This window comes from Pseudomonas sp. GW822-FHT06D10 (assembly GCF_058799535.1).
In genome coordinates this window covers 1-230,686 of sequence record NZ_JBXALN010000002.1, presented here as the reverse complement: position 1 = coordinate 230,686, position 230,686 = coordinate 1, and the positions used below count along the sequence as shown (strand labels likewise).

At 61.5% G+C, this 230,686-nt stretch carries 198 protein-coding genes, 3 tRNA genes, 1 rRNA gene, 1 other RNA gene and 2 pseudogenes (1 of these 205 cut by a window edge); 102 read left to right on the top strand and 103 right to left on the bottom strand.

Features of this window, described 5'->3' with window-relative positions:
• The 8 genes from lptC to AC1RL5_RS06560 all read left to right on the top strand — a co-directional run.
• Positions 1–75 carry the 3' portion of an LPS export ABC transporter periplasmic protein LptC gene (gene lptC / locus AC1RL5_RS06595; protein WP_072451270.1) on the top strand. It extends 498 nt beyond the left edge of the window, so only the last 75 of its 573 coding nucleotides appear in the window; its start codon lies beyond the left edge, outside the window; it ends in the stop codon at positions 73–75.
• The gene (gene lptA, locus AC1RL5_RS06590) at positions 62–607 is read left to right on the top strand and encodes a lipopolysaccharide transport periplasmic protein LptA (RefSeq protein ID WP_011059271.1); all 546 of its coding nucleotides are present in this window, start codon (positions 62–64) and stop codon (positions 605–607) included. Before lptC ends, lptA begins: the two co-directional genes overlap by 14 nt.
• Positions 607–1,332: an LPS export ABC transporter ATP-binding protein gene (gene lptB, locus AC1RL5_RS06585; RefSeq protein WP_072451271.1), complete on the top strand. Its 726-nt coding sequence runs from the start codon at positions 607–609 to the stop codon at positions 1,330–1,332. Before lptA ends, lptB begins: the two co-directional genes overlap by 1 nt.
• Positions 1,333–1,514: 182 nt before the next feature.
• Entirely contained in the window at positions 1,515–3,008 is a 1,494-nt protein-coding gene (locus AC1RL5_RS06580; protein ID WP_011059269.1) for an RNA polymerase factor sigma-54, read from the top strand.
• A gap of 125 nt (positions 3,009–3,133) precedes the next feature.
• Positions 3,134–3,439, top strand: a complete 306-nt coding sequence (hpf, locus tag AC1RL5_RS06575) for a ribosome hibernation-promoting factor, HPF/YfiA family (protein ID WP_011059268.1) — start codon at positions 3,134–3,136, stop codon at positions 3,437–3,439.
• Between the two features lie 12 nt (positions 3,440–3,451).
• Positions 3,452–3,916 (top strand): PTS IIA-like nitrogen regulatory protein PtsN, encoded by a 465-nt coding sequence (gene ptsN / locus AC1RL5_RS06570; RefSeq protein WP_011059267.1) that lies wholly within the window; start codon positions 3,452–3,454, stop codon positions 3,914–3,916.
• 2 nt (positions 3,917–3,918) lie between these two features.
• Positions 3,919–4,776: an RNase adapter RapZ gene (rapZ, locus tag AC1RL5_RS06565; RefSeq protein WP_011059266.1), complete on the top strand. Its 858-nt coding sequence runs from the start codon at positions 3,919–3,921 to the stop codon at positions 4,774–4,776.
• A 16-nt stretch (positions 4,777–4,792) separates the two neighbouring features.
• Positions 4,793–5,065 carry an HPr family phosphocarrier protein gene (locus AC1RL5_RS06560; protein ID WP_011059265.1) on the top strand — a complete coding sequence of 91 codons (273 nt, stop codon included), beginning with the start codon at positions 4,793–4,795 and terminating at the stop codon, positions 5,063–5,065.
• A 29-nt stretch (positions 5,066–5,094) separates the two neighbouring features.
• On the opposite strand, the gene AC1RL5_RS06555 is transcribed toward AC1RL5_RS06560, so the two are convergent.
• The 6 genes from AC1RL5_RS06555 to pmbA all read right to left on the bottom strand — a co-directional run bounded on the left by AC1RL5_RS06555 (position 5,095) and on the right by pmbA (position 10,463).
• On the bottom strand, positions 5,095–5,988 hold the full coding sequence (locus AC1RL5_RS06555; RefSeq protein WP_011059264.1) for a ZIP family metal transporter: 894 nt from the start codon (positions 5,986–5,988) through the stop codon (positions 5,095–5,097).
• 34 nt (positions 5,989–6,022) lie between these two features.
• A complete protein-coding gene (locus tag AC1RL5_RS06550; protein WP_011059263.1) occupies positions 6,023–6,634 on the bottom strand; it encodes a superoxide dismutase in 612 nt (203 codons plus the stop codon).
• A gap of 1 nt (position 6,635) precedes the next feature.
• Positions 6,636–7,085, bottom strand: a complete 450-nt coding sequence (locus AC1RL5_RS06545) for a DUF2753 family protein (RefSeq protein WP_011059262.1) — start codon at positions 7,083–7,085, stop codon at positions 6,636–6,638.
• Positions 7,086–7,113: 28 nt separating this feature from the next.
• Positions 7,114–8,490 (bottom strand): class II fumarate hydratase, encoded by a 1,377-nt coding sequence (locus AC1RL5_RS06540; protein ID WP_093404729.1) that lies wholly within the window; start codon positions 8,488–8,490, stop codon positions 7,114–7,116.
• Complete coding sequence (locus AC1RL5_RS06535) at positions 8,483–8,878, bottom strand: hypothetical protein (RefSeq protein ID WP_011059260.1); 396 nt, start codon at positions 8,876–8,878, stop codon at positions 8,483–8,485. The genes AC1RL5_RS06540 and AC1RL5_RS06535 overlap by 8 nt, the downstream gene beginning before the upstream one ends.
• Positions 8,879–9,116: 238 nt before the next feature.
• On the bottom strand, positions 9,117–10,463 hold the full coding sequence (gene pmbA, locus AC1RL5_RS06530; RefSeq protein ID WP_011059259.1) for a metalloprotease PmbA: 1,347 nt from the start codon (positions 10,461–10,463) through the stop codon (positions 9,117–9,119).
• A 108-nt stretch (positions 10,464–10,571) separates the two neighbouring features.
• On the opposite strand from pmbA, the gene yjgA reads away from it, so the two are divergent.
• Positions 10,572–11,093 (top strand): ribosome biogenesis factor YjgA, encoded by a 522-nt coding sequence (gene yjgA / locus AC1RL5_RS06525; protein ID WP_123577447.1) that lies wholly within the window; start codon positions 10,572–10,574, stop codon positions 11,091–11,093.
• A 49-nt stretch (positions 11,094–11,142) separates the two neighbouring features.
• Here yjgA and tldD read toward each other — a convergent pair whose 3' ends face one another.
• The 8 genes from tldD to mreB all read right to left on the bottom strand — a co-directional run bounded on the left by tldD (position 11,143) and on the right by mreB (position 22,320).
• A complete protein-coding gene (tldD, locus tag AC1RL5_RS06520) occupies positions 11,143–12,585 on the bottom strand; it encodes a metalloprotease TldD (RefSeq protein ID WP_011059257.1) in 1,443 nt (480 codons plus the stop codon).
• Positions 12,586–12,611: 26 nt separating this feature from the next.
• Positions 12,612–13,451 (bottom strand): carbon-nitrogen hydrolase family protein, encoded by an 840-nt coding sequence (locus AC1RL5_RS06515; protein WP_011059256.1) that lies wholly within the window; start codon positions 13,449–13,451, stop codon positions 12,612–12,614.
• A 58-nt stretch (positions 13,452–13,509) separates the two neighbouring features.
• On the bottom strand, positions 13,510–17,313 hold the full coding sequence (locus AC1RL5_RS06510) for a YhdP family protein (protein WP_492589175.1): 3,804 nt from the start codon (positions 17,311–17,313) through the stop codon (positions 13,510–13,512).
• 75 nt (positions 17,314–17,388) lie between these two features.
• Positions 17,389–18,846, bottom strand: coding sequence for a ribonuclease G (gene rng, locus AC1RL5_RS06505; protein WP_011059254.1), 1,458 nt, complete (start codon positions 18,844–18,846; stop codon positions 17,389–17,391).
• 56 nt (positions 18,847–18,902) lie between these two features.
• Complete coding sequence (locus AC1RL5_RS06500) at positions 18,903–19,508, bottom strand: Maf family protein (RefSeq protein ID WP_011059253.1); 606 nt, start codon at positions 19,506–19,508, stop codon at positions 18,903–18,905.
• A 43-nt stretch (positions 19,509–19,551) separates the two neighbouring features.
• Positions 19,552–20,043 carry a rod shape-determining protein MreD gene (mreD, locus tag AC1RL5_RS06495; protein ID WP_011059252.1) on the bottom strand — a complete coding sequence of 164 codons (492 nt, stop codon included), beginning with the start codon at positions 20,041–20,043 and terminating at the stop codon, positions 19,552–19,554.
• On the bottom strand, positions 20,043–21,140 hold the full coding sequence (mreC, locus tag AC1RL5_RS06490; protein ID WP_123577446.1) for a rod shape-determining protein MreC: 1,098 nt from the start codon (positions 21,138–21,140) through the stop codon (positions 20,043–20,045). Before mreC ends, mreD begins: the two co-directional genes overlap by 1 nt.
• 142 nt (positions 21,141–21,282) lie before the next feature.
• On the bottom strand, positions 21,283–22,320 hold the full coding sequence (gene mreB, locus AC1RL5_RS06485) for a rod shape-determining protein MreB (protein ID WP_002555108.1): 1,038 nt from the start codon (positions 22,318–22,320) through the stop codon (positions 21,283–21,285).
• A 211-nt stretch (positions 22,321–22,531) separates the two neighbouring features.
• Between mreB and gatC the strand changes: the two genes are divergently transcribed.
• From gatC to AC1RL5_RS06455, 6 genes are all read left to right on the top strand, one after another.
• Positions 22,532–22,819, top strand: coding sequence for an Asp-tRNA(Asn)/Glu-tRNA(Gln) amidotransferase subunit GatC (gene gatC / locus AC1RL5_RS06480; protein WP_011059250.1), 288 nt, complete (start codon positions 22,532–22,534; stop codon positions 22,817–22,819).
• A 16-nt stretch (positions 22,820–22,835) separates the two neighbouring features.
• Entirely contained in the window at positions 22,836–24,287 is a 1,452-nt protein-coding gene (gene gatA, locus AC1RL5_RS06475; protein WP_207239816.1) for an Asp-tRNA(Asn)/Glu-tRNA(Gln) amidotransferase subunit GatA, read from the top strand.
• Between the two features lie 10 nt (positions 24,288–24,297).
• A complete protein-coding gene (gatB, locus tag AC1RL5_RS06470) occupies positions 24,298–25,743 on the top strand; it encodes an Asp-tRNA(Asn)/Glu-tRNA(Gln) amidotransferase subunit GatB (RefSeq protein WP_011059248.1) in 1,446 nt (481 codons plus the stop codon).
• Positions 25,744–25,930: 187 nt separating this feature from the next.
• A complete protein-coding gene (locus AC1RL5_RS06465) occupies positions 25,931–26,305 on the top strand; it encodes a septal ring lytic transglycosylase RlpA family protein (protein WP_011059247.1) in 375 nt (124 codons plus the stop codon).
• A 50-nt stretch (positions 26,306–26,355) separates the two neighbouring features.
• Positions 26,356–27,420 carry a calcium/sodium antiporter gene (locus AC1RL5_RS06460; protein WP_026020272.1) on the top strand — a complete coding sequence of 355 codons (1,065 nt, stop codon included), beginning with the start codon at positions 26,356–26,358 and terminating at the stop codon, positions 27,418–27,420.
• Positions 27,417–27,797 carry a carboxymuconolactone decarboxylase family protein gene (locus tag AC1RL5_RS06455; protein WP_011059245.1) on the top strand — a complete coding sequence of 127 codons (381 nt, stop codon included), beginning with the start codon at positions 27,417–27,419 and terminating at the stop codon, positions 27,795–27,797. Before AC1RL5_RS06460 ends, AC1RL5_RS06455 begins: the two co-directional genes overlap by 4 nt.
• A gap of 54 nt (positions 27,798–27,851) precedes the next feature.
• On the opposite strand, the gene AC1RL5_RS06450 is transcribed toward AC1RL5_RS06455, so the two are convergent.
• A complete protein-coding gene (locus AC1RL5_RS06450) occupies positions 27,852–28,793 on the bottom strand; it encodes an AEC family transporter (protein WP_011059244.1) in 942 nt (313 codons plus the stop codon).
• Positions 28,794–29,052: 259 nt separating this feature from the next.
• Here AC1RL5_RS06450 and AC1RL5_RS06445 point away from each other — a divergent pair, with 259 nt between their 5' ends.
• Entirely contained in the window at positions 29,053–30,693 is a 1,641-nt protein-coding gene (locus AC1RL5_RS06445; RefSeq protein WP_103407056.1) for a phospholipase, read from the top strand.
• Positions 30,694–30,706: 13 nt separating this feature from the next.
• A complete protein-coding gene (locus tag AC1RL5_RS06440; RefSeq protein WP_072451278.1) occupies positions 30,707–30,898 on the top strand; it encodes a hypothetical protein in 192 nt (63 codons plus the stop codon).
• Positions 30,899–30,994: 96 nt separating this feature from the next.
• Here the strand turns inward: AC1RL5_RS06440 and AC1RL5_RS06435 are convergent, their stop codons facing one another.
• The 3 genes from AC1RL5_RS06435 to AC1RL5_RS06425 all read right to left on the bottom strand — a co-directional run bounded on the left by AC1RL5_RS06435 (position 30,995) and on the right by AC1RL5_RS06425 (position 34,636).
• The gene (locus tag AC1RL5_RS06435; protein ID WP_053156367.1) at positions 30,995–32,722 is read right to left on the bottom strand and encodes an ABC transporter ATP-binding protein/permease; all 1,728 of its coding nucleotides are present in this window, start codon (positions 32,720–32,722) and stop codon (positions 30,995–30,997) included.
• 98 nt (positions 32,723–32,820) lie between these two features.
• The gene (locus AC1RL5_RS06430; RefSeq protein ID WP_011059240.1) at positions 32,821–33,381 is read right to left on the bottom strand and encodes a response regulator transcription factor; all 561 of its coding nucleotides are present in this window, start codon (positions 33,379–33,381) and stop codon (positions 32,821–32,823) included.
• Positions 33,374–34,636 carry an ATP-binding protein gene (locus AC1RL5_RS06425; protein WP_011059239.1) on the bottom strand — a complete coding sequence of 421 codons (1,263 nt, stop codon included), beginning with the start codon at positions 34,634–34,636 and terminating at the stop codon, positions 33,374–33,376. Before AC1RL5_RS06425 ends, AC1RL5_RS06430 begins: the two co-directional genes overlap by 8 nt.
• 229 nt (positions 34,637–34,865) lie before the next feature.
• Here AC1RL5_RS06425 and AC1RL5_RS06420 point away from each other — a divergent pair, with 229 nt between their 5' ends.
• The 11 genes from AC1RL5_RS06420 to AC1RL5_RS06370 all read left to right on the top strand — a co-directional run bounded on the left by AC1RL5_RS06420 (position 34,866) and on the right by AC1RL5_RS06370 (position 47,868).
• Complete coding sequence (locus AC1RL5_RS06420) at positions 34,866–35,582, top strand: SIMPL domain-containing protein (protein ID WP_011059238.1); 717 nt, start codon at positions 34,866–34,868, stop codon at positions 35,580–35,582.
• A 195-nt stretch (positions 35,583–35,777) separates the two neighbouring features.
• Positions 35,778–36,341: a helix-turn-helix domain-containing protein gene (locus AC1RL5_RS06415; RefSeq protein WP_015634148.1), complete on the top strand. Its 564-nt coding sequence runs from the start codon at positions 35,778–35,780 to the stop codon at positions 36,339–36,341.
• 265 nt (positions 36,342–36,606) lie between these two features.
• Complete coding sequence (locus AC1RL5_RS06410; protein ID WP_041751953.1) at positions 36,607–37,014, top strand: hypothetical protein; 408 nt, start codon at positions 36,607–36,609, stop codon at positions 37,012–37,014.
• 113 nt (positions 37,015–37,127) lie between these two features.
• On the top strand, positions 37,128–38,753 hold the full coding sequence (locus AC1RL5_RS06405) for an ABC transporter substrate-binding protein (protein WP_011059237.1): 1,626 nt from the start codon (positions 37,128–37,130) through the stop codon (positions 38,751–38,753).
• A gap of 309 nt (positions 38,754–39,062) precedes the next feature.
• Positions 39,063–40,664, top strand: coding sequence for an ABC transporter substrate-binding protein (locus AC1RL5_RS06400; protein WP_103289878.1), 1,602 nt, complete (start codon positions 39,063–39,065; stop codon positions 40,662–40,664).
• Between the two features lie 166 nt (positions 40,665–40,830).
• A complete protein-coding gene (locus AC1RL5_RS06395; protein ID WP_011059235.1) occupies positions 40,831–42,237 on the top strand; it encodes an OprD family porin in 1,407 nt (468 codons plus the stop codon).
• 78 nt (positions 42,238–42,315) lie between these two features.
• Positions 42,316–43,911, top strand: coding sequence for an ABC transporter substrate-binding protein (locus AC1RL5_RS06390; protein ID WP_093404763.1), 1,596 nt, complete (start codon positions 42,316–42,318; stop codon positions 43,909–43,911).
• A 73-nt stretch (positions 43,912–43,984) separates the two neighbouring features.
• Positions 43,985–44,995 (top strand): ABC transporter permease subunit, encoded by a 1,011-nt coding sequence (locus AC1RL5_RS06385; protein WP_011059233.1) that lies wholly within the window; start codon positions 43,985–43,987, stop codon positions 44,993–44,995.
• Between the two features lie 11 nt (positions 44,996–45,006).
• On the top strand, positions 45,007–45,918 hold the full coding sequence (locus AC1RL5_RS06380; RefSeq protein WP_011059232.1) for an ABC transporter permease subunit: 912 nt from the start codon (positions 45,007–45,009) through the stop codon (positions 45,916–45,918).
• A 10-nt stretch (positions 45,919–45,928) separates the two neighbouring features.
• Entirely contained in the window at positions 45,929–46,897 is a 969-nt protein-coding gene (locus AC1RL5_RS06375) for an ABC transporter ATP-binding protein (RefSeq protein ID WP_011059231.1), read from the top strand.
• A complete protein-coding gene (locus AC1RL5_RS06370; protein ID WP_011059230.1) occupies positions 46,897–47,868 on the top strand; it encodes a peptide ABC transporter ATP-binding protein in 972 nt (323 codons plus the stop codon). The genes AC1RL5_RS06375 and AC1RL5_RS06370 overlap by 1 nt, the downstream gene beginning before the upstream one ends.
• A gap of 104 nt (positions 47,869–47,972) precedes the next feature.
• On the opposite strand, the gene AC1RL5_RS06365 is transcribed toward AC1RL5_RS06370, so the two are convergent.
• The gene (locus AC1RL5_RS06365) at positions 47,973–48,215 is read right to left on the bottom strand and encodes a hypothetical protein (protein WP_015634142.1); all 243 of its coding nucleotides are present in this window, start codon (positions 48,213–48,215) and stop codon (positions 47,973–47,975) included.
• Between the two features lie 339 nt (positions 48,216–48,554).
• Positions 48,555–50,138 carry a peptide chain release factor 3 gene (locus AC1RL5_RS06360; RefSeq protein ID WP_093404767.1) on the bottom strand — a complete coding sequence of 528 codons (1,584 nt, stop codon included), beginning with the start codon at positions 50,136–50,138 and terminating at the stop codon, positions 48,555–48,557.
• 350 nt (positions 50,139–50,488) lie between these two features.
• Here AC1RL5_RS06360 and AC1RL5_RS06355 point away from each other — a divergent pair, with 350 nt between their 5' ends.
• The 14 genes from AC1RL5_RS06355 to AC1RL5_RS06290 all read left to right on the top strand — a co-directional run bounded on the left by AC1RL5_RS06355 (position 50,489) and on the right by AC1RL5_RS06290 (position 70,835).
• Positions 50,489–51,205, top strand: coding sequence for an ABC transporter permease (locus AC1RL5_RS06355; protein WP_011059227.1), 717 nt, complete (start codon positions 50,489–50,491; stop codon positions 51,203–51,205).
• A gap of 24 nt (positions 51,206–51,229) precedes the next feature.
• The gene (locus tag AC1RL5_RS06350; protein WP_492589174.1) at positions 51,230–52,123 is read left to right on the top strand and encodes a glycine betaine ABC transporter substrate-binding protein; all 894 of its coding nucleotides are present in this window, start codon (positions 51,230–51,232) and stop codon (positions 52,121–52,123) included.
• 12 nt (positions 52,124–52,135) lie between these two features.
• Positions 52,136–52,789 (top strand): ABC transporter permease, encoded by a 654-nt coding sequence (locus tag AC1RL5_RS06345; protein ID WP_011059225.1) that lies wholly within the window; start codon positions 52,136–52,138, stop codon positions 52,787–52,789.
• Entirely contained in the window at positions 52,786–53,943 is a 1,158-nt protein-coding gene (locus AC1RL5_RS06340; RefSeq protein WP_015634138.1) for an osmoprotectant ABC transporter ATP-binding protein OsmV, read from the top strand. Before AC1RL5_RS06345 ends, AC1RL5_RS06340 begins: the two co-directional genes overlap by 4 nt.
• A 678-nt stretch (positions 53,944–54,621) precedes the next feature.
• Positions 54,622–55,785 carry a type III PLP-dependent enzyme gene (locus AC1RL5_RS06335; protein WP_015634137.1) on the top strand — a complete coding sequence of 388 codons (1,164 nt, stop codon included), beginning with the start codon at positions 54,622–54,624 and terminating at the stop codon, positions 55,783–55,785.
• A 1,097-nt stretch (positions 55,786–56,882) separates the two neighbouring features.
• Positions 56,883–57,971, top strand: a complete 1,089-nt coding sequence (gene wecB, locus AC1RL5_RS06330; protein WP_093404771.1) for a non-hydrolyzing UDP-N-acetylglucosamine 2-epimerase — start codon at positions 56,883–56,885, stop codon at positions 57,969–57,971.
• A gap of 1 nt (position 57,972) precedes the next feature.
• Entirely contained in the window at positions 57,973–58,755 is a 783-nt protein-coding gene (locus AC1RL5_RS06325) for an ABC transporter permease (protein WP_072451283.1), read from the top strand.
• 67 nt (positions 58,756–58,822) lie between these two features.
• A complete protein-coding gene (locus AC1RL5_RS06320; RefSeq protein ID WP_492589172.1) occupies positions 58,823–60,514 on the top strand; it encodes an ABC transporter ATP-binding protein in 1,692 nt (563 codons plus the stop codon).
• Positions 60,511–62,253, top strand: coding sequence for a class I SAM-dependent methyltransferase (locus tag AC1RL5_RS06315; protein ID WP_210457596.1), 1,743 nt, complete (start codon positions 60,511–60,513; stop codon positions 62,251–62,253). Before AC1RL5_RS06320 ends, AC1RL5_RS06315 begins: the two co-directional genes overlap by 4 nt.
• A gap of 6 nt (positions 62,254–62,259) precedes the next feature.
• Positions 62,260–63,624, top strand: coding sequence for a glycosyltransferase (locus tag AC1RL5_RS06310; RefSeq protein WP_103407061.1), 1,365 nt, complete (start codon positions 62,260–62,262; stop codon positions 63,622–63,624).
• Positions 63,624–66,248, top strand: a complete 2,625-nt coding sequence (locus AC1RL5_RS06305) for a hypothetical protein (protein ID WP_492589170.1) — start codon at positions 63,624–63,626, stop codon at positions 66,246–66,248. Before AC1RL5_RS06310 ends, AC1RL5_RS06305 begins: the two co-directional genes overlap by 1 nt.
• A gap of 180 nt (positions 66,249–66,428) precedes the next feature.
• Positions 66,429–68,354, top strand: a complete 1,926-nt coding sequence (gene asnB, locus AC1RL5_RS06300; RefSeq protein ID WP_145712846.1) for an asparagine synthase (glutamine-hydrolyzing) — start codon at positions 66,429–66,431, stop codon at positions 68,352–68,354.
• Positions 68,344–69,585: a glycosyltransferase gene (locus AC1RL5_RS06295; protein ID WP_492589168.1), complete on the top strand. Its 1,242-nt coding sequence runs from the start codon at positions 68,344–68,346 to the stop codon at positions 69,583–69,585. The genes asnB and AC1RL5_RS06295 overlap by 11 nt, the downstream gene beginning before the upstream one ends.
• Positions 69,582–70,835 (top strand): glycosyltransferase family 4 protein, encoded by a 1,254-nt coding sequence (locus AC1RL5_RS06290; RefSeq protein ID WP_210457598.1) that lies wholly within the window; start codon positions 69,582–69,584, stop codon positions 70,833–70,835. Before AC1RL5_RS06295 ends, AC1RL5_RS06290 begins: the two co-directional genes overlap by 4 nt.
• Before the next feature lie 81 nt (positions 70,836–70,916).
• On the opposite strand, the gene AC1RL5_RS06285 is transcribed toward AC1RL5_RS06290, so the two are convergent.
• The gene (locus AC1RL5_RS06285) at positions 70,917–71,720 is read right to left on the bottom strand and encodes a tetratricopeptide repeat protein (RefSeq protein WP_492589167.1); all 804 of its coding nucleotides are present in this window, start codon (positions 71,718–71,720) and stop codon (positions 70,917–70,919) included.
• Between the two features lie 3 nt (positions 71,721–71,723).
• Entirely contained in the window at positions 71,724–72,404 is a 681-nt protein-coding gene (locus AC1RL5_RS06280; protein WP_492589166.1) for a Fe2+-dependent dioxygenase, read from the bottom strand.
• A gap of 206 nt (positions 72,405–72,610) precedes the next feature.
• Between AC1RL5_RS06280 and AC1RL5_RS06275 the strand changes: the two genes are divergently transcribed.
• Positions 72,611–74,866, top strand: coding sequence for a TonB-dependent receptor (locus tag AC1RL5_RS06275; protein ID WP_125063186.1), 2,256 nt, complete (start codon positions 72,611–72,613; stop codon positions 74,864–74,866).
• 156 nt (positions 74,867–75,022) lie between these two features.
• On the top strand, positions 75,023–77,554 hold the full coding sequence (locus tag AC1RL5_RS06270; protein ID WP_492589165.1) for a PepSY domain-containing protein: 2,532 nt from the start codon (positions 75,023–75,025) through the stop codon (positions 77,552–77,554).
• A 266-nt stretch (positions 77,555–77,820) separates the two neighbouring features.
• On the opposite strand, the gene AC1RL5_RS06265 is transcribed toward AC1RL5_RS06270, so the two are convergent.
• From AC1RL5_RS06265 to ptsP, 4 genes are all read right to left on the bottom strand, one after another.
• The gene (locus tag AC1RL5_RS06265) at positions 77,821–79,362 is read right to left on the bottom strand and encodes an alkaline phosphatase D family protein (protein ID WP_145712612.1); all 1,542 of its coding nucleotides are present in this window, start codon (positions 79,360–79,362) and stop codon (positions 77,821–77,823) included.
• 165 nt (positions 79,363–79,527) lie between these two features.
• Positions 79,528–81,273 (bottom strand): PTS fructose-like transporter subunit IIB, encoded by a 1,746-nt coding sequence (locus AC1RL5_RS06260; protein WP_492589163.1) that lies wholly within the window; start codon positions 81,271–81,273, stop codon positions 79,528–79,530.
• Positions 81,274–81,284: 11 nt separating this feature from the next.
• Positions 81,285–82,226, bottom strand: coding sequence for a 1-phosphofructokinase (pfkB, locus tag AC1RL5_RS06255; RefSeq protein ID WP_492589162.1), 942 nt, complete (start codon positions 82,224–82,226; stop codon positions 81,285–81,287).
• Positions 82,226–85,087, bottom strand: coding sequence for a phosphoenolpyruvate--protein phosphotransferase (gene ptsP / locus AC1RL5_RS06250; RefSeq protein WP_145712606.1), 2,862 nt, complete (start codon positions 85,085–85,087; stop codon positions 82,226–82,228). Before ptsP ends, pfkB begins: the two co-directional genes overlap by 1 nt.
• Before the next feature lie 301 nt (positions 85,088–85,388).
• Here ptsP and cra point away from each other — a divergent pair, with 301 nt between their 5' ends.
• Both cra and AC1RL5_RS06240 read left to right on the top strand, forming a co-directional pair.
• Positions 85,389–86,384 (top strand): catabolite repressor/activator, encoded by a 996-nt coding sequence (gene cra, locus AC1RL5_RS06245; protein WP_072451296.1) that lies wholly within the window; start codon positions 85,389–85,391, stop codon positions 86,382–86,384.
• A 3-nt stretch (positions 86,385–86,387) separates the two neighbouring features.
• Positions 86,388–87,179, top strand: coding sequence for a TatD family hydrolase (locus tag AC1RL5_RS06240; RefSeq protein ID WP_492589161.1), 792 nt, complete (start codon positions 86,388–86,390; stop codon positions 87,177–87,179).
• Here AC1RL5_RS06240 and AC1RL5_RS06235 read toward each other — a convergent pair.
• The 5 genes from AC1RL5_RS06235 to AC1RL5_RS06215 form a co-directional block, all read right to left on the bottom strand.
• Positions 87,165–87,536 carry a hypothetical protein gene (locus AC1RL5_RS06235; protein ID WP_072451298.1) on the bottom strand — a complete coding sequence of 124 codons (372 nt, stop codon included), beginning with the start codon at positions 87,534–87,536 and terminating at the stop codon, positions 87,165–87,167. The genes AC1RL5_RS06240 and AC1RL5_RS06235 overlap by 15 nt on opposite strands.
• A 196-nt stretch (positions 87,537–87,732) precedes the next feature.
• Positions 87,733–88,437, bottom strand: coding sequence for a methyl-accepting chemotaxis protein (locus AC1RL5_RS06230; RefSeq protein WP_404940408.1), 705 nt, complete (start codon positions 88,435–88,437; stop codon positions 87,733–87,735).
• Positions 88,438–90,024: 1,587 nt separating this feature from the next.
• Entirely contained in the window at positions 90,025–90,861 is an 837-nt protein-coding gene (gene ampE, locus AC1RL5_RS06225) for a regulatory signaling modulator protein AmpE (protein WP_011059211.1), read from the bottom strand.
• Positions 90,858–91,418: a 1,6-anhydro-N-acetylmuramyl-L-alanine amidase AmpD gene (gene ampD / locus AC1RL5_RS06220; RefSeq protein ID WP_072451300.1), complete on the bottom strand. Its 561-nt coding sequence runs from the start codon at positions 91,416–91,418 to the stop codon at positions 90,858–90,860. Before ampD ends, ampE begins: the two co-directional genes overlap by 4 nt.
• Positions 91,419–91,481: 63 nt before the next feature.
• Positions 91,482–93,710, bottom strand: coding sequence for a DUF1631 domain-containing protein (locus AC1RL5_RS06215; protein ID WP_492589160.1), 2,229 nt, complete (start codon positions 93,708–93,710; stop codon positions 91,482–91,484).
• A gap of 363 nt (positions 93,711–94,073) precedes the next feature.
• On the opposite strand from AC1RL5_RS06215, the gene nadC reads away from it, so the two are divergent.
• Positions 94,074–94,922: a carboxylating nicotinate-nucleotide diphosphorylase gene (gene nadC, locus AC1RL5_RS06210; RefSeq protein ID WP_015634124.1), complete on the top strand. Its 849-nt coding sequence runs from the start codon at positions 94,074–94,076 to the stop codon at positions 94,920–94,922.
• 40 nt (positions 94,923–94,962) lie between these two features.
• Here nadC and AC1RL5_RS06205 read toward each other — a convergent pair whose 3' ends face one another.
• The 18 genes from AC1RL5_RS06205 to rlmE form a co-directional block, all read right to left on the bottom strand.
• Positions 94,963–95,259 (bottom strand): DUF6388 family protein, encoded by a 297-nt coding sequence (locus AC1RL5_RS06205; protein ID WP_015634123.1) that lies wholly within the window; start codon positions 95,257–95,259, stop codon positions 94,963–94,965.
• Between the two features lie 321 nt (positions 95,260–95,580).
• On the bottom strand, positions 95,581–96,111 hold the full coding sequence (locus AC1RL5_RS06200) for a hypothetical protein (RefSeq protein ID WP_065364627.1): 531 nt from the start codon (positions 96,109–96,111) through the stop codon (positions 95,581–95,583).
• A 413-nt stretch (positions 96,112–96,524) separates the two neighbouring features.
• Positions 96,525–96,600 (bottom strand) — tRNA-Thr (locus AC1RL5_RS06195).
• A gap of 119 nt (positions 96,601–96,719) precedes the next feature.
• Entirely contained in the window at positions 96,720–98,825 is a 2,106-nt protein-coding gene (pnp, locus tag AC1RL5_RS06190) for a polyribonucleotide nucleotidyltransferase (RefSeq protein ID WP_492589159.1), read from the bottom strand.
• Positions 98,826–99,022: 197 nt separating this feature from the next.
• A complete protein-coding gene (gene rpsO / locus AC1RL5_RS06185; protein ID WP_011059205.1) occupies positions 99,023–99,292 on the bottom strand; it encodes a 30S ribosomal protein S15 in 270 nt (89 codons plus the stop codon).
• A 115-nt stretch (positions 99,293–99,407) separates the two neighbouring features.
• A complete protein-coding gene (gene truB / locus AC1RL5_RS06180; RefSeq protein ID WP_011059204.1) occupies positions 99,408–100,325 on the bottom strand; it encodes a tRNA pseudouridine(55) synthase TruB in 918 nt (305 codons plus the stop codon).
• Positions 100,326–100,328: 3 nt separating this feature from the next.
• Positions 100,329–100,730, bottom strand: coding sequence for a 30S ribosome-binding factor RbfA (gene rbfA, locus AC1RL5_RS06175; protein WP_492589158.1), 402 nt, complete (start codon positions 100,728–100,730; stop codon positions 100,329–100,331).
• Between the two features lie 159 nt (positions 100,731–100,889).
• A complete protein-coding gene (gene infB, locus AC1RL5_RS06170; protein WP_011059202.1) occupies positions 100,890–103,406 on the bottom strand; it encodes a translation initiation factor IF-2 in 2,517 nt (838 codons plus the stop codon).
• Positions 103,407–103,433: 27 nt separating this feature from the next.
• Positions 103,434–104,915 carry a transcription termination factor NusA gene (gene nusA, locus AC1RL5_RS06165; protein ID WP_011059201.1) on the bottom strand — a complete coding sequence of 494 codons (1,482 nt, stop codon included), beginning with the start codon at positions 104,913–104,915 and terminating at the stop codon, positions 103,434–103,436.
• Between the two features lie 47 nt (positions 104,916–104,962).
• Positions 104,963–105,421: a ribosome maturation factor RimP gene (rimP, locus tag AC1RL5_RS06160; RefSeq protein WP_041120545.1), complete on the bottom strand. Its 459-nt coding sequence runs from the start codon at positions 105,419–105,421 to the stop codon at positions 104,963–104,965.
• A 130-nt stretch (positions 105,422–105,551) separates the two neighbouring features.
• A tRNA-Met gene (locus tag AC1RL5_RS06155) sits at positions 105,552–105,628 on the bottom strand.
• Between the two features lie 96 nt (positions 105,629–105,724).
• Positions 105,725–105,810: transfer RNA gene (locus AC1RL5_RS06150), tRNA-Leu, on the bottom strand.
• A 29-nt stretch (positions 105,811–105,839) separates the two neighbouring features.
• Entirely contained in the window at positions 105,840–106,223 is a 384-nt protein-coding gene (secG, locus tag AC1RL5_RS06145; protein ID WP_015634120.1) for a preprotein translocase subunit SecG, read from the bottom strand.
• 4 nt (positions 106,224–106,227) lie between these two features.
• Positions 106,228–106,983, bottom strand: coding sequence for a triose-phosphate isomerase (gene tpiA, locus AC1RL5_RS06140; RefSeq protein WP_015634119.1), 756 nt, complete (start codon positions 106,981–106,983; stop codon positions 106,228–106,230).
• A gap of 66 nt (positions 106,984–107,049) precedes the next feature.
• The gene (glmM, locus tag AC1RL5_RS06135; protein ID WP_492589157.1) at positions 107,050–108,387 is read right to left on the bottom strand and encodes a phosphoglucosamine mutase; all 1,338 of its coding nucleotides are present in this window, start codon (positions 108,385–108,387) and stop codon (positions 107,050–107,052) included.
• A 16-nt stretch (positions 108,388–108,403) separates the two neighbouring features.
• Positions 108,404–109,255: a dihydropteroate synthase gene (gene folP / locus AC1RL5_RS06130; protein ID WP_492589156.1), complete on the bottom strand. Its 852-nt coding sequence runs from the start codon at positions 109,253–109,255 to the stop codon at positions 108,404–108,406.
• An 8-nt stretch (positions 109,256–109,263) separates the two neighbouring features.
• Positions 109,264–111,168, bottom strand: coding sequence for an ATP-dependent zinc metalloprotease FtsH (ftsH, locus tag AC1RL5_RS06125; RefSeq protein WP_011059197.1), 1,905 nt, complete (start codon positions 111,166–111,168; stop codon positions 109,264–109,266).
• A gap of 201 nt (positions 111,169–111,369) precedes the next feature.
• Positions 111,370–111,999, bottom strand: a complete 630-nt coding sequence (gene rlmE, locus AC1RL5_RS06120; RefSeq protein ID WP_011059196.1) for a 23S rRNA (uridine(2552)-2'-O)-methyltransferase RlmE — start codon at positions 111,997–111,999, stop codon at positions 111,370–111,372.
• Positions 112,000–112,103: 104 nt separating this feature from the next.
• On the opposite strand from rlmE, the gene AC1RL5_RS06115 reads away from it, so the two are divergent.
• Positions 112,104–112,412: a YhbY family RNA-binding protein gene (locus AC1RL5_RS06115; protein WP_015634115.1), complete on the top strand. Its 309-nt coding sequence runs from the start codon at positions 112,104–112,106 to the stop codon at positions 112,410–112,412.
• Between the two features lie 12 nt (positions 112,413–112,424).
• Here AC1RL5_RS06115 and AC1RL5_RS06110 read toward each other — a convergent pair whose 3' ends face one another.
• The 8 genes from AC1RL5_RS06110 to grpE form a co-directional block, all read right to left on the bottom strand.
• Positions 112,425–112,829 (bottom strand): hypothetical protein, encoded by a 405-nt coding sequence (locus tag AC1RL5_RS06110; protein ID WP_011059194.1) that lies wholly within the window; start codon positions 112,827–112,829, stop codon positions 112,425–112,427.
• A gap of 28 nt (positions 112,830–112,857) precedes the next feature.
• A complete protein-coding gene (greA, locus tag AC1RL5_RS06105; RefSeq protein WP_011059193.1) occupies positions 112,858–113,334 on the bottom strand; it encodes a transcription elongation factor GreA in 477 nt (158 codons plus the stop codon).
• Positions 113,331–116,552 carry a carbamoyl-phosphate synthase large subunit gene (carB, locus tag AC1RL5_RS06100; protein WP_011059192.1) on the bottom strand — a complete coding sequence of 1,074 codons (3,222 nt, stop codon included), beginning with the start codon at positions 116,550–116,552 and terminating at the stop codon, positions 113,331–113,333. Before carB ends, greA begins: the two co-directional genes overlap by 4 nt.
• 129 nt (positions 116,553–116,681) lie before the next feature.
• A complete protein-coding gene (gene carA / locus AC1RL5_RS06095; RefSeq protein ID WP_093404844.1) occupies positions 116,682–117,818 on the bottom strand; it encodes a glutamine-hydrolyzing carbamoyl-phosphate synthase small subunit in 1,137 nt (378 codons plus the stop codon).
• A gap of 258 nt (positions 117,819–118,076) precedes the next feature.
• Entirely contained in the window at positions 118,077–118,883 is an 807-nt protein-coding gene (gene dapB / locus AC1RL5_RS06090; RefSeq protein ID WP_011059190.1) for a 4-hydroxy-tetrahydrodipicolinate reductase, read from the bottom strand.
• Positions 118,884–118,893: 10 nt separating this feature from the next.
• Entirely contained in the window at positions 118,894–120,018 is a 1,125-nt protein-coding gene (dnaJ, locus tag AC1RL5_RS06085) for a molecular chaperone DnaJ (protein ID WP_015634112.1), read from the bottom strand.
• A gap of 322 nt (positions 120,019–120,340) precedes the next feature.
• Positions 120,341–122,257 carry a molecular chaperone DnaK gene (gene dnaK / locus AC1RL5_RS06080; protein WP_011059188.1) on the bottom strand — a complete coding sequence of 639 codons (1,917 nt, stop codon included), beginning with the start codon at positions 122,255–122,257 and terminating at the stop codon, positions 120,341–120,343.
• A 102-nt stretch (positions 122,258–122,359) separates the two neighbouring features.
• Complete coding sequence (grpE, locus tag AC1RL5_RS06075) at positions 122,360–122,926, bottom strand: nucleotide exchange factor GrpE (RefSeq protein ID WP_011059187.1); 567 nt, start codon at positions 122,924–122,926, stop codon at positions 122,360–122,362.
• A gap of 250 nt (positions 122,927–123,176) precedes the next feature.
• On the opposite strand from grpE, the gene recN reads away from it, so the two are divergent.
• Positions 123,177–124,850: a DNA repair protein RecN gene (recN, locus tag AC1RL5_RS06070; protein ID WP_011059186.1), complete on the top strand. Its 1,674-nt coding sequence runs from the start codon at positions 123,177–123,179 to the stop codon at positions 124,848–124,850.
• A gap of 94 nt (positions 124,851–124,944) precedes the next feature.
• Here recN and fur read toward each other — a convergent pair whose 3' ends face one another.
• Complete coding sequence (gene fur, locus AC1RL5_RS06065) at positions 124,945–125,349, bottom strand: ferric iron uptake transcriptional regulator (protein WP_011059185.1); 405 nt, start codon at positions 125,347–125,349, stop codon at positions 124,945–124,947.
• A gap of 98 nt (positions 125,350–125,447) precedes the next feature.
• Here fur and AC1RL5_RS06060 point away from each other — a divergent pair, with 98 nt between their 5' ends.
• Entirely contained in the window at positions 125,448–125,975 is a 528-nt protein-coding gene (locus AC1RL5_RS06060; RefSeq protein ID WP_011059184.1) for an outer membrane protein assembly factor BamE, read from the top strand.
• Positions 125,976–126,035: 60 nt separating this feature from the next.
• Here AC1RL5_RS06060 and AC1RL5_RS06055 read toward each other — a convergent pair whose 3' ends face one another.
• Genes AC1RL5_RS06055 through AC1RL5_RS06045 form a run of 3 tightly spaced genes read right to left on the bottom strand, consistent with a single transcriptional unit; the run spans position 126,036 to position 128,188 of the window.
• Positions 126,036–126,350, bottom strand: a complete 315-nt coding sequence (locus tag AC1RL5_RS06055) for an RnfH family protein (protein ID WP_123577436.1) — start codon at positions 126,348–126,350, stop codon at positions 126,036–126,038.
• On the bottom strand, positions 126,343–126,777 hold the full coding sequence (locus tag AC1RL5_RS06050; protein WP_011059182.1) for a type II toxin-antitoxin system RatA family toxin: 435 nt from the start codon (positions 126,775–126,777) through the stop codon (positions 126,343–126,345). Before AC1RL5_RS06050 ends, AC1RL5_RS06055 begins: the two co-directional genes overlap by 8 nt.
• Positions 126,778–126,784: 7 nt before the next feature.
• Positions 126,785–128,188 (bottom strand): sodium-dependent transporter, encoded by a 1,404-nt coding sequence (locus AC1RL5_RS06045; protein WP_145712844.1) that lies wholly within the window; start codon positions 128,186–128,188, stop codon positions 126,785–126,787.
• 117 nt (positions 128,189–128,305) lie between these two features.
• On the opposite strand from AC1RL5_RS06045, the gene smpB reads away from it, so the two are divergent.
• Complete coding sequence (smpB, locus tag AC1RL5_RS06040) at positions 128,306–128,788, top strand: SsrA-binding protein SmpB (protein ID WP_011059180.1); 483 nt, start codon at positions 128,306–128,308, stop codon at positions 128,786–128,788.
• Positions 128,789–128,869: 81 nt separating this feature from the next.
• Here smpB and AC1RL5_RS06035 read toward each other — a convergent pair whose 3' ends face one another.
• Entirely contained in the window at positions 128,870–129,637 is a 768-nt protein-coding gene (locus tag AC1RL5_RS06035) for an FCD domain-containing protein (RefSeq protein ID WP_072451306.1), read from the bottom strand.
• 261 nt (positions 129,638–129,898) lie between these two features.
• On the opposite strand from AC1RL5_RS06035, the gene AC1RL5_RS06030 reads away from it, so the two are divergent.
• The 11 genes and pseudogenes from AC1RL5_RS06030 to AC1RL5_RS05980 all read left to right on the top strand — a co-directional run bounded on the left by AC1RL5_RS06030 (position 129,899) and on the right by AC1RL5_RS05980 (position 143,160).
• A complete protein-coding gene (locus AC1RL5_RS06030) occupies positions 129,899–131,593 on the top strand; it encodes a lactate permease LctP family transporter (protein ID WP_053149010.1) in 1,695 nt (564 codons plus the stop codon).
• A 151-nt stretch (positions 131,594–131,744) separates the two neighbouring features.
• Positions 131,745–132,569, top strand: coding sequence for a (Fe-S)-binding protein (locus AC1RL5_RS06025; RefSeq protein ID WP_015634106.1), 825 nt, complete (start codon positions 131,745–131,747; stop codon positions 132,567–132,569).
• On the top strand, positions 132,566–134,020 hold the full coding sequence (locus tag AC1RL5_RS06020) for a LutB/LldF family L-lactate oxidation iron-sulfur protein (RefSeq protein ID WP_103407073.1): 1,455 nt from the start codon (positions 132,566–132,568) through the stop codon (positions 134,018–134,020). The genes AC1RL5_RS06025 and AC1RL5_RS06020 overlap by 4 nt, the downstream gene beginning before the upstream one ends.
• Positions 134,020–134,691 carry a LutC/YkgG family protein gene (locus AC1RL5_RS06015; protein WP_492589154.1) on the top strand — a complete coding sequence of 224 codons (672 nt, stop codon included), beginning with the start codon at positions 134,020–134,022 and terminating at the stop codon, positions 134,689–134,691. Before AC1RL5_RS06020 ends, AC1RL5_RS06015 begins: the two co-directional genes overlap by 1 nt.
• Positions 134,688–137,498, top strand: a complete 2,811-nt coding sequence (locus AC1RL5_RS06010) for an FAD-binding and (Fe-S)-binding domain-containing protein (protein WP_492589152.1) — start codon at positions 134,688–134,690, stop codon at positions 137,496–137,498. Before AC1RL5_RS06015 ends, AC1RL5_RS06010 begins: the two co-directional genes overlap by 4 nt.
• A gap of 210 nt (positions 137,499–137,708) precedes the next feature.
• Positions 137,709–137,996, top strand: coding sequence for a PA2433 domain-containing protein (locus tag AC1RL5_RS06005; protein ID WP_015634102.1), 288 nt, complete (start codon positions 137,709–137,711; stop codon positions 137,994–137,996).
• An 88-nt stretch (positions 137,997–138,084) separates the two neighbouring features.
• Positions 138,085–138,478: a transfer-messenger RNA gene (gene ssrA / locus AC1RL5_RS06000) on the top strand.
• Between the two features lie 187 nt (positions 138,479–138,665).
• Positions 138,666–139,922, top strand: a pseudogene (locus AC1RL5_RS05995) (integrase domain-containing protein).
• Between the two features lie 952 nt (positions 139,923–140,874).
• Positions 140,875–141,855 carry an integrase domain-containing protein gene (locus AC1RL5_RS05990; RefSeq protein ID WP_492589151.1) on the top strand — a complete coding sequence of 327 codons (981 nt, stop codon included), beginning with the start codon at positions 140,875–140,877 and terminating at the stop codon, positions 141,853–141,855.
• On the top strand, positions 141,852–142,118 hold the full coding sequence (locus AC1RL5_RS05985; RefSeq protein WP_177066202.1) for a hypothetical protein: 267 nt from the start codon (positions 141,852–141,854) through the stop codon (positions 142,116–142,118). The genes AC1RL5_RS05990 and AC1RL5_RS05985 overlap by 4 nt, the downstream gene beginning before the upstream one ends.
• 106 nt (positions 142,119–142,224) lie before the next feature.
• Positions 142,225–143,160: a restriction endonuclease gene (locus AC1RL5_RS05980; protein WP_119371495.1), complete on the top strand. Its 936-nt coding sequence runs from the start codon at positions 142,225–142,227 to the stop codon at positions 143,158–143,160.
• 279 nt (positions 143,161–143,439) lie between these two features.
• Here the strand turns inward: AC1RL5_RS05980 and AC1RL5_RS05975 are convergent, their stop codons facing one another.
• The 8 genes from AC1RL5_RS05975 to AC1RL5_RS05940 form a co-directional block, all read right to left on the bottom strand.
• Positions 143,440–144,543 carry an HNH endonuclease gene (locus AC1RL5_RS05975; RefSeq protein WP_492589150.1) on the bottom strand — a complete coding sequence of 368 codons (1,104 nt, stop codon included), beginning with the start codon at positions 144,541–144,543 and terminating at the stop codon, positions 143,440–143,442.
• Positions 144,540–146,246 carry an AAA family ATPase gene (locus AC1RL5_RS05970; RefSeq protein ID WP_492589149.1) on the bottom strand — a complete coding sequence of 569 codons (1,707 nt, stop codon included), beginning with the start codon at positions 146,244–146,246 and terminating at the stop codon, positions 144,540–144,542. The genes AC1RL5_RS05975 and AC1RL5_RS05970 overlap by 4 nt, the downstream gene beginning before the upstream one ends.
• A gap of 53 nt (positions 146,247–146,299) precedes the next feature.
• A complete protein-coding gene (locus AC1RL5_RS05965; RefSeq protein WP_492589148.1) occupies positions 146,300–148,234 on the bottom strand; it encodes a restriction endonuclease subunit S in 1,935 nt (644 codons plus the stop codon).
• Positions 148,231–150,684: a type I restriction-modification system subunit M gene (locus AC1RL5_RS05960; protein WP_492589147.1), complete on the bottom strand. Its 2,454-nt coding sequence runs from the start codon at positions 150,682–150,684 to the stop codon at positions 148,231–148,233. Before AC1RL5_RS05960 ends, AC1RL5_RS05965 begins: the two co-directional genes overlap by 4 nt.
• A 20-nt stretch (positions 150,685–150,704) precedes the next feature.
• A complete protein-coding gene (locus tag AC1RL5_RS05955; RefSeq protein WP_492589146.1) occupies positions 150,705–153,437 on the bottom strand; it encodes a type I restriction endonuclease subunit R in 2,733 nt (910 codons plus the stop codon).
• Positions 153,434–153,637 (bottom strand): helix-turn-helix domain-containing protein, encoded by a 204-nt coding sequence (locus tag AC1RL5_RS05950; RefSeq protein WP_177066210.1) that lies wholly within the window; start codon positions 153,635–153,637, stop codon positions 153,434–153,436. Before AC1RL5_RS05950 ends, AC1RL5_RS05955 begins: the two co-directional genes overlap by 4 nt.
• Positions 153,638–154,103: 466 nt before the next feature.
• Positions 154,104–154,418 (bottom strand): hypothetical protein, encoded by a 315-nt coding sequence (locus AC1RL5_RS05945; protein ID WP_492589145.1) that lies wholly within the window; start codon positions 154,416–154,418, stop codon positions 154,104–154,106.
• Positions 154,419–154,750: 332 nt separating this feature from the next.
• Positions 154,751–155,605, bottom strand: coding sequence for a helix-turn-helix domain-containing protein (locus AC1RL5_RS05940; RefSeq protein ID WP_492589143.1), 855 nt, complete (start codon positions 155,603–155,605; stop codon positions 154,751–154,753).
• A 156-nt stretch (positions 155,606–155,761) separates the two neighbouring features.
• Here AC1RL5_RS05940 and AC1RL5_RS05935 point away from each other — a divergent pair, with 156 nt between their 5' ends.
• The gene (locus AC1RL5_RS05935) at positions 155,762–156,310 is read left to right on the top strand and encodes a GNAT family N-acetyltransferase (RefSeq protein WP_248765181.1); all 549 of its coding nucleotides are present in this window, start codon (positions 155,762–155,764) and stop codon (positions 156,308–156,310) included.
• A gap of 293 nt (positions 156,311–156,603) precedes the next feature.
• Positions 156,604–157,041: a GNAT family N-acetyltransferase gene (locus AC1RL5_RS05930; RefSeq protein ID WP_065364642.1), complete on the top strand. Its 438-nt coding sequence runs from the start codon at positions 156,604–156,606 to the stop codon at positions 157,039–157,041.
• Between the two features lie 169 nt (positions 157,042–157,210).
• On the opposite strand, the gene AC1RL5_RS05925 is transcribed toward AC1RL5_RS05930, so the two are convergent.
• A complete protein-coding gene (locus AC1RL5_RS05925; RefSeq protein WP_011059170.1) occupies positions 157,211–157,840 on the bottom strand; it encodes a helix-turn-helix domain-containing protein in 630 nt (209 codons plus the stop codon).
• Between the two features lie 165 nt (positions 157,841–158,005).
• On the opposite strand from AC1RL5_RS05925, the gene AC1RL5_RS05920 reads away from it, so the two are divergent.
• The 3 genes from AC1RL5_RS05920 to AC1RL5_RS05910 all read left to right on the top strand — a co-directional run bounded on the left by AC1RL5_RS05920 (position 158,006) and on the right by AC1RL5_RS05910 (position 160,701).
• Positions 158,006–159,142, top strand: coding sequence for an NAD(P)/FAD-dependent oxidoreductase (locus tag AC1RL5_RS05920; protein ID WP_492589142.1), 1,137 nt, complete (start codon positions 158,006–158,008; stop codon positions 159,140–159,142).
• Between the two features lie 26 nt (positions 159,143–159,168).
• Positions 159,169–159,546, top strand: coding sequence for a RidA family protein (locus tag AC1RL5_RS05915; protein WP_015634090.1), 378 nt, complete (start codon positions 159,169–159,171; stop codon positions 159,544–159,546).
• Positions 159,547–159,645: 99 nt separating this feature from the next.
• Entirely contained in the window at positions 159,646–160,701 is a 1,056-nt protein-coding gene (locus AC1RL5_RS05910; RefSeq protein WP_019092824.1) for a YkvI family membrane protein, read from the top strand.
• A 78-nt stretch (positions 160,702–160,779) separates the two neighbouring features.
• On the opposite strand, the gene AC1RL5_RS05905 is transcribed toward AC1RL5_RS05910, so the two are convergent.
• Positions 160,780–161,655, bottom strand: a complete 876-nt coding sequence (locus tag AC1RL5_RS05905) for a LysR family transcriptional regulator (RefSeq protein ID WP_077933323.1) — start codon at positions 161,653–161,655, stop codon at positions 160,780–160,782.
• Between the two features lie 151 nt (positions 161,656–161,806).
• Here AC1RL5_RS05905 and AC1RL5_RS05900 point away from each other — a divergent pair, with 151 nt between their 5' ends.
• The 6 genes from AC1RL5_RS05900 (at position 161,807) to AC1RL5_RS05875 (ending at position 168,718) form a co-directional block, all read left to right on the top strand.
• Positions 161,807–163,258, top strand: a complete 1,452-nt coding sequence (locus AC1RL5_RS05900; protein ID WP_072451324.1) for an aldehyde dehydrogenase family protein — start codon at positions 161,807–161,809, stop codon at positions 163,256–163,258.
• A complete protein-coding gene (locus AC1RL5_RS05895) occupies positions 163,255–164,304 on the top strand; it encodes a membrane dipeptidase (RefSeq protein WP_019092821.1) in 1,050 nt (349 codons plus the stop codon). Before AC1RL5_RS05900 ends, AC1RL5_RS05895 begins: the two co-directional genes overlap by 4 nt.
• 122 nt (positions 164,305–164,426) lie before the next feature.
• Positions 164,427–165,986 carry a BCCT family transporter gene (locus AC1RL5_RS05890; protein ID WP_019092820.1) on the top strand — a complete coding sequence of 520 codons (1,560 nt, stop codon included), beginning with the start codon at positions 164,427–164,429 and terminating at the stop codon, positions 165,984–165,986.
• Entirely contained in the window at positions 165,987–167,681 is a 1,695-nt protein-coding gene (locus AC1RL5_RS05885) for a hypothetical protein (RefSeq protein ID WP_103289856.1), read from the top strand.
• A complete protein-coding gene (locus tag AC1RL5_RS05880; protein ID WP_072451326.1) occupies positions 167,662–168,315 on the top strand; it encodes a DUF3726 domain-containing protein in 654 nt (217 codons plus the stop codon). The genes AC1RL5_RS05885 and AC1RL5_RS05880 overlap by 20 nt, the downstream gene beginning before the upstream one ends.
• Positions 168,316–168,358: 43 nt before the next feature.
• Complete coding sequence (locus AC1RL5_RS05875; RefSeq protein ID WP_186452717.1) at positions 168,359–168,718, top strand: RidA family protein; 360 nt, start codon at positions 168,359–168,361, stop codon at positions 168,716–168,718.
• A 1-nt stretch (position 168,719) separates the two neighbouring features.
• Here AC1RL5_RS05875 and AC1RL5_RS05870 read toward each other — a convergent pair whose 3' ends face one another.
• The 3 genes from AC1RL5_RS05870 to AC1RL5_RS05860 all read right to left on the bottom strand — a co-directional run bounded on the left by AC1RL5_RS05870 (position 168,720) and on the right by AC1RL5_RS05860 (position 172,062).
• On the bottom strand, positions 168,720–169,199 hold the full coding sequence (locus AC1RL5_RS05870; RefSeq protein ID WP_041115866.1) for a GNAT family N-acetyltransferase: 480 nt from the start codon (positions 169,197–169,199) through the stop codon (positions 168,720–168,722).
• Positions 169,200–169,268: 69 nt separating this feature from the next.
• The gene (locus AC1RL5_RS05865) at positions 169,269–170,909 is read right to left on the bottom strand and encodes an ArnT family glycosyltransferase (RefSeq protein WP_492589140.1); all 1,641 of its coding nucleotides are present in this window, start codon (positions 170,907–170,909) and stop codon (positions 169,269–169,271) included.
• Positions 170,910–171,177: 268 nt separating this feature from the next.
• The gene (locus tag AC1RL5_RS05860; RefSeq protein WP_123473946.1) at positions 171,178–172,062 is read right to left on the bottom strand and encodes an EamA family transporter; all 885 of its coding nucleotides are present in this window, start codon (positions 172,060–172,062) and stop codon (positions 171,178–171,180) included.
• A 115-nt stretch (positions 172,063–172,177) separates the two neighbouring features.
• Between AC1RL5_RS05860 and AC1RL5_RS05855 the strand changes: the two genes are divergently transcribed.
• On the top strand, positions 172,178–172,960 hold the full coding sequence (locus AC1RL5_RS05855) for an AraC family ligand binding domain-containing protein (protein WP_492589139.1): 783 nt from the start codon (positions 172,178–172,180) through the stop codon (positions 172,958–172,960).
• Positions 172,961–172,986: 26 nt separating this feature from the next.
• On the opposite strand, the gene AC1RL5_RS05850 is transcribed toward AC1RL5_RS05855, so the two are convergent.
• The gene (locus AC1RL5_RS05850) at positions 172,987–173,304 is read right to left on the bottom strand and encodes a hypothetical protein (protein WP_011059155.1); all 318 of its coding nucleotides are present in this window, start codon (positions 173,302–173,304) and stop codon (positions 172,987–172,989) included.
• A 365-nt stretch (positions 173,305–173,669) separates the two neighbouring features.
• Here AC1RL5_RS05850 and AC1RL5_RS05845 point away from each other — a divergent pair, with 365 nt between their 5' ends.
• The gene (locus tag AC1RL5_RS05845; RefSeq protein WP_370058613.1) at positions 173,670–174,140 is read left to right on the top strand and encodes a hypothetical protein; all 471 of its coding nucleotides are present in this window, start codon (positions 173,670–173,672) and stop codon (positions 174,138–174,140) included.
• A gap of 85 nt (positions 174,141–174,225) precedes the next feature.
• Positions 174,226–174,744, top strand: a complete 519-nt coding sequence (locus tag AC1RL5_RS05840) for a hypothetical protein (protein WP_401335735.1) — start codon at positions 174,226–174,228, stop codon at positions 174,742–174,744.
• Positions 174,745–174,844: 100 nt separating this feature from the next.
• Here the strand turns inward: AC1RL5_RS05840 and AC1RL5_RS05835 are convergent, their stop codons facing one another.
• A complete protein-coding gene (locus AC1RL5_RS05835) occupies positions 174,845–175,879 on the bottom strand; it encodes a zinc-binding alcohol dehydrogenase family protein (RefSeq protein WP_123577428.1) in 1,035 nt (344 codons plus the stop codon).
• Between the two features lie 106 nt (positions 175,880–175,985).
• On the opposite strand from AC1RL5_RS05835, the gene AC1RL5_RS05830 reads away from it, so the two are divergent.
• From AC1RL5_RS05830 to AC1RL5_RS05810, 5 genes are all read left to right on the top strand, one after another.
• A complete protein-coding gene (locus AC1RL5_RS05830; protein WP_123577427.1) occupies positions 175,986–176,339 on the top strand; it encodes a winged helix-turn-helix transcriptional regulator in 354 nt (117 codons plus the stop codon).
• A gap of 19 nt (positions 176,340–176,358) precedes the next feature.
• Positions 176,359–176,724, top strand: coding sequence for a hypothetical protein (locus AC1RL5_RS05825; RefSeq protein ID WP_176876752.1), 366 nt, complete (start codon positions 176,359–176,361; stop codon positions 176,722–176,724).
• A gap of 133 nt (positions 176,725–176,857) precedes the next feature.
• The gene (locus AC1RL5_RS05820) at positions 176,858–178,324 is read left to right on the top strand and encodes an ArnT family glycosyltransferase (RefSeq protein ID WP_492589138.1); all 1,467 of its coding nucleotides are present in this window, start codon (positions 176,858–176,860) and stop codon (positions 178,322–178,324) included.
• A gap of 148 nt (positions 178,325–178,472) precedes the next feature.
• On the top strand, positions 178,473–178,670 hold the full coding sequence (locus AC1RL5_RS05815; protein ID WP_207239799.1) for a hypothetical protein: 198 nt from the start codon (positions 178,473–178,475) through the stop codon (positions 178,668–178,670).
• Positions 178,671–178,755: 85 nt separating this feature from the next.
• The gene (locus AC1RL5_RS05810; protein ID WP_093404976.1) at positions 178,756–179,214 is read left to right on the top strand and encodes a hypothetical protein; all 459 of its coding nucleotides are present in this window, start codon (positions 178,756–178,758) and stop codon (positions 179,212–179,214) included.
• A 42-nt stretch (positions 179,215–179,256) separates the two neighbouring features.
• On the opposite strand, the gene AC1RL5_RS05805 is transcribed toward AC1RL5_RS05810, so the two are convergent.
• On the bottom strand, positions 179,257–179,814 hold the full coding sequence (locus tag AC1RL5_RS05805) for a pesticin C-terminus-like muramidase (RefSeq protein ID WP_492589137.1): 558 nt from the start codon (positions 179,812–179,814) through the stop codon (positions 179,257–179,259).
• A gap of 168 nt (positions 179,815–179,982) precedes the next feature.
• Between AC1RL5_RS05805 and AC1RL5_RS05800 the strand changes: the two genes are divergently transcribed.
• From AC1RL5_RS05800 to AC1RL5_RS05790, 3 genes are all read left to right on the top strand, one after another.
• Positions 179,983–180,366, top strand: coding sequence for a hypothetical protein (locus AC1RL5_RS05800; protein WP_011059146.1), 384 nt, complete (start codon positions 179,983–179,985; stop codon positions 180,364–180,366).
• Between the two features lie 82 nt (positions 180,367–180,448).
• Positions 180,449–181,108, top strand: coding sequence for a DUF2589 domain-containing protein (locus AC1RL5_RS05795; RefSeq protein WP_011059145.1), 660 nt, complete (start codon positions 180,449–180,451; stop codon positions 181,106–181,108).
• 80 nt (positions 181,109–181,188) lie between these two features.
• Positions 181,189–181,770 carry a DUF2589 domain-containing protein gene (locus AC1RL5_RS05790; RefSeq protein ID WP_011059144.1) on the top strand — a complete coding sequence of 194 codons (582 nt, stop codon included), beginning with the start codon at positions 181,189–181,191 and terminating at the stop codon, positions 181,768–181,770.
• Positions 181,771–181,820: 50 nt separating this feature from the next.
• Here AC1RL5_RS05790 and pmrG read toward each other — a convergent pair whose 3' ends face one another.
• Positions 181,821–182,498: a lipopolysaccharide core heptose(II)-phosphate phosphatase PmrG gene (gene pmrG, locus AC1RL5_RS05785; RefSeq protein ID WP_072451337.1), complete on the bottom strand. Its 678-nt coding sequence runs from the start codon at positions 182,496–182,498 to the stop codon at positions 181,821–181,823.
• 34 nt (positions 182,499–182,532) lie between these two features.
• Here pmrG and AC1RL5_RS05780 point away from each other — a divergent pair, with 34 nt between their 5' ends.
• The 4 genes and pseudogenes from AC1RL5_RS05780 to gliR all read left to right on the top strand — a co-directional run bounded on the left by AC1RL5_RS05780 (position 182,533) and on the right by gliR (position 185,979).
• On the top strand, positions 182,533–182,862 hold the full coding sequence (locus AC1RL5_RS05780; RefSeq protein WP_146043145.1) for a hypothetical protein: 330 nt from the start codon (positions 182,533–182,535) through the stop codon (positions 182,860–182,862).
• Positions 182,859–183,920, top strand: a pseudogene (locus tag AC1RL5_RS05775) (methyl-accepting chemotaxis protein); the annotation flags it as partial. The gene AC1RL5_RS05780 and the pseudogene AC1RL5_RS05775, both read left to right, overlap by 4 nt.
• Complete coding sequence (locus AC1RL5_RS05770) at positions 183,915–184,778, top strand: methyl-accepting chemotaxis protein (RefSeq protein WP_370059467.1); 864 nt, start codon at positions 183,915–183,917, stop codon at positions 184,776–184,778. The pseudogene AC1RL5_RS05775 and the gene AC1RL5_RS05770, both read left to right, overlap by 6 nt.
• 172 nt (positions 184,779–184,950) lie before the next feature.
• Positions 184,951–185,979: an AraC family transcriptional regulator GliR gene (gliR, locus tag AC1RL5_RS05765; protein WP_492589135.1), complete on the top strand. Its 1,029-nt coding sequence runs from the start codon at positions 184,951–184,953 to the stop codon at positions 185,977–185,979.
• Between the two features lie 6 nt (positions 185,980–185,985).
• Here gliR and AC1RL5_RS05760 read toward each other — a convergent pair whose 3' ends face one another.
• From AC1RL5_RS05760 to mdaB, 8 genes are all read right to left on the bottom strand, one after another.
• Entirely contained in the window at positions 185,986–186,354 is a 369-nt protein-coding gene (locus AC1RL5_RS05760; RefSeq protein ID WP_011059140.1) for a glyoxalase superfamily protein, read from the bottom strand.
• A 116-nt stretch (positions 186,355–186,470) separates the two neighbouring features.
• A complete protein-coding gene (locus AC1RL5_RS05755; RefSeq protein WP_492589134.1) occupies positions 186,471–187,937 on the bottom strand; it encodes an N-acyl-D-amino-acid deacylase family protein in 1,467 nt (488 codons plus the stop codon).
• A 1-nt stretch (position 187,938) separates the two neighbouring features.
• Positions 187,939–188,799: a MurR/RpiR family transcriptional regulator gene (locus AC1RL5_RS05750; protein WP_072451339.1), complete on the bottom strand. Its 861-nt coding sequence runs from the start codon at positions 188,797–188,799 to the stop codon at positions 187,939–187,941.
• Positions 188,800–190,149, bottom strand: a complete 1,350-nt coding sequence (locus AC1RL5_RS05745; RefSeq protein ID WP_072451340.1) for a GntT/GntP/DsdX family permease — start codon at positions 190,147–190,149, stop codon at positions 188,800–188,802.
• Between the two features lie 190 nt (positions 190,150–190,339).
• The gene (locus tag AC1RL5_RS05740; RefSeq protein ID WP_011059136.1) at positions 190,340–191,785 is read right to left on the bottom strand and encodes a SulP family inorganic anion transporter; all 1,446 of its coding nucleotides are present in this window, start codon (positions 191,783–191,785) and stop codon (positions 190,340–190,342) included.
• A 228-nt stretch (positions 191,786–192,013) separates the two neighbouring features.
• Positions 192,014–193,681 (bottom strand): gamma-glutamyltransferase, encoded by a 1,668-nt coding sequence (gene ggt / locus AC1RL5_RS05735; RefSeq protein WP_072451341.1) that lies wholly within the window; start codon positions 193,679–193,681, stop codon positions 192,014–192,016.
• 219 nt (positions 193,682–193,900) lie between these two features.
• Complete coding sequence (locus AC1RL5_RS05730) at positions 193,901–194,812, bottom strand: LysR family transcriptional regulator (RefSeq protein WP_011059134.1); 912 nt, start codon at positions 194,810–194,812, stop codon at positions 193,901–193,903.
• Between the two features lie 67 nt (positions 194,813–194,879).
• Positions 194,880–195,470, bottom strand: coding sequence for an NADPH:quinone oxidoreductase MdaB (gene mdaB, locus AC1RL5_RS05725; RefSeq protein ID WP_041115830.1), 591 nt, complete (start codon positions 195,468–195,470; stop codon positions 194,880–194,882).
• 203 nt (positions 195,471–195,673) lie between these two features.
• Here mdaB and AC1RL5_RS05720 point away from each other — a divergent pair, with 203 nt between their 5' ends.
• Positions 195,674–195,988 carry a putative quinol monooxygenase gene (locus AC1RL5_RS05720; RefSeq protein ID WP_011059132.1) on the top strand — a complete coding sequence of 105 codons (315 nt, stop codon included), beginning with the start codon at positions 195,674–195,676 and terminating at the stop codon, positions 195,986–195,988.
• A 9-nt stretch (positions 195,989–195,997) separates the two neighbouring features.
• Here the strand turns inward: AC1RL5_RS05720 and AC1RL5_RS05715 are convergent, their stop codons facing one another.
• On the bottom strand, positions 195,998–196,762 hold the full coding sequence (locus tag AC1RL5_RS05715) for a sulfite exporter TauE/SafE family protein (RefSeq protein WP_492589133.1): 765 nt from the start codon (positions 196,760–196,762) through the stop codon (positions 195,998–196,000).
• Positions 196,763–196,975: 213 nt separating this feature from the next.
• On the opposite strand from AC1RL5_RS05715, the gene AC1RL5_RS05710 reads away from it, so the two are divergent.
• From AC1RL5_RS05710 to AC1RL5_RS05700, 3 genes are all read left to right on the top strand, one after another.
• Entirely contained in the window at positions 196,976–197,857 is an 882-nt protein-coding gene (locus AC1RL5_RS05710) for a LysR family transcriptional regulator (protein WP_011059130.1), read from the top strand.
• A gap of 56 nt (positions 197,858–197,913) precedes the next feature.
• Positions 197,914–198,489, top strand: a complete 576-nt coding sequence (locus AC1RL5_RS05705) for an NAD(P)H-dependent oxidoreductase (protein ID WP_053156272.1) — start codon at positions 197,914–197,916, stop codon at positions 198,487–198,489.
• 64 nt (positions 198,490–198,553) lie between these two features.
• Positions 198,554–198,925 carry a MerR family transcriptional regulator gene (locus AC1RL5_RS05700; protein ID WP_492589132.1) on the top strand — a complete coding sequence of 124 codons (372 nt, stop codon included), beginning with the start codon at positions 198,554–198,556 and terminating at the stop codon, positions 198,923–198,925.
• Positions 198,926–198,946: 21 nt separating this feature from the next.
• On the opposite strand, the gene AC1RL5_RS05695 is transcribed toward AC1RL5_RS05700, so the two are convergent.
• Positions 198,947–200,350 (bottom strand): amino acid permease, encoded by a 1,404-nt coding sequence (locus tag AC1RL5_RS05695; protein WP_492589131.1) that lies wholly within the window; start codon positions 200,348–200,350, stop codon positions 198,947–198,949.
• Between the two features lie 110 nt (positions 200,351–200,460).
• Positions 200,461–201,711, bottom strand: a complete 1,251-nt coding sequence (kynU, locus tag AC1RL5_RS05690; RefSeq protein WP_207239795.1) for a kynureninase — start codon at positions 201,709–201,711, stop codon at positions 200,461–200,463.
• A 187-nt stretch (positions 201,712–201,898) separates the two neighbouring features.
• Between kynU and AC1RL5_RS05685 the strand changes: the two genes are divergently transcribed.
• Positions 201,899–202,372, top strand: a complete 474-nt coding sequence (locus tag AC1RL5_RS05685) for an Lrp/AsnC family transcriptional regulator (protein WP_011059125.1) — start codon at positions 201,899–201,901, stop codon at positions 202,370–202,372.
• A 6-nt stretch (positions 202,373–202,378) separates the two neighbouring features.
• Here the strand turns inward: AC1RL5_RS05685 and AC1RL5_RS05680 are convergent, their stop codons facing one another.
• A complete protein-coding gene (locus AC1RL5_RS05680) occupies positions 202,379–203,392 on the bottom strand; it encodes an AraC family transcriptional regulator (protein ID WP_011059124.1) in 1,014 nt (337 codons plus the stop codon).
• Between the two features lie 369 nt (positions 203,393–203,761).
• Here AC1RL5_RS05680 and antA point away from each other — a divergent pair, with 369 nt between their 5' ends.
• The 5 genes from antA (at position 203,762) to AC1RL5_RS05655 (ending at position 209,547) form a co-directional block, all read left to right on the top strand.
• A complete protein-coding gene (gene antA / locus AC1RL5_RS05675; protein ID WP_011059123.1) occupies positions 203,762–205,150 on the top strand; it encodes an anthranilate 1,2-dioxygenase large subunit in 1,389 nt (462 codons plus the stop codon).
• Between the two features lie 2 nt (positions 205,151–205,152).
• Complete coding sequence (gene antB, locus AC1RL5_RS05670) at positions 205,153–205,644, top strand: anthranilate 1,2-dioxygenase small subunit (protein WP_093404996.1); 492 nt, start codon at positions 205,153–205,155, stop codon at positions 205,642–205,644.
• Positions 205,645–205,661: 17 nt separating this feature from the next.
• Positions 205,662–206,684 (top strand): anthranilate 1,2-dioxygenase electron transfer component AntC, encoded by a 1,023-nt coding sequence (antC, locus tag AC1RL5_RS05665; protein ID WP_065364671.1) that lies wholly within the window; start codon positions 205,662–205,664, stop codon positions 206,682–206,684.
• 67 nt (positions 206,685–206,751) lie between these two features.
• The gene (locus AC1RL5_RS05660; protein WP_011059120.1) at positions 206,752–208,152 is read left to right on the top strand and encodes an amino acid permease; all 1,401 of its coding nucleotides are present in this window, start codon (positions 206,752–206,754) and stop codon (positions 208,150–208,152) included.
• Between the two features lie 186 nt (positions 208,153–208,338).
• Positions 208,339–209,547, top strand: coding sequence for a benzoate/H(+) symporter BenE family transporter (locus AC1RL5_RS05655; protein ID WP_248765157.1), 1,209 nt, complete (start codon positions 208,339–208,341; stop codon positions 209,545–209,547).
• A gap of 27 nt (positions 209,548–209,574) precedes the next feature.
• Here the strand turns inward: AC1RL5_RS05655 and pdxR are convergent, their stop codons facing one another.
• From pdxR to kynB, 3 genes are all read right to left on the bottom strand, one after another.
• Positions 209,575–211,074 (bottom strand): MocR-like pyridoxine biosynthesis transcription factor PdxR, encoded by a 1,500-nt coding sequence (gene pdxR, locus AC1RL5_RS05650; protein WP_401335715.1) that lies wholly within the window; start codon positions 211,072–211,074, stop codon positions 209,575–209,577.
• 265 nt (positions 211,075–211,339) lie between these two features.
• Positions 211,340–212,191 carry a tryptophan 2,3-dioxygenase gene (kynA, locus tag AC1RL5_RS05645; protein ID WP_011059117.1) on the bottom strand — a complete coding sequence of 284 codons (852 nt, stop codon included), beginning with the start codon at positions 212,189–212,191 and terminating at the stop codon, positions 211,340–211,342.
• A 93-nt stretch (positions 212,192–212,284) separates the two neighbouring features.
• Entirely contained in the window at positions 212,285–212,938 is a 654-nt protein-coding gene (kynB, locus tag AC1RL5_RS05640) for an arylformamidase (RefSeq protein WP_011059116.1), read from the bottom strand.
• Between the two features lie 285 nt (positions 212,939–213,223).
• Between kynB and AC1RL5_RS05635 the strand changes: the two genes are divergently transcribed.
• From AC1RL5_RS05635 to AC1RL5_RS05625, 3 genes are all read left to right on the top strand, one after another.
• The gene (locus tag AC1RL5_RS05635; protein WP_011059115.1) at positions 213,224–213,568 is read left to right on the top strand and encodes a cupin domain-containing protein; all 345 of its coding nucleotides are present in this window, start codon (positions 213,224–213,226) and stop codon (positions 213,566–213,568) included.
• Between the two features lie 126 nt (positions 213,569–213,694).
• Positions 213,695–214,180: an Xre family toxin-antitoxin system antitoxin gene (locus AC1RL5_RS05630; RefSeq protein WP_015634047.1), complete on the top strand. Its 486-nt coding sequence runs from the start codon at positions 213,695–213,697 to the stop codon at positions 214,178–214,180.
• The gene (locus AC1RL5_RS05625; RefSeq protein ID WP_011059113.1) at positions 214,177–214,695 is read left to right on the top strand and encodes an RES family NAD+ phosphorylase; all 519 of its coding nucleotides are present in this window, start codon (positions 214,177–214,179) and stop codon (positions 214,693–214,695) included. Before AC1RL5_RS05630 ends, AC1RL5_RS05625 begins: the two co-directional genes overlap by 4 nt.
• Positions 214,696–215,023: 328 nt before the next feature.
• Here AC1RL5_RS05625 and mmsB read toward each other — a convergent pair whose 3' ends face one another.
• Both mmsB and AC1RL5_RS05615 read right to left on the bottom strand, forming a co-directional pair.
• Complete coding sequence (gene mmsB / locus AC1RL5_RS05620) at positions 215,024–215,911, bottom strand: 3-hydroxyisobutyrate dehydrogenase (protein ID WP_093405003.1); 888 nt, start codon at positions 215,909–215,911, stop codon at positions 215,024–215,026.
• Between the two features lie 10 nt (positions 215,912–215,921).
• A complete protein-coding gene (locus AC1RL5_RS05615; RefSeq protein ID WP_019096001.1) occupies positions 215,922–217,448 on the bottom strand; it encodes a CoA-acylating methylmalonate-semialdehyde dehydrogenase in 1,527 nt (508 codons plus the stop codon).
• 149 nt (positions 217,449–217,597) lie between these two features.
• On the opposite strand from AC1RL5_RS05615, the gene AC1RL5_RS05610 reads away from it, so the two are divergent.
• A complete protein-coding gene (locus AC1RL5_RS05610; RefSeq protein ID WP_011059110.1) occupies positions 217,598–218,548 on the top strand; it encodes a LysR family transcriptional regulator in 951 nt (316 codons plus the stop codon).
• Positions 218,549–218,580: 32 nt separating this feature from the next.
• On the opposite strand, the gene yfiB is transcribed toward AC1RL5_RS05610, so the two are convergent.
• From yfiB to rrf, 7 genes are all read right to left on the bottom strand, one after another.
• Positions 218,581–219,075 (bottom strand): outer membrane lipoprotein YfiB, encoded by a 495-nt coding sequence (gene yfiB / locus AC1RL5_RS05605; protein WP_015634043.1) that lies wholly within the window; start codon positions 219,073–219,075, stop codon positions 218,581–218,583.
• A gap of 14 nt (positions 219,076–219,089) precedes the next feature.
• Entirely contained in the window at positions 219,090–220,358 is a 1,269-nt protein-coding gene (gene dgcN, locus AC1RL5_RS05600) for a diguanylate cyclase DgcN/YfiN (protein ID WP_041115800.1), read from the bottom strand.
• The gene (gene yfiR, locus AC1RL5_RS05595) at positions 220,355–220,936 is read right to left on the bottom strand and encodes a regulatory sequestration protein YfiR (RefSeq protein WP_072451365.1); all 582 of its coding nucleotides are present in this window, start codon (positions 220,934–220,936) and stop codon (positions 220,355–220,357) included. Before yfiR ends, dgcN begins: the two co-directional genes overlap by 4 nt.
• 116 nt (positions 220,937–221,052) lie before the next feature.
• Complete coding sequence (recD, locus tag AC1RL5_RS05590; protein WP_492589130.1) at positions 221,053–223,134, bottom strand: exodeoxyribonuclease V subunit alpha; 2,082 nt, start codon at positions 223,132–223,134, stop codon at positions 221,053–221,055.
• Entirely contained in the window at positions 223,131–226,823 is a 3,693-nt protein-coding gene (gene recB / locus AC1RL5_RS05585; RefSeq protein ID WP_011059105.1) for an exodeoxyribonuclease V subunit beta, read from the bottom strand. The genes recD and recB overlap by 4 nt, the downstream gene beginning before the upstream one ends.
• Positions 226,820–230,272, bottom strand: a complete 3,453-nt coding sequence (gene recC, locus AC1RL5_RS05580; protein WP_492589129.1) for an exodeoxyribonuclease V subunit gamma — start codon at positions 230,270–230,272, stop codon at positions 226,820–226,822. Before recC ends, recB begins: the two co-directional genes overlap by 4 nt.
• 163 nt (positions 230,273–230,435) lie before the next feature.
• Positions 230,436–230,551: ribosomal RNA gene (rrf, locus tag AC1RL5_RS05575) — 5S ribosomal RNA — on the bottom strand.
• Positions 230,552–230,686: the final 135 nt, after the last annotated feature.

Genomic DNA, 230,686 nt, shown 5'->3' with positions numbered 1-230,686 from the left:
GGAATGAAAGCGTATTTGAAAGACGGCAGGATGAACCTGCTATCGAACGTAAGAGGACAGTATGAGGCTCGTTAAAACCCTCCCTATTTTGCTCAGTCTGGGCGCAGCACTGGGAAGCGTGAGCGCCTGGGCTCTGCCGAACGATAGCCAACAGCCGATCCGCATCCAGGCCGACGACGCCCAGCTGGACGACAAGAACGGCGTGGCCACCTACAAGGGCGATGTCATCATCACCCAGGGTTCGATGAAGATCACCGGCAACACCGTGACCATCACCCGGTCCAAGACCGGTGAAATCGACGTGGTGACCTCGGTGGGCAACCTCGCCTACTTCGAGCAACTGCAGAAGCAGACCGACCCGAAACCGGTCCAGGCCTACGCCGTGACCATCCAGTACCATGCCCAGCAGAACCGCATCGTGCTGATCGACAAGGCCAAGGTCATCAACGACGGCAATACCACCGAAGGCGAGAAAATCGTCTACGACACCGTCAAGCAGGTTGCCAACGCCGGTCGCGCCAATGGCAGCTCGGTGACCGCGCCGCGTCCGCGGATCGACATGGTCATCCAGCCGAAAAAGAAAACCGACGAGCAAAAGGCCCAGTAATGGCAACTCTGAAAGCTCAGCACCTGGCCAAGAGCTACAAGAGCCGCCAGGTCGTGCGTGATGTCAGCCTGTCCATCGACAGCGGTCAGATCGTCGGCCTGCTCGGCCCCAACGGCGCCGGCAAGACCACCTGCTTCTACATGATCGTCGGCCTGGTCCAGGCCGATCAGGGCCGCGTCCTGATCGACGACCTGGATGTCAGCCACCAACCGATGCACGGCCGCGCACGCGCCGGTATCGGCTACCTGCCCCAGGAAGCCTCGATCTTTCGCAAGCTGTCGGTGGCCGACAACATCATGGCCATCCTCGAGACCCGCAAGGAGCTCGACAAGGCCGGCCGTCGCCATGAACTGGAAAGCCTGCTGCAGGAATTCCACATCAACCACATCCGCGACAACCTCGGCATGAGCCTGTCCGGTGGTGAGCGGCGCCGCGTGGAAATCGCCCGGGCCCTGGCCACCGCGCCCAAGTTCATCCTGCTGGACGAACCCTTCGCCGGTGTCGACCCGATCTCGGTGGGCGATATCAAGCAGATCATCCACCACCTCAAGGCCAAGGGCATCGGGGTGCTGATCACCGACCACAACGTCCGGGAAACCCTGGACATCTGTGAGACCGCCTACATCGTCAACGACGGGCAACTGATCGCCGAAGGCGACTCCGAGACCATCCTGGCCAACGAACTGGTCAAGGAAGTCTATCTGGGCCATGAGTTCCGCCTGTAAGGGCTGATGTGTTGGGCTGGACGCCAGGGCGCCGGGAACAATAAAACCCTACAAACTTTATTGTTACAGCGCTCTAGGCAAACACTTCAGTTTCAGGCATATAATTTGCTTATGTTTGGCGCTCCGGCGCCCTGTAGTGGATGGCGCATGTGCGCCGGCAAATAAGGTGTTAAGCCCCTGCCATGAAACCATCGCTAGTCCTTAGAATGGGCCAGCAGCTGACGATGACACCGCAGCTGCAACAGGCCATCCGCCTGCTCCAATTGTCGACCCTGGACCTGCAACAGGAAATCCAGGAAGCCCTGGAGTCCAACCCGATGCTCGAGCGCCAGGAAGAAGGCGACGACTTCGACAACAGCGACCCCCTGGCCGACAACACCGAGTCCAAACCCAATACCGAGATCCAGGAGCCCTCCTACCAGGAAACCGCCCCCACGGTGGACAACCTCGAGGACGGTGAGTGGAACGAGCGCATCCCCAACGAACTGCCGGTCGACACCGCCTGGGAGGACGTCTACCAGACCAGCGCCAGCAGCCTGCCCAGCAGCGATGACGACGAGTGGGACTTCACCACCCGCACTTCGGCGGGCGAGAGCCTGCAGAGCCACCTGCTCTGGCAACTGAACCTGGCGCCGATGTCGGACACCGACCGCCTGATTGCCGTGACCCTGATCGACTGCATCAACAATCAGGGCTACCTGGACGAAACCCTCGAAGAGATCCTCGAAGCCTTCGATCCGGAACTGGACATCGAACTGGACGAGATAGAAGCCGTCCTGCACCGCATCCAGCAATTCGAACCCGCGGGCATCGGCGCCCGCAACCTGGGCGAGTGCCTGTTGCTGCAACTGCGCCAGTTGCCGGCGAAAACGCCCTGGCTGGGCGAGGCCCAGCGCCTGGTCAGTGACTACATCGACCTCCTGGGCAGCCGCGACTACAGCCAGCTGATGCGGCGCATGAAGCTCAAGGAAGATGAGCTGCGCCAAGTCATCGAGCTGGTGCAGAGCCTCAACCCCCGCCCCGGTTCACAGATCGAATCCAGTGAAGCCGAATACGTGGTCCCGGACGTCATAGTGCGCAAAGACAACGAACGCTGGCTGGTGGAACTGAACCAGGAGTCCGTGCCGCGCCTGCGGGTCAACGCCCAGTACGCCGGTTTTGTACGCCGCGCCGACACCAGCGCCGACAACACCTTCATGCGCAACCAGTTGCAGGAAGCCCGCTGGTTCATCAAGAGCCTGCAAAGCCGCAATGAAACCCTGATGAAGGTCGCCACCCAGATCGTCGAGCACCAGCGCGGCTTTCTCGAATATGGCGATGAAGCGATGAAGCCGCTGGTTCTGCACGATATCGCCGAGGCGGTGGGCATGCACGAATCGACGATTTCCCGGGTGACTACGCAAAAATTCATGCATACCCCACGGGGCATATATGAGCTGAAATACTTTTTCTCCAGCCACGTCAGCACTTCGGAAGGCGGTGAATGCTCGTCCACGGCGATCCGCGCGATCATCAAAAAATTGGTGGCCGCGGAAAATCAGAAAAAGCCGTTGAGTGACAGCAAGATCGCTGGTTTACTGGAGGCACAAGGCATTCAGGTAGCCCGTCGTACCGTCGCCAAGTACCGCGAATCCCTTGGGATCGCGCCTTCCAGCGAACGTAAGCGGTTGATGTAGCCGCAGGGCTGGCCACAGCGTTTCAGAGTGTGTTTGAAAAGGGCCCGGTGCCGTTTTCAAACGTAGTCTAGGTGGCAGGCAACCCAGCCTGCCGCGTTATGCACTGGCAACGAAGGAGAAGCTGTATGCAAGTCAACATCAGTGGACACCAACTCGAAGTGACTGAACCCCTGCGCGTCTACATCGGCGAAAAACTCGACCGGCTGGAGAGGCACTTCGACAAGATTACCAATGTGCAGGTCACCATGGCTGTCGAGAAGCTGAAGCAGAAAATCGAAGCCACCCTGCACATCCACGGTGGGGAGGTCGTTGCCAACGCAGAACATGACGATATGTATGCCGCAATCGACCTGCTCACGGACAAGCTTGACCGCCAACTGAAAAAGCATAAGGAAAAGCAACTCCACCTTCTCCAAGGCACGGGTCGCTAACACTCCCCTCCCATGATCCGACTTGAAAGCATCCTGACCCCCGGCCGTTCCCTGGTGAACGTGCCGGGCGGCAGTAAAAAACGCGCCCTCGAACAAATTGCCAACCTGATCAGCCGTGAAGTGCCTGATCTGGAGATGCAGGATGTCTTCGAGAGCCTGATTGCCCGTGAAAAACTCGGTTCCACCGGTTTTGGCAACGGCATCGCCATTCCCCACTGCCGCCTCAAAGGCTGCGAGTCGCCCATCAGTGCGCTGATGCACCTGGACGCTCCGATCGATTTCGACGCCATCGATGGCGCACCGGTCGACCTGCTGTTCGTCCTGCTGGTTCCGGAAGCCGCGACCGATGCACACCTGGAACTGCTCCGGCAGATCGCCAGCATGCTCGATCGCAAGGAAGTCCGTGACCGGCTGCGCAGCGCCACCAGCAACGAAGCCTTGTATCAGGTCGTTCTGGACGAGCAAAACGGTCAGTAATCATGCGTTTGATCATCGTCAGCGGCCGCTCCGGCTCAGGTAAAAGCACCGCCCTCGATGTTCTCGAGGACCACGGCTACTACTGCATCGACAACCTGCCAGCCGGCTTGCTGCCGGAACTGGCTGAACGTGCGTTGATCCACACCGAACTGGCGCAACCGCTGGTGGCGGTGTCCATCGATGCCCGCAACCTGCCCAGTCATCTGTCGCGCTTCCCCGAATTGCTGGAAGAAGTGCGCAGCCGGCATATCCAGTGCGACGTGCTGTACCTGGATGCCGACGAAGAGACCCTGCTCAAGCGCTTCTCCGAGACCCGTCGGCGCCACCCGCTGAGCAGCGCCAACCGCTCCCTGGCCGAAGCCATCCACGATGAAACCCAACTGCTGGGGCCGATCGTCGACCTGGCCGATCTCAAGGTCAACACCACCAACCTGAACCTTTACCAACTGCGCGACACCATCAAGCTGCGACTGTTGAACCAGCCGGAACCCGGTACCGCGTTCCTGGTGGAGTCCTTCGGCTTCAAGCGCGGCATGCCGGTAGATGCAGACCTGGTGTTCGACGTGCGCTGCCTGCCCAACCCGTATTGGAAGCCCGAGTTGCGCGCCCAATCGGGCCTGGATGCGCCCGTGGCCGAGTATCTGGCGGCGCAACCCGATGTCGAGGAAATGTTCCAGGACATCTCCAGTTACCTGCTCAAATGGCTGCCACGCTTTGCCGCCAGCAACCGCGCCTATGTGACCATCGCCATCGGCTGCACCGGCGGGCACCACCGCTCCGTGTACCTGACCGAGCGCCTGGGCCAGGTCCTGCAAAAATCCCTGAAGAACGTCCAGGTTCGCCACCGCGACCTTAGCTGAAAGGATCTACCCCGCGATGCCAGCTCTGGAAATCGAGATCATCAATAAACTGGGCCTGCATGCCCGTGCCTCGGCCAAGTTCGTCGGCGTGGCCGGGCAGTTTCCCTGCCAGATCCGCGCCGGCAGGACCCCGGACTCCATGGTCGACGGCAAAAGCATCATGGCCATGATGATGCTGGCCGCCGGCAAGGGCACCAGGATCCACCTGAAGACCGAAGGCGAGCAGGAACAGGAAGCGATGGATGCGCTGGTGGCGCTGATCAACAACTTCTTCGACGAAGGCGAGTAGGCCCGGGCGGGCCCCTCACCATACGGCTCTCAGGCGAGTGCCGTATCCATGACCATCATCAGGCAGAAACCGATGCACAGGCCAAGGCTGGCAAGCTTGTCATGGCCATTGCGACGCGACTCCGGAATCACTTCATGAGTGACCACCAGCAGCATCGCCCCCGCCGCCAGGGCCAGGCCCAGGGGCAGCAATACCTGCGCCAGGCTCACCAACCAGGCGCAGAGCAAGGCAAAGACCGGCTCCACCAGACCTGAAGCCGCACCAATCAGGAATGCCTTGACCCGCGACATCCCCGCCCCCGCCAATACCAGGGCAATCACCAGGCCTTCCGGTACATCCTGCAGGGCAATGCCCATGGCCAGGCTGTCCGCATCCGGCATGCCGCCTCCGGCCGACACCCCCACCGCCATCCCTTCAGGAATGTTGTGGGCAATGATGGCGAAGACGAACAGCCAGATACGCGGGGCAATCACCGGATGCTCTGGCGTGCCCACCAGCACCTCCGGGCTGCCCCCCGAGACCTTGAGATCCACCAGGAACAGGCCAAAGGCCCCGAGCATGATGCCGGCGCAGATCAGACCGCTGGAGCCCCAGGCAGACAAGCCCAGGTCCTGGGCCGCAGCGATGCCGGGGACGATCAGCGAAAATGCCGTGGCCGCCAGCATCACTCCGGCACCAAAGCCCAGCAGGGTGTCGCTCACCGCCACCGGCATCCGCCGGATCACCAGCACCGGGACCGCCCCCAGCGCCGTGCCCAGCGCGCAGATCGAACCGCCCTGCAAGGCGCGCAGCAAGCGCGGCTCCAGGTTCAGCCAGCTCAACCCTTGAGCCACCAGCAACGCCGTGCCCGCCAACAGCAACAGCGAACCGAAGGCATAACGAAACATTCGCCCGCTGCTGATTGCCAGTGTTTCAGTGCCCATAGTCGGCCTTAGATCTTGTTTTGATGGAAAGGTATCAAGCCATCGCGGCCTGGTAGCGCTGAGCGACTTCCGGCCAGTTGATGACGTTGTAGAAGGCGTTGATGTATTCCGGGCGGCGGTTCTGGTAGCGCAGGTAGTAGGCGTGCTCCCACACATCCAGACCGAGGATCGGCGTATTGCCGTTCATCAGCGGGCTGTCCTGGTTACCGCTGCTTTCCACCACCAGTTTCTTCTCCGGTGTCACGCTGAGCCAGGCCCAGCCACTGCCAAAACGGGTGAGTGCGGCCTTGGTGAACGCTTCCTTGAAGCTCTCGAAACCACCCAGTTGCTGCTCGATGGCTTGCCCCAGGGCGCCTTGGGGATGACCGCCACCGGCGGGTGTCATCACCGCCCAGAACAGCGAATGGTTGGCATGCCCGCCACCCTGGTTGATCACCGCAGCACGCAGTTTTTCCGGCAGTTGCTGAACGCTGGCTACCAGCTTTTCCACCTCCCACCCTGCCCATTCGGTCCCCTCGACGGCGGCGTTGAGGTTGTTGATGTAGGTCTGGTGATGCTTGGTGTAGTGGATTTCCATGGTTTGCGCATCGATGTGCGGTTCCAGGGCGTCGTAGGCGTAAGGCAGTGCAGGCAAGGTAAAGGACATATCAATGGGCTCCGTAAGAGGGGCTGTCTGGTTGCGGGCTGTCGGCTGACAGGCCCGCGACGTTGCTGTCCAGCAAACGGTGAGTGCGCGGGTATTCGCCGTGATCACCGATGAAATTCAGCAGTTCGACGTAGGTCTTGCTGCTTTGGCGCAAGGCCGCTTCCCGCAGGGCTGTGGGCAAGCGGCTGTCCTGCATGGTCTGCAGCAACCGCTGATGGATGGCGCAGAGGTATTCCGCGCTCTCCTCCGGCTGATTGAGGCGCAGGTGCAGGTCTGCCAGGTTGTGATGGGAAATCACACAGGCCGCCACCGCTTCGTCGGCATCCGACCAGCGCTCGAACAGCACCTGGGCCAGGGCCAGCGCCTGCAGGTAGAACTCGCGAGCATCCACCAGCTCGCCCTGCATAAAGAGGCGATTGGCCCTTTCGATCGTGCGTTTCCAGTGCTCCATGGTGAGCCTCCAAAGCGGTGTCGGTGGGTTACACGCCGCCGGCAGTGAGCTTTTCCGGGTCCAGCAGGACCTCCAGCTGGCTGCGTGACAGATCGGTATGTTCAAGGGCCACGTCGATCACCGGGCGCCCCTGCTTGTAGGCGGTCTTGGCGATTTCTGCAGCCTTCTGATAGCCGATGATCGGGTTCAGCGCCGTGACCAGGATCGGGTTGCGCGACAGCGCTTCCTTGAGCTTGGGTTCGTTGACCTTGAAGCTGGCGATGGCCTTGTCCGCCAGCAGGCGGCTGGAGTTGGCCAGCAACTCGATGCTGCTCAGCAGGTTCTGGGCAATGATCGGCAGCATCACGTTGAGCTCGAAGTTGCCCGATTGCCCGGCCACAGTGATGGTGCTGTCGTTGCCGATGACCTGGGCGGCGACCATCGCGGTGGCTTCAGGAATCACCGGGTTGACCTTGCCGGGCATGATCGACGAACCGGGCTGCAAACCTTCCAGCTCGATCTCGCCGAGCCCGGCCAGCGGGCCGGAGTTCATCCAGCGCAAGTCGTTGGCGATCTTCATCAACGACACCGCGGTAGCCTTGAGCTGGCCGGATACCGTCACCGCAGTGTCCTGGGAGCCGATCAGGGCGAAGAGGTTCTTGCCCGGGGTGAATTGCACCTGGGTCAGCTTGCTCAACTGCTGGCTGAAACGCGCAGCGAACTCGGGATGCGCATTGATCCCGGTGCCCACAGCGGTGCCGCCCTGAGCCAGGGATTGCAGGCTCGGCAGCAGATCCTGCAGGTGGCTGATATTGGCCTTGAGTTGCTGCGCCCAGCCCTCCAGCACCTGACTCATGCGCACCGGCATCGCGTCCATCAGGTGAGTGCGGCCGGTCTTGATGAAGGGGTGCACCTGTACCGCCTTGCGCTCGATGACCTCCACCAGATGCACCAGGGCCGGCAGCAGTTGCTCATGCAGGGTCAGCGCGGCGCTGACATGAATGGTGGTAGGGATGATGTCGTTGCTGCTCTGGCCGCAGTTGACATGGTCATTGGGGTTGACCGGCTCACCCAGCAGGCGGCTGGCCAGGGTTGCCAGTACTTCATTGGCGTTCATGTTGGAACTGGTGCCAGAGCCGGTCTGGAAAATGTCCACCGGGAAGTGCGGCATGAAATCACCTTCCAGCAGACCCTGGGCGGCATCCACGATGGCCTTGCCCTGGGCTTCGCTGATCTGCCCCAGTTCGACGTTGGCCTTGGCCGCAGCTGCCTTGGCCAGGATCAGCGCACGGATGAAGGCTGCCGGCATGCGTTGGCCACTGATGGGAAAGTTGTCCACCGCACGCTGGGTCTGGGCGCCGTACAGGGCCAGTTCCGGTACCTGCAGTTCGCCCATGCTGTCGCGTTCGATACGGGTATTACTCATCGGGAAATCCTTGCACCAGTTCTATCAGGGGAATGGAAGGCAGCAGCGAGCAGGTCGCCAACTGCCAGGCGTGGCTCTGCCAGCGCTTGAGCCGGCAATTGCACAAAGACAACCGCTCCATGTCGCGCAACGGCCGCCAGGCCTGGTCCAGGCACTGGCTGCGCCAATGCCAGGGCAGCGCTGTATCGGTTGCGGTATCGATCAATAAACGGAAGGAAGTTTCAGCGACGGTCCAGGCCGACATCGCGGTACAGCAGGCCAGGTAGCGGCCTTCGGCGAGGTAATGCTCGATCAGACGGGGCTCGTCCGGTTCCAGTGCGCAACGGATCTGGCGGCTCATCCAGCGCCAGCTTTCGAGGTAAGGCTGCTCGTGCAAGGCAGAACTCATGACCTGGGCTCATCGAATAATGATTTTCATTATTAAATGATATTGAGAATCAAATCAATCTGGCTTGTATGATTTTTGTCCAACTCTTATAGGGCCCGCCTTACCGGCGAATGAGCCCTTGAGCCTGGTACCGGATGTCAGGACGCTTTCGCTGGCAAGCCAGCTCCTACAAAAATGGCGGGCATAAAAAACGCGCCACCTCGGGGAGGTGGCGCGTTGGGGGTGAAGCTGGGCGCGGTCAGCTGCCGGCGACGGTCATGCGTTCGATCAGCACCGAGCCGGTGCGGATGTTGCTACGCAGCTCCAGGTCGTTACCCACTGCGAGGATCTGCTTGAACATGTCCCGCAGGTTGCCGGCAATGGTCACTTCCTGCACCGCGAACTGAATCTCGCCGTTCTCGACCCAGAAACCCGCCGCACCGCGGGAGTAGTCCCCGGTGACCATGTTCAGGCCATGGCCCATCAGCTCGGTCACCAGCAGGCCACGGCCCATGCGCCGCAGCAGCGCGGCCTGGTCTTCGTCGCCATGGGTGACGAACAGGTTGTGCACGCCACCGGCGTTGGCGGTGCTCGGCATGCCCAGCTTGCGTCCGGAATAGGTGCCCAGTACATAGGACACCAGCTCACCGTCCTGGATGAACGGCTTGGCGTAGGTGGCCAGGCCATCGCCGTCGAAAGCCGAACTGCCCATGGCGCGCATCAGGTGCGGGCGCTCATCGATGGTCATCCACTGCGGAAACAGTTGTTGACCCAGGGCGCCTTCGAGGAAGGACGACTTGCGGTACAGGTTGCCACCGGAAATCGCCCCGAGAAAACTGCCGAACAGGCCACCGGCCAGTTCTGCGGAAAACAGCACCGGCACCTCACAGGTCGGCACTGGACGGGCACCTAGCCGGCTGGCGGCGCGCTGGGCGGCACGCTGGCCAATGCTCACCGGGTCGGCCAGCAACTGGCCCTGGCGATTGACGTCGTACCAGTAGTCGCGCTGCATCTGGCCATCCGCCTCGGCAATCATCACGCAGCTCAGGCTGTGGCGGGTGGACGCATAACCACCAATGAAGCCGTGGCTGTTGCCATACACCCGACAGCCCTGGTGGGTGCTGAGGGTGGTGCCGTCGGCATTCTTGATCCGGCTGTCGGCAGCAAAGGCCGCTGCCTCACAGGTCAGAGCCTGCTCGATGGCTTGTTCGGGGGTGATGTCCCAGGCGTGGAACAGATCGAAGTCCTGCAGGTCCTTGGCCATCAAGGCCGCGTCGGCAAGGCCCGAGGCTTCGTCTTCGGAGGTGTGCTTGGCAATCGCCAGGGCCGCCGCCACGGTTTCGCGAATGGCCTCGGGGCCGCTGGCAGACGTACTGGCCGAACCCTTGCGCTGGCCCAGGTAGAGGGTGATGCCAAAGCCCTGGTCGCGGTTGAACTCGACGGTTTCCACTTCCCGCTGGCGCACCGAAGTCGACAGCCCCTGCTCCAGGGACACCGCCACTTCACAGGCGCTGGCCCCCTGGCGCTTGGCCTCGGCGATGATCTGCTCGACTTGCTCCTGCAGGGCCGGCAAAGCCTGTGGGCCGACGCTTTGTGCTGCACTCATGCTGTTCTCCACTCAAATTCTGCTTTCGATTAAGGCCGGCGAGCGACCGGGCCGGACAAGCGGCCCTCGACTGGTTATCATGGCGGCGTTTCTTTGCGGACTGCCACCATGGTTGATTCTTACGACGACTCCCTCGATGGGGAGAAAAGCAAATCCCAGGTCAAACGCGAGCTGCATGCTCTGGTTGATCTCGGCGAGCGCCTTACCACCCTCAAGCCCGACTTGCTGAACAAACTGCCCCTGACCGACGCCTTGCGCCGGGCCCTGGCGGATGCACCCAAGCACGTCGCCCATATCGCCCGAAAGCGCCACCTGCAGTTCATCGGCAAGCTGATGCGGGACCAGGACACTGACGCGATTCTGCAACTGCTTGACCAACTCGATGCCTCCACCCGGCAGTACAACGAACGCTTCCATAACCTGGAGCGTTGGCGCGACCGCCTGATCGGCGGCGGCGATGACGTGCTGGAAAAGTTCGTCGGCGAATACTCGGACGCCGATCGCCAGCAACTGCGCTCCCTGATCCGTCAGGCCCAGCATGAGCTGGCGCATAACAAGGCACCGGCCTCAAGCCGTAAAATCTTCAAGTACATCCGCGAGCTGGACGAGACTCAACGCGGCCTGCGCTGAGCCTTGCCACGGGTGAGCTGCCCTGCAGCCCACCCGACGCCCTCCCTCCTTATGCCCCAGTGCCACCCACGGTGATCGCATCGATCTTCAGGGTCGGCTGGCCGACGCCCACTGGCACCGATTGCCCATCCTTGCCGCAGGTGCCGACGCCACTGTCCAGGGACAGGTCATTACCCACCATCGATACCCGGCTCATGGCTTCCGGACCGTTGCCGATCAAGGTCGCGCCCTTGACCGGGGCGGTGATCTTGCCGTCCTCGATCAGGTAGGCCTCACTGGTGGAGAACACGAACTTGCCGCTGGTGATATCCACCTGGCCGCCACCGAGGTTGGCGCAATAGATGCCCTTCTTCACCGAAGCGATGATTTCCGCCGGATCGCTTTCGCCACCCAGCATGTAGGTGTTGGTCATGCGCGGCATCGGCAGGTGCGCATAAGACTCGCGGCGACCGTTGCCGGTGCGGGCCACGCCCATCAGCCGGGCATTGAGCTTGTCCTGCATGTAGCCCTTGAGCACGCCGTTCTCGATCAGCGTGGTGCATTCGGTGGGGGTGCCTTCGTCGTCCACGCTCAGGGAACCACGGCGCCCGGCCAGGGTGCCGTCGTCGACGATGGTGCAGAGCTTGGAAGCCACCATTTCGCCCATGCGACCGCTGTAGGCCGAACTGCCCTTGCGGTTGAAGTCGCCCTCCAGGCCGTGGCCCACGGCTTCGTGCAGCAGCACTCCGGACCAGCCGGAGCCCAGCACCACCGGCAGGGTTCCGGCCGGCGCCGGAATCGCTTCCAGATTGACCAGCGCCTGGCGCAGGGCTTCACGGGCATAGCCCATGGCCCGATCTTCGCTGAGGAAATAGCGGTAGTCGGTACGCCCGCCGCCGCCATGGCCACCGCGCTCGCGGCGACCGTTCTGCTCGACGATGACGCTGACGTTGAAACGCACCAGCGGCCGCACATCCGCCGCCAGGCCGCCATCGGTAGAGGCCACCAGGATCCGCTCCCAGACCCCGGCCATGCTCACGCTGACCTGCTGGATGCGCGGATCCAGGGCGCGGGTTGCGGCGTCAACGCGCTTGAGCAGCTCGACCTTCTCGGCCCGGCTGATGACTTCCAGGGGGTTGTCCGGCGCATACAGCTGCGCCACGTCCTGGGTCGAAAACGCCTGCACGGTGCCGTTTTGCCCGGCCCGGGAAATCGAGCGCGCCGCCCGGGCGGCGAGGCCCAGGGCCTCCAGGGTGATGGCATTGCTGTAGGCGAAGCCGGTCTTCTCACCGGATTGCGCACGCACCCCAACCCCCTGGTCGAGGTTGAAACTGCCTTCCTTGACGATTCCGTCTTCCAGGGACCAGGACTCGGAAATCTGCCCCTGGAAATACAGATCGGCGGCATCGATGCCCGGGCCGGCCAGATCCCCCAGCACGCCTTGCAAGCTTTCGATGGTCACGCCGCCCGGGGCTAGTAGATGTTCACTGACAGAGGACAACAACCCGCTCATATGTTTTGGCCTTAAATTCGTCGTACTTATGCAAGCCGTTGCACGCCTTGCGAGAAAATGCGCCGGTGACTGAACACCGGCATCCGCGCCCGGATGGACGCCTGTTCACTGCTGTCGCGCTCGGCCAGCAGCACGCCTTGACCTTGATCCTGTTGCGCCACTATCCGCCCCCAGGGGTCGACGATCGCCGCATGGCCGTAGGTTTCCCGCGGGCCGGGATGCACGCCGCCCTGGGCCGCCGCCAGCACATAGCACTGGGTCTCGATGGCACGGGCGCGAATCAGCACCTCCCAATGGGCCGCACCGGTGACCGCGGTAAACGCCGAAGGCGCGGTGATCAACTCGGCGCCAGCGGCGCGCAACTCGCTGTACAGCTCGGGAAAGCGCAGGTCATAACAGACTGTAAGGCCGACCCTTCCCACCGGCGTATCCGCCACCACCACCCGGTCTCCATGAGCATAGTCATCGGATTCACGGTAGCGCCCGCGATTGTCCGCCACATCGACGTCGAACAGGTGCAGCTTGTCGTAGCGCGCCACGAACTGCCCCTGGTCATCCACCAGCAACGAACAGGCATTGGACTTGGCCTCGGGCTGATCGACGGGGGGCAACGGCAAGGTGCCGGCCACTATCCATAACCTGAGGTCGCGGGCGGCCTGTTTCAACCATGGCAGGATCGGACCTTCGCCCAGCGCTTCGGCGCGACCGATGGCCGCCATGTCGCGGCGCCCCATGGCGGCGAAGTTTTCCGGCAGGACGGCCAGCTTTGCACCGCCGGCAGCAGCCTGTTCGAGCAGGCTCCGAGCCTGCTGCAGATTGGCCAGGACATCGCTCTGGCTGACCATTTGAATCACCGCAAGAGACATGGCGAACTCCTTGTAGGGTAGGCCGCCATGCTACTCCATAGGCGCGAATCGAGGATTCTCAAAACGGTTTGTCGAAGGTGATTTTCGGCTCTTTCCATGGGCCTTTGACGTTGTATTTGACGCTGGCGAAGCGCGCCACGCGGTCACCGATCAGCTTGTCGATCAGGAACAACGCCCCGCCCACCGCCGGCGCACCGACAATCAGCGCGGCAATCGGCAGGTTATTGGTCACCGGCAGGGTCACTAGCAGCTTGGCGTCGACCTGGTCGGCCACCATGTCCAGGGTGCCATTGAGCTCCAGGTTGCTCGACGGCCCGGTCAGGGTGATCGGCTCGCGAGTGACGTAAACGCCATTGCTCGCCGCCAGCACGCCCCGGACCCGGTCATAGCTCAGGCCCTTGCCGAACAGGTCGGAGAAGTCCAGGCGCAGGCGGCGACCGATGGAGTTGAAGTTGAGCAGGCCGAACACCCGCAAGGCCTGGGCCCCGCCCTCGACTTCGACGAACTGGCCCTTGCGCAGGGTAGCGTCCAGGCTGCCGGAGAAGCGCTTCAAGCCCACCCAGGCCGGCGAGCCCGGCCAACGGCCATCGACGTCCAGGTGAAAATCTTCACTGGTCACGGTCGGGGCGAAGCCCCAGCCCTTGAGCACGTCCGCCAGGTTCTTGCCGCCAATGCGGCCCCGGTACCAACTGTTGCTGGCACCGGCCTGGCCTTCCCAGCCGCCCTCGCCCTGCAACTGCATGCCCTTGAGGCCCAGGTCCAGGCCATTGAAGACCATGCCCCTGGACGTCGGCCGCACCTTGAGCGCCCAGCGGCCGATCAGGTCCTGGCCCTGGAACAGCTGGGCAATGGAAATATCCAGGGGCGGAACGCTCTTGGGATCCACCGAGGCCAGGGGGTCGGGCGCATTTTCATCGGCCTGCGCTGCCGGATCGGCAGCCGGCAGGCGCACGTACGCCATGTCGATGGCCATCGGCGCCGCCTTGGCATCGGGAATCCCGACCTTGCCTTTGGCCTGCTGGCTGTCGATCTGCAACTCCCAGGCTGCGGGCTTGCGCGCCAGCAACAGGTTGACCTGGTCCAGGGTGGTGCCGAAGGCACTGAGCTTGCCGACCTTGAAGTCCGCACTGCTGAGCAATTGTTTGGCGCTGCCTCCCGGGTCCTGCCCGGCGTAGCGATCCACCAGGGCTTTCCAGGGTTCCACATCCAGCTCGGAGAGAATCCCTCGTATCCGCAGCCCTTTACCCGGCGGCAGCAAGGCCGCGCCATCGCCGAGGAACAGCTCGCCCCGACCCTCGGCGAGCTTGCCGCTGGGCGCCGCAAAGGTGAAGTCGGCCAGTTCGCCGTAGTTGAACCAGTAGCGCCGCTCGGCCCCTTGCAGAGTCATGCGAAATACACTGTTGCGCCCGGTGCTGGCCGCCATGCCGAACGGCGCCGGCAGGTCCACCGCTACGCCCTTGAGACTGGAACTGACCATCAGCTGGCTGTCGGCTCCGTCCAGGTTCAGTTGCAACTGGTAGGGCACCTCGCCGGACACCGGCAACGGCTGGCCGACTTGCAACCAGTCGGTAAGTTTCTTGACCGCAACCTGGCCCTTGGCAACCACTCGAGTGTTGGGTTTGCCCGGCTTGCCATCGGCGAAGATCTGCGCCGTGACCGGCCGCTCGAACGCCTGGGCACTGATGCCCTCGCCACTCAGGCCCTTGGCACTATCGAAGCGGAAATCACCCTTGAGCTGGGTCAGTTCCAGCTCAGGCTCACTGAGCTTGAGGCGCGCCTTGTCGGTCTTGAACGCCACCACGATCTTCGGCTCCTGGCCCTTGGCCAGGGGAATATCCAGATCCAGCTTGCCTTGCAGATCGCCCTCGCCATGCCAGCCGGCAAAGGTCGAGCCGGTGCCGATCGGCGCTTCCTGGAGAATTTTCACGCCATCGCCCAGGCCACCGGCAAAGGCGCCATCGATGTACATGTGGCTTTCCTGCCCGCTGGCAGCATGGGGAATGTTGACGAAGACATCCCGCACCTTGGTGTCCAGCAACTGGCCTTTGCTGGCGACGATGCGCACGCCGCTGTCTTCGATGAACACATCGCCGCTGACCTTGGTCAGGTGCGGCCAGCCCGGCTGGAACGCCAGCTCGGTGTCATGCACCTTGAAGAACAGGCTGATGCTGCGGGCGGCCTCGACGGCGTCATGGTTGAGCGAACCCTGGTACTGGAAGAAGCCCTGGTCCACGGTGCCCTTGAGGATCGCCGTGCGCAGCCATTCATCCACACCGGCGTTGAGCACCTGGGGCAGGTACTTGGCGGTGTAGCGCCCATCGCCGTCCACCAGGCCGACTCGCAGGTCCATGTAGTCTTCCTGGCTGTGGTCGAAATGCAGGCGGATCAGGAAGTCGCCGGCGATCTTGCCCTCTTCGCCCAGCACCTTCAGGTAGGGGGCAATCAGGGTGAAGCCTTCCTTGTCGAGCTTCCAGGTCAGGGTGGCGTTGGCCTGGATGTACTGCCAGGGCTTGGCGAAGATCGGGTACAGGTGCAGGGAGAAATCCTTGCTGTCCATGCGCAGCTCGCCCTTGCCCAGGTCACCGCTGATGCTACCGCTGACATTTCGTGCTGCCGGAGCACCGTGATAGGCATCGAAGCCAACCCGGTCGAGGTTGGCAGCGAAGCTCAGGCGCTGGTCGCCACTGTTCTGGGGACGATAGTCGAGCAGCACGTTGCGCAGGCCACCAGTGACTTTCAGTCGGTCGATGGCCGTGGCCAGGCCTTCCGGCAAGGGGGCCAGGGCATCGAGGATCGGGGTGATCGGCTTCAGGTCCAAGCGGTCGGCCTGCACATGCCAGAGTTCTTCCTGCTGCTCGGTCGCGTTGCGCTGCTGCACCTGCACACGGGATTCCCAGCGGGTCTCGCCGAGGTTCAGCGCCAGGGAGTCAAGCTGCACCTGCAGGCCCTGTTCGTCACGCTGGAAGTAGGCATTCAATGCCAGGTTGCTCAGGGACACCGGCGTGCGCTCGGCATAGGCCCCGGTGAATTGCGGGGCATTCAAGCGCAGCGTGGCGTTTTGCACCCCACCCTTGGCCCACTTCAGCCACAGCTCGCCACCCGCTTTGAGCTCGGAGAGCTTCCACTCCCGGGTCAGCCGGGCCGGCACCCAACGCGACCAGTCGCTTTGCGGCAGGCTCAGGTACAAGTCGGCCTGGGCATCGCGCCAGGCCTCGGCCCGCATCCGGGTCCGCAGGTTCATTGCCAGGGGCTGGCCGTCCGGCAGCGTCAGGCGCAGGTCCAGGCGCTGGCGGCTGGTACCGCTGCGCAGGTTGAGCCCGACGTAGGTCAGGGCCACGGGCTGGCGGTCCAGAGGCTGCAAGGTGACCTGGCTGTCCAGCAGCGACAGCTCGGCAACCTGTTGCAGGCGGCCCAGCAACTGCTGGGGGTCCATCGGCTGGTCCTGTTGCACCGGCAGGCCTTCAAGCTGCCACTGGCCGTCCGCGCCCTCTTTCAGGCTCAGGCTCAGGCCGCTGAGCTCCAGGCGGCCGATCCGCAGGTCACGGGCCAGCAGGCTGCCGAGCATATCCGGCGCCACGCTCACCTGATCCAGGCGCAGCGCATTGGCGCCCTCGCCCACCTGCACGTCGTGGGCCAGCAGGATCGGCGACAAGCCGCTCCAGCGCCCCTCCAGGCTACCGATATGCACCGGCAAGCCCACGGCCTGCTGCACCTTGGCCTCTACCTCGGGCTGGTACTCGGCCACCAGCGGGGTCAGTTCCCGGCCCAGACTGACATACAAGGCAGTCGCCACCAGCGCCAGCGCACAGAAGCCAAGCCCCCAGCGAATTAGCGTGGTGAACAGGCGCATCAGCCGCTCCATTTCAGTTGGCTCCCAGGGTAAAAGTCATGCAAAAAGCTGAAGCCAGCCATTTCCACGGATGTAGAACACGCGGAATCAGAGCAGCACCACGTCGTATTGTTCCTGGGAATACATGGTTTCGACCTGGAACCTGATGGTCCGGCCGATAAAACCCTCCAGCTCCGCCACGTTGCCCGACTCTTCGTCCAGCAGCCGGTCGACCACCTTCTGATTGGCCAGCACCCGATACCCTTCTGCCTGATAAGCCCGGGCCTCGCGGAGGATTTCTCGGAATATTTCGTAACAGACGGTTTCCGGGGTTTTCAACTTGCCCCGCCCCTGGCAACTGCTGCAAGGCTCGCACAGCACTTGCTCCAGGCTTTCGCGGGTGCGCTTGCGAGTCATCTGCACCAGGCCCAGCTCGGTGATGCCGATGATGTTGGTCTTGGCGTGGTCACGCTCCAGCTGCTTTTCCAGGGTGCGCAATACCTGGCGCTGGTGCTCTTCATCTTCCATGTCGATGAAGTCGATGATGATGATCCCGCCCAGGTTGCGCAGGCGCAGTTGCCGGGCAATGGCGGTGGCCGCCTCGAGGTTGGTCTTGAAGATGGTTTCCTCAAGGTTGCGATGACCGACGAAGGCCCCGGTATTGACGTCGATGGTGGTCATGGCTTCCGCCGGGTCTACCACCAGGTAGCCTCCGGACTTGAGCGGCACCTTGCGCTCCAGGGCTTTCTGGATTTCGTCCTCGACGCCGTACAGGTCGAAGATCGGCCGCTCGCCGGGGTAGTGCTCCAGGCGGTCGGCGATTTCCGGCATCAGTTCGGCCACGAACACCGTGGTCTTCTGGAAGGTTTCCCGGGAGTCGATGCGGATCTTCTCGATCTTCGGGCTCACCAGGTCGCGCAGGGTGCGCAGCGCCAGGCCCAGATCCTCGTAGATCACATTGGGCGCGCCAATGGTCTTGATCTGCGCACCGATCTGGTCCCAGAGCCGGCGCAGGTAACGGATGTCCATCATGATCTCATCGGCCCCGGCGCCTTCGGCGGCGGTGCGCAGGATAAAACCACCGGCCTCCTTGATGCCTTCCTGGGCCACGCAATCACTGACGACCTGCTTCAGGCGCTCACGCTCGGCTTCGTCCTCGATCTTCAGCGAGATACCGACATGGGCGGTACGCGGCATGTACACCAGATAGCGGGAAGGGATCGACAACTGAGTGGTCAGGCGCGCGCCCTTGGAACCGATGGGGTCCTTGGTGACTTGCACCACCAGGCTCTGCCCTTCGTGCACCAGAGCGCTGATGCTCTCTACCGCCGTGCCTTCGCGGGTGGAAATTTCCGAGGCGTGGATAAACGCCGCCCGGTCCAGGCCGATGTCGACGAAGGCCGCCTGCATGCCCGGCAAGACCCGCACCACCTTGCCCTTGTAGATGTTGCCGACGATCCCCCGGCGCTGGGTGCGCTCGACGTGAACCTCTTGCAGCACTCCGTTTTCGACCACCGCCACGCGTGATTCCATCGGCGTGATGTTGATCAGAATCTCTTCACTCATGGCAGTGTCTCGTTCAGGCGTGTTCATAGAGGGCCGCAGCAATCGGGTACGGCGCTTTAGCGCACTGGAAGGTTTTGCCAACAGGGTATGCCGAAATGCCCGAGCAGTTCTGCGGTTTCGCACACCGGCAAGCCGACCACCGCGGAATAACTGCCATTGAGGCCGGCGACAAACACCGCTGCCAGTCCCTGGATAGCATAGCCACCGGCTTTGTCGCAGGGCTCGCCGCTGGCCCAGTAGAGCGCGGCCTCTGCAGGTGAGATCGGGCGAAAACGTACCAGGCTGCGCACCACTCGCGACTCGCAGCGTTCACCGTCAAGCAGGGCAATGGCGGTGAACACTTCATGCTCACGCCCCGAAAGCGCCATGAGCATCTGCAACGCATCAGCCTGATCCAGCGGTTTGCCGAGAATCCGCCCATCGAGCACTACCGCGGTGTCGGCCCCCAGCACACAGGCCGGGGCCTGGGATTCACTGCTGGTGATCAGCCCGCGCCCCGCCGCAGCCTTGCCTCGGGCCAGGCGCTCGACGTAGGCGGCAGGTGACTCATCGGCTAGCGGGGTTTCATCGATGTCCGCACTGATGGCGGTGAACGGCACGCCGATCTGCGTCAGCAACTCACGCCGACGAGGCGAACCGGAAGCGAGGTAAAGCGGATTCATCAAGACATCTCCCTGTCGAGGTGCGGGCCAATGCCTGACCGAATTAATTGATTTTGAAACGTCGACGCAAGCCGCGCAGGCCGAAGCTGACCCAGGGCCACAACAAGGCACTGACCAGGGCCGGCAGCACCAGGGCCAGGGTCGGCTGGCGATTGCCGGTCAGGGCGCTGAGCCAGAGTTGCACCAACTGCGCCAGGCCGAAGATCACCAGGATCACCAGGCTCTGCTGCCACATCGGGAACATCCGCAGGCGCTGCTGCAGAGACAGTACAAGGAAGGTGATCAGCGTCAGGATCAGGGCATTCTGTCCCAGCAGGGTGCCGTAGAGCACATCCTCTGCCAGCCCCAGGCACCAGGCAGTGACCATGCCGACCTTGTGCGGCAGGGCCAGGGCCCAGAACGCCAGCAACAGCGCCAGCCACAGCGGACGCAGGATCTCCATGAACTGCGGCAAGGGCGAGACGCTGAGCAGCAGCCCGATAAGGAAGGTCAACCAGACGATCCAGCCATTTCGCGAATAGGTGCTACCCGCCATTATTCTCTTCCTCCGGTGGTAGCCGGTGCTGCTGCCGGTGGTTTGGCAGCGGCCGGTTTCACCACAGGTTTATGGACCGGCTTGGCCGGAGCGTGAGCCGCGGGTTTGGCCGGGGTCGCCGGCGCAGCAGGACTCGCAGTGGCAGGCGCAGCCCCGGCGTTTGCCGCCGCGGCCGGCTTGGGCACGGTGGCAGGGACCACTGGCGCGGCGCTGGCGCCCTGCTGGTCCTGGGCTTCCTGGGCCTGGGCGGCATCGTTGGCACGCTCTTCGGCGGTACGCGGATCGCTGAATACCAGCAGCAGGTAGCGGCTGCGATTCAGCGCAGCGGTGGGTACCGCCCGCACAATGGCGAACGGCTGGCCGGAGTCGTGGATCACTTCCTTGACCGTGGCCACCGGGTAGCCGGCGGGGAAACGCTGGCCCAGACCGGAGCTGACCAGCAGATCGCCTTCCTTTATATCCGCGGTGTCGGCCACATGGCGCAACTCCAGGCGCTCCGGATTGCCGGTGCCGCTGGCGATGGCGCGCAGGCCGTTGCGGTTGACCTGCACCGGAATGCTGTGGGTGGTGTCAGTGAGCAGCAGTACGCGGGAGGTGTAGGGCATCAACTCCACCACCTGGCCCATCAGGCCACGGGCATCGAGCACCGGCTGGCCGAGGAACACGCCATCGCGCTCACCTTTGTTGATGATGATGCGGTGGGTAAAGGGGTTCGGGTCCATGCCGATCAACTCGGCCACTTCAACCTTCTCGTTGACCAGCGCCGAGGAATTGAGCAACTCGCGCAGGCGCACGTTCTGCTCGGTGAGGGCCGCGAGCTTTTGCATGCGCCCCTGCAGCAGCAGGTTTTCGGTCTTGAGTTTTTCGTTTTCAGCGACCAGCTCGGTACGGCTGCCGAACTGACTGGCCACGCCTTGCCATAGCCGCTGCGGCAGGTCGGTGATCCAGTAGGACTGCATCAACACCAGCGACATTTGGCTACGCACTGGCTTGAGCAGTGTGAAGCGGGCATCGACCACCATCAGTGCGACCGAGAGAACGACCAGCACCAGGAGGCGCACGCCTAATGAGGGGCCTTTGGCGAAAAGCGGTTTAATAGGCCGCTCCTCCCAGGCAAATGTTGTGTTTATTCATACGGCATCAAACCGGCCTGGATGCAGATTGACAGAAGATAAACGCCACAGGCAGCACTGCAAAGTGCTGCCTGTGAGCGCAACAGCATAGATGCAACCGGCGAAGTTATTCGCTGGAGAGCAGGTCCATGGTGTGTTTGTCCATCATTTCCAATGCACGGCCACCGCCGCGAGCGACACAGGTCAGCGGGTCTTCGGCAACGATCACCGGCAGGCCGGTTTCCTGGGCCAACAGCTTGTCCAGATCACGCAGCAGCGCGCCACCACCGGTCAGCACCAGGCCGCGCTCGGCGATGTCCGAGGCCAGTTCCGGAGGCGATTGCTCCAGGGCGCTTTTCACCGCCTGAACGATGGTTGCCAGAGACTCTTGCAGAGCCTCCAGCACTTCATTGGAGTTCAAGGTGAAGGCACGTGGCACGCCTTCGGCCAGGTTACGGCCGCGGACGTCGACTTCACGCACTTCGCCGCCCGGGTAGGCGGTGCCGATTTCCTGCTTGATGCGCTCGGCGGTGGATTCACCGATCAGGCTGCCGTAGTTGCGACGCACGTAGGTGATGATCGCTTCGTCGAAACGGTCGCCGCCAACCCGTACGGATTCGGCGTAGACCACACCGTTCAGGGAGATCAGGGCGATTTCAGTGGTACCACCACCGATGTCCACGACCATCGAACCGCGGGCCTCTTCAACCGGCAGGCCGGCACCGATCGCAGCGGCCATCGGCTCTTCGATCAGGAACACTTCACGGGCACCGGCGCCAAGGGCCGATTCACGGATGGCGCGACGCTCAACCTGGGTGGACTTGCATGGAACGCAGATCAGCACACGTGGGCTGGGCTGCAGAAAGCTGTTTTCGTGAACCTTGTTGATGAAGTACTGCAGCATCTTTTCGCAAACGCTGAAGTCGGCGATCACGCCGTCTTTCATCGGACGAATGGCTGCGATGTTGCCCGGGGTACGACCGAGCATGCGCTTGGCCTCAGTACCAACCGCGACAACACTTTTCTGATTACCGTGGGTCCGAATGGCCACAACCGATGGTTCATTCAGGACAATACCGCGCTCGCGCACGTAAATAAGGGTGTTGGCAGTGCCCAGGTCAATGGAAAGATCGCTGGAAAACATGCCACGCAGTTTCTTGAACATGGGAAAGGGACCCTAGGCAACGCGTGGGTAAAAAAGTGCGGCAAACTCTAACAACGACAGGGATTTTGGGCAAGGCGCCAATATGTTAAATTGGCCGCTTTTCTGTGCACCAACCCCCACAATCGCGGCCATAAGACCGTAGAAATGCGGTAGTGTTCCGACAATCTAACACGCGGACGAAATCCGTTTTTGTTTTCCACTGGAGAATCCCATGGCGCTTGAACGCTCCGACGTGGAAAAAATCGCTCATTTGGCCAGCATCAAGCTCAATGAAGGCGATCTTCCACACATCACCTCCGCCCTGAACAGCATTCTCGGGCTGGTGGATGAAATGCAGGCAGTCGATACCGACGGTATCGAGCCCCTGGCCCACCCCCTGGAAGCCAGCCAGCGCCTGCGCGCAGACGTTGTGACCGAGTCCAATCATCGCGAGGCCTATCAGTCCATCGCACCAGCGGTCGAAAGCGGCCTGTACCTGGTTCCGAAAGTCATCGACTAAAGGGAAAGAGCCTGCAATGCATCACATGACTCTGGCCGAGATTGCCCGCGGCCTCGCCGACAAGAAATTCTCTTCTGTAGAACTGACCCAGACCCTGCTGGCGCGCATCGCCCAGCTGGATCCGCAGATCAACAGCTTCATCAGCCTCACCCAGGACCTGGCACTGTCCCAGGCCAAGGCCGCGGACGAGCGTCGCGCCAATGGTGAGAGCGGTGCCCTGCTGGGCGCGCCAATCGCCCACAAGGATCTGTTCTGCACCCAGGGCATCCGCACCAGCTGCGGCTCGAAGATGCTCGACAACTTCAAGGCGCCCTACGACGCCACCGTGGTCGCCAAGCTGGCCGCTGCCGGGGCCGTGACCCTGGGCAAGACCAACATGGACGAATTCGCCATGGGCTCGGCCAACGAGTCGAGCTGGTACGGCGCGGTGAAAAACCCGTGGAACCTGGCGCACGTACCCGGCGGTTCGTCCGGTGGTTCCGCCGCCGCGGTCGCTGCGCGCCTGCTGCCAGCCGCCACGGCTACCGACACCGGCGGCTCGATCCGCCAGCCCGCCGCCTTCACCAACCTCACCGGCCTGAAGCCGACCTATGGTCGCGTTTCCCGTTGGGGCATGATCGCCTACGCTTCCAGCCTCGATCAGGGTGGCCCGCTGGCGCGCACCGCCGAAGACTGCGCGATCCTGCTGCAAGGCATGGCCGGCTTCGACCCGAACGACTCCACCAGCATCGATGAACCGGTGCCGGACTACAGCGCCGGCCTCAACAGCTCGCTGCAGGGGCTGCGCATCGGCGTGCCGAAGGAATACTTCAGCGCCGGCCTGGACCCGCGCATCGCCGAGCTGATCCACAACAGCATCAAGGAGCTGGAAAAGCTCGGTGCGGTGATCAAGGAAATCAGCCTGCCGAACATGCAGCACGCCATCCCCGCGTACTACGTGATCGCCCCGGCGGAAGCCTCTTCCAACCTGTCGCGGTTCGACGGCGTGCGCTTCGGCTACCGTTGCGAGAACCCGGAAAACCTGGAAGACCTGTACAAGCGCTCCCGCGGCGAAGGCTTCGGCAGCGAAGTGCAGCGCCGGATCATGGTCGGTGCCTACGCACTGTCCGCCGGCTACTACGATGCCTACTACCTCAAGGCGCAGAAAATCCGCCGCCTGGTGAAGAACGACTTCATGAGCGCGTTCAACGAAGTCGACATCATCCTCGGCCCGACCACGCCCAACCCGGCCTGGAAGCTCGGCGCCAAGAGCAGCGACCCGGTCGCTGCATACCTGGAAGACGTCTACACCATCACCGCCAACCTCGCGGGCCTGCCGGGCCTGTCGATGCCGGCCGGTTTCGTCGACGGCTTGCCGGTCGGCGTGCAACTGCTCGCTCCGTATTTCCAGGAAGGCCGCTTGCTCAACGTTGCGCACCAGTATCAGTTGAACACTGACTGGCACACCCGCACCCCAACCGGCTTCTGAGGAGACACACATGCAATGGGAAGTCGTGATCGGGCTGGAGATTCATACCCAGCTCACCACTCAATCGAAGATTTTCTCCGGTAGCTCCACCGCCTTCGGTGCCGAGCCCAACACCCAGGCCAGCCTGATCGACCTGGGCATGCCCGGCGTGCTGCCAGTGCTGAACCAGGAAGCGGTGCGCATGGCGGTGATGTTCGGCCTCGCGGTAGACGCCGAGATCGGCCAGCACAACGTGTTCGCCCGCAAGAACTACTTCTACCCCGACCTGCCCAAGGGCTACCAGATCAGCCAGATGGAACTGCCGATCGTCGGCAAGGGCCACCTGGACATCCCCCTGGAAGACGGCACCATGAAACGCGTCGGCATCACCCGCGCGCACCTGGAAGAAGACGCCGGCAAGAGCCTGCACGAAGAATTCAACGGCGCCACCGGCATCGACCTGAACCGTGCCGGCACGCCGCTGCTGGAAATCGTTTCCGAGCCTGACATGCGCAGCGCCAAGGAAGCCGTGGCCTACGTCAAGTCGATCCACGCCCTGGTGCGCTACCTGGGCATCTGCGACGGCAACATGGCCGAGGGCTCCCTGCGTTGCGACTGCAACGTCTCGATCCGCCCCAAGGGCCAGGTCGAGTTCGGCACCCGCTGCGAGATCAAGAACGTCAACTCGTTCCGCTTCATCGAGAAAGCCATCAACTCCGAGATCCGTCGCCAGATCGAGCTGATCGAGGACGGCGGCAAGGTGATCCAGCAGACCCGCCTGTACGACCCGAACAAGGACGAAACCCGTCCGATGCGCAGCAAGGAAGAAGCCAACGACTACCGTTACTTCCCCGACCCGGACCTGCTGCCCGTGGTCATCGAGGATTCCTTCCTCGATCAGGTACGTGCCACCCTGCCGGAACTGCCACCACAGAAACGCGAACGCTTCCAGGAGCAGTTCGGCCTGTCGGTCTACGACGCCAGCGTGCTGGCCACCAGCCGTGAGCAGGCGGACTACTTCGAGAAGGTCGCCAGCATCGCCGGTGACGCCAAGCTCGCCGCCAACTGGGTCATGGTCGAGCTGGGCAGCCTGCTGAACAAGCAGGGCCTGGAAATCGACGAAGCCCCGGTCTCGGCCGAACAACTGGGCGGCATGCTGTTGCGGATCAAGGACAACACCATCTCCGGCAAGATCGCCAAGACCGTGTTCGAAGCCATGGCCAATGGCGAGGGCAATGCCGACGAGATCATCGACAAGCGTGGCCTCAAGCAAGTCACCGACAGCGGCGCGATCTCTGCGGTGCTCGATGAGATGCTCGCAGCCAACGCCGAACAGGTCGAACAGTACCGTGCCGCCGATGAGGCCAAGCGCGGCAAGATGTTCGGCTTCTTCGTCGGCCAGGCGATGAAAGCATCCAAAGGCAAGGCCAACCCGCAACAGGTCAACGAGCTGCTGAAGAGCAAGCTCGAGGGCTGATCGGGGTTTAACCGCAAGCGGCCCCGGCCGCTTGCGCGTGACGTGGGAGCGTGCTCCCGCTCGGTCCGACAGCGACTGCAAACCGGCCGGCGCCGCTCCAGCAAGGAACATCGCCGTCGGCTTGCGGTCTGCCAGACAGACCAGCGGGAGTACGCTCCCTCGCCACATCAACCATCGGAGCTCCCGAATGAAGCGTCTGGTTGCCACTAGCGCCCTGCTCGCTCTGCTCACTGGCTGCGCCACCAGCCACGTCATCGACCCCCGGGGTTATGACGCAACCGGCACCGCCTCCTATTACGGCGCTCGGCACCACGGCAATCGCACTGCCAGTGGCGAGCCCTTCGACCAGAACGGCCTGACCGCCGCCCACCGCGAACTGCCATTCGGCACCCGGGTACAGGTCACCAACCTGGGCAACGACAAGAGCGTCGTGGTACGTATCAACGACCGAGGCCCGCACACCCGAGGCCGCCTGATCGACCTGTCCCGCGCCGCCGCCCAACAACTGGACATGCTGCGCAGCGGAACTGCCAAAGTCCGCGTCCAAGCCCTCAGCGACTGACCCCGGGAGCCCACGCCATTACCGCTTTTGCCGAACTGCCCCTGCTCAGCCTGATCCAGCTCATCAGCGGCCTGGTGATGCTGATCGCCGGCGCCGAACTGCTGGTGCGCGCGGCCATCCGCCTGGCTGCACGCCTGCACATGCGCCCACTGATCATCGGCCTGAGCATCGTCGCCTTCAGCAGCAGCGCGCCACAAATGGCCATCAGCCTGCAGGCGACCCTGGCCGACAACACCGACATTGCCGTGGGCAGCGTGATCGGCAGCAGCATTTTCAACATCCTGGTGACCCTCGGCCTGTCCGCGCTGATCATCCCGCTGCGGGTATCGCGGCAACTGGTGCGCCTGGACATCCCGCTGATGATCGGCGCCAGCCTGCTGGTGTTCGTGCTGGCCTACAACGAACAACTCAGCCCCAGCGACGGCCTGATCCTGCTGGCAGCCCTGGTGCTGTACCTGGGCCTGCTGTTGCGCCAGTCCCGCCATTCGCACCGCCCCCACTCACCCGCACCGGCCGGCCAGCGCAGTTGGGCACCGCGCATCAGCAGCCTGCTGATGGTCCTGCTCGGCCTCGGCCTGCTGGTCTTCGCCGGGCACTTGCTGCTGGGCGCCGCCGTCTCCGTGGCCGACGACCTGGGGCTTTCCGAGCGGGTCATGGGCCTGACCGTGATCGCCGTCAGCACCTCGCTGCCCCAACTCGCCACTTCGCTGCTGGCGGCCCTGCGCGGCCAGCGCGAGATTGCCGTGGGCAACATCATCGGCAGCAACCTGTTCAACCTGCTGGGAGTGCTGGGCTTCACCGCCCTGGTGGCACCGACACCTCTTTCGGTCTCGCCCAATGCCCTGGACTTCGACCTGCCGGTCATGCTCGGCGTGGCCGTGCTGTGCCTGCCGGTGTTCTATTCCGGATACCGCGTGACCCGGGCCGAAGGCCTGCTGTTTCTGGGCTTGTACCTGGCTTACGGGCTGCATGTGGTGTCCTTCACCACCGGCATGCCTCTGGCCGGCAAGCTGGAACACCTGATGCTGTTTTTCGTCCTGCCAGCGCTGGTGGCGTTCCTGCTGTTCAGTTCGCTGCGAGCCTGGCGCCGCCAACACAAGAAGGAAGCACCATGAGCGAGAACAAGAAAAGCGGGTTGCAGATGCGTCGCCAGGTCATGGGCGATGCGTTCGTCGATCGCGCCCTGGGCAACGCCACCGAATTCACCCAGCCCTTGCAGGACTTCGTCAACGAGCATGCCTGGGGCGGTGTATGGAACCGTGAGGGCCTGCCGCTCAAGACCCGCAGCCTGATCACCCTGGCGACCCTGACCGCACTCAAGTGCCCACAGGAACTCAAGGGCCACGTGCGCGGCGCACTGAACAACGGCTGCAGTGTCGAAGAGATTCGTGAAGCGCTGCTGCATTGCGCGGTGTATGCCGGAGTGCCGGCGGCCATCGATGCGTTTCGCGCGGCCCAGGAAGTGATAGACACCTATCAGCAACCGCAGTGAACCTGCTGCCGGCTCCTACGCAATAGCCGTGCAGGAGCCGGCTCGCGGCAAAGCCTAGATCCACCCACCCCACTGCAACAGGAAAATCCCGATATTGGTGGTCACCGCCGCCATCACCGTGGTGATGACGATGATCGCCGCCGCCAGTTCGTGGTTGCCATTGGCCGCCCGGGCCATGACAAAACTGGCCGCCGCGGTGGGGCTGCCAAAGTACAGGAACAGGATCCCCAACTCCGCCCCGCGAAACCCGCACAGCCAGGCCCCCAGGGTCGCCAGGGCCGGCAGGCTGACCATCTTCAGCAAACTGGAGCTCATCGCCAGCTCGCCGCTGTTGCGCAAGGCTGCCAGGGACAAGGTGCCGCCAATGCAGATCAGCGCCAGGGGCAGGGTCATCTGCGCCAGGTAGCGCCCCGAAGTTTCCAGCCAGTTGGGAATGCCGATCTGCCAGTAGGCGAACGGTGCGGCCACCAGCACACTGACAATCAGCGGGTTGCTGACAACGCTCTTGAAGATGCTCCAGGGATCGGACTTGATCACCGGGCTGTAGACCGCCAGGACGATGGTCGAGAGGGTGTTGTAGAACAGGATCACCAGGGCTGCGAGCACTGCGCCCAGGGAAATTCCGTAATCGCCGTACATGCTGGCTGCCAGGGCCAGGCCGATGATTGCGTTATTGCCGCGAAACGCGCCCTGGGTATAGATCCCGCGGTCGGCCTTGGGGCAACGCCAGATCGCCCAGCCCCAGGCCAGGCCAAAGCACGCCAGGGTGGCCAAGGAGAAATAGATCAGCACCCCGGGTTTCAACGATGAATGCAGGTCGGCATGGACAATACCGAGAAACAGCAGCGCCGGCATGGTGACGTTGAACACCAGGGCCGAGGCCGTATGAATGAAGTTGTCGTCGATCCATTCCACCCGCTTGAGCAACAGGCCGAGCAGCAACATGGCAAAGACCGGCGCCGTGATCGTCAGGGTTTCGAGAAAAATAGCCAGCATGGGCGGGTGGACCTTGAGCCTGTCGTTAGGGCGCTAATGATAATTCAATCCGCACGCTGGCGTCTGGAGCCTCGCTTCCATGGGATCTGCCTGCCCCACGCAGTACCCAGCCCGCGACTCCATTGCGGGGCGAAAGAAAAAATGCTGCAGCGGTGCATTCGCTTCTTGACGGGAAAACGTTTTCCTCTATGCTCGATTTAACTGTATATGCATACAGTTAAATAAGGAAATATCCCCATGACATATCAAGGAGCTAGAAATGTCAGGACTCTCTGCACAGAAGCAGCAACAGCCACAACACGCGGGCAAGATCGTCGCCGACCTGGACCGCCTGTTCAGTGAACCAGGCATCGCCATTTCCGGCGATGGCGACACCCTGGTACTGGTCGCCGATGGCCACCACACCATCAAGTACCACCGCCCGGAAGACCTGCCTCGTTCTGCACAAAAAGCCACCAAGGGCCAGCCACAGCTGCGTTTCGAGGGCGGCGAACACACAGCCATCGGCGACAGCACTCTGCTGCGCTTCGTCAAGGATGCACCGGCCATCCCGGCGTGGCAGGTCGAACTGCACCTGCCTAACGGCCTGGCGCTGACCTACGGCCAGGTGGTGGCCCTGGGGGGCGACTTCTATGGCATTCCCGAGCAGCCGATCTGCGAAGGCGCAACCCCCAGTGATCGAGTGCAGCGCTTTATCGCGGCGTTCAACTCCCTTGCGGTACTGCCGGCCGCGAAAGACGAAGCCCGGCAGATCCTTGCAGTGATGCAAAAGGAAATCGTCGCCGCCAACCAGGCGATCCGCGACGGCAAGCAGCCCCATGAAGCCTATGACGCCCTGGGCGACACCCTGTCCGAGGAGTGGAACAAGATTACCGGCGGCGGCAGCGTGGTATCCGCCCTGTTCCCCCTGGGGCGCTACCTGAAGCTGGCGGCCAACAACGCCGATCACTTCGGCGAGTGGGCCCTGGCTGCCTACACCGCAGGGCATACCGCTGCGCTGCAGCAAGCGGTACTGGCGGGCAAGAGCGCGGACGACAAGCAGCTGGAACTGGCTTACGCAATGAACGCCTTCGCCGACCATTTCCTCACCGATCTGTTTTCCTCCGGCCACGTACGGGTGCCGCGCAAACAGGTGGCGGCAGTCGTCACCCCCAGCGACCTGGGTTCGCTGATTACCCGCTTCATGCATGACGAGGACAGCAAGTTCGGCCTGAATGTCAGCAATGCCCAGGGCGATCGCTGGCACGCGTATGGCGACAAGCGCTACTTCGACAGCGTCGACCATCGCAATCGCCAGCAGGTGAAGATGGCAGTGCAGAGTTCGGCAGACGAAATCTTCGCCAGCTACCTCAGCGGCAACCTCCCCGCACCCGCCAGCTACGCAGCCCTGAAAACCCTGCCGGACCTGAATGCCGCGAAAACCGGCAACTTCTCGCCACTGTTCGTGATGAGTGGCGACAAGGTCCTGCGCCGCAGCGACGTCAACAACCTCAATGACAGCAAGACCATCGACAACTGGTGGGGCTGGAGCACCTACCTGCTGCTGCAGAACTACAGCCCGAACAAGCCGGCCGGCTACCTGGAAACCCCCAGCGCGGTTCCGGTGATCCTCGCCGATGGCTGGCAGAGCCACAGCCCCAGCGAACCCAACTGGCTGCCAGGCCACGCGGTGCGCTACGCCCTCAGCGAAACCAACGGGTTGAACGAGTCCTACATCGGCCCCTGGTCGGCCTATGTGGAACTGAGCGACAGCTTCCAGCCTACCCTGAGCATTCCGGCCGGTACCAGCAACAGCAGCGCCACCGGGCGCAATGTGTTCCGCCAGTTCCGTGGGGGCTCACCGGAGCTGGTCGGCTCCATCGACAAGAACGCCAGCCACTTCATCGACAGCAACGCCTGATAAGGAGATCACCATGGCTATCAACCTGAAACTGCAACTGGCCTCCGGCCAGTCTCTCAAGGATGCTCCACTGGAGCTGCTGCTCAACGGCGCCCCGATCGCCCGAGCCAGCGTGGATGAACACGGCAATGTGGCCTTCAACGCGAAGCCGGGCGGCGGCCAGTTGGCCGTACGTGTGGACCGTTCGATCCTGCACCAGGGCTGATCGCGGCCTGTAGGAACGGCTCGCTCGCGAAACGGCCCAGCACCCTTGCACCAGCGGTGCATGGCGCTGGGCTTGAGGCTAGCGCTCGGCCCTCCGTCAGGCCGTGAGAGTCTGCTCTTGCAGATGCCCCTGCTCGATACGAACGAGCCGTGGATGGAAGCGCTTGAGGCTGCTGCGATGGCCGACGCTGACAATGCTCAGGCCCGGCAACTGATCGATCAGCGCCTGATACAAGGTGGCTTCGTCCTCTTCGTCCATGGCCGAGGTGGCCTCATCCATGTACAGCCACTGCGGTGCATAGAGCAAGGCCCGGGCAAAGGCCAGGCGTTGTTGCTCGCCCGGCGACAACATGCGCTGCCAGTGATTGCTCTCGTCCAGGCGCGCCACCAGATGGGGCAAGCGGCAGGTTTCCAGGACCTGTGCATAACGCTCCTGGGGATAGCTGTCGCCAGACTGTGGATAACTCAAGGCTTCGCGCAGGCTGCCAATGGGCAGATAGGGCTTTTGCGGCAGGAACAGGTAACGCTGGTTCGGCAGCAGGATGCTCCCGTGCCCGGCCGGCCACAACCGGCCCATGGCCCGCAGCAAGGTACTCTTGCCGCTGCCGGAACGGCCGCTGAGCATGAGCCGCTCACCTGGGTTCACGGTCATTTCGGCGCCGGCCAGCAGATGCCGGCCATCGGCCAGGTCCAGGCCCAGGTCACGTACGCACAATTGTTCGCCCTGATGCTGCACGTCGATAGCCGGGGGCCGTTCTTCGTTATCACTCATGGCCTGGCGGAAACTCAGCAGACGATCACAGGTGGCGCGCCAGGCCGCCAGGTCCGAATACGCACTGATGAACCAGCTGAAGTTCTCCTGAACGTTCCCGAATGCCGAGTTGATCTGCATCAGCTCACCCAGCTCGATCTTGCCGGAAAAGTACCGCGGGGCTGCCACGATAAAGGGGAAAATGATCGCAATCTGGCCATACCCGGCGGTGAAGAAGGTCAGGCGCTTGGAGACCTTCATGATGTCCCAGAAGTTGTGCCAGACCTTGCCGAAACGGCTGCTCAGACGCTGGTTCTCGTTCTTCTCGCCGTCATACAGGGCAATGCTCTCGGCATTCTCCCGTACCCGCACCATGGAAAAACGCAGGTCGGCTTCGAAGCGCTGTTGCTGGTTGTTGAGGCCGATCAGGCGGCGCCCGATCAAGTGGGTCAGCCAGCTGCCGACAGCGGCGTAGACCAGCGCGCACCAGAACATGTAGCCGGGAATGGTGTAGCCGAACACCTCGATACTGCCGGACACCCCCCACAGGATGATCGAGAAGGACACCAGGCTGACAATGTTGCGGATCAGCCCCAGGCCCAGGGACAGCGTATTGCTGGTAAAGCTGTTGAGGTCTTCGGAAATCCGCTGGTCCGGGTTGTCGGTGTAGCCGCCCTGCTCCAACTGGTAGTAGTTCTTGTGGCCCAGCCAGCGGGCAAAGTGCTTCTCGGTGAGCCAGGCCCGCCAGCGGATGGTCAGCATCTGGGTCAGGTACAGACGGTACACCGCCCCCAGGATCGCCACCGCGGCAATCCCGCAGAAATACAGGATCAGGTGCCAGAACGCCGCTTCGTCCTTTTTCTGCAAGGCGTTGTAGAAGTCCTTGTACCAGCTGTTGATCCATACCGAGATGGCCACGCTGAACAGCGACAGGCCGATCACCGCAACCAGCAACAGCCAGGCCTTGCCCTTTTCCTCACTGCGCCAGTAAGGCGTGATCATGGCCCAGACCCGGCGAAAGAATTGCCCGCGCACGGCATCGTTGACCGCGGAGTATTCAGCGTTCTGATTCATCGTTGAGGCTCGATAGGAAGAGGGGCAAGCGTTGAGCCGATCATAGTAGATCGGCTCGCTTTTTCACGACGCCCAGCGGACATTCGTTCAGTCGCGGTTCAGCGACGCACGGGACGCTTCTGCAATTTGCGCTGCAAGGTACGGCGGTGCATGCCCAGGGCCCGGGCAGTGGCGGAGATGTTGCCTTCGTGTTCGGTCAACACACGCTGGATGTGTTCCCACTGCAAGCGATCCACCGACATCGGGTTTTCCGGCACCAGGGTGTCGAGATCGGCGTGTTCGGAGAGCAGCGCGGCCAGTACATCGTCGGCATCCGCCGGCTTGCACAGGTAGTTGCAGGCGCCACGCTTGATCGCTTCCACCGCGGTGGCGATGCTCGAATAGCCGGTGAGAATCAGCACCCGCATCTCCGGGTCCAGCTCCAGCAGCTTGGGCAACAGCACCAGCCCGGAGTCGCCATCCATCTTCAAGTCCAGCGCGGCGTAGTCCGGCAGGTCCTGCTGGGCAATGACCAGGCCCTCCTCGGCGGAACCGGCGGTGCTCACGCGAAAACCGCGGCGGCTCATGGCGCGGGCCATCACGCGGGTAAAGGTGGCGTCATCATCCACCAGCAACAGGTGCGGCAGTTCCTCGCCTTCGACTTGGATCTCTTCACTCATGGTCGTCTCCTCGGGCGGCACGGGGCAGGCGCAGCTCGGTGAGCGTTCCGCCTTCCTCATGACTGTAGAGTTTCACTGAGCCTCCAGCGCGGGTCACGCTGGCCTTGCTCAAAAACAGGCCCAGGCCGAAGCCTTTGCCCTTGGTGGTAAAAAACGGTTTGCCGATCTGTTCGGCGATGGCCAAGGGTACTCCGGCACCGTGGTCACGAATACTGATGGTGAGGTTTTCCGCGTCCCAGTCCAGGCGTACTTCCAGGCCTTCGGGGCAGGCATCGGCGGCATTGTTCAGCAGGTTGAGCAAGGCCTGGGTCAGGTCCGGCGGCGGCGCCAGGCGCGGCACCGGCCCCTCGCCCAACAGATGGAAACGGTAGCTGGCTTCCGGGCGCATCAGGTGCCAACGGTTCAAGGCTTCGTCCAGCCACTGGGTGACTTCCTGCATGTCCACCGCCAGGCGGCGATTGGCCTCGGCCGCGCGCACCAGTTGCTGCAGGGTTTCCTTGCACAGCTTGACCTGGTCCTGGAGCACGCCGAGGTCATCCTGCAGCAGCGGGTCGGGATGGTCCTGGCGCATTTCCTTGAGCAGCACGCTCATGGTCGCCAGGGGCGTGCCCAATTCGTGGGCGGCGCCGGCGGCCTGGGTCGCCACTGCCAGCAATTGCTGGTCGCGCAGCCCCTCTTCGCGCCGGATCGCCCGCAGTTCTTCCTGGCGGCGCAGCTCTTCCGCCATGCGTGCAGCGAAGAAGGTGATCACCGCCGCAGCCAGGGCAAAGCTCAGCCACATGCCGTAGACCTGCAGGTTCTCCCGGGCGATGGGGAAGGTCTGCAACGGGTAGAAACGCGCCAGCAACAGGGTATAGAGCGTCAGGGCGATACCCGACAGGACCACCGAGTAGCGCCACGGCAAGGTCACCGCGGCGATGGTCAGGGGCACCAGGTAATAGGAGACGAAGGGGTTGGTGGAACCACCGGAGAAGTACAGCAGGACACTATGGATAAACAGGTCACAGGCCAGTTGCAGGGCGTACTCCAGCTCCGTCACCGGCCACGAGGTGCGCAGGCGGATCGCGGTGAAAGCACACAACACCATGGAAAACATCAGGGTCACGCCCAGTTGCAACCAGGGCAGCGGCAGCAGGTCCAGCCAGTAGGCGAGCCCCACCGAACCGGCCTGAGCGGCCAGCACCAGGGTACGGATAAAGGTCAGGCGCCAGAGGTTCTGACGGGTTGCGGACAGCAATTTTACGGGGGCGAGCATGAGCTCTCCTGATGAGCGCTCCAGGGCAATCGCCGGGAGTATAACCACGCAGCCCCCGGCACAGGCAAAACTGCGGCAAAGCGCCACACTGGCTTGAGCGGCCGCGGACGATCCATGGCGATCATGTGTATCAAAGTTGTAATTGGCCGCAACGAGGAATAAAAACCACAGTCTGAAGGTTTCACCCAGGCTCTGACCTTATCCTGCGGACCGCACTCAAGGAGTTTTCATGCAGCATTTCAGTCGCAGCGTCGCCCTTCTCGCTCTCAGCGCCGGCACCCTCACCAGCCTGCCCGCCCTGGCCGCCGATGAACTGCACTACAACCAGATTTCCCTGCGCGCCGAAGTCAGCCAGGAAGTGGCTCGGGATCTGATGATCGTGACCCTCTACAGCGAATCGCAGAACACCGACCCGGCCAAGCTCGCCGCAGAAATCACCACCACCATGAACAAGGCCCTGGACCAGGCGCGCCAGGTCAAGGACGTGACCCTGCGCCAGGGCAGCCGCAACAGCTACCCGATCTACGACGGCAAGGGCCAGAAGATCACAGGCTGGCGTGAGCGCGCCGAACTGCGCCTGGAAAGCTCCGACTTCGCCGCGCTGTCCAAGCTCACCGGTGAACTGCTGGGCGACCTGAAGATGGGTGGCATGGACTTCGCCATCGCCGACCCGACCCGCAAGGCCAGCGAAGACGCGTTGCTCAAGGATGCGGTCAAGGCCTTCAAGGCTCGTGCGCAACTGGCCACCGAGGCTCTGGGCGGCAAGGGCTACAAGATCGTCAACCTGAACCTCAACAGCAATGGTTATCCACAGCCTTACATGCGCGCGCCGATGATGATGAAGGCCGCCAGCATGGATTCGGCCCCAGTGACACCAGAAGTCGAGGCCGGCACCAGCCAGGTCAGCATGACCGCCGACGGCGCCATCGAAGTGCTGATGCCCTGACCTTTTCCCTGCGTCTTCCAACGGCGATAACCTTCGGCATCAAGGTTATCGCCGTTTTTCGTTACCGGCTATTTCAACCCGGACCCGGGGGAACCCGGCTCTGTGGTGTTAGAGTTATACCCCCCGGTACGCAGCGGCTCAGATGTTGCTGACGTCCGCCGGGTATACTGCTTCTTTCCTATAAGAGTCTCTTCAATGACCGCAGATCGCATCGGCGAACGCCTGCGTCGCTATCGCCGCGCCGCCAAGAAAACCCTGCGCCAGATCGCCAGCGAATCCGGTCTGACCGCCAGCTTCCTCTCCCAGGCAGAGCGTAATCTCACGGGTGTATCGATCTCTTCCCTGGTCAATATCGCCAAGTCTCTGAACGTTCCGCTGAACGCCCTGTTCGACCAGCCGATCCAGGCGCAACCCGACTCCCACGACGGCAAGCGGGTGCGCTACACCATCGAAGGCCAGCCACTGGCCTACGAGCGCCTGTCCAGCTCCTTTCCCGGAAACCTGATCAACGCGGTCAAGATGAACATACCGGTGGGCTACCAGTCCGAGCTGATTTCCCATGACGGCTCGGAGTTCTCCTACGTGCTTTCAGGACAGATCGTCTACACCATCGAGGGCAGTCAATATCCCCTGAGTGCCGGTGACTCGGTGCACTTCGACGCCACCAAGACTCATTGCCTGGCCAACGTCGGCAATGGCCCGGCAGAAGTCCTGACCGTCACCACCATGGGCCTGTTCGACGACCATTCCGCGGCCTGAGCCCAGCGTACGGCCGTCAGTCGAACCCCTGGGACAAACCTGTGCACAAGGAGAAATGTTAGTCACGCTTAATTTTCGTTGACCACGATTTCAGCATGACTTAATTTCGGCATCGGCGAATCGACTATCAACAACACAACAAAGCGATCGCCGTCGCTGCACAGGGTCTATGGGGCTGCATCCACTCCCCATAAGACGGCGAGTTTCCATGGCCCACAAGGCCAATCCTCAGATATGCCCTAGAAAAAGAAAAAATGAGGTTTGCATGGATAAGACCTTTCCGCTCCAGGTTTGGCAGACAACTGGTCTGATCCGCGGCACTACGCCGTCACAAACCCGCAGCGACCTCCACAGTGACAACCTCACTGCGAGCCCCGAATTCAGCACCTGCGACGATGTGCCGAGCACGCGCCATCGCCAGCAAAATTGCGGGCATCCGTTCTCCACGGCCTCCCTCACCCAGCCGCCCACTTCCATCCGGTCAGACAAGGCCGGGCGCCTGGGCCAAGCATCACCCGGCACACCAGCCAGCACCGCACCAAGAGTGGGCGCAATGGGCTTCGATTGCCCCGTGAAAAGGCAGCGCATGCACCACAAAACACCGGCGCAAACGATCAAATGCGTCAAGATTTATACAAATGCGTCATTCCTGTACGTTCGTTCCACTCTTTGAGACTTGTGGCAGCCCTGCATCTTGCATTGGGTATGAGGGCTGCATAAGTATCGGCGGGTCGACTCACAAGGTCGCCCTCTACACCAAAAATGACAACAAATCATGAGGCCACCATGTTCAAGAAAGCAGTCCTTCCGTTATTAGTCAGCGCCGGCTTGCTCGCCAGCGCACCCTTCGCCCAAGCGGCGACTAACCTGGTGTTCTGCTCTGAAGGGAGCCCGGCCGGTTTCGACCCTGGCCAGTACACCACCGGAACCGACTTCGACGCCTCAGCCGAAACCCTCTACAACCGCCTCAGCCAGTTCGAACGTGGCGGCACCGCGGTCATTCCGGGCCTGGCCACCAGTTGGGACATCTCGGACGACGGTCTGACCTACACCTTCCACCTACGCGAAGGCGTCAAGTTCCACACCACGCCGTACTTCACCCCGACCCGTACTTTCAACGCCGACGACGTGCTGTTCACCTTCAACCGCATGATCGACAAGGACATGCCGTTCCGTAAGGCCTACCCCACCGAATTCCCGTATTTCACCGACATGGGGATGGACACCAACATCACCAAGGTCGAGAAAGTCGACGACAAGACCGTCAAGTTCACCCTCAAGACCGTGGACGCAGCCTTCATCCAGAACCTGGCCATGAGCTTCGCCTCGATCCAGTCCGCCGAATACGCCGACAAGCTGCTCAAGGAAGGCAAGGCCAGCGACATCAACCAGAAGCCGATCGGCACTGGCCCCTTCGTGTTCAAGAGCTACCAGAAAGACTCGAACATCCGCTACACCGGCAACAAGGACTACTGGAAGCCTGAAGACGTGAAGATCGACAACCTGATCTTCGCCATCACCACCGACCCCTCGGTGCGTATCCAGAAGCTGAAGAAGAACGAATGCCAGGTCACCCTCTTCCCGCGTCCGGCCGACCTCAAGGCCCTCAAGGAAGACAAGACCCTGAAGATGCCTGAGCAGGCAGGCTTCAACCTCGGCTACATCGCCTACAACGTGATGCCGGTCCTCAAGGGCCGTACCGATGCCAACCCGCTGGCCGACCTCAAGGTGCGCCAGGCGCTGGACATGGCGGTGAACAAGCCGCAGATCATCGATTCGGTGTACCAGGGCGCCGGCCAGCTGGCGGTCAACGCCATGCCTCCTACCCAGTGGTCCTATGACACCACCATCAAGGACGCCAAGTACGACCCCGAGAAAGCCAAGGAGCTGCTCAAGGAAGCCGGCATCAAGGAAGGCACCCAGATCACCCTGTGGGCCATGCCGGTACAGCGTCCCTACAACCCCAACGCCAAGCTGATGGCCGAAATGCTGCAGTCGGACTGGGCGAAGATCGGCCTGAAAGTGAACATCGTCAGCTACGAGTGGGGCGAGTACATCAAGCGCTCCAAGGGCGGCGAGAACCAGGCGATGATCATCGGCTGGAGCGGCGACAATGGTGACCCCGACAACTGGCTCGGCACCCTGTTCGGTTGCGATGCAATGAACGGCAACAACTTCTCGAAATGGTGCGACAAGCCTTACGACGCCCTGATCAAGCAAGCCAAGGCTACCTCTGATGTAGCCAAGCGCACCGAGCTGTACAAGCAGGCGCAACACATCCTCAAAGATGCAGTACCGATGACACCTATCGCTCACTCGACGGTGTTCCAACCCATGCGCGCCAACGTGCAGGATTTCAAAATCAGCCCCTTTGGCTTGAACTCCTTCTACGGCGTCAGCATCGGCAAATAAGGTTCTGCAACGGCGACGTCCATGACGTCGCCGTTGCTTTACCAGCCCGGCCCGCTGGAGCTCGGTCTCTACTGCGCAACGACCCGCCACTGGCGCACTGTCTTGCGAATTCAGAGCCGATTCCTACAGGTATTTCAGGTTCGACGCAGTTACCGCCCGGCCCTCGACTCTCAAGGTCGGTGCAAGGCGAAGCTGCGTCTGCCAACGGGCACCTGCCGCACGTAGTGGTTTGGCATCAATGGCCTGTACAGGCTCCAGGAAGGAGTCATGGCCCATTGTTCATCACAACAAAAATGGAGAAGTACGGTCATGCGTCATTCCTGGATTTTCCCGGCCCTGCTGGGCAGCGGCCTGTTGGTCGCCAGTTCGTTCGGCACCGCTGCCGAACGCAGTTTGGTGTTCTGTTCCGAAGGCAGCCCGGCGGGCTTTGACACCGCCCAATACACCACTGCTACCGACAACGATGCCGCCGAGCCGCTGTACAACCGCCTGGTGGAGTTCGAAAGAGGCGCCACCAACGTGCTGCCAGCGCTGGCCAAGAGCTGGGACATTTCCGAGGACGGCCTCACCTACAGCTTTCACCTGCGCGAAGGGGTGAAGTTCCATAGCACGCCCTATTTCAAGCCGAGCCGAGACCTCAACGCCGACGACGTACTGTTCACCTTCAACCGCATGCTCGACGCCGAACATCCGTTCCGCAAGGCTTACCCGACGGAGTTTCCCTACTTCAACGGCATGAGCCTGAACAAGAACATCGCCCGGGTCGAAAAGACCGACCCGCTGACCGTAGTCATGACCCTCAATACCGTGGACGCGGCCTTCATCCAGAACCTGGCCATGAGCTTCGCCGCGATCCTTTCCGCCGAATACGCCGAGCAACTGCTCCAGGCCGGCACCCCGAGCCAGATCAACCAGAAACCCATCGGCACCGGGCCCTTCGTGTTCCAGCGTTATCAGAAAGACTCGCAGATCCGCTACAGCGCCAACCCGCACTACTGGGACCCAAGCCGGGTCAAGCTCGACCGGCTGATCTTCGCCATCAACACCGACGCCTCGGTACGGGTACAAAAGCTGCGGGCCGGCGAATGCCAGGTGACCCTGCATCCGCGCCCCGCCGATATCGACACGCTGAAAAACGACCCGAAACTGCAAGTCATCGAAAAGCCCGGGTTCAATCTGGGCTACATCGCCTACAACGTGCAGCACAAACCCTTCGACCAGCTCGAAGTGCGCCAGGCGCTGGACATGGCGGTGAACAAGCCAAGCATCCTAAACGCCGTGTACCAGGGGGCCGGACAGCTGGCAGTCAACGCCATGCCACCGACCCAGTGGTCCTATGACGAAACCATCAAGGACGCCGCCTACAACCCGGAAAAAGCCCGGGAGCTGCTCAAGGCCGCCGGGGTCAAGGAAGGCACGCAAATCACCCTCTGGGCCATGCCGGTACAACGCCCCTACAACCCCAACGCCAAGCTGATGGCCGAGATGCTGCAGTCCGACTGGGCGAAGATCGGCCTCAAGGTGAAGATCGTCAGCTACGAGTGGGGCGAGTACATCAAGCGCACCAAGAACGGCGAACACGACATCAGCCTGATCGGCTGGACCGGCGACAACGGTGACCCGGACAACTGGCTGGGCACGCTGTACAGCTGCGACGCCATTGGCGGCAACAACTACTCCATGTGGTGCAACCCGCAGTACGACAAGCTGATCAAGCAGGCCAAGGTCGTCACCGACCGTGAACAGCGCAGCCTGCTGTACAAACAGGCCCAGCAACTGCTCAAGCAACAGGTCCCTATCACACCCGTGGCCCACTCGACGATCAACCAGCCGCTGAGCGCGAAAGTCGAAGGTTTCAAGGTCAGTCCTTTCGGCCGCAACTCCTTTTCGGGTGTCAGCCTAGCCCCATAACCGATGAGCCAAAACCCTGGGGGCGATTTTCGCCCTCACGCAGACGCTTTGCCTGAATTCGGCGATCAAGCCACATGCAAACGTTTGCGATGCTGTGAATGAGTTCCAAAAACCAGCCGGCCCAAAAAAACCGGCATTTAAAAAAGAAAACAAAGGAGCTTCACCCATGAAACTGAGCAGCAGCGCATTGCTAGCCTTGGCTATCAGTAGCATCACCGCCTCGGCCTATGCGGAGAACGTCAGCCAGGACTTCGTCCCGACTGAACTGAACGCCACCAGTGCCCAGGCTGAGACCAAGGGTTTTATCGAAGGGCAGAGCCTGTCGGGTACCACGCGCAACTGGTACGCCAACGAGCTGAAACGTCGTAACGACCGTTTTTCGTACAACCACAATGGTGTAGAGACCTCGACCCCGCGACGTATCAACTGGGTCCAGGGCACCATCCTCAACTACACCTCGGGTTTCACTGAAGGCACCGTGGGCGTCAGCACGGAAGTCGCCGCCTACAACGCTATTGCTCTGGATCGTGACCGCAAGGACATCGCCGGCAAGAACAACCGCACCCTGACCCACTCCGACGGCGACGCCGTGGGCCAGTGGAGCAAGCTGGGCCTGGCCAACGTCAAGTTCCGCGTGTCCAACACCACCCTGACCGCCGGCCGGCAGAACTTCAGCACGCCGATCGTCGACGTCATCGGCAACCGTCCGCTGCCTTCGAGCTTTGAAGGGGTGAGCATCCACAGCGAAGAGTTCAACAACCTGTCGTTCGACGCCGGCAGCTTCGACCGGGTATCGCCACGGACCGAACAGAGCCTGTCCAAGTTCAGCTCCGAGTACAACAGCAACGGTGCCGAGACCGATCGCGTAAGCCTGGTCGGCGCCAACTATCAGCCGCTGAAAAGCCTGAAGACCAGCCTCTACGCCTCCAAGGTGGAAGACTTCTGGAACCAGTACTACTTCGGCGCCACCCACGAGCTGGGCGACAGCTCGGTGCTGAGCCTGACCACCGGCCTGAACTATTACAAGACCGTCGATACCGGCAAGAAGAAGATGGGCGAGATCGACAACGACACCTACTCGCTGTCGCTCGGGCTGACCCACCAGGCCCACAGCCTGACCTTCTCGTACCAGGAAATTAACGGTAACGAGTACTTCGACTACCTGCACGAAACCAACGGCATCTACCTGGCTAACTCCCTGCTCTCGGACTTCAACGGCCCGAACGAGAAATCCTTCCAGATCGCCTACGGCCTGAACATGGCCGAGTACGGCGTGCCCGGCCTCAAGTTCAACATTTATCAGGCCCGTGGCTGGGGCATCGACGGTACCCACTACAACGGCACCGCCTACAGCGGCGTCAAGGCAGACGGTACGGTCTATGGCGTACGCACCATGGACGGCGAGCACCACTACGAATACGGCATCGGTGCTTCCTACGCCGTACAGAGCGGCCCTCTGAAAGCCACCGCGATCCGTGCCACCTACACCACGCACCGCGCCAGCGAGAACCAGGCCGACGGCAACATCAATGAATTCCGACTGGTTACCACCATCCCGTTCAATATTCTCTAACCCACCAGTTGAAGGGCGGATTCATGACGAATCCGCCATTCAAGCTAATCTGGTTCAATCGATTGCAGAGGGTTCCTGATGAAAATGCTTCCCCTGAAAGCGGCCGTTGGCGCCGCCTTGCTGAGCGTCGCCCTGGGCGCCACAGCCAAACCCTTGGTGGTCTGTACCGAAGCCAGCCCGGAAGGCTTCGATATGGTCCAGTACACGACTGCAGTCACGGCCGACGCAGTGGCGGAAACCATCTTCAACCGCCTGGTGGACTTCAAGCCCGGCACCACTGACATCGAGCCGGCCCTGGCCGAATCCTGGGACATCAGCCCCGACGGCCTGCAATACACCTTCCATCTGCGCAAGGGCGTCAAATTCCACAGCACCGACTACTTCACCCCCACGCGTGAGATGAACGCCGACGACGTGCTCTGGAGCTTCCAGCGCCAGCTTGACCCGAAGCACCCCTGGCATGACAAGTCCAGCGTGGGCTTCCCCTATTTCGAAAGCATGGGCTTCAAGGAACTGCTGAAAAGCGTCGAGAAGATCGACGACCACACCGTGGTCTTCACCCTGACCCGCCGCGAAGCCCCTTTCCTCGCCGACGTGGCCATGGCCTTCTCGTCGATCTTCCCCGCCGAATACGCCGACAAGCTGCTCAAGGAAGGCAAGACCTCTGAGCTCAACAGCAAGCCCATCGGCACCGGCCCGTTCATCTTCACCCGCTATGCCAAGGACGCCCAGGTACGCTTCAAGGCCAACCCGGAATACTTCCGCGGCAAGCCGCCGGCCGACCCGCTGGTGCTGGCGATCACCACCGATAACAACGTGCGCCTGCAGAAGCTCAAGGCCAACGAATGCCAGATCGCCCTGTACCCCAAGCCCGATGACATTCCCAGCATCAAGGCCGATGCCAACCTCAAGGTCGACGAGCTGGCCGCCATGACCACCGGCTACACCGCCATGAACACCACGCGCAAATACATGAGCGATGTACGGGTACGCAAAGCCATCGACATCGCCTTCGACAAGGAAGCCTACGTCAACAGCCTGTACGGCAAGGGCAACGCCCTGGTGGCCACCGGCCCGTATCCGCCGACCCTGCTGGGCTTCAACAACAGCCTGAAGAACCCGCCCCGCGATCTGGACAAGGCCCGCGCGCTGCTCAAGGAAGCCGGTGTACCGGAGGGTACGGTTATCACCCTGTTCACCCGCAACGGCGGCGGCCCGACCAACCCCAACCCGATGCTCGGCGCACAGATGATGCAGGCCGACCTGGCCAAGGTGGGCCTCAAGCTCGACATCCGCGTGATGGAGTGGGGCGAGATGCTCAAGCGTGCGAAAAACGGCGAACACGATATGGTGTCGGCGGGCTGGGCCGGGGACAACGGCGATCCGGACAACTTCCTGACCCCGAACCTGAGTTGTGACGCGGCGAAAAACGGCGAAAACTACGCCCGCTGGTGCAACAAGACGTTCCAGGATCTGATCGACGAAGCACGCTCCGACGCTGAACCCGCCAAACGCGCCGAGCTCTATGAAAAGGCCATGCTGGTTTTCGAACAGGATCAACCGTGGATCCCCATGGCCTATCCGAAAATGTTCACCGCCATGCGCAAGAACGTCGAGGGTTATCACATTAGCCCCCTGACCACTAACAACTTCGCTACCACCCAAGTGAAGTAATAAGAAACGCCCGCCGTCCTTGACCCCAAGGATGGCGGGAACGCCTAACCGGCTGATTGAGGTACTTCAGAAGATGTTTAGTTTTATTGCCCGCCGTGTGGGGTTGCTGATACCCACATTCTTCGGCATCACCTTGCTGACCTTCGCCTTGATACGCATGATTCCCGGCGACCCCGTGGAAGTCATGATGGGCGAGCGTCGGGTCGACCCTGAGATGCATGCCCAGGCAATGGAACGCCTTGGATTGAACAAGCCGCTGTACGCCCAGTACCTGGACTACATCGGCAAGCTGGCCCACGGCGACCTGGGCGAGTCCCTGCGCACCCGCACCAGCGTCTGGAGCGAATTCACCTCGCTGTTCCCCGCGACCCTGGAACTGTCCATGGCCGCCCTGCTGTTCGCCGGCGTGCTCGGCCTGCTGGCCGGGGTGATCGCCGCCTTGAAGCGAGGGTCGCTGTTCGACCATGGGGTAATGGGGATCTCGCTGGCGGGGTATTCGATGCCGATCTTCTGGTGGGGCCTGATCCTGATCATGTTCTTCTCGGTAAGCCTGGGCTGGACCCCGGTTTCCGGGCGTATCGACCTGCTCTACGACATCGAGCCGAAAACCGGCTTCATGCTCATCGACACCCTGCTGGCCAAAGACACCGACGCCTTCTTCGACGCCCTGCAGCACCTGATCCTGCCCGCCATCGTGCTGGGCACCATTCCGCTGGCGGTGATCGCGCGGATGACCCGCTCCTCGATGCTCGAAGTGCTGCGTGAGGACTACATCCGTACCGCCAAGGCCAAGGGCCTGTCGCCGGCTCGGGTGGTGTTCGTCCACGGCCTGCGCAACGCGCTGATTCCGGTGCTGACCGTGGTCGGCCTGCAAGTCGGCACCCTGCTGGCCGGTGCGGTCCTGACCGAAACCATCTTTTCCTGGCCGGGCATCGGCAAGTGGCTGATCGAGGCCATCGGCGCCCGGGACTATCCCGTGGTGCAGAACGGCATCCTGCTGATCGCCTGCCTGGTGATCATGGTCAACTTCGTGGTGGACATCCTCTACGGCTTTGCCAACCCACGCATCCGTCATCAGCGCTGAGATCAAGACTAATGAGCACTCCAACTTCCTCAGTAGCAGTCGATCAAAGCCTGCTCTATCCGTCCGTCTACAAAGAATTCTGGCAGCACTTCTCCCGCAACAAGGGCGCGGTGGCCGGCCTGCTGTTCATGCTGCTGATCGTGTTCTGCGCACTGTTCGCGCCCTGGGTGGCGCCGCACAACCCCAGCGAGCAGTACCGCGACTTCCTGCTGACCCCTCCGGCCTGGCTCGAAGGCGGCCAGATGCAGTTCCTGCTGGGCACCGATGAACTGGGCCGCGACCTGCTCTCGCGCCTGATCCAGGGTTCGCGCCTGTCGCTGCTGATCGGCCTGTCGTCGGTGGTGATGTCGCTGATCCCGGGGATCCTCCTCGGGCTGTTCGCCGGCTTCTTCCCGCGTTTGCTGGGCCCGACCATCATGCGCCTGATGGACATCATGCTGGCCCTGCCCTCGCTGCTGCTGGCCGTGGCTATCGTCGCCATCCTCGGCCCAGGCCTGATCAATACCGTGATCGCCATTGCCGTGGTGTCCCTGCCGTCCTATGTACGCCTGACTCGCGCCGCAGTGATGGGCGAACTCAACCGCGACTACGTGACCGCCGCGCGCCTGGCCGGTGCCGGCCTGCCACGCCTGATGTTCATCACCGTGCTGCCCAACTGCATGGCACCGCTGATCGTCCAGGCCACCCTGAGCTTCTCCTCGGCGATCCTCGACGCCGCCGCCCTGGGCTTCCTCGGCCTGGGCGTGCAACCGCCGACTCCGGAGTGGGGCACCATGCTGGCCTCGGCCCGGGACTACATCGAACGCGCCTGGTGGGTCGTGAGCCTGCCGGGCCTGACCATTTTGCTCAGCGTGCTGGCAATCAACCTGATGGGCGACGGCCTGCGCGATGCGCTGGATCCGAAACTCAAGAACGCCGCCTGAGGAGATTCCCATGTCACTGCTAGAAATCAAGAATCTCAATGTCCGTTTCGGCGACGCCACTGCGGTGCCGGTGGTCGATGGCCTCGACCTCAAGGTCGACAAGGGCGAAGTGCTGGCCATCGTCGGCGAGTCCGGCTCCGGTAAATCGGTGACCATGATGGCCCTGATGGGCCTGATCGAGCACCCCGGCATCGTCACCGCCGATGCCCTAAGCTTCGACGGCCGCGACATGCTCAAGCTCAGCGCGCGCCAGCGCCGGCAGATCGTCGGCAAGGACCTGGCCATGGTCTTCCAGGACCCGATGACCGCGTTGAACCCCAGCTACACCGTGGGCTTCCAGATCGAGGAAGTGCTGCGCCTGCACCTGAAGATGTCCAGCAAGGCCGCACGCAAGCGCGCCATCGAACTGCTGGAAAAGGTCGAGATCCCCGGCGCCGCCAGCCGCATGGACGCCTACCCGCACCAACTGTCCGGCGGCATGAGCCAGCGGGTGGCAATCGCCATGGCGATCGCCGGCGAGCCCAAGCTGCTGATCGCCGACGAACCCACCACCGCCCTGGACGTGACCATCCAGGCGCAGATCATGGACCTGCTGCTGAACCTGCAGAAAGAGCAGAACATGGGCCTGGTGCTGATCACCCACGACCTCGCCGTGGTCGCCGAAACCGCCCAGCGGGTATGCGTGATGTATGCCGGCCAGGCGGTTGAGGTGGGCCAGGTACCGGAGCTGTTCGACATCCCCGCGCACCCCTACAGCGAAGCGCTACTGGCGGCGATTCCCGAGCACAGCCTCGGCGCCACTCGCTTGTCGACCCTGCCGGGCATCGTCCCCGGGCGCTACGACCGGCCTCAAGGCTGCCTGCTGTCGCCGCGCTGCCCCTACGTGCAAGACAACTGCCGCGCCCAGCGCCCCAGCCTCGACCCGAAAGCCGCCAGCCTGGTGCGCTGCTTCTACCCGCTGAATCAGGAGGTGGCGTAATGGCCGTCGTTCTTACCGCCCGCGACCTCACCCGTCACTACGAAGTGTCCCGTGGCCTGTTCAAGGGCCACGCCACCGTGCGCGCACTCAACGGCGTGTCCTTCGAGCTGGAAGCCGGCAAGACCCTGGCTGTGGTGGGTGAATCCGGCTGTGGCAAATCCACCCTGGCGCGGGCCCTGACCCTGATCGAGGAACCGTCTTCCGGCTCGCTGAAGATCGCCGGCCAGGAAGTCGCCGGCGCCGACAAGGCCCAGCGCAAGCAACTGCGCAAAGACGTGCAGATGGTGTTCCAGAGCCCTTATGCCTCGCTCAACCCGCGGCAGAAGATCGGTGACCAGCTGGCCGAGCCGCTGCTGATCAACACCAAGCTGTCGGCCGCCGAACGCCGGGAAAAAGTCCAGGCGATGATGAAGCAGGTAGGCCTGCGTCCCGAACATTACCAGCGCTACCCGCACATGTTCTCCGGGGGGCAGCGCCAGCGTATCGCCCTGGCCCGGGCAATGATGCTGCAGCCCAAGGTGCTGGTGGCGGACGAACCGACCTCGGCCCTGGACGTATCGATCCAGGCCCAGGTATTGAACCTGTTCATGGACCTGCAGCAGGAATTCAACACCGCCTACGTGTTCATTTCCCACAACCTGGCAGTGGTGCGCCACGTGGCCGACCAGGTGCTGGTGATGTACCTCGGCCGGCCGGTGGAAATGGGCCCCAAGGAGGACATCTACACCCGCCCCCTGCACCCCTACACCCAGGCCCTGCTGTCGGCGACACCGACCATCCACCCGGACCCGGACAAGCCGAAGATCAAGATCGTCGGCGAGCTGCCCAACCCGCTGAACCCACCACCGGGCTGCGCCTTCCACAAGCGCTGCCCTTATGCCACCGAGCGCTGCAGCACTGAAGAGCCGGCCCTGCGCCAGCTCGACAGCCGCCAGGTGGCCTGCCACTACGCCGAGCAATTCGTGCTGTAGCGGCCATGAAAAAGGCGCTCCCGGATGCCTCCGGGAGCGCCTGAACCTTGTTCGACCCGCCCCCGGCGACGGATTGCGCATCAGTCCGTCGTCGGGGGTTTCTTTTAGCCCTGGCTGTCGCCGTCATCCTCGTCGGTGGTCTGGTCGTCATCGCCGGAACTGCCACCCTGGCCCTCATCGCCCGGCTCCGATTCGGACTTGGCAAGCATCTGCACCGGTGCGCTCTGGCTCGAGGAGTAACCCGGCTCGCTCACCTGCATCAGGTTGTGGGCCCAGGCCGCCGAGGTTCCGAGCGACAGCATCACCAGCACTTTGATCAACAGCACAACGCGTTGGAAAATTCTCATAGCCGATTCCATCCTTTCATAGGTGAATCATCGATGGCTGCGCGCCAGCCTTGCGGCGGCCACAGCACTGTCTGAAACCTAGTCGTGATATCCCGGCTTTTCCAGATAGCTCCCTATCGATTCCCGAGCCGCCAAAGCCCTTCCGACTAACGGCGCTCCCTTGAAAACACCACAACCCGCAGGAGCCGGCTTGCCGGCGAAGAAACCCGCAAGCCAGGCACAACAGCGTCCGCCGCCTTCGCTGGCAAGCCGGCGCCTACGGGGCGGCGGCAGGCCAATCCTGCGCGCAAAAAAAAGCCCCGCTGTCTGCACAGCGGGGCTCGGGGGTGGCCGGCGAACTTAGTGGTGTTCGCGGGTGGCGCGGAATTTCACGTCCGGCCAGCGCTCTTCCATCAGCGCCAGGTTGACCCGGGTCGGCGCCAGGTAGGTCAGGTGGCCGCCGCCGTCCAGGGCCAGGTTTTCCACCGCCTTGTTGGAAAACTCTTCGAGCTTCTTCTTGTCGCTGCATTCGATCCAGCGGGCGGACCACACGGTGATCGGCTCGTAGGAGCACTCCACCTTGTATTCCTCCTTCAGGCGGCTGGCCACCACGTCGAACTGCAGCACACCCACGGCGCCGAGGATGATGTCGTTGCTGCGCTCAGGGAAAAACACCTGGGTCGCGCCCTCTTCGGCCAGCTGTTGCAGGCCCTGGCGCAGTTGCTTGGACTTGAGCGGGTCCTTCAGACGCACACGGCGGAACAGCTCCGGGGCGAAGTGCGGGATACCGGTGAAGCCCAGCGCCTCGCCTTCGGTGAAGGTGTCGCCGATCTGGATGGTGCCGTGGTTGTGCAGGCCGATGATGTCGCCGGCATAGGCCTCTTCCAGTTGCTCACGCTCGGAGGAGAAGAAGGTCAGGGCGTCGCCGATGCGCACGTCCTTGCCAGTGCGCACGTGGCGCATCTTCATGCCTTTCTCGTACTTGCCCGAGCAGATGCGCATGAAGGCGATGCGGTCGCGGTGCTTGGGGTCCATGTTCGCCTGGATCTTGAAGATGAAGCCCGAGAACTTCTCTTCCTGGGGGGCCACGCTGCGCTCGTTGGCAACGCGGGCCAGCGGCAGCGGCGCCCAGTCCACCACGGCGTCGAGCACGTGGTCGACACCGAAGTTGCCCAGCGCGGTCCCGAAGAACACCGGCGTCAGCTGGCCGTCGAGGAACTCCTGCTGGTTGAACTCGTGGCAGGCGCCCTGCACCAGTTCCAGCTGCTCGATGAAGCGCTCGTACTCGTCACCCAGGTGGGCCCGGGCTTCGGCGGAGTCGAGCTTTTCGATGATCTTGGTTTCGGTGCGCTCGTGGCCGTGGCCCGGGGTGTAGACGATGATGTAGTCGCCGGCCAGGTGGTACACGCCCTTGAAGTCGCGGTAGCAACCGATCGGCCAGGTGATGGGGGCAGCCTTGATCTTCAGGACCGCTTCGATTTCGTCCAGCAGTTCGATCGGGTCGCGAATGTCCCGGTCGAGTTTGTTGATGAAACTGACGATGGGCGTGTCGCGCAGGCGGCAGACGTCCATCAGGGCGATGGTCCGTGGCTCTACGCCCTTACCGCCGTCGAGCACCATCAGCGCCGAGTCCACCGCGGTCAGGGTGCGGTAGGTGTCTTCCGAGAAGTCTTCGTGGCCGGGGGTGTCCAGCAGGTTGATCATGTGGTCGCGATAGGGGAACTGCATGACCGACGTGGTAATGGAAATACCCCGCTGCTTCTCCATCTCCATCCAGTCGGAAGTGGCGTGGCGGTCGGACTTGCGCGATTTGACGGTACCCGCCACCGCAATGGCCTTGCCCATCAGCAACAGCTTCTCGGTGATCGTGGTCTTACCCGCATCCGGGTGGGAAATAATGGCGAAAGTGCGGCGTTTCGCGACTTCGGCGGCCTGTTGGGTCATGGGAAATCGCCTGGCGGTGATCAAAAAAGGGCGCAGATTATAGCCCAGACATAGCCTTGCGGGCCACAGCTCCCCCCGTCGCCCGGGCGACCGGACGGCAGATTAACGGTGGCTAAATGCTGCCAATTATGGAACCTTTTAAAACGTGGAGACGTCCACTCCCCTGTCACGCACTGTCGTCAGGGGCTGAAATATCAGCAAGTTAGCTTGACGAAGCTGCGCTCATGGCCCGTTCACCCGCCGCTCTGCCGGCGCTCGACGAGCTGCTTTTCGCGCGTATTTTCCCGGCAGCCAGGAATGGCCCTGCCACACGGGAAAGTGCCCGCCGACCGACAAAAAGGAGTCCGCCTGTGGCTATTCGCTATGGCAAAGGGCTGATAGGAGGCGCTGCGGTAATCGCCCTCCTGGCCCTGCTGGTCCACTGGATCGGCATCACTACGATCGAACACTACCGCGACGATCTGTTGTTCTACCTGCAAGCCCATCTGTTCCTGGTCCTGGCTTCAATGCTAGCCGCGCTGGTGGTGGGGATCCCCGCCGGCATCGTCCTCAGCCGCCCGAGCATGGTCGGACGCGCCGAACGCTTCATGCAAGTGTTCAACATCGGTAACACCGTCCCTCCCCTGGCCGTCCTGGCCATCGCCCTGGGGATCCTCGGCATCGGCAGTGGCCCGGCCATTTTCGCGCTGTTCCTCGCCTCCCTGCTGCCCATCGTGCGCAACACCTATGAAGGCCTGAAGAACGTCCAGGGCTCCCTCAAGGAGGCCGCGGTCGGCATCGGCATGACGCCACGCCAGGTGCTGTGGAAAGTCGAATTGCCCAATGCCGTGCCGATCATCATCGGCGGTGTGCGGGTGGCCCTGGCGATCAACGTCGGCACCGCGCCCCTGGCCTTCCTGATCGGCGCCAACAGCCTGGGCAGCCTGATTTTCCCCGGCATCGCCCTGAACAATCAGCCGCAACTGCTGCTCGGCGCCGCCTGCACCGCGCTGCTGGCCTTGCTCCTCGATGGCCTGGTGACCCTGGCCAGCCGACTTTGGCTGGAACGTGGTCTGCGCCCGTCTTAAGCCCGTCAGAGCCAAGGAACCGACATGAAGAAATTAAGCCTGATACTCGGCTGCGCCCTGCTTTTCAGCACATTGGCCCACGCCGTGGAAAAACCGCTGATCCGCATCGGCGCCCGGGTCTTCACCGAACAGACCCTGCTGGCGGAGATCACCTCCCAGTACTTGCGCAGCAAGGGCTACGACACCCGCGTCACCGGGGGCCTGGGCAGCAACCTGGCCCGCAGTGCCCAGGAAAGTGGCCAGTTGGACCTGATCTGGGAGTACACCGGAGTCTCGCTGGTGGCCTACAACCACATCGACGAGAAACTCGACAGCGAACAGTCCTACGCCCGGGTGAAAGAACTGGATGCGAAAAAAGGCCTGGTCTGGCTGTCACCGTCCAAGTTCAGCAATACCTATGCCCTGGCGCTGCCAGAGAACGTGGCCAAGGAACATCCGCAGATCAATAGCATCAGCGACCTGACCCTGGCCCTGGCCGAAAACACCAAGGAAAACCGCCTGGTGGCCCTGGACACCGAGTTCGCCAACCGCTCCGACGGCATGGCCGGGATGGTCAAGCTCTATGACATGGCCCTGACCCGCAAGAACACCCGGCAGATGGACGCCGGCCTGGTCTACACCGCCCTGCGCAACGGCCAGGTGTTCGCCGGCCTGGTGTACACCACCGACGGGCGCCTCAATGCCTTCAAGCTCAAACTGCTGGAAGACGACAAGCACTACTTCCCGGACTACACCGCCGCGCCGGTGGTACGCCAGGCCTACCTCGACGCCCACCCGCAACTGGCCGCCGAGCTCAAGCCGCTGGCGGCGCTGTTCGACGACGAAACCATGCGCCAGCTGAACGCGCGGGTCGACGTCGACCATGAAAGCCCATCCGCCGTGGCCGCAGATTTCCTGCGCCAGCACCCGATCAACTAAAGAGGAGAAGACATGGAATTCCTGAACGCCTTTTCCCATCTCGATTGGGCCCAGGTCCTGCACCTGACCTGGCAGCACATCACCCTGGTGGGCATCGCCGTCACCCTGGCCATCGTCTTCGGCGTGCCCCTGGGCGTGCTGATGACCCGCTTCCCGACCCTTGCCGGCCCACTGCAGGCCAGCGCCACCGTGCTGCTGACCATTCCGTCCATCGCCCTGTTCGGCCTGCTGCTGCCGTTCTACTCCAAGTTCGGCCAGGGCCTGGGCCCGCTACCGGCTATCACCGCGGTGTTCCTCTATTCCCTGCTGCCGATCATGCGCAACACCTACCTGGCGCTGACCGGCGTCGAACCGGGCATTCGTGAAGCCGCCCGCGGCATCGGCATGACCTTCGGCCAGCGCCTGCGCATGGTCGAGTTGCCGATCGCGGTGCCGGTGATCCTCGCCGGGGTACGCACCGCCGTGGTGATGAACATCGGCGTCATGACCATCGCCGCCACCATCGGCGCCGGCGGCCTGGGCGTACTCATTCTTGCATCCATCAGCCGCAGCGACATGTCGATGCTGATCGTCGGCGCCGTGCTGGTCAGTCTCCTGGCCATCTTCGCCGACCTGCTTCTGCAATGGCTGCAACGCTCGCTGACTCCAAAAGGACTCCTGAAATGATCGAACTTCAAAACCTGACCAAGACCTTTCGCAGCAACGGCAAGGATGTCAAAGCCGTCGACTCGGTAAGCCTGACCGTCAATGAAGGCGAGATCTGCGTGTTCCTCGGGCCCTCCGGCTGCGGCAAGAGCACCACGCTGAAAATGATCAACCGCCTGATCATGCCCACCTCGGGCAAGGTGCTGATCAATGGCGAGGACACCACCGATCTCGACGAAGTGACCCTGCGCCGCAACATCGGCTACGTGATCCAGCAGATCGGCCTGTTCCCCAACATGACCATCGAGGAAAACATCGTGGTGGTGCCACGCCTGCTGGGCTGGGACAAGCAGAAATGCCACGACCGGGCCCGCGAGCTGATGAGCATGATCAAGCTCGAACCCAAGCAGTACCTGCATCGCTACCCACGGGAACTGTCCGGCGGCCAGCAACAGCGCATCGGGGTGATCCGCGCCCTGGCGGCGGACGCCCCGCTGCTGCTGATGGACGAGCCCTTCGGCGCGGTAGACCCGATCAACCGCGAGATGATCCAGAACGAATTCTTCGAGATGCAGCGGGCGCTGAACAAGACCGTGATCATGGTCAGCCATGACATCGACGAAGCCATCAAGCTGGGGGACAAGATCGCCATCTTCCGTGCCGGCAAGCTGCTGCAGATCGATCACCCCGACACCCTGCTGGCGCACCCGGCGGACGACTTCGTCAGCAACTTCGTCGGCCAGGACAGCACCTTGAAACGCCTGTTGCTGGTCAAGGCCGAAGACGCCGCGGACAACGCCCCGTCGGTCAGCCCGGAAACCCCGGTAGCCGACGCCCTGGAACTGATGGACGAACACGACCGGCGCTACGTGGTGGTGACCTGTGCCGAGAACAAGGCTCTGGGTTATGTACGTCGTCGCGACCTGCACCGTCAGACCGGCACCTGCGCCCAGTTCCTGCGAGAGTTCAACGCTACAGCCGCCTACGACGAACACCTGCGGATTCTTCTGTCGCGCATGTACGAGTTCAACCGCTCGTGGCTGCCGGTGATGGATGCCGAGCGGGTGTTCCTGGGCGAGGTGACTCAGGAATCCATCGCCGCCTACCTAAGCTCCGGGCGTTCGCGGGGGATGAAGACCAATATCGTCTCGCCGGCTGAAACAGTGGTCGCCTGATCAATAAATAGCCAATAACCAACCTGTGGCGAGGGCGCTTGCTCCCGCGGGACCTTGAAGCGGCCCCTCTTTGCAAAAAGAATGGGGCTGCTGCGCATCCGGCGCGAGCAAGCGCCCTCGCCACCGGGTGTTTTTGGCCCACCCACACGCCGGAAAAAAATATCAACAGCCGCCCCGGTCAGAGCTGTCCGGCGCCCTCCTCCGAAACAGCAAAAATCCCCCTCAAACCGCCCTCTCGCCGCTAACGTCGCCGATGTTGACGCTTTCATACTTCCCAGCTACTTGGCACGCAAAAGCGTCGAACGTGCAGGTATTTTTAACACTGGCGAATTCTTCGGGAACATCTGTCCGTCATCTGTGTCGGCTACAAAGAGAGGTGTCGATAACGCACGTCAGACAAGTGCAAAAACGCGACATTTTTTGTTGATCTCAGCCCCCTCACCGCCTAAAGTTCGCGCCGAACGTCCATGCTGGAAACGATCCATCCGGCTCAAGTACTGACGACGAGACAGCAAGGCCAAGGGCAGATTTCCCATGGCCTTTTTGCTTTCGGCGACATGCCTTGGGAAGTAGGCGAACCAAAGTGGGGATACGGAGGACGTTCACAAGGCACTGTCATCAATGACATGTCCTTAAACCCATTGATTACCAACGTTTGCCAGTAGGAGTTCCCAACGCATGTCGATTAACGTCGAAGACTATTTCGCGCGCGAAACCTTTCAGAAAATGAAGTCTTTCGCCGACCAGCAAGAAACCCCGTTCGTGGTCATCGATACCCAGATGATCTCCCAGGCCTACGACGACCTGCGCGCCGGTTTCGAATTCGCCAAGGTCTACTACGCGGTCAAGGCCAACCCGGCCGTCGAGATCATCGACCTGCTGCACGAAAAAGGCTCCAGCTTCGACATCGCTTCGATCTACGAGCTGGACAAGGTGCTGGGCCGCGGCGTCAACCCGGCCAACATCAGCTACGGCAACACCATCAAGAAGTCCAAGGACATCCGCTACTTCTATGACAAGGGCGTGCGCCTGTACGCCACCGACTCCGAGGCCGACCTGCGCAACATCGCCAAGGCCGCCCCGGGTTCGAAAGTCTACGTGCGCATTCTCACCGAAGGCTCCACCACCGCCGACTGGCCGCTGTCGCGCAAGTTCGGCTGCCAGACCGACATGGCCATGGACCTGCTGATCCTCGCTCGCGACCTGGGCCTGGTGCCTTACGGCGTGTCGTTCCACGTGGGCTCGCAACAGCGCGACATCAGCGTCTGGGACGCCGCCATTGCCAAGGTCAAGGTGATCTTCGAGCGCCTCAAGGAAGAAGACGGTATCGAGCTGAAGCTGATCAACATGGGTGGCGGCTTCCCGGCCAACTACATCACCCGCACCAACAGCCTGGAAACCTATGCCGAGGAAATCATCCGCTTCCTCAAGGAAGACTTCGGCGACGACCTGCCGGAAATCATCCTCGAGCCAGGCCGTTCGCTGATCGCCAACGCCGGCATCCTGGTCAGCGAAGTAGTACTGGTGGCGCGCAAATCCCGCACCGCCGTCGAGCGCTGGGTGTACACCGACGTGGGCAAGTTCTCCGGTCTGATCGAAACCATGGACGAGTCCATCAAGTTCCCGATCTGGACCGAGAAGAAAGGTGAAGTGGAAGAAGTGGTGATCGCCGGCCCGACCTGCGACAGCGCCGATATCATGTACGAGAACTACAAGTACGGCCTGCCACTGAACCTGGCCATCGGCGACCGCCTGTACTGGCTGTCCACCGGCGCCTACACCACCAGCTACAGCGCGGTGGAATTCAACGGCTTCCCGCCGCTGAAGGCCTTCTACGTTTAAAGACGGCAGCTAGCTGCAAGAAAAAGCCCATGACTTGTCATGGGCTTTTTTATCTGCAACCCCACGCCAATCAATACACCCACTTGTGATTGGTGTTGAAGCTGAGGACTCTGAAAAAGCTACCTGCGCTGCTGAAAGATCCCCAGTCAGCTACGCCAGGGCGTGGTATCTGTCCCCCTAGAAAAAACCCAAGAATTGACAGCTGGCGACAGATAGATCTCATGAAAAAACAGACTTGTCCTAAGGTCACAATTTTTTTCGGCTGATAGAATCTGCACAGCAAAAAACAGGTAGATATTTCTTGGCAATCCTTGGTAGTGGCTGGAATACCAGGATCCACTGCTCTAACCTGCCGTATTTGCGCATGGTGTGCGACCTCCATAAAAGCGCCATGTACCGCACGGGGATGAAATCATCGCTGAGCGGATGAAGATTGTTCAAACGCCTTGGGTAACTGCGAAGTTGAATCACTCTACTAGCCAAAAGGACAGTATTGAGTGACACACCAGAAACTAGGGCCATAATCTTCAGGTGTACTTTGGAAAGATATCGCAAATGGACACTACACCATGATCGAGCTCATTGACCTCGAGGCCCGACCCATAGAGAACGGGCTTAAAACCGAGGTAACACATCCACAAGCAGCAGCCTATACACTGCATCAGGCCACTCCGGACGTGAAAAGTCTGAGGTTCGGTTCGTGAGCAATGTGAAGGAAAGGCCCCGCCCTTGTGGCACACACCAAATGAGCTTCGGCATCAGGCAAGGTAGCGAAATAAACACTCCTTATTTCTATCCATCGCCCAACCTTCAACATGACGCCATGGTTTCGCCAGTACAACTGTCCACTCGCCATATACGTACCTGGATAGTCACAAAACTTTGCGGCAATGCATTCACACCGCCCATGACCACGAAAAGGTACTGGAGCCTCCTACGCATTACACTGTCCAAATAGAATGGATCCGACAATCACCAATCAAGCTCTGCTGCCGGCGGGCGATATCATTACACCCCATGTACGAACCGGCGGCATTTGAATATCAGCGCCGACTCCCCCGAGGGAATCGTAAAAGCCTTGAAAAGAGTATCTACGCATGACCTGTAAAATCATCACCATCGTTGGCGCGCGCCCTCAGTTCATCAAAGCTGCAGCCGTTTCAAGAGAAATCCTCAAGCACCCCGGGATCTTGGAAGAAATCATGATCCACACCGGTCAGCACTACGATCCGAACATGTCGCAGGTATTTTTCGATGAGCTGGAGATTCCTGCTCCGAAATACAACCTTGAGATATCAGGTGGGAGCCACGGAGCAATGACGGCTCGCATGCTCGAGGGTATCGAGCAAATACTGCTGACCGAAAAACCTAATTGGGTGCTTATCTACGGCGACACCAATTCGACCCTGGCAGGGGCACTTGCAGCGGCAAAGTTGCATATCCCAGTAGCCCATGTCGAAGCAGGCTTGCGCTCGTTCAACATGCGCATGCCGGAAGAGATCAATCGGATTCTGTCAGACCGGGTTTCGACCCTACTGTTGTGCCCGACCATGACGGCCGTCGAGAACCTGGCCCGGGAAGGCATCACTCAAGGGGTACACAACGTTGGCGACGTCATGTATGACGTCGCCCTCTATTACCGGGACCGTGCCCGTAATACCAGTCAGATCCTCGATACTCTGGCTCTCTCTGAAAAAGGCTTCGCCTTGGCAACCTGTCACCGGGCGGAAAATACCGACTCCCCGGAGCGCCTGAATGAGATTCTTTCGGCGCTAGCCGCTATCACAGCGGAACTGCCAGTGGTTCTACCGCTACATCCCCGGACCCGCAAACTGATCAGCGACCATCAATTGGAGCATCTGCTGCAAAAGCTCACCATCGTCCCCCCTCTGGCGTTCTTGGATATGGTGGCGCTTGAACAGGCGGCCAAGGTAATCCTTACCGACTCCGGCGGAGTACAGAAAGAAGCATTCTTCTATCAGGTTCCGTGTATCACCATGCGCGACGAAACCGAATGGGTCGAAACAGTAGCTCTAGGCTGGAACCATATAGTGGGCGCATCCCAGACACGGATCCTAGACGCTTTCAGCCAGTTGAGTGACGGTCAACAAGACGATCTGAGCACTCCATATGGAAACGGGAGCGCGAGTCGCGTGATTATTGAACATCTGATGAAAGAAGCTTGAAATGGGTGCGTTAGCCAGCCTCTTGCAGCACCGTCAAATTCTCTACTCCACAGTTGTTCAGGGGCTGAAAAAACGAACCAGTGGCAATGTACTGGGTACGCTTTGGCTGTTGCTCTATCCACTACTGTTCCTGGGCATGTATAGCTTGGTCTTTGTCCAGATCCTCCAAGTGCGTATTCCTGGGCTAGGAACGAGCGACTATATCCTGGTGGTATTTTCCGGACTTGTTCCCTTCCTGGCTTTTGCAGAAGCATTCGGGTCAGGCACGGGCAGTATCGTCGCCAATCGCGACTTACTCATGAACACACTCTTTCCCATCGAACTGGTAGTAGCCAGAGAAGTACTAATTGGTCATACCACCATGGGTATGGGCATGCTGCTACTTTGGGGAGCAGTGCTACATTTTCATGGAGCTCACTGGACCCATCTTCTTGTACCGCTGGTATATCTGCTGCAGATCATGATGGTGCTCGGCCTGGTCTGGATCACTGCAACTCTGACAGTGTTCTTTCGTGACCTATTGCAAGCGATACCCATCCTTGTCCTCTTCCTCATGATGGTTTCCCCCATCGCTTACACCGCCGACATGGTGCCCGAGGGCCTGCACGCCCTATTACTTTTCAATCCATTGGCATGGCTGATGGAGCTCTATCGGGCATGCCTGATGCAAGGAACAATTCCATTGCAACAATTGGGATTCTTCGCACTTTTCTCAACTGCCCTTTTTGCGCTGGGTGGCAGTTTGATTTTTCGACTCAAGCCTTTATTTGCTGACCATGTCTGATCTGACAATCTCCCTCAAGGCCGTAAACAAGAGCTTTAGGCGCTTCCAACACCCTGGCTGGAGAGCCTTGGATGCGTTGGGATGGCCTGTTTCCAAAAAACGCTATGACGTATTTCAAGCACTATCGGACATTAACCTAGACATAGCGCGTGGCGAAAAGGTGGCCCTTATTGGCCGTAACGGCGCCGGCAAAAGCACATTGCTACGAATGGTTTCCGGACAGATGCGAGCTGATAGCGGACAGATCCGGGTGAGTGGCAAGGTACAGGCGCTGATGACTCTGGGTACCGGCTTCCATCCCGACTTCACCGGCATTGAAAACATAAGGTCAGCTCTCGCTTATCAAGGCATCCAGCCTTCACGAGTAGATGAATGCATCGAGGAGATTACGGACTTCACCGAGCTCGATAGCTTTCTCCACCGACCAGTCAAAGAATATTCCGCGGGTATGTATGCACGACTTGCTTTTGCCGTGGCGACGACCATCACTCCCGAAGTACTGATTATCGATGAAGTCCTTGGCGCTGGGGATGCCTATTTCCTGGGTAAATGCATCCAGCGTATGAAAGCCCTGACTGGCCAGGGAGCCACCATCCTATTCGTTTCTCACGATATCAGCTCTGTACAAATGCTCTGTGATCGGGGGGTCTGGCTTGAAGGGGGACGCATCCGGCAGGACGGCCCGCTCTTGCCGGTCAGTAAAGCCTATTTGGCAAATATCCGTGAAGAGGAAGAACGGAGGGTTCGTGCCAAGAGCATGTCATTGACCAAAGGGCAGGTTGGCGCCCTGCTCCGCGAGAGTAGCCAGACCACTTTGCTCCGCCTGATCGGGGCAGACGGCACACCTCCCCTTGAACCTCTGCTGATTCGAAGTCTGGAATATGGAAATGCAAGCGGTGTACTCGGACGCATAGAAATGACGCCCCAGCAATCAGGCGATTCCCGCTTGATAGTTGATCCAGCCTTGATGAACTGGCGACAGGTAAAACAGGAGCCGATTGAACCATGCTGGGCATTCGGCAACTTTGGTGGGCGTTACATTCATGCCCCCTTACAGATTTCCTGGCCCACATCAGTTCCAGAAGATGCCTGGGTAAAGATGGATATTCGCGCCAGTACCAGTCACTCGATACTGCTTGAGCAATTTTCCCCCAAAGAGAACCAGTATGTCGCTCTAGCTGAAATCTCTGCGAACCAGTTCCCCTCATGGAACCTCATGCGCTTTTCGTTGCACAGTGATCAGGCGCTGGGCGACGACCAAAACGTTGAGTTGCTTGCCGATCTGCAAGAGCTTGCGCCTGACGACAGGTACGGCAGCGGTGAGATCCGCATAAATGGATTCGGCTTTTTTGATGCTGAGGGTGTAAGACGACACACTCTGATAAGCGGCGAAGCAGCATTTGCGGTCATGGCCTTTGAAGCCAGCCAAGCAGTGAAAGACCCCGTCCCGGTGGTGGCGATCTATCGGCCCGACGGCATCTGTGTCATGCAAGTGATCGCCAGTATGAACGGCCAGCGTTTCGCCTGTGTTGAGGGCAAAGGTGGCATCCGCGTTGATTTCTCTCCACTCCTGCTAGGCCCTGGCGACTACCTAGTCTCAGTCGCCATATTTCGTGAGCTGAATCCTGCGTCGTCTATAGAGCCAGCGTCGTACGACCTTCACGATCGTTGTCATGCTCTCAAGGTATTACCTCCCCCAGGTATCCATGTCCAGATTGGGGTAGTCAACCAACCCGCCCAATGGGAGTTGCTTACTTGACCCAAGATATTCGACTTTACAGCTCCTCGCAGGTTTGGGATCAGCCCATGCAGGCTGGACAGCGCAACCTGCTGAAAGCCATTCAAGATTTTTGGCCGAATGACATCGGCTCTGTCCTTGATGTAGGGTGCGGTGACGGCAAACTGACCTCGGAGCTGGTAGGTCTTGGTGTAGACACAATCGTCGGTCTCGACAGCAGTGAGGAAGCTCTCTCTCGCTTGGCTGTGCAAGGCGTAAAAGGTGATGCACGACACCTGCCATTTGCTGACGGCGCCTTCGATCTGGTCATGAGCACTGATGCACTGGAACATATGCCTGACGCCGAAGAAGACGCTGCATGGAGCGAACTATTCCGGGTAGCCGGAAAAGTCGTCATGGTCGCAGTGCCCTTTCGCGAGGAGCTCCTGGATGCAACGACCCGCTGTACAGAGTGTGGCAACTGCTATCACGTCAACTGGCATCAACGCAGCTACGATCATGCCGACCTCCATCGCCGTACGCCTCCGGGTTGGCAAGTTCGTTCAACAATATTAACGGGAGAGCCATGGAGCGCAATGCTGCCTCCAGAAACTCACCTACGGCGCTTGGCTCTTCACGAGTGGTCTGGCTGGGAAGCCGCAATCTGCCCCGTATGCGGCAGCAGAGGGCATCAGGCCATCGTGCCAGCAGCACTCCCTCCTCTGTTTGCAGAAGCCCTAGGGGCAGATCTCTATAAAGCACTGGGCGATTACCGGATGTGCCGTAGCCACAGTGAAGTGCTAGTAGTTTTCCAACGCCAGATCTCCGCCCCCGTCCCTCTGCGCGTCACCCAGGCACGTCATCACAGCCAACTCGCGACATGCATCGACTTCGAGCGCCAACGCTCTGGAGTTGACTTGCACCCCTACAGCCAAGTTGCCCAGCATGTACTGTCTTCGGAAGGACACTGGCGTTTGCAGTTCCCGCTTTATGAGCCCACACCAGCACTCGAAGTAAGAAGAGTGCCCGGCAGCCTCGGCCCACTGCACCTGCTGTTGGAAGACGCCTGCGGCATCCTGCTCAACGGATGCGTCTTGTCGGACGGACAAGAGCGTGCCGTGCTTCCACTTCCCCGCCCTCCTGCCTCGGGCTACTACGGAGTACTCGCCTCTTGCGCCCCAGAGGAGCCATTTGCCTCTATCAAACTGGGCCATGGACCGGAGGTAGTCTGGGCTCAAGTACCAGACAACGAAGATTGCGCTTACTGCGAATTCGAACATATGGGCCTGCCATTATTCGTGCAGATCACCAAGCCAACCTGGCTGGATCCCGCTGCCTTGGAACAGCCCATGCCCCCTATAAACCCAACGCCAGCAGCAGTACTAAGCCAGGTTCTAGCCAGAGCGGATCAAAGTGACGGCCAAATCCAAGAGCAATACTCATCTCATTCAACAGAGCTAAACCATCTCTTGGCACAAATCAAAAACTTGGCTGAAGTGCCTCCTGGTGTGTGTGTGCGAACACAATTCGATGAACATTTAAACAAGACCGAGATAGAAAACCGAAAGCTTGACAATAGAACACTTGAAGCTCACCAAGAACAGATTGAAATCCGCCCCTTCAAGCTGATAACCAACTTGGAAGCTGAAATACAAAGACTCCAAAGTGAACTTCATACTTGCCAGGGGCAATTGAAAAAACTAAGCCAACATCTCGAAAATCGGCTAGGAGCTGCCACCAGAAAAGCACTGAAGTGCTTGGTTGGAAAATTTAGGAGTTAAAACCGTATGGCTTGTATTTTGATGCTTTGCCACGACCAGCATCTAGATCGCCGGGTCGTTGCACAAGCAGTTACATTGATATTACAGCAGCACTCAGTGCGCCTGCTTGCTTTATCGTTTGACAAGCAAACTACCCACGAACTGACCGCTGAAGGTATTCAGCTCACTCGTATAGGTCTGGATCATATTGTTCCAGAAAATCCAACTTACAAAGGATATATGAAACGCCAGTACAAACTAAACACCTTCCTAAATTGGAGAGTAAATCGACGTGCCTTTGTACATAAAATATCTCAACGCTTATTCACATATGCTAGTCATCTGAACTGGAACCTGTACAAGGCGCTTCTTTTACTTCGTTACCAGAACCGTATGCTGCATGACCCCCTACCCTTTCGCCAAGCCTTCGTCAAACATGGGCTCGAGTTCCCAAGTGATCTAGTTCAAGTCCATGACCTTCCAGCACTAGAGGCAGGTGCTGAACTGGCGGCAAAGTGGAACGTCCCACTCGCTTATGATGCTCACGAACTTTATCCCGAGCAAAAAACCTTTTCCCGAGCACAGCGTAAAATTTGCTCGGAATCAGAAGCGCGCCATATCAAAAAAGCAAATGTGGTTTTTGCAGTCAATGATTCCATTGCTCAGGAAATGGCGCAGCGATATCAAATCGACACACCGGTCACCCTCCTCAATGCAATCGATCCACCTCCCGAGTTCAAACCCGAGGTGCGTTATGACCTGTTACGTGAAAAACTCAACATCTCAGCCAAACGACGCATTTTGCTATTTCAAGGCGGCTTTTCCCCATATAGAAACCTCGAAAACTTGATTGCTGCCATCAGCCTGGTGAAAACCAAAGATATAGATCTAGTGATGATGGGCTTTGGAAGTTTTGGTGAGCTGCTTAAGAAAAAATCACTGTCACTCGGACTGCTGGGCTCACGCATCTACTTTTTGGAAGCTGTACCGCAAAGTGAACTTCTGCAACATAGTGCCTCTGCGGACATAGGAATCATTCCGTACCCACATGTTGACCTGAACTCCTATTATTGCACTCCAAACAAACTTTTCGAGTTTATTCAGGCTGGGCTTCCTATTTTGGCCAATGACTCCCCCGAGCTTAACCGTTTCGTCCGCAAAAAAGATTTCGGCATGACCAGAAAAATGAACACCCCCCATCAAATTGCCGAGGCTATAGATATCGCATTTTCTGCCATCGCATTAAAAACCTGGAAAAAAAACCTAGAAGAAAATCGCGTAACGCTGACATGGCAAACCCAGAAAAAAATCTATAGCGAAACTTTAGAAAAACATATGTCACCCAATACAGATCACGCAGTCCGCCCAACAACTCCGGCCGCAAATTTTTAATGAAGACTTCAAGTAAGATTTTTTTATTCTCCTCCACAATAACAATAATTATTGTATTAAGTTACGGCCTATTGCCATCCAATACAACAGACAAAACTACAACCTCGACCATGCTGAACTTTGAGGGCACTGGAATTGACAAAGACGTAAAAATCTCAAAATACGATAACAGCAATGTCAAAGAAAGCAGTACGGCCCCGGATAACTGGCTCTCAACAGCCCAGATTGACAAAGACACCATAGCGATTGCCAGCTACAAAAACATCATCCTGCTAAACAAGTCGAGAAAGAGCGTCTGCGAAGTAAAACCGGAGTGGCAATCAGACTTAGCAATTAAAAAAACCTGGACTCCCACAGGATTATTTTTTACCAACAAAACTCTGTATATCGCAAATCAAACCGGCAACAACATATTGACCGGCAATATAAGCCCTGAAGACTGCACGTTCACTGTTGAGACTTCTATTCAAGACGACTCTGGAAGAGGTCCAAAAAACATTTTCGTGGATAGCTTTGGCAATATTTACTCCGCCAACCATGACTCGGATAATCTTATAGCCTTCAACAAGAATGGAAATAAAATCTGGACTTCGGAGTTACGCAAACCCCATGGCATCACTGCGGACGAGCACTTCATATACGCAACAAGCCTTGCCAATAAGAATATCCAAAAACTAAATAAAAATACCGGCGAGAGCGTCCTCTCCCAAGGCAAGTCTGGGTGGAACATGCAGAATGGAGAGTACCTCTGGCCTACCTCTATAACTAACAGCGGAGAGGGCAAGCTACTCGTTTCCGATGCTCATTCAGGAATGATCGGCCTGCTTGACTCCAACACCCTCTCTCCGCTGCAAACCTTTGGTGGCCTGGGGCCAGGACTTAATTACTTTAGCTATCCATATAGTGCAGTATTAAATCAGTTTGACGAAATACTAGTCACCTCATCAATGCGTGCCAGCATCTATATCTACAACCTTCACAACCTCCAGCTCAAAGAAATTATCACACCAGTAGAACAAGGTTGGGCGTCATCCAAAAAATACAAGAGCCAAAAATTTGGAAACGACTGGACTAACTACCAAAATACAGCCGCCCCCTCTCAGTATTTTTTTGGTAAACGTACCACCTTAGGTTTTGGTCGCCTCTATAACCATGACGGGTCGTTAACGACATACAAAGTCCCTGAACCAAACGAACTCGTCTGGAATATCAAACCAAACTTAGACTTCCTGCAGAGCAAAAAAATAGATAATGACACACTGCTATTTTCATCCTCGACATCACAAGCTCTTCTTTACACCGAGCAAAATCCCAGCAACCTTCTAATCCCAGTTAAACTACCTAGCCAAGACAACTGGCTAGTCAACGATAAAGTCATCAGCAATGGCAAGTTTCTTGACCAGAAAGATATCAGCTCAAAAAAACATGATTTCATTAAGAAATTAGACTCATTAAGAAACAGCGCCCCTCTTACAGTGAGTGATGTTGCCAGCCTATATGCGACTGCAGACAACACTGATTTATTAGACTCTTCATTCAAAAGCTTTGCTGGAAAAAGTTTCTACAACTTCTGGCGCTACTGCAGCATCAGCAGATCCTGTTCAAAAAATGAACTTCAGGATATGGCATGGAGCTTTTTCAGACGCTTGGACAGCAATCATGAAGTTAGCCTGGGGGAGGCGGCCTTGGTATCCCTGATTTCAGAGAAGAACTGGACTGATACGACCAGCGTAAAACTACAGTCCTGCGGTGCTGGAAAATACTACAAAGGCTATGAGCCAGAAACAATAAAACCTGGAGATCTCAGCCACTATATTTCCGCAGTAGATATCTCTGGCTCCGAGCTTTGCATAACCAGCACGTCCCCCTCTACAGCCGCACAGCTTAAAATATTCTGGTTAAATCGCAACGAAGTTCCAAACTTGGTGAAGATAACGTCTACTAACGAAAAAGGCTTTGCAGCCACGATAAACCATACAATAAACGACGAAAATCTGCATCTCAGCTCAAGACTCGGCACGCCCTATAGCATAATTCCCTTACCTGAAAGCCATGGCCCTACAACATTTTCTTTAACATTAGGAAAAGGTGCAGCACAAAACAGGCTACTGATCAGAAACATCGAGCTTGTGTCAGGAAAAGCAGAAAAAATAGAACCATTAGACGTCGAGGGGCAAAAATTCTACGGAACCCATCATTTCCCAAGAAGTATATTGGAGTCGAATAAAGCCTTCTACGGCAATACTCCGAAAAAAGATGATGTTCTTCATTGCGGCCATTTTGCTGCTCGATACGTATATGAAAACTGCTATACAGAAAACTGTAAGTGGCGGATTCTTGGTCTACGAAATGGTTTGGCCAACCATACGATCGTTGAGGTAAAGGAGAATAACAATTGGAAAATAAAGGATCCAACCCTCGGGTATAAAGTTTCTTGCAGTTTTACGGACATCCAAGGCGGAAATTGCTTGCCTGATGAGTCCTCCATCACAGGAGCAAAAAAATGGGATACTCGTTTCAGCGGGTATGCTCCACAAGACTTTCTTCCGAACGCAGATATCCTGAGCATTACCTGGGGTACAGGAAAAATCACTGAAGGAGTTCTCTACCAAAACAGCCTCTAAGATTTTCATATGGTTTTTAATATGAGCTTCATGCGCCACAATCATATCAAGCTTGTATCGACCATTAAAAAGCCCTGCCGAAAAAAATTACTAATCGGGCTTATCAGCAGAAACTGAGAAACAAGCTAATTATCTGTTAATAGATAGACATGGCAATATTTGAAACACGGTGAAAAACTGATGTGTGGAATTACAGGTCAACTGAGCACCTCGGGCTCATCCAATGAACTTCGGGCTAGGTTAACCAAAATGATGGCGGCAATTCGCCACCGAGGCCCCGACGACGATGGCATTTGGCTTGATGACCAGCGCCCGGTCGGACTTGGGCATGTACGTCTAGCGATTATCGACCCGGAAAACGGCAAGCAACCTATGGTGACCGAGGACGGGCGCTATATCCTGGTATTCAATGGCGCTATCTACAACTATTTAGAGTTGCGCCGCGAACTGATTGGCAAGGGACATCCGATCCATAGCTATTCAGATACTGAAGTGTTGTTGTACGCCTATCGAGAGTGGGGGGAGCGGTGCCTGACTCGATTGCAGGGAATGTTTGCTTTAGCGATCTGGGACAAGGCGGAACAAAAGTTGTTCTGCGCACGCGATCGGCTGGGCATCAAGCCCTTCTATTACAGTTTCGATGGGCAACGCCTGATGTTCGCGTCGGAGATCAAGGCTCTCCTTGCCGATGAATCAGTACAAGCGCAAACCAACTCTGAAGGCCTGCAAGACTACCTGACCTTTCAGTTCTGCCTAGATGAGAAAACCCTCTTCAAGGGAATCAACAAGCTTGAACCTGGCTATTGCTTGACTGCCTGGTATGAGGATTCTGCGCTCAAGCTCAAGCTCCATCAGTACTGGGACCTGCAGTACAACATCGATGAAGAGCATGATGAGCGTTACTTCATCGATACTCTCTCAGGCTTACTTGACGACTCTATTCGCCTGCACATGCGCTCGGACTTGCCTTTAGGAGCCCACCTTTCGGGTGGACTGGACTCCAGTTCGATCGTCTGCCTCGCATCACGCATGCTCGGCGGCGAACAGATGAAAACCTTTACCGGGGCCTTCAGCGAGGGACCACAATTTGATGAAACCGCTTACGCCAAGGAGGTTTCGTCCTTCGCAGGAACAGACTACAACGAGATCTACATTTCTGGTCACACGTTGCCGGATATATTGCCCAAGCTGATGTATTACATGGACGAGCCGCTGGCCGGCCCGGGGGCCATCCCCCAGTACTATGTTTCTCAACTGGCAAGTAATCATGTGAAAGTCGTGATGGGCGGACAAGGTGGTGATGAACTGTTCATTGGCTATGCACGATACATGGCCGCCTACCTGGAGAAGTGCTTGTCTGGCGCAATTAATCAGACAGCTCACCAACGTCGCTATGCAGTGTCACTTGAGTCCATCGTACCCAACCTGCCTCTGCTCGGTACTTATCAACCCATGTTGCAAAGCTTGTGGCGAGATGGCCTGTTTGGCCCCGCCGATGAGCGTTACTTCCGCCTGGTTGATCGCAGCGAAGGAATGAGCCAGCTGTTCAATCAGGAGTCCTTGCGCGGCACATCAAACTACTCATCATTCGACTCGTTCCAGCGAATCTTCAATCGCCCTGAATTGCACTCGCTGGTCAACCAGATGACCTATTTTGATCTAAAGGGGTCTCTGCCGGCACTCCTTCATGTTGAAGACCGGACCAGTATGGCGAACTCCATCGAGTCCAGAGTACCGCTGTTGGACCATCGCATCGTGGAGTTCCTCGCCACCATCCCGCCCAACATCAAGTTCTCCGGCGGCCGGGTGAAGCACCTTTTCAAAGAGTCCGTACGCAGTGCGGTGCCCCCTAACATCTTTCACCGTAAAGACAAAATGGGCTTCCCCACACCTTTGACGCAATGGACCAAAGGCGTTGCACGGGATTTCGTTCGTGACACCCTGCTCTCTGATCGTGCCCGTCAAAGAGGCCTTTACCACATCCCGGCAGTGGAACAAGCACTGTCCAACGAGCGTGAATTTGGCCGCGTCGTTTGGGGGCTTCTGTGCCTCGAACTGTGGCATTGCATCTTCATCGATGGAGATATGAAACCCAGTGGAATCTGAACAACTGCAGCCTAAACCGCGGGCCCTCATGCTTTGCAACGATAGGCAGATCGATCGGCGCATTCTCCTGCAGGCGGACAGCCTGGAAGAAGATGGCTGGCATGTGACAATACTGGCCATGCCTCTGGATGATATTGCAGGTACAGAGGACCCGCGTGTCGTGCGCATAGGGGCGCAACAAGAATCCGCAGCGCGCCGAGAAAACAGGGTATTGCACGCCTACCGGATAGTACGCCGGCATTTGCCCATGAACGGTCGGCTGATGCGTTTCCTCAAGTCGCTGGCCTGGCGCTTCCTCGTTGATCAGGAACGCTTTTATCTCAATCTGTTTCTTGCTGACGGGACACGACATCCTGCTCAGGTGGTGGTAGCTCACGATCTGCCGATGCTTGCGGTTGCACGCCAACTAGCGCAAGAGTCTGGCGCCCGCTTGGTGTATGACAGTCATGAACTCTACTGCGAGCAGGAATTTTCCCGGGGCCAGCAACTGAGCTGGGCAAAGATCGAGCGCAAGCATATACATGCCTGTGATCGGGTCATTACGGTCAACCCGTCCGTTGCCCATGAATTGCAGGAGCGTTATGGACTGGCCGAGGTATCTGTTATCCATAACGCCGAACGCATAGGCCCGCTACAACCAAAATCCGCTTATTTACACCAGTGCTTCGGCGTTCCAGTGGAGCACCAGATTCTGTTGTTCCAGGGAGGTTTCTCCGCTGGACGCAATTTGCCCGAACTGGTGGAAGCCATGGCACTCCTGCGTTCCTTGCCAATCCATCTGGTACTGCTGGGAGGTGGGCAGTTGACCACCTCCCTGCAGCGGCTGATAGCGCGCCGAGGGTTGCAGTCGCGAGTGCATCTGCATCCTGCAGTTCCGCAAGCCCGCTTGCTTGAAATCACCGCAGCGGCCGATGCGGGAGTAATTCCCTATCAGCCTATATGTCTGAATAACTACTACTGCACACCAAACAAGCTGTTCGAGTTCATCGCGGCCGGCCTGCCGATTCTTGGCAGCGACCTGCCTGAACTGAGGCGTCTGATAGAAGGCCATAAGATCGGTCACGTTACCAACCTTGGCAGCCCCCAACAAATTGCCTCGGCAATCACAAACTTCTTTGCCGACGAGAAACGCCTGCAGGGCTGGAGCGAACGCCTTACTGCAGTCCGCGAGGAGCTGAGCTGGCAGCGTGAGAGCCAGCAGCTCAAACAGATTTATGGAATGTTCAAATGAAAGTGGCAGTGGTTTATCAATACTACCAAGGGCACTCCTCACCCGGGCATTCGCTGGTATATGAACTTACCCAGCACCTGGCAGCTCAAGGCCACAACGTAACAGTAGTGTCTGGCGAAACTGGGTATATGCAACGAGATCAACCGATGCAACCCTGGTATAAGCGCCTAGTCCGCCGGGAACAGGACGGTGCCGTTGAAATCATCCGTACTTATACCTACTCCGAGCTGCATCGCAGCTACCTCGGACGCCTGATCAGCTTCATTTCTTTCTCCTTGACGGCCCCTATTGGATTGATGAAGGTTTCTCGGCCTGATGTAGTACTGGCTTCTTCGCCACCGATTTTTCCGATGTTATCCGTCTGGCTGGTCTGCAAGTTACGCCGGATCCCCATGGTGTTTGAGGTTCGTGACTTGTGGCCGGAGTCAGCGATACAGATGGGTATCCTGAGCAACCGGCAACTGATCGGCATCATGTACTGGATGGAACGCCTGCTATACGACAAGGCTGCACGGATTGTGACCCTGACCCAGGGTATTCACGATGACATCCAGGCACGTGGCTGGCCTGCGAAGAAACTGGAGGTTATCACCTGCGGCATTGATACCCAGATGCTCTTCCCCGACGCCAAGGCCGGCCAGGCTGTGCGCCAAGAACAAGGTTGGGAGGGGCGCAAGATCGTGCTGTACTTCGGCGCTTTGGGAGAAGCCAACAACCTGGACGTGATCATCGATGCCGCAGCTCACTCCAAGGATGAGAAACTACTTTTTCTCCTGATCGGCGATGGTATGAAGCGGGCTCATATAGAACGTCGCATCGCCCAGTTGCAGATTGATAATGTGCAGCTACTGGCACCGGTATCCAAAAGCTTGGCCCGGGGGTTCATAAATTCGGCAGATGTGTGTTTGGTTACGTTGCAGGACATATCCCTGTTCAAGGGAGCTATCCCTACCAAGTTGCTGGATTACATGGCCTGTGGAAAACCGGTCTTGTGCGGTGTAGAAGGAGAGGCCGCAGCGATCATCAGCGCCGCTGATGCAGGGGTGAACTTTCCACCGAACAATAGCCGTCAACTAGCCTCGGTACTGGCAACTCTGATGAAAGACCAGGCGCTAAGGGAGCGAATGGGCAGCAACGGAGCGCAGTACATTCAGAAAAACTTCGACGCCATAAGAGGACGCCTGGCGATGGAAAAGCTACTAAGCAAGGTGGCCAACGAAAACTCAACTCCGAGGGCCAGGCAGAAATAGTAGTAGTGCCTGAGAGCAGAATCTGACGGCGCATGGGGCCCCCTCAGCACAGGGTCATCCAAAAAACAGCTTCGCCGTTGGTTAACTGAGCAGTTTCTGCTCAAGCAGAATAGCTAACTGCTCTTGATCCCTCACATCCCCTATCTCGGCAGCGCGCTGGTAATAAGCCCGGGCCATACCTCGGACCTGTGGACTACCAGCACTCAATAACGAACCACCAGCTACCCGGAGAAAATTCAGGTTGCCACCGGCCAGAGCCCGTTGCAGCCACTCCACGGCTTCGTCGGTACGCCCGGTATCGGCCAGCACCGCCGCATGGCTGAACTGCCCGCGAAAATCCCCGCCTTCGGCCGAGCGCCGGTACCAGTCCCGCGCCGCTTCAAGGTCGGCCTGGCACACCAGCCCCTCCTCCAGGTAGCGCCCCAGCAGGTTCATCGATTTGGCATGGCCAAGGTCCGCCGCACGACGGTAATAGGCCAGGGCCAAGGCATGGTTCTGCACCACGCCGCGACCGGTGGCCAACAGGTTGGCGTAGTTGTACAGCCCCCAGTCCAACCCCGCCTCGGCAGCCAGGCGATAGTGCCCGGCCGCGCGGACGGCATCCGCCGGGCAACCCCAGCCGTGCTCATGGCAGCGCCCCAGCATGTTGCGCGCCATCAGGTGCCCACGTTGTGCGGCGATCTCGAACCAGCGCACCGCCAGGGGTTGATCCTGCTGGATGCCGCGACCGTCGAGGAGGATCTGCCCCAGCAGCGCCTGGGCGTCCAGCAGGCCCTCGGAAGCAGCGGCCAGCACCGCCTGGGCGGCGCGGGCCGGGCTCTCCTCAAGCATGGCGCTCAGTTGCGCGCCGTCGAGGAGCTCCTCGCGACGAAGTTGAAAAGTCACGGCTTACACCTCGACCCAGCGACGCAAAAGGTTGTGGTAGGTGCCGGTCAGGCGGATCAGGGAGGAATGGTCGGGCACGTCCCGGGTCAGTTCCTGGATCGCGCCGTCCATCTCGAACAGCAAGGCGCGCTGGCTATCTTCGCGCACCAGGCTCTGGGTCCAGAAGAATGAGGCGTAGCGAGCACCCCGGGTCACCGGGTTGACCTTGTGCAGGCTGGTGCCTGGATACAGCACCATGTCCCCCGCCGGCAGCTTGACCCGCTGCAGGCCGAAGGTGTCCTGGATCTCCAGCTCGCCGCCTTCGTAATCCTCGGGGTCGCTGAAGAACAGGGTCGACGACAGGTCCGTACGCACCCGCTCCGGGCTGCCCTTGGGCTGGCGCACCGCGTTGTCGATATGAAAATCGAAACTGCCGCCGGCGGTGTAGCAGTTGATCAGCGGCGGAAACACCTTGTGCGGCAAGGCGGCGGACATGAACAGCGGGTTCTGCCACAGGCGATCGAGCATCGCCGCGCCGATCTCCTGGGCCAGCGGGTGGCCTTCCGGCAATTGCAGGTTGTGCTTGGCCTTGGCCGACTGGTAACCGGCGGTGATCTTGCCGTCCGCCCAGTCCGCCTGTTCCAGGGCTTCACGGATGCGCCCGACCTCGTCACGGGTGAACACGCCAGGGATGTGCAGCAACATGGCCAGGTACCTGCAGAGCGAAAGGCCGTCAATGATATTGATTCTTATTGACTGTGTAAAACCCCGGGACGCATGAGAACGTAAAAACCGTAAAGGCAAATTGTAAAGAATGTAAATTAAGTGCGAATAGCAATATTTCGCAATTGATAACAAATGTTTCTTTCCCCTATATTCCGCCGCCTCAAATCCTTGGGGAGGGGAAAAACATGTCACGCCAACAACCACCATCCGCTGTCAGTTCACCACGCCTGCTGGCGTCTGCAATTGGCGTGGCGATCACCGCCGGCTCCGCAGGCCATATGGTCCAGGCGGCTGAAGAGACTCAGCAGAAGACTTCGGGCAAAGCCATTGCCCTGGAAGCCACCAGCATTACCGGTGAGGCCCAGGAACAGACGTCTTACAAGGTCGACACCTCCTCCTCGAAAAAATACACAGCACCATTGCGGGAAACGCCGAAAAGCGTGACGGTGATTCCCCAGCAAGTGATGCGGGACACTGCGGCCACCAGCCTGGTGGATGCCCTGCGTACCACACCCGGGATTACCTTCGGTGCCGGTGAAGGCGGCAACCCAGCCGGCGACCGCCCGATCATTCGCGGCTTCAACGCCGAAAGCGACGTGTTCATCGACGGCATGCGTGATCCTGCCTCGCAAAGCCGGGAGATCTTCAACGTCGAATCCATCGAAGTCAGCAAGGGCCCTGGCTCGGCCTTTACCGGTGCCGGTTCCACCGGCGGCAGCCTGAACCTGATCTCCAAGACCGCCAAGCTGGGCAATTCCTACAACGGTGGTTTCACCTGGGGCTCGGACCAGACCAAACGCACCACCCTGGACCTCAACCAGCAGATGACCGACAGTTCGGCCTTTCGCCTGAACCTGATGAAGCACGAGGCCAACGTGGCCGGTCGCGACGCCGTGGAAGTCAGCCGCTGGGGCGTGGCGCCTTCCTTCGCGTTCGGCCTGGGTACCGATACCCGGGTCACCGTGGGCTACTACCACCTCAACACCGATGACATCCCGGATTACGGTATCCCGTTGACCAACAGCGGCACTCGCCGCAGCAAGTACAACGTCGACAAACCGGTCAGCGTCAATCGTGACAACTTCTACGGCCTCACCGGCCGCGACTACCGCAAGACCAGCGAAGACAGCGGCACGATCAAGATCGAACACGACCTGAACGACAGCCTGACCCTGTCCAACAGCTTCCGCCTGTCGCGCTCGACCCTGGACTACGTCGTCACCAACCCGGATGACAGCCGTGGCAACGTGGCCAACGGCACCGTCTATCGCAGCCCGAAAAGCCGCAACTCGACCTCCAAGGGCTGGACCAACCAGACCGACCTGAGCGCCAAGTTCGACACCGGTTTCATCGAGCACAGCCTGGTGACCGGTATCGAGTTCTCCTACGTGGATACCCACAACCGTGCCTACGACGTGACCTCGGCGGTCAACGGCAGTACCTGTAACGCGGCCCTGATCGCCAATGGCGACTGCACCAGCCTTAACAACCCGACACCGGGCGCTGGTTGGAACGGCACCATCAAGGACAGCGCGGCCTACACCGACACCGACACCAAGACCGCTGCGGCCTACGTGTTCGACACCCTGAAGTTCAATGAGCAATGGTCGTTGAACCTGGGCCTGCGTTTCGACGATTACCAGACCCGCTCCAGTGGCTACGCTACCCGTGCCCCAGTGGGCGAGTTCGCCCGCGAAAACAACTCGCAGCTGTGGAACTACCAGATCGGCGTGGTCTACAAACCGCTGCCCAACGGCAGCGTCTACGCGGCCTACTCCACCTCTAGCAACCCGGCGGGTGAAACCAGCGGCAACGGTGGCCTGGACCTGGCGGCGAACAACAGCAGCCTGGACCCGGAAAAGAACCGCAACTATGAAGTGGGCACCAAGTGGGACTTCTTCGATGACGATCTGTCGTTGACCGCCGCCCTGTTCCGCACTGAGAAAACCAATGCGAGGATCAACGATCCGGATGGCGGCGCCACCCAGGTGCTGGACGGTGAACAACGGGTCAACGGCCTGGAACTGACCTACAGCGGCAAGCTGACCCGCAACTGGAAGGTCTACGGCGGCTACACCTACATGGAAAGCGAAGTGGTGAAAACCACCCTGGCAGTGGACGAGGGCAACCACACCCCGAGCACGCCACGGAACAACTTCACCCTGTGGTCGACCTATGACCTGATCCCGGAACGCCTCACTGTCGGCGCCGGCGCTACCTTCGTCGATTCGCAGTTCGGCAACATCGCCAACTCGGTGGAGATCCCGTCCTACTGGCGCTACGACGCCATGGCCAGCTACAAGCTGACCAAGAACGTCGACCTGCAACTCAACGTGCAGAACCTGACCGACAAGCGTTACTTCGATCAAGTCTTCCAGACCCACTACGCCCACGTTGCCGCCGGCCGTACCGCGCTGATGAGTGCCAACTTCCACTTCTAATCCAATGCAGCACTGTCCTGTGGCCACGGCCACAGGCGCCCAAGCCCCACGCATTTCAATGCTTGGGGCTTTTGCATGTAAAAACGAATGCTTCTCGACAACACACGGCATAATGCGCGCCGTGTTTCCTCTCTCTGGACGAACAAGGCGAGTGACGTGTTGAAGAAAACCCTGTTCCAGCTGCACTGGTTCTTCGGCATCAGCGCGGGGCTGATCCTGGCCCTGATGGGCATCACCGGGGCGACCGTGTCGTTCCAGGACGAAATCCTGCGCGCCCTCAATCCATCGGTGCTGCAAGTCGACAAGCTCCCCGCCGGGGTACTGCCGCCCGCCGAACTGGTGGAAAAAATCCAGGCCGCCGAAGGCAAGACGGTGTCCATGCTCTGGGTCGAGACCGACAGCGGCAACGCCGCGCGGGTGTTCTTCACCCCGCCGCCGGGGGAACGCCGTGGCCAGATGCGCTACTTCGACCCCTATACCGGCGAGTTCATGGGCGACGCCATCGGCCAGGACTTCTTCGGCCTCATGCTGCAATTGCACCGCTTCCTGGCCATCGGCGACACCGGCCGGCAGATCACCGGCGCCTGCACCCTGATCCTGATCTTCTTCTGCCTGTCCGGGCTGTACCTGCGCTGGCCGCGCCAGGTCGGCAACTGGCGGGTGTGGCTGACCCTGGACTGGGCCAAGAAAGGCCGCGGCTTCAACTGGGACCTGCACGCCGTGTTCGGCACCTGGTGCCTGCTGTTCTACCTGCTGTTCGCCCTCACCGGCCTGTACTGGTCCTACGACTGGTACCGGGAGGGCCTGACCAAGCTACTCTCCGATGCGCCACACAGCGAGCGCCAGCGTGGCGGCCGTGGTGGCCCGCCGCCCAAGGGCCCGGCCCCGGTGGCGGACTACAACGCCATGTGGAGCAGCATCTACAGCGCCGCCGGCAAGGACCTCAATGCCTACAACATCCGTATGCCTGCCGTGGCCGGGCAGCCGGCGACCGTGTTCTACCTGCTCAAGAGCTCCCCCCACGAACGGGCGCTGAACCAACTGACCCTGGACCCGGCCACCGGGGTGATCAGCCGTCATGACCGCTACGCCGACAAGAGCCTCAAGTCGCAGTTGCTCACTAGCGTCTACGCACTGCACGTGGGCAGCTACTTCGGCCTGGTGGGGCGCATCCTGCTGACCCTGGCCTCCTTGACCATGCCGCTGTTCTTCGTCACCGGCTGGCTGCTGTACCTGGATCGCCGACGCAAGAAGCGCCAGATCAAGCAGGCCCGCCAGGGCCTGGAAAGTACCGCCCCCGACGGCTCGGCGTGGCTGATCGGCTTCGCCAGCCAGAGCGGCTTTGCCGAGCAGCTGGCCTGGCAGACCGCCGGGCAATTGCAGGCTGCCGGGGTGGCGACCAAGGTCCAGCCGCTGAGCAATCTCAGCGAACAGGACCTGCGTGACGCTCAGCGCGCGCTGTTCGTGGTCAGCACCTTTGGCGACGGCGAAGCACCGGACAGCGCCCGCGGCTTCGAGCGCAAGCTGCTGGGCCGCGAGCTGTCGCTGCAAGGCCTGCAATACGCCGTGCTCGGCCTGGGCGACCGCCAGTACCAGCACTTCTGCGGCTTTGCCCGACGCCTGCACGACTGGCTGTCGAACCAGGGCGGCAGCACCCTGTTCGCCCCCATCGAGGTGGACAGCGGCGACAGCTACGCCCTGCGCCACTGGCAGCAGCAACTGGGCCAGCTCACCGGCCATGCCCCGGTAGACCTGTGGCAGGCCCCGGCCTTCGACAACTGGACCCTGAAGAGCCGCACCCTGCTCAACCCCGACAGCAGCGGCTCCGGGGTCTACCTGCTGCAACTGCTGGCCCCCAGCGCCAGCAGCTGGCTGGCTGGCGACCTGGTGGAAGTCATGCCGCGCAACAGCCCGTGGCTGGTCGAATACTTCCTCGACGGCCTGGGGCTTTCCGGCGAGGCCAGGGCCCAGCTCGACGGCCTGGAAGAGAGCCTGGAACAAGCCTTGGGCAGCCGCCAGCTACCAGAAAACCGCACCCACCTGGTGGGCCTGCACGCCCAGGCCCTGGTGGATGCCCTGGTGCCCCTGAGCATGCGCGAATACTCCATCGCCTCGATTGCCGCCGACGGTTGCCTGGAGCTGCTGGTACGCCAGGAACGCCACGCCGACGGCAGCCTGGGGATCGGTTCCGGCTGGCTCACTGAGCATGCTGCGGTGGGTTCGAGCATCAGCCTGCGGGTGCGGCGCAACAGCGGCTTCCACCTGCCGGCCGAACCTTGCCCACTGATTCTGCTGGGCAACGGCACCGGGCTGGCGGGCTTGCGCAGCCTGCTCAAGGCCCGGATCGCCGACGGCCAGCAACGCAACTGGCTGATCTTTGGCGAGCGCAATGCCGAGCATGATTTCTACTTCAAGGATGAACTGCAGGAATGGCGCACCCGGGGCGACCTGAGCCGCCTGGACCTGGCGTTCTCCCGGGACCAGGCCGAGAAGGTCTACGTCCAGGACCGCCTGCGCCAGGCGGCGGACGAGCTGAAAAAATGGCTGGACGATGGCGCCGCGCTCTACATCTGCGGCAGCTTGCAGGGCATGGCGTCGGGGGTGGATCAGGTGCTCATCGAGGTACTGGGCGCAGACCACGTCGAACGCCTGATTGAGCAGGGTCGCTACCGCCGCGACGTTTACTGAGGCGTCAGACGCTTCGCCGGCAAGCCGGCTCCTGCACCAATCCTGCTGCCCCCTCCGTAGGAGCTGGCTTGCCAGCGAAGGCGCCCTTCAGAACAGCGCAAGGCGCAAGGGCCTCTTCGCCGGCAAGCCGGCTCCTACATCAATCGTGCCGCACCCTCCGTAGGAGCTGGCTTGCCAGCGAAGGCGCCCTTCAGATCGGCGCAAGGCTCATGGGCCCTATTCGCTGGCAAGCCGGCTCCTCCGGGACGGGACGTTGGCGGGGATGGTTACGCCGGTTGCAGGTTGTGCTCGTATACCGCCACGCCATCCAGGTCCCGCAGGATTACCTTCAGCTCTGCCGTCTGGCCATCGATCTGCACTTCGCCAAAGAACTGGAAGCCGGCAAAGGGTGAAGTGTTCTGCGCTGGCGGCGCCTTCTGGAACACCACTTCCGGGCCGAAGGTCTTGTCCAGCACATTGGGCCCGAAACTCCCCGCGTTCAGGGGGCCGGCGACAAATTCCCAGAACGGCTCGAAATCCTGGAACGCCGCCCGATCCGGGTGGTAGTGGTGGGCCGCGCAGTAGTGCACGTCCGCCGTCAGCCACACATGATTGCGCACCTGATGCTTGCGCAAATACGCTAGCAGCTCGGCAATCTCCAGCTCGCGGCCCTGGGCCGGGCCCGGGTCGCCGTTGGCGATCGCCTCCCAGCGCGCCACCCCGGGGCTGACTTCGCCATCGGGCACGCCCAGGCCAATGGGCATGTCCGCCGCCACCACTTTCCACTGGGCCGAGGAGTCCTTGAGCTCACGCTTCAGCCAATCGAGTTGCTCGCGGCCGAGGAAAGGTTTCTCGCCGCCGAGGTTGTCATCGTTGGGGCCGCGATAGCTGCGCATGTCCAGCACGAACACATCCAGCAACGGCCCATAGCTGAGCTTGCGGTAGATGCGCCCGCCGCCATCGGCGCTCTGCCGGCGCATGGGCGAATACTCCAGCCAGGCCTGGCGCGCGCGGCCCACCAGGGTCTGGATGTCCTTGACCACGTAACGTTCGTCCAGCTGCTTGCTCGGCGACCAGTTATTGACCACCTCGTGGTCGTCCCACTGCCAGATCTGCGGCACCTCGGCGTTGAAGCGGCGCAGGTTTTCGTCCATCAGGTTGTAGCGGTAGTTGCCCCGGTATTCGTCGAGGGTCTCGGCCACTTTGCTCTTGGCCTCGGTGGTGAGGTTGCGCCAGATGCGCCCGTCTTCCACGGTCAACTGCGCCGGCACCGGGCCGTCGGCGTAGATGGTGTCGCCGCTGTGGATAAAGAAGTCCGGCAGGCGCAGGCGCATTGCCTCGTAGATGCGCATGCCGCCGATATCCGGGTTGATGCCGAAGCCCTGCCCTACCGTGTCGCCGCTCCAGACAAAACGAATGTCCCGGCGTTGCGAAGGCGCACTGCGCAAATGGCCGAACCAGGGTTCGCTGGCCACGCCGGACTGGGCGTCCTCGAAGGTCACCCGATAGAAGATCGCCTGATTGGCCGGCAGCCCGGTCAACTCCACCCGCGCCGTGAAATCGGTGCGGGCATCGGCCAGGGGCGAAACAGAGCGCCGGGGGTTGCTGAACATGCTTCGCGTGTCCCACTCCACCACCATCCGCGCCGGACGATCGCTGCGGCTCCAGATCATCGCCTTATCCCCCAGCAGATCCCCGGACTGCACCCCGTCGGTGAGCTGCGGCCGATCCTTGACCGAAGCAATCACCGCCGGCGCCAGGCTCGGCATCAACAGCCCCGCCCCGGCGATTTGCATGATCCGACGACGGCCGAGGTTGAACTCGCTCATGGTGACTCCCTGACAATGGTCAAAAAGCACACCTTAGACAGTGGGGATGAAGGGGGTGTGACAAGGAGCTGAAGGCCGTATTGCAGATAGGTCGTTCTCAACCTGCGGCAGCGTCTACAACGGGTGCCGTTGCGGGATTGCGCCGCAACGGATGTGCCGTGGAGGTCAGGCCGCCTTGGCCGGTTCCAGGGCCAGTTCGACGGTCTCTGGCCGTTTCACCAGCGCATAGACAACCGCCGTCAGCAGGCTGCCCGCGACAATCGCCAGCAGGTACAGCAACGCATGGTTGATGGCATTCGGGATCAGCATGACGAACAGGCCGCCGTGGGGCGCCATCAGTTTGCAGCCGAAGTACATCGACAAAGCCCCGGTCAGGGCGCCGCCGGCGATGCTCGCCGGGATCACTCGCAACGGGTCCTTGGCGGCAAACGGAATCGCGCCTTCGGAGATAAAGCACAGGCCCAATACCAGGGCGGCCTTGCCGGCTTCGCGTTCGGTCTGGGCAAATTTGCGTCGGGCAATGAAGGTGGCAATGCCCAGGCCAATGGGCGGTACCATGCCCGCGGCCATGGTCGCGGCCATCGGTGCATAGCTCTGGGACGCCAGCAGCCCTACCGAGAACGCATAGGCCGCCTTGTTGATCGGCCCGCCCAGGTCGACGCACATCATGCCGCCCAGCAGTACCCCCAGCAGAATCGCGTTGGTGGTACCCATGCTGTCGAGGAAGTGGGTCAGGGCTTCGAGCATGCCCGCCACGGGTTTGCCCACCACGTAGATCATCACCAGCCCGGTGAACAGGCTGGCCAGCAGCGGGATGATCAGGATAGGTTTCAGCGCCTCCAGGCTTTGCGGCAAGCGCGCATATTTATTGATCGCCTTGGCCGCATAACCGGCGAGGAAGCCGGCGACGATGCCGCCGATAAAACCCGCACCCAGGGTGCTGGCGAGCATGCCACCGATCATTCCCGGCGCCAGGCCTGGGCGGTCGGCGATAGAGTAGGCGATGTAACCCGCCAGCAGCGGCACCATCAACTTGAAGGCGGTCTCGCCGCCGATCTGCATCAAGGCCGCGGCCAGGGTGCCCTCCTCCTTGAACGCGGTGATGCCGAAGACGAAGGACAGGGCAATCATCAAACCGCCCGCCACCACCATCGGCAGCATGAACGACACCCCGGTCAGCAGGTGTTTGTAGACCCCGGTCTTCTCCTGCTTGGCCGGTGCCTGGGCGCCTGCTACGGAGGACTCCATCCGGCCCTCGGCCAGAGCCTTGTTCAGGGTCGCTTCGGACTGTTTCAGGGCCACGCCGGTGCCGCAGCGATAAATGCGCTTGCCGGCAAAACGTTCGGTGGGCACTTCGATGTCCGCCGCCAGCAGCACCACGTCGGCCTCGGCAATGGCTTGGGCGCTCAGCGGATTGCGCGCGCCCACCGAGCCCTGGGTTTCCACTTGCAGGTCGTAGCCCAGGCGCTTGGCGGTCTGCTGCAGGGCCTCGGCGGCCATGAAGGTGTGAGCCACGCCAGTCGGGCAGGCAGTGATCGCCACCAGCCGCGGGGCGCGCTTGGCTGTTTCGAGCACCGGCTCGACACTGGCCTCGGTGGCGACATGGACCTGGGCCTCTTCAGCGCCGCGACGCAGCACTGCATCGACATCCTGCAGGGCCTGGGACGGGCTGCTGCGGTACACCCGCTTGCCGACAAAACGCGACATATCCACAGGCCCGGTGCTGACCACCAGCACCCACTCGGCGGCCTCAATGGTGGCCGCCGAGAGTTGGCGTTCCGGGTGCGCTTCATCGTGCACTTCGACGCTGGTGCTCCAGCCCTGGCGCTGCGCCGCGGCGTCCAGCAGGCGGGCGCAGAGCACGCTGGTGACCATGCCGTTGGGGCAGGCGGTAACTATGGCTAACTTCATGGGCAACCCTCTTATTGTTCTAGGAGGGGATGCACGCGCACCCCCTGCTCCAGCCGGGCCAGTTGCACCCTGTCGCTGATGCCGAAACCGATCTGGGTCACGGCCATGGCGGCAATCGCCGTGGCGGTGCGCAGGGTCTGTTCAAACGGCTGGGCGCTGAGCAGGCCGTGGAGCATGCCCGCCAGCAGCGAGTCGCCGGCGCCTACGGTGCTGACCACGCGGACCTTGGGCGGCAAGGCCTGCAGGGACGGCGCGGGGCTGAACCAGTTGACCCCCTCGGCGCCGTGGGACACCACCACATGCTCGACGCCCTGGGCGCGCAACTGGCGCGCAGCCTCGGCCTGCCCGGCCACTGAAACCACCGGGCTGCCCAGGGCGTCCGCCAGCTCTTCGGTGTTGGGCTTGACCAGCCAGGGGCCTGCCGCCAGGCCGGCGCGCAAGGCAGCGCCGCTGGTGTCGAGGGCGACTTTAAGACCGAGGTTTTTCAAACGCAGCAGCAGGGCCTGGAACCATTCGGGGCTGACCCCGCGCGGCAGGCTGCCGGCCACCACCACCGCGTCATGCCCGGGAGCGATCTGTTCCAGGCGTTCAAGCAGGGCTTGTTGCGCGGCTTCACTGACCTCGGGCCCTGGGCCGTTGATATCGGTAATGCGCCCGTCGCCTTCGGCCAGCTTGATGTTGCTGCGAGTGTCCCCGGGCACACGGATAAAGGCGTCGACAAACCCGCGCTGGGCAAACAACAGGTCGAAGGCCTGCGGATTGTTTTCCCCGAGAAAGCCGCTGACGGTCAGTTGATGGCCGAGGTCGGCCAGCACCTGGGCCACGTTCACGCCCTTGCCAGCGGCGTGGGTGTACATGGCGTCGCTGCGGTTGACCTGCCCTGCGTCCAGGCGCGCCAGCTGCACCGTCAGGTCCAGCGCCGGGTTGAGGGTCAGGGTGAGAATCTTCGCCATTACATGGCCTCCACTAGGGCGCGCACTTCGTTGGCGCTGCCGACGGCCAGGGCCTGTTGAGCAAGGGTTTGTACCTGGGCCAGGCGCAGTTCACGGATCCGCGCCTTGACCTCGGCGATGCTGCGTCCGGAAACACTGAGTTCATCCACCCCCAGGCCCACCAGCACCGGCACCGCCAGTGGGTCGGCCGCCAGCTCGCCGCAGACCCCGACCCACTTGCCGTGGGCGTGGGCGGCACGCACGGTGATGTCGATCAGTTGCAGCACCGCCGGGTGCAGGCCGTCGGCCTGGGCGGAAAGGGTCGGGTGGCCACGATCGATGGCCAGGGTGTATTGGGTCAGGTCGTTGGTGCCGATGCTGAAGAAGTCCACTTCCTTGGCCAGCACCGGCGCCAGCAGGGCGGCGGACGGCACTTCGATCATGATCCCCAGTTGCAGGTCGGCCACCGGGATTTCCCGGCGCAGGCGCTCGGTCATGTCCCGGGCCTGGCGCCACTCTTCGACGCTGCCGACCATGGGGAACATGATCCGCAGCGGGCGGTTGTCCGCCGAGCGCAACAGGGCGCGCAATTGCGCTTCCATGATCAGTGGCCGCTGCAGGGTCAGGCGGATGCCGCGCACGCCGAGGAAGGGGTTTTCTTCCTTGGCGATCGGCCAGTAAGGCAGCGGTTTGTCACCGCCCACGTCCAGGGTGCGCACCACCAGCGGCCGCCCGGCGAGGCCGTCGAGCACGCGGCGGTATTCGGCTTCCTGGGTGGCTTCGTCCGGGGCCTGGGGATGGGCCATGAAGATCAGTTCGGTGCGCAGCAGGCCGATGCCTTCGGCGCCGTTTTCCACGGCGGCCGCGACACCGGCGCTTTCACCGATATTGGCGAACACCTCGACCGCGTGACCATCGGTGGTATGGGCCGCCTGATGACGTTGCTCGGCGGCCGCCTTGAGCCGTTGCTCGCGGTTGTCGCGCTCTTCGGCCGCCCGTTGCAAGGTCGTGCTATCAGCGTCGACATGCAGGCGCCCGCGTTGGCCGTCCAGCAACAAGGGCGTACCGGACTTGATCAGCAGCACGCTGGCCCCCGCGCCCACCAGGGCCGGAATCCCCAGGGCCCGGGCGACGATGGCGCTGTGGGCGGTGGCGCCGCCGCGGGCGGTGAGAATACCGGCGACCCGGGTCGGATCGAGGCGCGCGACGTCCGAAGGGCCTACTTCATCCATCACCAGGATGTAGGGCTGGTCCGGCTCGGCCGGGGTTTCAATGCCGCACAGTTGCGCCAGCACCCGGCGGCCGATGTCCCGCAGGTCGGCGGCGCGCTCGGCGAGCAAGGCGTCCTGCAGGGCTTCCTGCTGTTTGGCGGCACTTTCGATCACGGTCATCCACGCCGCTTCGGCGCTTTCGCCCTGCTTGAGGCGGGTGTCCACTTCATCGCTCAGTTCGGGGTCGTCGAGCATTTCCTGATGGGTGATGAAGATTTCGCGGATGGCCTTGGCCTGGCTGCGCTGGATCAGCCCCTGGATGTCCTCGCGGACCTCGGCCAGGGCCTGCTGCAAGCGCTGGCGCTCGATGGCGGTGGACTCGCCCCGCAGTGGGTAATCGATACTTTGCTGGACCTGGATATGGGCCGGGCCGATGGCGATGCCGGGCGCAGCGGCGATGGCCTGGATCAGGCTGCCGGAGGCCGGGGCGCTGAGCGGCTCGACGACCTCTTGTGGCTCTTGCCGAGGCGTGCTGACAGCCGGCAATGGCTCGACCTCTTCGCCCAGGCCCTCTTCGATGGCTGCCAGTAACGCGGGCAAGGCATCGGCGGCAATGCTGGGTTCAGCGATCAGTTCCAGTACCTGGCCGCGCCGCGCCCCTAGGCTCAGCAGCTTGCTCAGGCTTTTGACCGAGACCGCAGAATCCTTGCCATCGACGATGCGGATGCGGATCTCGCCTTCAAAGTTCTTTGCCAGTTGCGCCAGCACCTTGGCCGGGCGCGCATGCAGGCCGTGGGCGTTGGCCAGGGCGATGCGGGCGCTGGGCCAGTCCGCCGGCAACTCGCCACCGAGCACTTCCAGGACTGCGCGGCTGCTGGTGGCGCGGCCCAATTCCTGGCCACGGCCTTCGATCAGCAGCGCACACAGGCGCTCCAGCAGGGCCTGGTGGGCTTCCCCCAGGCTGGCCAGGCAGAACAGGCCGCTGAGGGGCTGGCCCAGGTAGCGGATGGGTTTGTCCGGGGTGACGAACGCCAGCCCCGGGCGCAGCACGGTCTGCTCGCTGTGCAGCCACCACAGGCCGTCACCCAGGGGCAGCGCCTCCACCTGTTGCAGCACCGCGGCAAAGCCGTTGCTCACGCACTCGGCCTGGCGCAGCAGGCGAGCGCCGCGCCAGACCAGCTCTTCGAAATCTTCCGCCGCCACACCGAGGCCGATCATCTGTGCGTCCAGCGCCAGTTCCTGGGGTGCGCCCTGCAACAACTTGAGCAGGGCCTGGGGAGAGCTGGCGCGACGCAGGGCCTGGCCCAGGTCGGTTTCACCCAGGGCGCGGGTCAGGAGTTGCAGGAGTCGCAAATGCTCGTCGGATTTGGCCGCGATGCCGATGGCCAGGTAGACGATCTGCCCGTCGCCCCAATCCACGCCGTCGGGAAACTGCAGCAGGCGCACACCGGTGGCAAAGACCTGGTCGCGGGTTTCCGGGGTGCCGTGGGGAATGGCGATGCCTTGGCCAAGAAAGGTCGAGCCCTGGGCTTCGCGGGCCTGGAGACCAGCCAGGTAACCCTCGGCCACCAGGCCGTCCGCCACCAGTTTGCCGGCCAGCAAGTGCAACGCCGCGGACTTATCCACAGCCGACTGGCCCATGGATATCTGCTCTACAGTGAGCTCGAGCATGGCTTCTCCTATTTAGCGCGGCAGGGGGCGGCGCTAGGTATTGTTTTAAGTAAGCAGCGTAGGCGTCTTTACTGCCACAAACGGGACTCGGTGCCTGGCAGGGGCGTTTTCCGTTCGGGCTTGGGCCTAGAAAATACGCTTGCTGAAACGTTTAATCTAGCAAGTTTGGTACGTTACTCCATAATCTCGAGCGCTTGAAGTCCTTCTGGTCGATTGCCGGTTCCGACGTTGGTCGCCTGCCCAGATCAGGTAGGATTGGCGAAAATATCGGGGCAAGCACCAAAAACAAGGAAATCCCGGGTTGAAACTCAGTGATATCGCTCGCCTGGCCGGTGTGTCTGTGACCACCGCCAGTTACGTCATCAACGGCAAGGCCGAACAACAACGCATCAGCAACGCCACCGTGGAACGGGTGCGGGCGGTGGTGGAAGAACACGGCTTTACGCCCAACCCCCAGGCGGCCGGCTTGCGCAGCCGGCACACCCGTACCTTGGGTTTCATTCTCCCGGACCTGGAGAACCCCAGCTACGCACGCATCGCCAAGCTGCTGGAGCAAGGCGCCCGGGCCCGAGGGTATCAGCTGCTGATCGCCAGCTCCGACGACGCTCCGGACAGCGAGCGACAATTGCTCCAGCTGTTCCGCGCCCGGCGTTGCGACGCGCTATTCGTCGCCAGCTGCCTGCCGCCGGAAGACGACAGCTACCAGCAGTTGCAGGCCCAGGGCCTGCCGATCATCGCCATCGACCGGGTGATGCCGCCCGAGCTGTTCTGCTCGGTGATCAGCGATGACCTGCAAGCCAGCCTGCACCTGACCCAGAGCCTGCTTGAGCCTGAGCCCAAGCAGATCGTACTGATCGGTGCGCGCCCGGAACTGAGCATCAGCCAGGAGCGTGCCGCCGGTTTCCGCCAGGCCCTCGAGGGTTTCGGCGGCGAGGTGCTGATCGAGCACGGCGAAGCCTTCAGTCGTGATTGCGGCCGCCAGCTGATGGAAGAGCTGCTGCAGCGCCTGGGTCATCTGCCGGATGCCCTGGTGACCACCTCCTATGTCCTGCTGCAAGGGGTATTCGATGCCTTGCACGACTTCCCGCTCAAATCCCGGCCGCTGCGCCTGGGCACCTTTGGCGATACCCAGTTGCTGGATTTCCTGCCGCTGCCGGTCAACGCCATGGCCCAGCAGCATCAACTGATCGCCGAAAAAGCCCTGCAACTGGCCTTGGCGGCGATTGAAGAAGCGCATTACCAGCCTGGCGTTCAGGCCATCGCGCGGACCTTCAAACAGCGTATCCGACAGGCTTGAAGCATGGAGCTGATCGACAGCCACACCCATCTGGATTTTCCGGATTTCGACGACGACCGTGAGGCGCTGCTGGCGGACAGCCGCGCCCGGGGAGTCTCGCGAATGGTGGTGCTGGGGGTCTATCAGGCCAATTGGCAGCGGGTCTGGGACCTGGTGCAGAACGATGCCAGGTTATACGCGGCCTTTGGCCTGCACCCGGTCTATCTGGACGCTCATCAACCCGCCGACCTCAAGCAACTGGGCGACTGGCTGACACGCCTGGCGGGGCATCCGCAGCTGTGCGCGGTGGGCGAGATCGGCCTGGATTACTTTCTTGAACAACTGGACCGCGAACGCCAGCAATCGCTGTTCGAAGCCCAGTTGCAGCTGGCAGCGGACTTTCACTTGCCCGCCCTGCTACACGTGCGGCGCAGCCACGCGGCGGTGATCGCCACCTTGAAGCGCTTCAAGCTCAAGCGCGGCGGCATCATCCACGCCTTCGCCGGCAGCCGCGAGGAAGCCCGGGAATACCTCAAGCTCGGTTTCAAGCTGGGCTTGGGCGGCGCCGCTACCTGGCCCCAGGCCCTGCGCTTGCGCAAGGTGATCGCCGGGTTGCCCCTGGAGTCCGTGGTGCTGGAAACCGATTCACCGGACATGGCCCCGGCGATGTTCCCCGGCCAGCGCAACAGCCCGCAGCATTTGCCGGCCATCTGCGCCGCCCTGGCAGAGATCATCGGCATCACCTCCGAGCAACTGGCCAGCGCCAGCACCCGCAACGCCTGCGAACTGTTCGGCTGGTCTTCAGCCGGCCTGTAGCAGCAGTGGCCGGCGCTGGCGCCGACGGGCAATCCCCATCACCAGCAGGTAGCTCGCCAGCATCAGCGTGGAAACGCTCAGTTGCTGGCCCAGGCTCACCAGCCCGACCCACTCCAGCACCAGGGTCACCAGTAGCACCGTGGCACACAGCACGATCAGGGTCGCGCGCAGGGTGGCCAACGACCCCAGGGACTTGAGGCGCTTGATCTGCTGGGGGCAACTGAGCTTCAGCGGTTTGTGGCAATGGTGGCAGTTGAAGGGTTCGTGCAACGCCATGGCATTGAGTTGCCAGGGTTCGAGTTCAAGAAGGGTCTGGCAATGGGCGCAGCGGCCCTGGATTCCAGAAGTGGCAGTCATCAACGTATTTCCTCAGGGCCATGCAAGGCACATGGCCAACTGGTCGAACAGCCTGCGGGATCACCAGGGCTGAAAAATCAGACGCGCAGGAAAACAGGAAACACGCGACAAACAAAGCATTCATTTACTACCGATTGTATGCAAAGCAGCGAAGCCCCTGGTTTCCGGGGCCTCGCCAAGAGCGGGAGCACGTTGCTCAGACGCGGAAAGCGCCGATCAATTGCTTCAGTTGCACCACCTGGGCCGACAACTGCCGGCTGGCATCCTCGGTCTGGTGCGCGCCCTCGGCAGTACGCTCGCCGGCACGATTGATCTCGACGATGTTCTGGTCGATGTCGTGGGCCACCGCGGTCTGCTGCTCCACGGCCGCGGCGATCTGCTGGTTCTGGTCGACGATCATGCCTACTGCACCAAGGATGTTTTCCAGCGCCTGCTGGACCTTCTCCGACTGGTCCACCGTGCCGTTGGCCATGGCGTGGCTGCTGCCCATGGCCTTGACCGCCGCGCTGACGCCGCCATGCAGCTTGCCGATCATGTCCTCGATTTCCTCGGTGGACTGCTGGGTACGCTTGGCCAGGGTCCGTACCTCATCGGCGACCACCGCAAAACCACGGCCCTGCTCACCGGCGCGCGCGGCCTCGATGGCCGCATTGAGGGCCAGCAGGTTGGTCTGCTCGGCGATGCTCTTGATCACCTCCAGCACCCGGCTGATGGACTGGCTGTCGCTGGCCAGCTGGTTGATCACCAGCACCGACTGGTCGATCTCGCTGGCGAGCCGGGCAATGCTGCCCTGCTGGGACTCCACCAGCCCGCGGCCGCTGATGGTTTCGTCGTTCACGCTGTGGGCGCTGCTGACCGCCGCCGCGGCGCTGCGAGCCACTTCCTGGGAGGTGGCGGACATCTGGTTCATCGCCGTGGCCACTTGCTCGATCTGGGTGCGCTGGCCAGCCACGGCCTGATTGCTCTGGGCCGATACACTCTGCACTTGCCCGGCCTGGCGCTCCACCTCACTGACGGTGTGACCAACCCGCTCGATCAGGTCGTGGATTTTCAGCACGGTGCCGTTGAACACACTGCCCAGTTCCCCCAGTTCGTCGCGGCTGTGGGCGGTGAAGCTGACGGTCATGTCCCCCGCCGCTACCTTGTCCATCATTGCGCCCAGGCGCCGCAGAGTGGTGCGGGTGGAAGCGTAGAAACCGCCGTACAGGTAGACGATGGAGAGAAACACCAGGGCCAGGGCCGCCACCAGCAGCACCATGTGGCGACGGTTCTGCTCCAGGCGCTTTTGCAACTCGACATCCAGGAATTTCAAGGTGCCTTCATTGAGCTGGTAGGTCTGCGCCATCAGCCCGCTGACCTGGTCGTAGAAGGCCTGCCAGGGCGCATCCAGGGTATCGGCCATCACCACCTGCTCCTCGAACAGCTCGCTGGCCTGCTTGAGGCTGCCCTTGCTGGTCGTGGCCAGCGTGTCGAGAGCATCGTGGGCAGCGCGGCTGGACCCTAGGGCATCCTGCAACTTGAGCCCGTATTCGGCCTGGAGCTTTTCGATCTGTACCAGCAATTCGTCGAAACGCGTGCTGGACGAGGAATTGAGGAACCCCTGGCCCAGGGAGTAGGCGCCCATGGCCCGGCCTTCACCGAGGATCTGGGTAACCTGCGGGGTGACGCTGGTGATCAGCTCGCTGAGCTGGCGAATGTCACCCTGGCCATCGCGGCTCAGGCCCGACTGGCTGGCGATGATCTGGCTGAACAACTGCGCGCTGCCCAGCAACTTGCCGATCAGGCCGCTTTTGTTCAGCAGCGAGCTTTCCACTTGCTGGGTCTTGAAGGCGGCAACCAGTTCATCGCGCTTGGCGTTGAAGACCTCCACCTGCTGTGGGTCCGTGGTCACCGCCTGCAAGGCCTGCAGGCGTTCCAGCACGGATTTCTCCAGGGCCACGATCTTGCCTTCCAGGTCCCCTGCCTTGCCGGACTGACCGAGGCTGGCGTTGATCTGCACCAGGTTATTGAGGGTTTCCAGGTCTCGGCGCAGGGCCAGGCTGCTGCCCAGCAGGTCGAGGCTTTGCAGTTCGACCCGGGTGCCCTGGAATTCGCGGTAGGAGTCGCGCACCAGATAGAAGTTGGTCACCAGCATGGGTAGAAAGAACAGCACGCTGATCAGGCTGAACTTCATGCCGAAGCTCAGGCGGTTCATCAGCGCGACAGCGGGATAGAGCAAGCTCTTCACAAAGAAGTCTCCCTTTTCTTTTATTGTTATTGGCAGGCAGGCGAAGGCAGCAGATAGCCACTATTCGGCGCTCCGTCTGTATAGCTCAATTTCGTGGGAGGTTTTGTAACTTAAAGTTAACCGCCAGCGCGGCATCCAGGGGACGCTCGCGGGCTGTGGCGAGGGAGCTTGCTGCCGATCGACGGCGCAGCCGTCGCACTCTCTGCGATGCGCTGCGCCAGAAAACCCTCGGTGGGCGGTTGGGGCCAGCCCTTGCTTACCTCAGGCCAGGACGGTCCACAGGGCAAAGCCGGCGTACCAGAGCACCGCCGCCCGCAACAACAGCTCCCAGATACGATCCAGGCTATTGATACCTTCGGGCCCGACTTCCGGCGGCGGGATTTCCGCGGCCACCAGGCCGACCTTTTCCACCAACTGCGCGGCACCGATATGCCAGTTGAGCAACTCGTGGAGCATCACCCGCCCGACTGCGACAAAGTTGCCCACCAGGGCAAAACTCGCCGCCAGCAGGCGCACCGGCAACCAGTCGAAGGCATGTCGCAACTGCCCCGCGCGTTCGACCAGGGCGGGGTTCTTGCCATGTTCGGCGGCGAGAGCCAACAGGCGATAGCTCAGGGCCGCTACCGGCCCCAGCAGGAAGTACCAGAAGATCACCGCGAAGAAACTCTGGAAGGCCTGCCACAGCAGGTGGCCCTGCACTCGCTCCAGCAGTTGTTCGCCATTTTCGGCGCAGATGCCCAGGTCACGTTCTGCGACATGGGCTGCCGCTTGCAGATCCTCACGCCGCCAGGCGTCACGGAACGGGCCCAGCTCACCCAGCAGATCGCCGCGACCCAGGGCGTAGATCACCACCAGCAGGTGCACCGGCAGCGCCAGCAAGCCATAAGCGATGGGCTCCAGCACCAGCAGCAACAGCCCGAGCAGCGCCACCGGCAGCAACACCATGACGATCAGCAGCCACCACGGATGCCCGGCCATACGCGGGCTCGACTCCAGCCGCGCCAGTTCCCCCAGCCACCAGCCATCACGCTGTACCCGCTGGCGCAGGGCCGAGAACTTCTCGATCCACACCGCCAACAGCAACACCAGAAAACTCATTGTCCTTCCCCCTTCTCCAAGGCGGCACGAAAGCGTACCCAGTCGAATCCCGGGCCCGGGTCGGTCTTGCGCCCGGGCGCGATGTCGCTATGCCCGCAGATCCGTTGTGGCGTGATGTCGCTGAAGGCCCGCCGCAGTTGCCTGCTCAGGCTGATCAACGAGTGATATTGAGCATCGCTGAAAGGCTGATCATCGGTGCCTTCCAGTTCGATGCCCAGGGAAAAGTCGTTGCACGTCTCACGCCCCTGGAAACTCGAGACACCGGCATGCCAGGCCCGATCCAGGCAGGAAACGAATTGGGTGACGGCGCCGTCACGCTCGATCAGAAAATGCGCAGAAACACGCAGATCGGCGATCCCGGCAAAATAGGGATGCTCTGTGACATCAAGGCGATTCTGGAAGAATTCCTGCACCTTGCCGGTGCCGAACTGCCCCGGCGGCAGGCTGATGTTGTGAATCACCAGCAGGGAAATCTCGCCCGCCGGACGTTCATTGAAATTGGGTGACGGGCAATGCCGTACGCCATGACACCACCCCGTGGCAGGGTCCAGCCGCATACCGATTCCTTCAACTAAAGCCTTGGGTGGCCCAGTATGCCGCGTTATCCCCTCGGGTTGCGATCACTTGCCGTGATTGAGTCGCTGCAGGTTGCCGATCACCGATTCCAGGGCGCGGTCGAACAGCAGGGTGTCATCCAGGGCGCGCACTGCGCCGCGCTGGAACTCCAGGGCCAGGCCCATGCGCGTACGCTCCAGCACCTTCATGCCGGTGCGGTTGACGAACACGTATTTGGCCACCGGATGGGGAACAATCGCCGCCAGTTTGCAGCGCAGGGTGTTGTCCTCGTCCTCCAGGAATTCGACCCAGGCCCCAAGCCGCAGTTGATCCACCCATTGCACGCTGGGGTCGCTGGCCGGCAACGCCAGCGGCGCGACTTCCAGCGGGCCCTCTTCGGCACTGGGCAGGACAATCTCTTCGGCCACCACGATCATGTGTGCAGGGTCTGCTTCCAGTACGGCACCCTGCAGTTGCGGGGCCTGAGCCTCGCGCTCGAATGCCTGCAAGTGCAGGAGCTCCAGCTGGCTGAAGAACTCGCTGGTAGCGAAAGGATCGAAAGCCGCCGCGCTCAAACCCTCGCGCAGGCCCTTGAGCAACCCCGGCACCAGCGCCAGCAGACGCATGGCAGTATCCGGCTGTTCATGGCGCTGCACGCTCCAGATCAGCTCCAGCAGGGTCTGCTCCGCAGTTTGCCACTCTGGCGAGTCGTCGCCGTGCTTGAGGCAACTGAGCAGCATCACCTGGCTCCAGGCTTCGCGGACAAAATCCACCACCTTCTGCGGCAACACCTTGCCCAGCAGGGCGTCATTCAGGGCCTGCTCTACCCGGCGCCGGGCCAGCTCGGCCCTGGCCCGCCCTTCCTCGGCGTCACGGGTACGCTGCTCCAGCAACTCGGCGCGACGCCGCTCGTCGGCAGTGAAGGCCAGGAAGTCCGCCAGCAGCTCGGAGAAGATCGCCGGGTCATCGCTGAACTCGCTGAGCAGGCGTTGCACCACTTGCTCGATCCGCAGGTACAGACTGTCGCGCTGGTGGTCATCGCAACCGCCCCAGCCCATGGCTGCAGCGGCGATCTCATTGAGCAGGCGCCGGGCCGGGTGATTGCCGCGGCTGAAGAAACTCTTGTCCAGCACCGCCACCTTGAGCATGGGAATCTGCAGGCGGCCAATCAGCGCCTTGAGCGAGTCGGGCAGGTTGCGGTCATCGAGAATGCATTCGAAGAGCATGGCGATCAGGTTGATCACGTCTTCATCGGCCACATCCACCACCCGGGATTTGCCGCTCTTGACGCTGACCCGGGTGAGCAATTGTTCCAACTGGTTGCGCAGGTCGAAATCGTCCTGGGCGCTGGGCGCCGGCACGTATTGCTGCAGGTGCGACAGCAGGCGCATGAGGTCGCGGGTGGAAATCGGCTGGGTTTCGGCGCTGGCTTCCAGGGTCGGCGCCACGCTGCCACGCACATGAAACAGCAGGGTCTGCAGGGCGGCGAAAACTTCCTGCACGCTCTCGTCGAGCTGCGACTGGCTGGATTTCGCCGTGCCCCCCTCGGTCGCTGACGCACGGGCCTCGGCCTGGGCTCGATCGGCCGCCCGGCGGGCCGGAGCAGGCATCAGTTCCGGCAGGATCCCGGTGGCGATCAGCAGTTGGTTGGCTTCGGCATAGAGTTGTTCGGCATCGCTGAGCACATAACGCTCGAACAACTTGAGGATGATCAGCTTGACCTTGATTTCCACCCCCAGGCTGCGCCCGGCCTGGAGGAAATACTCGCAGAGCAGCGCCGGCCCCAGGGGGTTGTCCCCATCCACCAGGCGCCGCCCCAGCAGCACACTCAGGCGCTCCGTCAACTGCCCCAGGGCGAAGCCATCACGGTTGAGCACCTTGGCCACCATGGCATCCACCGCGACGGTCTTTTCCAAGTCATCGTGGGACGGATCCAGTGATGGGTCGTAGACCACGGCATGGGGAATGGCCATGGCCGGGTCATACTGCACCAGGCAGGCAAAAGCCTGGAAGAACGCCTCCAGGAAACCGCGCTCGATGCTCTTGCGCTTCAGCCGCAGGTCGCGCATGGCTTCGAAGAGGGTGTTTTGCTCGACGTTGTTGCGGGCCCGATCGGCCATTTCGAACAGGGTGTCATCAGCGTTATCAAACAGTTCCTGCAAGCCGTGGCGCAATTGCTGGGCGGCCTTGTCTCGGACCTGAAGCAGAATCACAGGCAGGCGGGCAAGCGGCGAAGCGGTCGCCTGATCTGTAGCGGCCTTGTGCAAAGGCACTACATTCCCGTCGTTGTGCATCCAAGCCTCCTGGAAAGGTTTTTCTTCGGTTCGAGATCAAGATTCAGTCAAGCCGACGACGCTCACAGCCGGCTCTCAGCGGAGGCGCATGCACTCCACTGCACTTCATTTAGGGGGAAGCCAAAGACACGTCAAAGCTATGACGTCAATTACAAGTCATATTATCTTGTAAAAGTCCCCTCTTGCGCCAGCAGACTCTGTGGCCTCCTCCGAAATAACCCCTAGCAACTCAAGAAAAGTCACTCCTATTCATCAGACAAAGCCATCCAGGACAGGTTCGCCAATGCCTTGCAGGCATTTGCCACCTTGGGTTCGCTGATCCCCTGGCCCTATAATCGGCGCACTTTGTTTGTGGAGCCCGTTATGCCGAATCTACGCCTCGCCGACCTGACCGCCGAAATCGAAGCCAACGTGCGCCGTGCGTTGCTGGAAGACATCGGCAGCGGCGACATCACCGCGCAACTGATCCCGGCCGAACGTCTGGCCAAGGCCACCATCATTACCCGCGAAGCCGCAGTAGTCGCCGGCACCGCCTGGGTCGATGCGGTCTTTCGCCAGCTGGACCCGCGGGTCGCTGTGCACTGGCAAGTAGCCGACGGTGAGCGGGTGGTGCCCAACCAGGTGCTTTTCCACCTCGAAGGCCCGGCCCGCTCGCTGCTCACCGGCGAGCGCAGTGCCCTGAACTTTCTGCAACTGCTGTCCGGCGTGGCCACCCGCGCGCGGTACCTGGCGGACTTTGTCGCCGATACCCAGGTCAAGCTGCTGGATACCCGCAAGACCCTGCCGGGCCTGCGCCTGGCACAGAAGTACGCGGTCACCTGCGGCGGTTGCCACAACCACCGCATCGGCCTGTATGACGCCTTCCTGATCAAGGAAAACCATATCGCTGCCTGCGGCGGTATCGCCCAGGCCATCAGCGCCGCCCACAGGATCGCCCCGGGCAAGCCGGTGGAAGTGGAAGTGGAAAGCCTGGAGGAACTGAAGGAGGCCCTGGCCGCTGGGGCCGACATCATCATGCTCGACGAACTGAGCCTGGACGACATGCGCGAGGCCGTGCGCCTGAACGCCGGCAAGGCCAAGCTCGAAGCCAGTGGCGGGATCAACGAAAGCACCTTGCGCCCGATCGCCGAGACCGGGGTGGATTACATTTCCATCGGTGCCATGACCAAGGACGTGAAAGCGCTGGACCTGTCCATGCGCTTGAGCCTCTGAGCCATGAAAAACGCCAGCCTGGTTCAGGCTGGCGTCGTGCTCAACCGTCGATCTCGTTGAGCTGCAGATAGTCCTCCAGGTCCATGCCCAGCGCTTCAGCAACTTCCTGATGCACCTCCAGGCGCATGGCCTTCAGTTCCTCCGGTGTTTCTGCCACCAGATCGAGCACCAGTTCCCATGGCTCGATGCCGCGGGATTCCGCCTCGTCCTCGAACGCCCATTGCGCCTGCTGCTTCTGCTCTTCCGGGCTCAGGGCGCTGATTTCCTCTTGCAAGGAAGGCGTGGCAGCCAGGTACCTTTCAAGCGCTACGTCGATTCTTGCCTCTTTAGGAATCATCTCGTTCTCTCTGATCGTGGGAATGGAAGATGGATCTGGATCGTTGGGATCTCTCTGCCGCAAAAAATCGTTGTGAACTTCGATTTATCTGGCCTTCAGAACCATTCTGGATCATCTGAAAACAGCATGCTGGTACTCAGACAGGGACCGAATATAGGACCTTTGGCCCACGATTTATATGACCTGATGCACCCATTGGAGAAAAACTCCAGGTTTTCCAAGCCATCGGCAGACGCCAGCCCGGCAGCACCCTCAGAGAACGAGATTTCGCAGATGCAGCCGCAGCGATATTTCATGCCGGTGTTTCACCAGGTTACGGAGCTAGGAACCCACAGCCGTAGCTGTTCCTTTTCTCAAGCAAGCTCCTGTCTGCCCGACATCGATAAGCCTTCTTAGATTATCGAGAATATCGAACTCCTTTACTTCCCCATCCTTGGCTATGAGGATCCCGGCTCTAGTCAGCCATAGATACCCTTCCTTGCTTTGATTAGGGATGACAGTGACTACGAAATTCAATGTCGGACTCTCTGGACGACTCTCCGGCACCTTGGTCTCAGTGAAATTGAAAGTCAGTTCATTATCATCGCCTGGTGAAACGCTTTGCGCGCTGACAACAGGCAGCCGAGCCCTTGAAGCAGCAGGAAACTCAGCGGAATACAACACACTTCCTCCCTGTACCTGCTTGGTTATTCTTAAGAAATATTGCTCCAGGTCTTTGGTGTTCGTTGGCGTCGTGCAGTCTTCGCCTTCAGCGGCAAAATATTCCCCTTCAAACTCATAAGAGGGTCCTTTCTCACAGGCTGCAAGGGACAGCGACACTACGCCGGCCAAAGCCAACTTCCACTTCTTCACACCGGTCACTCCATGATTTGCGGGCGTCATTATGCGCAATGCCCCTGGCTGCTACCACCCGGTTCATGACCCGCACAGGTGTGAGCAACTGGGCACTAACCTCGTCCAGACACAAAAACACCGAAACCAGATAAAGCCGGAAACTCAGTACAGGATGCTGAGTACAGGCGCGGAAAGTCTTCGTTGATACAAGTCTCTCTGGCTGCTAAATCCGCATGAACAATGAGGCGCACGTCCACAAACAACTATAGGAGCGCTCAATTGAATAGCACCGGGAACCTCTGAAACTTCCAGAGCACACTTTTGCGGGTGCTCCGTAGTTTCCTGCCTTTCAAGGGCGCTTATTCAAAGCCTGGCGAACTTTGTTGGGAGGGTGGGTTTAGACAGCCATAAACTGCTCTCAACCCGAAATGTGGTGCCGGAGACAGGAATCGAACCTGCGACCTTCGCGTTACGAGTGCGCTGCTCTACCGACTGAGCTACACCGGCGTGGGCTAAAACCTAGCACCAGCGCCCCGGGCCGGCAACCGAGAGGCTTTTATTGCAGATAGCAAAACGCCCCGAACCAGTCGGGGCGCCTGCTTGTTCAGCGTAAGGCTAAAGGGTGATTAAACGCCCGAAGCCTTGGCTGCTGCCACGTCTTTGATGGACAGCTTGATACGGCCGCGGTTGTCCACGTCCAGTACCAGCACTTCCACTTCCTGGCCTTCTTTCAGGATGTCGGTGACTTTCTCAACGCGAGCGTCGCTCAGCATGGAGATGTGCACCAGACCGTCCTTGCCCGGCAGGATGTTGACGAAGGCACCGAAATCGACGATGCGCTCAACCTTGCCGACGTAGATCTTGCCGATCTCGGCTTCCGCGGTGATGCCCAGAACGCGCTGACGCGCGGCCTCTGCAGCTTCCTTGGTTTCGCCGAAGATCTTGATCGAGCCGTCGTCTTCGATGTCGATCGAAGCCTTGGTTTCTTCACAGATCGCGCGGATGGTGGCGCCGCCTTTACCGATGACGTCACGGATCTTGTCGGTGTCGATCTTCATCGCGATCATGGTCGGAGCGTTGGCCGACAGCTCGGTACGGGACTGACCGATGATCTGGTTCATCTGACCGAGGATGTTCAGGCGAGCTTCCAGGGCCTGGCCCAGGGCGATCTCCATGATCTCTTCGGTGATGCCCTTGATCTTGATGTCCATCTGCAGCGCGGTGACGCCTTTGGCGGTACCGGCTACCTTGAAGTCCATGTCGCCCAGGTGGTCTTCGTCACCCAGGATGTCGGTCAGGACTGCGAACTTCTCGCCTTCCTTGACCAGGCCCATGGCGATACCGGCAACCGGCGCCTTCATTGGTACACCAGCGTCCATCAGCGCCAGGGAAGCACCGCACACGGAAGCCATGGAGCTGGAACCGTTGGACTCGGTGATTTCCGATACTACGCGGATGGTGTAAGGGAACACGTCGGCGGCTGGCAGCATGGCCTGGACCGAACGACGGGCCAGGCGGCCGTGACCGATTTCACGACGACCAGCGCCGCCCATGCGACCACACTCGCCCACCGAGAACGGAGGGAAGTTGTAGTGCAGCATGAAGGGGTCTTTCTTCTCGCCTTCCAGGGTGTCCAGCAGCTGTGCGTCACGGGCAGTACCCAGGGTCGCAACCACCAGGGCCTGGGTTTCGCCACGGGTGAACAGGGCCGAACCGTGAGTCTTGGGCAGTACGCCAACTTCGATGTTCAGCGGACGTACGGTGCGGGTGTCGCGGCCGTCGATACGCGGCTTGCCGTTGACGATGTTTTCGCGAACGGTGCGGTATTCGATCTCGCCGAAAGCGGCTTTGACGTCGGACGCCGAAGGCTGGCCTTCTTCACCGGAGAGCTTGGCGACCACCAGGTCTTTCAGCTCGCCCAGGCGAGCGTAACGGTCGGCCTTGACGGTGATGGTGTAAGCCTGGGAGATGGCTTCGCCGAACTCGGCACGGATAGCGCCCAGCAGTTCGGTGGCTTCTGGGGCAGCAGCCCAGTCCCAGGTAGGCTTGGCAGCTTCGGCGGCCAGCTCTTTGACAGCCTTGATCACCGACTGGAATTCGTCGTGGGCGAACAGTACAGCGCCCAGCATCTGGTCTTCGGTCAGCTCTTTGGCTTCCGATTCAACCATCAGTACGGCTTCTTCGGTACCGGCCACGACCATGTCCAGGCTCGAAGCAGCCAGTTGCTCGTAGGTCGGGTTCAGCAGGTAGCCGGTGCTTTCGTGGAAAGCCACGCGAGCGGCGCCGATCGGGCCGTCGAAAGGAATGCCGGAGATCGCCAGGGCAGCCGAGGTACCGATCATCGCAGCGATGTCCGGATCGGTCTTCTTGCTGGTGGAAACCACGGTGCAGACAACCTGCACTTCGTTCATGAAGCCTTCTGGGAACAGAGGGCGGATCGGACGGTCGATCAGACGCGAGGTCAGGGTTTCTTTCTCGGAAGGACGGCCTTCGCGCTTGAAGAAACCGCCAGGGATCTTACCGGCAGCGTAAGTCTTTTCCTGGTAGTGAACAGACAGAGGGAAGAAGCCCTTGCCTGGATCGGCTTGCTTGGCGCCAACCACGGTCACCAATACGCTGACGTCGTCGTCAACGGTGACCAATACTGCGCCGGAGGCCTGACGGGCGATACGGCCAGTCTCGAGGGTTACGGTCGACTGACCGAACTGGAATTTTTTGATTACCGGGTTCACGGTGTCCTACCTTCTTTGTGGCTCTTGGGGAAACTTGCTTCTTGCGAAATTCTTGGGCAATGCGGGGAATCGGCCCAGCCTTTATTGTCCAGGTAAAACAGTGCAGCAGATAAAACTTGAGGCTGGAAGCCTGCCATACGCCGGCGGAAAAACCGCTGACGCATGGCAAACAACCAACCTCATAGCGCAATCGCTGATTAGCGACGCAGACCCAGACGACCGATCAGGGTGCTGTAACGGCTCAGGTCCTTGCCTTTCAGGTAGTCCAGCAGCTTACGACGCTGGTTTACCATGCGGATCAGGCCACGACGGGAGTGGTGGTCTTTACCGTTGGCTTTGAAGTGACCTTGCAGTTTGTTGATGTTGGCGGTCAGCAGTGCAACTTGCACTTCTGGCGAACCAGTGTCACCAACAGCTTGCTGGTAGTCGGTTACGATCTGAGCTTTTTCTTCAACGCTGAGTGCCATGTGGGCAATCCTTATATCAGGAAACTGTTCAAGAACAGTTTCAACAGGCCAGGGACAAATCCCTGTATCTATAAATGAGTAGTGACCGTGCCTGTTAACAGCCACCCTCGTCCGGTCATTCTGACCGAATCAGTCGACGCGGCGCGATGCGCCCGTCTTCGCTCACTTCACCGATACCGATGAAGCGACCGTTGTGATCCTGTACCCGCACCATGCCGAACTTCGGTGCATCCGGGGCACGTACCGGCTGGCCGTTGAGCCAGTAGAACGCGCTGTGCTCCGAGAACTGCAGCAGCGGCCAATCCAGCAGACCGCTGTCCGATGGCATCAGGAAGCGGTCTACCGCTTCGTTGCCGCCTTCGGCGTGCACTGCTTCAAGCTCTTCCAGGGTGACCGTCTGGGCCAGGCTGAAAGGTCCGGCCTGGGTCCGTCGCAGTTCTGCAACGTAGGCACCACAGCCGAGCTTTTCACCGATATCTTCCACCAGGGTGCGGATATAGGTGCCTTTGCTGCAGTCCACCGCCAGGCGAGCAGTGTCACCTTCGAAGGCGAGCAATTCCAAGCGCGCAATAGTAACAGAACGCGGTTCACGCTCCACCACTTCCCCTGCACGAGCCAGTTTGTAGAGTGGCTGGCCATCGCGCTTGAGGGCCGAGTACATCGGCGGTATCTGCTTGATTTCGCCACGAAACTCCGGCAATACCGCCTCGATATCGGCACGACCAACGGTCACTTCGCGGGTCTGCAAAACTTCGCCTTCAGCGTCCGCGGTGGTGGTGGTCTTGCCCAACTGAGCCAGGGTTTCGTAACCCTTGTCGGAATCGAGCAGGTATTGCGAGAACTTGGTGGCCTCGCCAAAGCACAGCGGCAAAACGCCGGTGGCCAGGGGGTCGAGGCTACCGGTGTGGCCGGCCTTCTCGGCGTTGAGCAGCCAACGGACCTTCTGCAGCGCCGCGTTGGAGGTGAAGCCCAGCGGCTTGTCCAGGAGGATGATGCCGCTGACGTTACGACGGATACGCTTGACCTGAGCCACCGCTTACTCCTTGGCGTCTTCAGGGGCAGGCGCGTCGCCATGCTGGCTGTCTTCAGCCACGGCACGCTCGATCAGGGCCGACAGGTGCGCCCCGCGGGCCACGCTCTCGTCGTAATGGAAGTGCAGTTGCGGCACGCTGCGCAGCTTCATTTCCTTGGCCAATTGCATGCGCAGGAAACCTGCCGCCGAGTTCAGCACCTTGATGCTCTGGGCGATCTGCTCGGTGTTTTCCTGGCCCATCACGGTGATGAAGATCTTCGCGTGGCCGACGTCGCGGCTGACTTCCACGGCGGTGATGGTCACCAGTCCGACGCGTGGATCCTTGACTTCACGACGGATCAGTTGCGCCAGTTCGCGCTGCATCTGATCACCGATACGTTGGGTACGGCTGTATTCTTTTGCCATGTCTTGTTACCTGTTACTGCCTCACGGTGAAACCCGTGTGGTCTGAAAGCGGCAAACGCCCGGCCTGGCAGAAGCCAGACCGGGCGTTGCGTTTAGAGGCCGCCGAGGGCGCCGTGCATTTGCATGCGAGCGGCCATCAGGGCTCTTGAAGTGCGCGAGTCAGAGGCTGCGAGCAACCTGGACCTTCTCGAAGACTTCGATCTTGTCGCCGACTTTGACGTCGTTGTAGCTCTTCACGCCGATACCGCATTCCATGCCGGCACGTACTTCAGAGGCGTCATCCTTGAAGCGGCGCAGGGATTCCAGCTCGCCTTCGAAGATAACGATGTCTTCACGCAGTACGCGGATTGGACGGTTACGGTGCACGACACCTTCGATGACCATGCAACCGGCGATCGCGCCAAACTTCGGCGAGCGGAACACGTCGCGAACTTCGGCAACACCCAGGATGTTCTCCCGAACGTCGCTGCCCAGCATACCGGTCAGGGCTTTCTTGACGTCTTCGATGATGTCGTAGATCACGTTGTAGTAACGCATATCCAGACCTTCCTGCTCGACGATCTTGCGTGCGCCGGCATCGGCACGCACGTTGAAGCCGAACAGTACAGCGTTGGAGGCCAGTGCCAGGTTGGCGTCGCTTTCGGTGATACCACCGACGCCGCCGCCCACTACGCGCACTTGCACTTCGTCGTTGCCCAGGCCGTTCAGAGCGCCTTGCAGAGCTTCCAGCGAACCACGGACGTCGGATTTGAGGACGATGTTGAGCGTCTTCTTCTCTTCCTGGCCCATGCTTTCGAAGATGTTTTCCAGCTTGCCGGCGTGAGCACGGGCCAGCTTGACCTCGCGGAACTTGCCTTGACGGAACAGAGCCACTTCACGGGCTTTCTTCTCGTCGGCAACCACGCTCATCTCGTCGCCAGCGTCCGGAGTACCGTCCAGGCCGAGGATCTCGACCGGAATGGAAGGACCGGCTTCCTTGATTGGCTTGCCGTTCTCGTCGAGCATGGCGCGCACGCGGCCATAGTTCGAACCGACCAGCACCATGTCGCCTTGACGCAGCGTACCGTCCTGAACCAGCACGGTAGCTACCGGGCCGCGGCCCTTGTCGAGGCGGGACTCGACCACGACACCACGGCCCGGGGCCGAAGGAGTCGCCTTGAGTTCCAGGACTTCGGCCTGCAGCAGAACAGCTTCCAGCAGGTCGTCGACACCGGTACCCATTTTCGCGGAGACCGGTACGAATGGAGTATCACCACCCCAGTCTTCGGACGTCACGCCGTGAACCGAAAGCTCACTGCGGATACGGTCCAGGTCGGCGCCCGGCTTGTCGATCTTGTTCACCGCAACCACCAGCGGAACGCCGGCAGCTTGTGCGTGCTGAACGGCTTCAACGGTCTGCGGCATCACGCCGTCGTCCGCTGCAACCACCAGGATCACAATGTCGGTGGCCTTGGCACCACGGGCACGCATGGCGGTAAACGCGGCGTGACCAGGGGTGTCGAGGAAGGTGACCATGCCGCGCTCGGTTTCTACGTGGTAGGCACCGATGTGCTGGGTGATGCCGCCGGCCTCGCCCGCGGCCACTTTGGCGCGACGGATGTAGTCCAGCAACGAGGTCTTACCGTGGTCAACGTGGCCCATTACGGTCACGACCGGCGCACGGGCAACCGCTTCACCTTCGAACTTCAGGGACTCGGCCAGGGAATCTTCCAGGGCGGTGTCGCTGACCAGGGTCACTTTGTGGCCCAGTTCTTCAGCAACCAGCTGGGCAGTTTCCTGGTCCAGAACCTGGTTGATGGTGGCTGGAGTACCCAGCTTGAACATGAACTTGATGACTTCGGCAGCCTTGACCGACATCTGCTGGGCCAGTTCGCCCACAGTGATGGTCTCGCCGATCTGCACGTCACGTACCACTGGCCCGGTTGGGCTCTGGAAACCGTGGGCATTGCGCTTCTTCAGCTTGGCCTTGCCGCGACCACCACGACGGAAGCCATCGCTTTCTTCGTCGGTGGTACGTGGGGCAACGCGCGGAGCTGGCGCCTTTTCCTTGACCGAAGCACGATGCGGAGCATTTTTGCGCTCGCCATCGCCGCCACGACGGTTGTCGTCGTTGCGGGTCTTGTCCGGACGGCGCTGTTCGTCTTTCTTGCGCGCGTCAGCTGCTGGAGCCGCAGTGGCCACCGGAGCTTCCTGCACAGGCTCGACTACAGGTGCTGGAGCAGGAGCTGCTGCTTGCGCAGCAACCGGCTCGGCAACCGGAGCAGGCTGGCGACGCGCTTCTTCTTCGGCGCGACGCTTGGCTTCTTCTTCAGCCTTCTGACGAGCAGCATTTTCTACTGCGCGACGTTCTTCCAGTTCGCGTTGACGCTCGGCTTCGATTTCTTCCGGGCTGCGCTGTACGAAGACTTTCTTCTTGCGCACTTCAACGCTGATGCTCTTGCTGCCAGCAACCCGCAGGGTGCTGGTGGTCTTGCGCTGCAAAGTGATTTTGCGTGGTTCTTCCACTTTCGCCTTGTGGCTGCTTTTCAGGTGAGTCAGCAACGACTGCTTCTCACTGTCGCTCACATGTTCCTCGGCGGCGGTGTGCGGCAGACCTGCCTCACGCATCTGCTGCAGCAGGCGCTCTACCGGTGTTTTGACCTCATCGGCCAGTTGTTTCACCGTGACTTGCGTCATGCACTTCTCTCCTCAGGCCGCGCCTAATTACTCGAACCAGTGGGCTCGGGCGGCCATGATCAACTTGCCGGCACGATCATCGTCAATGCCGTCGATGTCGAGCAGGTCGTCAATAGACTGCTCGGCCAGGTCTTCGCGGGTAATTACGCCGCGCACCGCCAGTTCCATCGCCAAATCCTTGTCCATACCCTCAAGCGAGAGCAGGTCTTCGGCCGGATGGGCGTCTGCCAGCTTTTCCTCAGTAGCGATGGCTTTAGTCAACAAGCGATCCTTGGCCCGAGCGCGAAGCTCGTTGACGATATCTTCGTCAAAGCCGTCGATGTTGAGCATTTCTTCCAGCGGTACGTAGGCAATCTCTTCCAGGCTGGTGAAGCCTTCATCAACCAGAACCTGTGCCAGTTCTTCATCGACTTCCAGCTCGTCGATGAAATTGCGCAGGATGTCGCCGGTTTCTGCTTGCTGCTTGGCCTGGATGTCCGATTCGGTCATCACGTTCAGGGTCCAGCCAGTCAGTTGGCTGGCCAGACGCACGTTCTGACCACCACGACCGATGGCTTGAGCCAGATTGTCTGCGCCAACGGCGATGTCCATGGCATGGGCATCTTCGTCGACGATAATTGCCGCGACTTCGGCCGGCGACATGGCGTTGATCACGAACTGCGCCGGGTTCTCATCCCACAGGACGATATCCACACGCTCGCCACCCAACTCACCGGAAACGGCCTGGACGCGCGAACCGCGCATACCAATGCACGCGCCCTGCGGGTCGATGCGCTTGTCCTTGGAGCGAACTGCGATCTTGGCCCGCGAACCCGGATCACGGGAGGCGGCCATTACTTCGATCAGGCCTTCGGCAATTTCCGGCACCTCGATACGGAACAGCTCGATCAGCATTTCCGGCGCGGTACGCGACAGGATCAGCTGCGGGCCGCGGTTCTCGGTGCGGATTTCCTTGAGCAGCGCGCGCAGACGCACGCCAACCCGGAAAGTCTCACGGGAGATGATGTCTTCACGGGCCAGCAACGCCTCGGCGTTGTTACCCAGGTCGACGATCACGTTGTCACGTGTCACTTTTTTCACGGTGCCGGAGATGATTTCCCCCAGGCGCTCGCGATAGGCATCAACTACCTGTGCGCGCTCGGCTTCGCGAACCTTCTGCACGATGACCTGCTTGGCGGTCTGGGCAGCGATGCGGCCGAACTCGATGGATTCGATCTTTTCTTCGATCACATCACCGACTTTGGCGTCGGGATGGGTTTCGCGAGCCTTGCTCAACCAGGTCTCGACCGCTGGATCATCCAGGTCGGCCTCTTCGACCACCGTCCAGCGACGGAAAGTTTCGTAGGAACCGGTGTGGCGATTGATTTCCACACGCAGGTCTACTTCGTCCTCAAAACGCTTCTTGGTAGCAGTGGCCAGGGCCAGCTCCAGCGCTTCAAAAATTACGCTTGCCGGTACACCCTTTTCATTGGATACCGACTCAACAACCAGCAGTACTTCTTTGCTCATCGTACGCCTCGCCTTTCGCAAGCCATTGGATCCGCGGGATCCGCGTCTCAGTCAAAACTGGGAATTATGTTGGCCTTGTCGATCATATCGATCGGCAACAGGAACTCATGGTCATCCACTTGCACCACGACATCCTGTTCCTCCACCCCGCGGAGAAGGCCCTGAAAATTACGCCGACCTTCGAAGGGCGAGCGCAGTTTGATCTTCACTTGCTCACCGACATACTTGGCAAACTGTTCAAGAGTGAACAGTGGGCGTTCCATGCCAGGAGAGGAAACTTCAAGGGTGTATTCAACGGAAATCGGATCTTCTACGTCGAGAACACCACTGATCTGACGGCTGACGATGGCGCAATCGTCCACCAGCACGCCGCCTTCTTTATCGATATAAACGCGCAACAATGAGTGGCGACCCTGAGCCGAAAACTCAATACCCCAGCATTCATAGCCAAGGGCCACGACCACCGGGGCCAACAAGGCCTGCAACTGTTCTAGCTTGCTCGACACCTGAACCCCCTCGTGCATGCTTGTGCAAATAAAAAATGGGCGAAGCGCCCATCCCGGAAACGCCGTTGAATAGCGGCGTTGTAAAGTGTCCAGCTAACAAAAAGCCCCTGAAAAGGGGCTCCGCTAAAACTGGTTGCGGGGGCCGGATTTGAACCGACGACCTTCGGGTTATGAGCCCGACGAGCTACCAGACTGCTCCACCCCGCGACAAAGCTGGGGCGGAAGTATACGACTGATCCCTTTTTGGGTCAATGTAACCTTCCACCTACAAGAAAGCCCGCAACAGCGGGCTCTCCTGATAATTGGTACCGAGAAGGGGACTCGAACCCCTACACCCTATGGGCACAACCACCTCAAGGTTGCGTGTCTACCAATTCCACCACCTCGGCATAGACTACGTTACTGCGTGAAACTCTTCTTACTTCTGCTCTGGAGCTGGAGGTACGTCAGTCGCGCTGTTGGCCGACTTTTGCTCTTGGAGCACCGGGACATCATCAGAAGCCGGTTTTTGCTTTGGTACTTCAAGCACTGCTGGATCTGGCAAACCTACTTGAGTCAGCTGGTGAGCTTTCTCTTTAGCAAAGTAACCTAACCCCAAGCTGGTTATGAAGAAACCGGCGGCAAGTATAGCAGTAAACTTACTAAGAAAGGTAGAGGAACCTTGGCTTCCGAACACAGTATTTGAAGCACCTGCACCGAAAGACGCGCCAGCATCCGCACCTTTACCCTGCTGCAGCAAAACCAGAGCAACTACGCCCAGGGCACCCAGCAGATGAAAAACGACTACGACTGTTTCCAGCATTTTTTCAGTTTCCCGCGGCGCGACAGATCGCACCGAACTCATCTGCATTCAGGGAAGCTCCACCAATGAGCCCCCCATCGATATCCGGCATGCCGAACAGTTCGACCGCATTGGCCGCCTTCACGCTGCCGCCGTATAGAAGCCGCACACCTCGTGCCACTTCAGAATTTTCTGCCGCCAACTGCGCGCGGATAGCTGCGTGCACATCCTGCGCCTGTTGCGGTGTCGCAGTCAGCCCGGTACCAATGGCCCAGACCGGCTCGTAAGCGATAACTGCATTGGCGAACGCACCAACACCCAACTCTTCGATGATGCTGCCCAGCTGACGCCCGACAACCTCTAGAGTCTTCCCGGCTTCGCGCTGCTCGAGGGTCTCCCCTACACACAGAACCGGCTTCAAGCCACAGGCCTGCGCCGCTGCGAACTTGCGATTGAGAGTCGCGTCACGCTCACCCATGATCAGGCGGCGCTCGGAGTGCCCAACCAGCACCAGGGAACAACCTGCATCCACCAACTGACTCGGGGCGATCTCGCCCGTCAATGCACCTTGCATGGATTCCACCGCAGAGTTCTGCGCGCCGACCTGAATCGACTTACCCTTCAAGCCATCAATCACTTGATTGATATGCAAGCAAGGCGGGAATACCGCGACATCAACACCGCTTGGCAAGGCCAGATGACGAAGGCCGTTGATCAGCTCAGCGACGCTGGCGCGGGTACCGTGCATCTTCCAGTTACCAGCTACCATAGGGCGACGCATGCTGTACCTCGTCGGTCAAAGTGGGCGCAGATGTTACCCAACCAAAACAACACTGGCAAGCCGAAATCAGGCAGAAACTTCAGCAACCAGTTTCGCCAGCTCTTCGGCGTAAGCGCGAACCTGAGCTTCGTCGTCGCCTTCAACCATCACGCGCACCAGAGGCTCAGTACCCGACTTGCGCAACAGAACCCGACCACGCCCAGCCATAGCGGCCGTGACACGCTCGCAAGCCTCTTTCACCGCAGGATGCTCGACCGGGTTCTCACCGCCGCCAAAGCGCACATTGACCAGCACCTGAGGACACTTGCGCAGCCCCTGACGGGACTGGGCCAGGCTTTCACCACGAGCCTTGAGCGCCATCAGCACCTGCAGTGCGGCAATGATCGCATCCCCGGTAGTAGCATGACGGAAGCACACGATGTGCCCGGAGTTTTCGCCACCTACCAGCCAATTGCGCTCCAGCAGCTCGGCGATCACATAGCGGTCACCGACGTTGGCCCGGACAAAGGGGATGCCCAAGTCCGCCAGGGCCAGCTCCAGCCCCAGGTTGCTCATGAGCGTTCCGACCACGCCGCCTTGCAGCTTGTCACGCTCATACAGGTCGCGAGCGATGATGAACAGCAACTCGTCACCATCCACGATCGCGCCAGTCTGATCGACCATCAGCACCCGGTCACCGTCGCCATCAAAGGCAATACCCAGGTCCGCATGCTCGGCCAGGACAGCCGCCTGCAATTGGCCCATGTGGGTCGAGCCGCAGTTCTCGTTGATGTTCAAACCATTGGGCTGCGCGGACAGCACAGTGACCTGCGCGCCCAACTCGCGGAACACGCTTGGTGCCACCTTGTAGGTCGCACCATGAGCGCAGTCGAGAACAACTTTCAAACCAGCGAAGCTGGTGCTGGAAGGCACGCTGCTTTTGCAGAATTCGATATAACGCCCTGAAGCGTCGTTGATCCGCGACACCTTGCCGAGCTTGCTCGACTCGACCACGGTCATCGGCGCATCCAGCAACTCCTCGATCATCAGCTCGACCTCGTCAGGCAGCTTGGTGCCTTCGCCCGAGAAGAACTTGATGCCGTTGTCATCATGGGGATTGTGCGAGGCACTGATAACGATGCCCGCCTCCGCATGGAAGGTACGCGTCAGGTAAGCAATGGCCGGAGTCGGCATCGGCCCCAGGAGCATCACATCGGCACCAGCTGCAGACAACCCGGCCTCCAGTGCAGACTCGAACATGTACCCGGAGATACGCGTGTCCTTGCCCACCAGCACGCGGCAGGCGCCCATGCTGCGAAAAGCCATGCCAGCGGCCCAGCCGAGCTTGAGCATGAAATCAGGAGTGATAGGGAATTCGCCTACACGGCCGCGGATGCCGTCGGTGCCAAAGTATTTTTTAGTCATAAGTACTCCATCATTCTTATTCGGCGGATTCCACTGCCGCAATCATTCGCACCACATCCACGGTCTCGGCGACATCATGGACACGGATAATTTTCGCGCCCTTGGACACTGCCAGGGCCGCTAGTGCCAGACTGCCGTGCAATCGCTCACCTACGGGGCGATTCAAGGCCTGGCCAATCATGCTCTTGCGCGACACCCCAACCAACAACGGGCGCCCAAGGGCATGCAAGGCATCCATATGCTTGAACAGGCTCAGGTTGTGTTGCAGGGTCTTGGCAAAGCCAAAGCCCGGATCGAGCACAATCCGCTCTGGACCGATGCCCACTGACGCACACTGGGCCATGCGCTCAACCAGGAACTCGGCAACCTCTCGGGTCACGTCCTGATAATGCGGGTTGTCCTGCATATCACCGGGCTCACCCAGCATGTGCATCAGACACACCGGCAAGCCAGTGGCCGCCGCCGCATCCAGGGCCCCCTCCCGGCGCAATGAACGAACGTCATTGATCAGCCCTGCGCCGAGGCGAGCGGTTTCACGCATCACCGCCGGCGTCGAGGTATCAACAGAAATGATCACATCCAACTCACGGTGGATGCGCTCGACCACAGGCGCGACTCGCTCCAACTCCTCCAGCGGCGATACCGCACGGGCACCCGGGCGAGTGGATTCGCCACCGACATCAATCAGCGTAGCACCGGCCGCAACCATGGCCTCGGCATGCCGCAAAGCCAGATCAAGCTGGCTGAAGCGGCCACCATCAGAGAAGGAGTCGGGAGTTACATTCAAGATGCCCATGACATGCGCACGGGCCAAATCAAGAACCCGGTTGCCGCAAGGCAACCGGGTGGAGGAAGGAACAGAAGTCATTTAAAACCTTAGTGGTCGGCTGCTGGGCCGCCAATGGGTGTTTCCGGACGCTCATTCTGCACTACTGGAGGAGGAGTACCCGAGCCTCCCTCCCAATCACGAGGTTCGCGTGGAGTACGCCCTGCCATGATGTCGTCGATCTGATCAGCGTCGATGGTTTCGTACTTCATCAGGGCGTCTGCCATGGCGTCCAGCTTGTCGCGGTTGTCCGTCAGGATCTGCTTGGCGGTGCCGTAGCACTGATCGATGATGCTACGCACCTCGGAGTCGATCAGTTTCGCCGTTTCCGCAGACAGGCTCGCATGCTGGCTACCCGCGCTGCGCCCCAGGAACACCTCACCCTCTTCTTCGGCATACATCAGCGGACCAAGCTTCTCGGAAAGACCCCATTTGGTCACCATGTTCCGCGCGATCTGGCTGGCACGCATGATGTCGTTGGAGGCGCCGGTGGTCACGCCGTCGAAGCCAAGGGTCATTTCTTCAGCGATACGACCGCCGTAGAGCGAGCAGATCTGGCTGATCAGGGCACGCTTGGAGAGGCTGTAGCGATCTTCTTCCGGCAGGAACATGGTGACACCCAAGGCCCGGCCGCGAGGAATGATCGACACCTTGTAGACCGGGTCATGCTCGGGCACGACACGACCAACAATGGCGTGGCCAGCTTCGTGATAAGCCGTGTTCTGCTTCTCTTTTTCGGACATGACCATGGATTTGCGCTCCGCGCCCATCATGATCTTGTCCTTGGCCAGTTCGAATTCCTTCATTTCAACGATGCGCTTGCCGGTACGCGCCGCAAACAGCGAGGCCTCGTTGACCAGGTTCGCCAGGTCGGCACCGGAGAAACCCGGGGTACCGCGGGCGATTACCGCAGGTGCAACGTCGTCGCCCATTGGCACTTTACGCATGTGCACCTTGAGAATCTGTTCGCGACCGCGAATGTCCGGCAGGCCAACCACGACCTGACGGTCGAAACGGCCCGGACGCAGCAAGGCCGGGTCCAGTACGTCAGGACGGTTGGTCGCGGCGATCACGATAATGCCGTCGTTCATTTCGAAGCCATCCATCTCAACCAGCAACTGGTTGAGGGTCTGCTCACGCTCATCATGACCGCCGCCCATGCCGGCGCCACGGTGACGACCGACGGCGTCGATCTCGTCGATGAAGATGATGCAAGGAGCATGCTTCTTGGCTTGCTCGAACATGTCACGGACGCGGCTGGCACCCACCCCGACGAACATCTCGACGAAGTCGGAACCGGAAATGGTGAAGAAAGGCACCTTGGCTTCACCAGCGATGGCTTTGGCCAGCAACGTCTTACCGGTACCTGGTGGGCCCACCATCAACACGCCGCGAGGAATACGACCGCCCAGACGCTGGAACTTGCCTGGGTCACGGAGGAATTCAACCAACTCACCTACTTCTTCCTTGGCCTCGTCGCAACCGGCAACGTCAGCCAAGGTAGTTTTCACCTGATCTTCAGACAGCAAGCGCGCCTTGCTCTTGCCGAAACTCATCGGCCCGCCCTTGCCTCCGGCACCACCCTGCATCTGGCGCATGAAGAACATGAACACCGCGATGATCACCAGGATCGGGAAGCTGGCCACCAGCAGTTGAGTCCAGATGCTTTGCTGTTCAGGCTGCTTGCCTTCGACCACCACGTGGTTGTCCACCAGGTCGCCGATCAGGCCATTGTCCTGAATGGCAGGACGAATGGTCTTGAAGCTGTCGCCATCGTTGCGCTTGCCGGTAATCACGTAGCCATCAACCGCTACGCGCTCGACCTTGCCATCCTTAACTTGCTGGATGAAGTCGGAATAGTTGAGGGTCTGCGGCTCGTTAGGGCTGGAGAAGTTGTTCATCACCGTCACCAAGACGGCGGCGATGATCAACCACAGGATCAGATTCTTTGCCATGTCGTTCAATTAACTACCCTCTGAAGCAAGCTCCGCTACTGGCGCGCGCTTCGCATGATATTCACCGGCCTAACTTACTACATTACCTACAGCTCTGGCAGGCGCTGTCTGTAACCCTATGTGAAACTTAGACTACACAATATGCGCTTAATCTGACGGGGCGAAATACGAAAATCCTATCACCCCAGTCAAAACTCTTACTTACTCACTACGACCACGGAAGCCGCGACCCAGCAAGTATTGCTCCCGAGAACGGTCACGAGATGATGACGGTTTGCGCATCTGCACTTTCTCGAACATCTGCCGCACGCTCTTGTGGTACTCATCGAAGCCTTCACCCTGGAAGATCTTGATCAGAAAATCACCACCTGGACGCAAGACCCGACCAGCAAGATCCAGCGCCAACTCACACAGGAACATCGCTCGCGGCATATCCACGGCTGCTAACCCACTCATATTGGGGGCCATATCGGAAATCACAAGGTCAACTTCAGAATTTCCGACCGCCTCGAGGATCTGCGCCAGTACTGCATCCTCAGTGAAGTCCCCTTGAATAAAGGTCACATCGGGAATGCTGTCCATTTCCAGGATGTCCGAGGCAATCAGGCGCCCCTGACCACCAATCAGACGACTGGTCACCTGCGACCAGCCACCCGGGGCGGCCCCCAGGTCGATCACACTCATGCCAGGACGGATAAGGCGGTCCTTTTCCTGGATCTCCAGCAGTTTGTAGCTGGCACGGGAACGGTACCCATCTTTTTGCGCCATTTTGACGAATGGGTCGTTGAAGTGCTCTTTCAGCCAGTTATGGCTAGTTTTGGAACGGGCCACGGGCCACCTCAAAATAAAACGGGTCGTGATTAACTGGGCGGTCCCGGACTCGCTCGGGTAAACTGGCCGCCGCTTTTTACAAGATCAGACGCAGGGGTCAGATTATGCCGCTCACTCAAGAGCAGAAGAAACAGTACAAATCCATTGGCCACCATCTGAAACCAGTATTGACTGTGGCTGACAACGGTTTGACCGAAGGTGTATTAGCCGAACTTGAACGCGCCTTGAGCGATCACGAGCTGATCAAGATCAAGCTCAACATCCTCGAGCGCGAGTCGCGCCTGGAAGCCATTGCCCAATTGTGCAAGGCCGGCAAAGCGGATCTGGTGCAGGTCATCGGCAAGATGGCGCTGATCTACCGCAAGAACGCCAAGGTAAACAAGCAATTGTCGAACGTCCATCGTTTCCACTGACGTCGACTCGGGTCAAGGGTGTGCCTGGCGCACCCTGCCACCCCATCCCGGCACTGGCTGCAACACCAGTACCAGCCCGGAAAAACCCAGGACCAGATAGCTGAACAACTGCCAGCGCTGAGCTTCCGGCAACAAGATGCGTACGACGAAATACATCGCACACGCATACATCGCCATCAATAGCAGTTGCCCCCGAATATCCCGCCACAAGCTCCTCAGCCCTTCGGACTGGATCAATACCAGTATCTGCAGGACCAGGCACGCCGCCGAAAAACCTACCAGCAACGCACTGAGCAGCGACGAGATTTCTTCGATCAGCAAGGGGGCAAGGCCAATCTGCCCCAGGGCGGGCAGCAAGCCGAGATGCAACAACCACAAGCCGCCGACCCACAACATCTGGGCCAGCTGCCAAAGCATGGCGCCCGCGTGCAGAGGGCGCCTTCTTTCAGATGTGACGGACTTCGACAATCTCGTACTCGATAACGCCACCAGGCGTTTTGACCGCCACCACATCACCCTCTTCCTTGGCAATCAAGGCGCGAGCGATCGGCGAGCCGACGGAAATTTTACCGAGTTTGATGTCAGCCTCGTCCTCACCCACGATCTGGTAGGTGACGCTTTCGTCAGTTTCGACGTTGGCGATTTCTACCGTGGTGCCAAAGATCACCTTGCCGGTATGGGGAATGGTCGTGACATCGATGACCACCGAGTTCTGCAGGCGGCCTTCAATATCGCGGATCCGCGCCTCTACCATGCCCTGCTGTTCGCGAGCGGCATGGTATTCGGCGTTTTCCTTCAGGTCACCCAACTCGCGGGCCGTACCGATGTCCTGGCTGAGCTTCGGACGCACGACCTTGGTCAGGTGAGCATGCTCTTCTTCCAGGGCACGCGCGCCCTGGACGGTCATTGGGTATTTATTCATGCCTTCAATCCTGCGTGTAGATCCTGCAAGCGACGCACGGTCTTTTCCGGACCGAACTTCAACGCTTCACAGATAGCTTCGCCAGCAGCAATGGTGGTGGTGCAGTAGATCTTGTGCTGCAAGGCGTTACGACGAATGGAATAAGAGTCAGCAATCGACTGACGGCCTTCAGTGGTGTTGATGATCAGAGTGACTTCGTCGTTCTTGATCATATCGACCACATGCGGACGACCTTCAGTCACCTTGTTCACACGACGCACCTTCAGACCGGCCGCCTCGATCAGCTTGGCGGTGCCCGCAGTAGCGACCACTTCGAAGCCCAAGTTGATCAGATCACGGGCCACGCCTGCAACCAGAGGCTTGTCATCGTCGCGCACGCTGATGAACGCAGTACCGCCGGTCGGCAGCACTTCGCTGGCACCCATCTGGGCCTTGGCAAAGGCTTCGCCGAAGGTGTCGCCCACGCCCATCACCTCGCCGGTGGACTTCATCTCTGGGCCGAGGATCGGGTCGACGCCCGGGAACTTGGCAAACGGGAATACCGCTTCCTTGACGCTGTAGAAATTCGGAATGATTTCCTTGGTGAAGCCCAGCTCTTTCAGGGTCTTACCGGCCATCACACGAGCAGCGATCATCGCCAGGGAGACACCGATGCACTTGGAAACGAACGGCACGGTCCGGGAAGCACGCGGGTTCACTTCGATGACGTAGATCTGATCGCCCTGCAGGGCCAGCTGCACGTTCATCAGGCCAACCACACCCAGTTCCAGGGCCATTTTCTTGACCTGTTCGCGCATCTCGTCCTGGATGTGCGCCGGCAGCGAGTACGGCGGCAGCGAGCACGCAGAGTCACCGGAGTGAACGCCAGCCTGCTCGATGTGCTGCATGATGGCGCCGATCACTACGTCGGTGCCGTCGCAGACCGCATCCACGTCCATTTCAATGGCGCAGTTGAGGAAGTGATCCAGCAGCACCGGGCTGTCGTTGGACACTTGCACCGCTTCGCGCAAGTAGCGCTTGAGTTCATCTTCCTCGTAGACGATTTCCATCGCCCGGCCGCCCAGCACGTAGGACGGACGCACCACCAGCGGGTAACCGATCTTGGCGGCGGCACGAATCGCTTCGTCTTCGCTGCGCACGGTAGCGTTTGGTGGCTGACGCAGGTTCAGGCGTTCGACCATCTGCTGGAAGCGCTCACGGTCTTCGGCGCGGTCGATAGCGTCTGGGCTGGTGCCGATGATCGGCACGCCGGCGGCTTCCAGGGCACGAGCCAGTTTCAGCGGAGTCTGGCCGCCGTACTGCACGATCACGCCTTTTGGCTTCTCGACACGGACGATTTCCAGCACGTCTTCCAGGGTCACTGGCTCGAAGTACAGGCGATCCGAAGTGTCGTAGTCGGTGGAAACGGTTTCCGGGTTGCAGTTGACCATGATGGTTTCGTAACCATCGTCGCGCAGCGCCAGGGCGGCGTGTACGCAGCAGTAGTCGAACTCGATGCCCTGGCCGATACGGTTTGGACCGCCACCCAGGATCATGATCTTGTCGCGGGTCGAAGGTGCGGCTTCGCACTCTTCTTCATAAGTCGAGTACAGGTACGCAGTGTCGGTGGCGAACTCGGCGGCGCAGGTGTCGACGCGCTTGTAGACCGGGAACACTTCCAGCTTCTGACGATGTGTGCGCAGGTTCTTCTCGGTCACGCCCAGCAACTTGGCCAGACGCTGGTCGGAGAAGCCTTTGCGCTTGAGGCGGAACATCAGGTCGCGGTCGATGGCCGACAGGCCCAGGGTCTTGACCTTCTCTTCTTCCTTGATCAGGTCTTCGATCTGCACCAGGAACCAAGGATCGATCATGTTCATGCCGAAGATCTGCTCAACGGTCATGCCGGCACGGAAGGCATCAGCCACGTACCAGATACGCTCGGCGCCGGGCACGGTCAACTCGCGCTTGAGCACGTTCATGCTTTCCGGATTGCTCAGGTCGAGCTTGGGATCCAGGCCGCAAACGCCCACTTCCAGACCGCGCAGGGCTTTCTGCAGGGATTCCTGGAAGGTCCGACCGATGGCCATGACCTCACCCACCGACTTCATCTGGGTGGTCAGGCGCGCGTCGGCCTTGGAGAACTTCTCGAAGGCGAAGCGTGGCAGCTTGGTCACGACGTAGTCGATGGACGGCTCGAAGGACGCCGGGGTCTTGCCGCCGGTAATATCGTTGGACAGCTCGTCCAGGGTGTAGCCGACAGCCAGCTTGGCCGCGACCTTGGCGATCGGGAAACCGGTGGCTTTCGAAGCCAGCGCCGAGGAACGGGACACCCGCGGGTTCATCTCGATCACGACCATGCGGCCTGTGTTCGGGCAGATACCGAACTGCACGTTGGAACCGCCAGTTTCCACACCGATCTCGCGCAGCACCGCCAGGGAGGCGTTACGCAGGATCTGGTATTCCTTGTCGGTCAGGGTCTGCGCCGGAGCCACGGTGATGGAGTCACCGGTGTGCACGCCCATCGGGTCGAAGTTCTCGATGGAGCAGACGATGATGCAGTTGTCCTTCTTATCGCGGACCACCTCCATCTCGTACTCTTTCCAGCCGATCAGGGATTCGTCGATCAGCAGTTCCTTGGTCGGCGACAGGTCCAGACCGCGGGCGCAGATCTCTTCGAACTCTTCACGGTTGTAGGCGATGCCACCACCGGTGCCACCCATGGTGAAGGATGGACGGATGATGCAAGGGAAGCCCAGCTTGTCGAGGACCGCATTGGCCTCTTCCATGCTGTGGGCAATACCGGAGCGCGGGCACGCCAGGCCGATTGACTTCATGGCAGCGTCGAAGCGCGAACGGTCTTCAGCCTTGTCGATGGTGTCGGCGTTGGCGCCGATCATCTCTACGCCGAACTTCTCCAGGACGCCTTCACGTTCCAGGTCCAGGGCGCAGTTCAGCGCAGTCTGGCCGCCCATGGTCGGCAGCAGCGCGTCCGGACGCTCTTTCTCGATGATCTTGGCAACGGTCTGCCACTTGATCGGCTCGATGTAGGTGGCGTCGGCCATGGCCGGGTCGGTCATGATGGTGGCCGGGTTGGAGTTCACCAGGATGACCCGGTAGCCCTCTTCGCGCAGGGCCTTGCAAGCCTGGGCGCCGGAGTAGTCGAATTCGCAGGCCTGGCCGATCACGATCGGGCCAGCGCCAAGAATCAGGATGCTTTTAATGTCTGTACGTTTTGGCATGGGTTGTCACTCAAATCCGCAGGTCAGTCGGCAAGCCGTCTTGAACATTCTCTGAGGCGCCTGAGGGGTTCCGCCGGATTTGCCGGGGCCGCCCTCAAGCGCTGCTCGCTACACTTTCAAGGCGAGCGTTTAGCGTCGCTTGGCCATCTCGTTGATGAAGCGGTCGAACAGCGGCGCCACATCGTTCGGGCCCGGGCTGGCTTCCGGGTGGCCCTGGAAGCTGAACGCGCTCTTGTCGGTGCGCTCGATACCCTGCAGGGTGCCGTCGAACAGCGACTTGTGGATCGCCCGGACGTTGCCCGGCAGCGTGGCTTCATCCACCGCAAAACCGTGGTTCTGGCTGGTGATCATGACCACGCCGCTGTCCAGGTCCTGCACCGGGTGGTTGGCGCCGTGGTGGCCGTGGCCCATTTTCAGGGTCTTGGCACCAGAGGCCAGGGCCAGCAGTTGGTGACCCAGGCAGATGCCGAACACCGGAATCTCGGTTTCGAGGATTTCCTTGATCGCCTTGATGGCGTAGTCGCAAGGCTCGGGGTCACCTGGGCCGTTGGACAGGAACACACCGTCAGGCTTGAGAGCCAGTACATCGCTTGCCGGGGTCTGGGCAGGCACCACGGTGACGCGGCAACCGCGCTCCACCAGCATGCGCAGGATATTCAGCTTGACCCCGTAGTCGTAGGCAACCACGTGATACGGCAGCTCGGAAGCCTCGATGGTGGCGTGGCTGTCGGTCTTCAGATCCCAGACAGTCGAACGCCACTCGTAGCTTTCCTTGGTGCTGACGACTTTCGCCAGGTCCATGCCTTTGAGGCCAGGGAAGCCGCGCGCTGCAGCGATCGCCGCTTCTTCGGAAATGTTGTCACCGGCCATGATGCAGCCGTTCTGTGCACCTTTCTCACGCAGGATGCGGGTCAGGCGACGGGTGTCGATACCGGCGATCGCCACCACGTTGTTGGCTTTCAGGTAATCGGACAGGGGCAGAGTGTTACGCCAGTTGCTGGCTACCAGCGGCAGGTCACGGATGACCAGGCCGGCCGACCACACACGGTCGGACTCGGCATCCTCCGGCGTGGTGCCGGTGTTGCCGATGTGAGGGTAAGTCAGGGTAACGATCTGTTGGGCGTAGGAAGGATCGGTAAGGATTTCCTGATAGCCGGTCATTGCGGTGTTGAACACCACCTCACCAACGGTTTGACCGTCGGCTCCAATGGCTTCGCCGCGAAAAATGCTGCCATCAGCAAGGGCGAGTATGGCTGGCTTAGTCAAGAAGACCTCCCGTAAATAGAGCCTGAAAGGGCGATCGCAGGTTGCAAAAAAGCGGAATGACGTATAGACACGTCACCCCGCTTCTTCGTCGAATTATCTGCGCGCTTTTAGTGGACACACTAAAGCTGTAGCTTACAGAAAAAGGCTTTTTTGGTCCACCGCTAATGAGCCTTAAAGGCAGAGGAATGCGACAGGTCATCGCTTGGCGGTTTGAAGCAGGGTCCAAGCATTGCGCTTCAACCCTGCATCAGATGCATCTCAACGCAGATCCAGCACATCCTGCATGTCGTAAAGACCAGCCTCGCGCCCGTCCAGCCACAGCGCGGCACGCACCGCTCCCTTGGCGAAGGTCATGCGACTGGAGGCCTTGTGGGTAATCTCCAGGCGCTCGCCCTCTGTGGCAAACAGCACGGTGTGATCCCCCACCACATCGCCACCACGAACCGTGGCGAAGCCGATGGTTTCACGCTCACGGGCGCCGGTATGGCCTTCACGACCATAAACCGCGACCTGCTGCAGATCGCGCCCCAGGGCGCTGGCGATCACCTCACCCATGCGCAGGGCGGTGCCCGATGGCGCATCGATCTTGTGTCGGTGATGCGCCTCGATGATCTCGATATCCGCATCATCACCCAGCACCCGAGCCGCCATATCCAGCAGCTTCAGCGACAGGTTGACCCCAACACTGAAGTTGGCAGCGAAGACGATCGGAATCTCCTTGCCCGCCTCGGCCAGCAATTGCTTTTCCCTGGCACCCAGGCCGGTGGTACCGATCACCATGGCCTTGCCTGCCTTGCGGCAGAACGCCAGGTTCTTGAGCATCACTTCCGGCAAGGTGAAGTCGATCAGCACATCGAACTCATCAACCACCTTCTCCAGACTGTCGGACATCGGCACGCCAAGACGCCCCAGGGATGCCAGCTCGCCCGCATCCGCCCCCACCAGAGAACTGCCCGGACGCACGATCGCCGCGGTCAGCCCGGAGAGCGGCGAACGCAGTTGCACGGCCTCGACCAGGGTCTTGCCCATGCGCCCCGCGGCGCCCATCACTGCTATACGTCGCATGCGTTACTCCTTACAGGTCGCCGAAGAAGCGCTTGACGCCCTCGAACCAGCCGGTGGTTTTCGGCGAGTGAGAATTGTCGTCGTCCAGCGAACCACGCAACTCTTCCAGCAGCTCGCGCTGACGACGACTCAGGTTCACTGGCGTCTCCACCGCAACCCGGCACATCAGGTCGCCGGCACCGCCGCCACGCACGGGAGCAACGCCCTTGCCACGAATCCGGAACTGCTTGCCGGTCTGAGTTCCTTCGGGAATCTTCAGCTTGACCCGACCATCCAGGGTCGGAATCTCCAGCTCGCCACCCAACGCCGCATCTACGAAGCTGATGGGCACCTCACAGAACAGGTGCTTGCCGTCGCGCTGGAAGATCGCGTGCTCACGCACATTGATCACCACATACAGGTCGCCAGTCGGGCCACCCTGGGTCCCCGCCTCGCCTTCGCCGGACAGGCGAATACGGTCGCCGGTATCGACACCTGCCGGCACTTTCACCGACAGCGTCTTGTACTCTTCGACCCGACCTTCGCCGTGGCAGGAATCGCACGGATCGGAAATGATCTTGCCCTGGCCATGGCAGCGCGGGCAGGTCTGCTGCACCGAGAAGAAGCCCTGCTGCATGCGCACCTGACCAATACCGCCACAGGTCGGACAAGTGACAGGGGAAGACCCTTTCTTGGCGCCCGAACCATCGCATGGCTTGCAGTTGACCAGTGTCGGCACACGGATATTCACCGTGGTGCCACGCACCGCTTCTTCCAGGTTCAACTCCAGGGTGTAACGCAGGTCGCTGCCGCGCTGCGCACCGCCACGGGAACCGCCGCGACCGCCACCGAAGAAATCACTGAACACGTCACCGAAGATATCGGAGAAGTTCTGCCCGCCGAAGCCGGCACCCCCGCCACCCATGCTCGGGTCGACACCAGCGTGGCCGTACTGGTCATACGCGGCACGCTTGCTGGAATCGGACAGTACTTCGTAGGCCTCGTTGGCCTCCTTGAACATGTCTTCCGACGCTTTGTCGCCGGGATTACGATCCGGGTGATGCTTCATCGCCAAGCGACGGTAAGCCTTTTTCAGCTCCGCATCGCTGGAGCCACGCTCCACACCCAACACTTCGTAATAGTCACGCTTTGCCATAAGTCTTTGCACTCTTAAGGACGTCCGGCAAACCCTCCTGAGCTCTGCCAAACTCGCTGAGCCCCAATACAGGCCCGGACCCAACTCACGTCAATTCAACGATCCTGGTCTTGGAAAGCCAACCCGGTTGCGGGCCGACCATTGCGGTCATCACAGCCGGAAAGCAGGAGCTTCTCCGACCCGACCGCCAGCGCACAAACGGAGCTTGTACGCCGTCAAAATTTCGCTGACTCCAGACACGCCAACGCGGGAGCAAGCTCCCGCGCGGCGACATCCTACCAGTCACCGCCCAAAGGCAGTCAACCGGCCGACCAACAAGCCATTACTTGTGGTCTTTTACTTCTTCGAACTCGGCATCGACGACATCGTCGGCTTTTTCAGCGGACTCGGCGTGCGGTGCCGCGCCTTCTGCAGGCTGGGCCTGTTCGGCGTACATCTTCTGGGCAACCGGGGCCGAGACTTTCGACAGCTCTTCAACCTTGGCGTCAATGGCGGCCTTGTCGTCGCCCTTGACGGCAGCTTCCAGGGCAACCACGGCAGCTTCGATTGCGGTTTTCTCTTCCGCGGTCACTTTGTCACCGGCGTCAGCCACCATCTTGCGAGTCGAATGCACCAGCGCATCACCCTGGTTACGGGCGGTGGCCAGCTCTTCGAACTTGCGATCCTCTTCCGAGTTGGCTTCAGCGTCACGGATCATCTGCTGGATCTCTTCATCCGACAGACCCGAGTTGGCCTTGATCACGATCGACTGAGTCTTGCCGGTAGCCTTGTCCTTCGCACCTACGTGCAGGATGCCGTTGGCGTCGATGTCGAAGGTCACTTCGATCTGCGGCACGCCACGTGGAGCTGGTGGAATGTCGGCCAGGTCGAACTTGCCCAGGGACTTGTTCTGCGCGGCTTGCTTGCGCTCGCCCTGCAGTACGTGAATGGTCACTGCGCCCTGGTTGTCGTCGGCAGTCGAGAACACTTGGGATTTCTTGGTAGGAATCGTGGTGTTTTTCTCGATCAGCGCGGTCATCACGCCACCCATGGTTTCGATACCCAGGGTCAGCGGGCTGACGTCCAGCAGCAGTACGTCTTTCACGTCGCCGGCCAGTACCGCACCCTGGATGGCAGCACCCATGGCAACAGCTTCGTCCGGGTTGACGTCCTTGCGCGCTTCCTTACCGAAGAAGTCGGTTACGGTCTTCTGTACCAGCGGCATACGGGTCTGGCCGCCGACCAGGATCACGTCGTTGATCGAACCCACGTCGATACCGGCGTCTTTGAGCGCGATACGGCAAGGCTCGATGGTGCGCTGAACCAGGTCTTCAACCAGCGACTCCAGCTTGGCGCGGGAGATCTTCACGTTCAGGTGCTTAGGACCGGTGGCATCCGCAGTGATGTACGGCAGGTTGACGTCGGTCTGCTGGCTCGAGGACAGCTCGATCTTGGCTTTCTCGGCAGCTTCTTTCAGGCGCTGCATGGCCAGCGGGTCACCCTTGAGGTTCATGCCGCTTTCTTTCTTGAACTCATCAACCAGGTAGTCGATCAAGCGGATGTCGAAGTCTTCACCACCGAGGAAGGTGTCACCGTTGGTGGCCAGCACTTCGAACTGGTGCTCACCATCGACTTCAGCGATTTCGATCACCGAAACGTCGAAAGTACCACCACCCAGGTCGTAAACGATCACGGTGTGATCGCCCTTGGCCTTGTCCATACCGTAGGCCAGAGCGGCTGCGGTTGGTTCGTTGATGATACGTTTGACGTCCAGGCCTGCGATGCGGCCGGCGTCTTTGGTCGCCTGGCGCTGGCTGTCGTTGAAGTAGGCCGGAACAGTGATGACCGCTTCGGTCACGGCTTCGCCGAGGTAGTCTTCGGCGGTCTTCTTCATTTTCTTGAGGATTTCAGCCGAGATCTGTGGCGGAGCCATTTTCTGGCCGTTCACTTCAACCCAGGCGTCGTTGTTGTCAGCCTTGACGATCTTGTAAGGGACCATCTGGATGTCTTTCTGCACAACTTCTTCGTCGAAGCGACGACCGATCAGACGCTTTACTGCGTACAGGGTGTTGTGCGGGTTGGTGACAGCCTGACGCTTGGCCGACTGACCTACCAGGATTTCGCCATCGTTGGCGTACGCGATGATGGACGGCGTGGTACGCGCGCCTTCAGCGTTTTCGATAACTTTTACGTTGCCGTTTTCAAGAATGGAGACGCACGAGTTGGTGGTCCCCAAGTCAATACCGATAATCTTGCCCATGTTAACTCTCCCGAAACTTTGGATTTGGATGCCGCAGCTGTGGTGGCAAACTGCGGTAGCACTTAAACGCTTGACTGATAAATGGGGGCTCTACAGCCGTTTTCAAGCCTTTTCGTCAATCGAAGGCGAAACCGGTGCAGGGGCCTTGCTGACCACGACCATGGCCGGGCGCAGCAGGCGACCGTTGAGCTGGTAGCCCTTCTGGAACACTTTCAGAACACTGTTCGGCTCGACATCCGCGCTTTCCTGCATGGCCATGGCCTGATGCTGTTCAGCGTTGAAGGGTTCGCCGTGTGGATCGATGGCTTCCAGCTGATAACGCTTGAGGGTGTCGTGGAACATCTTCAAGGTCAGCTCGATGCCTTCACGCATCGGGCGGATGCTTTCGTCGTCCGGGTTGGACAGCTCCAGGCCACGCTCCAGGCTGTCGATCACCGGCAGCAGGTCGCCGGCAAACTTCTCCAGCGCGAATTTGTGAGCTTTCTCCACGTCCTGCTCGGCGCGGCGGCGGACGTTCTGCAGATCGGCAGCAACACGCAAAGCCTGATCCTGCGCGCCAGCCAGTTGCTCTTCGAGCACTTGTACACGAGCCGCCAGGTCATCACCCGATGCCTCGGGAGCCTGATTGGCGTCTAGATTTTGCGTATCCAGCGTCTGTTCGTCAGCCATGAAATTCTCCTTTCAATATCGTCTGTGAGCCGGGCTCACTCTTCTGCCCAGCTATATGGGGTCGCATTTTCAAGGTTCAAGTCCGCAGCCACAGCAAAAGTCGTTCCGACCCGATAAATCCTGTATGTGGACATTACCGAGCGCACTAAAAAGCCAGAACGACCAAGCAAATCGAGCTAAGGGAAAGCATTGTCAGCCCGAAACAAAACACTGTATAAATAACCAGACATCTAGTTTGGGAGCGGCCTTAATGCTGGTGCACCTGTCCGTACACAATTACGCCATCGTCGAACACCTGGATCTGGAACTCGATCGCGGGATGAGCGTCATTACCGGCGAGACCGGTGCCGGCAAGTCGATCATGCTCGACGCGCTCGGCCTGACCCTGGGTGATCGTGCCGACAGCGGCGTGGTACGCCCCGGAGCCGACAAGGCCGATATCCTCGCCACCTTCGATCTGGCGGATATCCCCGAGGCCCACGCCTGGCTGGCCGAGCGTGACCTGGACACCGACGGCCCGTGCATCCTGCGTCGGGTCATCACGGCAGAAGGACGTTCCCGCGGCTATATCAACGGTACGCCCTGCCCGCTCGGAGACTTGAAAGCCCTGGGCGAACTGCTGATCGATATCCACAGCCAGCATGAACACCAGTCGCTGCTCAAGACCGATACCCATAGGCGCCTGCTGGATGAGTACGCCGGCGCAACCGACCTGGCGCGCCAGGTGCAACTGGCTGCGCAGCGCTGGCGCCAGACCCGCCTGGAGCTGGAGCGCCTGTCCAACTCCGGCGACGAGCAGCGCGCTCGCCATCAACTGCTCAGCTACCAGCTCGAAGAACTGGAAAACCTGGGGCTCGGGGAAAATGAACTCGAGCAGCTGGAGCAGGAGCACAAGAACCTGACCAATGCCGAAACCCTGCTGGGCATCTGCCGCCAGGTGGTGGAGCAATGCAGCGAAAGTGATTCAGGCAATGTCCTGAACGCCCTGACTGTCAGCCTCAACCGCCTGTCGAGCATCGGCAACTCCTCGGGTTCCCTGGGCGAGGCCACCAACCTGCTGGCCAGCGCGCAGATCCAGGTCGAAGAAGCCGTGGGCGAGTTGAATCGTTTCCTTGACCACTTCGACGCTGATCCGGCACGCCTGCAACAACTCGAAGAACGCCTCGACGCCATCTATACCCTGGCGCGCAAGCATCGCATCCAGCCCTTCGAACTCGCCGCCATGCAGCAAACCCTGCTGGATGAAATAGAGACTCTGGACGCCAATGACGAATCCATCGAACGGCTGGGCGAAGAGCTGCAATCCTTCGCTCGTCATTATCAGGAAAAAGCCCAGGAACTGAGCCAGTTGCGCCAGCAGGCCGCGACCAGCCTGGCCAGCGCAGTGGAGCAGGAGATCCAGCGCCTGGGCATGCCCGGAGGGCGCTTCACCATCGAGCTGCGCGCCAACAGCAGCGATGAACTGCTGCCCAACGGCCTGGAGCAGGTGGAACTGCTGGTCAGTGCCAACCCTGGGCAACCCCTCAAGGCCCTGGCGAAAGTCGCGTCCGGCGGTGAGCTGTCACGTATCAGCCTGGCGATCCAGGTCATCACCGCGCAGACCTCGCGGGTTCCCACATTGGTATTCGACGAAGTCGACGTGGGGATTGGCGGCCCGACAGCCGAGATCGTCGGCCAGCTGCTGCGCCGCCTCGGCGAACGCGGCCAGGTATTGACCGTGACACACCTGCCGCAAGTCGCCGCCCAGGGGCATCAGCATCTGTTCGTGCACAAGGTGCGCGGCAGCGATGCCACACATACCGCCGTATCCAAGCTGGGCAAGAATGAGAGGGTCGAGGAGGTGGCGCGGATGCTCGGCGGCATCGACCTGACCAAGGAGTCTCTGGCCCACGCCAAGAAAATGGTGGTGACCGCCAAGGCCTGAACCTTCAGCGCTTCTTTTATATAGGCACAAAACACGAAGGCGACCCTAGGGTCGCCTTCGATCGTTTCACGACGATAAACGCCGCGTGAGGGGCTTACTTCTTCTTGCGCACGTACAGCACAAGATTGTGATCCACCAACTCGAAACCGTGCTTTTCGACAATCGCCTTCTGAAGCTTTTCGATTTCTTCGTCGAAGAATTCGATCACTTCACCAGACTCCACGTTGACCATATGGTCGTGGTGACCGCCATCCGCCAGCTCGAATACAGCGTGACCGCCATCAAAATTATGGCGTACCACCAGTCCGGCTGCTTCGAATTGAGTCAGTACACGGTAAACCGTGGCCAGACCCACATCCTCACCAGCTTCCATCAGCGCCTTGTAGACATCCTCAGCGCTCATGTGCCGCTGCTCGGTGGAATCGAGCATTTGTAGAATTTTGACTCGTGGCAGAGTCACTTTGAGGCCGGCTTTACGTAGTTCGCTATTTTCAACCATGGTCAGCTTTCTCGCCGATGCTGCTTCGCAGCTTCTCTTAATGCGGGTATGATCGGGGTTTACGTTGTCCCAGCCAAGATAGTGGAAGTCGCCCACCGATGCAAAACACCAAGCTCTTGCTAACCAGTTTCACCTTCGTGGGACTGCTCGCACTCGCCGGTTGTTCATTCCCCGGGGTTTACAAAATCGACATCCAGCAGGGCAATGTCGTCACGCAGGACATGATAGACCAGTTGCGCCCCGGAATGACCCGACGGCAAGTACGGTTTATCATGGGCAACCCTCTGTTGACCGACACGTTCCATGCCGATCGCTGGGATTATCTCTACAGCCTGCAGCCTGGTGGTGGTGAACGCCAACAGGAACGCGTGAGCCTGATCTTCAACGGCAACGACCAGTTGGTCAGCTTGGCCGGTGACTTCATGCCAGGTGTAAGCCGCGACGAAGCCCTGCTGGGCAAGGACAGCGCCAACACCGTGACAGCGCCTGCCGAGAACGTCGAGAAACCAAAAGCCGAGAAACCAGCCAAGCCTGGCTCGCTGCTCGACCAGATCCAGAAGGACGTGGATGGCGTGAAAACCGTGCCAGTTCCTACGCCTGAACCACTGGATACTTCGCCGGAATAATTTGTGGCGAAATAAAAAAGCCCGGGCATGCCCGGGCTTTTTATTGCCTGTCACCCTCAATCACGATTCGCGCTTGCGTGCCTCGGCCGCTTTCGCCGCCCGCAGACGCCGAACCTCTTTCGGATCGGCCAGCAATGGGCGATAGACCTCGATCCGATCCCCCGCCTGAATCACATGCTGTTCAGGGTCACTGACCTGCTTGCCGAAGATCCCCACCGGACAAGCCGCCAGATCCAGTTCGGGAAACTGCTGCCCAATGGCTGAAGCCTGCAAGGCTGCACGCAGCGTCGACCCCTGAGGCACCTGCACACTGATCAACGCCTGGTGATCGACAGCCGCGTAGGCCACCTCAATCGAAATCATCGGCTCAGCCATGCAACTGCTTGGCCCGCTGGCAGAAAGCGTCCACCAGGGTATTCGCCGCCTGGTTGAACAGCGGCCCCAAGGTCGCTCGAACCAAAGGCCCCGCATAATCGAAAGACAGATCAAGGCTGATCTTGCAGGCCTTCTCGCCCAGCGGCTTGAACACCCACACGCCATGCAACTGATTGAATGGCCCCTCCTCCAGATTCATCTCGATCGACTGCCCCGGCACCAGATTGTTGCAGGTCACGAAGCGCTGGCTCATGCCGCCCTTGGCCACCGCCAGGCTCGCGCGCATCCGCTCTTCGCTGCTTTCCAGCACCTCGGCCGACGAGCACCAGGGCAGAAACTCCGGGTACCGGGCCACGTCATTGACCAGGTCGTAAAGGAACTGCGCCGGATAGGGCAGAAGGGCCGAACGTTGAATATGGGTCGTCATGTGAGCTTCATTTCCACAACTGGGCGGCAAACACCACAAGAATGCCGACGGGCGCCACATAGCGCATCAAAAACAAGGCCAGAGCGAACAACAGCGGGCTACGTAACGACAGCTCATCACGAACTGCCTCACGGCCCATCACCCAACCTGCAAATACCACGAAGCACAAACCGCCAAGAGGCAACATGATCCGCGAGGTGAAAAAGTCGATCACACCAAAGAAGTCCAGACCGCCGGCCGCGCCCCATTGGTAGAGATGAAAAACGCCGCCTTCGTTCACGAAAAATTTGGCCTGTTGCCAGATGTTGAAAGAGAACACCGTTCCCAATCCCACGAACCAGCAACTGAACGCCAGCCAGAATGTCACCCAGCCGCGGCGGATTTTAGTCCTCTCGACGAGATAAGCCACCATCGGCTCCAACAAGGAAATGGCCGAACTCCAGGCAGCGATCGCCACCAGGATAAAGAACACTACGCCCATAAGCTGGCCGAACGCCACATTCCCGAAGGCAAACGGCAGGCTGATGAACATCAGCCCCGGCCCTTCGCTAGGGTTCAGCCCGGCGGCAAATACAATGGGGAACAGGGCCATCCCAGCCACCAGCGAAACGAAGGTATCCAGCAGCGCCACCCCGACCACGGTGCCGGCCAGGGACGAATGCTTGGGCATGTAGGCGCCGTAGATCATGATCGAGCCCACTCCCACGCTGAGGGAAAAGAACGCGTGCCCCATGGCTGGCAACAGCCCGTCGAGCAAACGCTCCAGGCTGAAGTCGAACATGAAGTGCAGGCCCCGCATGAAGTGCCCGGTGGTCATGCTGTAGCCCAGCAGCACCAGCAGCATCACGAACAGCAGCGGCATCATGACCCGCAGGCTGCGCTCAAGCCCGGCCACCACACCCTTGGCAATCACCAGCGCCGACAACAGCATGAACAGCGTGTGCCACAGGGTCAGGCGCCAGGGGTCGGCCGTCACCGCGGAAAAATAGGCGCCGACCTGATCCGCCGTGACACCCTGAAAATCGCCGTGCCCCATGTCGATGATGTAGTCCAGGGACCAACCACCCACCACGCTATAGAAGGAGAGAATCAGCAGCGCCGTGATCATTCCGGCAAAGGCGCCCCAGGACCACCTGGCCGAATGCCCGGCCTCCAGGGCCAGCACCTTCAGGGCATTCGCCGGGCTTTGCCGCGCGCGGCGACCGATCAGGGTTTCCGCCAGCATCACCGGCAACCCGATCAGCGCAATACACGCCAGAAACACCAGGACAAAAGCACCACCACCATAGACGCCGACCATGTAGGGGAATTTCCAGATGCTCCCCAGGCCCACGGCCGAACCAGTTGCAGCGAGTATAAAGACCCAGCGGCTTGCCCAGCCGCCGTGGACAGAGACCCTGTCTGTCGACATCGTTAACACGCCCAACCGAAAAAAAAGAGCGCGCATTGTCCGGGATTCAATCAACCTGCTCAAGCACGCTGCGTCACCGTAGCCGACGCGCGCGCAACTCCCTATAATGCCGCCCCTATGGCTAAACAGAAGAAACACCCAACAGGGACCATCGCGCAAAATAAAAAGGCGCGTCACGATTACTTCATCGAACATCGGTTCGAGGCTGGCATGGTCCTGGCCGGCTGGGAAGTAAAGAGTCTGCGTGCAGGCAAGGCACAGCTGGTGGACAGTTATGTGCTGCTCAAGGATGGTGAAGCCTGGTTGCTCGGCAGCCACTTCACGCCATTGACCACCGCCAGCACCCACGTCATTGCCGACCCTACGCGCTCGCGCAAGCTGCTGCTCAACCAGCGCGAGCTGGAAAAGCTGTTTGCCGCCGTGCAACAGAAGGGTTATGCCTGCGTATGCCTTTCGCTCTACTGGAGCAAGCACCTGGTCAAGTGTGAGATCGCACTGGGCAAGGGCAAGAAGGAATACGACAAGCGTCATACCGAACGCGAGCGCGATTCCGATCGCGAACTGCAGCGTGCGGTGCGCACCAAGGGCAAGGAAGACTGATCTTCCTGCCTTGAGGTCGTTTTCGCCGGCAAGCCGGCTCCTACAACACCCAGGTAGGAGCCGGCTTGCCGGCGATTTGCATTACATGCCCTTGCGCCGTTCGGCCCGCGCCACTCGCTGCACTTCCTGACGCACTTCTTCGAGCACTTCCTGCACATAGAGAATGTGCCGGCTGGAGATTTCCCGCGCCTCTTCGGCCCGCCCTTCGATAATTGCCTGGTACAGGTCGCGGTGCTGGCTGATCAGCATGTCGCGGGTTTCCGTACGCTGCTTGTACATGCCGCCGATGTTGGTCACCACGTTGCGCTTGAGCAGGTCGAACAGCCCGCGAATGGTGTGCAGCAGCACGGCGTTGTGGCTGGCCTCGGCAATCGCCAAGTGGAACTTGGCATCCGCCGCACCCTCCTCGGCACGACTGACATCGTCGGAGCGGGAATAACAATCCTGCAACTCCTCGAAGGCTTGAGTCAGCCGCTCACGATCCACTGCCGTCGCCCGCAGCGCCGCGTAATAGGCGCAGGACGCTTCCAGCGTATGCCGGAACTCCAGCAGGTCGCGCTGGGCATCGGTGTTGTTTTCCAACAGGTGCAGCAGAGGATCGCTGAAGGTCGAGCCCAGGGATTCCACCACATAGTTGCCGCCACCCTGGCGGCTGATCAGCAGCCCCTTGGCCGTGAGCTTCTGGATCGCCTCGCGCAGTGAGGGCCGGGAGACACCAAACTGCTCGGCCAGGGCGCGCTCGGCCGGCAGCCGCTCGCCGGCCGTCAAGGTGCCTTCAAGAATCATCCCTTCCAGACGCTCGACAATATCGTCGGACAAACGGCGCTGGCGTATCTGATCAAACCCCATAACTCACTCTCCACCCTCCCGACCCTTCGCCGGGGGGCTCTATTCTGGCCTATTCATGGCGCGCCAACACCTGTCAGAACACGGCCATTTGCACCGATCAGATGCCCGCGCCATAGCGCATTCGACAAAAGTTTTAGGGCGGCAAATTGACACACCGAGCACAAGGCTTTTACCCTAGCCAACAGCGATTGTAAATTGGTCTTACCAATTAACCAAGACGCTAGCAGTGCCTGACCAACAACAATTAGGGGCCACCCCATTATGCAAACCTGGCAACAGCTCTATAGCCCGCTTGGCAGCCTCGGCCTGTCCGCCCTCGCCGCCGTTATCCCGATCGTGTTCTTCTTCCTGGCTCTGGCCGTGTTCCGTCTCAAAGGACACGTCGCCGGGAGTATCACCCTGGCCCTGTCGATCCTGGTGGCGATCTTCGCCTTCAAGATGCCCGCCGACATGGCCTTCGCTGCCGCTGGCTATGGATTTGCCTACGGTCTGTGGCCCATCGCCTGGATCATTGTCGCCGCTGTATTCCTCTACAAACTGACCGTGAAAAGTGGCCAGTTCGAAATCATCCGCAGCTCGGTGCTGTCGATCACCGACGACCAGCGCCTGCAGGTGCTGCTGATCGGTTTCTGCTTCGGTGCCTTCCTTGAAGGGGCTGCCGGCTTTGGCGCGCCAGTGGCGATCACCGCCGCCCTGCTGGTGGGCCTGGGCTTCAACCCGCTGTACGCCGCCGGCCTGTGCCTGATCGCCAACACCGCGCCCGTGGCCTTCGGCGCCCTGGGGATTCCGATCATCGTTGCCGGCCAGGTGACGGGCATCGACGCCTTCAAGATCGGCGCCATGACCGGCCGCCAGCTGCCGCTGCTGTCGCTGTTCGTGCCGTTCTGGCTGGTGTTCATGATGGACGGCATGCGTGGCGTCAAAGAGACCTGGCCCGCCGCGCTGGTGGCCGGCCTGAGCTTTGCCATCACCCAGTACTTCACCTCGAACTTCATCGGCCCGGAACTGCCGGACATCACCTCGGCCCTGGCCAGCCTGATCTCCCTGACCCTGTTCCTGAAAATCTGGCAGCCCAAGCGCACCGCCGGCGCGCAGATTGCCGGTGCCACCTCCAGCGCGGCCATCACCGCCAGTGCCGGTGGCTTCGGCCAGCCACGCCAAACCCAGGCCTCACCCTACAGCCTGGGCCAGATCTTCAAGGCCTGGTCGCCGTTCCTGATCCTCACCGTGCTGGTGACCATCTGGACCCTCAAGCCCTTCAAGGCCATGTTCGCGGCCGGCGGCTCGATGTACGGCTGGGTGTTCAACTTCGCCATCCCGCACCTGGATCAGCTGGTGATCAAGATGGCGCCGATCGTGACCACGCCAACGGCCATCCCGGCGGTATTCAAGCTCGACCCGATCTCGGCCACCGGCACGGCGATCTTCTTCTCCGCGCTGATCTCCATGCTGGTGCTGAAGATCGACTTCAAAACTGGTCTGACCACTTTGAAAGAGACCTTCTACGAGCTGCGCTGGCCAATCCTGTCCATCGGCATGGTGCTGGCGTTCGCCTTCGTCACCAACTACTCGGGCATGTCTTCGACCATGGCCCTGGTCCTGGCGGCGACGGGCGCAGCGTTTCCGTTCTTCTCGCCGTTCCTGGGCTGGCTCGGAGTGTTCCTCACTGGTTCCGATACCTCGTCCAACGCCCTGTTCAGTTCGCTGCAGGCCACCACCGCGCACCAGATCGGGGTCAATGACACCCTGCTGGTCGCGGCCAACACCAGTGGCGGCGTAACCGGCAAGATGATCTCGCCGCAATCGATCGCCGTGGCCTGCGCCGCCACCGGCCTGGTGGGCAAGGAATCGGACCTGTTCCGCTTCACCCTCAAGCACAGTCTGTTCTTTGCCACTATTGTCGGTCTGATCACCCTGGCCCAGGCCTACTGGTTCACCGGCATGCTGGTGCACTAAGCAACACCTGCGACACCGATGGAACCGACGCCGCCCTCACCCGCGGCGTCAGTCATTCACCACCCGGTCTGCAAGGCTGCTGAAAGCTTGCTGGTTTATCTTTCAGCCGCCGCAACGGACGAATAACCGGGACCACCCGGAGACACGCCTGATGAGCGAGCTTTTCTACAACGCCGTGCCCAATGCGACCCGTGTCGCACCGCCGCTGGCCGAACCCCGGCAGTACCCCAGCGCGAAGCCGTCGCGGGTCTACCTGTTCGGCACTTGTGTGGTCGACCTGTTCTATCCCGAAGCCGGGATGGACGCGATTCACCTGCTGGAGCGCGAAGGCATTCGCGTGGAGTACCCGCAAGGGCAAAGCTGCTGCGGACAACCGGCCTACACCTCGGGTTACACCGAGCAGGCGCGCACCGTGGCCCGCTCGCAACTGGCGCTGTTTGCCGGCGACTATCCGGTGGTGGTGCCGTCGGGTTCCTGCGCAGGCATGCTGCGCGAGCATTACGCGGACTTGTTCAAGGACGAGCCCGAGACGTTGCAACAAGTGCAGGCCCTGGCCGCCCGCACCTATGAACTGGCCGAGTTCCTCCTGCACGTGTGCAAGGTGCAGCTCAAGGACAGCGGCGCCCCGGTCAAGGTGGCGCTGCACACCTCCTGCTCGGCACGCCGGGAAATGAACACCCACCTGCACGGCCGTGAGTTGCTGTCACAGCTGAGCAACGTGGAACGGGTAGAACACAGCCACGAAAGCGAATGCTGTGGCTTTGGCGGGACTTTCAGCGTCCGAATGCCGGACATCTCCGGCGCCATGGTGGCGGACAAGACCCGGGCGCTGAAGGAATCCGGCGCCCACCAGGTACTGAGTGCCGATTGCGGCTGCCTGATGAACATCAACGGCGCGCTGGAAAAACAACAAGAGGCATTGCGCGGCCAGCACCTGGCGAGCTTCCTCTGGCAACGTACTGGAGGTGCGCAATGAGCACCCCAGAGCTGATTCCGACCACCAACGTGGCGGACGATTTTCGCACCCGGGCCCACCAGGCCCTGGGTGACCAACAACTGCGAAACAACTTTCGCAGTGCCATGGATTCACTCATGGCCAAGCGTGCGGCCTCGTTCAGCGATGCCCACGAAAGAGAACACTTGCGCGCCCTGGGCAACGCGATTCGCGCCAGGGCGTTGTCCAAGCTGCCCGACCTGCTCGAGCGCCTGGAACAGAACCTGACCCGCAACGGTGTGACAGTGCACTGGGCGGAAACGGTGGACGAAGCCAATGGCATCGTCCTCTCGATCATCCGCGCTCACGAGGCGCGGCAAGTGATCAAGGGCAAATCGATGGTCAGCGAAGAGATGGAAATGAACCATGTCCTCGCTGAACAAGGCATTGAATGCCTTGAGTCGGACATGGGCGAGTTCATCGTCCAGCTCGATCACGAGAAGCCTTCACACATCATTATGCCGGCGATCCACAAGAATGCCGGTCAGGTCGCGTCCTTGTTCCACGACAAACTCGGCGTGGAGTACACCAAGGACGTTGACCAACTCATTCAGATCGGTCGCAAGGTCTTGCGGCAGAAATTCTTCGAAGCCGATATCGGCGTCTCCGGCGTCAACTTCGCCGTGGCCGAGACCGGCACCCTGCTGCTGGTGGAAAACGAAGGCAACGGGCGCATGTCCACCACCGTGCCGCCGGTGCACATCGCCGTCACCGGGATCGAGAAAGTCGTCGAGAACCTGCGGGATGTGGTCCCCCTGCTCTCGCTGCTGACCCGCTCGGCCCTGGGCCAGCCCATCACTACCTACGTCAACATGATCTCCGGCCCGCGCAAAGAGCATGAGCTGGACGGCCCCCAGGAAGTGCACTTGGTGCTGCTGGACAACGGCCGCAGCCAGGCGTTTGCCGACAGCGAACTGCGCCAGACCCTGAACTGCATCCGCTGCGGCGCCTGCATGAACCACTGCCCGGTCTACACCCGGGTCGGCGGCCACACTTATGGCGAGGTCTACCCGGGGCCGATCGGCAAGATCATCACCCCGCACATGGTGGGCCTGGCCAAGGTGCCGGATCACCCCAGCGCCTCGTCACTGTGCGGCGCCTGTGGCGAAGTCTGCCCGGTGAAGATCCCGATCCCGGCGCTGCTGCGCCGACTGCGGGAAGAAAACGTCAAGGCCCCGGACAGCCCACATCAAGTGATGCGCGGCCAGGGCAGCAAGTACTCGCGCAAGGAACGTTTCATCTGGAACGCCTGGGCCCGCCTCAATAGCTCGCCGACCCTGTATCGCCTGTTCACCCTGGCCGCCACCCGGCTGCGCGCTCTTGCCCCGAGCAAGGTCGGCCCCTGGACGCAGAACCACAGTGCGCCAAAACCCGCCGCCCGGTCGCTGCACGACCTGGCCCGTGAGCACCTGGACCAGCAGGGAGACCGCTGATGAGCGCGAAACACAACATCCTCGCCAAGCTGCGCAACAGCCTGACCGGCACCACGCCGATTGTGGATAACTTCGACGAGGCGCTGGTCACCGAGCCTTACAGCTACAGCGCGGAACAACGCATCCCGCAGCTGCGCAAACAGATGGAAGCGGTGCACACCGAAATCCACCTGAGCACCGCCGCCGGTTGGCCCGAACTGCTGGCCCGCCTGCTGCAGGAACGCCAGTTGCCCAGCCTGCTGATCGCCCCGAGCACGCCCCACGGCCAGCGGGTCACCCAGTACTGGGCCGAGCAGCCGCACCTGCCGGCGCTCAAGGCCTACGACCGCCCGGTGGAAGAATGGAAAGCCGAGCTGTTCAACGACACCCCGGCCAGCCTCACGACCACCCTGGGCGCCATCGCCGCCACCGGCAGCCTGATCCTCTGGCCGACCCGGGAAGAGCCGCGGCTGATGAGCCTGGCGCCGCCGGTGCATTTCGCCCTGCTCAAGGCCAGCGAGATCCGCGACAACTTCTATCAGGTGCAGCAACAGATGAACTGGGCCGCCGGCATGCCGACCAACGCGCTGCTGGTGTCCGGCCCATCGAAGACCGCTGATATCGAGCAAGTCCTGGCTTACGGCGCCCACGGCCCGAAAGACCTGGTGGTGCTGATCCTGGAGGACCAATGAGCCTACCGGCCGCTTTTCTGCGTGATGCCCAGCAACTGATTCCCCAGGAGCGGCGCTTCGACGACCCGCTCTCGACCCTGGCCTTCGGCACCGACGCCAGCTTCTACCGGCTGATCCCCAAGCTGGTGATTCGCGTCGAATCCGAAGACGAAGTCGTCGCCCTGCTCCAGCTGGCCCAGCGCGACCGGGTGCCGGTGACCTTCCGCGCGGCGGGCACCAGCCTTTCCGGGCAAGCCATCAGCGACTCGGTGCTGATCGTTCTGGGGGATAACTGGAACGGCAAGGAGATTCGCCATCAGGGTACGCAGATTCGTCTGCAGCCTGGTGTGATCGGCGCCCAGGCCAATGCCTGGCTGGCACCTTTCGGGCGCAAGATCGGCCCCGATCCGGCCTCGATCAACGCCTGCAAGATCGGTGGCATCGTCGCCAACAACGCCAGCGGCATGTGCTGCGGCACCGCGCAGAACACCTACCACACCCTGGCCGGCATTCGCCTGGTACTGGCCGATGGCACGCGTCTGGATACCGAGGATGAGGCCAGCGTCGCCGCCTTCCGCGCCAGCCATGGTCCGCTGCTGGAGCGCCTGGCCGAACTGGGCCGCAGCACCCGCGCCAACAGCGAGCTGGCAGCGAAGATCCGCCACAAATACCGGCTGAAAAACACCACCGGCCTGTCCCTCAATGCCCTGGTGGATTTCGACGAGCCACTGGACATCCTCAGCCACCTGCTGGTGGGCTCCGAAGGTACCCTGGGCTTTATCAGCGCGGTGACCTACGACACGGTGATCGACCACCCGAACAAGGCGTCGGCGCTGATCGTCTTTCCTGATGTGGAAACCTGCTGCAACGCGGTGACCGTGCTCAAGAGCCAGCCGGTGTCGGCGGTGGAACTGCTGGACCGCCGCAGCCTGCGCTCGGTGCAGGACAAGCCCGGCATGCCGGCCTTCGTCCAGCAACTCTCGGCCAACGCCTGCGCGCTGCTGATCGAGTCCCGCGCCGCGTCCTCATCACTGCTGCACGAGCAACTGGCGCAGATCATGAATTCCCTGGCCGCCTTCCCGGTGGAAAAGCAGGTGGACTTCACTGAAGACCCGCAGGAAAACGCCAAGCTCTGGGCGATCCGCAAGGACACCTTCCCGGCGGTAGGCGCGGTGCGCAAGACCGGCACCACGGTGATCATCGAAGACGTGACCTTCCCCGTGGAACAGCTGGCCATCGGCGTCAACCGCCTGATCGAGCTGTTCGACAAGCACCACTACGACGAAGCGATCCTGTTCGGCCACGCCCTGGAGGGCAACCTGCACTTCGTCTTCACCCAGGGCTTCAACAGCAGCGAGGAAGTGAACCGCTACCAGGCGTTCATGGACGACGTGGCGCAACTGGTGGCGGTGGAATTCGGCGGTTCGCTGAAGGCCGAGCACGGCACCGGGCGCAACATGGCACCCTTCGTCGAGCTGGAATGGGGCAGCGATGCCTACCAGCTGATGTGGCAGCTCAAGCGCCTGCTGGACCCCAACAACATCCTCAACCCGGACGTGGTGCTCAGCGAAGATCCGCAGATCCACCTCAAGCACCTCAAGCCACTGCCGGCGGCCGACGAGATTGTGGATAAGTGCATCGAATGCGGCTTCTGCGAGCCGGTGTGCCCGTCCAAGGGACTGACCCTGAGCCCGCGCCAGCGCATCGTCATCTGGCGTGATATCCAGGCACGCAAACGGGCCGGCATCGATACCACGGAACTGGAAGCGGCCTATCAGTACCAGGGCATCGACACCTGCGCCGCCACCGGGCTGTGCGCCCAGCGCTGCCCAGTGGGCATCAACACCGGCGAGCTGGTGAAGAAACTGCGCAGTGAACACGCCACCCATAACGGCACCGCCGACTGGCTCGGCTCACACTTCGCCACCACCTTGCAGGGCGCCCGCTTCACCCTGCACGTGGCCAACGGCGCGCGCATGCTCCTGGGCGCGCCGCGCCTGAGCAAGCTGTCGGCGAGCCTGACGCGACTGTCCAAGGGCCAGGTGCCGCAGTGGAGCAGCGCCATGCCACAGCCGGAAAAGGCCATTCGCTTCAGCCCGGCAGTGAGCGATTCGCGCCCGCGGGTGGTGTACCTGGCAGCCTGTGTGTCCCGGGTCATGGGGCCAGCGGCGGGCGACAAGGAGCAAAGCTCGCTCTACGAGAAAACCCGCGGCCTGCTGGAAAAGGCCGGCTATCAAGTGGTGCTGCCGGACAACCTGGACAACCTCTGCTGCGGCCAGCCCTTCGCCTCCAAGGGCTACGCCACCCAGGCCGAAGACAAGCGCCAGGAGCTGATCGGCGCCCTGCTCCACGCCAGCCGGGGCGGCCTCGACCCGATCTACTGCGACACCAGCCCCTGCACCCTGCGCCTGGTGCAAGACCTGGGGGACGTGCGCCTGGACCTCTACGACCCGGTGCGCTTCATCCGCACCCACCTGCTGGAGCGCCTGGAGTTCACGCCGCAAGAAGCGCCGATCGCGGTGCACGTCACCTGCAGCACCCAGCACCTGGGCGAGAGCCAGGCCTTGATCGACCTGGCCCGGCGTTGCAGCAACAACGTGGTGATCCCCGAAGGCATCCATTGCTGTGGTTTCGCCGGCGACAAGGGTTTCACCACCCCGGAGCTCAACGCCCACTCCCTGCGCAGCCTGAAGGACGCGGTGCAGTATTGCAGCGAAGGCATCTCCACCAGCCGCACCTGTGAAATTGGCCTCAGCCAGCATGGCGGGATCGACTATCACGGGCTGGTCTACCTGGTGGATCGGGTCACCCGGGCCAAGGCGGTCTGAGCCATCGAACCGGGCAACCAAGGGGCGTTTTCGCCCCTTTTTTGTGCCTGGCGGAAGACGCCCCTGGTTTTTTCATTTCTTCGAAAAAAAAACAGAACCCCAGAGCGCGGCTACAGTCCATTTTCTAGGCCCGCAAAAAAGGGCTTAGCCCACTCGGCAGCCGGCCCTGTTGACCGGCAACACCGAGCCCCTGCGATCAAGGAGATAACCATGAAGCGTTCCGCACTGGCTGGACTGTTCATTACCGCCGCGATGCTCGCCTCCCCGGTGTTTGCCGCCGGGCAAGAGGACCTGTGCCAGATCAACCTGCAAAAAATCAAGGATGCCAAGGTCAGCACCGAAGCCATGAGCTCGGACCTGAGCAGCGACATCGACGCCAAGGTCCAGCAAGCCACCGCCGAACACGCCAAAGGCACCGAGGAAGGCACCAAGAACTGCATCTCCCTGACCACCCAGGCGATCCAGCAATTGCAGAACAACACCAAGGGCGATCAGTAGGCCGATGCACTGGGCCAACCTTCGGGTTGGCCTTCTGGCCTCGGTTAGCGTAGAATCCGTCCACCTGTTGGTAATGCACAACAGGTTCGGGGCCGTTTAGGATTCGACGCCGGTTGCGAAACTTTAGGTGCATGCCGAGTTGGTAACAGAACTCGTAAATCCACTGTTGCAACTTCCTATAGTTGCCAATGACGAAACCTACGGGGATTACGCTCTCGCTGCGTAAGCAGCCTTAGCCCTTCCCCCCTGGTACCTTCGGGTCCAGCAATCATCAGGGGATGTCTGTAAACCCAAAATGATTGTCATATAGAACAGAATCGCCGTGCAGTACGTTGTGGACGAAGCGGCTAAAACTTACACAACTCGCCCAAAGCACCCTGCCCGTCGGGTCGCTGAGGGTTAACTCAATAGACACGGCTAAGCATGTAGTACCGACAGCGGAGTACTGGCGGACGGGGGTTCAAATCCCCCCGGCTCCACCAAATGATCAAACAAAGACGTCCACGGACGTCTTTTTTTGTGCCTGCGGCCCAGCAAATACGCGGCCTCCAGCGCTTTTTCGGTCTTTTGAGCGTTTTTGAGTTCCAACCGTTCGGGTATTCCAGGCGGTATTCCACCTCACCCGGTGCTAATCTTTGGAATACCGAATCAGTGCCTGAGGAGAATCTCATGCCTGCTCAAAACCTCCGCCTCTCCGATCGACAGCTCAAGGGAGTCAAACCCGCGTCCAAGGATTATGTCCTCACGGACGGTGACGGTTTACAGCTCCGGGTACGCAGCAACGGCTCATTGCTGTGGAATTTTAATTACCGCGAACCAGTGACCAAGAAGCGCATCAACATCGGCTTCGGGACCTATCCCGAACTGTCACTGGCGAACGCACGAAAGATGGCAGTCGATGCGCGCGAGCTACTCGCACAGGGCATTGATCCGAAGGTGCAGCGCAACACGCTGAATGAAGCCAGGCGCGCAGAAACGGAACACACCTTCGAGAACGTGGCCACCGCCTGGTTCGAGTTAAAGAAAGACTCGGTCACCCCTGCCTACGCGGAGGACATTTGGCGGTCGCTCACGCTGCATGTATTCCCCGACTTGAGGACAACACCACTGACGAAAATCACCGCGCCGATGGTGATCGCATTGCTTCGCCCAATAGAAGCGAAAGGCAGCCTGGAGACGGTCAAGCGTCTCAGTCAGCGGCTAAACGAGATCATGACCTACGGCGTCAACTCCGGCCTGATCTTCGCCAACCCGCTCACCGGCATTCGGGCAGTATTCAAGAAGCCCAAGAAAGAGAACATGGCTGCGCTTCCGCCCGAAGAACTCCCCGAGCTCATGCTGGAGATCGCGAACGCCAGCATCAAGCGCACCACCCGCTGCCTGATCGAATGGCAGCTGCACACGATGACTCGCCCCGCCGAGGCGGCAACTACTCGCTGGGCAGACATCGACTTTGAAAGGCGCGTCTGGACTATCCCACCGGAGCGGATGAAGAAGCGCCGCCCACACAGCATCCCATTGAGTGATCACGCTGTCGCACTGTTGGAGTCACTGAAGGCTCACAGCGGCCATCGCGAATACGTTTTCCCGGCTGACAGAAATCCGCGTACCCATGCCAATAGCCAGACCGCTAACATGGCGTTGAAACGCATGGGCTTCCAGGATCGCTTGGTCAGCCACGGCATGCGCTCGATGGCCAGCACCATCTTGAATGAACATGGGTGGGACCCCGAACTCATTGAGGTCGCACTGGCGCATGTCGACAAGGATGAGGTGCGCAGCGCTTACAACCGGGCCGACTACATCGAGCGCCGGCGTCCGATGATGGCTTGGTGGAGTGAGTAAATCCAGAAGGCCGCCACCGGCAGCCTGCTTGCCTCAGCCTACGGCCAAGTCAGAGACAAGAACGTGGTGCCGATTCGCTAGCTCTGTACGGCGCAAGAACGGCAGCAGAAACAACTGAACGTTCAAGATTCGGGGCAAACAGCCTCGCTCATCCGCTTCTCAGCACGGGTCCTTCCAAACAGGGCTGCAAAGCCGCCCTGTTTGGAAGGACCTCACTTTGAAGAGTTAAAAGCGACCACGTTGTCCAGGATTTACCACGGAATTCCACCGGTGGATAGCCGCTCTTAAAGTCCGAAGTGGCGCTGAATTTCGAACCTTGACCGGGTTTATCCACAGGCGTAGAACTGGCCATGCAAACGCTGTCGATGACAGCAACCCAGGTGGCCCGAACCTTGAAGGCCACGCCGCTGTCGCGGTGGTTCTCCCCCCAAATGGCGATTCGCATCCGGCAGCTCGCCCGGTCACCTCCCCGGTGATGGATGCCTCCTTCAGATCATGGCCCTCGTGCGCCATCCAACACCTCCTACTTCGCTGCCCTGCAGCAACCTATCCGCTTGGCCGAATCTTGCGCCAACCTGCGCCCGTCTCTTTCTCCTGGAAAGAGACGGGCGCTTCTAACACTGCTGCAGCCCTCATCGCACTTGGCTTTGCGGCAACTCCACTCGTGACAATCGGCGTGACAAACGCCGATGTCATCAGCAACAGCGCTGTAGATGATGGTGCCGCAGACCAAGGAATGGACTGCACCTGACTGACAGTCAGGCATGCCCCGGTCATCGCATCGCTGCGTTCACCCGGCTCAGGATCTCGCGGCACTGGTCTCGTCAGCCAATGCAGCCTCCAACCGCCCACCGGCAACGGTGTTCAGGAGGCCAGATCATGAGATGCCCTTGCTCCCGGTCGTAAGGAGCCGCCAGTCCCGCGTATAGGACATCCCCACAGGTCGCAGGGGCCTTGATCCCTGATAACACTCAGCATTCTTGGCGGGATGACGTGGGGCGAGGATCGGAGATCGGAAGATGAGGTGACCAACATGGCATTGGTGGGTCGACGCGATGGCCGCAATTTCGGCTATGGCAGGCAATTGAGCTACGCAGGACCGCAAGCGCTGAAAGACATGTTCGGCGGCGGCCATTACGGCACGGTCAAGGCGCACTGTGATCGGTGGCAGGCATTCGTGAAATGGTGCCGCTCAGAACAGGGGCCAGGCATCAATGATGCGCGGCAGATTGATCGGAAGGTGTTGGCGGACTATGCGGCGTATCTACGCGACGTGGTTAGGCGCGGTGACCTTGCTGTCAGCACCGCACAAAACCGCCTATCCAGCGTTAACAGGACCATGGCAGCGATTCGCGGTGATCAGTACGTGAAGTTGCCAAGTCCGAGCAAGGCGTTGGGTATGCAGCGCACCGGGGTTCGACAGTCGGTGCCGCAGGGCCAAGACCGCGAACAGGTTAAACAGATCTTCGATGCGCTTCGCCGCCATGATCTGCTACGGGCCGCCGCGATCATTCTGTTGGCGCGAGCCACTGGCATGCGCTTGCGTGAGGCTATCTTGGCTGACCTGCCACGGCTAGGTCGTGAGGCTAACGACCAAGGCAGGATCAACATCCAGGATGGCACCAAAGGCGGCCGCGCCGGTGCCTCAGCGCCAAGGTGGATAGTGGTGGACGACCATGTTCGAGGTGCCCTTGGGTTTGCACGGAACGTGTCGCCTGCGGGTAGCCGCAACCTGATTGCGCCACGTGAAAGCTACCGGGATGTTCTGCAAGAAGTCATCCGCCCTGCACGGGACATCCTACATGCCCACCACTTTAAAGGCTTCCATGAGCTACGGGCCGCGTACGCGTGTGAGCGCTACGAGCAAATCACCCAGCACCGTGCGCCTATCAACGCCGGCCAATGTTGCCAGGTAGACAGGAACCTTGATCGAGAGGCCCGACGACAAATCAGCTATGAACTGGGGCACGGGCGGATCGACGTGGTCGCTGCCTACATTGGAGAGCGCGCATGAGCAAGTCATTCGACATGGAGCTGTTTTTGTCTGCGGTGTTGACGGGCTCGCACGCAACTCGACAACGCCATGTACGACAGGCGAAAATCATCCAGGCTGAGATTGCAGAGCGCTGGCAGCGAGAAACGCCTTGGGCTTGGCAGCGGAAGCATGTGATTTGGTTCCTCGAAAAACGCCTAGCCCGACGCAGCAACGCAACGCGGTATTACTACCTCCTAACCCTGCGACTGCTCGCTCGTCGCTTAGAAAAGTCATGGGTATGAATATCGCAGGCAACGCGTTGAGATCAGCAATTTGGCTCACTAAGGCAAAGCGCAGTCGCTGAGCTGCTACGTTGGACTAAGCCTCTCATCAGGAATAGAAATAGCCATGTCAGTCCCGACCTACGACCAGTTCATTGAGCCCATCCTACGTTTTCTCGCCACACATCCTGACGGTTCCACCGCGAGCGAGGCTCACGAAGCCGCCGCCATGTCTCTTGGCCTGAGCGAGTCACAGCGGCAGGAGACCATCGCAAGTGGCCAGGCCACCTACAAGAATCGATCAGGCTGGGCGCATGATCGGCTAAAGCGTGCTGGCTACTCCAGCAGCGCCAAGCGTGGCTATTGGCAGCTGACCGACACCGGCCGCGCGTTTGCCCAAGCCAACCCGAACCCGTTGAGCCCAGAGCAAGTCGAGCACCTAGCTGTGAACTTCATGAGCGTGAAACTGAAGACAGCGCCGGATGCCGCCTCGCTGGATGGAAGCAGCGACACGTCAGAGCCTGTTGCCAAGACCGACCTCGCCACTAGCAGCCCGCAGGAGCGCCTAAATCAAGCCATCCTCGAGCTGCGCACCAGCGTCGCGGGTGACTTGCTGGACAACTTGCTGCAAGCCAGCCCGACGCGCTTCGAGCACATTGTTCTCGACGTGCTGCACAGTCTGGGCTACGGCGCGAACCGGCAGGCTCTGCAACAAGTCGGCGGCAGTGGCGACGGCGGCATCGACGGCGTGATCTCGTTGGACGCACTGGGGCTGGAAAAGGTTTACGTGCAGGCCAAGCGCTGGCAGAACACCGTCGGGCGTCCTGACCTGCAAGCGTTTTATGGCGCCCTGGCCGGGCAGAAAGCCAAACGCGGTGTATTCATCACCACCTCCGGCTTCACCGCCCAGGCAGTTGATTTCGCGCGCTCGGTCGAGGGACTGGTACTGGTCGACGGTAAACGCCTGGTAAACCTGATGCTCGACCACGAGGTGGGTGTTAGCTCGCAGCTTTACAAAGTGCCCAGGCTCGACAGTGACTACTTCGACGAATCGCTCGGCTGAGCCGACGCTCGACAGCCCAATTCCATTTCGCCACTATGGCCTCGACAAGCTCGCAGGCCGTCGGCGCCCTGCGCCTTTCGAACGCCCATCCAATGCCAGTGAGGCCCTATGAACGCCCGAGAAGCCAACCTCATCGCCAAACGCTACCAAGCACGTAAACAAGCGTTCGACGATTTGCACGCGCTATTGCTGCCTTTCTTCCGCCACACTTAAGCGCCCCACAGCACCGCTAAACAAATCACGCCTGCTATAGCGCACGCAAGAATTCTTAACTTGGAGTTAATTGACTAGTGCCAACTCAGAGTGCCAAGCAGCTAACCGCGTTGGCTCCTGCAAGGCAGCAGCCAGCACTTGATACACTTCGTAATGAGGCTCACCGACGGCAAGGTTAATCTGCCACTGCTCGACGTAAGACTGAATTTCAACTGGGGTGTGGCGAGCTTGTGCGCTTTGTAGCCGACGCTTTTCCGTACGTATCAATACATCCTGATGCTTGGCATATTCCGCCTTGAATTCACGCGACCACCGGCTGGTTAGATTGAGTAGCGCGTCTAGCTTGTCAGCTTTTGGCTGATCAGCAGGAGTGGTGGCGGAGCAACGCACAGATAGCTCAGGTAGCACGTACCCGAGCTGCAAAACCCCATTCCCAGGACGAAAATATGGGTGAAACCAATCAGTAAAGCTGCCAGTGGAATGCACTGGTTTGTCGCCCTTATTCGGAGCCTCGTTGCAAGTGCTGCAGATTAATTGCAGGTTGTCCTCACATATGCTGAGTAGCGGAAACGCGCTCTTGATGATCCAGTGATCGACGTGCGGTGTGTCGCCAAGCGGGCCGCCGCACAACACACAAATCTCACGTGCATAGGGGGCAGGGTTAAGCCGGTGCGCATTGCGGAAAGCGCTTACATAGTCGGCGTAGTTCACGCCACCTGCAGCAGTGGGTACGCCATTGGGAAAATAGGGCAAACCACTCCTAAACCCCTTTTTGTAAAAACTTTCCATTAGGGTTTTGAACGCAAGCCAGTCAGACTTACTCGCAATTGGGCGATTGATTGGCCACGGGGTGGGCGCTGGCTGAAACTGCGTTGCAAGCGCCGTGACAGTCTGTATCCAAGCGACCAACGCTACCTTCAGGACTGGCGGCATAGCCGCCACAGTTTGTGCCCGGCTCAACAGCGATTGGCCTGCTTCAACGCACTGGAGAAAGTCCCATAACCAATCCGCCTCAATCGCGCTGGCCAGAACCGGAGGTTGTAACGCCTGATGACTAATGTGAGCGCCTGTGGTCGTAGGATCACACAGCCACAGCGCAAAGCGCTGCATCAACCGCTGGCAAGCGGCCAGCGCGGGAGAACATGAAACACGATAGATTGGTTTAATCATTTTTTACCCCGCCAGCTGTTAAGCAGGGTACGCAACTCACTGCGATAGAAGCCCGAACCCATCCGGAGAATTAGATGCTCCAAATCTGCCATTTCAGCAGGTGTTCCGGTGGCTTGCCGAAGCTTGCTTTCAATAAATTCTTGGGCTCGTTTGCCAATACTGTCATCGGCACCGAATACTGTCATCATCAACGCGCTCGGGTCGGTGGCGAACGTCGGCTCGTCCACGCTGCGCACGGAAGAGCCTTCCGAAGTTTTTTTCACCATCACGATCTCGTTGTTGAACACATCAGAGAGCACGATGGCAGAGTGAGTTGAAATTAATACGTCGTTTGCGGTATCGCCAATTGCGTCATCAATGATGTCAACAATCTCACGCTTCCATTTGTCGTTGAAATGGGTTTCTGGCTCATCGAGCAATAGCAGCGCATCCTGCTGCCCTTTTAACAGGTGAAACAATGCCATCCTGCCAAGGAACATCTGCTCACCGTCTGACATTTCTTCATATCGAAGCACACCGACATCACTTGCGGTGGCGCTCGATATCGCATCTGGCGCTGGCGCTCGGCGCATCCGTAGTTGCACATCCTCAAAAAGCTCAGCATCTCTCAGCGTCAGCAATCGCTCAAACAATTTGAAAGGTGTAGCCGACTCACCGCCGAGCAAATGCAGGAGGGCTTGTCGCTGCGTTTTACAAATGTTTAGATCGTCGTCACCCGTTTGCACGGGGAGCGTCCGCGCATCGAACTGCCCGCCCATATCGAAGATCACGGTTCGTCGCAGTTCAGTAGGGTGCGGCTCGGCTATTACCTCCCCTGCGCATAGCCACCACTTTAACGACAAATCCTGAATTTCCTGTCCCCACTCCTTCGGCAGAAAGCGTCCCCGAAACGCGATGGTCACAAGATGGTCACACGCACCATCCGCCAGCAGTTTTGCGAACCCGTCGGTTTGCTTACTTTCATTGTGAGAGTCAACCGCAGGTCGCGAGCGTGACAACACGACAACGAGTAACGCGCACTTCAATAGCGTCGCGTCTAGCAGTATGGGTCGCCCAGCGCTGTTGATGCGCCTCTCACGCTCAATATCATCCGCCTCAAGCGACGCGCCATCTTCCGCGTTATTTTTTGCAGACGAAAGCGCTCGCTCAAGCGCCATAGTCCATCCTGGTGGGCGCTCATCATTTACTTCTTGGCTGTCCATCTCGGCAGCAGACACACCATCTTGATTGCGCCCCCAGACAGAACGCCAGGGGCGAATGTCACCCGTGGTGTACGCCAGCACGGCCGAAGGCATTGCAATCCCAGGCGACTGGGGCCACGTGCCAGGTAGTACGAACGGCTCTAGTTCATACTGTGAAAACATCTCGGGGTCCCGCATATCGGCCGCGCGAATGCGCATCACAGCAGCGTCAAATGCCTCCACGCTCGTATCGTCTGGCCAATAAAAGCCCTCTCTCATCCAGATGCTCGCTTCGGACTTTCTGCCAAAGCAATCGACTAAAAATGTTCGATGACCTTTCTCGCCGCGCTTCCCCAGTTCGTAGACCAGGCTCACAGGAAACGGCGGTAGGCGTTCGTCGGCTAAAGCGAGGAACACCTCCGCCACCGCACGTAAGAGGTTCGACTTTCCACTACCGTTGAGCCCGATCACGAAACGTATTGCGCAATCGCGCCCGAGCGGCGAGCCGCTGGCGAATCGCACTCGGAGCTCAGATATCGGCGGATAGTTTCGCAAGTGCAAGTATCGAAGTCGCACTATGCAATCTCCTCCACGGTCACCAAACTCGGCGCGACACCCAATCGCTTCGCGAGATCATCGCGTAGCGCATTAAGGTCAGCATAATGACGGCCCTGATCGATCCAATCAGTTCGCGAGTGACCATAGTCGTCTTCGAGCAGTGTGACCTGAAACATTTCGTCAGCGCCCGCCCGCGCGGACGTTTCACGGTCAAGGGACGCTCGAAAATGGTAGGACACGTCGGCCTCATCACCAAAGCGCGACATGTGCTTCAATGCAGAGATGTCGTCCAAACGCGTGCGCTCGTCTTCCCGCAGCGGACGAAACGCCTTATGAAACGTGTCGCTGTTGGTTGCGACGTCGCGGCGAAGAATGCTGACCTGAGCAATCAACCCCAAATCAGCCAGTACACCGAGAGCGCGGCCGACTTGGTTCGGTGACCACTCCAACCCGCCAAGTGCATCGCGAACTGCATCGCTATCGCAGAACGCCGCGAAGTCAGAAGTATCCTCGGTGAACACAGGATGAAACTCATACCTGCTAAACCCCTTCAGGACGCGGCGCTGGAATTCGCTGAGCTCGGCGAGTAGCCAATGGCGCGTGGGGCGCACTGTGATATCGGCTTGTGCAAGGAAGCTGGTTTTGGCGGCACCAGTCAGAGAGACCTTTGCTCCGTGTTTTCGTAGTAGCTCATCACGAACCTTGCCAGCCTCGACGATTTCGTCCGTATGAAGTGCTCGCCATTGGGCAGTCAACTCTCCAATCAAGGCTCTCTGAGTAATGATCTCCTGCAATTCAGAATACAACTCCACCTTGCTAAGCATCTGTGCTCGCAGCAGCTCAATTTTACGCACAAACTTAGCGAACGCCTCTTGAAGAAGCAGTGGTGGAAGCGGCACTATTATTCGCCCCAAGCCTGTCGGGCTTACGTTCGCCATGCTGACAGCCTGTTTGGCCGAATTCAAAAGACGATATTTCCCGTAGGCACTGTTTAAAGTCGCCCAGAGGTATTCCGGCAGCATTTCTGGCTTTAAGCGAAAGCGTACGAGGTAAGAAGCAAAGCTGTATGTGCCGGCAACAGGGCGCCAAACAGCACATTTACCGACCAGCTCCTTGGAGTTCGTCCGGTTGAACAGAAGGTCTCCATCTCGCAACTCGGTAGAACTGATGTCTTTTTTCGACAGACTGGCGTACTTGAGGTTTGACAGGTCTATCCAGCCACTGGTGGTGATGCTATTCATACGCAACACCGCGTGCGTTCCAGTCTCACCCATGGCTTCGGATACTCCGTACTGGGAGTCCGCCACGTAGTCGCTAATTCGAACGGGATCAATCAAACCATCAGCAGTGAACCATTTACCAAAGTACTCCCAGTAAGCCGTCCGAACTAGGTGGTCAAATTGATCGCTGATGGATTTCTTGGCCTTAGCCACTACCTCCGTCTGCCGCAGCACGTCGACGATTCGCTTCTGCTCGGGGAGTGTAGGAAGCGGGATCTTCACTCGAGAGAGGAAGTCAGGCGGTACCCGCTGCAAGCCTCCTGTTCCCACAAACGCAGCTGCGGCCCGATCACGAAAGGCTTTCTGCCGAATAAAACTGAAAACATATTCAGGAAGTACGACACTGGTCGGGCGTAGTACATGAAACTCTGTGGACCCAAAGCCCAATCCATTTTCAAGATCGCGTGCGACTGCGGCTTTCCCGTTTTCCATACAGGGCGTAACTTTCGCAAATAGCACGTCGCGCTCACGAAAACTCGTATAACCCTTGGCAACCTCTGTAAACGAACGGGTTTCTGGCTTGCTGATAACACCGCTATCTTCATCGACAGCGGACATAGGCACGAAAGTGACGGTAGTACCGTCATTGGGTCGATCTTCGGCAAGTAGCCGAGGGTTGAGCTCGCAAACATCTGTTAGTCGAGCTTGCTCCCACGTTTCAGGCAAACTCATTCCCGCCCCTCCACCATCGCTAGCAACTTGTCCAAGCCATTGATGATGTCTTGCTCGGTGGTTTTGAGTGTGCCGATTAACTCAGCTACACTTTTGTCGCTCTTAAGTTGGGTGAAATCAAAAGGCTTGTACTGCCCAGCGGACAGATTCCACTCACGCGCCTCAATACAGTCAGGGTCGAGCAAGCCATCCTTGAGTGCGCCCTTGTCGTCGTAAAGCCCATCGGCCAAAATTGCTTGCACATAGCTTGGGCGCACCCAGCCATCGGCATCGTGTGAGCCTATGAGCTGACCATCCTCGCTCTGCCATTCGTCGTTGCGCGCCCAGTCACGCACAGGCACCACCCAATGCTTGGCCGCGCTAAGCTCAGTGGCCTGATCAATAGCCAAGCTGCGCAGGGTGACGTCAAAGCCGTCGAGTTTGGCGACTTCGCGGGCCGCTTCAGTCAGCTTTTCTCTGATGTCATGTACCGCCATGGCCTTGGGCGGCTGATTGCCTCGCAATAGGCCCAGCACATAGACGTCGAGTTGAACCTCAGCGAGTGCTGCCTTAACTAAGTCTTTCCAGATCGAGAGCGCTGGAGAGTCTTCTTTTTCGAAAAAGGCCTCCATCTCACGGGCCAATCTCTTGAATTCCGCCTCAAAGGGCTTAGACGCTTTTTTCCACGCATCTATGAGTTCGGAATCGCTGGTTTCTTCGGCAAGGCGTGCACTAATCGTGGCATTCCAGGCCTTTTGTGCAGCTGGGGTAAATGCCTGAATTGCCAATTCAATCAACACACTCCCAGAGGCTGACCGCACCTTCTCTTCAGCCTCTTTGGGATCGGCAGGAAGCTCGGGAAACAGCTCGCGAATACTCCACACCTGACCGTCCCACATACTGGTGTCGGCTAAAGCTGAAAATGCCTCACCAGCAGGCGTAAGCTTGTCGGCGGTATCGCGCAGCAGGGCCTGACGCCACCGCTCAGTGTAGAAGCGGGGTTGCAACAGCGTTTTCTCATTGAGCTGCGCGCCTGAACGTCCTTGAGAAATCCAGGCTTTGAACTTTTCAAGCGCATCCCACAGGTCGTTCTGTTGGCCAGGACGGGCACTGCGCTTGGCATCTTTGGAGTAGCCGTCTTCCTCCACTTCATAAAACCAGACGTGTTCACTGAGTGGTGTGGCGTTGCTGGGCAAGATTTGTTTGTTGTCACGGCGTGTGACTTTTCTGAAAATCAAGACGGAGGTCTTAACGCCGGTGTAGGGCTGAAAGACCCCGCCTGGAAGAGAGATGATTCCCTCCACCACGTGCTCGGCAAGGAGCTCGCGGCGCAGGCGCACGTGAGCATCGGTATTACCGAACAGGACGCCCTCGGGAATGATCACTGCGCAGCGGCCACCAATATCCAGCAAGTCGAGCATCAACCATAAAAATAGAAGTTCGCTCTTATTGGTGATCGTGTCCCCTTTTTTCTTGCCGCCACCGCCGACACGCGGAAAAAGTAAGGTGTCGGGCTCAAGATCGCCGCTGTCGACCGTACCAGTAAAGGGTGGGTTGGCCAACACGAACTGGTAGCTGCCTGGCTCCAACAGCTCCTTGAGCTTGGCCTTTCCTTCGCGCTTACTGAGTGAGTCGCCCTGCAGCAAATGCGGGTCGGTGACGTCGTGCAGCACCAGGTTCATCCAGCCGATGCGGGCCATGGTTCGGTCGTTATCCAAGCCGACGAAATTGGCTCCGTTATGGATAGCGGCGTATTGCTCAGATGTTGCCGCAGCGCCATCGGTACGATGTGGAGTGCCATCCCATTCGAGCACAAGGTTTTCTTGCGCTGAGTATTTGCGCATCAGATGCTGCTGGGTACTAAACAGGAAGCCACCTGTTCCGGCGGCAGGGTCGATTACACGTTGACCAGGCTCGGGGTCGAGCAACTCCACCATAAACCGGATCAGATGACGTGGGGTGCGGAACTGGCCATTCTTACCCGCCGTAGCGACTTCGCTGAGTAGGTACTCAAAGGTGTCGCCCATGATGTCTTGGGCAGCAGAACCCTCACCAGCACGGGCGAAGAGTTGGTCGATAGCGTCAATAGCATCCGACAACACCTTGCCTTTGTTAGGATCGAGCTGAAAGTAAGCATCGGCCATGCGGTTATTCAAGCTGGCCAGCTCAGTACCGTCAGCGCTAGTGTTGCTGAAATGTTTTTCGAGCTCGCGGAGCCAAGGAAACACCATGTCGATTAGGTGACTCGGATTGGTTTTTTCATGGCGGATGTAGCTCCACCTACAACCTTCAAAACCAGTATAAATTGACTGAAAACCACGCTCTAGCCGCTTGAAATCTATGTCTTCCAGTCGCTTAAGAAAGAGTAGATAGGTGATCTGCTCGACTGCCACCAAGGGGTTGGTGAGGCCGGCAGCCCAGAAACGATTCCAGAGTTCGTCGACTTTTTTCTTGATATGAGGGGCAAGCATTCAGCAGTGTCCTTGATGGATCAGGCAGTCTCATCCAACAAGTTGTTGGTGAGATTGATGAGTTCGTCGATGTCTCGCGACGGAAATAGCGTTTCCACGCGCCCTACACGCGACAGCGGAGGTTCGTTGAGTGCAGCGCGGGTAATGCGCCCATGGCGCAGCACAGCAGCCTTTACGGCCCGCAGGAAGTTGAGTTGGTTGGCACGCAAATAACCGTGTGCCGCAATGAACGCATCGAACGCGGTACTGATGCGCTGCTCTCGGTTAGGAAGGTGCGCACCTTCGCAAAGTATGTGGCGCAAGAAGTCGGCCAACGATGCGGTGGGAGCCTCAAAGGCCTTGCGCAAGGTGTCTTCGGTGACGAACAGATCAGCCTGGTTCAGCGTATCGCTGATTCGCTCCAATTCGTCATCGCCCAAATGCTCACCTTGCTTAAGCTTGGCCAACTCAGGAAGCTGGTCAGCCAATTGGCGCACCAGCGCCTCTACCTGCTCGCGATAGCTTTCGGCAAAAGCACCTTCGCCTGTGGGGCCGTAGATGATCCAACTGCGCTGGGTGATGCTGTCTGGCAGGTTGATTTCAACCGTGCGGCTGGGTGTGGTGGTGCGGTAGCGCATCAGCGGGGCGAATACATTTTGTAGTGTGACCAAACGCGCCATATCCAAGTGCTGCCAGAAGCCGGCCGACTGAACCCAGGCACGTTGTTCAGCTACACGTTGCACCTGAGGAATGTTTACGGCCAAACTATTAATAGCCTCGTGAATGCGCTCACGCACTTTGGCCTGTTCGCTTGCATCACCTTTAAGCCAAGCCACTGAGAGACGCTCGCACCAAATGCGAAATTGAAGTTCATCCAGGCCAGCCAGTGGGGCTAGTCGCATCAGGGGGGCGATGGCTTGCGACAGGTGTTCAATTGCGCTTTGACTGGGCTTTGGCCATTGCGCTGCCAGCGCGTCGAGCTCGTCCCAGTGCGGACGTACATTGATGCTGTGACGGGGCAACGCCTGCAGCATCGCCTGCAGATCGGCAATGGTGGCTTGTGTGTCTTGCAGCTGTGCTTCCAGGAGTTGCCACTTCTCAAGCTGCAGTCGGAACAGGCGAACCGGTAGCGGTTCGCTGGGATGGTCGACCTCGCCGTCGGGTTTGAGCTTGAAATACGCGAAGTTTTTCCAGTGATCGATGATCAAGAAATCTTTCTTGATCTCACCGGTGGCCTTGTCGGTATGCAGCCGCGTACCGCGCCCGATCATCTGCCAGAACTTAACCTTGCTAAAAACGGGCTTCGCGAAGACCAAGTTTTGGATGGCGGGGACGTCTACGCCGGTGTCGAGCATGTCCACCGAAATAGCCACACGCGGCATCGTGCGGTACTTGAAATCATCCAGGGTCGCGTCAGCGCGCTCCATATGGCTATCGATAATTTCAGCCATGCCTTGGCGCTGCAGCTCAGGATACAGACGGTTAAATCCCTCGTAGAGCCGCTTTGCATGGGCGTGGCTGACGGCGAAGATGATGGACTTGTGTGGTAGACCGCGCACATCTTTGCGGCTCTTATCCATAAACTCTCGCACCATGGCGTCATTGGTGCCTTGGTTGATGATTCCCTTTTCGATGTCACTGCCATCGAAGTTGAGCTCATCAAGCTCAACGCCTTGATCGCGAGCCATCTGTTTCAAGGGCTCGGGTAGTGCGTCACCTTGGATGCCCTGAAGTTGAAAATTGGTTTGTGCATCCAGCACGCGGTAGTTGACCAGGTTCTGGTCGGCAATCGCTTGCTCGTAGCTGTAGTAGTAGCTGGGCGCGCCGTCACCACAATCAAACAGTTCGAAAGTGTTGTGATCGATGTAGTCAGTGGGGGTCGCGGTCAGCCCGAGCTGGATGGCGTCGAAGTGATCGAAGACGGCCTTATATCGTTGGTAGATAGAGCGGTGGCTTTCATCGGCCACGATCAGATCGTAATAACCCACCGACAGGCGCGAATAAACCTGCATCATGCTGGGGTAAGTCGAGAACTGAATGCGTGCACCGGAGGTTTCGCCGGACTCGATGCGAGCCAAACTCTCGTTGGGTAAGTGGGACTTGAACTCCGACATAGCTTGGCGCACTAATTCCCGGCGGTCGGCCAGGAATAGGACTCGCTGTATGCGCTTTGATCGCAGCAAAGTATCAACAAGGGCGATGGTCGTCCGGGTCTTACCTGTGCCTGTAGCCATCACCAGCAAGAATTTGCGCTTGGCCGCATCTACCCCTTCAGTGACACGCCGAATAGCTTCGTTCTGATAATCGCGGCCTGCGATCGCAGCGCTGATGGTGACACCGCCCAGCGGCTGAGCAAACCGCCGCTGATGGCGCAGTCGCTCCAAGTCGTCTCGGGTGTAGAATCCCGAGATTTTTCGGGGCGCATGGCGCTCACGATCCCAGAATTGAATCTCTTTGCCGTTGGTGAGAAAAATGAAGGGATCGTTACCGAATTTGGCCTTGATTGCGTCTGCGTAATCAGCGGCCTGACGCTTTCCAGCAAGCTCATCACGCGATGACCGCTTGGCCTCGATTACAGCAATCGGATTGCCATCTGAACCGAGAAGAACGTAGTCAGCAAATTGCTCGTTGCCATAGTTGCCGGCGGGCTCGGCTGTTTTGAGCAAAAATTCTTCGACAAGAGTCCGCCGACTTTGAGACCAGCCAGCATGAGCAAGCTGAGAGTCGATGACCTGAGCTCTTGTTTGCGCTTCATTGTGGCTCGGAGTAGTCATTGCTCATTCCCTGAGTTTTGGTGCTCGTCTGCGCCACCCGCACGCACCCACTCATCGACCTCAGATAGCTGAAACTTCCACAGACGACCAACTTTGTGCGCCGGCAAAGCCTTACGCTCGCGCCAGCGATACACCGTGTCTTTGGCCACCCCCAAGTGAAGGGAAACCTGTTCGGCAGTGACCCAAGGTTCAGTGTTCATTATGGTTACGCTCAAGCTTAAGCAGCCATAGTCGTTTAAAGTCGGCTGAAGTCTATCAGCATGACGGACACTGCTGTAGTGATTCGCCGGTAAAAAATGCTGAAAAGCGCTGCACCTGGGAGCAGGATTCAGAAGAACCGGCTATCGGCCCTCTAAGACATCCCCATCAGGAACCAGCTGATGCTCGTCGACCAAGCCGAGATAGGTCGCAATGAACTGAAGGCGCAATCACGGAATCAAGAGGCGCTGGAACCGTGAGCAATTCGCCGAGCGCTCCGCTTGCAAGAAGCAGTTCAACGTCCTGCTATCCATAATTTTGATCGCCCGACTCGACTCGCTAGCCAAGCAGCACGGCGTGAAACGCGCCCAAATCATTGAGACCCTGGTGAGCAGTAATTCTGACGCTCGCGTGCCCCTTCATGTCGATTAAAAGAGGTTGCGCCGGCAGGGATGATCGGAAGAACCTCTAGATCCATATCAGCATGCCGAGCTCGTTTTCAACCAGCCAGGTATTCCAAAAGGTATTCCACCGAGCTTTACACCAAAGATCTTCTTTCCATATTTCAAACATATAACCGATCGTTTCAAATCCCCCCGGCTCCACCAACTCAACAAGAAAAGACGTCCATGGACGTCTTTTTTTGTGCCTGGAATTCAGAAAATGCAGGGCCTTGGCCTCTATTAGTGCCCGCAGACGTCCGACAAAATCCACACGTGCTTGTTTTCGACAGGGTGTTCCAAGCCCTTCAGGGGTAATTTTTGGAATACCGAATGATGTCATGGAATACTAAACCGCCCTGGTTTAGTAGACGCATTCGAGTGACTGCATTTGGCTGACTCCGTTGAAAAAGTCGCCCATGGTTTCTGCAGAAGAAAGTAATGCGCCCGAAGTTGAATTCTTTACGTCGGCAAAGGCTTCCGAACTCAGATTTCAGTTAGTCGTTTGCAAAAAAGGCGTTTTAACCAACCATTATTTAATCCGTTTAGGCAGCCCGACTCTCAACTGAATCTGCCGAATGCTGCTTGCTGTGAAATGCGGCAGCCGACCTAAAGTTAACGCTATATATGTAATCAAAATGTAGTGCGCCTTCCCTCCTCCATTTCGACCGCAGGTCAGCCCTGCTCCCCCTCCTCTCTCTTGTGCTTACGATAACGGGAGAGCGAAATTCCCGTTTGGCGCTTGAAGTAGCGACACAAGTAAGACGCGTCGACGAAGTTCAATTCGTCGGCCACACGGCCAATAGCCAAGTCACTGTATGAAAGAAGAGCCTTGATCTCCAAGGTTACCTGCCGATCGATCAAGCCCTTGGGTGTGTCATTGAAAAACGCTTTGGTCAACTGCGACAGGTAGAACGGCGTGATATTCAGTGCGTCGGCGTAGAACTTCACATCTCTGTGGCGCACGCAATGTTTGCCTATCAATTCCCAGAAGCGCCAACTGAGCATTTCCTTCCGGCTGAATCCCCTGTTTTCTATCTGGTTGGCTGGAAGTTGCTCGGCTATTTTCAAAAAGAGGTTCTGCAGCTGATTGCGCAACATGATGCGTTGGTAGGTGGGACAGGTCTGCGCAATGTTCCGCATCTGCGTCACCCAGCTCTCTATCAGCGGCATGTCGTCCTTGGATGGAACGCAATGAGGATGGTCATGCAGAAATACGAACAAGGTATTGGGTAGTGGGTAGGCAACCTCTGCGGCAAAACTTTTCGGCATAAGGCAGAAAAACACCTTGAAGCGGCGCGAGCGACGTTTGAGCAAGGCAATAGTGTCCTCAGCCAGCAGCATCACAGCACCGCGCCTAACCGCATGCTCTTTGAAGTTAAGTGTGAAGTGGGCACTACCGCAGAGGCATACCAGCAGCGTCAAGTAAGCGTGACCGAAGGAGAGCGGTAAACCTTGCCCTTCCGCTAGCGTGGTTTCTCCGATCCGCATCGAGTCGTCAGGAGCGGAAAGTTTCGGAATGTGATGCATAGTGCCCCAGCGCTACAACAAACAAGAGCCAAAATCCTATCACCGCTTGGCGCAGCTGTTTCGAAAAGTACCGAAAAAGCCGAGGTACTGGAGTGTACCGGTGATCTGTCTCTCAATACTCTGTCCCGAACGAACCAATCCATTCGGGTACAGGACATGACACTTGAAACAGAACGACTCTTGCTTCGCCCCTGGCAGGCCACAGACGCCCCCGACCTATACGAATATGCCAAAGACGCCCGAGTCGGTCCCATCGCTGGCTGGCCCCCCCATACCAGTGTGGAGAACAGTGCCGACATCATCCGTACGGTCTTCAATCACCCCGAGGTGTACGCGATCGAACTGAAGGAAAATCGCCGCGCTGTTGGTTGTGTGGGCATTCTCATAGGCAGCAACAGCAATTTTGAAATCAGTGAGCAGGAAGGAGAAATAGCCTACTGGATCGGCGTGCCGTACTGGGGCAAAGGCCTGACTCCGGAAGCAGTACGTGAAGTGATGCGACACGCCTTTGAAAACCTGAATCTCAAAGCACTTTGGTGTGGTTACTTCGCCAACAACATCCAGTCCTATGCTGCTCAATCCAAGTGTGGCTTTCGCTTTCATCACACGGAAGAAAACAAATACAACCAGTTCCTCCAAGACTATCGGACAGAACACATTAGCCGTATCACCTACCAAGAATGGCTGGACCATACGAAAGAGTAAGGGCACAAACCGAAGATCCCGGTGTACGGCGGCAACGACCGACGGACGCAGTCTGGTGACGACGTATACCGCACGAACGCCGCAGAGGAGTTCAAACCTTACTTGGAACTGCACGGAGAGCTAACCGGAATCCCCCGCCGCCCCAGCACTGCCGCGAACTGCAACAGCTAGAGTGCGAAGCCTGCCGCAGGACAGCGCCGAACTGTTCGTCGCGCTGCTGGCGAAGGCGCAGGAGGAACTGAATGCCCGTGAAAGTTAATTGAGCCTTATCCACACCCCAGTTCAGGAGACTTATGAAAATCTCGCTTACCCAAGTAACGCAAAAAAACTATGAAGCGATTTGTGAACTGGAGGTTACTGAAGAGCAGGAAGACTACGTGGCAAGTAATACCTGGTCGCTCGTTGAGGCTGCGTATAACCCAGGTTACTTCACACGCGCCATCATCGCGGATGGAGAGCCCGTAGGCTTCTTTATGTGGGTGCAAGAGTCAAAAGGCAAAGTTTCTATCTGGCGCTTTATGGTGGACAAAGAACATCAGCAGAAATCCATCGGTAGAGTAGCGCTGGGCCTCGCCCTACATGAAATAAAACAGATCGCGGATTTGGAAGAAATTGAAATTTGCTACAACCCCAACAACATCGTAGCCAAAGGGTTTTACTCCAGTTTCGGGTTTGTCGAGGTTGGTATGGATGCAGACGGCGAAGATATGCTGGCGAGGATCAGGATTTGAACTGCGCCAAATACAATTCGAGCGTTGCACAACAGTTCTAATTACCTTCAACTCCAACCGTTTATGGCTCAGGAGGGCGCAGAGTCTGTTTCTATTGTGCGAAACGTCCTGGTTGAACCTAACCACTTGTATCGGGAGTTGTGGATGACTTGCTCGATGGTGAGGGGCCTCAACGCTCCGACATCACCACCATCACTTCCGCATCCTCATCCCCTTCCGCCAGGTAGATATGGCCAATGCTGCTGTTGAAGTAGGCAGTCTCCTGCGGGCCGATGCTCACGGCCTCCCCGGTCTCGAACTGAATTCGCACACGCCCCGACAGCACCAGGGCAAATTCCTGCCCGGGGTGGCGGATGTAATCCTCGAACTGCTGCAGCTCGCGGGCAAAGATCCGCGCGTACATGGGGGTCATGCTGCGCCCGGGAAAGTCCCCGGCCATGGGGTGGTAGTCGTAGTTGCCGGTGCTGTAGCCGGGGGCGTCGGCGATGGTGGTGCTGACCACGGTCGGTTGCACCTGGGCGCCGCCGGTCTGGATCAGGTTCGGCGCGGGGGTGAACAGCCGGGCGATGTCGACGCCCAGGGCGCGGGCTGCTGCGGCGAGTTTTTCGTAGCTGACCGAGACCTGGGCCAGCTCCATTTTCGACAGGGTCGACAGCGCCACGCCGGAGCGCTCCGAGAGCTGTTTGAGGGTCAGCTTCTGGTTTTTACGAATGGTCCGCAGGCGTGCGCCGACCTGGGTCCGGTCGATCAGTGGATGGGCGTGGGAGCTCGAGGCGGGCTGGGCTCGGTCGGAACTCATTGAGGCTCTCTGTCTGGCAAATAAGGGCAACCGCGACGCTAGCCGGGGCACGTGGCGAAATATTAACCCATGACCCCGGGTTGACTGGAAAATTCTCATATCTTACATTTCTCGTATGTGAGAATTTTGACCCCTGTCATTTCCCAGCGATTCAGGAACCCCGGCATGCACGCGAACCAATGCTTCGACTTCGTCATCATCGGCGCCGGTATTGCCGGTGCTTCCCTGGCCTATCGCCTGGCCGGGCAGGCCAGCGTGCTGGTGCTGGAACGTGAATCGCAGCCGGGCTACCACTCCACCGGGCGCTCGGCGGCGATGTTCATGGAGGCCTACGGCACCCCGCAGATCCAGGCCCTGACCCGCGCCAGCCGGTCTTTCTACCAGCGGCCGCCGCAGGGTTTCTGCGATCACCCGTTGATGGAACCCCGTGGCTGCCTGTACGTGGCCAGCGAGGAACAGCTGGACCAATTGCAGCAGACCTACGATGAAACCCGCGCCCGTTCCGCCAATGTGCGCCTGATCACGGCGGAGCAGGCCCGGGCCCTGGTGCCCTGCCTGCGCCCCGAGGCCGTCGCCGGGGCGATGCTGGAAACCGCCGCCCAGGACCTGGACGTGCACGCGCTGCACCAGGGCTTCCTGCGGGCCATGCGCCGCGCCGGTGGGCTGCTGGAGTGCGACATACAGATCGTCGAGGCCAGCCGCGAAGACCGCCACTGGAACCTCACACTCAACGATGGCCGCGCACTGCAGGCGCGCAATCTGGTGAACGCTGCCGGCGCCTGGGTCGATGACGTGGCCCAGCTGTGCGGCGTGGCCCCCATCGGCCTGCAACCCTGCCGGCGCAGCGCCTTCACCTTCGATGGCCCGTCGGATGAAGACTTCAGCCGCTGGCCGGCGGTGATCGGCATCGACGAAAGCTTCTACTTCAAGCCCGACGCCGGCCAGTTGCTCGGCTCCCCGGCCAATGCCGACCCGGTGCCGCCCCAGGACGTGATGCCCGAAGAGCTGGACATCGCCACCGGCATCTACCACATCGAGAACGTCACCTCCCTGAGCATCCGCCGCCCGCGCCACAGCTGGGCCGGCCTGCGCTCCTTCGTCGCCGACGGCGATCTGGTGGTGGGCTGGGACGACAGCTGCGAAGGCTTTTTCTGGCTCGCCGCCCAGGGCGGCTACGGCATCCAGTCGGCGGCCGGCGTCTCGCAACTGGCCTGCGCCCTGCTGCTGGGGCAACCGGTCCCCGAAGAACTGCTGAGCCAGGGCGTCGATGCCCAGGCCCTGGCCCCCGCTCGCTTGCGTTAACCCACCCAACCCACGAGGCCCTTGCCATGTCCAATGACATCCAGCGTTACCCCAGCCACCTGCCCTACCCCTTCTCCCGGGCGATCCGGGTCGGCGGCTTCCTGTTCCTCTCCGGCCAGGTGCCCATGAGCGCCGAAGGCGAAGTGGTGCACGGCGACATCCGCGTGCAGACCGAAGCCGCCCTGGCGCGCATCGGCGAGACCCTGGCCGAATGCGGTGCCAGCTTCGACCAGGTGGTGAAGAGCACTGTCTGGCTCACCGACATGCAGCACTTCGCCGGCTTCAACGAGGTCTACCAGCGCCACTTCAAGAACGGTTTCCCGGTGCGTTCCACCGTCAGCGCCCAACTGGCGCTGGGGGTCGATGTCGAGATCGAAGTCCAGGCCTGGGTCGGCGAAAACTGAGTCACCCGCCCCAGCCCTCAAGTGCGATGCCCAGGGCCGCCACAGCCATGAATGTGGTGGTCCACCCCACATAACAACAAAAAATCGAGGCTAATCGTCATGAAAGAAAGTCTGAAGATCGCCGGCGCCTTCGTCGGTGTGATTGTCGGCGCGGGGTTCGCCTCCGGTCGTGAACTGCTGTTGATGTTCGTCGACTTCGGCGCCTGGGGCCTGGCGGGTGCAGTGGTCAGCGCGGCGCTGTTCACCTTCCTCGGCATGGCCCTGGCCAGCATGGGCAGCCGCCTGCGAGCGGCGTCGCACAAGGACGTGGTGCAGGCCCTGTGCGGCAAGCACCTGGGGGCCCTGGTGGACCTGATGATCACCTTCTTCATGTTCGCCGTGACCGTGGTGATGCTGGCCGGCGGCGGTGCCCTGCTGGAACAGCAATTCGGCATTCCCGCCATTGCCGGCAGCGTGCTGGTGACCCTGATCGTGGTCGCCATCGTGTGCCTGGACGTGCACAAGGTCATCGGCATGATCGGCGCGGTGACGCCCTTCCTGATCATCACCGCGGTGGGCGTGGCCCTGTATGGCGCCGCGACCCGCGACCTGAGCTTCGGCGAACTCAATCAACTGGCGGCCAAACAAGAAGCCGGCGCCAGCCACTGGCTGCTGGGCGCCTTGCTCTACGTGTCCTACAACATCGTGGCCGGGGTGCCGATCCTGGCGATCATGGGCGGCGCGGCCAAGGGCGAAAAACAGGCGATGTGGGGCGGCATTTTCGGTGGTGCGCTGCTGGGCCTGCTGATGCTGGTGATGAGCCTGGGCCTGCTGTCACGCCTGGACAGCGTAGCGGACCTGCCGATGCCCATGCTGTCGATCGCCAGCGAAGTCTCCCCGGCCCTGGGGCTGCTGATGGCGCTGATCATCTTCTGCATGATCCTCAACACCGCCGTGGGCACCCTGTACTCCTTTTCTGCGCGGCTGTTTCCGGCGGGCACCCGACAGTTCCGCCTCGGCTCCATCGCCGCCGGCGCCCTGGCGTTTGTCGGCAGCCTGGTGGGTTTTATCAGTTTGGTGGGGCAGGTCTATCCGTTCTTCGGCTACCTGGGGTTCCTGCTGATTGCCGCGGTGGTGATCGGCTGGCTGCGACCACGGCGGGTGGTGGTGGCGTAGGCGTCGCTCGATGGGGCAGGCACCCGGGAGTCATCCCAGGTGCCTTGAGTCAAGCCCGGTGCCGTAGGAGCGGCCCGCTCAAGCAAACCGGCTCCCTTTGAGCGCCTTCAAAAAGGTATAGGACGCATGGTTCAACGTCTCTCGCGGGGCTGTGATCACGCTCACCGAGCGCACGATGCGCTGGTCTTCCAGGCGCAGGAATTTCAACTGGTCACCCGCTGCCGAACGGCTGAGCAGTTCCGGTAGCAGGGTCACGCCCATGCCCTGGGCCACCAGTGCCAGCAAGGAGGTGGTGTTTCTGACGCTGAGGGTCGAGTGGTCGCGGATGTGCCGGAACTCGGCGGCGTTGATCTCGGCGCCCAGGCCGCTGTTGATGAAGTTCTGCCCGTCCAGGTCGCTCCAGCGCAGCGGGCGCGCCAGGCGGTTGAGGGGGTTGTCGCTGGCGCAGACCACGCAGAAGGCGTCGGAGAACAGGAAGTCCTGGTCGATGTTGGGGATGCTCGCCGGTACGGTGCCGATGCCGATGTCCACGTCGCCGCTGAGCACCGCTTGCACCACTCGCTCGGAATCCATGTCGCGGATATCCAGGTGGAACTGCGGGTGCTGTTCATGGAATTGCTTGAGCAGCGGCGGCAGCAGGGTGATGGCGAAGGACGGCACCGCCGCCACCCGCACCAGGCCGGTCTCGGCCTTGGCGTAGGTCTTGATGGTGCTGATGGTGCGGTCGAAATGCGCCAGTTCGCGCTGGGCTTCCAGCAGCACGAAACGCCCCAGGGGGCTGAGCTGGTTCTTGCGCTCGCCTTCGAACAAGGCGCCGCCCAGTTCCTCTTCCAGTTGCTTGAGCGAGAGCGACACCGCTGCCGGTGTGCGGTGCAGGCGCTGGGCAGCCTGGGTCAGGCTCTGGCTGGTGGCCACCGCGACGAAAAACTGCAAATTGGAGATCTTGATGCTCATGGCGGCGCGTCCTGCTGGCGAAGGCATAGCTTAAATTTTACTTAAACAACCTTAAAATTTATTAGATTTACTTAATACAAGGCCGACTCATAATCCTCCCAGAACCGCACAAAGGCAACGCCCCGCCTGGCGTGCCGCCCTGGAGGATTTCATGAGCGACAACCATCACAACTACATCGCCGGCCAATGGCTCAAGGGCGCCAGCGAGATCGAGAACCGCAACCCGTCCGACACCCGCGACCTGATCGGCCTCTACGCCCAGGCCTCCCGGGCGCAGTTGGACAGTGCCATTGCCGCCGCCAGCGAGGCCCAGCGAATCTGGGCCCGCAGCGGCCTCGAGCAACGCTACAAGGTGCTGATGGCCATCGGTCAGGAGCTGATGCAGCGTTCTGCGGAAATCGGCAGGACCCTGTCCCGGGAAGAAGGCAAGCCCATGGCCGAAGGTGCTGGCGAGGTGTACCGCGCCGGGCAGTTCTTCACCTACTACGCTGCGGAAACCCTGCGCCAGTTGGGGCAGACCGCCGACTCGGTGCGCGACGGCATCGAGATCGATATCCGCCGTGAACCCATCGGCGTGGTGGCGATCATTTCGCCATGGAATTTCCCCATGGCCACCGCCTGCTGGAAGATCGCCCCGGCCCTGGCCTTCGGCAACGCCGTGGTGTGGAAGCCGGCCAACCTGACCCCGGCCAGCGCAGTGATTCTCAGCGAGATCATCGCCCGCCAGGACTTGCCCGCGGGCCTGTTCAACCTGGTGATGGGCGCCGGTTCCGAGATCGGCCAGGCGCTGATCGAGCACCCGGGCATCAGCGCCATTTCCTTCACCGGCTCGGTGGACGTGGGCAAGGGCATCGCCGCCTCGGCCGCCGCCAACCTGACCAAGGTGCAACTGGAAATGGGCTCGAAAAATGCCCTGGCAGTGATGGATGACGCCGACCTCGACCTGGCGGTGAGCTGCGCGGTGAATGGCGCCTTTGGCGGTACCGGGCAGAAGTGCACCGCCTCCTCGCGGTTGATCGTGCATGAAGGCATCCACGATGCCTTCGTGGAAAAACTGCTGGCGGCAACCCAGGCGCTCAAGGTCGGCCACGCCCTGGAAGCCGGCACCCAGATCGGCCCGGTGGCCAGCGCCGCACAGCTGGAGGCCAACCTGGCGAACCTGCAACTGGGCCAGCAGGAAGGCGCCGAACTGCTCACCGGCGGCCAGCGCCTGGAGCTGGAAAGCCCCGGTTACTACCAGGCACCGGCGCTGTTCATTGGCGGCAGCAATGCCATGCGCATCAACCGCGAAGAGCTGTTCGCGCCCATCGCCTGCGTGATCAAGGCCGGCAGCTACGAAGAGGCCCTGAGCCTGGTCAACGACACCCGCTTCGGCCTCACCGCCGGCATCATGACCCGCTCCCTGGCCCGCGCCAGCCACTTTCGCCGCAATGCCCGGGTCGGCTGCGTGATGGTCAACCTGCCCACCGCCGGCACCGACTACCACGTGCCTTTCGGCGGCCGTGGCGAGTCCAGCTACGGCCCGCGCGAGCAGGGGCGCTCGGCGGTGGAGTTCTACACCCACGTGAAGACCGGCTACATCGCCGCGGGGGCGCCACTATGAGCCTGCCCCAGACCTTCGCCAGCCGCGGCCCGCGCATCGATGCCATGCAGTACGACAACTGGTCGGAAAAGATCTTCCAGCAGATGCGCGAAGGTGGCGTCGATGCGGTCCACGTGACCATCGCCTACCACGAGACCTTCCGCGAAATGGTGGCCAATATCGAAGCCTGGAACCGCAGGTTCCAGCGCTACTCGCACCTGATCCTGCACGGCAAGTGGGCCAGCGACATCGCCCTGGCACGGCAGACCGGGCGCACGGCGATCTTCTTCGGTTTCCAGAACCCCTCGCCCATCGAGGACGACATCGGCCTGGTGGAAGTGGTGCACAGCCTCGGCGCACGCTTCATGCAGCTGACCTACAACAACCAGTCGCTGCTGGCCACCGGTTGCTATGAGCAGGAAGACCCGGGCCTGACCCGCATGGGCAAGCAGGTGGTACGGGAGATGAACCGGGTCGGCCTGGTGGTGGACATGTCCCACTCCGCCGAACGCTCGACCCTGCAAGCCATCGAGCACTCCGAGCGCCCGATCGCCATCACCCACGCCAACCCGGCGTTCTGGCACGCGGCGCTGCGCAACAAGTCCGACACCGTGCTCAAGGCCCTGGGCCAGAGCGGTGGCATGTTCGGTTTCTCGCTGTACCCGCACCACCTCAAGGACAAGAGCGCCTGCAGCGTGCAGAGCTTCTGCGAAATGATCGCGCGCACCGCCGAGCTGATGGGCGTCGAGCACCTGGGCCTGGGTTCCGACCTGTGCCAGGACCAGCCCAACAGCGTGGTGGACTGGATGCGCGTCGGCCGCTGGACCCTGGATGTCGACTACGGCGAAGGCTCCAAGGCGCAACCGGGCTTCCCCGACCAGCCGGCCTGGTTCCGCGACAACCGCGACTTCCCCAACATCGAGGCGGGCCTGCACGGCGTGGGTTTCAGCGCCCAGGAGGTCGCCGCGATCATGGGCGGCAACTGGCTGCGCTTCTTCGAGAACAATTTTGTTCCGGCCAAGGCCCAGGCAGGTGCCGCCGCCCACCCTCACGAGATCGCGGTCTGAGGCCCCCGACTGTTTCCCGATTGTCCTGACGTCCGGCCTGAACAGGGTCATCGCCAAGCACTAACAACAACAAATGCGCCCATAACAATTATTAGCGATCGACAACGCAACACGGAGGCACCATGGAAATTCCAGGCGAAATCAAAGCGGGGATCGACACCCGCTCGCTGCACAGCCGCGCCGCTGGAACCCTCGACTGGTCGATTTTCTGGATCAGCGGAGGTTTCTTCCTGCTGTTCCTGGTCATTGCCCTGATAGACCTGAACACCCTTTCCAGCCTGATCGGCCACGCCTTCACCTGGAGCACCCACTACTTCGGCCTGTACTGGCAGGTGCTGATGCTGGCGACCTTCGGCGCCAGCCTGTACATCGGCTTCACCCGCCTGGGCCGGGTGCGCCTGGGCGGCGTCGGGCACAAGCCCAGCATCAGCACCTTCAACTGGGTATCGATGATCATGTGCGCCCTGCTGGCCGGGGGCGGCGCCTTCTGGGCCGCTGCCGAACCCATGATGCATTTCATCGCCCCACCGCCGTACTTCGGCGCCGTGGCCAAGAGCGACGCCGCCGGCGTGGCCGCACTGTCCCAGTCGTTCCTGCACTGGGGCTTCATGGCCTGGGCGGTGCTCGGCAGCCTGCTGACCGTGGTCTACATGTACCTGCACCACGAAAAGAACCTGCCGCTGATGCCGCGCACCCTGCTCTATCCGCTGCTGGGCGAGCGTGCCCTGAAGGGCCCGATCGCCGTGTTCGCCGATGCCTCGGCGATCATCGCGGTGGTGGCCGGCACCATCGGCCCGGTGGGTTTTCTCGGCCTGCAGATCGCCTTCGTCCTGCACTCGGTGTGGGGCGTGCCGAACACCATCATGGTCCAGGCCATGGTGATTCTCTCGGTGACGGTGATCTACACCCTGTCCTGTGTGGTGGGCCTGGGCGGCCTACGGCTGGTGAGCAAGGTCCACGTGTGGCTGATGCTGGGCCTGGCGGCGTTCCTGTTCATCTTCGGCCCCACCCTGTTCCTCAGCGAAACCCTGGCCCAGAGCCTGGCGGTGCACGTCACCAGCTTCTTCCAGACCGCCCTGTACCGCGATGACAACGCCTGGCTCAACAGCTGGACCCTGTTCTACTGGGGCTGGTTCATCGGTTACGCGCCGATGATGGGCATCTATGTGGCCAAGGTCTCCCGCGGGCGCAGCATCCGTGAGGTGATCACCCTGATGTCGGTGGCCGCCCCGCTGATCACCATGCTCTGGTTCACCCTGGTGGGCGGCACCGGGATCGGTATCGAACTGCAGTCGCCGGGCCGCGTGATCAGCCACGGCGTGCAACCTGAGGCGCTGCTGCTCGGGGTGGCCCAGTCGATGCCGCTGCCCAACCTGATTTCGGCGCTGTTCCTGTTCCTCAGTTTCTTCTCGGTGGTCACCAGCGCCGGCTCCATGTCCTATACCGTGGCCATGGCCATCAGCAGCAACCACGCCGAATCCCCGGCCTGGCTGCGGGTGTTCTGGGGCGCCGGCATGGGCCTGGTGGGGGCGACCCTGATCACCCTCGGTGAGGGCGGCATCAGTGCCTTGCAGTCGTTCATCGTGATCACTGCGGTGCCGGTGTCGCTGCTGATCCTCCCGGCGGTCTGGGACGCGATCCGCATTGCCCGGCAAATGGCCCGTGAACAGGGGGTGCTCTGAATGAACCTGCGACCACCCGCCAGCGTCATGAAGGCGGCGCGCCTGGGGGCCTTCCACCAGTCCCGGCTGTCGTTCATGCGCCAGTTACTGCGCCGCCTCAAGGCTGAAAACTGGCAGTTCCAGCGCCCGCTGTGGACCCTCGACAGCCAGGGCGTGGGCCGTGCGGTGTACACCGCCACCGGCCCGCAGCGCAGCTACAGCCTGGTGGCCTTCGCCCATGACCTGGACCCGGCACTGCGCTCGGACCGGGTCATCGCCACCGCCTGGGATGCCACCTTCGCCCTGTTCGACGGCATCCCCGATGCCGCCGACCTGGACCGCCTGGAGGCCAATGTGCCGAAGCAGGAAGCCGGGCGCATTTCCTCCCGCGAGCTGTGCATGGCCCGGGCCAACCGATCGGTGCGGCTGTTCGACCATGTGATCGAGGCCCTGGCTGCCGGCCGCCAGCCGCAGCGCGAGTTCATCGATGAAGTCGGCTACCTGATGCGCACCACCGCGGTCTACGGCAGCGGCAAGTTCGGCGCGGCCGACCGTGAAAGCATCGCCCAGCGGCCAGAGCTGGCGGCACCCTTCCAGGCGGAAATGCTCACCGTGTTCCTGATCCGCGCCTTCACCCTGGACCTGGTGGAGCATCTGGCCCAGGCCCGGGCGCCCCGGCAGGCGGTGCCCCTGGAGCCGCAACTGCGCCGGCGCCTGGGCATCGGCAACTCCACGGGGCTGGGCATGGCGCCGTTCCTGCTGAACCATCCGGTGCTCTTGAACAACTGGGTACAGGCCCGTGAAACCGCCCTGCAACGGGTGCGCGCCGTGCGCCAGCCATCGGCTGCGGAGCGCCAGCGGTTCGTCGAGTTTCTCACCCGGGCCCAGGCCGGCATCGGCCACTGGCACTCCGAGCACGAACTGCAACACGGCCGCATCCTGCAACTGCAAGGTGACCTGCAGCGCCTGGAGCACCATCTCGCCAGCGGCATCCTGGAGCAGGATTCCCCCTGGGACGAACTCTATCGCTGGGCCGAAGGCGCGCTGTCGCTGGAGGCGCAGGAATGCCTGGTGTCGCTGCTGCTGGAGCCCTACGGCCACCTGGTGGATGAGCTGGGCGCCGGTATGCAGGCCGATGAGCAGGCCAGCTTCAGCGTCGACGGCAGCATGAGCATCGGCCGCCTGCGGCAGATACTCGACGAGCATTATTCCTGGGTCGCGGCCATCGACTTTTCCAGCCAAGCCAGCCGCGCGCTGTTCTGGTACGTCTCCGAGGAAAAACTCGAACCGCGGATCGGCCAGCGCTTTGCCGAGCCCGGGCAAGACCTGGAGCAGCCCCTGGCAGTGGCCCGGGACATCGCCCAGTTGCAAGCCGCCCTGCCCGGCTGGAGCGACGCGCAAAGCGTCGCCAGCTTCCTGCTGCGGCACCCGGAACATCGCCACAGCCTGCGCCGGGTGCAACTGGCGCCAGCGTTCCCCTACGCCGACATCCAGGACAACCTGATCGACCAGGCGCTGCTGCCCATCGACCTGCTGCGCTGCAAGCTGTCGTTCTTCGGCGCCACCCACTTCGACCCGCGCTCGGATCGTTGGGTACGCATCACCCTCTACCAGAACGCGCCCTTCCCCCATGAGCTGGGGCAGATGGCCGCGGACGACTGGTCCTACCCCAACCTCGACAGCCAGGAGCAGCGCCGTGCATGCCTCGTTGAATGAAATCGAAAGCCTGTGCAAGAAAGCCGCCCGCGGTGCCGGGCTGTCCTGGGGCCTGGCGGAGGAAGCCGGCAAGGCCGCGCGCTGGCTCTCGGCCCACGGCCTCGACGGGCCCGGCGTGCTGGCCACGCAGCTGCGACAGAATGACGGCTGTGCCTACCAGCAACTGGCCCCGGATGTCAGCGCCGAGCCCTGGCAGGTGCCCGGGCATGCCCTGTGCCCGCTGATTGCCGGGGCGACCCTGAGCGACCACGCCTACCTGCTGCGCAGCAACGGCCGCATCGAGCTCCGGCAGGTGGCGCACCCGCAACTGCTGCTGCCCTTTGCCAGCGCCACCGCGCGCCAGCTCGGCCTGTGGCTGGAGCTGTCCTGGAACGGCTGCTGCCTGAAGTTTTCCCCCTCGGGCGAAGCCTGGCTGGTACGTGCGCAGAACCTGGGCGCCGCCACAGCCGCCCAGGTGCGCTGCACTTGCACCGATCCTGCCGGCACCCTCGGCAAGCCTCTGGCGGGCAGCATTCCGGACCTGGGCGACAGCCCCCAGCACGAGCTCGATCACCTGGCCGCCCGCACCTACGTGCCGGCCTCCGAAGCCTCGCGCCTGCTGGGCGCCGGGGCCGGCCTGAGCGACAACAACTGACCTTTCCACCCTTGAACCAGTGGACGAACCAATGGACCTCGACATGACCTCATCCATCCAGCGAATCGGCACCACCGCGCGCTTCAGCCAGGCCGTGATCCACAACCGGACCGTGTACCTGGCAGGCCAGGTTTCGCAATTGACCGAAGGGGACATCCGCGCCCAGACGCAGGATGTGCTGCAACAGATCGACGCCCTGCTGGCCAGGGCCGGCACCGACAAGGGCCACCTGCTCAGCGCGCAGATCTGGCTCAAGGACATGGCCGACTACCCGGCCATGAACCTGCTCTGGGATGCCTGGCTCGAAGGTGTCCAGGCACCGGTGCGGGTTTGCGTGCAGGCGCCCATGGCCAAGCCGCACTACCGCATCGAAGTGTTGGTGATTGCTGCGCAACCGGCCTGAATCAGCCCAGCCCTGGCCCGGTCTCAGCGGCCACCAGGGCCCGCTCCATGATCAGCGTCAGCTCCTCGCCCTCGTAATGCTCGCGTACCCGGACAAAGCCCAGGCGGGCATAAAAGCCTTCAGCGGTGACCGACGAGGGCACCACCAGCGAGGTCTGGCCCGAATCCAGCGCCGCCTGCTCGACCGCGGCCATCAGTTGCCGCCCCAGGCCCTGGCCGTGGTAGGCCGGGTCGACAAACACCGAACGCACCGCACGCCCGTCGAGGCTGGCGGTGCCCCGCAATTCCCCGTGCACCAGGGCGACAAACATCTGCCGGCGCTGCATCAGTTGGCGCACTGCATCGGGGGTGAAGCTGGCCTGGACCCGCTCGATCACACTGGCGGGGTAGTCCTGGGCATTGCTGGCGAGCAAGGCCGCCAGGATCACCTGGCTGACCTGTGGAGCATCGGCCGGTACGGCCGGACGAACCTGATATTGCATGACCACTCCCTGGTTATCCCGCGGATGACAGTGGCCAAAATACGGCCCGCTCCAGGCCCTGCCAAGCACTTATTGCAACTGGAACACCAGGCAGGGGTTGTCGTTGAGCCGCCCCTCGAACACCGGCAACTGATTCTCCAGGGAGGTGTTATCCAGCAGCCCCCGGTCCTTGCGCGCGATGATCACCCAGGAGTCATGGGGCAGCGAGTCCAAGTGCCCGGGATCGTCGCCGCTGACGAACAGCGGCTGTTCGTCGTGGTCCAGGTTCATCATGTAGCGCACCGCCCAGGTGTCCTGGCCCAGGTTGAAGAACACCAGCGGCCCGGGGCTGGCCTGGCGCAACTGCTCCACCTGGGAAACGAAGGCCTTAGTGTCGAACTGCAGGTCCTTGGCCGGGTCCACCACCGCCACCAGCAACGTCCATTGCGCCGCCAGCGCCAGGGCGCTGAGCAGCACCAGGCGCCGCCCGAAACTGCCCAGGGTCCTGCGCCAGCCATACAGCGCCAGCAGCTGCAACACGACGAAGATCGCGATCAGCAGCGGCATGGACACCGGCGGCCAGTAACCGTGCTTGTGCCAGCTGTGGCGCAAGACGAACAGCACCAGGATGCACAGCCCCGGCAGCAGCCCCACCAGCCACAGGTAGCCGCTGCGCACCTTGCCCAGCCAGCCCCGGGCCGTGAGCAGGCCGTAGGCCGCCACCGCAGCGAACATCGGCACCATGGGCAGGATGTAATAGGCGCGTTTGAAGTGCGGCACCGACAGGCCCAGCAGGATCATCAGGCCACAGGCCCCCAACCGCAGGACCAGGCGCAGCTGCGGGTTCACATGGCGCTGCGACCATTGCCGGCGCAATACCCAGAGCGTCGCCAGGGCCAGGGGCACCACCGGGAAGTAGCGGTACAGCGCCAGCTGGAAGTAGAAGTAGAACGGCTCGCCGCTTTCATCCAGGCGCCCGACCACCTGCATGTTGTAGACCTGACGGACGAAATCTTCGCCACCAGCGAGATAGGCCAGTTGCATCAGCAGCCACCAGCAGCCGGCCAGCAACAGGAGGCCACTGACGCCATAGGCGAGCACTCGTTTGATCAGCGTCAGGCGCGCCTCGCGGGTGCGGCTGTCCCCCAGCAGCCAGTAGGTGCAGGCCACCCCGCAGACTTCCACCAGCCCCAGGGGCCCGCGAATGGCAAAGGCCAGCACCAGCAGCGGCAGCACCGCCCACAACCGCAGCCGGGAGCCCAGTTGCTCGCCGCTGTGCAGCAGGTAGAAGGTGCCCAGGCACAGCAGGGAAACCATCTGGTCCAGGCACACCGAGCGTGACTTGTCCAACAGCTGGCTGGTCAGCGCCGTGAGCAGCACCGCGAGCAGTGCCCAAGTGCGCCCCGAAGGCGCCAGCAAGCGATACAGCAGCGCCAGCACCCCGGCAGAGGCCAGCGCGGTGGGCAGGATATTGGCCAGGTGGTTGGGGGCGCCGAAAGCCAGGGCGAACAGGTAGCTGAAGAAGGTCGCAGTGCCCGGGTAGTCCGGGTATGGCTGGCCGTAGGTGGTGGGGAACAGGCTGGCGCCGTGGCGGAACATTTCCTGCAGGAACAGCGCCCAACGGCCGTCGAAACCCTGGGGCTGCTGGTCCCAGATGCCAAAGGTGAACAGCAGCAGGGCCACCAGGTAAATACCCCAGGCCTCAATACTCAAACGCGTTTCTCGAACCATCTTCGCCCCACCAGAAAGCGCCGCACCCAAAGCGAGGCATAAGGCCGGACATGTTGCTCGCGCAGCCCCTGAACGGTGCCTGAACAAGGATAAAAAACCCGCTCCGCACAGCCGACTGTCACCGACTGTAGCCGCTGCCGAGCCCGCGAGGCTGCGAAAAGGCCCGTAGGGCCTTGCCTGGCGGTCTCCTGGCAAACCTCTGGCGGCCTCAGGGTCCCTGCGCTTCCTGCGACAGTGCCCCCAGAGCGTTCGCAGCCTGCGGCAGCGGCTACAGGGAACGGCGACCCAGGGTGAAAAACCGGCGCCAGTCGAACTGCCCCACCGCCAGCGCCAGCAGGATCAGGCCCATGGAAATGCCCTCCTCGGCCCCGAGCCGCTGCCCCAGGATCAACACCGAACCGGCCATGCCGAACACCGGGATCAGCAGCGACAAGGGCGCCACCCGGGAGACCGGATACTCGCGCAGCAACAGGTTCCAGCCCCAGTAACAAAAGTGCGTTGCAGCATAGACCTGAAACATCAGCGACAAGGCCGCGCCGGCGGACACTTGCCCGGCCAGTTGCAGAAACGGCGCCGCACCATGGCTTATCCAGGTCAATGCCAGCAGCGGCAATGGCGCAAACAGGCTGGCCCAGACCACGAAAGCGAACACCTCGCGCACCCCGCAGCGCTTGATGATGACGTTGCCCACGCTCCAGCTGAATGCACTCACCAGCAGCAGGGCATAACCCAGGCTGGTGGCATGCCCGGGGCTGTCGCCAATGATCCGCAGCAGCCCCCACAGGGCAATGGCCGTGGCCAGCACCTGTTGCAGGCGCAGGCGCTCGCCGAACAGCAGCACGCCCCAGCCCAGGGAGAAAAAGGCACTGAACTGGATCAACAGTGCAGCCGTGCCCGGCGCCACGCCGTGATCGATCCCCAGGTTGATCAGCGCCCACATGGCCACGCCGAAAATCAGCCCGTAGGCCGCCAGCCAGGCGAATGCCACCGGCGGGCGCGGCACCAGGAACACCCAGGGCAGCGCCGCCAGGGTGAAACGCAGGGCGGTGAGCAGCAACGGATCGATACTGGCCAGGCCCAGTTTGGTGATGGGAAAGTTCAGGCCCCACAAGGCCGTCACCAACAGGGCCAGGAACAGGTGTTTTTTCTGCATGTCGCGCGGTCCAGGACAGGCGGCCGCGGGTCATTCCCCGGCCGGGGCCGAACTATCGCCCCGGCGCGCCATGGCCCGCTTGCAGTATCAGGTCAACTATCAGTAGATTCGGGCCATGCAACCCATCGATATCGATCCTTACGAAAATACCCCGCTGGATGTGGTGGTCACCGCCATCGACTACCCCGACGGCCTGTACTTCGCCGAGCACCAGCACCGGCGCGGGCAGTTCGCCTATGCGGCCACGGGGGTGATCAGCGTCTTCAGCGACCAGGGCAACTGGGTGGTGCCGCCGCAGCGGGCCATCTGGGTGCCGGCCGGCGTGCCCCACGCCATGCACATGAGCGGGCCGGTGACCATGCTCAACACCTACGTACGGCCCCGGGCAGCCAAGCGCCTGGGCCTGCCGGAACAATGCCAGGTGCGGGAGGTGTCCGAGCTGCTGCGCCAGTTGCTGCTGCGGGCCACGGCCATTCCCCCGCGCTACGCCGTGGGCAGCGTGCAGGGCCAGGTGATGAACCTGCTGCTGCATGAAGTCGCGACCATGCCGGCCCTTGCCCTCAATGCTCCGCTTCCCCGCGAGCCACGGCTGGCCAGGGCCTGCCGCGAGGCGCTGGAGCAACCTTCGCTGGAGTTGGGGATCGATGAAATGGCCGAGCGCGCCGGCATGAGCCGCCGCACCTTCACCCGGCTGTTCCGCCAGCACACCGGCATCAGCTTCGTCGAGTGGCGCCAGCAGGCCTGCCTGCTGGCTGCCGTGGTGCGCCTGGGCCAGGGCGAAGCCGTGACCCGGGTCGCCAGCGACCTGGGCTACAGCAGCCCGAGCGCGTTCAGCGGTGTGTTTCGCAAGGTATTGGGCGAGACGCCCAGCCGCTACTTTGCCCGGGCCCGGGCCTGAAGGACCCGAGCCGGAGCGAGGCCGTGCTAGAGGAACACGGCGGACAACATCCCCAGCGCGCCGAGGCAGAAGCCGATCAAGGCACCGCGCCCGGGCGCCTGCTGGAACAGGGCCCAGATCACCAGCGGCTCCAGGAGCAGCAGCGACGTCACCGAGACCACGGTGATGATCCAGATGTCGCCCACCGCCACGTAACCCAGCCAGTAGGCCGCCAGCAGGCAGATACCGCCCAGGCACATGATCAGCACCGGCAACGCCAGTTCGGCACCGGAGGTGTTGCCGGAATGGGCCAGCCGCGCCACCACCACTTCACTGTAGATGGCACAGAACTCGCCCAGCACCATCAGCCCTACAGCAGAAACTCCGAGTAATTCTTTGGACATGTAACAAACCCCTTCGTATTGAGAGCCCGATTTTTCAGCTCCCAGGCATTGATCGCTCCGCTGACGGAGCCTGTATCTCGATGCGCAGGGGTACGAGGCAACTCGGTAATATCCAGGAACTTGAACATGTCCATCTCCTTCTGGGTGGGGGTGCAAACCGGGCCCGTGCACGACCGACGGGCCGCTGCCTGTATAAGGGATTTTCTGCCCCGGCGTCATCCACCAGAGCGCGTCGACCGCGAAAAAACCACGCAAACTCCACAAACAGACAGGCTCGCTGCCGATAGCCTTGCTCCGGTCATTCTCAGCCTGAAGCCACTGCCACCATGCCCCAGCCGTCCACATCCCTTCGCACCGTTGAGCCCTCTGATTGGGTTGCCACCTATTTCATCAGCGTCGCGACGCTGGCCCTGGTCCTGACATTGCTGGTCAACCTGGTCGTGCAGTTCAGCAGCCGGGACCCGTGGAGCAATCTGCTCGATGTCCTGTCTTTCAGCGTGGTGGCGCTGCTGGTGAGCGTGGCGGTGATAGGCGCCGTCGCCGCCCTGCCCTGCATCCTGTTCTTCTGGCTGGCCCAGCGTTTCACCTGGCGCCATCTGTGGATCTACCTGTTGGGCGGAGCCCTGGCGGCGCTGCCCGCCATTCCCATGGTGGTGAGCCTGTCTCCCGGCTTTTTCAACCTCCCGCACGGCGTCAACATCCTTGAGCGCTATGCGCCGTTGGCACACTTGTTCGGCGCTTGCGGGGCCTTTCTGGGAGCGATGTCCTGGTGGCTCAGCGGGCGTCATCTGCGCTGACTACTTCCTGCAGGAGCCGGCATGCCGGCAAAGAAAGCTCCCACGGCCCCGGCCTTGTCACTCACCTCAAGAAGCGATAGCTCCCATGCCCACAAAAACGCCAACCCTTCGTACCGTGCAGCCTGAAGACTGGTTCGCCGCCTACTTCATCGGCGTCACGGCCCTGGCCACGCTCGTGGCCGTGCTGATGATGCTGGGGATGCTGGCCGGTGCCGGCGCGTTGAACACGGACATCATTCTCCAGACGCTGTTCGTGGGCCTGCTGACCCTGGTGTTGAGCGGTGTGCTGATCGGCATTTTCACGGTCCTGCCCTGTGTGCTGTTCTTCTGGCTGGCCCAGCGCTTTGCCTGGCGCAATGTGCTGATCTATCTGTTCTGCGGTGCACTGGCGGCGATGCCGACCATTCCGCTGGTGATGAGCCTGGCCCCGTCGAGCTTCTACACCGACTCGCCGGATGAAGAACCCGAGCCCGAAGGGCTGGCGCGCTACCTGCCGGTGGCGCCGCTGTTCGGCTGTTCTGGGGCCTTCCTCGGCGGCATCTTCTGGTGGCGCAGCGGGCGCCACCTGCGCCGATCAGTCCTCCCCGACACTCCACTTCCATAGGAGCCGGCTCGCCGGCGAAGAGGCCCTGCGGCCCTGCGCCAGAGGTGATGACGCCTTCGCTGGCAAGCCAGCACCCAATCAGCGCCCACCCAGCCAGCGCCTACAAGGAGGCGATGGCCTGGGCGTCGCGGGCCACTACCACTTTGCCCGGCAGGCCGCCCTGCTCCACGCGTTCATGGGCCCGGCGCAGGCTGTCGGCGTTGAACGGGCTGAAGACTTCATTCAGGGTGCAGCGGATCAATCCCTGGTCCAGCAACTGCGCCAGCCGGTTGAGGATGTGGTGCTGCTCGATCATGTCCGGGGTCTTAAACAGGGCGCGGGTGAACACCATCTCCCAGTGCAGGGACACGCTCTTGGCCTTAAGCGGCACCGCATCGAAGAAGTCGTGATCGTCGATCAGCGCGATATGGCCATGGGGCACGATGATCCGGGCCAGCTCGGCATAGTGCCGCTGGGTATGGGTCAGGGCGGCAATATGGGTCACGGGTGGCAGGTCCAGGGCCGCCAGTTGCTCCACCAGCGAACGGGAATGGTCCAGCACCTGATGGGCCCCCAGGTCCAGGCACCACTGGCGGCTGTCCGGCCGCGAAGCCGTGGCGATGACGGTCATTGCGGTCAGCCGGCGCGCCAGCTGGATCAGCACCGAGCCAACGCCACCGGCACCACCGACAATCAGCAGCGTGCCCTGTTCAGCGAGGTCACCGGGCACCCGGCCCAGGCGCTCGAAGAGCAATTGCCAGGCGGTCAGCGAGGTCAGCGGCATGGCGGCCGCCTGGGCGAAGGACAGGCTGGCCGGCTTGTGCCCCACCAGGCGCTCGTCCACCTGGTGCAGCTCGGCATTGGCGCCATCGCGGGTGAAGGTGCCGGCATAGAACACCGCATCCCCAGGGGCGAACAGGGTCACCGCGCTACCCACCGCGCGGACCACGCCGCTGGCGTCCCAGCCCAGGGTGCGCACCTCGTCGGGCACCGCCACCTGGCCGGCGCGGACCTTAGTGTCCAAAGGGTTGACCGATACCGCCTCGACCGCCACCAGCAGGTCATGAGGTTCCAGTGGCGGCTCGTCCAGATGCACCTCGCAGAGCGCTTGGGGATCGAACACAGACGAGCCTTTGAGGTAGGCGATGGCCTTCATTGCAGAGCTTCCTTGGCGGTTGAAAGCGCACACTTAAATCCCTCATGCCCTGCCCGCACAAGTAGGGTACTTTTGCGTACCAGCTACGCAAAAGGGTCGTCAGGCAATGAAAAACAAACACTATCAGGACATTCCAGGCTGCCCGGTGGAGGTCACCCTGGACCTGATCGACGGCCGCTGGAAAGGCGTGGTCCTGCACCAGTTGCTGGCCAACGACTTCCTGCGTTTCAACGAACTGCAACGGCGCCTGCCGGGGATCTCCCAACGTCTTTTGACCAAGCAGTTGCGGGACCTGGAAGCCGCCGGCCTGGTGTCGCGCACGGTGTACGCCGAGGTGCCGCCGCGGGTGGAATACCGCCTGACCGACGAGGGGCAATCGCTGCAGCCGGTGATCGAGGCGCTGTCGGCCTGGGGCCGCGGGCGAATCAGCCGGCAACAGCAGGAAAGCACCCTCACCTGATCCCTCACCAGAGCCCCCCATGCCCACCCACCCGGATGCTCCAGCAAGGTTCAAGGTTTACCAGGGCTCGACCCTGCTCGGCTGGTCGGCCCTGGAGTCGGCCGACCCGCCCATGGGCGTGGCCTTCGGCCAATTCATCGCCGCCCCGGCCTATGCCGGCCTCCAGCAGCAGGTACGCGCACTGGCAGGAGCGAGCCAGAGCGGGCTGCACCTGGTGGTGCACCACCTCGACCAACCCGTGCCGGCCCTGGGCGTGAGCATTCAGGACTACTCCGCCGAATGTGGCGCCGATGCCATCGAGATCACCGTGCTGGGCATCGCCTACCCCCTCTACGAACAGCTGTTCCCGCAAGCCGTGGCCGCCTACCAGCAGTCCATGGGCTGACCCGCGCACAGCCGGCGAACATCCGCACGCTTTCCCCCTACTTGTTCACAATTCGTTAAGACTTGCCTACGTATACTTTCGGGCTTGCCTGCGGCCTTCCGGCTGCGCCCCTCGACCTGCCGGCGCACAACTCATGTCACGACCCGCTCCGCTGCTGTTTCTGCTGGCCTGCCTGCTGTTCTTCTTCGCCCTGGGCAACCACCAGTTGCAAGGTTCCACCGAAGCCCGGGTGGCCGGGATCGCCATGGAAATGCACCTGGACGATGACTGGGTCACGCCGCGCCTGTTCGGCACGCCATTTCTGGAAAAACCGCCGCTGAGCCTGTGGCTCGATGCCGGGGCCATCCGTGCCTTCGGCGGCACGCCCCTGGCGGTGCGCCTGGCCTCGGCCTTCGCCGGGCTGTTCAGCGTGATGCTGCTGTACGCCATGCTGCGCCGCTTTGGCCGGCCGGCAGCCCTGGCGGCCATGGCCGGGCTGATGCTGGCGACCATGGCCAGTTACTGGAGCAACGTGCGCGGCGTGGGCGAGGATGCCCTGCTCAGCCTCGGGGTAACCCTGGCCCTGCTGGCGTTTTTCCAGGCCCATCGACGCCAGGCCGCGCAGCAGCCGGCGCTGCTCTCCTGGCTGGCGTTCGCCGGCGGGATCGCCATCGCCACCCTGAGCAAGGGCGTGCTCGGCCTGGCCATGCCCGGGGTGGTGATCTTCGCCTACCTGCTGGCCGGCAGCCTGATCGACAAGCGCTTCACCTTCAGCCACTGGCTGCGCCCGGGCCTGCTGACCCTGCTGGGGCTGGTGCCGCTGATGATCTGGCTGTACATGCTCTACCAGCGCGGCGGCCTGCAGGCCCTGGGGGAAGTGCTGTGGACCAACAGCGTCGGGCGCTTCGACGGCTCCTTCGAGGAGGCCGGGCACTACGAGCCCTTCTACTACTACCTGGCCAAGCTGCCCCAGGCCTTCCTGCCGTGGAACATCCTGGCCTACCTGGGCCTGTGGCATTTCCGTAAAACCCTGATGCAGAACCGCTACCTGCTGTTTTTCAGCCTCTGGCTGCTGGCGCAGTTCGCCCTGCTGTGCCTGGCTTCGAGCAAGCGCACGGTGTACCTGATGTCCCTGACTCCGGCCGCGGCGGTGCTGGCGGCGGAATATGGCGCAGTGCTCTACCAGCGCCTGGCCGAGCGCGCCCCGGGCAAGGGCTTCTGGAGTACCGTGGGGCGCCAGCGCAGGGGGTGGCTGATAGCACTCATGGCCCTGGTGATCGGCGGCTATCTGGCCAACGCCCAATGGGCCGCGCCCAGGGCCGACCGCGAATTGTCGTTCGTTCCGGTGACCGACCGGATCATGGCGTTGCAGGGTAGCGGGCACCAGCTGGCGCTGTACCAGGCCAACGAGCGCATCGCCGGTGCCAGCGTGTTCTACACCCAGAGCCTGCTCAAGGACCTGCAGAACGAGGCGCAACTGCTGGCCTTCTTGCGCGAGTCGCCGCAACACATGGCGGTACTGGGTGGCGCCGAGGCGCCCAAGCCGCCGCTGCAGATCCAGCAGACCCTCATGGTGGGCCGCCAGGCCTACTACTTCGTCAACCTGGCGCCGGCCGGCTGAACGCAAAAAAAACGGCACCTGAATCAGGTGCCGTTTGCCCATCCCCGCAGCCCATGCCCCTTGAACCCTTTCCCGCTGATACCCGCCCGCCACCCTTGAAACCATGACTCCTGCCCAACGACGGGCTTTCCCCGAAAAGGAGTCAGACATGAGCATCACCGTTATCAGTAGCACCCTGAGCCGGGCCGTTGCCCAGAAGGCCGGGTTGCGCCAGCAACTGGCGGCGCAAAACATCCTTGGGGTGGAAAACATCAACGACAACGCCATCGGGAACACCGTGGCCAAGGCACTGATCGCCAAGAGCAGCCAGGAAGGCCTGCGTCGGGACTACCTCGACGCCCGCTGAGCCTTGCCCCCGGCGATACCCTAGTTGCCGGGATCTTCCCTATGTTCGTGTCGGGCCCTTGCGGCCTGGAAAAGGAGATATCCCCATGTTGATTCTACGTTCACTGATCCTCGGCCTGAGCCTGTTGGCCAGCGCTGCCCACGCCCTGGAAACCACCAATCTCCCACCCGCCACCCTCAAGGCCTACGCCGCCACCCTGAGCACCGCCGCCGGCAACAGCCAGTGGCAGCAGCTGTGGAAACGCTCTCGGGACCAGGGCGCGTTCAGCCAACAGGGTGAACAACCGCGCTTTACCATCACCCAGGACAAACTGCCGGACATGGCACGCAGCACCTTGATCAATGCCAGCAGCGTAACCCCGCAGAACACCACCCAGGCGCTGTACCGCTATGAGTTCTCCAACCCCATCGGCCAGGCCAAGGGCATTTCCCTCAAGGCCATGTGCCTGTTGGTGGACTGGCGCTCGCTGCCCAGCGGCACACAACCCGACGACACCAGCCACATGGGCAACGCCAGCCTGCTGCAAACCTACCCCTGCCCTTGAAACCGGCAAGCCGCCCAGGCCTTGAGCCTGGGCGGCGAGCACTTACGAGGTTAGCTGCGAGCCCAGCAGATCAGCCTCCTTGCGCCGGCGAGTACCGTAGCTGTCGCCAAAGTTACGCAGGTTGGCCAGGGCACTCTTCCAGTCGCGGGCCACCACCTGGGCCCAGAAGTTCGGTGTGCGACTGGCCAGGTTGCCGTACTGAAAGGCCACCGAGGCGATAACGGTCTGCATCGGTGCCGGCAGTTGAGCGAAGTCCACTCCGCTGGCCTTGGTGTAATTCGCTGCCAGAAGATCGACGAAGGGCGCCTTGAATGCCTCGTCCACCAAAAGCGCCTCGGCACTGCTGATGTTCAAGGGCTGGCCGTCGAGAAACGCCTTGGCCTTGAGCCCCTTCAGCCCCAGGTAGGGGGTCAGTCGCCGGATCAGGTCCGCCGGCAGATTGAGCGTCTGCAAGTCCTCTACGTTCCGTTGCCCCAGATCGAAGCCTGTGCCCACCGTGACGCCACTCTTGCTCTTGTCCGGATCGGGCACATAACCGCGGGTAATGGCAGCTCCCTCCAGAGCGGCGATAAAGCTGAAATCAATCGCGTAGCGTGACATGGATTTTTCCTCATCCAGTTTAGGAAAATCCAGTGCACCACCAGCGACCGATACAACATCAGAATGTAATAGTTCCCCTTAATAGGGGGGAAATTTCCCACTGAACAGAGGACGAGACACCTCCTTAGGATCAAACCAGCCTTATCCATAATTCCAAGGAGGTACCAAATGGACGTGAAAGACCTCGTACTCATCGATGTTCGCCAGCTCCCTCACTCGCTCCAGGCCCTCATCGACTGCATCGGACTGGAAAATGCCTACCGCCTGACCCGTGAATACGGCGGCCGCCCCAAGTACATCCCCAAGCACGCCGAACGTACCTCCCTGGCTTTGATCCTGCCGCCCGACGCCCTCAACGCGCTGATCGAGCGTTTCGCCGGCCTGGCCCTGGAGATCCCCAAGGCCGACCACTTCTGCCGGCAGATCCGCAACCAGCACATTCAACTGGAAAGCCTGGGCGGTATTTCCCGCAGTGTGCTGGCGGACAAGTACGGCCTGAGCCTGCGGCAGATCGGCAACATCCGCCGCCTGGATGCCAACACTCACCGGTAATCGATTCCTGCTGAATCGGCCTTCACGGCTTTCTTAACCTGCAAGGGCGCATTTCGCGCAACAAAGAACAAGGAGCTAGACCATGGCAGATATCGATAAGGGCCTGATTGGCGGCGTGATCGCCGCCCTGCCCCTGGACAAGATGATCACCGGTCCACTGATGGCGATGATCCAGGCGCAGGTCGCCGCGAGCAAAGCCTATGCGGACTTCCTGATGGGCGTGTGCATTCAGAACGGCCAGGCGGTTTCGGTGCAGTTCGACTATGACGAAACCCTGGTGGATGAGCAGGGGGTGTACAAGGGCACCGTGAAGAAGTCGATGCGCATCCCGTTGCTGGCGGCCATCAGTCACCCCAACATCACCATCGAGGAAGGCTCCATCGAGTTCGAGCTGACCATCAGCCAGATGGCCGAGGACACCAGCAGCACCGAAGCCTCCGGCAGTTTCGAGGCGAAGATGGGCTGGGGCCCGTTCAGTGTTTCGGTCAAGGGCGCGGCGAGCCACAAATCGACCCAGACCCGCAAGACCGACACCCGCGCCCGCTACGCCATCAGCACCAAGATCGTCCGCCAGGACCCACCGGAAGCCCTGATGCGGGTCATCGACTTCCTCACCGACGCAGCCACCAAGCCTGTGCGGCTGCCTAGCACTCAACCGACCGACACCGACAAGCTGCCGACCGCCAACGCGCTGAAAATGCCCGATGCCGCGGACGAGAAGAAAACCGGCACCGGCGGTTGATCCACATCGCGCCTTCGCCCCAGTAACCCGCCCCGCCTTCATGGCGGGGCACTTCAGCCACCGAACAAGGAGCGTGATCCATGGCGTTTTTTTCTCGCAGCAAGGAGCCCATGTCCGCCAGCGACCTGAGCCATATCACCCGCGGCATGCATCAGGCTGCAGCCGCCACCCACAACCTGATCGCCCAGCAGTACATCAAGTTGTTCGACCAGTTCTTCGACTACAACGTCGACGACCTGGGCACGCCGATGAAGGCCAAGATGGTCGAGGTGGCGCTCAACGAAGACCACATCATCAATGTGCCGCTGATTGCCCTGGTCTCGCCCAAGGGCCTGGCCCTGCACAAGATGACTGTCGACCTGTCGGTGCGCATGCAGGCCACCGAGCTGCAGAAGGCCAGCCACGACCTGGAGAACGGCGAGCTGCAGAGCGAGAAGTTTTTCGTCACCTTCGGCAGCGGCAAGCGTGACGGCCAGGAACGCGACCCGGACGAGGTACAGATCAGCATGGAGTTTCGCGACTGCCAGCCGCCGGAAGCGATCCAGCGCCTGATCGAGGAGTTCACCAACCTGATCAGCCCGCAGCGCATCAACGACGGCCCGCCAGCCACCCCGCCAGCGGCTGGCACACCACCGGCCGAGCCGGACCTGCTGGCACCTTGAGCCGCTTCCTATGCCCCTGAAGGCCAGCCACACGGAGCGGCCGCCTGCGGTCAGGGCTTGAGGTTCACCGAGCGCCAGTCACTGGCCTCGATCAGGCCGAGCATCTTCGGCGCGCCATTGAGGGTATCGGTGGAGACGAACAGGGAAGCGCCGTACCCCAGGGTCGGGGTCGCCCGTTTCAGGTCCTGTTCCATCTGCGCCATGCATTCGCTGTGGGTCACCAGCACCAGGTTGCGCCCGGCGACCTTGTGCGCCATGACATCGCGCAACATGGAGTTCTTGCAGTTGAACAGCCAGCCATCGCCACTGCTGACCTTGCTGAACATGTAGCTCGCGGTCTGCGCGGTACGCGTCAACGGGCTGTTGTAGATATCGGTACGCTCCAGGCCCAGGTGCTCGAACTGCGCGCCGAGCCCCACCGCCACCTCTCGGGCCCGGTCGGTAATGCCATCGGCCGGGCCCAGGCACGCGGCATTGGAGCGGTCGCAGCGCTCCATGTGGCGCACCAGCACAATCATTTCACCCTTGTCCCAGGCGGCCGTCAGGGCCTGGAGCCCGGCCCCGTTGCCGTGGCTCAGGTCGGGCACCGAGGCCGGCCGGAGCAGGAACAGCCCCAGGGGAATCACCAGGCAGGCGCCCAGCAACGGCACCAGCAGGCTCTTGTAACGGACCAGGACGCGCCCCAGGAAGGGCCGCTTGCTCGCCGGCAACACCAGTCTTGTAGTCAATTCCCAGCCGCCCTTACGAGAATGTTCCTATGTCTTGAGCAGCGCACAGCAAGGCTACGAAAGCCTGATGACAATTGAACGCTGGCCGATGCCTATGGCATCGACCGCCCAGACTCTAGGGCGCCGGGCGTGGGGCCCGAGTGAAATCAATGTGAAAAAAAGCTCAACGGACCGGCGGCACATCCCGCAAAATAGCCGTCCATCGCCTAAAACATTGTCTTGGGACAATGCCGACGAAATCGTTTCAGCTATGGCACATCCCGCCGATACACCCCCTACAAAACACCTTGCTGGTCACCAACAACAACAATCTTCCAGCCAACTCAAGATCAAGAAGAGCTACGTTCCTGGAGGAATTCAATGAGTAGTTGGTTTGCCAACATCAGCGTCAACCTTAAGCTGGGCCTGGGTTTCGGCCTGGTCCTGGCCCTGACCACCGTCCTTGCACTGACCGGCTGGACCAGCCTGGGCAGCCTGATCGACCGCAGCAACTGGATGAGCGACATCACCCAGCTCAACAGCGGCCTGACCAAGCTGCGGGTCACCCGCCTGCAGTACATGCTGGCCAACGGCGACGAAACCGCCGCCCAAGGCGTGCAGAACACCCTGGACGATTTCAGCGCCCAGCAGAAAAAACTCCTGGCCTCGTTCCAGAGCCCGGAAAACATCAAGCTCCTGCAAGGCCTGGGCGCGACCATCAGTGCCTATCAGGATTCGCTGAACAAGATGCGCAACGCCTACCGCAGCGGCGACGCCGCACGACTGGCGATGAACCAGAACGCCGAACGCGCCAATGACCTGATCAACGGGATCAACTCCTGGGTCAAGCAGTTGCCCCTGAGCGACGAGCGCTTTACGCAGTTCCAGGCCATCACCCAGGCCAAGGAAGCCTTCCAGCTGGCGCGCTATGAAGTGCGCGGCTACGTCACCACCAACAACCCGGACACCGAACAGAAAGCCGTCACCCAGCTCAACGCTGCGATTGCCGAAATGGATCAGCTCAAGTCCCATTTCAGCAGCACCCAGCGCGATGCCCTGCAACAGCTCGAAACCGCCCTGAGCGGCTACCGCAGCTCGCTGCAGGCCTTCAAGGTCGCCTTCACCAACGCCGTAGAGGCGCGCAAGGAAATGACCGACCAGGGCGCCGACATCGTCAGCCGCAGTGACGCCCTGTACCAGATCCAGCTGGACCGCCGCGACATCGAGAGCGCCCAGGCCCGCAGCCTGCAGCTGATCAGCACCCTGCTGGCGCTGCTGGTCGGTGTACTGGCCGCCGTGATCATCACCCGGCAGATCACCCGCCCGCTGCAGGAAACCCTGGCCGTGGTCGAGCGCATCGCCTCCGGCGACCTGACCGAGAACCTGCGGGTCACCCGCCGCGACGAACTGGGCGTGCTGCAACAAGGCATCGTGCGCATGGGCGTGACCCTGCGCGAGCTGATCAGCGGCATCCGCGACGGCGTGACCCAGATCGCCAGCGCCGCCGAAGAACTGTCCGCGGTGACCGAAGAAACCAGCGCCGGGGTCAACAGCCAGAAAGTCGAGACCGACCAGGTGGCCACCGCCATGCACGAGATGACCGCCACCGTGCAGGAAGTCGCGCGCAATGCCGAAGAAGCCTCCCAGGCCGCGGCCGCCGCCGACGGCGAAGCCCGCCAGGGCGACAAGGTGGTGGCCCAGGCCATCGAGCAGATCGAGCGCCTGGCCAGCGAAGTGGTGCGCTCCACCGACGCCATGACCGTGCTGCAACAGGAAAGCGACAAGATCGGCAGCGTCATGGACGTGATCAAGGCCGTGGCCGAACAGACCAACCTGCTGGCACTCAACGCCGCCATCGAAGCCGCCCGCGCCGGTGAAGCCGGGCGTGGTTTCGCCGTGGTCGCCGACGAAGTGCGGGCCCTGGCCCAGCGCACCCAGAAGTCCACCGAAGAGATCGAGGAACTGGTGGCCGGCCTGCAGAACGGCACCCAGCAAGTGGCCACGGTGATGAACAACAGCCGCAGCCTGACCGACAGCAGCGTCGAACTGACCCGCAAGGCCGGCGCCTCGCTGGAAAGCATCACCCGCACCGTGTCCAACATCCAGTCGATGAACCAGCAGATCGCCGCCGCTGCCGAGCAACAGAGCGCCGTGGCCGAAGAGATCAGCCGCAGCATCATCAACGTGCGCGACGTGTCCGAACAGACCGCCGCCGCCAGCGATGAAACCGCAGCCGCAAGCGTTGAACTGGCGCGCCTGGGCGGCCAGTTGCAGATGATGGTCAGCCACTTCCGCGTCTGATTCGCGCAGGCCCCTTCGCCGGCAAGCCGGCTCCTACACCCTCCGTAGGAGCTGGCTTGCCGGCGAAAGGCGCCAATCCCCGGACCCGAGCATTTACACCCATCAGGGTTTGCCCTTACCTTTCCCGGTCTTCGTCCTGCTGTCCTAGGGATTAGTCACCAGGAACCCGTTCATGCCCAGCCTCGGTTTTACTTCGGTCCCGCCCCTGCTGAAATACCTGCTCTATGCGGAGCAATTGGGTATTGCCACCGAGCCGGCGCTGGCCGCGGCCGGGCTTAGCGCCGCGCAGTTGAACGACACCAGCCTGCGCCTGCCGATGGAGGTGCATGAGCGGCTGCTGGACTATTTCTGCCAGCACTCCGGCGATCCGCTGTTCGGGCTCAATTCGGCGCGCTTCGTCAAACCCAGCTCGTGGAATGTGCTGGGCTACATCACCATGAACTGCGCGACCCTCGGCGAAGCCATGGGCCGCATCATGCCGTTCGAAAAACTGGTGGGAGACATGGGCACCAGCCGCGCCGAAGTCGCTGGCAACCAGGTGCGGCTGATCTGGAGTTGCCGCCATCAGCGCCCGGACATCCGCCGGCACCTGGTGGAAAACGTCCTGGCGTCCTGGCTGTTGTATGCGCGCTGGATCGCCGATTCGCAGTTGTCGCCCAGCGCGGTGTGGTTCGAACACGCCCTGCCGGAACCCGCCGAGGCGGCGCAGTACGAGGCGCTGTTCGGCTGCCCGGTGCTGTTCCGGCAACCCTGCTCGGCGCTGGTGGCGCCGCTGGAGTACCTGCAGATGCCCCTGCGCCAGGCCGACGCGCGCCTGCTCAAGACCCTGGAAGAACATGCCCAGGCGATGATGGCTTCCCTGGGCGATGCGCCCCTGGCCTTGCAGGTGCACAACGTGCTGCGCCAGTTGCTCAAGGGCGGCCTGCCGCGCAAGGAGCAGGTGGCGCAGCACCTGCACCTGTCGGTACGCACCCTGCAGCGCCAACTGCAACAGGCTGGCACTTCATACCAGCAGATTCTCGACGACCTGCGCCAGGAGCTGGCCGAGCACTACCTGCGCCACAGCGAGCTGTCGATCCAGGGCATCTCCGATTGCCTGGGCTTCACCGAACCGCGCTCGTTCCACCGCAGTTTCAAGACCCGCACCGGGCTGACCCCGGGGCAGTTCCGCCTGAGCGCGCAGAGCTCCGGCAAGGCCTGAAACCCGTTACACGCTGATGGCGTTGGTGAACACCAGGCGATTGCCGAACGGATCGCTGATGGTCATGTCCTGGCTGCCCCAGGGCATGGCCTGGATCTGCGGATGGGAGAAGCGGTACTGCTTGGCCAGCAACTGCTGCTGGAAGGTTTCCAGTTCATCGGTCTCGATCCGCAGGGCCGCACCCGGCGAGCAGTCGCCATGGTGCTCGGTAAGGTGCAGCACGCACTCGCCCCGCGAGACCTGCATGTACAGCGGAAAATCGGCTTCGAAGCGGTGTTCCCAATCCAGGGAGAAACCCAGGAAATCGAGGTAAAACTCCCGGGCCTTGGCTTCATCGAAGATCCGCAGGATGGGGGTGGTTTTGCCAAAGCTCATTGCGCGACTCCCTGACTGAAATGAGCCGACTATACAGACGGCGATTATCAGCAGTTCGGCGCCGCTCGGGGATTCTTTAATAGCACAGCGCCATCATTGTGATGGAGGTCAACAAATCAGCCAGCGGATGTAAATCCCGGGCGCAGATCACCTTCCCGGGGCAGGAAGCGCCCGTGGCGTTCGCCGTTGGCCCGGCCCTGGGCAAAACTGCACACGCCATTGACCCAGACCCCATCGATGCCTTGCGCGGCGCGCTGCGGCTCCTTGAAATCCGCCACGTCACGCACCCGCGCCGGGTCGAACAGCACCAGGTCGGCCCAGTGCCCTTCACGGATCTCGCCACGCTGGTGCAGGCCGAAGCGCGCCGCAGACAGCCCGGTCATCTTGTGCACCGCAGTGTGCAGCGGGAACAGGCCCAGGTCGCGGCTGAAGTGCCCCAGTACCCGGGGGAAGGCGCCCCACAACCTTGGATGGGGGAAAGGATCTTCCGGCAGGCCATCGGAGCCGATCATCGACAGCGGATGGGCGAGGATGCGCCGCACATCGTTTTCATCCATGCCGTAGTACACCGCCCCCGCCGGTTGCAGGCGCTCGGCAGCGGCCAGCAGGCTGACGCCCCAGTCGGCGGCGATCTCGCTCAAGTCACGACCGCCCTGCTCGGGGTGCGGTGTGGACCAGGTGATGGTGATGCGGTAGGCATCGGTGACCTGCTTGAGGTCCAGGGTCGAGGAGCTGGCGGCGTAGGGATAGCAGTCGCAGCCCACCGGGTGTTCCCGGGCGGCGTTTTCCAGGGCCGCCAGCAGTTGCGGGCTGCGCCCCCAGTTGCCGGCGCCGGCGCACTTGAGGTGCGAGACGATCACCGGCGCCCGGGCCGCGCGACCAATCAGAAAAGCTTCGTCCATGGCCTCCAGCACCGGCTCGAACTCGCTGCGCAAATGGGTGGTGTACACCGCGCCGAACGTCGTCAATTCCTGGGCCAGTTGCAACACTTCATCGGTCTCGGCGCAAAACGCGCTGGCGTAGGCCAGCCCGCTGGACAGGCCGAGGGCGCCGTCCTCCAGGCTTTCGCGCAGTTGCCCGCGCATGGCGCTGATTTCATCGGCCGTGGCCGTGCGAAACAGGTCCGGCAGGTGGTTGCTGCGCAGCGCGGTGTGCCCCACCAGCGCCGCCACGTTGATCGCCGGGCGCGCGGCATCCACCGCCGCGCGGTAGTCACGAAAACGCGGGTAGACGAACATCGAGCGCTCGCCCAGCAGGTTCATCGGGTCCGGCGGGTCGCCCTTGAGGGTCACCGGCGCGGCGCTGATCCCGCAGTTGCCGACGATCACCGTGGTCACCCCCTGGCTGAGCTTGGGCAGCATCTGCGGCTGGCGGATCACCACCGTGTCGTCATGGGTGTGCACGTCGATGAAACCCGGGGCCAACACCCGCCCGGCGGCGTCGATCTCTTGCTCGGCGCTGGCCGCGGACAGATCGCCGATGCGCGCGATGCGCCCGTCGAGGATGGCCAGGTCGGCGGGGTAACCGGGACGGTCGCCGCCGTCGATGATCAGGGCGTTGCGGATCAGCGTGTGGTAGCGCATGTCAGTCTCCCAGGGGCAGGCAATCGTCGCCGCCACGGTAATGGTCCAGGGCCAGCTTGATCCGTCGCAGGCGTTCCTGGTTGTCATCGGGCAGGGCCAGGGCCAGCTCGGTGGCCAGCACATCAATGGCCAACAGCATGCCGTAGCGGGCCGCGGTGGGTTTGTAGATGAACGAGGTCTCGGCGCTGTGCAGCGGCAGCAGCACATCCGCCAATTGCGCCAGGGGCGAGTCGGGCAAGGTAATGGCCAGGATCCCGGCGCCGTAGGTCCGGGCCAGGGCCACCGCCTCCAGCAGCTCGGGGGTGATGCCGGTCAGCGAACAGGCGATCACCGCGTGCTGCGGCCCCAGGGCGGCAGCGGTGACGCGCATCATCACCGGGTCGTGGCAGGCGGCAATGGGATAGCCCAGGCGTACCAGGCGCACTTGCAACTCGCTGCTGCACAGGGTCGAGCAGCCGCCCATGCCGAAGGCGTGGATCATCCGCGCGCGCCCCAGCAGGCGCACCGCATCGGCGAATTGGGCCTCCTCGAAACCGGCCAGATGCTGGTGCAGCGCAGCTTCGATATCGCCAACGATCTGCCGGTAGAACCCGGACTGTTCCAGGGTGCCGGCGGGGTCCAGGAAGCGGCTGCCCACTCCACTGGCCTGGGCCAGTTGCAGGCGCAACTGGCGCAAGTCGCGGCAGCCGACGCTGCGGGCAAAGCGCGACAGGGTGGCGGCGCTGACTTCAGCGCGGCGGGCCAGTTCGTCGAGGCTGGCAGAGGCGGCAAAGCCCACATCGTCGAGCATCAGCCGGGCGATCCGCCCTTCCCCGGCGCTGAGAAAATCCAGGCGCGAGCGGATCTGGTAAAGGATGTCCATCTACAAAAACTCCGCGAGGACCAGGGTCAGGCCGAAGGCGATCACCGAGATCAGGGTCTCCAGCACGGTCCAGGTCTTGAAGGTCTGGATGACGGTCATATTGAAGTATTCCTTCACCAGCCAGAAGCCGCCGTCGTTGACGTGGGAAAGAATCACCGAGCCGGCGCCGGTGGCGATCACCAGCAGCTCCGGGTGCGGGTAGCCCAGGCCGACGGCCACCGGCGCCACCACCCCGGAAGCGGTGGTCAGGGCCACGGTGGCCGAACCGGTGGCGACCCGCATCAGCACCGCGAACAGCCAGCCCATCCACAACGGCGAGAGCTGGAACTCATGGGCCAGGCCGACGATCTGCTCGGTCACCCCGGAGTCGATGAGAATGCGGTTGAGGCCGCCGCCGGCTCCCACCAACAGGGTGATGCTGGCGGTGGGCGCCAGGCATTCGTTGGTGAACTTGAGGATCGATTCGCGGTTCATGCCCTGGGCCAGCCCCAGGGTCCAGAAACTCACCAGGGTGGCCACCAGCAGGGCGATCACCGAGTTGCCGATAAACAGCAGGAACTGGTTGAGGCCGGTGCCGGGCTCGGCCAGCAGGTTGGCCCAACCACCGATCAGCATCAGCACCACCGGCAACAGAATCGTGGCCATGGTCAGGCGGAAACTCGGCAGGCGCGGGCGCGGCTCGCGGGCAATGAACTGGCGCTCCAGGGGGTTCTGCGCCGGCAGGTGGATGTGCGGCACGATGAACCGCGCGTACAGCGGACCGGCGATGATCGCCGTGGGCACGCCGATCAGCAGCGCATACAGCAGGGTCTGACCCACCGACGCCTGATAGGCCTGCACCGCCAGCATCGCCCCCGGATGCGGCGGCACCAGGGCGTGGACCACCGACAGCCCGGCGACCATCGGCAGGCCCACCATCAGCAGCGACACCCCCACCCGTCGCGCCACGGTAAAGGCAATGGGGATGAGCAGCACAAAGCCCACCTCGAAGAACAGCGGCAACCCCACCAGAAAGGCGATGCAGACCATGGCCCAATGCGCGTTGCGCTCGCCGAAACGGTCGATCAGGGTGCGCGCCACCTGCTCGGCACCGCCGGATTCGGCCATCAGCTTGCCGAGCATGGTGCCCAGGGCCACCACCAGGGCGATATGCCCCAGGGTCTTGCCGACCCCGGCCTCGTAGGCGCCCACCACTCCGGAAGGCGGCATGCCGGCCATCAGCGCCAGGCCCACCGACACCAGGGTGATGACGATAAAGGGGTTGAGTCGGTAGCGGGCGATCAACACGATCAGCGCAATGATGGCGACTGCGGCGTAGCCCAGCAGCCAAGAACCCGTAGCGGGAGCCATGGCGTCCTCCTTGAAAACAGCGTCACTTTCGAATGGTTGTGAAATTCATTAATCACTTAAGGAAGCAAACTTCAAACCGAGTGAAACTTATTTTCGTAAAGAGGCAGGCTTTGTCGCGAACAGCTAAGTGAAAGGCCGGCTTATGAAAATCGGCAGTGGGTATTTTCATCCACTGCCGCTGTGGCCGATCTCAGTCGTGATGCTCTCGGGCACGCTTGAGCAGCTTCTTGCAGCGCTCGGACAGGTGCAGCACCCGCAACTGCTTGCCGGCCTTGGCATAACGCTCGCGCAGGGTTTTCAGCGCGGCGATGGCCGAGTAGTCGACAAAACTCAGGTGGCGACAGTCGACAGTCACGTGCCGAGGATCGCCAGCCGGATCGAACTGGTTGAGAAACGGCGTGGTGGAGGCGAAGAACAGGGTGCCATGCAGTTGGTAGTGCTTGCTGCCGTCGGCTTCCAGGTGGCTGTCGGCGTACAGCTCGCGGGCCTGCTGCCAGGCGAAATTGAGGGCGGCAATGACGATGCCGCAGAACACCGCCATGGCCAGGTCGGTGAACACGGTGATCACGGTCACCGCGAGGATCACCAGCACATCGTTGAGCGGCACCTTGTTGATCACCCGCAGGGACGCCCAGGCGAAGGTCTGCTGCGACACCACGAACATCACCCCCACCAGCGCCGCCAGAGGGATGCGCTCGATCAGCGGTGAGAGAAACAGCACGAACAGCAGGATCAGAGCGCCCGCCACCACGCCCGACAAACGCCCGCGGCCACCGGAGCTGAGGTTGATCACGGTCTGGCCGATCATCGCGCAGCCACCCATGCCGCCGAACATTCCCGAGACCACATTGGCCGCGCCCAGGGCCACGCATTCACGGTCCGGGTAACCGCGGCTCTCGGTGATTTCGTCGGTGAGGTTGAGGGTCAGCAGGGTTTCCAGCAGGCCGACCATGGCCATCAGGAACGCATAGGGCGCGATGATGCCCAGGGTTTCAAGGTTCCACGGCACCTGGGGCAGCGCCAGGCTCGGCAGGCCGCCGGCGATGTGGGCCATGTCCCCCAGGGTGCGGGTCGGCAGGCCCAGCAAGTACACCAACGCGCCGACCCCGAGGATCGCCACCAGGGCCGGTGGCACCGCCCGGGTCAGGCGCGGTAGCAGATAGACGATGGCCATGGTCAATGCCACCAGCCCGGCCATCAGGTACAGCGGCTGGCCGCTGAGCCAGTGTTCGCCGCTCTTGAAATGTTCCAGCTGGGCCAGGGCGATAACGATCGCCAGGCCGTTGACGAAGCCCAGCATCACCGGGTGCGGCACCATGCGCACCAGCTTGCCCAGGCGCAGCAGGCCGAAGGCGACCATCACCAGCCCACCCAGCAGCACCGTGGCCAGCAGGTACTGCACCCCGTGCTGCACTACCAGGGCGACGATCACCACCGCCATGGAGCCAGCCGCGCCGGAGACCATGCCCGGCCGGCCGCCGAACAGCGCGGTCAGGGTGCAGATGAAGAACGCGCCATACAGGCCCATCAACGGGTTGAGGTGGGCCACCAGGGCGAAGGCGATGCATTCGGGCAGCAAGGCAAAGGAGGTGGTGAGTCCGGCCAGGACATCGGCACGCAGACGTTTTGCTTTCATGATTGACCTGATAGACGGACCGGCAGGCGCGGCCCTGGGAAGTGCGGAAAGAAGGCGGGGAATGTTACGGAATTGAGCCGCCTCCGACCAGCCGGCCGTCGGCGCCTGCACAACGAAGGTAGGAGCTGGCTTGCCAGCGAAGAGGCCGCTCGACCTGGCGCCAGGCTTGCGGGCCCTTTCGCCGGCAAGCGGAACGCCGCCCGGCCAGCTCCTACAGGGGTTCAGCGGTTATTTGACGACCTTGCCGACACCGCGGCCACGTGGATCGGAAGCGGTTTCAAGCGCGGTGCCATTGACCCGGATGGCCTGGATATCGCCCATCTCCCAGCCCTGGTCTTCCAGGGTGTAGCCCATGGCTTTCAGCTCGTCGGCCACCTTGCCGGTGAGCGGCGCATAGGCGTCGTAGTAGATGGTGTCCTTGGGCAGCAACTGGTGATGCACGCGCTGCGCGGCCACGGCCTTTTCCAGGGGCAGGTGGTAGTCGTAGAGGTTGTTCAGCACCTGGAAGATCGAGGTGAAGATCCGCGAACCTCCGGGGGTGCCCAGCACCAGGGTGACCTTGCCATCGCGGGTCACCAGGCTCGGGCTCATGGAGGACAGCATGCGCTTGCCCGGGGCGATGGCGTTGGCGTCGCCGCCCACTACGCCGAAGGCATTGGCCACGCCCGGCTTGGCGCTGAAGTCGTCCATTTCGTCGTTGAGCAGAAAGCCCGCGCCCTTGACCACCACGCCGCTGCCATAGTCCCAGTTCAGGGTGTAGGTGTTGCTCACCGCGTTGCCCTGGACATCGACAATGGAGAAGTGGGTGGTCTGGTGCGGCTCAAGCCCGGGGCGCACTTTCTCGGTAGCCGAGATGGCGTTGGGGTTGACCTCGGCGGCGCGTTTTTTCAGGTACGCCGGGTCGGTCAGTTGCTTGACCGGAACATCGGAAAACGCCGGGTCGCCCAGGTAGTCGGCGCGGTCGGCGAACACCCGCTTTTCGATTTCCGCCAGCAGGTGAATGTACTTGGCCGAATTGAGCTCCACACCCTTGAAGTCCGCCGCGCGCTCTTCCTTGATGCTGATCAGCTGCGCCAGGGCCACCCCGCCAGAGCTGGGCGGCGGCGCGGTGTACAGGGTGTTGCCACGGAAGGTCACCTGCAGCGGCTGGCGCCACTGGACCTTGTAGTCCTGCAGGTCCTGCTTGGTGATCAGGCCCTTGTCGGCCTGCATCTGCGCCACCAGCAAGTCGGCGGTCTTGCCGCTGTAGAACTCCTTGGCGCCCTGGTCGGCGATGCGCTCCAGGGTCGCGGCCAGCTCCGGCTGGCGGAAGGTCTCGCCCGGTTTCATGCTGCCGAAGTAGTCGCCGAAGTTGGTGGTGCCGTTGAACAGCTTCAACGCATCCTCGCGGTACTGGTACTGCTTGTCGGCCACCTTGAAGCCGTTCTTCGCATAACCCACGGCCGGGGTGATCAGCTCGCTCCAGGGCAGCTTGCCGAACTTCTGGTGCGCCTCCCACAGGCCCATCACCGTACCCGGCACCCCGGCGGCGCGGGCGCCCACCAGGCTCAGGTTCTCGATCACCTCGCCCTTTTCATTCAGGTACATGTTCCGGGTCGCGGCCTTGGGCGCGGTTTCCCGGTAGTCGAGGAAGTACGGCTTGCCGTCGATGTACATCGTCATGAACCCGCCGCCACCGATGTTGCCGGCCTCGGGGTAGGTCACGGCCAGGGCAAAGGCCGTGGCCACCGCGGCATCCACCGCGTTGCCGCCCTTCTTGAGGATCTGCGCCGCGACATCGGCGCCGTACTGGTTGGGCGCGGCCACCGCGCCGCCTTCCAGGGTCACGGCGAAGGCCGAGCTGCTGGCGGCGATAGCGGCCGTCAGGGCCAGGGTCTTGAACAACAGAATGCGCATAGGTCCTTCCTTTTCTTGTTATTGAACGGCAAGAACATAGGCCCGAGACGGTGGTTTGAGCAATCGCCAATCGTGGCACGAACGTCCCAAGCCTCAGCCATGGATAACCGTAGGAGCTGGCTTGCCAGCGAATGCAACTTCAAGAGTTGCGCAAAACCCGGGGGCCCCTTCGCCGGCAAGCCGGCTCCTACAGGGGATAGGCGGGGAATGGGGGAGCCTTCAGCCCTGGAACTCGGGGTTGGCGTAATCGGCCAGCTTGCCCTGGATGAAATCCAGGAAGCACTGGATGCGCAGGGCCAGTTGCGAGTTGCGGTAGTACACGGCGTTGATCGGCTGGCGATAGCCGCTGTTGAACGAGGCCAGCACCGGTTGCAGGCGCCCGGCGCGGATGTCGTCGATGGTCATGAAGTGCGACAGGCAGGCAATGCCCTGCCCTTCCAGCGCCAGGTGGCGCAGGGTCTCGCCACTGGAGGCGCTGATGCCCGGCTGGATCTGCCAGCGGTCGCCATGCACATGGCGCAGCGGCCAGTGATTGAGGGTCTCGGTCTGGGTGAAGCCCAGCAGGGTGTGCCCGGCCAGTTCGGCCACGCTCTGCGGCGTACCGTGGCGGGCCAGGTAGTCAGGGCTGGCGAGGATGTGCAGCGGGCTGCAGCCCAGGGAGCGGGCATGCAGGGTGGAATCCGCCAGCACCCCGATGCGAATGGCGATGTCGGTGCTCTGCTCCAGCAGGTCGATGATCAGGTCGTTGCTGTTGAGCTCCAGCTGGATATCCGGGTACAGGCTGCGGAACTCGGCCACATAGGGAACGATGGCGTGCAGCATGAAGGGCGACGCAGCGTTGATCCGCAAGCGCCCGGACGGATTGCGCTGGCGCGACGACAGGCGCTCTTCGAGCTCGTCCATCTGATCGAGGATCAGCTTGGCCTGTTCGAAGAAGTAGCGCCCTTCCTCGGTCAGGTCCATGCGCCGAGTGGTGCGGTTGATCAGCGTGGTGTCGAGCTTGGCCTCCAGCCGCGACAAGCTGCGGCTGACCGCCGAAGGGGTCTGGGCCAACTGCTCGGCGGCGGCGGAAATCGAGCCGCACTCGATGACACAGACGAAGACTTGCAACTCGTCGGATCGGGCTTTCACATGAGTCCTCTGGCGGCAGCGGGGCGACATCGCCCCTGAATTTCAAGGCACTCAATAGTAGCCGGATTCAGCCCGGCAGATTGAACACTGCCTTGAGGTGTTCCTCGTAACGCTGCACATCGCCTTCGATGTTCGGGCGTTTCATCACGTCCACACAGAGGAAGGTTGGCAGGGCGCTCATGCCCAGGAACTGGTTGGCCTTGTGGAACGGGAAGTAGACCGCGTCCACGCCCTTGGCCTCGAAGAAGTCGGTGGGATCGTCGAAGGCTTGCTGCGGGGCGTTCCAGGTCAGCGAAAGCATGTACTGCTTGCCCTGGATCAGGCCACCGCTGCCGTACTTCTGCGAGGCATCGGAGCGGGTCCGGCCGTCGCTGGCGTAGAGGCTGCCGTGGCCTTCGGTGAAGACTTCGTCGATGTATTTCTTGACGATCCACGGTGCGCCCATCCACCAGCCGGGCATCTGGTAGACGATCACGTCGGCCCAGAGAAACTTCGCCACTTCTTCCTGGATGTCATAACCCTCGTCGATATGAGTGACCTTGACCTCCACACCACCCCGGTCGAGCACCGCCAGGGCCGTGTCGTGCAGGGTCGCGTTGTAGCGGCCATCGGAGTGGGCGAATTGCTTGGCGCCATTGAGCAGCAGTACTTTTTTCATGATCCAGCCTCATCGGGAACAACCCGTTGCGCATCGATGGCGGCGGGCTGTAAAGATTGAAAACGATGGCGGCAGGTTAATCAGGCCAGGGCCGGAGAATAAGCCCGGGTTGTTCAAAATACATTTGACTCAAACGCACGAATCAATGGTGGATTGTTGCCTTAGAATTTTTGCCGACCTCCCCATCAGCAAGAGTGCTCCTTATGCCCACACCCCAGGCCTTCATCCTTCACGCCAAGACCCGCCCGGAACGGGCTGATGCCTTCGAGGCGTTCTTTCTCGGCCATGTAGCCGCCAGCCGCGCTGAAGCCGGCTGCATCGAATACCACATGCTGCGGGACCGACAGGACCCGAGCCTGTTCATTTTCTACGAGGTCTGGGCTTCCCAGGAGGCGCTGGATAGCCACTCCAGCCTGCCGCACATGCAGCAGTTCCTCGACGCGCGCATGGACTACCTGGAGCGCGACTTCGAGATCCGCGCCATCGACATGCTCAGCCCGGCCGCGGCTGGCCGCTGAGCAAAAGGTCTAGCCGCTGATCAGCAAGTGCCCGCCCAAGAGGCCCATGCCGACAAAGAACACCCGCTTGAACAGCTGGGCGCTGATGCGCTGGCGCAACCACTGCCCCAGCCACATGCCCAGCAGCGCCGGGGCCAGGGTCAGCAGCGAGGCCCCCAGCTCGGCGCCGCCCAGGGCGCCGCGCCACAGCAGGCCGCCGGCCAGGGCCAGGGTCGAGACGGTGAACGACAGGCCCAGGGCCTGCACCAGCTGATCCTTGTTCAGCCCCAGGGCTTGCAGGTAGGGCACAGCCGGAATCACGAACACTCCGGTGGCCGAGGTGATGACCCCGGTGACCAGCCCGCACAGCGGCCCCAGCCAGCGTTCCTGGGCCGCCGACACTCGCAGGGTCGGCAACAGCAAGCCGCTCAGGGCATATAGCAGTAGCGCCGCCCCCAAGCCCCGCACTACCCAATGCCCGGCGTCGATTCCCAGCCACAGGGAGCCGGCGGCGGTGCCGGCAAAGATCGCCAGCAGCATCGGCCACAGGCGCTTGAGCAAGGCCGGCAGATGCCCGCCAAAGGCCAGTTGCCAGAGATTGGTCAAGGTCGCCGGAATGATCAGCAGGGCCGCAGCCTGCGCCGGCGTCATAGCCAACCCCAAGAGGCCCATGGCCACGGTGGGCAGGCCAAGACCGATCACCCCCTTGACCATGCCGGCCAGCACAAAAGTGCCGATCACCAACAGGGAAAGGGCCATTCCGAGATTCTGATAAAACGCGAGCGAGCTGTTCATGGGCCTATCCTGCGCCCTGCTCGCCCTGCTGAAAATCTGCCATATACTGAGCCAGCCTCTTGCCCGGCAATAGGCACATACAAAAACCTATTGCCCGTACCGCCGTAGGAGCTGGCTTGCCAGCGAAAGCGATTTCGAGATTTGCGCAAAACCCGCGGCCTCTTCGCCGGCAAGCCGGCTCCTACAAAAATGACGCTCCCCGAGAGATGCCCCATGCACTTCGACCTGATCGACCTGCGCCTGTACCTGAACATTCTGGAGGCCGGCAACATCACCGCCGGTGCCGCTCGCAGCCACTTGTCGCTGGCCGCCGCCAGCGCTCGAATCCGCGCCATGGAGGCCTCGCTGGGCATCGAGTTTCTCGAACGCGGGCGTCGTGGCATCCGCCCGACAGCCGCCGGCAAGGCCCTGGCCCAGCATGCACGAACGCTGCTGCTGTACGCCGAGCACCTGCAGCAGGACCTTGGCGAATACGCCAGGGGGGTCAAGGGCCAGGTGCGCCTGTTGTGCAACACCACCGCACTCAGCGAGTACCTGCCAGAGCTGCTGGCAGACTTCCTGCACAGCCAGCCCCATGTCGATATCGAGCTGCAGGAGCTGCCCAGCCAGCGCATCACCCACGCCCTGCGCCAGGGCGCGGCGGACCTGGGGATCGTCTCCGACGCGGTGGACACCCAGGGCCTGATGACCCGGGCCTTTCGCGACGACCCACTGGTACTGGTGATGCCCCCGGACCACCCCTTGAGTAGCCTGCCGGCCCCCAGCTTCAGCGACAGCCTGGCCCACGACTATGTCGGCCTGGCCAGCCACAGCGCCCTGGCGGTGTACCTGGAGGAACAGGCCCTGCACCTGGGCCGGCGCATGCAGTTGCGCATCCGCGCCGAAGGCTTCGACGCCGTGCTGCGCATGGTGGCCCGCGGCGCCGGGCTGGCCCTGGTGCCCCTGGCGGCCCTGCAACGCAACCTGCACCTGGCTCTGCAAAGCCGCCCCTTGAACGAGGCCTGGGCACGCCGCCGCTTGCTGCTGTGCGCCCGCGACTTCGACGCCCTGCCCCTGTATGCCCAGGGCTTGTGCCGTGCGCTGCTGGAGCCTTGACTCTCCCCTTAGGGGCAGACTTTAGCCTTGGGGTTTATTCCTCAAGGACCACGGCAATGAGCAAACGCATCCTGGTGATTCTCGGCCACCCTTCGCGCCACAGCCTGTGCGCGGCATTGAGCGAGCGCTACGTGAAAGCGGCGCAGGAAGCCGGCCATGAAGTGCGCCAGCTCAAGCTCGGCGACCTGCATTTCGACCCGGTTCTGCGCGAAGGTTATCGCCAGATCCAGCCCCTGGAAGAAGACCTGCAGCAGGCCCAGGCCGACATCCTCTGGGCCGAGCACCTGACCTGGGTCTTCCCCATCTGGTGGGGCGGCATTCCGGCGCTGATGAAGGGCTTTCTCGATCGCGTGCTGCTGCCGGGCTTCGCCTTCAAGTACCGCCCCGGCAAAGCCTTTCCGGAGCAGCTGCTAAAGGGCCGCAGCGCCCACCTGCTGGTGACCATGGATACACCGCCCTGGTACTTCCGCTGGTTCTACCGCATGCCCGGCTTGCAGCAGATGCGCCGCACCACCCTGGCCTTCTGCGGCATCAAGCCCTTGCGCACCCTGACCTTCGGCCCGGTGCTGGACGCCAGCCAGGAACGCCGGGCCGACTGGCTGCTGCAAGTGGAGCACCTTGCCAGGCAGTGAAAGCGCCGGATAATGCGCAACGCCGTCCACCGCCCGACGACCCGGTACTGGAAAAGGAGCCTTCATGTACATCGGCCAAGCCGCGCAACTGTCCGGAACCACGATCAAGAGCATCCGTCATTACGAGGCCATCGGCCTCTTGCCCGAAGCGCCACGCCAGGGTCGCTACCGCCTGTATGACACGCAGAGCGTCGAGCAACTGATATTCATCAAGTGCGCCCAGCAGTTGGGCTTCAAGCTCAAGGAACTGCAGCAGGTGTTCGCCACCCACCAGGGGCAGGCATTCCCCTGGGACCGGGCCCAGGCGGCCCTGGCGCAGAAAAAGCGCGAGCTGCAACAGCAGATCGAGGATTTGCAGCAGTTGCAGGGCCGGCTCGAGCTGTTCGAGACCAGCCTGCAACAGGCGCGAGAGGAATGCCCCCTGAGCAGCCGCTAGGACCGCCCGGGCGGCCTTGCTTCAGACCTCCGACAAGCCGGCGACCACCCGCGGCTTACGAAAGCACAGGTAATAGACCAGGGTCAGCAACAGCAGGAACGGCACCCCGAACACCAGGGTCATTTTGAACGCCTCGGTGAAGAAGGTGGTGATCATCACCGCCCCCATCAGCACCAGCCCCAGCAGGGTGCTGTAGGGAAACAGGCGCATGCGGAACGACAACTGCTGCTCGCCGTGGCGCTGGTGATAGCGGCGGAAGCAGTAGTGGGTGAGGAAGATCATGAACCAGGTAAAGATCGCGCCGAACATCGAGATCGCCATCATCAGGGAGAACGAACTCTCGGGGTACAGCACGTTGACCAGGGTCGCCAGGGCGATGCCGGAGCTGGACAGCAGCAGGGCATTGAGCGGAATCCCGTTCTTGCTCAGGGCCCCCATGGACTTGGGCGCATAGCCGGCGCGGGACAGGCTGAACATCATCCGCGTGGTGATGTAGAGCTGGCTGTTCATCGCCGATAGCGCGGCGATCAGGATCACGAAATTCATCACCCCGGTGGCCCCGGGAATACCGATGGTCTGCATCACCGTGACGAACGGGCTCTGGGCCTTGCCGGCCTGGGCCCAGGGCACGATGGCCAGCATCAGCGCCAGGGTCAGCAGATAGAACACCACCAGGCGCACGATGGTGGCGCGAAAGGCCTGTTTCACCGCGCGTTGCGGGTCCTTGGCCTCCCCCGCCGCCACCGCGATCATCTCCACGCTCAGGTAGCTGAAGATCGACACGATCACGGCAATCCACATGCCTTCGAAACCGTTGGGAAAGAAGCCGCCGTGAGCGCTGTAGTTGTGCAGCCCGTAGTCGGGGTTGCCAGAGCCGAACACCACGTACACCGCCAGGATGATGAAGCCGACGATGGCGGCGATCTTGATGGTGGAAAACCAGTATTCGAAGTTGCCGAAGGTCTTCACGCTGATGCCGTTGAGCACGATCAGCACGCTGGAGAAGGAGATGATCCACACCCACTCCGGAACGTTGGCGAACCAGTACTTCATGTACATGGCGATGGCCGTGACTTCGGCACCCACCGCCAGCACGATGGCCGCCCAGTAGGCATAGCGCACCAGGAAGCCGGCCAGCGGGCTGACGTAGAACTCGGCGTAGGCACCGAAGGAGCCGGAGGTGGAATGGGCCACGGTCATTTCCGCCAGGCAGCCCATCAGGATCAGGGTGATCAACGCGCCGATGGCGTAGCTCAGCAGCACGCTGGGGCCGGCATAACCGATGGCGTAGGCACTGCCCATGAAAAGCCCGGTGCCAATCGCCCCGCCGATGGCGATCATGCTCATCTGGCCGGCGGTCAACTGCCGCCTGAGGCCGTGCTCGCGATTGGATATCGCTTCGAAACCCTTGTTGGAGGTGGTCACTTTGAGTGCCTCTTTATTGTTGTGTGCACGTATAAATCGTTGTGACGGCCCGTCCTTGTGCCGCTGGCCTGGTCGCCGCACAGGGCGGCAACCAGGGGGTGAAACACGCCTCAGGTCACGCTGTGGCGCACCTGGAATTGCGCCTGGGCCCAGGTTTTCTGGTCGAGGATTTCACCGAGGATCTGCACCGCGTCCCATACCTCGCTGAAGCGGGTGTACAGCGGAGTGAAGCCGAAACGCATGATCCGCGGCTCGCGGTAATCGCCGATCACGCCCCGGGCGATCAGGGCCTGGATCACCGCGTAGCCTTCGGGGTGCTCGAAGCTCACGTGGCTGCCACGCTTGGCATGCTCACGCGGGGTCACCAGTTTCAGCTCGTGACCGGCGCAGCGCTGCTCCACCAGTTCGATGAACAGGTCGGTCAGCGCCAGGGACTTGCGCCGCAGGCTCTGCATGTCGGTCCGTTCGAAGACTTCCAGGCCGCATTCGACCATGGCCAGAGAGGTAATCGGCTGGGTGCCGCACAGGTAGCGGGCAATGCCGCTGGAAGGCTCGTAGCGGGTGGCCATGTCGAACTGCCGGGCATGGCCGAACCAGCCGGACAGCGGCTGGGTAACCAGGTCGCAGAGCGCCGGAGCGACCCAGGCGAAGGCCTGGGAGCCGGGGCCGCCATTGAGGTACTTGTAGGTGCAGCCGATGGCGTAGTCGGCGCCGCTGCGGCCCAGGTCCACCGGCACGGCGCCGGCCGAGTGGGCCAGGTCCCAGATGCTCAGGGCGCCCGCCTCGTGGATCAACCCGGTGGTCGCCTGCATGTCGTGCATGTAGCCGGTCTTGTAGTTGACGTGGGTCAGCAGCACCACCGCGGTGTCCTGGTCGATGGCCGCCGGCAGTTGTTCCGGGCTGTCCACCAGGCGCAGGGAGTAACCCTGCTGCAGCAGCTGCGTCAGCCCTTCGACTATGTACAGGTCGGTAGGAAAGTTGCTGCTTTCGGAGACGATCACCCGCCGCTGGGGCGCACGTCCGGCCTGGACCTGCAGGGCGGCGCTGAGGACCTTGAACAGGTTGATGGAAGTGGTATCGGTGATGACCACCTCACCAGCACCCGCACCGATCAGCGGCGCCAGCCGATCCCCCAGGCTCTGGGACAGGTCACGCCAGCCGGCCGTGTTCCAGCTGCGGATCAGGCCCTCGCCCCACTCTTGCTCGATCACCTGCCGGGCCCGCTCGGCTGCCGCCACGGGGCGGGCACCAAGGGAGTTGCCATCGAGGTAGATCACCCCTTCGGGCAGGCTGAACTGTTGGCGCAGCGGCGCCAGGGGGTCCTGTTCATCGAGACGCAGGCAGTGGTTTTTATCGATCATTGGCAGTCCTGTCTTGGTCAATGTCATGCCCACCGGAAGGGGCCGGGCACGGGGTCCTGGAAACCCGAAAACTTGAGAAATAATGGACGAAGACCGGGAGAATTTTCGTGCAAAGTGCAGCGCGCTGTCGTACTAATCTCGAATAAAATTCTAATCCCCCAATAAAAAACGCGGATTTATGCCAACCATGACCCTCGACTCCACGGACCTGCGCATCCTCTACTTCCTGCAACAGGACGGGCGTATCAGCAATCAGGAACTGGCGGAGAAAGTCGCCCTCTCGCCCTCGGCCTGCCTGCGCCGCCTGCGCCTGCTGGAAACGGAGGGGATCATCAGCGGCTATCGCGCCCAGCTCAATGCCGAGCGCCTGGGCATCGAGCTGGAGGCGATCGTCCACGTGTCCCTGCGCCAGGACGTGGAAGGCTGGCACGAGACCTTTATCGGCAAGGTCCAGCAGTGGCCGGAAGTGGTGGCCGCCTACGTGATCACCGGCGCCAGCAACTACGTGCTGCGCATCCAGGCGCGCAACCTCAAGCACTTCTCGGATTTCATCGTCAACCATCTGAACCGCGCCTCGGGCGTGACCGACATCCGCTCGGAAATCGTCCTGCAGAAGATCAAGGAACAGAACAGCCTGCTGGACCTGGTACAGCGCAAGTAAGGCGTCCTAGAACCCGGCCGGGCGCCGCGCGGGGTGACGCTGGGCAGTGACGCTCGGGGTTTCGTCGAACAGCTTGCGGTACTCGGCGGAGAACCGCCCCAGGTGAGTGAAGCCCCAGCCCAGGGCAATCTCCGAGATGTTGCGCGCCGAGCCGTGCTCGAGAATTTCCTGGCGCACGCCATTGAGCCGGTGGCGCTTGAGGTAGGCCATGGGCGACAGGGCGAAGTACTTGCGAAAGGCCTCGAACAGCTTGAAGCGCGAGACACCGGCGGCGGCCTCCAGGTCTTCCAGGTGCACGGTCTCGCGGGCATGTTCATGCAAGTGCTGGCGGGCCCGTACCAGATAGTGGGGCAGCTTGACCCCGAGCATCGCCCGCAACTCGCTGGAGTAGTTGTTGGGCTGGGCCAGGATCAGGCCCTTGATCAATGAGCTTTCGATTTCCCGGGTGAAGGCCAGCTGTTCATAGAGCTCGTTGCCCTGGGCCAGTTCGCCGATGAAATGCTGCGCCATGCGCCACCAGGCCGCGGCGGCACCGTGCAGCGCATCCATGCCGGGCTCGAAACGCAGCGGCTCCAGCACCGGGCGCTGCAACAGGCCTTCCAGGGCCTCGCTCATGGCCGGCCGGGAAATCACCACCTGCAGCTTGCGACAGTCTCCAGAGATGGCCAGCACCTGGCTTTCGTTGGGGGCGATGATCACTCCCTGGCCGCGGTCCGAGCGCAAGAGACGCCCGTCCTTGCTCAGTTCCTGCTCGCCGCACAACGGCAGGCTCAGGCTGTAGCTGCTGAAGCGCTCGGTGTCCTGGATATCCACCACCACATCGGTGCCGTATTCGATGATGCCCAGGGTCGTGGAACGGGACCTGAGCACGTTGGCACTGTGGTGGAAACGAATGCGTTCGGGGTTGGCGGTTTCCAGGCGGTGAGGCCCACAGATTCCCGCCATCCAGTTCCTGGCCCCTTCAAGGTCAAAGCGATCGATACGAATCTCGCGAAACTGCCCATCAGCCTTGCTATTCATCACGGCGCACCCACGGCAATTTTTATTCAGCGCGCTCTGACGGCGCGTCTTGTATGACAGGGCAAGTTTTGCGCCAGCCGACGGCGCTGCCAACCCAGTGGATAGCAATCGTCGACTAAGTGGATAACCGGGCCCCATCACTCTCATTGGCTGCGCTCACAGTAGCCGATCAGCGCACCAACAGGCAGCCATCCATCGCTTGCCTGCACGATGCTGGGTAGATGCTACCCAGGGGCCCGCTGCTCCATGCCTTGCCGGGAACGGGCAATTTTGTGGATGACCTTGGCCGACTAAGCGGATAGCCGCAGGGCCCCTCCCCTCTCTCTAATGACTGCACCCGATTGGCCTGAATAAAAAAGGTACCGACTCATGAGTGGTGCAAGAAACGTCGAGCAGTGGCAAGACTTCATCGGCAGCTGCCTGGATTTTCGTCCCGCGGACGGGGTGTTCCGTATCGCCCGGGACATGTTCACCGAACCCGAGCTGTTCGACCTGGAGATGGAGCTGATCTTCGAGAAGAACTGGATCTACGCCTGTCACGAAAGCGAGCTGCCCAACAACCACGACTTCATCACGATGCGCGCCGGGCGCCAGCCGATGATCATCACCCGCGACGGCGAGGGCCGGCTCAATGCCCTGGTCAACGCCTGCCAGCACCGCGGCACCACCCTGACCCGGGTTGGCAAGGGCAACCAGTCCACCTTTACCTGCCCCTTCCATGCCTGGTGCTACAAGAGCGACGGGCGCCTGGTGAAGGTCAAGGCGCCAGGGGAATACGACGAGGGCTTCGACAAGGCCACCCGCGGCCTGAAGAAGGCCCGCATCGAGAGCTACAAGGGCTTCGTCTTCATCAGCCTGGACGTGGCCGCCGACAATTCCCTGGAAGACTTCCTCGGCGACGCCAGGATCTTCTTCGACATGATGGTCGCCCAGTCCCCCGACGGTGAGCTGGAGGTGCTGCCGGGCAAGTCCGCCTACACCTACGACGGCAACTGGAAGCTGCAGAACGAGAACGGCCTGGACGGTTATCACGTCAGCACCGTGCACTACAACTACGTGGCCACGGTGCAGCACCGCCAGCAGGTCAACGCCGACAGCGGCGCCGGCAGCAGCGCCACCCTGGACTACAGCAAGCTCGGCGCCGGCGACGCCAGCACCGACGATGGCTGGTTCGCCTTCGAGAACGGCCACAGCGTGCTGTTCAGCGAAATGCCCAACCCGGCGGTGCGCTCCGGCTACGCCAGCATCATGCCGCGCCTGGTGGCCGAGCACGGCCAGGCCAAGGCCGAGTGGATGATGCACCGCCTGCGCAACCTGAACATCTACCCCAGCCTGTTCTTCCTCGACCAGATCAGTTCCCAGTTGCGGATCATCCGCCCCATTGCCTGGAACAAGACCGAGATCATCAGCCAGTGCATCGGGGTCAAGGGCGAGAGCGACGCCGACCGGGAAAACCGCATCCGCCAGTTCGAGGATTTCTTCAACGTCTCGGGCATGGGCACGCCGGACGACCTGGTGGAGTTCCGCGAGGCCCAGCGCGGCTTCCAGGGGCGCCTGGAGCGCTGGAGCGACATCTCCCGCGGGCGCCAGCATTGGGTCAGCGGGCCCACCGCCAACAGCGAGAACCTGGGTATCCAGCCGGCCATGACCGGCACCGAGATCACCCATGAAGGGCTGTACGTCAACCAGCACCGCAACTGGCAGAAATTCCTCCTCGATGGCCTGCAGCGCCGGCCCCTGAAACTGCGTGAGGTGTGATCATGAATGCGCAACTGCAGTACCAGATCGAGCAATTCTTCTACCGCAAGTCCGAGCTTTGCGATGCCCAGGACTGGGACGCCTACCTGCAACTGTTTGCCGTGGACAGCGAGTTCCACCTGCCCCAGTGGGACTCGGAACACGTCTACACCCAGGACCCGAAACGCGAGATGTCGCTGATCTACTACGCCAACCGTTCGGGGCTGGAGGACCGGGTGTTCCGCCTGCGCACCGGCAAGGCGGCCTCGACCATCCCCATGCCGCGCACCCTGCACCTGGTCAGCAACCTGCGGATCGCCGAGGGCGACAACGGCCACCTGCAAGTGCGCCTGAACTGGCACACGCTGTTCTATCGCCTGGCCACTTCCGAGGAGTTCTACGGCCACGCCACCTACGACCTCAAGCCCCAGGGCGACAGCTGGCTGATCCAGCGCAAGCACGTGCTGCTGCTCAACGACACGATCAACTCGGTGCTCGATTTCTATCACCTCTGACCCACGGAAGTTCTCCCATGACGCACAAGGTCGCGTTCAGCTTTGCCGACGGCAAGACCCTGTTCTTCCCGGTCAAGGCCAATGAAATCCTGCTCGACGCCGCCCTGCGCAACGGCATCAAGATCCCCCTGGACTGCCGCGAAGGGGTGTGCGGCACCTGCCAGGGCCGTTGCGAGTCCGGCCAGTACAGCCAGGACTATGTGGACGAAGAAGCCCTCAGCGCCCAGGACCTGGAACAGCGCAAGATGCTCACCTGCCAGACCCGGGTGCAGTCCGACGCAGCGTTCTATTTCGATTTCGACTCCAGCCTGTGCCACAGCGCCGACCCGGTGCAGTTGCAGGGCTCGGTGATCGACGTGCGCCAGGTGTCCGAAAGCACCGCCATCCTCCACCTGGACCTGGGCGGCCATCAAGCGCCACTGGATTTCCTCCCGGGCCAGTACGCCCGCCTGAGCATCCCCGGTACCGGCACTAGCCGGGCCTACTCCTTCGCCAACCGGCCGGCGGCGGACAACCAGTTGCAGTTCCTGATCCGCCTGCTGCCCGACGGGGTGATGAGCAATTACATCCGCGAGCGCTGCCTGGTGGGCGACACCCTCCAGCTGGAGGCGCCGCTGGGGGCCTTCTACCTGCGCCAGATCAGCCGTCCGCTGATCCTGGTGGCCGGTGGCACCGGGCTCTCGGCCCTGCTGGCGATGCTCGAACAGATCGTCGAGCAGGGCTGCCAGCAGCCGGTGCACCTGTACTACGGCGTGCGCCACAGCCGCGACCTGTGCGAGCTGGAGCGGATCCAGGCCCATGGCGAACGCCTGGCGGACTTTCGCTTCACCCCGGTGATCAGCGACGCCGACCCGGATTGGCCGGGCAAGCGCGGCTACATCAGCGAACACTTCGACAGCAGCGAACTGCGGGACCAGGACACCGACATGTATGTGTGCGGGCCGCCGCCAATGGTCGATTCGATCCGGATCTGGCTGCAAGAACAGCAACTTAACCGCGTTCAGCTGTATTACGAGCGGTTCACCGAGAGTAATATCTGATCCCGTCAGCATTCGCCGTGATCGACCCCGATCGATCCTGATAACAACTAGAAGAGAGCGCACATTAGTGGATCAAACCTTGAAGCAGGGTGAACTCAAGCGTGGCTTGAAGAACCGCCATATTCAGCTGATCGCCCTGGGCGGGGCGATCGGCACCGGACTGTTCCTCGGCTCGGCCGGGGTTCTCAAATCCGCCGGACCTTCGATGATCCTGGGCTACGCGATTGCCGGGTTCATTGCCTTCCTGATCATGCGCCAGCTGGGAGAAATGATTGTCGAGGAGCCGGTGGCAGGTTCCTTCAGCCACTTCGCGCACAAGTACTGGGGCGGCTATTTCGGCTTTCTCGCGGGCTGGAACTACTGGGTGCTGTATGTCCTGGTGGGCATGGCCGAGCTCACTGCGGTGGGCAAGTACGTGCAGTTCTGGTGGCCGGAGATCCCCACTTGGGTCAGCGCCGCGGTGTTCTTCGTGCTGGTCAACCTGATCAACATGATGAACGTGAAGTTCTTCGGCGAGGCCGAGTTCTGGTTCGCCATTATCAAGGTAGTGGCCATCGTCGGCATGATCGTCCTCGGCTGCTACATGCTGTTCAGCGGCAGCGGCGGCAGCCAGGCCTCGGTGAGCAACCTGTGGTCACACGGCGGCTTCTTCCCCAACGGCGGCACCGGCCTGCTGATGGCCATGGCCTTCATCATGTTCTCCTTCGGCGGCCTGGAACTGGTGGGCATCACTGCCGCCGAAGCCGCCGAACCGCGCAAGGTCATTCCCAAGGCCATCAACCAGGTGGTCTACCGGGTGCTGATCTTCTACGTCGGCGCCCTGGCGGTGCTGCTGTCGCTGTACCCGTGGGACGAACTGCTGGTGAGCCTCAACGCTGGCGGCGACGCCTACAGCAGCAGCCCGTTCGTGAAGATCTTCTCGCTGATCGGCAGTGATGCCGCAGCGCAGATCCTCAACTTCGTGGTCCTGACTGCGGCGCTGTCGGTGTACAACAGCGGCGTGTACTGCAACAGCCGCATGCTCTATGGCCTGGCCGAACAGGGTGACGCACCCAAGGCGCTGATGAAGCTCAACAAGCAGGGCGTGCCGATCCTGGCCCTGGGCATCTCCGCGCTGATCACCCTGCTCTGCGTGCTGGTCAACTACCTGGCGCCCCATGAAGCGCTGGAGTTGCTGTTCGCCCTGGTGGTGGCCGCATTGATGATCAACTGGGCGCTGATCAGCCTGACCCACCTGCGCTTTCGCAAGGCCATGGCCGAGCAGGGCGTGGTGCCTTCGTTCAAGGCCTTCTGGTCGCCGCTGAGCAACTACCTGTGCCTGGCCTTCATGGTGATGATCGTCGGCGTGATGTGGATGATCCCCGGCATCCGTGCCTCGGTGTACGCGATCCCGGTGTGGGTCCTGGTGATCTGGGGCTTCTACCTCCTGAGCCGGGCGAAGAAAGCTTCGCAACCCGCCCTGCGCTAAGCCCACAGGTTCGCGCCACACCCCCGAGCCCGGCCTTATCCAAGGCCGGGCTTTTTTGTCGGCGCCGCCAAAGTGGTCTGCCAGCAAACAAGAATGTGGCTCGAAACGATAGTCCATCCGTTACCTAGAATCGGGCCTCTCCCGGCGTTTGGGCCAGGGAGCCTGTTCCTTGACGGAGAGTGGCTTATGAACAGAACCGCGACAGGCCTTAGACCGGCCGATATCTTCTCTCCCACCGTGGCGGCACTGATCTCAGTGCTGGTGAACTATGGCGGGACCTTCATCCTGGTGTTCCAGGCCGCTGAACTGGCCCGGCTGACACCCGCCCAGACCACCTCCTGGGTCTGGGCCGTGTCCCTGGGCGTGGGCCTGAGCGGCATGTGGCTGAGCCTGCGCTACAAGGCGCCGATCATTACCGCCTGGTCTACCCCCGGGGCGGCCTTCTTGGCCACGGTGATGCCCTTCACGCCCTATGCCGAGGTGATCGGCGCCTACCTGATTTGCGCCCTGGGGTTCATCGTCCTGGGCGGGTCCGGGGCTTTCGACAAGCTGGTGCGCCTGATTCCCAAGGGCATCGCGGCTGGCTTGCTGGCAGGCATCCTGCTGCAGTTCGGGATCAACGCCTTTGGCGGCGCGAGTGCCGATCCACTGCTGGTGATCGTGCTGGTACTGTCCTATGCGGTGCTGCGGCGCTTCACTTCACGCTTTGCCGTGGTGGGCATCCTGTTCATCGGCCTGGCGTTGCTGATCGTCCAGGAGCGGGTCGACTTCGCCAGCGTGCACCTGAGCTTCGCCGCTCCCCTGTTCACTGCGCCACAGTTCTCCGTGTCGGCCTTGCTCGGCGTGGCCCTGCCACTGTTCGTCATCACCCTGACCGGCCAGTACATGCCGGGCATGCTGGTGTTGCGCAATGACGGCTTCCAGACCAGCGCCAACCCGCTGCTCACGGTCACAGGGTTGGGCTCGCTGATCATGGCGCCGTTCGGCGCTCACGCATTCAACGTGGCGGCGATCACGGCGGCGATCTGTACCGGCGAGGATGCCCACCCGGACCCGGGCAAACGCTATATCGCCGGTATCGCCTGCGGCGTTTTCTACATCCTGGTGGGGACCTTCGGGGTCACCCTGGCGACCCTGTTCATGGTCTTGCCCAAGGCCTTTATCACCACCCTGGCCGGCCTGGCATTGCTGGGGGCAATCGGCGGCAGCCTGGCCAACGCCATGGCCGATACGGCCACCCGGGAAACCGCGCTGATCACCTTCCTTGCCACTGCCGCCAACGTCACTCTGCTAGGGATCGGTGGTGCCTTCTGGGGGCTGGTTGCCGGGCTGACCGTGCACCTGTTGATCCTGGGCCCGCGCAGCGCCCTGGCACTGGAACGCGCCAAGCCCTGACCGCCGGCGCTGGAAAAAGGCCGCTGGCTAGGCCTTTCCCAGGGCCTGGGCCAGACGCGCCATCGCCGCCTCGATCTCATGGGCGCTCAGGGACGCATAGCCCAATAGCCAGCCCTGCTGCTTCTGCTCACCCGCATAAAGCCGGCTGAGCCCCGGCAACTGGATGCCAGCCCTGGCCGCACGTTGCTGGGTCAGCTCCTCGCTCCAGCCGGGTTCCAGAAGACACGGGACCTGCAACCCGCCGGGTGGCGGCAAGGCCCTGGCAATGCCCGGCAAGTGCCGGCCTATGGCCTCGAGCATGGCCTGCCGGCGCCCGGCGTAGAGCTTGCGCATGGCCCGTACATGGGCGTTGTAGTGCCCCTCTTCCATGAACCGCGCCAGGGTCAGCTGGAGGATCTGCGGCGTGTGCCCGTCCATGATGCTGCGGGCACTGCTGAAGGCCCCCACCAGTTCGGCGGGCAGGATCATGTAGCCCATGCGCAGGCCCGGATAGAGAGTCTTGCTGAAGGTGCCGATGTACAGGGTGCGCCGAAACGGGTCCAGGCCCTGGACGCAGGCGGTGGGCAGGCCCTCGTAGTGGAACTCGCTGTCGTAGTCGTCCTCGATGATCCACCGGTCGTGCTCGGCGGCCCAGCGGGTCAGCTCCAGACGGCGCTCCAGGGACAGGGTGGCACCCGTGGGGTACTGGTGCGAGGGCGTCACATAGACACAGCGGGCGCCGCTGCGGTCGGCTCGCAACAGGTCGGTGCGGATGCCCTGGCCATCCACATCAATGGGCACGATCCGCGCCTCGGCCGCCTCGAAGGCCTTGCGCGCGCCGAAGTAGCCTGGGTTCTCCATCAGGATCGGCTTGCCGGCGTCCACCAGCAGTTGCGCACACAGGAACAGCGCCTGGCGAGTGCTGCTCAGCACCAGGATCTGCTCGGGCTGCACCTTGGCCCCGCGTTCCAGGTTGAGGTAGGCGGCAATCGCCTTGCGCAGGGGAAGCGTGCCCTGGGGATCGCCATGCAGCAGCACGCTGGCACGGTAATCCTTCAATGCCTGGCGTTGCAGCCGCTCCCAGACCTCCAGCGGGAAGCTGCGGGTTTCCGGCAAACCGGTAGCGAAGGCCGTGACCGCCTGCTGATCGCTGACCCCACCCCGCGCCAACAGTGCCGCGCCGCGCCGGCTCAGGCCCGCTCCCGGTTCCGGGCTGTGGGCCGGCAACCCTTGCTGGAGCTGGCGCCGGCGGGACGGGCCACGCAATTGGGCACCGATGGTTTCGCAGACATAGCTCCCCGAGCCTTTGCGCCGCAGGACAAAACCGTCGCGCTGCAACTGCACATAGGCGTTTTCCACGGTGTCGCGCGATACCGCCAGCGACTTGGCCAGGGCCCGGGTCGCCGGCAGCTTCACGCCAGGGCCCAGGGCGCCGTCGAGGATCAGCCCGCGCAAGGCGCGCTGGATGCGCTGGTGCAGGTCCAGAGGGCGGAACTCGGGATCGCTGAGCCGCATCTTGAGGGTTTCAAGCTCGAAGGTCCGGGACATGTGGTCTGCCTCAGAGAGTAAAAATGGTGCACCGAAGGCGGCCACCTTATCCCCGGAGCGCAACTACCGCCAGCGCCCGCTGCTCTCTAACGACCTCTGTAGCCGCTGCCGCAGGCTGCGATAAGGTCCGGAGGACCTTCCAGACCTCAAGAGCGCGTCTGCTGCGCTGCCGATCGCAGTCTGCGGCAGCGGCCGCACCAGGGTCTCAGGGAGTCAGACGCCGGCAGGCACATGAAAACGCCCCGGCAGGCGGGGCGTTTTCGGGTCAGAGCGAGGAGCGCACTCGCCACAGTTCGGGAAACAGCACGGTGTCGAGCATCTTGCGCAGGTAGCCCACGCCTTCGGTGCCGCCGGTGCCGGGCTGGAAGCCGATGATGCGCTCCACCGTGGTCACATGGCGAAAGCGCCACTGGCGGAAGGAGTCTTCCAGGTCGATGAACTTCTCCGCCAACTGGTACAGGTCCCAATAGGCCGAAGGATTGGCGTAGACCTCGCGCCATGCCGCTTCCACCGACGGGTCATGCTGAGTCGTGGTGGTGCTGTCCAGTGCCAGGCGCGCAGGGTCGATGCTCAAGCCGCTGCGGGCCATCAGGGCAATCGCCTCGTCATACATGGACGGGGTGGCAATCGACGCTTCCAGCGATTGCAACAGTTCGGGACGATGGGCATGGGGCCGCAGCAGGGCCGCGCTCTTGTTGCCGAGGATGAATTCGATCTCCCGATACTGGAACGACTGGAAGCCCGAGGACTGGCCCAGGTAAGGCCGGATCGACTTGTACTCGGACGGCGTCATGGTGGCCAGCACCGCCCAGGCGTGCACCAGTTGATCGAAAATCCGCGAAACCCGCGCCAGCATCTTGAACGCCGGCGGCAACTGGCCCTGGCGCACATGCTCGCGGGCCGCCTTGAGCTCGTGCAGCATCAGCTTCATCCATAGCTCCGAGGTCTGGTGCTGGATGATGAAGAGCATCTCGTTGTGGTCCGGCGACAGGGGATGCTGGGCGCTGAGGATGCGCCCCAGGTCCAGGTAGTCGCCGTAGCTCATGGAGTCGGAAAAATTCAGCTCGGCGTTATGCCACTCAGCCGGCGGATTGCTTGAAAAGGGACATTGGCTCATCGCGTGGGCTCCTCGCCTCAGGCAGCGGTTGCCCATCGCTGGCTGCGCAGCCCGGATCGGGATGCACAACGGCGCGAAGGGCCAGCTGTGTATTTATTGTAGGAATGAATCGGCCAGGGGGCGCAGGATCGCCCGCACCGGACTGGCGTCCAGGTGAGCGAAGCGCAGTGGCAGGGCAATCAGTTCGTAGTCGCCTTCGGCAACCTCATCGAGAACCACGCCTTCGAGGATCGCCATGCCATGGCGGGCCACGGTGTTGTGGGCGTCCATGGTCTTGGACTGCTGGGGGTCGAGGGACGGGGTGTCGATGCCGATCAGGCGCACGCCGAGGCTGGCCAGCAGCTCGACAGTGGCTGGAGCAACGGCAGTAAAGTCCGGGTCCCAGGCACTCAGCGGAGCCTGTGGATAAGTACGCAGCAACACTCGCGCAGGCAAGTTTTCGAGGCGCCCGAGCAACGCCTCGGGCTGCACCAGAGCACCGCTGTCCAGGCAGTGCAGGACCCGGCACGGGCCCATGTAGACATCCAGCGATACTTCACCGATGGGCAGGCCGTCCGGCCGGTAATGCAGGGGCGCATCGACATGGGCACCGGTGTGGGGCGACAGGGTCACCCGCCCGACATTCACCGGGCACTCGGGGCCGAACTGCCAGACGCGCTCCTCCTGGAACGGCGTATCTCCCGGCCAGGTCGGGGTTGCGGTACTCAACGGCGGGCTGATATCCCACCAGCGTGGTGTATTTTCCATTCGTGCGGCTCTTAGGTCACTCCGAGCTGAATGATACGAGCGAAACCGGTAAAGATTCTTGCGAAATAACTCGGGCAGCCGCGGATATTTCGCAATTACTGCTAACAAAGCCCTGTTTGCCGAATGAATCTTGCAACCGCCATGCCTCTCCCGGCCCTGCGCCCAGCCACCTCGACTCGGGGCCGCGCTGCGCTTCTGGATACCCCGAGGTCGAGTACAGACAACCCCCTGCCCGCCAGGCGCTATAGGGTGCGGCTTCAGTTCTCTGCCTGCTAGGAGCACAGCATGTCCCAACCCATCACCGTTCTTCGCGACACTCATCCGCTGCCGGTGCTCGACGCCTGCAAGTGGGAAAAACTCCAGGGCGATCCGCACACCGTCAACCTCAACGCCTACACCAGCGAGGATGGCAGCAAGATCATGGGCACCTGGATCTGCACCCCGGGCAAATGGCGGGTGGCCTATGAAAAGTGGGAGTACTGCCATTTCCAGGAAGGCTACTGCGTGATCACCCCGGACGGCCGCGACCCCATCCACCTGCGCGCCGGCGATATCTTCGTGGTGGAGCCCGGGATGAAAGGCACCTGGGAAGTGGTGGAAACCGTGCGCAAGTACTTCGTCTTCGCCTGAGCCCTCCCTCGATACCGGGAGCCCGCGCCAGCCGGGCTCCCCTGGCCGTGTTGCGATTCAAGCCAGCGCCTTTTGCCAAATGTCTATATAATCACTGCCAAATGGCAAAAGGCAGGAGCTGCACTCATGGTCGCGCTGACAGGCACCGGCCTCGTTCCCAAGCGGCGAGGCAAACTGGTATTGAAAGAGCAGTCCTCGGACATCCTTCTGGGTGGCCGGGCACGCTTTGACGATCGTATCTCGATCTATCGCCTGACCGAGGAGGGCATCCCGCTGACGGCGATCATCAAGTTCGTCTCCTCGGTGCCCATGCTCAAGGACGAACAGGTCCTGGCCAAGATCATCGGCCTTTCCGAACGCACCCTGCACCGGCGCCTGAAAACCCCGGACGAGCCGCTGAACCCGGAACAGAGCGCCCGTGCGGTGCGCTTCGCCCAGGTGCTGGCCAAGGCCGAGGACATCTTCGGCAGCAGTGAAGAGGCCCAGGAGTGGATGGCCAAGCCGGTGATGGGCCTGGACGGCCACAAACCGGTGGACCTGCTGACCAACCCCATCGGTTTCGAACTGGTGGACGAGTTCCTCACCCGCCTGGAATACGGGGTCTATCAGTGATCAGTGTGCCGGGCAGCAGCACCCTTCACTTCTGGCGTCTGGACGCCGCCCGGCACGCCGACAGCTGGGACAGCGGCATTGGCGCCGAGCTGTGTGGCGGCCGCTGGAACTCCAAGGGCGTGAAGGCGGTGTACGCCAGCGCCGATCCGGCCACGGCGATTCTGGAAGTGGCGGTGCACAAGGGTTTTGCCGCCCTGGACAGCGTGCCCCATGTACTCACCGGCGCCCTGATCCAGGACCCGACCGCCATCTACCGAGTCGATGAAAACCGTATTCCCAACCCCAACTGGCTGGTGCCGGGGATTCCCAGCGCCGGCCAGCAGAAGTTCGCCGATCAGTTGCTGGCGGACCACCCTTTCGTGCTGGTGCCCTCGTCGGTTTCCCGGCACAGCTGGAATATCCTGATCAATCCGCTGCTGGCCAAGGGGCTGTACCAGGTGGTGATCCAGGAACGCTTCGGCCTCGACACCCGCCTCAACCCTCCCTCCGGCACCGTTGCCAGCCGGCCGAACTGAGCCGGGCAAAAAAAAGCGGGAACCTGCCCGACGCAGGTTCCCGCAAATGCCCCGGCTGAAGGGGCTGCATTCAATGACGCGTGGAGCCGCTGCTGAGCCCGCGAAGCTGCGAAAAGGACCGAAGGGCCTTGCCTGGCGATACCCAGACAAACCTCTGCCGGGTTTGAGACCGCTGCGTCTCCTGCGGAGCCGTTCGCAGCCTGCGGCAGCGGCTACACCGCCCCTTGTAGCCGCTGCTGAGCCGCAGGACCTTGTTTGACGATACCCAGCCACTGGCGGCGAGATTGCCGCGCAAACCCGCCAGCGCCCCCTCCCTACAAGCGACGCCTTACTGCGGCTTGCGGTAGCTGTTGACGATGGCCGAGAAGTCCTTGCCACCTTCCCCACGCTGGCTCATGGCCTGGTACAGCTGCTGGGCCACGGCACCGAGCACCACCGGCTGGTGGGCCTGGCGCGCGGCTTCGGTGGCCAGCCCCAGGTCCTTGAGCATCAGCTCGGCACCAAAGCCTCCGGTGTAGCCGCGGGACGCCGGGGCGGTTTCAATCACGCCCGGCCACGGGTTGTAGGTGTCGGAACTCCAGCACCGGCCGGTGGAGCTGTTGATGATCCCCGCCAGCACTTGGGTGTCGATGCCCAGGGCATCCCCCAGGGCCATGGCTTCGCTGACGCCGATCATCGAAATCCCCAGCAGCAGGTTGTTGCAGATCTTGGCGATCTGCCCGGTACCCACTTCACCGCAGTGCACGATGTTGCGGCCCATCTGCGCCAGCACCGGTTGCAGGGTGGCGAACAGTTCGGCGCTGGCGCCGACCATGAAGGTCAGGGTCCCGGCCTGGGCGCCGCCGGTGCCACCGGATACCGGTGCATCGGCCACGGCCACGCCCTGCTTGGCGGCGGCTGCGGCCACTTCACGGGCGGTCTGTGGGTCGATGGTGCTGCAATCCACCGCCGGAATGCCGCGGCCAATACCCGCCAGCACCCCATCCTCGCCCAGCCAGACGCTGCGCACATGGGCCGCAGCGGGGAGCATGGTGATCACCAGTTCGGCGCCTTCGGCAGCGGCCTTGGGCGAAGCACTGATACGCCCGCCCAGTTGCGCCAGCTCTGCCAGCACGCTCTGGTTGAGATCGAACAGGTTCAACTGATGGCCGGCCTTGATCAGGTTGCGGGCCATGGGCGCGCCCATGTTGCCCAGGCCGATAAATGCAATGTTCATGTCAGGCTCCTCAACGCAGGCTGATGGTGGTGTTCACACCGTCATTGACGCTGTCATCGTCGAACCAGCGGCTGGTGACGGTCTTGGTCTGAGTGTAGAACTGCACCACTTGCTTGCCGTAGGGGCCCAGGTCGCCGAGCTTGGAACCGCGGGAGCCGGTAAAGCTGAAGAATGGAACCGGCACCGGAATGGGGATGTTGATGCCCACCTGGCCGACGTCGATTTCGCTCTGGAACTTGCGCGCCGCCGCACCGCTCTGGGTGAACAGGCCGGTGCCGTTGCCGAAGGGGTTGGCGTTGACTAGGGCGATGGCCTGGTCCAGGGTATCCACCTCCAGCACCACCAGCACCGGGCCGAAGATTTCCTGGGTGTAGATCTGCATGTCGGTGGTCACCCCGGAGAACAGGGTCGGGCCGATGAAGTTGCCCTGCTCGTAGCCCGGAACCTTGATGTCGCGGCCATCGAGCTCCAGCTTGGCACCTTCTTTCACGCCGCTTTCGATCAGCTCCAGAATCCGCGCCTTGGCACGCTTGGAGACCACCGGGCCGACATCGGTGCCCGGCTCGCTGCCGGCGTTGACCTTGAGTTTCTGCGCCAGGGCCTTGAGGTCCGGCAGCCATTGTTTCGCTGCCCCCACCAGCACCACCACCGAGGTGGCCATGCATCGCTGGCCGGCCGCGCCGAAGCCGGCGCCCACCAGGGCATTGAGGGTCTGTTCGCGGTTGGCGTCGGGCAGCACCACGGCGTGGTTCTTCGCGCCCATCATCGATTGCACGCGCTTGCCGTGCTTGCCCGCCAGGTCATAGACGTGGGTGCCGACCGCAGTCGAACCGACGAAGGACACCGCCTTGATGTCCTTGTGGGTGCACAGCGCATCCACCACGTCCTTGCCGCCGTGCACTACGTTGAGCACACCGGCCGGCACCCCGGCTTCCACCGCCAGCTCCACCAGCAGCATGGTGGACAGCGGGTCCTGCTCGGAAGGCTTGAGGACGAAGGTGTTGCCGCAGGCGATGGCCATCGGGAACATCCACAGCGGAATCATTGCCGGGAAATTGAACGGGGTGATCCCGGCGCACACGCCGATCGGCTGGCGCAGGGTGTAAGTGTCCACGCCGCCGGCGACGTTTTCGGCGAATTCGCCCATCTGCAGGGTGCCGATGGAGCAGGCATGCTCCACCACTTCCAGGCCGCGGAAGATGTCGCCCTCGGCGTCGGCGATGGTCTTGCCCTGCTCGGCGCTGAGGACCACGGCAATGCGTTTGGAGTGCTCGCGGATCAGGGCCTGGAGCTTGAGCATGATGCGCATCCGCGCGCCGATCGGGGTCAGTTTCCAGGTCTGGAAGGCGCGCTGGGCAGCGGCGATCGCGGCGTCGACTTCAGCGGCAGTGGCAAAGGGCACCTTGGCCAGCACTTCCTGGGTCGCCGGGTTGACGATGTCGTGCCATTCCTGGCTCTGGGACTGGACCCATTCACCGTCGATCAGCAGTTTGACCTGTTGCAGGGTGGTGCCGTCGGGCTTGAGGGATGCGTTCATGGGGTCTCCTGACTTCTTGAGTTCTTATGCAGGGAAACCAAGGCGGGCAAGCGCCTTGAAAGAGGGGCTGTCGCGAGTTGGTATCGGACGGTTTTTGGAGTATAGATGTGCAAACTTCTAATAAGAACGCACATAAAATCCGGTCCATCATGCAAAAAAACATCACCTCGCTAAGCACCCTGAACTGGGACGACCTGAAGTTTTTCCTCGAAGTGGCGCGCACTCGCAAGGCCAGCAGCGCGGCCAAGCGCCTGGCGGTGGACTACACCACGGTATCGCGGCGCATCGGGTCCCTGGAAACCGCCCTGGGCACCTTGCTGTTCGAAAAATCCCGCACCAACGGCTTTGTCCTCACCGCCGAGGGCCAGCGCCTGCTGGGTTATGCGGAGTCCATCGAAAGCACCCTGCACATGGCGTGCGAGCAGGTCTCGGGCTCCGGAGTGGCGTTGTCCGGCCATGTGCGCATGGGCTGCACCGAGGGCTTCGGCACCTTCTTCATCACCCCGCAACTCAGCCACTTCCTCGACGCCTACCCGGCAATCTCGGTGGATATCCTGCCGCTGCCGCACTTCATCAGCCTGTCCAAGCGCGAGGCGGATATCGTCATCGCCCTGGAACGCCCGGAGCACGGCCCCTATGTGTGCTGCAAGCTGTGCGACTACCGCCTGCAGCTGTACGCCACCCAGGAATACCTCGACCGCCACCCGCCGATCCGCCGCCCCGGCGACCTGGGCGAGCATCAATTCATCAGTTATGTGGATGACCTGGCCTTCAGTTCCGAGCTGCTGTACCTGGCCAATGTGGTGCCCGGGGCCAGCGCCAACCTGCGCAGCACCAGCGTGATTGCCCAGTACGTGGCAGCGCAGCAGGGCCGCTCGCTGGCGATCCTGCCGTGCTTCCTGGCGGCCCAGGACCCGCGCCTGCTGCCAGTGCTGCCCAAGGAAATCAACCTGACCCGGCAATTCTGGATGTACTGCCGGGAGGATCTCAGGAAGTTGAAGCGGATCACCCTGTTATGGGATTACATCCGCGAGGTGACCGAGCAGAATCGGCCGCTGCTCATGGGCGAGAGTCGCAGCATGCGCTTCGCCGCCCCCTGACCCTTAGCAGCCGCAACCCGGCAGGTCGTCGATCAGTCGGCGATCACCACGATCGACACCCGACGGTTCTCGGTACGCCCGGCCACGGTGCTGTTGGAGGCCACCGGCTCGCTGCTGCCCAGGCCGCGCAGCTGGATGTTTTCTTCACGCATGCCAACCTGGGTCAACACCTTGACCACGCTCTTGGCCCGGCGCACGGACAGTTGCACGTTGTAGGCCTCCTTGCCCGACGCGTCGGTGTGACCGTCGACCCGGACCTTCTGGATATCGACGCTGAGCAGCGCCTTGCCGATGCGCTGGACGATCTCGGTGCTGGCCTGGTTCAGGGTTTCCACATCGCTGCCAAACAGCACCTTGCCCGACAGGCCAAAGGCCCAGCCTTCATCCGTCAATTCGAAGCCCTCCTGTTTCAGTACCGCGATCTGTTTCGGGGTCAGACCTTTGGGCGGCACGCTCTGACAGCCGGCCAGGGCCAGCAGGGCCATGAACACCAGAGTGCTGAACAGTCGAACCGAACGTTGCGTCATCGAGAACAAGGGAATTAGCTCCTGTTTTGAACCTGAACGATAGGGAGCTCCGCCCCCACTGTGTGTTGCCCGCCTCGCGAACCGCGCTTGGCTTGGTACATGGCCGCGTCGGCGGCATTCAACAGACTGCCCGGTGTCGCACCATGATCCGGGTACACGGCAATACCGATACTCAGCGATGTCAGGATCGACAGGCTGCCGGGCAGTTGAATCGGTACTTCCATGCTGCTGATGATCTTGTCGGCGATGCGCTGGGCATCCTCGACCCGGTGCAGCGGGGTCAGCAGCACGGCAAATTCGTCCCCGCCCAGGCGCGCCACCAGGTCGTCCTCGCGCAACTGCGCGCGAATCCGCGTGGCCACAGCCACCAGCACCGCATCGCCGGCGGCGTGGCCGAAGTTATCGTTGATCTCCTTGAACCGGTCGCTGTCGAGAAACAGCACCGCCATGCGCTCGTTGAGCTTGTTGGCGCTGCGCAGGGCACGGATCAGCCGGCCTTCGAAGAACGCCCGGTTGGGCAGTCCGGTCAGACTGTCGTGGCTGGCCTGGTGGGCCAGGGTTTCATTCTCGCTTTGCAGATGGGTCTGCCAGGCTTCCAGCTCATCGAGCAGGGCGTTGAAGTCGTTGCCCAGGTTGTCCAGTTCGGCGATTTCCGCAGGCGGCACCCGCTGATCGAAGGCCCGCTCGCGCCGGGCCGCGTGGGCCACATCGGCGAGGCTGCGCAACGGCCCGGTGATGCCCCGCAGCTGGCGGCGCGCCAGGTACAGCGCCAACCAGGCGCTGAGGGCGATGCACAGCACGATGCCCACCAGGCCACTGAGGAGAAACCGCAACAGGCTGCCGCCATGGCCGGTGACATTGATGGTGCCGATTTCCCGCCCCTGGTGCAGGATCGGCAGGCTGATGGGCTTTTCCAGAAAGGCGCTGGCGACGTGCATTTCCAGGTTGGTCAGAAAGCCGCTTTCCGGGCGCTGCCAACTGGCCAGCAACTGGCCCTGGCTGTCATACACCTTGGCGTCGGCCACCTCTTCGGTGGAGGCGATCAGGGCCAGGGCCTCGGTGGCCACCACACTGTCGTTGAACACCACTGCAGCTTCCACGGTGTAGCTGATGGAGCGGGCGATCAGGTGCAGGTTGTGATCGGCGTACACGCGCAGGGCCAACACCCCGAGAAAGGTCAGGGACAGGCTGGCCATGGAGATCGCCAGCAGAGCGACGATCAGGTGGCCGCGACCGATGACCGACCGCAGTGTAGGGCGGGCGTTGGGCTTGAACAGTTTCATGGGGCCGCCGGACGACGACGGGAAAGCTGCAGCACGCTGGGATGAATCTTCACCCCACTGCGGGCCACGGAATCCAGGTTGACCTCGAACGACACCTGGCTGTCGCCGACCCGCAGGCAGAACAGGCTGCCCACGGTGCACTGGTCGCCCCCCTCGCTGATGCTCAGCACCGGCTGCCCGATCAGCGAGTTGAACAGGCGGGTACGCTCATCATTGGACAATTTGCCGACATAGACCGAATCGCACTCACTGGCCAACGACGGGTTGTTGGCCAGCAGACGCCGCACCAACACCGGGCGGCCGGTGGCCTGGGTCGCGCCCTTGAGCAGGTCATCGGTGTATTCGGTGGGGCCAACCACGCACAGACGCAGTTGCGCAGGCTCCACGGGCCAGCGAGCGTAGCTGAGAATGCCCAGCACCACTTGGGTTACAGCCTTGGCCCGTTGCTCGGCCAGGCTCGCGGCCGCCGGTGGCTCCGACTGCGCGATGGCCAACAGGCTGAACAGGCAGAGAATGGTCGACAGCACACACTGTCTCCACCCCAAAATGCGCTCTGTCCTCAAGACAGCCACGTCCATGCAGGGATTCTCTTTGATTTTCACGGAAATGATGCCGCAACGATAGCACAGCCCGGGAAAATGCAGCGAGACCAGCACCCGAGCACCACGCCTGAGAAAAGCCGGAAACATGGGTGTCAGTCCAACTCCAGCATCAGCCCGCTCAGGCGCTTGACCTTGCGCCGAACCGCCTCTTCGAACACTCCGGCACGGGGCTCGATCAGGCTGAACCAGTCCTTCGCCCGGGTGATACCGGTGTAGATCAGCTCCTTGGTCAGCACCGGGTTCAGGGCGTCGGGCAGGATCAACGCAGTGTGGGCGAACTCCGAGCCCTGGGACTTATGCACAGTCATGGCGTAAACGGTTTCCACGTCATTGAGCCGGCTTGGCAGCACCAACCGCACCCCGCCCTGGCCATCGTTGCGCGGAAAGGCGACGCGCAGCACCTGACGCCCCGCCTCCGAGCCTTCCTGCTCCGGCAGTTTCAGGGCGATGCCGATATCACCGTTCATCAGGCCCAGGCCGTAATCGTTGCGGGTCATCAGCACCGGGCGGCCCTCGTACCATTGCTGGTCGCTGTCGATCAGCCGGGCCTTGAACAGCGCCTGGGTGATCCGCAGGTTCAGGCCTTCGACACCCCAGGGGCCCTTGCGCACCGCGCACAGCAATTGGAAGCGATCAAAGGCCTGCAAGACATGGCGCGCCCAGTCGGTCCAGCGCCGATCCTCCAGAGGCGTACCCGGCGGCGGGCGCTGGCTGCGCAGTACATTCAGGTAGTGGCGGTAGCCTTGCGGCCCCTCGCCATGGCCCTCCAGCAGCAGCCGTTCCAGGGCCCGATCCTGCTCGCCCTTGAGGCTCAGGCCATACAGGTCGGCATGGCTGCGAGCCGCCAGCAGGCGCCGGGCTTCATCGGCCTGCTGCTGGTTGACCCAACGCGCCAGCTGGCCGATGCCGCTGCCTTCGCCGAAACGCCGGGAATGGCGCAGCATCACCACCTGCTGCGCCAGGGGATGCTGGTGGGCGCTGTCCTCCTGCAGGCCGCTGTTTCCCAGGTTCTCGCCGCTGACCGCCTCCAGCCAGGCCCGGGTCTGCGGGTTGTACCAACCGGCCTCGGCGTCACGGCACAGGTCGCCGAGTACGGCGCCGGCTTCCACCGAGGCCAGCTGGTCCTTGTCCCCCAGCAACACCAGGCGTGCATGGATGGGCAAGGCGTCCAGCAGGTTGGCCATCATTTCCAGGTCGATCATCGAGGCTTCGTCCACCACCAGGACATCCAGGGGCAAGCGGTTGCCGGCGTGATGGCGGAAATGCCGGGTGCCCGGGCGATTGCCCAGCAAGCGGTGCACGGTGGTCACCTCGCTGGGGATCATTTCCCGCACCTCATCGGGCACCGCGAGGGAACGCACCTGCAAGCTGATGGACTCGGTCAGGCGCGCCGCGGCCTTGCCGGTAGGCGCCGCCAGGCGAATGCGCAGCGGCTTGCGTGCTTCCACCGCCGGGCCCTGGAGCAAGGCCAGCAGGCGCACCACGGTGGTGGTCTTGCCGGTGCCGGGGCCGCCGGTGATGATGCTGAAGGCGCCCCGGGTGGCCAGGGCGCAGGCGAGTTTCTGCCAGTCGACGGGCCCCGCCGCCTTGGCCGGGCCGAACAGCCCGTCGAGGCGCGCCGCGAGGTTTTCCGGCGTGGCCTCGGCCAAGGCCAGGCGCTGGCGCAAGGCGTTGTCGATACGCCGCTCATAGGCCCAGTAGCGGCGCAGGTACAGGCGCTTGCCGGACAGCACCAGCGGCCGCTGCCGGGAAGACTCGGCATGATCCGCCGCCAGGGCCACCAGGCGGCTGCCGGCCAGGACCTTGCACCAGTGCGCCCCTTCAAGCCCCATCAACACCTGGGACGGCAGCGCCGGTGCGCCGTTTTGTGCGTCGCCTTCGGGCGGCAGCGACAGGGCGAAGTCCGGCTCCTTGAGGGTTTCGAACAGGTCCAGGCAGACATGCCCGTGCCCCAGCTGATGGCTGGTCAGGGCCGCGGCCATCAGTACCAGCGGATCACAGCCCGGGTCCAGCTCATGCAGGAAGCCGACAAAGGCCCGGTCCAGGGAACGCAGCCAGCCGCGCTCGACCCAGCGCTCAAGCAACAGCAGCAAGTCGTCGGCGCGGCTCAGGGGCACCAGGTCGAAGGCCGGTTGCGGCGCCTGGTCCAGTGTATCGAACAGGTCCTGGGTCATAGCAGCACTCCCTGCTCCCAGGCGGGCTCGGCCTTGGGTGGCTCGGGCTGGCCCTGGAACATGCGGTCCAGTTGCTCGATCAACTGTCGAGGCGGCCGGGCGAAGTAGGCCCCCTGGCTGGCGGCACGGGTGCCCCGCAGGAACAGGTACAAGGCGCCGCCCACATGGCGATCGTAGTCGTAGTCCGCCAGCCGGGCCTTCAATTGCCGGTGCAGGGCCAGCAGGTACAGCACGTATTGCAGGTCGTAACGGTTGTCGAGAATCGATTGTTCCATGGCCTGCTCGGTGTAGGCCGCGTCGTCCGCACCCAGCCAGTTGGATTTGTAGTCGGCCACGTAATAGCGGCCCTGGTGTTCGAAGGTCAGGTCGATAAAACCCTTGAACATGCCGTTGAGCAATACCGGCTCGGCCGTGACTCGGGGCGCGCCCTGATGGGTTTGCTGGCGTACCCGCTCATCGAGCTTGAGCACATCGACCTTGTGGCTGGCGAACCAGAACTCCATCTCGACCCGGTACTGGGTCAACTGCCCGAGCACCACCGGTGCCTGGCCCTCGCCCAGGGGCAAGGGCGCTTGCAGCAGGTGCTGCAGCCAGTCGCTCAGGGTCGGGATCCAGCCTTGCCAGCCGCGGCGATTGCAGCGCCGGGCCACGGCGTCCTCGATCGCCTCGGGGGCAGCGGCAAAACCCTCCTCCCCAGCCCACTCCAGCAGGCCATGAAGGAAGGTCCCGGGGTTCGGGCCGCGGGGGAAGCGGTGGATATCGCCGCCGCTGGCCAGGGTTTCCCGAGGAGCTTCGGGGTCCAGGCGTTCGTCGTCGAAGAGTTTCTGCGCCTGGGGGTTTTCCGGCGCCTCGGTGCTGCCCGCCCCCAGGATGTCGCTGATGCGCAAGGCACTGTAGGAGGCAATCCACCAGTTTTCCGCGGCGCGGCGGCTGGGCGTCAGCGGCGCCAGCAGAGTGGCCTCGTTGCGCGGTGGCTGATAGCGCTGGTCATCGACGACGGGCAGCTCGGACACGCCAATCGCAGCGCAGCCCTGCTGCAGGTCCAGCAGCCAGCGCAACAAGGCACTGGATTCGCCCAGGACATCGCCGCCGCCCAGCAGGTAACCCAGGGCCGAAAGGTGCAATACCGAGCTGCTGTGATTGCCCCGCTTGAGATCGGCCATCCCCAGCCAGCAGGCATGCTGGGCCCGGGTCAGGGCCACATAGAGCAGCCGCAGGTCTTCCGCCAGGCGCTCTTCATCGGCCAGGGCAATCAGCTCCGGGGTGGGCCGCAGGCTGACCTGGGGCTTGCCGGCAGCATCGTGGTAATGCAGCGGCAAGCGGCTGCCATCCACCGGCTTGGTGGAACAGATGAAGGGCAGGAACACCAAGGGGTATTCCAGGCCCTTGGACTTGTGGATGGTCACCACCTTGACCAGTTGCTCATCGCTTTCCAGGCGCAGGATCTGCTCCTCCCCCGCCTGCCCGGACAGCGCCAGGTGCTCGGCCAGATGGCGGATCAGGGCCTGCTCGCCGTCGAGTTCGGCGGCGCTTTGTTGCAGCAGCTCGGACAAGTGCAGAAGGTTGGTCAGCACCCGCTCGCCATCACTGCGGGCCATCAGCGCCTGGGGCAGCTGGAAGTCATGCAGCAGGCGCCGCAGCATCGGCAGCACGCCCTGGCTGCGCCAGATCGCCCGGTAGCCACGGAACTGCATGACCCGCGCTTCCCAGGCCAGTTCATCCTGGTTGAGCCGCTCCAGCTCCAGCAGCGGCAGGTTCAGGGTCAGGGACGCCAGGGCCGCGCGCAGCGGCCGCTCCACGTCCGGCTCGGCGCAAGCCTTGAGCCACACCAGCACATCCCGGGCTTCCTGGGCGGCGAACACCGAGTCCTTGTCCGACAGGTACACGCTACGCACCCCGCGGGCCGCCAGCTCGCCGCGCACGGCCTGGGCCTCCTTGCCATCGCGCACCAGGATCGCGATATCCGCCGGCAGCAAGCCTTTCAGCGCTTGCTGCTCACGGACAAACCCACTGCGCCCCTGCTGGCCGCCATTGAGCAGGCCGACAATCGCAGTGGCGCAAGCCGCCGCCTGATGCTGGCGATACTGGGCCCCGGACAGCGGCTGTTCCGAAGGCAATTGCCAGAAGTTAAGTGCCGGCACCGGCTGGCCGTCGACCAGCAATTGCTCCTTGCGCCCCTGGGCGGCCACCGCCAGGAATGGCACCGGGTTCTCGCCATCCGCTTCGCGAAACAGGAAGGCCCCCTGTCCCTGCGGCCGCTGTTCGGCTTGCAGGAACACATGGTTGACCGCGCTGACCATCGCCTGGCTGGAACGGAAGTTGGTGCCCAGGGTGTGCAGGCGCCCGCTGGTGGCCTGGCGTGCCCGCAGGTAGGTGTAGATATCGGCGCCACGGAAGGCGTAGATCGCCTGCTTGGGATCGCCGATCAGGAACAGGCCGGTCTCGGGGTCGTTGGCCTCGATCCGGTAGATGCTTTCGAAGATCCGGTACTGCACCGGGTCGGTGTCCTGGAATTCGTCGATCAGGGCCACCGGGAACTGCTCGCGGATCAGGGTCGCCAGGCGCTCGCCGCCATCGCTCTGCAGGGCGCTGTCCAGGCGCAGCAGCATGTCGTCGAAGCCCATCTCGGCGCGCCGCCGCTTCTCTTCTTCGAAACGTGCCCCCACCCATTGCGCGGCGTGTTGCAGGACCGCCGCATCCGGGCTGGGCAAGGCATCGAGGCTGGCCTTGAGCCCGGCCATGGCGTCGAGCCCGGGGTGATCGGGGGCCGCGCCTTTCCAGGCCTCGCTCATGCCTTCGGGGGTCAGGCGGGTGAAGCCGGTGCCGATGTCCAGTTGCTCGACGGATTCATCCTCGGCCCAGGCACTGATCTTTTCGAACCAGGGCTCGAAGAACCGGGCCTGCATCTTGCGCCCGTCGACGCTCTTGCTGGCCACGCCTTGCAGGCAGATCTCCCGCAGTTGCGCGGCCCACTCGCGCCAGGGCGCCTTGATCTGCACCAGGGCTTCACGACGTTCTTGCAGGCAGGCTTCGATCAACTCGCTCGGCGTCTGCTCGGGTGGGTCCCGACGCTCGTTGCCGAACATTGCCCGCACTCGGGGCATGAGTTCGGCCGGCCCGACCCAATGGCTGCGCACCCAGTTCAGGGCATCCCCCTGCATCGGGTAGCAGAACAGCCGCCAGTAATCGCGCAGAACCTGGCCCAGCAGGTCGCTGTGATCGGTTTCCAGGGTCTGGGTGAACAGGCTGCCGCTGTCGAACGCATGTTCGCGCAACATGCGCTGGCACCAACTGTGGATGGTCGAGACCGCGGCCTCATCCATCCATTGCGCGGCAATGTCCAGGCGATTGGCACAGGCGGCCCACTGCTCGACGGGGTATTGCTCACGCAACTCGACGATCAGGCCATCGGGGGCGCTGGTTTCATCGCGAAAGAAGCGCGCGGCTTCCGCCAGGCGCGTGCGAATGCGCTCGCGCAATTCCTTGGTGGCGGCATCGGTAAAGGTCACCACCAGTATCTGCGGCGGCAGCAATTCACGCCCGAAACCCGCCGCCTCGCCGCCGTGGCCCAGCACCAGGCGCAAGTAGAGCGCGGAGATGGTGAAAGTCTTGCCGGTACCGGCACTGGCCTCGATCAACTGGCTGCCGCGCAGAGGAAATGCCAGGGCCAGGGGAGCTTGTGCAGTCATGCGCCTGCCTCCTCGCCGAGCGCCGAACGCCAGGGAGCATTCAACAGGGGTCGATAAAGGGTCTCGGCCCAACCGCTGAAGGTTTCATCGGCGATCAGTGCGTTGTAGTCGGCGAATTGGCGGGCCAGGGCCGGGCTTTGCCGGCGTTCGCCCTCGCTGTTCTGGCCGTCGCCATCGTAGGTCTTGCGTGCAGCGGCCGCGGCTTTGTCCGGGTCGCTCTGGCCCAGCCAGGCGAAGGCGGTCTTGATCGCCACCGGCAGCGGCAGGCGCATGCCGGCCTGCCAGGCCTGCAGCAGGCTGCCGAGAATCTGCCGGGCCACCTCCTGCTCCAGCGGCGGCAACAACAGGCTGTCATCGCTGGCCACCAGCGCGGTGGTCAAGGAGTAACCACTGGCGCAGGCCAGCAGATGATTGACCCAAGGCTTGATCAGCCGATGCCATTTACGGGTCTTGGTCGAGCCGATGCCGTTGGGGATGGCGCTCACAGCCAACAACCCGCCATCAGCTCGCTGGTGCAGGCTGCTGAGCCAACCTTCCAGGCGCACGCCTTGCAGTTCCAGGCTCACCGGCAGCGCACTGGTTACCGGGGTCGGCCACAGGTCGAGCAGTTGCCGATAACGCTGCAACAGGTCCGGCAGGGGCTCCAGCAGTTCGCGCTGCAGGCATTCGCCAAAACCGGCCATGGGCAACAGGCCACTGGCTTGCAGCCTCCGGGCCTGGGCCTGCAAGGCTTGCTCGGGCTGCCCGGCGTCGCCCAGCGCCGCTTCCAGCAGGCTGTCGCTGAGGCTGTAGCGCTGCAGGGCATCGAGCACGAAGGGCTCTTCATCGGCCAGCGGTGCTTCCATGGCTTCAAAGAACACCTTGAGCCTTTGGCTGAAGAAATGCCGCACCGGGTTGCGCAGGAAATCCTGCAACTGGGCAAGGCTCAGGGGCTCGTCCTGGACATAGGGTTCCAGGCGTTCGACTGCGCCCAGTTCCTCTCGGACCTGATGCAGCACTTGCCACTCCCGGGCGTAGCTGAACAGCGTGTCGCTGTCGTGGAAATAGCGGGCACTGAAGGGTTGCAGGGGATGCTCCTGGGTCAGGGCCTCCAGCAGGGAGTCCTGCTCATCGGGCAGTCGCCAGCCGCTGGCCAGGTGATCGCGCAACTGGCCGATCAGGACCGAGGCCGGGCGCTCGCTGTTGTCGCGAATGCTGCGGCCAACCCAACTGACATAAAGTTGGTCACGCGCCGAGAGCAGGGCTTCAAGCAGTAGGTAACGGTCGTCTTCGCGCCGTGATCGGTCGCCGGGGCGGTAGTCGCTGCCCATAAGGTCGAAGTCCAGAGGCGGCTGCGCCCTGGGGTAATCGCCATCGTTCATGCCCAGCAGGCACACCAGCTTGAAGGGAATGGCGCGCATCGGCATCAGGGTGCAGAAGTTCACCGCTCCGGCGAGGAAACGCTGGGACAGGCGCCCCTGGTCCAGGCCAGCCAGCCAGGCTTCGCGGACCACCGTCAGCGGCAACTGATCTTGCAGGCCCACAGACTCGCAGGTTTCCAGCCAGTTTTCCCGCAGGTCGTCGAGCTGTCCCAGCAGGTAATCATCGTGTTCGTTGCTGGCAAGGAAGAACTGTTCCAGCAGGTTGTGCAGGCGCTCGCCCCACTCCGCCGGATCCGCCGGCTGGGTGAGTTGCTGGTAGGCGATCTGCAGGGCGTCAAGAAGGGCGACCAGGGGACCGATCAGCGCCGCATCCAGGCCACCGATCTCGTCATAAGGCTCGATACCGTCACAGGCGTCGGAGCGGCCGACGGCATAACCCAGGAGCATGCGCCGCAAGCCGAAACGCCAGCTGTTCTGCTCCAGTTCCGGGGGCAGCCCCAGTTCTGCGCGCTGCTCGGCATTCATTCCCCAACGGATGCCGGCACCTTCAATCCAGCGGTGCAAGGTCGGCAGGTCGGCTTCGTCGACGCCAAAACGCGCACGCAGGGCTGGAACGTCCAGCAGGTCGAGAATCTCACTGACCGGAAAACGACTGTCCGGCAGCTTCAATAGATGTTCGACGGCGATCAGCAGCGGGTCACGGCCACGCTGACCCTGGTCAGTGAGGGTAAAGGGAATGAAGCGCCGGTCATCCCGCTCCAGCTGGCCGAACACGGCGCGGATATGCGGGGCGTAGCTGTCGATGTCCGGGACCATGACGATCACATCCCGGGGCCGCAGGTCGGGCTCTGCACTGAAGCGCACCAGGAGCTGGTCGTGAAGGATTTCCACTTCTCGCTGGGCGCTGTGGGCAATGTGAAAGCGAATCGATTGATCGTGCTGGATATCGACCTGCGGCCACAACTCACGTGTTTCGTTCAGCGGGCGCAGTTCGAGAATGTCGTCCTGCAATTGCTGGAGCATACTGGCCGGCTGGCTGTCACTGAACAGATCGATCCGGCCATCGCGAAAAGCGCTGCGATAGCTGTTGGGATCGTCATAGCTGTCCAGCAGGTTGATGTAGTCACGGCCTTGCTTGCCCCAGGCGGCCAGCAGCGGGTGGGCGTGCTGGTGCAGGGTTTGCGGATCCAGGGCCTGAGGCATGCCGGCCTTGCGCGCCTGGCGTTTGTATTGGTGGCGCAGCAGGTCCTTGTCGGCAACGATATCGGCCCAGTGATGGCGACAAGGGTTGTGCACACACAGCAGCACCTGACTGAAACGGGCCAACCCGGCCAGTGCCTCCAGGGCCTGGGCCGGCAGCGAAGAGATACCGAAAACAATCACTCGGGACGGCAAGCCCCTGGGCGCCACCTCCAGTTGGTTGATCCGCTCGATAAAGCGCTGGTGAACGCCTGCGCGACTCTGGGCCATCCCCTCGGTGCCGACATCCAACAGCAGCGCGCGCCATAGCTCGGCCTGCCAGCAGTTGGCAGGCGTCAGGGCCTTGGTTTCACCACGACCATTGCGCAGTTGGTGGCGGCCGGCAGCCCAATCCTCCAGCCAGTCGGCTCGATATACCTGATATTGGTCGAACAGATCGGCCAGACGCTCGGCCAATTGATAGCGCTTGCGCAGGTCACTGTCGTGGGTCAGGAAGCGTTGCAGGGGTTCGAAATGCGGCTCATCGATCAACTCCGGCAACAGGCGCATCAGCCGCCAGGTCAGGGGAGCTTTATCCAGCAGGGATTTGGGGGGGATTTCGTCTCGCCCCAGGACCAGGCGGTACAACTGCCACATGAAACTGCCCGGCAATTGCACATCAATGGCAGCGGCAATACCGCAGCCACCGCCGTCATCCACTTCGGGGTCTTCGGCCAGGGCCAGTTTCAGCCATTGGGCGATACCGTTGCTCTGTACCAGGGCAATTTCATTTTCCAGGGGCGCCAGGGGATAACGCCGCATCCAGCTGACCACCAGGCTGCGCAACTCGTCCAGGCGGTTACCGTGAACCACCATGAAACCAGGGTTGAGGGACGAAGCGTCCGGCATAAAGGCTTCCTTGGAGAATGCAAAAAGCTAGGGCGGAACCTTAGCACTGTCACCGGGCAGTGGCAGCCAGGTCGAGCAAACAGTGACAGAGAAAGCGCCGGGCTTTTATGTCGCGCAAAAACAAAACCCCAACTGCATGCGCAGTTGGGGTTTCGGAATTTAATCTTGACGATGACCTACTCTCACATGGGGAAACCCCACACTACCATCGGCGATGCATCGTTTCACTTCTGAGTTCGGGATGGGATCAGGTGGTTCCAACGCTCTATGGTCGTCAAGAAATTCGGTAGCCAGTCCGTTGCTTGTGCAACGTGCCAGCGAATGGGTATGTAATAGATTTGTGTGTTCGCAAACTTTCGGTTTGTATCGTCTTCACACACCGCAACTCGCTTCTTAAGCAAATTGCTTGGGTGT

Bases quoted from the DNA above. Each gene is read 5' to 3' on its own strand.
- AC1RL5_RS05850 (WP_011059155.1), bottom strand. From the start codon at position 173,304: ATGGTGCTGGGCGAGTTCTGTGCCATCTACAGTGAAGTGGTGGTGGCG.
- AC1RL5_RS06290 (WP_210457598.1), top strand. From the start codon at position 69,582: ATGAAAGTGGCAGTGGTTTATCAATACTACCAAGGGCACTCCTCACCC.
- AC1RL5_RS06365 (WP_015634142.1), bottom strand. From the start codon at position 48,215: ATGAGAATTTTCCAACGCGTTGTGCTGTTGATCAAAGTGCTGGTGATG.
- AC1RL5_RS06500 (WP_011059253.1), bottom strand. From the start codon at position 19,508: ATGAATCCGCTTTACCTCGCTTCCGGTTCGCCTCGTCGGCGTGAGTTG.
- AC1RL5_RS06030 (WP_053149010.1), top strand. From the start codon at position 129,899: ATGCAAACCTGGCAACAGCTCTATAGCCCGCTTGGCAGCCTCGGCCTG.
- AC1RL5_RS05875 (WP_186452717.1), top strand. From the start codon at position 168,359: ATGACCTCATCCATCCAGCGAATCGGCACCACCGCGCGCTTCAGCCAG.
- AC1RL5_RS06345 (WP_011059225.1), top strand. From the start codon at position 52,136: ATGGAATTCCTGAACGCCTTTTCCCATCTCGATTGGGCCCAGGTCCTG.
- AC1RL5_RS06400 (WP_103289878.1), top strand. From the start codon at position 39,063: ATGCGTCATTCCTGGATTTTCCCGGCCCTGCTGGGCAGCGGCCTGTTG.
- AC1RL5_RS06310 (WP_103407061.1), top strand. From the start codon at position 62,260: ATGGCTTGTATTTTGATGCTTTGCCACGACCAGCATCTAGATCGCCGG.
- AC1RL5_RS06060 (WP_011059184.1), top strand. From the start codon at position 125,448: ATGCAAAACACCAAGCTCTTGCTAACCAGTTTCACCTTCGTGGGACTG.
- grpE (WP_011059187.1), bottom strand. From the start codon at position 122,926: ATGGCTGACGAACAGACGCTGGATACGCAAAATCTAGACGCCAATCAG.
- ptsP (WP_145712606.1), bottom strand. From the start codon at position 85,087: ATGCTCGAGCTCACTGTAGAGCAGATATCCATGGGCCAGTCGGCTGTG.
- AC1RL5_RS06555 (WP_011059264.1), bottom strand. From the start codon at position 5,988: ATGGGCACTGAAACACTGGCAATCAGCAGCGGGCGAATGTTTCGTTAT.
- AC1RL5_RS05820 (WP_492589138.1), top strand. From the start codon at position 176,858: ATGTCACGACCCGCTCCGCTGCTGTTTCTGCTGGCCTGCCTGCTGTTC.
- AC1RL5_RS06440 (WP_072451278.1), top strand. From the start codon at position 30,707: ATGGCTATCAACCTGAAACTGCAACTGGCCTCCGGCCAGTCTCTCAAG.
- dapB (WP_011059190.1), bottom strand. From the start codon at position 118,883: ATGCGACGTATAGCAGTGATGGGCGCCGCGGGGCGCATGGGCAAGACC.
- AC1RL5_RS06055 (WP_123577436.1), bottom strand. From the start codon at position 126,350: ATGGCTGAGCCGATGATTTCGATTGAGGTGGCCTACGCGGCTGTCGAT.
- AC1RL5_RS05885 (WP_103289856.1), top strand. From the start codon at position 165,987: ATGAACCTGCGACCACCCGCCAGCGTCATGAAGGCGGCGCGCCTGGGG.
- AC1RL5_RS06235 (WP_072451298.1), bottom strand. From the start codon at position 87,536: ATGACTGCCACTTCTGGAATCCAGGGCCGCTGCGCCCATTGCCAGACC.
- AC1RL5_RS05990 (WP_492589151.1), top strand. From the start codon at position 140,875: ATGGCATTGGTGGGTCGACGCGATGGCCGCAATTTCGGCTATGGCAGG.
- AC1RL5_RS06375 (WP_011059231.1), top strand. From the start codon at position 45,929: ATGTCACTGCTAGAAATCAAGAATCTCAATGTCCGTTTCGGCGACGCC.
- secG (WP_015634120.1), bottom strand. From the start codon at position 106,223: ATGCTGGAAACAGTCGTAGTCGTTTTTCATCTGCTGGGTGCCCTGGGC.
- AC1RL5_RS06350 (WP_492589174.1), top strand. From the start codon at position 51,230: ATGAAGAAATTAAGCCTGATACTCGGCTGCGCCCTGCTTTTCAGCACA.
- ggt (WP_072451341.1), bottom strand. From the start codon at position 193,681: ATGCGCATTCTGTTGTTCAAGACCCTGGCCCTGACGGCCGCTATCGCC.
- greA (WP_011059193.1), bottom strand. From the start codon at position 113,334: ATGAATAAATACCCAATGACCGTCCAGGGCGCGCGTGCCCTGGAAGAA.
- nadC (WP_015634124.1), top strand. From the start codon at position 94,074: ATGCCGAATCTACGCCTCGCCGACCTGACCGCCGAAATCGAAGCCAAC.
- tpiA (WP_015634119.1), bottom strand. From the start codon at position 106,983: ATGCGTCGCCCTATGGTAGCTGGTAACTGGAAGATGCACGGTACCCGC.
- AC1RL5_RS05960 (WP_492589147.1), bottom strand. From the start codon at position 150,684: ATGCTTGCCCCTCATATCAAGAAAAAAGTCGACGAACTCTGGAATCGT.
- AC1RL5_RS06510 (WP_492589175.1), bottom strand. From the start codon at position 17,313: ATGGAGCGGCTGATGCGCCTGTTCACCACGCTAATTCGCTGGGGGCTT.
- AC1RL5_RS05770 (WP_370059467.1), top strand. From the start codon at position 183,915: ATGGGCGTGACCCTGCGCGAGCTGATCAGCGGCATCCGCGACGGCGTG.
- gatC (WP_011059250.1), top strand. From the start codon at position 22,532: ATGGCGCTTGAACGCTCCGACGTGGAAAAAATCGCTCATTTGGCCAGC.
- glmM (WP_492589157.1), bottom strand. From the start codon at position 108,387: ATGACTAAAAAATACTTTGGCACCGACGGCATCCGCGGCCGTGTAGGC.
- lptB (WP_072451271.1), top strand. From the start codon at position 607: ATGGCAACTCTGAAAGCTCAGCACCTGGCCAAGAGCTACAAGAGCCGC.
- AC1RL5_RS06005 (WP_015634102.1), top strand. From the start codon at position 137,709: ATGAAGCGTTCCGCACTGGCTGGACTGTTCATTACCGCCGCGATGCTC.
- mreD (WP_011059252.1), bottom strand. From the start codon at position 20,043: ATGGCGGGTAGCACCTATTCGCGAAATGGCTGGATCGTCTGGTTGACC.
- AC1RL5_RS05710 (WP_011059130.1), top strand. From the start codon at position 196,976: ATGCACTTCGACCTGATCGACCTGCGCCTGTACCTGAACATTCTGGAG.
- antB (WP_093404996.1), top strand. From the start codon at position 205,153: ATGAATGCGCAACTGCAGTACCAGATCGAGCAATTCTTCTACCGCAAG.
- AC1RL5_RS05945 (WP_492589145.1), bottom strand. From the start codon at position 154,418: ATGACATCATTCGGTATTCCAAAAATTACCCCTGAAGGGCTTGGAACA.
- AC1RL5_RS06205 (WP_015634123.1), bottom strand. From the start codon at position 95,259: ATGATTCCTAAAGAGGCAAGAATCGACGTAGCGCTTGAAAGGTACCTG.
- gatA (WP_207239816.1), top strand. From the start codon at position 22,836: ATGCATCACATGACTCTGGCCGAGATTGCCCGCGGCCTCGCCGACAAG.
- AC1RL5_RS05810 (WP_093404976.1), top strand. From the start codon at position 178,756: ATGTTGATTCTACGTTCACTGATCCTCGGCCTGAGCCTGTTGGCCAGC.
- AC1RL5_RS05860 (WP_123473946.1), bottom strand. From the start codon at position 172,062: ATGCAGAAAAAACACCTGTTCCTGGCCCTGTTGGTGACGGCCTTGTGG.
- AC1RL5_RS05940 (WP_492589143.1), bottom strand. From the start codon at position 155,605: ATGCATCACATTCCGAAACTTTCCGCTCCTGACGACTCGATGCGGATC.
- AC1RL5_RS05925 (WP_011059170.1), bottom strand. From the start codon at position 157,840: ATGAGTTCCGACCGAGCCCAGCCCGCCTCGAGCTCCCACGCCCATCCA.
- AC1RL5_RS05840 (WP_401335735.1), top strand. From the start codon at position 174,226: ATGCCCACAAAAACGCCAACCCTTCGTACCGTGCAGCCTGAAGACTGG.
- AC1RL5_RS05890 (WP_019092820.1), top strand. From the start codon at position 164,427: ATGGAAATTCCAGGCGAAATCAAAGCGGGGATCGACACCCGCTCGCTG.
- AC1RL5_RS05975 (WP_492589150.1), bottom strand. From the start codon at position 144,543: ATGATTAAACCAATCTATCGTGTTTCATGTTCTCCCGCGCTGGCCGCT.
- dgcN (WP_041115800.1), bottom strand. From the start codon at position 220,358: ATGAAACTGTTCAAGCCCAACGCCCGCCCTACACTGCGGTCGGTCATC.
- antA (WP_011059123.1), top strand. From the start codon at position 203,762: ATGAGTGGTGCAAGAAACGTCGAGCAGTGGCAAGACTTCATCGGCAGC.
- AC1RL5_RS06035 (WP_072451306.1), bottom strand. From the start codon at position 129,637: ATGGGGTTTGATCAGATACGCCAGCGCCGTTTGTCCGACGATATTGTC.
- AC1RL5_RS05680 (WP_011059124.1), bottom strand. From the start codon at position 203,392: ATGAATAGCAAGGCTGATGGGCAGTTTCGCGAGATTCGTATCGATCGC.
- AC1RL5_RS05700 (WP_492589132.1), top strand. From the start codon at position 198,554: ATGTACATCGGCCAAGCCGCGCAACTGTCCGGAACCACGATCAAGAGC.
- AC1RL5_RS05745 (WP_072451340.1), bottom strand. From the start codon at position 190,149: ATGGCTCCCGCTACGGGTTCTTGGCTGCTGGGCTACGCCGCAGTCGCC.
- AC1RL5_RS05805 (WP_492589137.1), bottom strand. From the start codon at position 179,814: ATGTCACGCTACGCGATTGATTTCAGCTTTATCGCCGCTCTGGAGGGA.
- AC1RL5_RS05740 (WP_011059136.1), bottom strand. From the start codon at position 191,785: ATGAAAGCAAAACGTCTGCGTGCCGATGTCCTGGCCGGACTCACCACC.
- asnB (WP_145712846.1), top strand. From the start codon at position 66,429: ATGTGTGGAATTACAGGTCAACTGAGCACCTCGGGCTCATCCAATGAA.
- gatB (WP_011059248.1), top strand. From the start codon at position 24,298: ATGCAATGGGAAGTCGTGATCGGGCTGGAGATTCATACCCAGCTCACC.
- AC1RL5_RS06015 (WP_492589154.1), top strand. From the start codon at position 134,020: ATGAGCGCGAAACACAACATCCTCGCCAAGCTGCGCAACAGCCTGACC.
- AC1RL5_RS05900 (WP_072451324.1), top strand. From the start codon at position 161,807: ATGAGCGACAACCATCACAACTACATCGCCGGCCAATGGCTCAAGGGC.
- AC1RL5_RS06230 (WP_404940408.1), bottom strand. From the start codon at position 88,437: ATGTCCGCCACCTCCCAGGAAGTGGCTCGCAGCGCCGCGGCGGCGGTC.
- AC1RL5_RS05655 (WP_248765157.1), top strand. From the start codon at position 208,339: ATGAACAGAACCGCGACAGGCCTTAGACCGGCCGATATCTTCTCTCCC.
- AC1RL5_RS06115 (WP_015634115.1), top strand. From the start codon at position 112,104: ATGCCGCTCACTCAAGAGCAGAAGAAACAGTACAAATCCATTGGCCAC.
- AC1RL5_RS06435 (WP_053156367.1), bottom strand. From the start codon at position 32,722: ATGAATCAGAACGCTGAATACTCCGCGGTCAACGATGCCGTGCGCGGG.
- AC1RL5_RS06325 (WP_072451283.1), top strand. From the start codon at position 57,973: ATGGGTGCGTTAGCCAGCCTCTTGCAGCACCGTCAAATTCTCTACTCC.
- AC1RL5_RS06305 (WP_492589170.1), top strand. From the start codon at position 63,624: ATGAAGACTTCAAGTAAGATTTTTTTATTCTCCTCCACAATAACAATA.
- AC1RL5_RS05790 (WP_011059144.1), top strand. From the start codon at position 181,189: ATGGCGTTTTTTTCTCGCAGCAAGGAGCCCATGTCCGCCAGCGACCTG.
- AC1RL5_RS05795 (WP_011059145.1), top strand. From the start codon at position 180,449: ATGGCAGATATCGATAAGGGCCTGATTGGCGGCGTGATCGCCGCCCTG.
- AC1RL5_RS06425 (WP_011059239.1), bottom strand. From the start codon at position 34,636: ATGCTCGCCCCCGTAAAATTGCTGTCCGCAACCCGTCAGAACCTCTGG.
- AC1RL5_RS05980 (WP_119371495.1), top strand. From the start codon at position 142,225: ATGTCAGTCCCGACCTACGACCAGTTCATTGAGCCCATCCTACGTTTT.
- dnaK (WP_011059188.1), bottom strand. From the start codon at position 122,257: ATGGGCAAGATTATCGGTATTGACTTGGGGACCACCAACTCGTGCGTC.
- lptA (WP_011059271.1), top strand. From the start codon at position 62: ATGAGGCTCGTTAAAACCCTCCCTATTTTGCTCAGTCTGGGCGCAGCA.
- AC1RL5_RS06580 (WP_011059269.1), top strand. From the start codon at position 1,515: ATGAAACCATCGCTAGTCCTTAGAATGGGCCAGCAGCTGACGATGACA.
- kynU (WP_207239795.1), bottom strand. From the start codon at position 201,711: ATGATCGATAAAAACCACTGCCTGCGTCTCGATGAACAGGACCCCCTG.
- yfiR (WP_072451365.1), bottom strand. From the start codon at position 220,936: ATGGACGTGGCTGTCTTGAGGACAGAGCGCATTTTGGGGTGGAGACAG.
- AC1RL5_RS05935 (WP_248765181.1), top strand. From the start codon at position 155,762: ATGACACTTGAAACAGAACGACTCTTGCTTCGCCCCTGGCAGGCCACA.
- wecB (WP_093404771.1), top strand. From the start codon at position 56,883: ATGACCTGTAAAATCATCACCATCGTTGGCGCGCGCCCTCAGTTCATC.
- AC1RL5_RS06560 (WP_011059265.1), top strand. From the start codon at position 4,793: ATGCCAGCTCTGGAAATCGAGATCATCAATAAACTGGGCCTGCATGCC.
- ampE (WP_011059211.1), bottom strand. From the start codon at position 90,861: ATGAGTTTTCTGGTGTTGCTGTTGGCGGTGTGGATCGAGAAGTTCTCG.
- AC1RL5_RS06240 (WP_492589161.1), top strand. From the start codon at position 86,388: ATGGAGCTGATCGACAGCCACACCCATCTGGATTTTCCGGATTTCGAC.
- AC1RL5_RS06415 (WP_015634148.1), top strand. From the start codon at position 35,778: ATGACCGCAGATCGCATCGGCGAACGCCTGCGTCGCTATCGCCGCGCC.
- mmsB (WP_093405003.1), bottom strand. From the start codon at position 215,911: ATGAACATTGCATTTATCGGCCTGGGCAACATGGGCGCGCCCATGGCC.
- AC1RL5_RS05615 (WP_019096001.1), bottom strand. From the start codon at position 217,448: ATGAACGCATCCCTCAAGCCCGACGGCACCACCCTGCAACAGGTCAAA.
- AC1RL5_RS06385 (WP_011059233.1), top strand. From the start codon at position 43,985: ATGTTTAGTTTTATTGCCCGCCGTGTGGGGTTGCTGATACCCACATTC.
- AC1RL5_RS06445 (WP_103407056.1), top strand. From the start codon at position 29,053: ATGTCAGGACTCTCTGCACAGAAGCAGCAACAGCCACAACACGCGGGC.
- ampD (WP_072451300.1), bottom strand. From the start codon at position 91,418: ATGCGGCTGGACCCTGCCACGGGGTGGTGTCATGGCGTACGGCATTGC.
- AC1RL5_RS06465 (WP_011059247.1), top strand. From the start codon at position 25,931: ATGAAGCGTCTGGTTGCCACTAGCGCCCTGCTCGCTCTGCTCACTGGC.
- AC1RL5_RS05815 (WP_207239799.1), top strand. From the start codon at position 178,473: ATGAGCATCACCGTTATCAGTAGCACCCTGAGCCGGGCCGTTGCCCAG.
- AC1RL5_RS06280 (WP_492589166.1), bottom strand. From the start codon at position 72,404: ATGTTGCTGCACATCCCTGGCGTGTTCACCCGTGACGAGGTCGGGCGC.
- AC1RL5_RS06515 (WP_011059256.1), bottom strand. From the start codon at position 13,451: ATGTCTCTTGCGGTGATTCAAATGGTCAGCCAGAGCGATGTCCTGGCC.
- AC1RL5_RS05715 (WP_492589133.1), bottom strand. From the start codon at position 196,762: ATGAACAGCTCGCTCGCGTTTTATCAGAATCTCGGAATGGCCCTTTCC.
- AC1RL5_RS05950 (WP_177066210.1), bottom strand. From the start codon at position 153,637: ATGAACACTGAACCTTGGGTCACTGCCGAACAGGTTTCCCTTCACTTG.
- AC1RL5_RS05910 (WP_019092824.1), top strand. From the start codon at position 159,646: ATGAAAGAAAGTCTGAAGATCGCCGGCGCCTTCGTCGGTGTGATTGTC.
- recB (WP_011059105.1), bottom strand. From the start codon at position 226,823: ATGACTGCACAAGCTCCCCTGGCCCTGGCATTTCCTCTGCGCGGCAGC.
- dnaJ (WP_015634112.1), bottom strand. From the start codon at position 120,018: ATGGCAAAGCGTGACTATTACGAAGTGTTGGGTGTGGAGCGTGGCTCC.
- AC1RL5_RS06020 (WP_103407073.1), top strand. From the start codon at position 132,566: ATGAGCACCCCAGAGCTGATTCCGACCACCAACGTGGCGGACGATTTT.
- AC1RL5_RS05630 (WP_015634047.1), top strand. From the start codon at position 213,695: ATGGTCGCGCTGACAGGCACCGGCCTCGTTCCCAAGCGGCGAGGCAAA.
- AC1RL5_RS05895 (WP_019092821.1), top strand. From the start codon at position 163,255: ATGAGCCTGCCCCAGACCTTCGCCAGCCGCGGCCCGCGCATCGATGCC.
- yjgA (WP_123577447.1), top strand. From the start codon at position 10,572: ATGGTTGATTCTTACGACGACTCCCTCGATGGGGAGAAAAGCAAATCC.
- AC1RL5_RS05750 (WP_072451339.1), bottom strand. From the start codon at position 188,799: ATGGACATCCTTTACCAGATCCGCTCGCGCCTGGATTTTCTCAGCGCC.
- carB (WP_011059192.1), bottom strand. From the start codon at position 116,552: ATGCCAAAACGTACAGACATTAAAAGCATCCTGATTCTTGGCGCTGGC.
- yfiB (WP_015634043.1), bottom strand. From the start codon at position 219,075: ATGACGCAACGTTCGGTTCGACTGTTCAGCACTCTGGTGTTCATGGCC.
- smpB (WP_011059180.1), top strand. From the start codon at position 128,306: ATGGCTAAACAGAAGAAACACCCAACAGGGACCATCGCGCAAAATAAA.
- AC1RL5_RS05915 (WP_015634090.1), top strand. From the start codon at position 159,169: ATGTCCAATGACATCCAGCGTTACCCCAGCCACCTGCCCTACCCCTTC.
- AC1RL5_RS05965 (WP_492589148.1), bottom strand. From the start codon at position 148,234: ATGAGTTTGCCTGAAACGTGGGAGCAAGCTCGACTAACAGATGTTTGC.
- ptsN (WP_011059267.1), top strand. From the start codon at position 3,452: ATGATCCGACTTGAAAGCATCCTGACCCCCGGCCGTTCCCTGGTGAAC.
- hpf (WP_011059268.1), top strand. From the start codon at position 3,134: ATGCAAGTCAACATCAGTGGACACCAACTCGAAGTGACTGAACCCCTG.
- AC1RL5_RS06110 (WP_011059194.1), bottom strand. From the start codon at position 112,829: ATGCTTTGGCAGCTGGCCCAGATGTTGTGGGTCGGCGGCTTGTGGTTG.
- AC1RL5_RS06380 (WP_011059232.1), top strand. From the start codon at position 45,007: ATGAGCACTCCAACTTCCTCAGTAGCAGTCGATCAAAGCCTGCTCTAT.
- pfkB (WP_492589162.1), bottom strand. From the start codon at position 82,226: ATGGCGAAGATTCTCACCCTGACCCTCAACCCGGCGCTGGACCTGACG.
- recD (WP_492589130.1), bottom strand. From the start codon at position 223,134: ATGACCCAGGACCTGTTCGATACACTGGACCAGGCGCCGCAACCGGCC.
- recN (WP_011059186.1), top strand. From the start codon at position 123,177: ATGCTGGTGCACCTGTCCGTACACAATTACGCCATCGTCGAACACCTG.
- mreB (WP_002555108.1), bottom strand. From the start codon at position 22,320: ATGTTCAAGAAACTGCGTGGCATGTTTTCCAGCGATCTTTCCATTGAC.
- AC1RL5_RS05855 (WP_492589139.1), top strand. From the start codon at position 172,178: ATGCAACCCATCGATATCGATCCTTACGAAAATACCCCGCTGGATGTG.
- AC1RL5_RS05845 (WP_370058613.1), top strand. From the start codon at position 173,670: ATGCCCCAGCCGTCCACATCCCTTCGCACCGTTGAGCCCTCTGATTGG.
- fur (WP_011059185.1), bottom strand. From the start codon at position 125,349: ATGGTTGAAAATAGCGAACTACGTAAAGCCGGCCTCAAAGTGACTCTG.
- AC1RL5_RS05930 (WP_065364642.1), top strand. From the start codon at position 156,604: ATGAAAATCTCGCTTACCCAAGTAACGCAAAAAAACTATGAAGCGATT.
- rng (WP_011059254.1), bottom strand. From the start codon at position 18,846: ATGAGTGAAGAGATTCTGATCAACATCACGCCGATGGAATCACGCGTG.
- AC1RL5_RS06410 (WP_041751953.1), top strand. From the start codon at position 36,607: ATGGATAAGACCTTTCCGCTCCAGGTTTGGCAGACAACTGGTCTGATC.
- pdxR (WP_401335715.1), bottom strand. From the start codon at position 211,074: ATGTCCCGGACCTTCGAGCTTGAAACCCTCAAGATGCGGCTCAGCGAT.
- AC1RL5_RS05760 (WP_011059140.1), bottom strand. From the start codon at position 186,354: ATGAGCTTTGGCAAAACCACCCCCATCCTGCGGATCTTCGATGAAGCC.
- mdaB (WP_041115830.1), bottom strand. From the start codon at position 195,470: ATGAAAAAAGTACTGCTGCTCAATGGCGCCAAGCAATTCGCCCACTCC.
- AC1RL5_RS06275 (WP_125063186.1), top strand. From the start codon at position 72,611: ATGTCACGCCAACAACCACCATCCGCTGTCAGTTCACCACGCCTGCTG.
- AC1RL5_RS06540 (WP_093404729.1), bottom strand. From the start codon at position 8,490: ATGAGTAATACCCGTATCGAACGCGACAGCATGGGCGAACTGCAGGTA.
- AC1RL5_RS05985 (WP_177066202.1), top strand. From the start codon at position 141,852: ATGAGCAAGTCATTCGACATGGAGCTGTTTTTGTCTGCGGTGTTGACG.
- AC1RL5_RS05920 (WP_492589142.1), top strand. From the start codon at position 158,006: ATGCACGCGAACCAATGCTTCGACTTCGTCATCATCGGCGCCGGTATT.
- AC1RL5_RS05870 (WP_041115866.1), bottom strand. From the start codon at position 169,199: ATGCAATATCAGGTTCGTCCGGCCGTACCGGCCGATGCTCCACAGGTC.
- AC1RL5_RS06535 (WP_011059260.1), bottom strand. From the start codon at position 8,878: ATGAGTTCTGCCTTGCACGAGCAGCCTTACCTCGAAAGCTGGCGCTGG.
- kynA (WP_011059117.1), bottom strand. From the start codon at position 212,191: ATGAGCCAATGTCCCTTTTCAAGCAATCCGCCGGCTGAGTGGCATAAC.
- AC1RL5_RS05705 (WP_053156272.1), top strand. From the start codon at position 197,914: ATGAGCAAACGCATCCTGGTGATTCTCGGCCACCCTTCGCGCCACAGC.
- pmbA (WP_011059259.1), bottom strand. From the start codon at position 10,463: ATGAGTGCAGCACAAAGCGTCGGCCCACAGGCTTTGCCGGCCCTGCAG.
- AC1RL5_RS06395 (WP_011059235.1), top strand. From the start codon at position 40,831: ATGAAACTGAGCAGCAGCGCATTGCTAGCCTTGGCTATCAGTAGCATC.
- rapZ (WP_011059266.1), top strand. From the start codon at position 3,919: ATGCGTTTGATCATCGTCAGCGGCCGCTCCGGCTCAGGTAAAAGCACC.
- AC1RL5_RS06550 (WP_011059263.1), bottom strand. From the start codon at position 6,634: ATGTCCTTTACCTTGCCTGCACTGCCTTACGCCTACGACGCCCTGGAA.
- AC1RL5_RS06335 (WP_015634137.1), top strand. From the start codon at position 54,622: ATGTCGATTAACGTCGAAGACTATTTCGCGCGCGAAACCTTTCAGAAA.
- folP (WP_492589156.1), bottom strand. From the start codon at position 109,255: ATGACTTCTGTTCCTTCCTCCACCCGGTTGCCTTGCGGCAACCGGGTT.
- kynB (WP_011059116.1), bottom strand. From the start codon at position 212,938: ATGGAAAATACACCACGCTGGTGGGATATCAGCCCGCCGTTGAGTACC.
- AC1RL5_RS06215 (WP_492589160.1), bottom strand. From the start codon at position 93,710: ATGCACAACGACGGGAATGTAGTGCCTTTGCACAAGGCCGCTACAGAT.
- antC (WP_065364671.1), top strand. From the start codon at position 205,662: ATGACGCACAAGGTCGCGTTCAGCTTTGCCGACGGCAAGACCCTGTTC.
- AC1RL5_RS05685 (WP_011059125.1), top strand. From the start codon at position 201,899: ATGACCCTCGACTCCACGGACCTGCGCATCCTCTACTTCCTGCAACAG.
- AC1RL5_RS05755 (WP_492589134.1), bottom strand. From the start codon at position 187,937: ATGCGCTACCACACGCTGATCCGCAACGCCCTGATCATCGACGGCGGC.
- AC1RL5_RS06050 (WP_011059182.1), bottom strand. From the start codon at position 126,777: ATGACGACCCATATTCAACGTTCGGCCCTTCTGCCCTATCCGGCGCAG.
- rbfA (WP_492589158.1), bottom strand. From the start codon at position 100,730: ATGGCAAAAGAATACAGCCGTACCCAACGTATCGGTGATCAGATGCAG.
- AC1RL5_RS06360 (WP_093404767.1), bottom strand. From the start codon at position 50,138: ATGACCCAACAGGCCGCCGAAGTCGCGAAACGCCGCACTTTCGCCATT.
- infB (WP_011059202.1), bottom strand. From the start codon at position 103,406: ATGACGCAAGTCACGGTGAAACAACTGGCCGATGAGGTCAAAACACCG.
- nusA (WP_011059201.1), bottom strand. From the start codon at position 104,915: ATGAGCAAAGAAGTACTGCTGGTTGTTGAGTCGGTATCCAATGAAAAG.
- AC1RL5_RS05955 (WP_492589146.1), bottom strand. From the start codon at position 153,437: ATGACTACTCCGAGCCACAATGAAGCGCAAACAAGAGCTCAGGTCATC.
- AC1RL5_RS05830 (WP_123577427.1), top strand. From the start codon at position 175,986: ATGAAAAACAAACACTATCAGGACATTCCAGGCTGCCCGGTGGAGGTC.
- AC1RL5_RS05835 (WP_123577428.1), bottom strand. From the start codon at position 175,879: ATGAAGGCCATCGCCTACCTCAAAGGCTCGTCTGTGTTCGATCCCCAA.
- AC1RL5_RS06430 (WP_011059240.1), bottom strand. From the start codon at position 33,381: ATGAGTGAAGAGATCCAAGTCGAAGGCGAGGAACTGCCGCACCTGTTG.
- AC1RL5_RS05865 (WP_492589140.1), bottom strand. From the start codon at position 170,909: ATGGTTCGAGAAACGCGTTTGAGTATTGAGGCCTGGGGTATTTACCTG.
- AC1RL5_RS05720 (WP_011059132.1), top strand. From the start codon at position 195,674: ATGCCCACACCCCAGGCCTTCATCCTTCACGCCAAGACCCGCCCGGAA.
- AC1RL5_RS06340 (WP_015634138.1), top strand. From the start codon at position 52,786: ATGATCGAACTTCAAAACCTGACCAAGACCTTTCGCAGCAACGGCAAG.
- ftsH (WP_011059197.1), bottom strand. From the start codon at position 111,168: ATGGCAAAGAATCTGATCCTGTGGTTGATCATCGCCGCCGTCTTGGTG.
- AC1RL5_RS06420 (WP_011059238.1), top strand. From the start codon at position 34,866: ATGCAGCATTTCAGTCGCAGCGTCGCCCTTCTCGCTCTCAGCGCCGGC.
- AC1RL5_RS06265 (WP_145712612.1), bottom strand. From the start codon at position 79,362: ATGAGCGAGTTCAACCTCGGCCGTCGTCGGATCATGCAAATCGCCGGG.
- AC1RL5_RS06045 (WP_145712844.1), bottom strand. From the start codon at position 128,188: ATGTCGACAGACAGGGTCTCTGTCCACGGCGGCTGGGCAAGCCGCTGG.
- recC (WP_492589129.1), bottom strand. From the start codon at position 230,272: ATGCCGGACGCTTCGTCCCTCAACCCTGGTTTCATGGTGGTTCACGGT.
- AC1RL5_RS06025 (WP_015634106.1), top strand. From the start codon at position 131,745: ATGAGCGAGCTTTTCTACAACGCCGTGCCCAATGCGACCCGTGTCGCA.
- AC1RL5_RS05635 (WP_011059115.1), top strand. From the start codon at position 213,224: ATGTCCCAACCCATCACCGTTCTTCGCGACACTCATCCGCTGCCGGTG.
- AC1RL5_RS06545 (WP_011059262.1), bottom strand. From the start codon at position 7,085: ATGGAGCACTGGAAACGCACGATCGAAAGGGCCAATCGCCTCTTTATG.
- AC1RL5_RS06390 (WP_093404763.1), top strand. From the start codon at position 42,316: ATGAAAATGCTTCCCCTGAAAGCGGCCGTTGGCGCCGCCTTGCTGAGC.
- AC1RL5_RS05610 (WP_011059110.1), top strand. From the start codon at position 217,598: ATGCAAAAAAACATCACCTCGCTAAGCACCCTGAACTGGGACGACCTG.
- AC1RL5_RS06450 (WP_011059244.1), bottom strand. From the start codon at position 28,793: ATGCTGGCTATTTTTCTCGAAACCCTGACGATCACGGCGCCGGTCTTT.
- AC1RL5_RS05825 (WP_176876752.1), top strand. From the start codon at position 176,359: ATGCCCACCCACCCGGATGCTCCAGCAAGGTTCAAGGTTTACCAGGGC.
- gliR (WP_492589135.1), top strand. From the start codon at position 184,951: ATGCCCAGCCTCGGTTTTACTTCGGTCCCGCCCCTGCTGAAATACCTG.
- AC1RL5_RS06370 (WP_011059230.1), top strand. From the start codon at position 46,897: ATGGCCGTCGTTCTTACCGCCCGCGACCTCACCCGTCACTACGAAGTG.
- AC1RL5_RS06260 (WP_492589163.1), bottom strand. From the start codon at position 81,273: ATGAAGTTAGCCATAGTTACCGCCTGCCCCAACGGCATGGTCACCAGC.
- AC1RL5_RS06455 (WP_011059245.1), top strand. From the start codon at position 27,417: ATGAGCGAGAACAAGAAAAGCGGGTTGCAGATGCGTCGCCAGGTCATG.
- AC1RL5_RS05800 (WP_011059146.1), top strand. From the start codon at position 179,983: ATGGACGTGAAAGACCTCGTACTCATCGATGTTCGCCAGCTCCCTCAC.
- AC1RL5_RS06010 (WP_492589152.1), top strand. From the start codon at position 134,688: ATGAGCCTACCGGCCGCTTTTCTGCGTGATGCCCAGCAACTGATTCCC.
- AC1RL5_RS05905 (WP_077933323.1), bottom strand. From the start codon at position 161,655: ATGAGCATCAAGATCTCCAATTTGCAGTTTTTCGTCGCGGTGGCCACC.
- tldD (WP_011059257.1), bottom strand. From the start codon at position 12,585: ATGAGCGGGTTGTTGTCCTCTGTCAGTGAACATCTACTAGCCCCGGGC.
- AC1RL5_RS06405 (WP_011059237.1), top strand. From the start codon at position 37,128: ATGTTCAAGAAAGCAGTCCTTCCGTTATTAGTCAGCGCCGGCTTGCTC.
- rpsO (WP_011059205.1), bottom strand. From the start codon at position 99,292: ATGGCACTCAGCGTTGAAGAAAAAGCTCAGATCGTAACCGACTACCAG.